The following is a 220,995-nucleotide window of genomic DNA, read 5'->3' on the forward strand; positions in this document are numbered from 1 at the left end:
CCTGGCCCTGATCGAGCAGCTTGCGGAACATCTCGACGCCGGTGCAGGTCGTCTTGGTCGTCGGACGGATGCCGATGATCTCGAGCTCCTCGCCGACCTTGACCACGCCGCGCTCGACGCGGCCGGTGACAACCGTGCCACGGCCCGAGATCGAGAACACGTCTTCGATCGGCATCAGGAACGGCTTGTCGAGCGGACGAACCGGGGTCGGGATGTAGGCATCGACCGCAGCCATCAGCTCGCGGATCGCGTCCTCGCCGATCTTCTTGTCCGAATCTTCCAAAGCAGCAAGCGCCGAACCCTTGACGATCGGAATGTCGTCGCCGGGGAACTCGTTCTTGGTCAGAAGCTCGCGAACCTCGAGCTCGACCAGTTCGAGCAGCTCGGCGTCGTCGACCTGGTCGACCTTGTTCAAAAACACCACGATCGACGGCACGCCGACCTGACGGGCGAGCAGGATGTGCTCGCGGGTCTGCGGCATCGGGCCGTCGGCAGCCGACACGACCAGGATCGCGCCGTCCATCTGCGCGGCACCGGTGATCATGTTCTTCACATAGTCGGCGTGGCCGGGGCAGTCGACGTGAGCATAGTGGCGGTTGGCCGTCTCGTATTCGACGTGCGCCGTCGAGATCGTGATGCCGCGCGCCTTTTCTTCAGGGGCAGCGTCGATCTGGTCGTAGCGCTTGTATTCACCAAAATACTTGGTGATCGCAGCCGTCAGCGACGTCTTGCCATGGTCGACGTGGCCAATCGTGCCGATGTTCACGTGAGGCTTGTTACGCTCGAATTTACCTTTTGCCATAGTCTCTTTCCTTGGACGGCCCGGATCTTCAGTTCGGTCGAAGACCTTCAGTTCAGTCGAATGCGGGGCGATTAGCGACAAAGGCCAAAAAACACAAGCGTCTTTTGGCTGGGTGCCGTCTCACTCAGTCCGAACCATCGATCCGATTGCGGGGATGTGGCGCTGATATAGGAAGGCGCACCGCGAAATGAAATGGGTGGCGGGCCGATCGATCGATGCCGCGATAGCGTTGTCTTGCCTGCCCAATCCCTGTCTGATTCATGGCCAGGCCATGGACCATTGCTGAAGTCATCGAGGTCTGATCTCCTGACCGGATGCATTTCATCCCGCCCTCCATCCGTGGCCCGCTGTTCATGATCGTTTCGACGGGATCTTATCTCGTCAACGACACGATGATGAAGCTCGCGACGGCAGGCCTGCCGTCCTATGAAGTGCTGTTTCTGCGCGGTGCGGCGGCAGCGCTCTGGGGCTTCCCGCTGTTGTTCGCGCTGGGCTACGGCAAGCAGATTCCGCTGATCTTCGACGGCCATGTGCTGCGCAGGAACCTGCTCGAGCTGGCGGCGATCCTCTGCTATGTCGTGGCGCTCGCCAACATGCAGATCGCCGATTCCACCGCGCTTGGACAGATCACGCCGCTCTTGATGCTGGTCGGCTCCTCGATCCTGTTTGGCGAGCGGATCGGCGGCCGGCGCATGGCGCTGATCGGGCTCGGCTTCATCGGCGCGCTGATGGTGGCGCAGCCGACAATGCAAGGCATTTCGGTCTACGCCCTGCTGGCGCTCGGCAACGCCGCGTTGGCAGCCGCGCGCGACCTTGCCGGCAGGCGGGTCTCGGCCGAGGTGCCGGGCATGATCGTGGCGATTTCCGCCGTCGTGGTGGTGCTGATCGGCGCCGGTGCCGCGCATCTGGTTTCCGAGCGCTGGGTGATGCCCGGGATGCACCACCTGCTGCTGATGGCAGGTGCTGGATTTTTCCTGATCTTCGGCCACTTCTTCATCTTCATGGCCTATCGCGTCGGACCGACCAGTGCCGTGGCGCCGTTCTACTATTGCTTCACCGTCTGGGCGGTGATTTCAGGCCTGCTGGTGTTCGGGCAATTCCCCAACGCGCTGGCGATCTGCGGCATCCTGCTGGTTGTCGGCAGCGGACTGACCATCGTCTCGCTGGATCAGCGCCAGCGCCGGCTGGCCGTCGTCGCGTAGGCTGACGCCTAAAGCGTCCGCCTTGCGCTGAACTGGTGATAGGCCCACAGAACGACCACAGCTCCGATCACTGCGACGATCAGGCTGTAGATGTTGAGGCCGGTGACGCCTGACCTATAGGGGGACAACTTTTATGCGTCCTATTCCTATGGGGGGATCGGCCTCGCACAAGATCCACTTTGCAACGGCAATCTTGGTTGCGCAAGACAACCGTTGGTCGCGCAATACTAGATTAACCCGTTTTATGTCATCACTTTAAGGCAACTTAGGTGGTGATGAATCGTGAAATCGGTGTGGGAACTAAGGTTTAGAGATAATCATCGGGCTTCTGTCATTTCCGGCACCACGGTCCTGATGTTGCACGCCTTCATCTACGCATTTTTATCCCAGGCGGATCCCGTATTCGCAACGTTGTTTTCTCGATCATTCGGCCTTACAGCAGATCTCGGAAGATGCTCGGCGTCATTTTCCGCTATTGTGATGTCTCAGATGGTTTATTCCATCGTCTTTACCCTGCTGCTGATGCCTATCGCAGGGAAGTGCGCATTCGCGGCGATTACGGATGATGAAAACCGAAAATCATTCTTATGGATCGCCGGAGGTTCGTTGCTCTTGGCCGGATTCCTCGTTGGCCTTGCAACGACTGATCACGGATGGTGGCTGGCAAGCTTGGGCAGACGATCATTCATTCGCCGCACGCCTTTTCCGGAAGCCTGCCTGAACAGCCCTTACGTTCTTTATCCGCAGCTTTACGTCATCAGCCTCTGGCTTGCCGTGCTGACCTGGATAGCCCTGGCTGTGATCCTTGGTAGCATGAAGAGACTGAAGTTTCGTATTCAATACGATGATCTACCCTTAGATCCGCAATTGCGGGAAGAAATCCTGGAGATACGGGCAAAGTACCCACCCATCGCGACGCCGAAGCGAGTTAACAGATGGCACGCCTATTTCGGCTTCATTCTGATCGTTGGGGGCGGCGTGGTGGGGCTTTGGCACGGCTTCTACAAAGTAGGAACCGCCGTGATGTTGTTGGCATCAGGAATCTAGCTGGAGCGGGTAGCGGGAATCGAACCCGCATATTCAGCTTGGAAGGCTGCTGCTCTACCACTGAGCTATACCCGCGCCTTACCTGAAGTACCGGATTCACTCGAAAAGCGCCATGCACTTTTCAGTCCGATTCTTTCGCGTTTCAGGGCTTCCGGGCCGGCAGTGGTGGAGAGGGTTGGATTCGAACCAACGTAAGCTAAGCTAACGGATTTACAGTCCGTCCCCTTTAACCACTCGGGCACCTCTCCAGTCTGCCGCCGGAGCCATGCAACGAGGCATTCACGCCAATCCGGACCCGAGATATGTCTTCTCCGAAACCAGCGCAGCGCCTTATGGCGGCAAGCCCATTGGGTGTCAACCGCGCAACCAGGGTTTTTCGTTTCTGTTCGCCGGCTGCGGCGACGGGCCATATCCTTGACCGGAGGAGACCGCTATAGAAGCCAGCCATGAGCGATAAAACCAACACCCCGAAAGACACCCATTACGCCAAGCTGCGCCGCGCCTATCGCGACGAGAAAAGCGGCGGCGCGCCGGCATTCAGGCCCAAACAGCCGGTTCCGCCGGGCGAAAATGCCGCGGACGGCCTGGTGCGGCTCTATGGCCTGCATACGGTGCGGGCGGCACTCGACAACCCGCGCCGCAAGATCAGGAAGATGCTGGTGACGCGCAATGCGGCCGAGCGCCTCGAAATCGCCGATCTCGCCGCCCTGCCCTTCAAGACGGAACTGGTCGAACCCAGGGACATCGACAAGGTCACCGGCTCGGACGCCGTGCACCAGGGCGTGGTGATCGAGGCCGAGCCGCTGAAACCGAAGCGGCTTGATGCACTTGGCGATGCCAAGCTGGTGCTGGTGCTCGACCAGATCACCGATCCGCACAATGTCGGCGCCATCATGCGCTCGGCAGTCGCCTTCGGCGCCGGCGCGCTGATCACCACGGCTCGTCACAGCCCGCAGGAATCCGGCGTGCTGGCGAAATCCGCCTCCGGCGCGCTGGAGCATATCGACCAGATCGAGGTGAAGAATCTCGCCGACGCGCTCGGCCAACTGCACGAGGCCGGCTTTCAGACCATCGGCCTCGATTCGGACGGGCCGGCGGAACTCGAAACCAGCTTTGCCGGTGACAAGATAGCGTTGGTGCTGGGTGCGGAGGGCAAGGGCCTGCGCCAGAAGACGCGCGAGACGGTGACGACGCTGGCGCGGCTCGACATGCCCGGCGCGATCCATTCGCTCAACGTATCCAATGCCGCGGCGATCAGCCTTTACGTGGCGCGGACATTCTTGAAGCGCGCCTGAGCCAGAACAGCAGAAACATCTCGAAACGAAGAAACGGGTTTTCGCGACAGACGCCGGAACCCGCTCTTCGACGGGAAAGAGTTGGCGGCTTGGGAACGTTACGCCGCCCCTCGCCTGACCTATGCCGCTTTGCCCTTGGTTTCGGCTGCTCCGCTGCCGACCTCGAAATTCGCCATCCGCTCCAGCGCCCTGACCAGGGCCGAATGATCTTCCCTGGCGCCGCCATTGGCCGCGCAGGAATTGAACAGCTGCTGCGTGGTCGAGGTGTTGGGCAGCGACACGCCGAGCGCTTTCGCACCCTCCAGCGCCAGGTTCAAATCCTTCTGGTGCAGTTCGATGCGGAAGCCCGGCGCGAAGGTGCGCTTGACCATGCGCTCGCCATGCACTTCCAGAATGCGCGAAGCCGCCAGCCCGCCCATCAGCGCCTGCCTGACCTTGGCCGGATCGGCGCCGGCTTTTGAAGCAAAAACAAGCGCTTCGGCGACGGCTTCAATGGTCAGCGCGACGACGATCTGGTTGGCGACCTTGGTGGTCTGGCCAACGCCGTTGGGGCCGACCAAAGTGATGTTCTTGCCCATCTTCTCGAAGATTGGTTTGGCGCGCTCGAACGGCTTTTCCTCGCCACCAACCATAATGGTCAGCGACGCAGCCTTGGCCCCGACCTCGCCGCCCGAGACCGGCGCGTCGAGATAGTCGCAACCCAGCCCGTTGATCTTCTTGGCAAAAACCTTGGTCTCGATCGGCGAGATCGAGCTCATGTCGATGACCAGCTTGCCCTTCGTCAGGCCCGACGCGACGCCATTGTCGCCGAACAGCACGTCGGCCACCTGCGGGGTGTCGGGCACCATCAGGATAATGATGTCGGCAGCCTTGGCCACGGCCGCATGGCCGGAGACCGACTTCAGGCCCTTGGCGACGAGATCGGCAGGCGGCTTGGAGCGATGGTCGCTGGCGATCACCTCGTAGCCGGCGTCCAGCAGATGCCCAGCCATCGGCGCGCCCATGATGCCGAGGCCGATGAAACCGATGGTTTCCATTGTGGTTCTCCAAATGACTGTGTGAAACGCCCCCTCATCCGGCCCTTCGGGCCACCTTCTCCCCGAGGGGAGAAGAGGTCGCCAACGGCGGTGCCTGTCTCTTCTCCCCACCGGGGAGAAGGTGGCCGCGCAGCGGCCGGATGAGGGGGCCTCTAGTGCTTACGCCGCCGCGCTCCCCTTCCCGCTCAATTCCCTGAACCATCCCAACCCAGCTTCCGTGCCGGCCTTCGGCTTGTATTCCGCCCCGATCCAGCCGGAATAGCCGATGCGGTCGATGTGCTCGTAGAGGAAGGGATAGTTGATCTCGCCCGTCCCCGGCTCGTGACGGCCGGGATTGTCCGCAAGCTGGATATGCGCGATGCGGCTGAGATTAGCCTCGATTGTACGGGCGAGATCCCCCTCCATGATCTGCATGTGATAGATGTCGTATTGCAGGAACAGGTTCTTCGACCCGATACGATCGATCAGCGCCAGCGCCTGTTCCGAGTGTGTGAGGAAGAAACCCGGAATGTCGCGCGTGTTGATCGGCTCGATCAGCAGCCTGATGCCAGCCTGTTCCAGCTTCTCCGCCGCGAAGGCGAGATTTTCGGCAAAGACATCCTCCAGCACCTTGCGGTCGGCGCCCGCCGGCGCGATGCCTGCCAGGCAGTTGACCTGCTGGCAGCCAAGCGCTTGCGCATAGGCGACCGCCTTGGCGATGCCCTGGCGGAATTCCGGCACGCGGTCCGGCAATGCGGCAATGCCGCGCTCGCCCTTGCCCCAGTCGCCCGCCGGCAGGTTGAACAGCACCTGGGTCAGGCCGTTCTTCTTCAGCCGGGCAGCGACGATTTCGGGCGCATGGTCATACGGGCCGATATATTCGACGCCCTTGAAGCCGGCGCGGGCGGCCGCATCGAAACGGTCGAGGAAGTCATGTTCGCCAAAGAGCATCGACAGATTGGCTGAAAACCGTGGCATTCGTCTTGTCCTTCTTCTCAATCCAACATCACGATCGCCGTGGGCGCATCTTCCTGATGCTCGGCAAGGTCCTCGAATTCGGTGATCTTGTCGATCTCGGTGCCCATGGAGACGTTCGTGACGCGTTCGAGGATGAATTCGAGCACGACCGGAACCTGGTGTTCTTTCATCAGCCGCTGCGCCTCCTTGAAGGCGGCGGCAAATTCCTCGGGCTTGCGCACCCTGACCGCCTTGCAGCCCATCGCCTCTGCAACCGCAACGTGGTCGACGCCATAGCCAGCTTCCGGATCACCTGATCGGTTGATGTTCTCGAAGGCGAGACTGACCTCGAAATCCATCGAAAAACCGCGCTGCGCCTGGCGGATCAAGCCGAGATAGGCGTTGTTCACGACGACATGGAGATAGGGCAATTTGTGCTGCGCGCCGACCGCCAGTTCCTCGATCATGAACTGGAAATCATAGTCGCCAGACAGCGCGACGATGGTGCGGTCGGGATCGGCGGCGCGAACGCCAAGGGCTGCCGGCAAGGTCCAGCCGAGCGGGCCGGCCTGGCCGCAATTGATCCAGTTGCGCGGCTTGTAGACATGCAGGAACTGCGCGCCGGCGATCTGCGACAGGCCGATCGTGGTGACATAGGTGACGTCGCGGCCAAACGCCTTGTTCATCTCCTCGTAGACGCGCTGCGGCTTCAGCGGCACTTGGTCGAAATGCGTCTTGCGCTTCATCGTCTTCTTGCGGGCCTGGCATTCCTTGGCCCAGCCGGACCAGTCGCGCAGTCTGCCTGCCGTCTTCCACTCGGTGGCAACGTCAAGCAGCATCTTCAGAGCCGCACCTGCATCCGACACGACGCCGAGGTCCGGCGCGAAGACTCGGCCGATCTGCGTCGGCTCGATATCGACATGGATGAACTTTTTTCCCTTGGTGTAGACATCGACCGAGCCGGTGTGACGGTTGGCCCAGCGGTTGCCGATGCCGAAGACGAAGTCGGCCTCCAGCATCGTCGCATTGCCATAACGGTGCGAGGTCTGCAGGCCGCACATGCCGGCCATCAGCCGGTGGTCGTCCGGGATCGCGCCCCAGCCCATCAGCGTCGGGATGACCGGAACGCCCGAGATTTCGGCGAATTCGATGAGCAGATCAGACGCATCGGCGTTGATGATCCCACCGCCGGCGACGATCAGCGGCCTCTCGGCCGCGTTGAGCATCGTCAGCGCCTTTTCGGCCTGCGCGCGCGTCATGACCGGTTTGAACGGCGTCAACGGCTCATAGGCATCGATGTCGAACTCTATCTCGGCCAGCTGAACATCGACCGGCAGGTCGATCAGCACCGGGCCCGGTCGCGACGAGCGCATCAGGTGGAAGGCCTTCTGCAGCACCATGGGCACCAGATAGGGCTCCATGACGGTGACCGCCCATTTCGCGACCGGTGCGGCGATGGCTGATATGTCGACTGCCTGGAAATCCTCCTTGTTCAGGCGCGCGCGTGGCGCCTGACCGGTAATACACAGGATCGGAATGGAATCAGCCGCGGCCGAATAGAGCCCGGTGATCATGTCGGTGCCGGCCGGGCCCGAGGTGCCAATGCACAGGCCGATATTGCCAGCCTTGGCGCGGGTATAGCCCTCCGCCATGTGCGAGGCGGCCTCGACGTGACGGGCAAGCACATGGCGGATGGTGCCCCTCGCCTTCATCGCCGAATAGAACGGATTGATCGCCGCGCCCGGCACGCCGAAAGCGCAGGAAATACCTTCCTTTTCGAGAACGAGAACCGCGGCATCGACAGCGCGCATCCTGGCCATTTCCAGCCCTCCACAGGGTTTGTCATTGTTGGATTGGCCAAGGATGCCAGCAAGCCAGCTATTTTTCAATTTTTTCAGAATATTTTTTCATTTCTAGAAAACTGCGACTATATCTTGATTTTATTGGATTTTCTGTTTTCCAGAAACGCATCCATCCGACCGAGTGAAAAAGTTTTTCATTGTGTGTTTGGCGAAATCGGCGAGAATGGCGACATGGAAACAACAGAGAAACGCCAGCGCGGCCGCCCGCGCGCTTTCAACGGACCATCGGAGGCTTCGGTGCAGTCGCTCGATCGGGCGTTGCGTATCCTGGCCATCGTCGCGGAGGGCAGCGGCCTGTCGTTGAGCGAGATATCGGCGCAGAGCGGCTTGGCCGCGTCGACCGCCTACCGCATGCTGACGACGCTGCAAAACCACGGCATGGTCGAATTCGATACAAGCGACCAGTTGTGGTCGATCGGCGTCGAGACCTATCGCATGGGCGCGGCCTTCCTGCGCCGTCGCAAGCTGGTCGACCGCGCCCGTATCGTCATGCAGGAGCTGATGGAGAGAACCGGCGAGACCGCCAATCTCGGCGTCGCCGAGGATGACTGCGTGATCTTCGTCAGCCAGGTCGAGACGCATCAGGCGATCCGGGCCTTCTTCCGGCCGGGCACACGCAGCCCTTTCCATGCGTCGGGCATCGGCAAGGCGGTGCTGGCGCATCTCGAGCCGGAGCGCGTCGGAACTATCCTGCGCAAGGCAGGGCTGCAGCGCTTCACCGACAAGACGCTGTCCGACATCTCCGCCCTCGCCCACGATCTGGCACGAATCAAGCTGCGCGGCTGGTCGGTCGACGACGAGGAGCGGCACCCCGGCATGCGCTGCGTGGCGGCCGCCATCTTCAACGAATTCGGCGAGCCGATCGGCGGCGTTTCGGTCTCCGGGCCGACCGTGCGGGTGACGCCGGAGCGGCTGGCCGAAATCGGCCCGCTGGTGCGCGATGCCGCGGCCGAGGTGACCAGGATGATCGGCGGCGTCAGCTCGGCCTGAGATCATACGAACAGCGAAAAGAGAGGCGGTGGGGCGCCCCTCTTTTCAGCTGATTGGAACGCCACCTCCTCTCAGAGCCGGCAGTAGTGACGATAGCCGTCGTGGCCGATATAGGTGTCGGAGTCGACGTCGTAGCTTGCGTAACGATCGTAGCAGCGGCGGACATGCCATGAGCCGCCGTCTTCGTCGACATAAACGGTACGGGGCTGCTGGGAGAGCAGGCTGCCCAGCACGAAACCGCCAACGCCTGCGGCGATGCCGATACCGATGTCGCGGTTGTGATGGTTGTGGGCCGCCGAGGGCTGAACGGTGCCGAGCAGCGTGCTGGCGGCGACGGCGGTGGCGATGACGCCGGAAACGAGTGTGCGCGTGAACATGACGATCTCCTTGCTTCGTTGACCGAGGCGATCCATCCGCCTCTTGATCATCTGTCGCTGCGGCAAGGAAAAAGGTTCGAATCTTTTTTCGATTTTTCTGGAACGGCTTGGTTCGCTTGGGCCGTGGTCGTGCTGGCAGCCAGTTCGGCCCGCAGAGATCGGCGAGGACGTTGACGATGGTGCTCTTTGCTAGGGAGATCGGTAGCTTCGCCGGCGGTGCCTATTCGTGGCTAATCCCTACTCACCCCATGCCCGTGACGTGGCGAAGCCAGAAGGCGAGCGCGATGAAGCCGATGATGGTGGTGACGCCAACCCAGTCGACATTGGCCTTCTTCACATCGTTGATGATCTTCACCAGCAGCATCCAGGCTACGAAGATGATCGGGAGAATGATGACAAATCTGATCATGCCACACCCCTGCTCGAAGCGATTGCAACGTTTCCATATGTAGGAAACAATCCGGCGGTTTTCACGATGCCCTCCCCGACGGCCCACATCACATGCCGGGCAAACGGAGTTTTGTCTTTACTGGCGCAACAAATATGTTAACCGGAGCGCCGTGCCCTTGTAGCTCAGCTGGTAGAGCAGCGGTTTTGTAAACCGAAGGTCGGCGGTTCGATTCCGTCCGGGGGCACCATCCCACACGAGCCTCGACGACGTTCGGGAACAGTTCGGTCGGTTACCGCTAACCGCAATTCGATCGGTAAGCTCTGCTCACTGCTCAAGCGCTTCGATATTCGCGAGGACGCGCTGGAGCAGCGACACGAGTGTGTCAACCTCCTCCGGCGACAGACCTTTCATGATATCGGCATTGCCCTGCCGCAGTATCGCGCGGCCAGCCGGCAATCGCGCAAGCGCTTCGTCCGTCAGCGATATCAGGCTCGAGCGCCCGTCGCGCGGATCGGGCTCACGCTTGACGATGCCATCGCGCTCCATCCGGGCGAGCATCTGAGCCATGGTCGGCTGCTCCACCTTCGCCCAACGCGCGAGTTCCGTCTGTGACAGTCGTTCTCCATCCTTGAGTGCCACCAGTACGGGCAACTGCGCCGTGGCGAAGCCGAGGTCGCGCAGCCGCGCGTCGCCGATACGGCTCAGTTCGCGTGCGATACGGCTGAAGTAATGGCCAGGATGGCGAAGCGGCTCCCAATCATCATCGGTATTGGGCATTGCATAGGCTCCTATGTTCATTTACATAGGCTCCTATGTACATGGAGGTTGATGATATGGCAATGGATCGGATCGCGATCATCGGCGGCGGCCCCGGCGGGCTGTTGCTGGCGAGACTGCTGCAATTGGGCGGTCTCTCCCCCGTCGTGTTCGAGCGGGATGCGCATGCCGGGGAGCGGCCGCAAGGCGGATCGCTCGACCTGCATGACGAAACTGGCCAACGCGCGATGCGGCTGGCGGGCCTAGAATCCGAGTTCACCACTGCGGCCCGCCCCGAGGATCAGGGGGACCGGCTTTATGACGTTGACGGCACCCTGCTGTTCGACCGCAACGGGCCCGCTGACGATCGGCCCGAAATCGATCGGACGATCCTGCGTCAGATCCTTCTGGATGCGCTCACGCCCGGCACGGTGCGCTGGGGACATCGCGTCCTCGAAATCACGCCTGCCGACGATGGCCATGCGCTGATCGGCGATAGGTGGTGCGAGCGCTTCGATGTGGTGGTCGGCGCAGATGGCGCATGGTCGCGCGTTCGACCGCTGCTCAGCCATGCCGTGCCAGCCTATGAAGGCGTGACATTGGTCGAACTGGGCTTCGACGTGGAACGGCATCCCGCCATCGACGCACTGACAGGCAGTGGCAAGATGTTTGCGGTCGGCAACAATCGCGTCCTGATCACCCAGCGAAACGGGCTCGGCCATATTCGCGGATATGCCGGCCTGCGCCTGGACGAGGCGACCGCGCGGAACTGGCAGGCGGTGTCGCCCGAAAGGGTGCGCGCAGAGTTGCGTGAGCCCTTCGCCGAATGGGCTCCCGCGTTGAAGGAAATCATCGAGACCGGGGATTTCATCGCGGTCCGTCCACTCTATGCGCTGCCTGTCGGGCATCGCTGGACCAGTCGTTCGGGGCTGACTCTCCTGGGCGATGCGGCGCACCTGATGTCTCCCTTCTCGGGTGAAGGGGTGAATCTCGCGCTCGCCGATGCGGTTGATCTCGCCGAGGCATTGACCTCGGGCCACGGCTGGCAGGCCGTCAACGGATATGAAGAGGCAATGGCGGGACGGGCTGCCATCGCGGCGGAAGGGGCTGCTCAGGGCCTGAGCGGCGCCTTCTCGTCCGAGGGAGCTAGTCCGGTTCTGCAACATTACTTGTCACGGGTGAATGAACATTGACAGCCGACAAGGTGGTTGGACCCCGGTGGCACCCAGTTCACTGGCGGTAACTTGGTTACTGGCAGTCACAAGAGGCACCGATAACTTTGCAGCTTGATGAGCTTTCGTGCCCTTCTTCACCGGGCACTCGAGGTCGACTTTATGGATGTCGCGCTGTCCTACGTCGCCTTGTTCTATCTCGGCTGGATCGCGAGCGCCGGTCCAACATAAACGATGCAGCTAGCTTAGTAGGTCCGCCATTTCAAACCCCAATCGCCGCCACCAATATCCGGTTCTGCCTCCGTATCGCCGCGCGCAGTTCCGGTATCTTCGCCGCGTCGCGCCTCGCAAACTCAATGAACATCATGTTCATGTTGTTGAAGACCAGTTCGCCGAGCGCTGTCCCGTCGATGCCGCACCAGGCCGAGCGCCTGCAGCCGGGCGATGAGCGCGCGGATCTGCTTGGTGAGCGCGCGGTCGAGCGCGGCGTAGGCTTGGCCGAACGGGCCCGGTTCCATCTAGCTCTGCGAAAACAGGACGGGTATCCTGTTATTAGGCGACATCATCTCTGTCGGCCCGCTGATCGATCGACTTCTATCACTCGGACATCCCCGACTTCATGGCGACGCTCACGCGCCTGCGCGACCTTGGTGTCCGTCCGCCCCGATATCTTTATGAGGCGCTCGCAATTTGGGCAGACGCGTTCGCCCTCGTGAACGTATTCCTCACCCTCACTGACTTATAGACATAAGCGGTCCAGATGCCGGTCCCTACAAACGACGCTATGGCTGCCAGCAACGCATCACCTGCGAGCACCTTGTTCACCGGAACGCCCAGAATTGACGCGATCCAGATGGTGTCCAGGATGAATACGACCGGAATTGCAAGCCACTGGAACAGAAACAACCGCGGGAAGCGGTGGCTTCGCCGCAGCATCGAAACGAGCACGACCAGCTGAAGCGCCAGAAATGCCAGATTGAGAGCAAGCTCGCCATAGGCCGCCATGACCCCGTTCGGGAGAGCCATGAGTTGCTGGTAGCCTTCGGCCGAAATAGCCAAGTTGGCGAGTGTGCGCAGCGGTGACAATGCCTGGCCGATCGCCAGCAGCATCAGCCAGCCGCCGATGCCTACAAGAGCCGCAGGATTCTGTGACGGCTTCGTGGCTGATCGAACAGCAAAGAAAACAGGCACGCCGATCAACAGCAGCATGATCGCCCAATGCCAGATGGAAAACGCCCCCATTTACCCCTCCCCTATTTATGCCCCTATAAGTTGTACCAGATTTCAAATTCAACTCAAGAGTCGAGCCTCGTCTGAAACCAAGTCTTATGCCGAGCGGCGATTTCTCCTGTCTGCTCCTGACTCCTCACACCCCGATCGCCGCTACCAATAGCCGGTTCTGCCTGTGTATCGCGGCGCGTACCTCCGTGGTCCTTGCCTCGTCGCGCTTCGCGATGAACATCGTGTCATGTTGCCGTAATCAGTTCGCGGAATGCTGCCCCGTCGGTATCCCAGCCGCATAAGGCCAAGCGCCTACGGCCGGGCGACCAGAGGGCAAATCCGCGCGGTGAGCGAGCGATCGGGCCCGGTACAGGCCTGGCCGAACGGGCTGTCGGGCAGTTGTGTCGAGATCGCCATCGCCTGCCGCCACATCTCCTTGCTCGGATAGCGTAGCGAGGTGTTCGACAGGGATGTCGATCATCCTCCGATTTCTTGACACATTTTGTGATTTGCACGCTACCGCTAACGGGGCTCTGGTAGGCATAGGCCTTTCCGGCTTCAGGCACTTGGCGGAAAGGGCGGGGCGGGTGTGAAAGGTGGCCAACCATGGCCGAGGCAAGCACCATTGTCTTAAGCGGCGACTATGGGTACACCCAGTATAAGGTATCCGGCCTGGCCGCCGACACCACCATCGATGCCACCGACGCCTCGTGGATCGTCGCCAATCAGGGAAGCCCCACCAACCTCTATCCCTTCGCGGTCGTCAACCCCGGCGCCAACCTCCTGGCATTTGGCGGCACGATCAACGGCACGGTCTCACAAACCGGCGACTGGGAGGACATTTACGTCAACTCCGCCGCAGTCCGTATAAATTCAGCCCACAACTTTGTCATCGACGATTGGACGGTTACCCAGCCCTGGGACGGCATCCGTGTCGGCGGCACGGGCACCTTCGTCATCGAAGATAGCTATGTCGGCTACTCCCGCGACGACGCGGTCGAGGACGATGACGTCATCGGCGGCACGATCAAGGATTCCCTGTTCGACCACGTGTTTTCCGGAGTGAGCCTTGGCGACGGTGACGTTGATGGGTCTGACAACACAGTCATCATGGATGGCATGCTTCTGGGCATGGGAGAGTACCTTCGCAAAGGCGAGATGACCCACGGTTCGCCGTTTAAACTCGACAAGGGGACAGGCTCTAACGATATCGTGCCCAGCCTGCACTTTATCGATTGTGTGGTGGCGATCACCGACGTGAACCACAACGGCATGGAGCGGCTGCAGCGGGCCTGGGACAAGACGGTCGAGTCGCACGGCAACTACTATCTCAACCTCTCTGACACGCCGCTGCCGTCCAGTTATCCAATGCCGCCCGACGGTTGGACGGTCCTTCAAGGCCAGGCGGCGCGCGACTACTGGGCCAACGCCAAGGCGGTCTGGCATGCAGCCCATGACGGGACTGACCAGCCACCGTCACCGCCGACCCCGCCTACCGACCCGACCACGGGAACTACCGGGGACGACACTTTTTTCGGCACTGCCGCGGCCGATACCTATGATGCTTTGGCTGGCAACGACATACTGTGGGGCCGGGGTGGCAACGACGTGCTCAACGGTGGCGCCGGCAAGGACACCTTCGTGTTTGACACGGCCTTTGGCCCGGACAATGTCGCTACGCTCCCCGACTTCCACGCAGCGGACGACGCGCTCTATCTCGACAACGCCGTCTTCACCAGCCTCGGCCCCGGATCGTTGTCCAGCCCGACGCAGGTGAACTCGTCCTATTTCGAGTTGCGCCAGCACGCCACCAGCCATAACGATTACCTGCTCTACAACCAGACCACAGGCATTCTGTACTATGACCCCGATGGCTCGAAATCGGCCGCTCAGGTGGAAATCGCCCACCTACAGGCCGGGGCGGTCCTGACCTTCCACGACGTGTACGTCATTTGATCGCCGATGCGATCGCACACGGCACTACGAAGCGCGGGCGTGAGGTCCGACGAGCTACGCCGGATTCTGTGAAGGCTTATTGGCGGATCGGACTGCAAAGATCCCTCCCCTAGAGATGCCGCTATGGGTTGCACTTCAGGTTCGACTCAAGAGGGCTGGGCACCGTCGCCTTCCAACGATCGATACTGCCGCCCGTTCTTGACAATCACACCCCGATCGCCGCCACCAGTATCCGGTTCTGCCTGCGTATCGCCGCGCGCAGTTCCGGGATCTTCGCCTTGTCGCGTTTAACGAACTCGATGAACATCATGTTCATGTTGTTGAAGATCAATTCGCCGAGCGCCGCCCCGTCGATGTCCTGCCGCACAAGGCCGAGCGCCTGCAGCCGGGCGATCAGCGCGCGGATCTGTTCGGTCAGCGCGCGGTCAAGCGCGGTGTAGGCCTGGCCGAACGGGCTGTCGGGCAGTTGCGTCGAGATCGCCATCGCCTGCCGCCACATCTCCTTGCTGAGATAGTGCAGCGAGTGCTCGATATAGATGCCGACCAGCGTGTCCAGCGCATCGCCGACATTGGCCGGCGGCCTGGCGACGACGCCCTGCCCGGCATTGAGCACCTCGTTGACCTCCAGCGAGACGATGGCGCCGAGGATGTCGCCCTTGTTCTGATAGTAATTGTAGATGGTGCCGATCGAGACTTCGGCCTGGGCAGCGATAGCCTCGATCTTGGCACCCTCATAACCGGCGTCGCGGAAAAGCTCCGCGGCCGCCTCGATGATGCGGCGGTGCCGATCCGCCTTTTGCCTTGCCCGCAATCCGCTCATCTTAGCCTCTTGCCATAAAAACAGAATTGACTCAATTTTAGAATTGGTTCAATTTTTTGCAAGAAGCCACAAAGGCAAGGGAGAACACTCGATGTCCGATAAACCTGCATCCAGGAATCCGCTTTCTGTTCTGAGGAGCCGTCTGCATGCGGCGTGTGCCGCCACCGCGCTGCTGCTTGGAGCAGGCAGCGCTGCCCAGGCCGCCGACCTCAATGCGCTGATCTGGTGCGATCATGCCGATCCGGCGCTGCTGCAGCCGTTCGAGGAGGCCAATGGCGTCAAGGTCAACGTCAAGGAATTCGAGGGCACCGGCGCTGGGCTCGCCATCGTCGAGCAGTCGCAGCCGGGCGACTGGGACGTGATGGTGATCGACAGCATCGACGTGCCGCGCGGTGTCGAGAAGGGCCTGTTCGAGCCGCTGCCGGAAGACAGACTGCCACTGGCTGACCTGTTCCCGCAGGTGAAGATGGACGGCTCCACCGTGGTCGGCGGCAAGCGCTACGGCATCACTGAAAAGTTCGGCTACAACACGATCGGCTACAACAAGACCAAGGTCGACCCGGCCGACATGCAGTCGATGGCTGCGCTGACCGGCGACAAGTACAAGGGCAAGGTCGCCATCTACGACTACTATCTGCCGGTCATCGGCATGGCCGCGCTGGCCATCGGCAAGAAGACGGCCGAGCTGACCGAAGCCGACCTGCCCGCCCTCAAGGATGAGCTTCTCAAGATGAAGGCGAACGCCAAGCTGGTCGGCGAAGTGACCGCCAGCCAGACGGCGCTGGCGACCGGCGAGGTCGACATACTTGTTGGTGGCGGCGAATGGGTGACGGCGGGGCTGGCCAAGGAAAACCCGGCGCTGGACTTCTCTATTCCCAGAGAAGGTGCAGTTCTGTGGTCGCAGTCGCTGGCCATGTTCAAGGATTCCAAAAATAAGGACATGGCGCTGAAATTCATCCAGTACATCATGAGCCCGGAAGGCCAGGCGCGGCTTGCCACCTCGTCCTGCTACTGGGGCATGCCGGCGAACACCAAGGCGACGCTGACCGACGAGCAGAAAAAGATCCTGCGTTTCGACGAGCAGCCGGGCTTCCTCGCCCGCGCCCAGTCCTATCCGGCGCCGAACGCCGATCTCGACAAGAAGATGCAGGATATGTGGACCGAAATACTGCAGGCAAAATGAGCGATTGCGGCTGATGAAGTCAATTGGAAGCAACGGGCGTGCCTTGCCCTGGGCGCTGGTGACGCCAGCGCTCAGCTGGACGCTTTTGTTCTTCGTGCTGCCCTTCATCGCCATGGGGCTGTCCAGCCTGACGGCGCATGAGGGCGGCGGCTTCACGGCGTCCAACTACAGCCAGTTCTTCACCAACCCCTCCTACTGGCAAGCGATGGTGAACTCGCTTGAGGTGACGGCGATCGTCACCGTCGTCTCCGTGCTGCTCGCCTACCCGTTTGCCTGGATCCTGGCGGAACAGGTGCCGGAACGCTGGCAACGGCTGGCGCTGATGCTGGCCGTGCTGCCGTTCTGGACCTCCTATGTCGTGCGCTCCTATTCCTGGCTGCTGGTGCTGGCACAGAACGGCGTGGTCAACCGGGCGCTGACCGGCACCGGCCTGTTCAGCGAGCCGCTGCAACTCGCCAATACACGGTTCGCCACCGTCACCGGCTTCGTGCATTTCTTCATCATGCTTTTGACGCTGACGATCTTCGCCAACCTCAAGCAGCTCAGCCCGAGCTACCGCAAGGCCGCCGCCGATCTCGGCGCCGGGCCGGTGCGCACCTTCCTGCATGTCGTCCTGCCGCTGACTTTGCCCGGCATCATGGTCGGCGCCTTCCTCACTTTCGTGCTGTGTATCGGCGACTACATCACGCCGCAGATCCTGGGCGGCAACAACGAACTCCTGATGCCGCAGCTGGTGATGATGCAGATCGGCCGGCGCGGTGACTTTCCGCTGGCCTCGGCGCTGTCGATCATCCTGATGGCGGTGGTCACCATTGCCTATCTCGGCTGCGCGCGCTGGCTGAAGATCGAGCGAGCCTGAGATGGCCAGGATCGTCCGCATCGCCTCGTGGCTCTACGCCGTCCTGATCTACGGCTTCATCTTCCTGCCGGTGATCGTGCTGGTGCTGTTTTCGTTGCAGGCGACGTCGTTTCCGATCCCGCCCTTCACCGGCCCGTCGCTGCGCTGGTACGATGCGGTTCTCTCCGACCCGCGGCTGACCTCGGCGCTGGTCAATTCGCTGCTGGTGGCGTCCATCTCGTCGTTTGCGGCCGTCACGCTCGGCTTCCTCTCCGCCTGGGGCTTTGCCCGTTTCGTCCTGCCCGGCTCCGGTCTGCTGCGCGGGCTGATCACGCTGCCACTGACCGTCAGCTACCTCATCATCGGCATGGGACTGCTGGTGCTGTTCAACTGGGCCGGGGTGCCGAAATCGCTGCTCGCCGCCGGCATCGGCCATGTCGTGATCAACCTGCCGCTGTGCTTTGCCATCATCTACAGCCAGATGGGCGACCACCAGATCAACATCGAACGCGCCGCGCGCGATCTCGGCGCGCCGGAATGGAAAGTGCTGCTGTTGATCACCGTGCCGGTCATGGCGCCGGCAATCTTCGCCGGCTTCTTCCTGTCGATGACCTTCTCGTGGGACGAGTTCGTCATCTCTTTCCTTTTGACCCGTTTCGACACGACCTTGCCGGTGGAAATCTGGAACCTGCTGCGCTCCGGCCTCAACCCGAAAACCAATGCCGTCGGCTCGCTGGTCTTCGCCGTCTCGATCGTGCTGGTCGTGCTGTTCGAACTGACATTGCTGCGCAGGAGAAGAGCATGACTGCACCCCTGGTCGACATAAGTTCCGTATCGCATCGCTTTGGCCAGCAAATCGTGCTGAAGAATGTCTCGCTCAAGATCGAGCCGGGCAGCTACACGATCCTGCTCGGACCCTCAGGCTCCGGCAAGACGACGCTGCTGTCCATTCTGGGCGGCTTCGTCACGCCCAGCGAAGGCAAAGTGTTCATCCGCGGCGAGGACTGCACCTCGGTGCCGCCGGCCAAGCGCCCGACGACGACGGTGTTCCAGGACTACGCGCTGTTCCCGCATATGAGCGTCGGCGGCAATGTCGGTTTTGGGCTGCGCATGCAGGGCGTCGACGGCGCGACCCGGGCTGCAAAGGCACGCGAGGCGCTGGCGCTGGTTGGGCTGGCCTCCGCTTTCGACAAGAAGCCGCATCAGCTCTCCGGCGGCCAGCGGCAGCGCGTGGCTCTGGCGCGGGCGCTGGTGATCGAACCGGCGGTGCTTTTGCTCGACGAGCCGCTCGGCGCGCTCGACCTCAAACTGCGCCGGCAAATGCAGGACGAGTTGAAGGCAATCCAGAAGCGCGTCGGCACAGCCTTCATTCATGTCACCCACGACCAGGAAGAAGCGATGGCGCTGGCCGACCATTGCGTGGTGATGAATGACGGGCGCATCGAGGACGAAGGCCCGCCCGAGCGCGTCTATGCGCGGCCGGCGACGCGCTTCTCCGCGACCTTCATGGGCGAAAGCACGATCCTCGCCGGCAAGGTTGCGGAGGCCAAGGACAGGACCAGCACGGTCGCGACGCCCGTCGGGCCGATTTCACTGCCCGGCGCGTTGCCGGTCGGCTCGGCCGTCGGGCTCGCCATACGGCCGGAGCATCTCGTCTTCGGCGTGGCCAGCGGCGATGTCGGGCTTGGCACGGCCGAGGTGAGCGACATCGTCTTCCAGGGCAGCTTCAAGCGCGTGCTCGCCGTTTCCGTCGAAGATCCGTCGCTACACTTCATCGCCAGGCTGCCGCCTACCTCCACCGTCCAGCCTGGCGACACGGTCGCGATTTCGTGCGATATCGGCGCGATCATCCTTTTGACGGATTGAACATGGGCACGCTTCCGCTCATCGACGCTCCAGACTGGTACGAGACCATCCGCATGGGCGATGGCGTGACGCTGATCCACGAGCCGTGGATCAAGCCATTCTTCCGCTGCAACATGTGGCATGTGCGCGGCCGCGACCGCGATCTCCTGTTCGATACCGGGCTTGGCCATTTCAGCCTCAGGCGTCATGTGCCGCTCGTGAGCGAGCGACAACTGACCTGCGTCGCCAGCCACACGCATTTCGATCACATCGGCTGCCACCATGAATTTCCCGATCGCTGGGTGCATGCAGCCGAGGCTCAAATCCTCGCCGATCCGCGCAACGAATGGACCGCCGCCAGCACCTACGCGACGGACGAGATGTTCGAGGGCATGCCGCAAGGCTGGGACACGGCACGCTACGGCATTCTACCCGCACCCGCCGGTCGTCTGCTCGCACATGGCGATGTCGTCGATCTCGGCGACCGCGCCTTCGAGGTGATCCATACGCCCGGCCACTCGCCCGGCGGCATCGCGCTCTACGAAAACAGGACGGGCATCCTGTTGTCCGGAGACATCATCTATGACGGCCCGCTGATCGACGATGTCTACCACTCCGTGGTCGATGACTATGTCGCCACCTTGCTGCGCCTGCGCGACCTCGACGTCTCGGTCGTGCATGGCGGCCATTTCCCGAGCTTCGGAAAAGTGCGCTATCGCCAGCTTGTCGACGAGTACTTGGCGCAGAAGCGGCAAGCCGGCTGCCATCTGCGGCAGCGTTCATAGCTGAGTTGAGCGTGATTTCGGCGATCAGCGCCGGCTGACGATCCGTTGGCGAAACCACTCGAACACCACTCAATACCTTCTTGGTAGCCGGTTTGCGCAGCAGCTTTGGCGCACGCTATCGACGCGGCGGCCGACCGGATCTGCTGAGGAGAACTTCGTGACTACAGCGCCCTTTGTGGGCATGGCGCCCCGGCGGCATCACCACAGCGCGACGCCGTGGGTTGAGGCCGGAAGCTCGTCTCTTCGGACTGGCGCACCAGTTCGGCAAAGAGCAGCGCGAAGCTTCCCAGCATCAGAAAGACGATGATCAGGCGTGTTGCCGGCAATATGACGGCCTCGACTGGCTAGCCCCACGCCACCCATCCGATGCCCGGCTAACATGACGGGTCCGGCTTTACGAGAGCTTAAGCCCGGTCTTAACCATCACATTCGCGCAGCCTCTGACATGACGCGCGAACGGCACGTCCGCAACCCGCCGTTCTGCCGTCGCCTTGCCATCCGGGATAGCCACGGCATCCGGGATAGCCATGGCATCCAGGATAGCCACGGCATCCGGGATAATGCCTCTCTTTGCAGACCTGGCCCGCCCATGCTACCCCGGCGCTGGCGCGGCCCAGCAACAGCGTGCTGCCAACCGGTCGTCGTCGGGGAACCATGAGCAAAACCGCCAGCCGCATCGCCTTCGTCTCGTCCGACACCGCCGACGCCAAGACGGCGCTGGAAGGCCTGTCGGCGCGCTATGGCCAGTCCTCCGTCGAGGATGCCGAGATCGTCGTCGCGCTTGGCGGTGACGGCTTCCTGCTGCAGACGCTGCGCGAGACGATGGGGACCGGCAAGAAGGTCTACGGCATGAACCGTGGCACCATCGGTTTCCTGATGAACGAGTACCGGTCCGGCGGGCTCACCGAGCGGATCGCGGCCGCGGTCGCAGAAACGATCCGCCCGCTGGAGATGCTGGCCGAGACCTCGGCAGGCGAAACGCTTTCGGCGCTGGCGATCAACGAAGTCGCGCTGTGGCGGCAATCCTATCAGACGGCCAAAATCCGCATCACCGTCGACGAGCAAATACGGCTCGAGGAACTGAGCTGCGACGGTGTGATGATCGCGACGCCGGCCGGGTCCACCGCCTACAATCTTTCCGCGCACGGGCCGATCCTGCCGCTCGACGCGCCCCTGCTGGCGCTGACCCCGGTCAGCCCGTTTCGCCCGCGCCGCTGGCGCGGCGCGCTGCTCTCCAACAAGGCGACCGTGCGCTTCGACATTCTCGAGCCGGAAAAGCGGCCTGTGAACGCCGCCGCCGACCATACGGAAGTCAAGGCGGTGACCTCGGTCACGGTCAGGGAATCGCCCACTGCGACGGCGACGTTGCTGTTTGATCCCAACCATTCCTGGAACGAACGCATTCTCGCCGAACAGTTCCGCTATTGAGCCGGCGCCGCGACCGACACCTCGATTAAGCATCCCGATTAAGGTTACAACTTCACAATCGCGCCAATCACGGCCGTTTCTGTTGACAAATCGAGGGCTTGCTCCTAATTGCAATACCAATCTTGCAGGCGCGTGGCGCTTGCCGCGATAGACGCCGTTAGACGCCGTTGCGCTTCCCCGAACCAGCCAAAGACAGCAACAATTGTCCTCAGACACCACGACCGCTCCAGAAGCGTTGACCTTTTCAGACCTAGGCCTGTCGCCGAAGGTTCTTTCCGCAGTCACCGACGCCGGCTACACGCAGCCGACGCCGATACAGTCTGGTGCCATTCCGCACGCGCTTCTCGGCAAGGACGTGCTGGGCATTGCCCAGACCGGCACCGGCAAGACGGCATCCTTCGTGCTGCCGATGCTCACAAGACTGGAAAAGGGCCGCGCCCGTGCCCGCATGCCGCGCACGCTCATTCTCGAGCCGACACGTGAGCTTGCCGCGCAGGTCGAGGAAAACTTCGTCAAATACGGCAAGAACCACAAGCTCAACATTGCGCTCTTGATTGGCGGCGTGTCGTTCGACGAACAGGACAAGAAGCTGGAGCGCGGCGCCGACGTGCTGATCGCGACGCCCGGCCGCCTGCTCGATCACCGTGAGCGTGGCAAGCTGTTGCTCAATGGCGTCGAGATCCTTGTTATCGACGAAGCGGACCGCATGCTCGACATGGGCTTCATCCCCGACATCGAGCGCATTTGCGAGATGATCCCGTTCACCAGGCAGACGCTGTTCTTCTCGGCGACGATGCCGCCGGAGATCACCAAACTCACCGAAAAATTCCTGCACGCGCCGGTGCGCGTCGAGGTTTCGAAGGCCGCGTCCGCAGCGACCAACATCATCCAGCGCCTGGTCAAGTCCGGCTCCAAGCCATGGGACAAGCGCGAGACCTTGCGCAATTTGATCAAGGCAGAGGATGCGGAACTGAAGAACGCCATCATCTTTTGCAACCGCAAGGTGGAAGTGTCGGAACTGTTCCGCTCGCTGCTGAAGTATGATTTCGACGCCGGCGCGCTGCATGGCGACATGGACCAGCGCGCGCGCATGCAGATGCTGGCTAATTTCCGCGATGGCAAGCTGCGCTACCTGGTCGCCTCCGACGTCGCCGCGCGCGGTCTCGACATCCCCGATGTCAGCCACGTCTTCAATTACGACGTGCCGATCCATGCCGAGGACTACGTTCACCGCATCGGCCGCACCGGACGCGCCGGGCGCTCTGGAAAATCCTTCACCATCGCGACCAAGTCGGACACCAAGTACATCGACGCCATCGAGCGGCTGATCGGCAACAAGATCGAGTGGCATGATGGCGACCTGTCGACAGTGGTCGCCAGCGAAGGCGAGGACGATGCTCCGCGCCGCGGCAAAGGCGCGCCGCGCCGTGCCGGCCGCAAGGACGACGAACGCAAGGACAGGGGCGACCGCAAACCACGCGAACGCCACGCCAGGCACAGTGAAGAACCGGCACCGGAAACGGTCCGCGAGGATCAGCCCGATGTGGCCGAGGGCGCGGTCGCCGACATCGGCGAACGCCGCTCGCGCAAGGACGCGATCCGGTCGGAAAACACCGAGCGCAAATCATCCGATCGCAACGAGCAGCGCGCACCGGAACGCGGCGACACCAGGCCGCAGCGCGACAGCAACCGCCCTGCCCGCCAACGCCACCAGGAAGACAACGACTCCACCGTCGGCTTCGGCGATGACATGCCAGCCTTCATGAAGATCGTCGCCAAGGTCTGATACGACAGCGCTGCGCGTCCTCTTGGACGCGCAAAAGCAGCCGTTTGCGCTGGAATCGGCAATTTGCCGATTCGTATCGCCAGATCGGCACCGAGATCGACAAATCCATCGGAAAGCTGGAGGTCAACCTCGACCCGAGGATAGGTCCGCATGTAATCCGCGATGACCCGTACGAGGAAATCCGGACCGAACAGAACTGGTGCGCTCACGCGCAGGATGCCTGACGGCTCCGATCGCTGGTTGCGGATTGCAGTGCTCGCCAGACAGCAGCAATCAATTGTCGGGAAGCGGCAGCGGTGTGTCACTCAAGGTCCGCAGGTAAGCGATGAGGTCAGCTCGCTGCTTCTCGTCCTGCAGACCCGGGAAAATCATATCTGTTCCGGGCAAAGCGAATGCCGGATTTGAGATAAAAGAATTGAGGTCCTCAAAGGTCCAAGTGCCGCCGGCTTCCTTTATAGCTGACGAATACGGGACATCGCTTTGTGAGGCCTTCGGCCGCCCTACGACGCCCCACAGATTAACCCGTTTGGGAATCTTAAGGTTCGGCGATGCAAGATGACAAGCCCCGCACGTTCCGTCGAAAATTTCCTTGCCTGATTCAGCGCTTGCCGATGCAAGTCGAGCCGAAATCGGCGCAACGGCCGGTCGTCCGGCGCCATGACTGCGCAAGTAGGCCACGATGTCATCGTGACCCCTGAGCTTAGCCAAATGTATGGGCGGATTTCCATTCGATGTCAGTGCGTTGACCTCTGCCCCGGCGTCCACAAGATGAATGACGCATTGAAGGCAGCCATTTTCGGCAGCCACGTGCAGCGGCGTCTGCGCTTTCGCCACCTGATTTGGATCGGCCCCATTGTCGAGCAACAGCTTCACGATCTCGGCGTGCCCAGCCTTGTTGGCGGCGTAGAGTGGCGTTCTTTGCCAGCTGACGGGCAGGTTGACGTCCGCGCCACGATTGATCAGAAGTTTGGCTAACTCGACATTTCCGCCTTCGCAGGCGATGTAGAGCGCCGTAACGCCGTCAATTTCGTTGACAGCGGCGCCTTTGTCCAAGGCGGAAGCCACCGCCGCGACGTCGCCATTCCTGACAAGATCACCTAAGTTGCTCGCGTGGGCGGGCAGTGTAAAAAGGCAAAGGACGCATGAAGCTCTTGTCACCCACATGCGTCCTCGCTTGATCATTGTATCCTCCCTGAAGAGAGTTCCATGACGGGTTGATCTAGAACAAGAGCTTGCTGGTGGTGACACGGCTAGCCGAGAATGGCCGCTTTCGCCTCGGAAGCAGACATGTTGATCCAACCATGCCCGTTTATGAATTCACGCCCTAAAGCGTGTCGCGTCCGAACGGATCCAGGCGACCCGCTTTAGGTCTTTGTGTCATGCATGTCGTTGTCCCATAACCGAGGTTTGGGCGACATGCTCTAGCCAGCCTGGCTCGCCCGTTACATCGGTCCAGGCATCATCTTGGTCGGCTTCTCCAGCATCGGAAATTCGGCCTTACTGCATTTCACGTTCGGGTTCGTCGGACTGAACATCCCGTTCGGGTTGTCCGTCAGCCAGGCGTGAAGATCATAGTGCACAAACTCCCGCGGGATGAGCGGATAGTGCCCCTCCATCGGTCCCATGAAGGTTTGGCCGAAAAGCTTCGGAGGTTCCTTGATGTCTGGCGTCAGAGGCACCAGCCATTCCGCACCCACCAGGCGCAAACCCTTCTTGGTCGGTTCGTAAATGAGCACATTGGGGTGCATCGGGTCGAGTTTTTGGCCGACACTCGGGACGTTGACGAAATGGATACCCATGGCGCCTTTCGGGTAATCCATCGCACCCGCTATCTTTTCGCCGCTGTAGTAGACGCAGCCGACTGTCGACAGATAAAGGTCGCGGACGGCTGCGGTGTAGTCTTCATATTTGGCGAGCGACTTTTTCAAGGCATCGATGTCGGCCTTGTTGGCGTCCTCGGCCCGCGCCGTAGCGACGCCCAACCATGCGCTCATCAGGCCTGTTAAAGCAAGGACGCCGCAGCGCCCAAGACTGGCTGTTCTTGGCATGCATTCCTCCCAGATTTTCTCATCTGGCCGTGCAAGACCCGAGGCGGAAAAAAATGCTGAGTGCGCGGCCAGTTGCACCGCCTCATCCCCTACGGAACGGCAATTACGCTATTCCTTTCCGTGGTTGCGGGAAAGTTTTTATTTAGCATAAACTAATGTTCTGGCGCTGATCCGAAGAGCGCCCTTAACAGCCCAAACAAAAACGGCCCCAACGCGGGGCCGCTTCGCATTCCTCGCCGAACAGATCAGGTAAGCGGCGACAGCTGGATTTCGACGCGGCGGTTCTGAGCGCGCCCTTCGGCCGTAGCGTTCGATGCGACCGGACGCGTCTTGCCGAAACCGGTGACGGCGAAGCGGCGCTGATCGACGCCCTGGCCGTACAAATAGTTGGCGACCGCCAGGGCGCGGCGCTGGGACAGGTCGAAATTGTGCTGATCCCCACCAGTCGAATCGGTGTGGCCGAACACATCGACCGTGGTCTGCTTGAACTTCTTCAGCACCAGCGCGACCGAATTCAGCACCTGGTAGAAGCCGGGCTTCACTGCGTCCTGATCCGTATTGAAGGTGATATCGGAGGGCATGTTGAGGATGATCTGGTCGCCGCTACGGGTGACGCTGACGCCGGTACCCTCGAGTTGCCGGCGCAGTTCGGCTTCGTTCTGGTCCATTGTGGCGCCGATGGCACCACCGGCAAGCGCACCGATGCCCGCGCCGATCAGCGCGTTGCGGCGGTCATTGCCGCCGGCAAGCAGGCCAAGGCTGGCACCCGCCAGGGCGCCAAGGCCAGCACCGGCAGCGGTGTTGGAAATCTTCTGGTCGCCTGTATACGGATCAGTGGTGGTGCAGGCACTCATGAGCACAGCCGTCGCCACGACGACGAGCACAGTCTTTTTCATAGGATGGTCCCTCTCCAAGTCACGCCTTGCGGTGGCGCCAAATCAGCCCTTCCGGCGACTTGTACCATGAATTGCGGCGAAAAACGGAACGGCAAAAACGCCGCCCACGGCTTTTCCGGGGATCACACCCCGGCGACGGCGCCGCATCGCCACGCCGGGGTGGCCTGAATTAGGCTACCAGAGATTCTTGCCATCGATGACCACCACTTCGACCTTGTCCAGATCGAAATCATCGAACAACCGCGAATTGACGCTGATCTTGGGATTCTCGAAATTAGGCTCGCCCGTCGACCAGTCCGGCGTTTCCGTGAAGGTGCCGCAGCCGCAGGTAGCGCAAAACCCATGATTTACCGTTTTCGACCCCCATCGGTAGAAAGAAACGTTCTCCATCGGGCTGGTGAGCTTGAATTGCGATGGAATGTAGTAGGCCCAGAGCGAGCCGCGTTTCGAGCAGAACGAACAGGTGCATTGCGTCACAGTCTGCGGTGCCTGCGAAACCTCAAACGTCGTCGCCTTGCAATGACAGCTTCCCTTGATGGTCATCGACGAATTCCTCTCCATTGCCCGCCACCTATGGGGCAAAGGCAGCATAAAGAAGTGCTCCTGACAACCGTCTGTCATCATGCGTCCACCGAACCACGAATGCCCGGGCTGCCCAGGCATAGACAAGCTCCGGCAAGTCAGTAGCCTGCCCCATTACACGCGGCCGCGGATGTCGTGTCGTCAATAAGAGCGAGGCGGCACGAACAGGCAGATTGTCTTGCCGGCGTCGAGACCGGCCTGATGCGCGCACCAGTGGAACTCACCGTCAGGGCTGTCCTTGACGCGCTTGTCGCTCATGGGAACAACCTCACCCGTGCCGGCGATGACATAGCCCTCGGGTTTTTCCAACACTTCGCCAGTATGAGCCGTACGACAATCATAGTTGGCGCAGCATGCGAATGGGTAACTCCAGCCTAGTGGCTTTGCCGCTGTCGGTGTGGCGTCATGCGCAAAGGCAGGTGCCGTCAGCATTGCGATTGCGGCAATTGCGAACAGGGAAAACAAGAGTCGGCCGGCCGGTTCAGCGGCATGGGCCGATCTGGAAGTGGCAGCAGACATGGAAGCGTTCCTTTCAAACGAGCATCAAGCAGTTCGCTTGCCCGTTCCCGGAACGTGTCTTCCCAGCGGCCAGATCGTCAGCTTGCAGATATGCCGCGCCCGGCCATAAATGCTTTTTGTCTCCCCTCAATGCCGTGATGGTGAGCGCAAATGTGAGTCGGCGCAAGAAATTGCTGCGTTCACGAGTACCGCGGCGCATGCCAACCAATCATCCGCTACCGACCGCTGAAATCAACTTCCCGGCAAACAGGTGTCGAATAAACGGGATCGGTGCCGTGTGGTTCCAGCCTATGGCTGGTTGGCGATCACATGCTCTTGATATTGAGGCAGGCCGTCGGCATTCTCTCCTCGTCCTGGGGCGCAGGGTTCGGGTCCATCAGCACCGGCAGCGCATGAGCCGCCGTTTGCAGGCCGGCCTCACCTGAATATGAGCATACCCTTAGTCCAGGTCCGCCACTGCTTCGCCGGCACCGCCTTCGATGCGCTGCGACAATGAGGCCTCCATGAAATCGTCGAGGTCGCCATCGAGCACGCTCGACGGGCTGGTGCTCTCGACGCCGGTGCGAAGATCCTTCACCAACTGATAGGGCTGCAGCACATAGGAGCGTATCTGGTGACCCCAGCCAATATCACTCTTCGAGGCTTCGGTGGCGTTTGCAACCGCCTCGCGCTTCTTCAGCTCCTCCTCATAGAGACGCGAGCGCAGCATTTCCCAGGCCTTGGCCTTGTTCTTATGTTGCGAACGTTCGGCCTGGCAGGCGACAGCGATGCCGGTCGCAAGGTGGGTGATGCGCACCGCGGAGTCGGTGGTGTTGACGTGCTGGCCGCCGGAGCCGGACGAGCGATAGGTATCAATGCGAACATCGGATTCGGAAACGTCGATCTCGATCGTGTCGTCGATGACCGGATAGACCCAGACGCTGGCGAAGGACGTATGCCGACGTGCGTTGCTGTCATAGGGCGAAATACGCACTAACCGATGCACACCGGATTCGGTCTTCATCCAGCCATAGGCGTTGTGGCCCTTGATCATCAACGTGGCGGACTTGATGCCGGCCTCTTCGCCGTCATGCACCTCCAGGACCTCGACCTTGAAGCGGCGCCGCTCGGCCCAGCGCGTGTACATGCGCAGCAGCATCGACGCCCAATCCTGGCTTTCGGTGCCGCCGGCGCCGGCATGGATTTCGAGATAAGTGTCGTTGGCGTCGGCTTCACCCGACAGCAGCGTCTCAACCTGGCGGGCCTTCGCTTCGCCCTGCATCGAACGGAGCGCGGCTTCGGCTTCGGCGATCACGCCCTCGTCGCCCTCTTCCTCGCCGAGTTCGATCAGGCCGATATTGTCTTCCAGCGCCTGCGTCAGCCCTCTCACCGAGGCGATGCCTTCTTCGAGGCTCTGACGTTCGCGCATCAGTTTCTGCGCTTCCAGCGGTTCGTTCCAGAGACTGGCGTCCTCGGCGCGCACATTGAGGTATTCAAGCCGTTTTATGGCCTGATCCCAGTCAAAGATGCCTCCTCAGCAGGGTGATCGCCTGCCTGATCTCGTCGACAATATTCTGCGTTTCCGCGCGCATGGCTGGCTGTTCTGTCCTGTGTTTGCTGAAATCGGTCGGCGCGATACATAGGGAGGCCGCCGCCGGCTGTAAAGCAAAATGGGCTGGCGCAAGGCCAGCCCACCCGCCCATGAAAGTCGTCAGTAGAGGCCGCCGCCGCCGGACTGGATGGCTTGATTGGCCTGTGGCGACAGCGCGCCACCTGTGGCATTTGAGCCGTCGGCGCCCATGCCGATCACCCAATAGCTGTCAGCAGGACCGGTACCCGGCTTGAAGGCTTCCGTGATGGTGCCGGGATCACCCGCTGCGGCGCGCATGCCGGTCTTGCGATTGATGGCGACCAGACTCATGCCGTCCGGAACCTTGAAGTCGACATTGGGCGTGCCATCCAGCGCCACCCGCATGAAGTCCTTGAAGATAGGTGCTGCAAGACCACCGCCGGTGGCGCCATGACCAAGGCCGCGCGGCGTGTCGTAGCCCATGTAGAGACCGACGACGAGATTGGGCGTGTAACCGATGAACCAGGCGTCCTTCTCGTCGTTGGTCGTTCCGGTCTTGCCGGCGATGTGGCGGCCGAGTTCGCCGATGGTGGCGCCGGTGCCACGCTGCACGACGCCTTCCATCATCGAGGTGATCTGGTAGGCGGTCATCGGATCGAGCACCTGCTCGGAGTTGTCGACCAGTTCCGGCTCGGGCTGGTTCTGCCATTCGGTCGCATTGCACCCCTGGCAGCCACGTTCGTCCTGCTTGAACACCGTCTTGCCGTAGCGGTCCTGGATGCGGTCGATGAGCGACGGTTTGATCGACTTGCCGCCATTGGCCATGATCGAATAGGCCGACACCATACGCATCACGGTCGTTTCGCCGGAGCCTAGCGCCATCGGCAGATAGGGGGCCAGATGGTCGTAGACACCAAAGCGCTCGGCATATTCGACGACCAGCTTCATGCCCATGTCATTGGCAAGCCGCACCGTCATGAGGTTGCGCGACTTCTCGATGCCGGAGCGCAGGGTCGCCGGGCCCGCGACGGTGCCGTCGTAGTTCTTCGGCGTCCAGGTCGTGTTGCCGCTCTGGATGGTGATCGGTCCGTCCATGATCACCGAGGCCGGCGTATAGCCATTGTCGAGAGCCGCCGAATAGACGATCGGCTTGAAGGAGGAGCCCGGCTGGCGCATGGCTTGCGTCGCGCGGTTGAATTCGGACTGAGCGTAGGAGAAGCCGCCGACCATGGCCAGCACCCGGCCGGTATGCGGATCCATGGCGATCAGGCCGCCTTCCACTTCGGGGACCTGGCGCAGGCTGTAGGCGCTATCGGAGCCATCGTTCTTCTGCACGAAGATGACGTCGCCCGGTTTCAACACCTCTGCCGGCGACTTGGCCTTGACGGTCTTGCCGTCGACCACATGGCGCATGGCAAAACCCATGTCCTCCTTGCTGACGGTGCCTTCGACGCGTTCCTTGGCGATCTCGCCCGACGCCTGGCGCGCTGGCTGAAGGCCGATCGACAGACCGGTCGCCGAACTGTCGAGCACGACGGCGAGCGACCATTCCGGAACATCCTCCAGCCCCTTGACGCTGCCCAGCGGCACGCCCCAGTCGCCGGACACGTCGATTGACGTCACCGGCCCGCGATAACCGCGCAGGGTGTCATATTTCATCAACCCGTTCTGCATCGACTTGCGGGCAATGAGCTGGATCTTCGGATCAAGGGTGGTGCGGACGGAAAGGCCGCCCTCGTAGAGCGCATTCTCGCCGTAACGGGCAATGATCTGGCGGCGCACCTCTTCGGTGAAGTACTCGCCGGCAAACAGATAGTTGCCGTTCCGGCGCGGCGTCACGCCCAGCGGCTCGGCCTTGGCCTTGGCACCTTCCTCACGCGTGACATAGCCATTCTCGACCATCTGGTCGATGACCCAGTTGCGGCGCTCCAGCGCGCGATCGGTATGCTTGAAGGGGTGATAATTGTTCGGACCCTTCGGCAGGGATGCCAGATAGGCGGCCTCGGCCACGCTGAGCTCGTTGACCGACTTGTCGAAATAGGTCAGCGCCGCACCGGCGACGCCGTAGGCGCCGAAGCCGAAGAAGATTTCGTTCAGGTAGAGTTCGAGAATACGGTCCTTGGGATAGGCCTGCTCGATGCGGAAGGCGAGGATCATCTCCTTGATCTTGCGCTCGTAGGTCTGGTCCGAGGACAACAGGAAGTTCTTCGCCACCTGCTGGGTGATCGTCGAGGCGCCGACCTGGCGCCTGCCGGAGCCGAAATTCTGCAGGTTGACGATGATGGCCCGGCCGAGACCGGTCACGTCGATGCCGGGATGATTGTAGAAGTTCTTGTCTTCCGCGGACAGGAAGGCCGCCTTGACGCGATCCGGTATGGCCTGGATGGGCAGATACAGGCGCCGTTCGCGGGCATATTCGGCCATCAGCGCACCATCCGACGAATGGATGCGGGTGGTCACCGGCGGCTCGTATTTGGCCAGCACCTCGTAGTCGGGCAGATCCTTCGACAAATGGCCAATGTAGATCGCAACGCCCGCCGCGACCAGAAGGGCCAGCGTCGTGCCGATGCCGAAAAAATAGCCAATAAGACGAATCATACCCGCTCCAGTCCTTGGTTCGGGAATTTCCTAAACGAAGCCGCCTTTCGCGCAAGCATTCGAGCCGGTCCCAATCCGTAATCGAAAACCCTTGTCGCCACCATGTGGGCAAAATACGGCAATGCCGGATTTCGCGGCCCCGAGCCGGAAATAAAAGCACTGGTGTTGTCGTCGCGCCACGCCGGCTCTGGTTGCAGAGCCGCCGGACATGTCAGCCTCCGGCCCTTGCTCCGGCTTTGGCTGAAGCGAAAAGCGCAACGGCGTTGGTTATGCTCTGGGCCGCCTTGCCGCGCCAGTCGGGGTTGAGCAGCTGGGCCTCGTCCTTGGCGTTCGAGAGGTAACCGAGTTCAACCAGCACGGACGGCACATCGGGTGCCTTCAGCACCTTGAAGCCCGCCGAACGCTGCGGATTGTTTATGAGCCCGACGCTGGTCGACAGCTGGCCGACCAGCGTGTGAGCGAAACTCATCGAGAAATTGTGCGTTTCGCGGCGGATCAGGTCGATCAGAATGTCGGTGACTTCCTTGCTGTCGTTCTTGATCTCCATGCCGGCGAACTGGTCGGAGAGGTTCTCACGGTCGGCAAGCGCCTGCGCCTCGGGATCGGAAGCCTTGTCGGAGACGGTGTAGACAGTGGCGCCGCGGATACCCTTGACGCTGATTGTGTCGGCATGGATGGAAATGAGCAGGTCGGCCTCGTGCTGGCGGGCAATGCGCACGCGATCGTCCAGACGCAGGAATTCGTCGGTGTCGCGCGTCATGAACACATCGTAATTGCCGACGGCGGCGAGTTTGTCGCGCAACTCCGTGGCAAAGGCCAGCGTTACGTTTTTCTCGATGGTGCCGTTCAGGCCCTCGGCGCCGCCGTCGATGCCGCCATGACCTGGGTCGATGACGACGGTGAAGCGATGGCCCGGATTGGAGACCGGTCCAGTGCCGACCCGCTCGCCCTTGTCGGTCGAAACCGTCGATCCGGTGGTCAGCGCCTGATTGGCAAGTGCGGCATCGAATTCGCGCTCGGAAGCCGCCGACATGTCGATGGCAATGCGGTAGCCGGTTCCGTCCTCGTTCTTGAGCACATCGAGCTTGTCGACGGCGAAGGGCCCCTTGCCGGTGAGGATCAGCCGCGAAACGCCCTCGCCGAGATCGCCCAGGCGTACGCCCTTGACCAGGCCGCGTGCCTTCAAATCCTTGGCGTCAATGGCGAACCTCGTATTCGCTAGGTCGATGACAAGGCGGTTGGGGCCGCGCAGCAGGAACCATTTGATATCGGGCTCACGGTCGAAATCCATGACGATCCGCATCTTGGTGGCGTTGCCCGCCATCTTGTAGCCTTTTGCCACGGCCGGAGCGTCGTCGGCTTGGGCAATCGAGGAAAAGGCAGACGAGATCGTCAGCAACAACAAGAAGCAGAAAGTGGCCAGAATCCGACTGCCGACACGACATCCCTTGTCTGTGAAGTCTGCCGGTCCCATCTTTCGTCCAGTCGCTCCCGGTTTGGCGCCAGGCGCCTGGTCGATTCGTCGAAGTGCCGGTTAGGCCGCGAACTCGATTAACGATTGGTATCCAGAGAAGGTTAACCAAGCCTTTTCATGCAAGGGTCGAACCAGACTTACGCAACGGAACTGCTTTTTGCCGGCATCGGAAATCGGGGTTGCCTTCCACCCCGCCAAATCATAAAAGCGATGGTGGATCACTGCAATCCTGGAACCGCCCTCCTCCGCAGCTTCCTGCTACAGGGTCAGATGAAAAAGGCGGCTCCTTTCGCTTCACGCGAAAAGGCTCCAGGTGATCGCGACGAATTTCGCAGGTGTGCGCCCGTGGCGGGGGAATCGCCTGCGTGAGGAAAACGGCCGGGTTTGTTCCCGTGCCGGCTCTGTATGAGCAAACAAGCTGGTCCGGTTCGTCCGGGCTTTGGTTCAAAAGGTTCTGCTGGTGACGATGGCTTCAAGCGCAATCATGGAAAGGTCCGCATCAAACCGCGCCAGTATGGCTGCGGGCGGCACCGCCATGGCGCTCAAGCGGCGGCCGGCGGACGTTAAGATATCCGGCACCCACACTCCAGAAACGCAGCAGCAGGCATTGCCTCGCAAGCTGCGGCTGACGGCTGCCGGGGGGAAACGAAATAATGCCCAACAAAATGCTGATAGACGCCTCCCACCCGGAGGAAACACGCGTTGTCGTCGTTCGCGGTAACCGTATTGAAGAATTCGACTTTGAATCCCAGGACAAGAAGCAGCTTAAAGGAAACATCTACCTAGCCCGCGTAACGCGCGTAGAGCCCTCCCTTCAGGCAGCCTTTGTCGAATATGGCGGGAACCGTCACGGTTTTCTCGCCTTTAGTGAAATTCACCCCGATTACTACCAGATTCCGGTCGCCGATCGTCAGGCACTGCTGCGCGCGGAAGCGCAGGAGGCCGAGGACGAGGAGAATGAGGACGGCGATGGCGAAGATCGCCAGAGCCGCGATCGTGGACGGCGCGGCCGTCGGCGCGGCGGCAAGACACGCGACCGTGGTGAGCACAAGCGCGATGCAGCCGAATCCGGCGAGGCAAGCGAAGCTGCCGGGGCAAGCGAAGATAACGACAATGGCGCCGACGCTGTTGTCGAGGACATCTCCCACACCTCCGAGATCATCGAACATGCGGCCGATACGTCGGAACATGCCGATGCGTCCGGACATGAAGAAGCTGAGCAGGACGAAGGCGAAACCCGCGAAGGCGGTCCGACATCGATCGCAGCCTCCGTCGAAGCCGATGTGATTTCCGAATCCGTCCCGCAGGCCGAACAAAACAGCGAAGCTACGTCAGGCGACAGTGATCGCGGCATGCTGGAAGAAGTGCAGTCCTCGCATCCGGATGATCATGAGATCGAATCGGTCGGTGCCGAGGATGCGCTGGAAGAAGTGCGCAACCGGCGCAAGCCGGTGCGCCGCCAGTACAAGATCCAGGAAGTGATCAAGCGCCGGCAGATCCTGCTGGTGCAAGTCGTCAAGGAAGAGCGCGGCAACAAGGGCGCGGCGCTGACCACCTATCTTTCGCTTGCCGGCCGCTATTCGGTGCTGATGCCGAACACGGCGCGCGGCGGCGGCATTTCGCGCAAGATCACCAGCGCGGTCGACCGCAAGCGCCTCAAGGAGGTCGTTGCCGATCTCGAAGTGCCGCAGGGCATGGGCGTCATCCTGCGCACCGCCGGCGAGAGCCGCACCAAGGCGGAGATCAAGCGCGATTACGAATATCTGATGCGGCTTTGGGAAAATGTCCGCAGCCTCACCTTGCAGTCAACGGCGCCTGCCCTGGTCTATGAGGAAGGCAGTCTGATCAAGCGTTCGGTGCGCGACCTCTACAACAAGGATATCGACGAGATTCTTGTCTCCGGCGAGGAAGGCTATCGCGAGGCCAAGGACTTCATGCGCATGCTGATGCCGAGCCACGCCAAGGTGGTTCAGCCTTTCCGCGACACGACGCCGATCTTCGTGCGCAACGGCATCGAGGCGCAACTCGACCGCATGCTGCAGCCGCAGGTGACGCTGAAGAGCGGCGGCTACATCATCATCAACCAGACCGAGGCGCTGGTTGCCATCGACGTCAATTCGGGCCGCTCCACCAAGGAGCACTCGATCGAGGACACCGCGCTCCACACCAATCTGGAGGCCGCCGAGGAAGTCGCACGCCAGCTCAGGCTGCGCGATCTCGCCGGCCTGATCGTCATCGACTTCATCGACATGGAGGAGAACCGCAACAACCGCTCCGTCGAGAAGCGGCTGAAGGATCACCTCAAGAACGATCGCGCGCGCATCCAGGTCGGCCGTATCTCGCATTTCGGTCTGATGGAGATGTCACGCCAGCGCATCCGCGCCAGCGTGCTGGAATCGACCATGAAGCCCTGCCCGCATTGCGGCGGCACCGGCCATGTGCGGTCCGATTCGTCGGTAGCGCTGATGGTGGTGCGGGCAATCGAGGAGTTCCTGCTCAAGGATTCGCGCAGCCACATCACCGTGCGGACACCGGCGGCGACCGCGCTCTACGTGCTCAACCACAAGCGCGGCACGCTTGTGGAACTCGAGAGCCGCTTTGGGCTGACGATCACCATTGAGGCTGACGATTCAGTCGGTGCGCAGCACTATGCGATCTTCCGCGGCGCGCTGGCCGAGAAGCCGGAAGGCTTTGTCGAGGCCCGCAGCTTCCCGGCCTATGTCGAGCCGGAAGAGCCCGAGGACGAGATTGTCGTCGTCGAGGAAGACGATGAGGCGCCGGTGCAGGCCGAACAGCCACGCCCGCAGCCGCAGCAACAACCCCGACCCGCTGCCGGCGGTGAGGAAGGCGAAGGCCGTGACCGCAAGCGTCGCAAGCGCCGCAGACGTCGCGGCGGCAAGGATCGCGACCGCGAACATGGCGCGCCAACGGACGGCGCTGTCATTTCCGCTCCAGCCGGCGAGTTCACAGAATCCGCCGCCAGTGACAGTGACGCGGAAGCGGGCGACAACGCCCCTCTCGGTGTTGCCGAAACGGCTGAAACTTCGGATGAAGGCCAAGGCAAGAAGCGGCGGCGCGGCAAGCGCGGCGGCAAACGCAACCGCCGCGAAGACGGCGAAGGCGAGGCCGAGGCAAGCACTGGCGAAACTGCCGACGCGTCTGAAGGCGAAGTCTCGGTAACCGAGGCCAGCGAACCTCTGGTCGCCGCACCGGTCGAAGAGCCGGCGGCGCTTGCTCCGGCCAATGACGACGCGCCCAGCACCGAGAAGCCGAAGAAGCCACGCCGTGCCGCCAAGCCGAAGAAGGCCGCGGCCGAGGTCGTCGCGGAGGAGCCGGCTGCCGAGGCGGAAGCACCGGTCGAGACGCCGGCCACTGCGTCAGACGAGGCCATTGCCGTCGAGCAGGCACCGAAGGCCCGCCCGTCGCGGCGCAAGCCGGCCGCCGTCAATGCGCCGGTTGTGCCGGTGGTGTCCTCGACCGTAGCCGAAGAAGCGGCGGCGAAAACCGAGGACAAGCCGAAGCGTGCAGGCTGGTGGCAGCGAAAAGGGTTTTTCTAAGCCTTTCAGTCGCTTGAAGTGATTTTCTGACAAATAAATCCCGCGCTGTTTCGAAAGACGGCGCGGGATTTTTGGTAGCGAGGGGCGGCGCCCCTGGTTCCTCGTTGACCTATCTGTTCTTGCCCGGCAGGTCCGACGTGGTCGTCGTTGAGCAGTTATTACAGTCGGTCTCGCCCTGTTTCACCTGACCATGTGGTCCTGAAGTCGTGGTTGTCGTTGTCGTCGTGCCACTGTTGTCCGGGTTGGCGCTGTCATTTGTTTTTCCGCCATTTCCCTGTCCGGATGTGGTTGACGTATCGCTGTCAAATCCATTCTTCACGGCAGACGCGGGAGCGGACGCTGCGAGCGCGAGTGCCAAAGCCGCCGCGAAAGTAAGGAGCGCTTTCATCTCTTCCTCCACTGAGAAGCCTAAAGGCGACGCATCTTTTTTGAGAGGCCGCATTTTTTTCTGAGGCAGAGGCACGTGAGAGGCAGAGGCACGGCCTGATGCCGCAAAGAACTATATGAGACCCTTCCAGCGAAGGGGGCCATTCTCCGTTCGATAGTATTATGGTCAATGGCCCGGAACTGATCGAACGATATATGTCGTTCGGGTTAGACGGTGCCGCGGCAGGCGCTGTGGGCACTCGCCGGCAAATCCAAGATTCTGAACTGACCCACTACCGAATTTTTCACATCTGGCGTTCCGACCCGCCGCGAAATGCTAAAGCGCTTCTTTGATTCTACGTTCTACGCATGCCGTTGTCCCAAAATCGCTGCGCACTTTTGGACGACACGCATCAAGGCGCGAAGATCGACCAGTTCATCATCCTGGCCAACTTTTCCAGCGCGATCGATCCCAGCTTGGAATTGCCGTTGGCGTTGAGGCCGGGCGACCAGACGGCAAGCGACGCCACGCCCGGGACGATGCCCAATATGCCGCCGCCGACGCCGCTCTTGCCGGGGATGCCGACGCGGAAGGCAAAGTCACCGGAGCCGTCATAGTGGCCACAGGTTAGCATCATGGCGCCGATGCGTCGCGCCCGCTCGGCCGACACCACGGAATGCCCGGTCGCCGGATTCTTGCCGCCATTGGCCAGGAAGCGGCCGGCCAGCGCCAGTTGCCGGCAGCTCATGGCGATGGCACAATGATGGAAATAGACGCCCAGCGCCAGCTCCGGCGCATGGTGCAGATTGCCGAAGGATTTCATGTAGTTGGCGAGCGCGAAGTTACGATAGCCGGTGGCGCGCTCGGACGCGGCGACCTCGCGGTCGATGATGATCGTTTCGTCATCGGCGAGGAACTGGACGAAGCGCAGGATTTCGCCGATCGCTTCGCGCGGCTCGTGGCCGGCGAGCAGGATGTCGGAAATGACGATGGCGCCGGCATTGATGAACGGATTGCGCGGAATGCCGTTCTCGTGCTCGAGTTGGACGATCGAGTTGAATGGATTGCCCGAAGGCTCGCGCCCAACCCGCTGCCACAGCGCGTCGCCGACATTGCCGAGCGCCAATGTCAGGGTGAACACTTTCGAGATGCTCTGGATCGAAAAGGCCTGTTCGGCATCGCCCGCCATCAGCATGCGGCCGTCATTGGTGACAGCCGCGATGCCGAACTTCTTCGGATCGACCTTGCCCAGTTGCGGAATATAGGACGCGACGTCGCCACGATCGGTGCGTTCCGCCATTTCAGCGGCGACTTCGGCCAATGCCTGATCAAGTTTCGTAGCCTGTCCGAGCTCCGGCATGGCGCTACCTCAACCAGCGTTCAATGCGCGCCATCGCTTCGACCATGTCGTCGTGGCTGCCGGCATAGGAAAAGCGCATGGTTCGATGTCCCGCCTGGGTATCGAAGTCGCGGCCGGGGGTTGCCGCGACATGCGCCTCAGCCAGCATCTTTCGCGCGAAGGCCATGCTGTCATTGGTATGCCGGGTGACATCGCAAAAGGCATAGAAGGCGCCGTCCATGGGTGCCGCCAGCGGAAAGCCGAGCTCCGGCAGGCGTTTCATCAACAGCTCGCGATTCCAGGCGTAGCGGGCTTTCACCGCTTCCAGCTCCTCGATCGCCTTGAACGCTTCGATCGCTGCTATCTGCGAAAGTTCCGGCGGCGAGATGTAGAGGCTCTGGGCGACACGCTCGACCGGTCGCACCAGATCTTCGGGCAGCACCATCCAACCGATGCGCCAGCCGGTCATGCAGTAGTATTTGGAGAAGGAATTGATCACCGTCACGCTATCCCCATAGGCGAGCGCCGTGGTGTCGGGGGCGGCGTAGGCCAGCCGGTGGTAGATCTCGTCCGAGATCACGGCGATGCCAAGTTCCTCGGCGGTCCGTACCAGCGCCGCCAGGTCATCGGCCGGTATGACCGCGCCGGTCGGATTGGCCGGACTGGCGAAGAGCACGCCTTTCAGCGGCTTTTCATGATGCGCCGTTTCCAGGTGGTCGGCATGCAGGTAGGCGGCGTCGCCGAGTTCGATCTCGATCACCTCGATGCCGAGTGCTGCCATGATGTTGCGATAGGCAGGATAGCCGGGAGCCGCGATGGCGACGCGATCGCCTGGATCGAACATCGCCAGGAAAGCGAGGTTGAAAGCGGCCGACGATCCCGTGGTCACGGCGATCCGGCCGGGCTCGATATCGAGCCCGTAGTGATCGGCATAGTGTTCGGCAATCGCCTTGCGCAAACCTGCCAGTCCCAGCGCGTCGGTGTAGCCGATGCGTCCGTCCTGCAAGGCCTTGGCCGCGGCCGCGCGAACCAGAACCGGTGCGGGATCGGAAGGCTGGCCGACGGCCATCGAAACAACCGGCACGCCTGCTGCCTTCAGCCGGTTTGCCTCGGCCAGAATGTCCATGGCATGGAAGGGCTCGACATTGCCACGGCGTGAGAGCGAAACGACCATTTTATCCCTGTTCCCGACCAAGCGCGCCAAGCCCCTGACGCATACGCCGCACAAATGCCCGATTGATGTGAGGATCACAAGTTGAGGAAGTTTCCGGCGCCGACTTTTCATCTTTCGCCCGCTCGTCTACCAGTGGAGCCATCATGTTGAGCCGACCCAGATCGACGATTGCCCGGACAGCGCGCGTCTTCGCGACGCTTTCGCTTGGCGTTGCGGTCGCAGCGGCAAGTTCGGTCAGCGCCTTCGCCCAGAACGTGCCGGTCGTACGCGACGCCGAGATCGAAGCGCTGGTGCGCGACTACGCGCGGCCGATCTTCAGGGCGGCGGGTCTGGCAAATGACGGCATCGACATCGTGCTGGTCAACGACCAGAGCTTCAACGCCTTCGTCACCGGGCGCCGGCTGTTCATCAACACCGGTGCGCTGATGACGGCCGAGACGCCCAACGAGATCATCGGCGTCATTGCCCACGAAGCCGGCCATATCGCCGGCGGTCACCAGCAGAAACTGCGCGACCAGCTCGAACGCGCCAAGACGATGGCCATCATCGCGACGTTGCTTGGCGCCGGCGCCATGGTCGCCGGTGCGACCACCAACAGCCGCGGCCTTGCCGGCGCCGGCATGGGCGTGGCGGCCGGTGGCGGCGAGATGGCACAGCGCAGCATCCTCGCCTATCAGCGCACCGAGGAGATGACGGCCGATCGCTCGGCGATCACTTATCTCAACGCCACCGGCCAGTCCGGCATGGGCATGCTGAAGACCTTCCGCCGCTTCCAGACGGCGCTGTCGCTTTCGGGAGCGCAGGTCGATCCCTACCGGATCAGCCATCCGATGCCGCAGGACCGCATCTCCAATCTGGACGTGCTGGTGAAACAGAGCCCCAATGTCGATAGGCTGGACCCTCCCGCCCTGCAGCAGCGTCATGACATGATGCGGGTGAAGATCGCCGTCTACATGGATGGCCAGGCGGCTGCGTCGCGGCTGATGCGAAAGATGCAGGGAACACTGGCCGCACAGTATGGCGACGCTCAGTCGACCTACCTGTTCGGCAACATTGCCGCTGCCCTCGCCAAGACCAATGCATTGATCAAGGCGCAGCCGAAGAACGCCTATTTCCAGGAACTGCGCGGCGATATCCTGATGAAGGCGAACAAGCCCAAGGATGCGGCCGAGGCCTATGCGAAGGCAGTCAGCCTCGATCCGGCGCGGTCCGGATTGCTGCCTGTCTCCCTTGGCCAGGCGCTGATGGCCGTCGGCACGCCCGACTCGCTGAAAAAAGCCGTGGTGCAGATCAACAATGGCCTCGAGCGCGACAAGGAAAATTCGGCCGGCTATCGTTATCTGGCGCAAGCCTATGGCGAGCTGGGTGATATTCCGGGCGCCGAACTCGCCACCGCCGAAGGTCACTTCTATTCCGGCAACTACAAGGATGCGAAGATTTTCGCCATGCGGGCGCAGCAAGAGATGAAGCGCGGCGAGCCGCGCTGGCTTCGCGCCCAGGATATCATAAACTACAAGCCATCAACCAAGATCAAGTGAACCTTCCGGCCACGAGCTGCGACACAGCCAGGCCGGGAAACAGGTAGAAGGAACGGAACGATGAAAAAGGCACTGCTGCTGGGCACCACGGGGGTTGCGGTCGCGTTGGCCATGCTGGCTTTCGGATTCGTGGCCGGAAGCCCGCAGATTGCCAAGGCCGGTACGACGCAGCCCGTCGAGACGGTAGCGGCCGACACCAAGATCGACCGCAGCGAGGTGGAAGGCATCATCCGCGACTATCTGCTCAAGAACCCGGAAGTCCTTCTGGAGGTCCAGGACGCACTCGAGGCCAAGCAGAAGGAAGAGCAGCGCATCGCTCATCTCGGCGTGATCAAGAACGCCAAGGACCAGATATTCAACTCCGCTTTCGATGGCGTCGTCGGCAATCCGAACGGCAAGGTCACCATCGTCGAGTTCTACGATTACAATTGCGGCTTCTGCAGACGCGCCATCGAAGACATGAGGGCGCTGACCAAGTCCGATCCGGACCTGCGCTTCGTGCTCAAGGAATTCCCGATCCTCGGACCGGATTCGCAGAAGGCGAGCGTCGTCTCGATGGCCTTTCACCTGATGCACCCGGAAAAATACGGCGAGTTCCACAATGCGCTGCTAGGCGGCCAGGGACGTGCCACCGAGGCGGCGGCCATCAAGGTCGCGCTGTCGCTCGGTGCCGACGAAGCAACGCTGAGCGAGAAAATGAAGGACCCAAGAATCACCGAGGCCTTCTCCAAGACCTACGATCTTGCCAGCAAGCTGGCGATCACCGGAACGCCGTCCTATGTCGTCGGCAACGAGGTGGTATTCGGGGCGCTTGGGCAGGAAGTGCTGGCCGAAAAGATCGAGGCGGCGAAAGCCGCCCTCTGATCTTGCTACCAACCTATTTTTCTCACGGGCACATTTCCGCCTGTTGTGGACAGTGAAAGAACGCACTTGCGCTCTTTCCGCGGGCGGGTATGCCCATTATAGAAGGCCCAGCGCGTCGACTTGATGTCAGCGCCGGAAAAGGTCGGCTTTTTTGAAAACGGTTTTCGTTCTGAACGGTCCCAATCTCAACGCGCTCGGCAAACGCGAGCCTGGCATCTATGGCGGCAAGACGCTTGCCGCCATCGCCGAAGACTGCAAACAGGCCGGCACGGCACTTGGACTCGAAATCGATTTCCGCCAGTCGAATCACGAGGGCGACCTTGTCGACTGGATTCAGGAAGCCGGCGACAAGGCTGTCGGAATCGTCATCAATCCTGGCGCTTACAGCCATACCTCGATCGCCATCCACGACGCCATCCGCGCTATCGCGCCGTTGCCGGTGGCAGAAGTCCATCTTTCCAACATCCATGCGCGGGAACCATTCCGCCACGTCTCCATGGTCGCGCCGGTTGCCGTCGGCATGATCTGTGGCTTTGGGCCGCTCGGCTATACGCTGGCGCTGCAGGCGCTGGCCGCACGCCTATGACCGGCCAACAAACAGAAGGCTCGAAAATGTCGATAAAGAAGAACGGTGTTGACCAGCAGCTGATCCGCGATCTGGCGGGCATACTGAACGACACCAATCTCACGGAGATCGAGGTCGAGCTGGGCGACCTGAAGGTGCGCGTCTCACGCCAGGCGCCCGCCGTTCACGCGATCGCAGCACCGCAGCCGGCCTATGCGCCGGCAACAGCTCAGCCAGCCGCTATGGCCGCCGCCCCGGCGGTGGCCGACGTGTCGAAGAACGCGGTCACCTCGCCCATGGTCGGCACCGCCTATCTGGCACCGTCGCCCGACGCCAAGGCGTTCATCGAAGTCGGCCAGAAGGTCAAGGAAGGCCAGACGCTGCTGATCATCGAGGCGATGAAGACGATGAACCAGATCCCCTCGCCGCGCGCCGGCACGGTGACGGCGATCCTTTTCGAGGATGCGACGCCGGTCGAATACGGCATGCCGCTCGTCGTGATCGAGTAGAGCGGACTGATGTTTCAGAAGATTCTCATCGCCAATCGCGGCGAAATCGCTCTTCGGGTCCTGCGCGCCTGCAAGGAACTCGGCATCCAGACGGTGGTGGTGCATTCGACTGCCGATGCCGACGCCATGCATGTGCGGCTCGCCGACGAGAGCGTCTGCATTGGCCCGCCGCCATCGCGCGACAGCTATCTCAACATCCATCAGATCGTCGCGGCTTGCGAAATCACCGGTGCCGACGCAGTGCATCCGGGCTACGGCTTCCTGTCGGAGAACGCCAAGTTCGCTGACATCCTGGCTGCGCACAACATCACATTCATCGGCCCGACCGGCGACCACATTCGCATCATGGGTGACAAGATCGAGGCCAAGCGAACTGCAAAACGCCTCGGCATTCCGGTGGTGCCCGGTTCGGACGGCGCGGTCACCGATCAAAAGGAGGCCAGGCGCATTGCCGCCGAGATCGGCTATCCCGTGATCATCAAGGCATCCGCAGGCGGTGGTGGGCGCGGAATGAAGGTCGCCCTTACCGAGGCTGAACTTGAGATCGCCTTGCAGACAGCGAGCAGCGAAGCTGGAGCGGCCTTCGGCGACGATGCCGTCTACATCGAAAAGTACCTGGAAAAACCACGCCATATCGAGGTGCAGGTGTTTGGCGACGGCTTTGGCCGCGGCGTGCATTTCGGCGAGCGCGACTGCTCGCTGCAGCGTCGCCACCAGAAGGTCTGGGAGGAGGCTCCCTCACCGGCCCTCAACGCCGAAGAACGGGCTCGTATTGGCGGTATCTGTGCCAAAGCCATCGCTGATCTCGGCTATTCCGGCGCCGGCACGATCGAATTCCTTTATGAGGATGGCGAGTTTTATTTCATAGAGATGAACACGCGCCTGCAGGTCGAGCATCCGGTGACGGAAGCGATCACCGGCATCGATCTCGTGCATGAACAGATCCGCGTTGCGTCCGGCGGCGGCCTCTCGGTGAGGCAGGAGGACATCAAGTTCAACGGCCATGCCATCGAATGCCGCATCAATGCCGAGGACCCGCGTACCTTCACGCCGTCTCCCGGCACGATCACGCACTTCCACACACCGGGCGGCCTGGGCATACGCGTCGATTCCGGCGTCTATTCGGGCTATAAGATCCCGCCCTATTACGATAGCCTGATCGGCAAGCTGATCGTGCATGGGCGCAACCGCGTCGAGTGCATGATGCGCCTGCGCCGCGCGTTGGACGAATTCGTCGTCGACGGTATCAAGACGACGTTGCCGCTGTTTCGCGATCTCGTCGGCAATGCCGACATCGCCAATGGCGAGTATGATATCCATTGGCTGGAAAAATATCTGGCCGAGGAAGAGTAACGCGGAGACGCGATGACCCGTCCCTACGCGCCCGGCTATCGCATTCCCACCGACCTTCTGCTCAAGGCCTATGCGTCGGGCGTGTTCCCGATGGCCGAAAGTGCCGGCGACCCGGAAGTGTTCTGGGTACGGCCGGAGACGCGTGGCATCATACCGCTCGACCATTTCCACACACCGAAAAGCCTTAGGAAAGCGATCAAGAAGAGCCCTTTCGACATCCGTTTCGATTTCGACTTCGAAGCGACGATCGACGGTTGCGCCGAGAAGCGCGCCGAGCGCCGGTCGACCTGGATCAATGCGCCGATCCGCGAAGCCTATGTCGAACTGCATCGGATAGGGCATTGTCATTCGGTCGAGGCGTGGCGCGACGAGCGGCTGGTCGGTGGCCTCTATGGTGTGTCGCTCGGCCGGGTGTTCTTTGGCGAGAGCATGTTCGCCAGGGAGACCGACGCTTCCAAGATCTGCCTTTATTATCTCGTCGAGCGCCTGAAGGCGCGGGGCTTCGCGCTACTTGATACGCAGTTCACCACCGAGCACCTCAAGCGCTTCGGCGCGGTCGACGTGCCGCGCGGCAAATACGAGAAGATGCTGGCCGATGCGCTCAAGGGCGAGGCCGTATTCTACCCCTGACGATTAGCCCCGACTTCGATCGGCGTCTGCGCATGGAACATCATCTTCCAGCCATTGGCGCGATGGACGTAGCCAGTGCTGACCAGCGCCGCGTAAGGCTCCCCGTTGTCACGTGTCGCGTGCGCCTCGTAAGTCAGCATGACGATGTCGCTGCCCGGCTCGATAATTCCCTTGAGGTCGATGTTCAGATCGCGCCAGCGATTGGGTTTGGTTGCGGTCTTGGCGAGATCGGCATTGTCCATCGCCTTTGCCATCTGCGGAAATGCTACGAGGCATTCGGTGTCGGCATTGGCGGCATAGTAGGCCGCGTCGCCCGTCCAGAACCCCTTTTCGAGTTCAAGCAATTCTGCCTTGCTGGCCGTGATGCGCTTGCTGTCTGACATCGGAAGATCCTCCTTACGCATAGATGCGCAGTCTTCCGTGGCCCAACGCTTGGTGACCGAGACGGTTCCGGAGGATCAGTTGGCGTCGGTCGAATCGGGATCCGAAGCGTCCGGCTCAGTCACATCCGGTTCTGTCACATCTGGCGTTGTCAGGTCCTGCTCGGTCGCGTCCGGGGTTGCCGCAGGTTTCGGTTTGGCTGCGGCGGGCTTCGAAGCGTCGGCTTTGGTGGCGTCAGCCTTGGCGCCGTCGGGCGCCGGGACATCCGACTTCTGTTTGCATTCCTTCAGCCAGACGTCGTAGACGGCATGCTCGACGGCGTTGAGGCCGGGGCTTTCGGCAAACATCCAACCGGTGAAGATGCGGCGGATCTTGCGGTCGAGCGTGATCTCGTCGACCTCGACGAAGGAATCTGTCCTCGGCTCTTCGTTCTGCGGCCGCGAATAGCAAACGCGTGGCGTCACCTGCAAGGCACCGAATTGCACTGTCTCGTCGATATAGACATCGAAGGTGATGATGCGGCCGGTGATCTTGTCGATGCCGGCGAACTCGGCGACGGGATTGGTGACCCGCTCCGATGCCGCGGGCGGTGCCGGCGCCGGTGCGGCGGGTTCAGGCGAGGCAGCAAACGCCACCGTGCCAACGCCAAGACCGGCGGCTAGTATCATACCGCCCATCGATGTCAGGTTGAAAAAGCTCATGCAATGGTACCGGTGGTTCGCGCCCGGGCGACATTATCGATCGCCAAGGCTAGTCGCCGTTTTCTGATCAGCAAGCAGCTAAACACCAATTGTGGCGATAAAGGACCGTCCTGCACCCTATAGCTACGATCCAGGTGTCCAGGCGTCGTAGTCGCCAGTAACCTGCGGGCGATGCTGATTGGTCAGCACCGAGCCCTTCGGGCGATAGGCAGCCGGGCTGCCGGTCAGGTTGGGCTGATGAGGCTTCTGCCAGTCGCGCGGCTTGTAGTCTTCGCTTGCCGGCGCGACATCGACGCGGTGATGGATCCAGCCGTGCCAGCCGGGCGGTATGGCTGAGGCCTCCGAATAGTTGCGATAGATGACCCAGCGGCGCGTGCGGCCTTCCGAATCGATACCGCCTTCGTAATAGACATTGCCTGCTTCGTCCTGGCCGACCTTCTTGCCATGCCGCCAGGTGTGCAGGCGCGTCCCCAGCGTCTGGCTGTTCCACCAGGTGAAAAACTGCGTCAGGAAAGTCTTCATCTTTAGAACCCTCGCGCCGGCAGGCCGTTTCCTGCTTATGGCGTCAGCCCTTGGCGAAGGCAAGGCTTTTGCCACGGGGAACGCCCAATTGGCTTGCCAAAACGCGACACAAGCCGGTGATCTCCTCCGTCGCGGGATCCGCGCTTGCCAAGCCGTTGCGGTCTTTCTAAAGCTCTGCGCGCGCCTTGCGGGTATCCAAGCCGGCAGCAGGCCAAAGGAGGTGAAGATTGGCCACGGAATTGCCGACCACCGACATCCGCATCAGCGCCGAGCTGATTCGCCGCCGCAAGGGCGGCACGCCGATCGTCTGCCTGACCGCCTACACCTACCCCATCGCCCGTCTGCTCGACGACCATGTCGATCTGCTTCTGGTTGGCGACAGCGTCGCCATGGTGCTGTACGGGCACAAGACGACGCTGGGAGCCTCGCTCGAGATGATGATCGCGCATGGGCAAGCGGTCATGCGCGGTTCGGTCAAGGCCTGCGTCGTCGTCGACCTGCCGGCTGGCAGCTATGAGGATTCTACGGTGCAAGCCGTCGCTTCGGCGCGACGCGTTATTGACGAGACCGGCTGCCAAGCGGTGAAACTCGAAGGTGGCGTCGACATGTTCGGGCAGATCGCGGCCATCGTCGCCGCCGGCATTCCGGTCATGGGACATATCGGCCTGCAGCCACAATCCGTCGAAAAGGACGGCGGCTACAAGATCAAGGGCCGCACCGAGGAGGCTGTTGCGGCTTTGCTTCGCGATGCGCTTGCCGTCGAAAGCGCCGGCGCCTTCTCTGTCGTCATCGAAGGCACGGTCGAGACGGTCGCCGCCGATATCACCGGCCGCATCGCCATTCCCACCATCGGCATTGGCGCCAGCGGCGACTGCGACGGCCAGATCCTGGTCATCGACGACATGGTCGGGCTCACCGTCGACCGGGTGCCGAAATTCGTCAAGGAATACGCCGATCTGCGCAGCGTGATCTCGCATGCGGCTGAAGTCTATGCGGCGGAGGTGCGAAGCCGGGCATTCCCCGGCCCCGGACATGTCTTTTCGGCGACAAACAGCAGGGACGACACATGAGCCGGCCACTCGTTGTCGACAGCGTCGCCGCACTTCGCGCGCAAATCCGCGACTGGCGGCACGACGGTCTTCGCGTCGCCATGGTGCCGACCATGGGCGCACTGCATGACGGGCACATCTCGCTGGTCAAGATCGCGCTCGATAGAGCCGAGCGCTGCGTCGTGTCGATCTTCGTCAACCCGACACAGTTCGCGCCGACCGAAGACCTCGACAAGTACCCGCGCCAGCTCGCCCGCGACGTCGACCGGCTCGGAATGGCGAGAGCCGACCTTGCCTTCACGCCGACGGTTGGCGAGATGTATCCCTCCGGCTTCGCCACGAGAATCTCGGTCGGCGGCCCCTCGGCCGGGCTCGAAGCGGACTTTCGGCCGACCTTTTTCGACGGCGTCGCCACCGTGGTGGCAAAGCTCTTGCTGCAGGCAACGCCCGACTGTGCGATCTTCGGCGAGAAGGACTACCAGCAGCTTTGCGTCGTCAGGCAGCTCTGCCGCGACCTCGACTTGCCCGTCGAAATCATCGGCGCACCGACGATCCGCGACGCGCATGGTCTCGCCATGTCGTCACGCAATGCCTATCTCGACGAGACCGAACTGAGGATCGCCCGCCAGTTCAACGTGATATTGCGCGACACTGCAGCGGCCTTGGCGGCAGGCGCCGGCCAGAGCCACGCAACCGAAGAGGCCAGCCGTGCCCTGATCGCGGCCGGTTTCCAGAAGGTCGACTATGTCGAGGCACGCGAAAGCCTGACGCTCGCGCCATGGCATCGAAACGGCGAAGGGCGCCTGCTCGCGGCCGCCTGGCTCGGCAAGACCAGGCTGATCGACAATGTGGAGATCCCCTCTACATAGCTCGATACGAAGTCTTGCTGCTTCGGCGCAGCGGTTTTCTGCCCGCGCCTACCGCTCTCCTAATCGTCTGCTGCCTCTGGCGAACAATTGCCCTACGAGGATTCCGACAATACCAGCACAGGCTTTCACGACTGCGTCGGCAAGCTCCGCGTGGCGACCGGGGTCGACGATCTGAAGCAGTTCCAACATGCCGGCGGTCACAATCACGAAGATCACCACGTGATAAAGTCGGTTGGGGAAGCCGAGCCCCAGGGCGAAGCCCAACAGTGCGTAAGCCAAGGCGCGCTCGACATTTGCCTCAGCGAAGTGCGGCCGCATCTGGATCGGCGACAAAGTTGCGAAAACGATGATGGCGAGCAGCGTCAGCGCGGCAATGCGGGACAGTTTGGTCATGTCACTGCATATCCGTCGTAAGCCGGCACAGCAAACGCCGGGATGACGCAGGGCCGGATCGTTGCCGCCATGCTCGAACTACTCTTCGCTTGGCATATGCAGATACATCGACTGGATGCCGACCCGGCCCGGTCCGGTGAAGCGGTTGACGACAAAGTTCATATTGGCACCGAAGAAGCCACTCGACAGGCGATCGATCTTGGTTTCCATCGTGACCGAAACATCCTTGAACAGCCAGCCACCAGGCTCGATGTCGATGGTCTCGCCGGCGGCGAGCGTCTTTTCGAAGACATTGCCATAGCCGTGCAGCCAGACGATGCCGTCCCCGGAATCACCGCGAAACCGGTCGATGAAAAAGCCGCTCTGTCCGAACAGCATCGTCGCCAGGCCACGCACACGCTCGAAAGAGTAGTCGACATTGCCGGTCGCGGCGAGAAACTGGTGCTCGCGCACCTGTATCTCGTCACCACGCTGGAGATGGATCGGTACGATGTGGCCCGGCCCATCGCGGCTGAAGGCGATAATGCCCGCCCCTGACGCCTCGGTGACGAATATCTGCATTCCGGCCATCATGCGCTTCAGCGCACCCTTCAGCGATTTAAGGCCGATGGTGATTGTGGAATTCTTCCACAAAAGGATGTGGTGCTCGAAATAGACTGGCATCCGTGTCACGTCGACCGAGAGCACCGCACCAGTTCGCCGGCTATATGATAGGTGACGCCACCAAAGGTCTCGTCCGACACCTGTGTCGGCATCAGTTCCGGCAAGCTCGGCATGAAAGTCCCCCTCGCCGTCGCGCCGTTGGATGCGGACGCTGGCCCAAGCAGCGTTGATACGGCTGCGGGGGCAGGTCAAATCAAAAACGCGAGACAATTGGCGACCGGACACGCCGATCTAGCCGAGCGGCTTCTCAAAACTCAGCATCGTCGGCCTTGAGCTGTCGCGGGATTCCGTCGCGGCGCCGACGGGCAGAAACCCTTTCGATCGGTAGAAGGCGATGGCGCCGCTATTGGCCTCCTCGACCTCGACGCGCAGCACTTGCGCTTCCGGGAAACTGTCCTCGATCTCGTCGAGCAGCGATTGCCCGATGCCGCGCCTTTGGCAGTCCGGATGGACGTAAAGCTGGTTCAACAGGATGACCTTCGCATCCGCGGTGGCGGCGGCGAAAGCCATGCCGCCGATGCGCTTGCCGTCATCGGCCACCAGGAACTCCGAATTCGGCCGTGTCAGCCGCGAACGAAGCGAGGCAATCGAGTGCCATTCATCGGTGATCTCGGTCACTTTGGCAGCGCCATAAAGGGCGTCATAGGTCGCATGCCAAGTCTCGACCAGCAGCGTCCGCACAGCGGCAAGGTCGCGCTCCCCGGCGGTGCGGACGAACACAGCCCTACTCGATGCCCAGCTTGACCTTGACGAGATCGTTGACCGCTTGTGGGTTGGCCTTGCCACCGGTCGCCTTCATCACCTGGCCAACGAACCAGCCCGCCATGCTCGGCTTGGCGCGCGCCTGTTCGACCTTGTCGGGGTTGGCAGCGATGACCTCGTCCACGGCCCTCTCGATGGCGCCGGTGTCGGTAACCTGCTTCATGCCACGGCTCTCGACCAGCTGGCGCGGATCGCCGCCCTCGGTCCAGACGATCTCGAAGAGGTCCTTGGCGATTTTGCCGGAGATGGTCCCATCCTTGATGAGATCGATGACCGCGCCCAGCTGATCAGGCGAAATCGGAGCGTTTTCAATGCCTTTTCCTGCCTTGTTCAATTGTCCGAGCAGATCGTTGATGACCCAGTTGGCGGCGAGCTTGCCGTCGCGGCCGGCGGCGACCTTCTCGAAATAATCGGCGATCGGCTTTTCCGAAACCAGGATCGAGGCGTCATAGGTCGAAAGGCCGAGCGACGAGATCAGCCGCGCCTTCTTGTCGTCCGGCAGTTCCGGCAACTCCCTCGCCAGCGCATCGACATACGCCTGGTCGAATTCCAGCGGCAGAAGATCCGGATCGGGGAAATAGCGGTAATCGTGCGCCTCTTCCTTCGAGCGCATCGAACGCGTCTCGCCCTTGACGGCATCGAACAGCCGCGTTTCCTGGTCGATCTTGCCGCCATCCTCGAGGATGGCAATCTGCCGGCGTGCCTCGTAGTCGATGGCCTGGCCGATGAAGCGGATCGAATTGACGTTCTTGACCTCGCAGCGCGTGCCGAACTCACCGCCCGGCTTGCGTACCGAGACGTTGACGTCGGCACGCATCGAGCCTTCGTCCATGTTGCCGTCGCAGGTGCCGAGATAGCGCACGATGGTGCGCAGCTTGGTGACATAGGCCTTGGCTTCGTCGGCCGAGCGCATATCCGGCTTCGAGACGATCTCCATTAGCGCCACGCCCGACCGGTTGAGGTCGACATAGGACATGGTCGGATGCTGGTCGTGCATCGACTTGCCCGCATCCTGCTCCAGATGCAGCCGCTCGATGCCGACCTCGATGTCCTCGAATTCGCCCTGGCGGTCGGGACCGACCGAGACGATCACCGTGCCCTCGCCGACGATCGGCTGCTTGAACTGCGAGATTTGGTAACCCTGCGGCAGGTCGGGATAAAAGTAGTTTTTCCGGTCGAAGACCGACTTGTGGTTGATCTGCGCCTTCAGCCCAAGGCCAGTGCGGATCGCCTGCTTGACGCATTCCTCGTTGATGACGGGCAACATGCCCGGCATCGCCGCGTCGACCAGGCTGACATTGGCGTTGGGTGCCGCTCCAAAGGCGGTCGAGGCGCCGGAAAACAGCTTTGCTTCCGAGGTGACCTGCGCGTGGACCTCGAGACCGATGATGATCTCCCAGTCGCCGGTGGCACCAGAAACAAGGCGCTTGGCGTCGGGCGTGCGGGTGTCGATGAGGGACATTGTGGCCTGCGTATTGGAACTACGGATTATGCGTTTACGCATATTTTGGTGTGCAACTTCGCTAGTGCAAACCGTTCAACGAGACAAGCGCAAAGCCACGGACTGGCCTTTTCAGCCGCTTTCGCCTATAGGACGCCCATCCCAATGGAGAGTGGATGTCCACTTACGCTCAGTCCCGGTAAGGCCCTGACCTCCTAGCGAGGCAGGGCAGAAAACCTGAAACCCCGTGCCGTGAAGTTTCGCGGCGGCGGCATTTTCTGTTTTCCCGGAAACTCTCCCATGGATATTTCGCGCATTGAACAGCGCATCCTGCACCTGCTCGCGCAGGGCGGACGCATTGAAATCGAAAAGAACGAGAAAAAGCGGATCGCCTCCGTCAAATGCCTGACCCGTGACGGCTGGCATTATCCGGGCGTCGATCTCGACATGTTTCGAAAGCTGAAGCGGAAGAAGGCCGTTTCTTCGTCGGGCGGTGGACCCTACCGCATCACCCGGCGTGGGCTGGAACTCGTCCGTTCCGAACTCGACAACAGGTAGACACGGCTCCGCCGGTCGGTGCTCCGGCCGGCGGTTCCCTCCACCGCTCAGGCGGTGGCGATATAGGCCCTGATCTCTTCGGCCTCGCGCTCGACATCCTCGATGCGGCGCTTGACCACGTCGCCGATAGACACGATGCCATCGAGCATGCCGTCCTTTTCCACCGGCAGATGGCGGAAACGGCCTCGGGTCATGATTTCCATCACCTCGTTGACGGTGTGGTTCTCGTTGCAGATCTTCACCTTGGGCGTCATCGCCGAACGCACGGCTATATCGAGCGCGGCACCGCCTTCCTTGGCCAGAACCCGCACAATGTCGCGCTCGGAAAGAATGCCGACGATCTTGTGGTCACCATTGGTGATGACCAGCGCGCCGATCCTGTGTTCGGACAGGATGCGAATGGCTTCGCTCAGCTTTTCGTTCGGCCCGAGCGTCAACACATCATGGCCTTTTTTCTCGAGAATTGCCTTCACCGTCATGGCTTCCTCCTCTGCTTTTTGCCCGCCGGTTCCAGCCTGACCGGCTTTCACATAAGAGTGAATATCGTGCGCCGTGATCGGTCGCATTTCAAGTGCGGTGGTCGGTGTTCTCCCATTCCGGCGCCTGCCACCGCCTGTCGAACCAGCGCAGGCCGAAGAAGCCGGCAACGAAGCCGCCAATATGGGCTTCCCACGCGATCTGGCCCTCTACACCCGGGGCAAAGCCAAGAAGACCGGTGGCAAGATTGATGATCATCCACACGGCGAGGAAGATCACGACGCCGCGCAAGCGCAATACCAATGCGATCGGCAGCACCGGGCCGGCGAAGGCAGCCTTGCCGGCCGAGCGATCGGTACGGAAACCGAACCGCGCCGCAGCTCCCATCATGCCTGATATGGCTCCCGAGGCACCGACCAGCGGCGCTTCTCCATAAGGATGCATCGCCCAGAAAAGCGCGACCGAAGCCAGCCCGGTTACGGCAAAGAACAGCGCGAACCAGAGCGTGCCCAAACGATTTGCCAATGGCGAGCCAAAGGCTGCAAGCCAGACCATGTTGATGGCAATATGGGCAAAGCCGCCATGCATGAAGGCATAGGTGAACGGCCGGGAAAACAGGAACCAGTCGAAGCCATATTGTCCGGTGTAGAGAACCGGGATGAAAGCCCCGTCGTACAGCAATAACATCTGCTGTGCTTCGTTCAGCACATATTGCTGCAGCAGATAGACGGCGACGCAAATGCCGATCACCGCCAGCACCACCGGGGGCAGGTTGAACACCGGCTCACGCCGCCGTGGCGGCGCGTCGTCCACCTGTTGTGTTTCCGAAGGGTCTGCCGGTTCGCTCATGCGCATCTGATCCAGGATTCCTGCGCGTCCTTTAGAGCAAGGATGCTCGCGTTGGAACAATTCTGTTTCCCGGACAGCGAATGCCCCGCACCAGGTCGCCTTCATTTGCTAAAAGACCGAAAGGAAGCGAAGCGGAAATGCTCCGGGATGCGAAAAACTCGCAACGAGCGTTCTCGGAAGCGATGATCCCCCTCCCTAGAATGCCGCCAATTCCAAAGGGGTCCCCACATGATCAAGCATCTTCTTTCCCTGGCCGTCGCTGGCATCGCCAGTCTCGTCACCGCCGCTTCGGCGCAGGGCATATCCGGCGCACCAGCTCCCTTCGACAAGGGCGGCGTCAAGATTGCCGTCGTCAGCTTCCTCGGCTCCGGCGACTGGCTCCAGGCATTCGAGGCCGGCGTGAAGCGCCAGGCCGACGCGCTTGGCATCGAGGCCAACATCTCGCAGGCGCGCAACGACATCAACACCGAGCGGCAGTTGATCCAGCAGGCGATCAACCTCGGCGTGCAAGGCATCATCATCAACAACGGCCAGCCCGAAGCCATCAAGGACGTCGCACAGGCGGCGCTTGACGCCGGCATTCCGGTGGTGGCCTACGACACCAATCTCGACAATCCAAAGATCCCGCAGGTCGAACAGTCCGACGCCGATATGGCGCGCCTCGTGCTCGACCAGGCGGTCAAGGACCAGGGCCAGAAATTCGATGGCGGCGTCCTCTATGTCGCCGGCTTCGCGCCGCTCGATCGCCGCTATGCGGTCTGGAAGGATTTCGGCAAAAAGTACCTAGGCATCAAGGAAGTCGCCACCTGGGGCGTGGTCAACAACACCGTCGCCGCTTCGGTCGCGGACCAGACCAAGGCTGTGCTCACCGCCAACCCGACGCTTTCGGTTGTCTTCGCTCCATGGGACGAATTCGCTCGTGGCGTGAAGCTCGCCATCGACGAGCTTGGCGTCGCCGATAAGGTGAAGATCTATGGCGTCGACATCTCGACCTCGGACATCCAGGCCATTCTCGAACCGAACAGCCCTTGGGTGGCGACGGCCGCAACCAATCCGGCCGTGGTCGGCGAGGCTTCGGTGCGTGCGCTTGCCCAGCTGATCGCCGGACAGAATCCCGGCCATTCCGTGCTGATCCAGCCGACGCTCGTCACCAGGAAGGATCTCGTCGACAACAACATCAAGACGATCGAGGACCTGCAGGCGAAGTTCCCGGCCTTCAAGGACAGCGACGCGGCAAAAGCACCCTGGATACCTGCGTCCAATTGAAATCCGGCATCTTCCTTCAGACAATCAGCAATCGGAACAATCATCCCCGGCCTGACCGGGGATGATCACACTGGAATGCCCGACGACGACCGCATCTGTGCCTCCACCCGCTCCGGCAGGCAGGAGGCACCGGCCCGACCTTGCGAAAGACGATCATGAGTTCTGTCCCTGCCCCCGACTATTTCAGCAACATGCGCCTGATCGGCCATTCCGATCAGGGTGGGCGACCGGACGGATTGCAGGTGATGGTGCATCGGGGCTTCGCCTATGTCGCGCATCCCTGGTCGCAGGGTTTTTCCATCATCGATGTGCGCGATCCCAAGAATCCGGGCGGGACCGTGTTCGTGCCGGCGCCACCGAATACCTGGACGATCCATCTACAGACGCATGAAGACCTATTGCTGGTCGTCCATGCGCGCGATCTGTTCGCCGATGCTGCTTTCGCGTTCGATGAGAAGGTCTACTACACCAAGTCGATCGGCGAGACGATCGGCACCGCGTCCGGTTCGGGCTCGGCGCGGGCCTGGTCGGCCGGCATGGCCATCTACGATATCTCGAAGCCAAAGCAGCCTCGCCAGATTGGCTTCTTCCCGGTCGATGGCATCGGTATTCATCGCATCTGGTATGTCGGTGGGCGCTACGCCTATGTGTCGGCGCTTCTCGACGGCTACAGCGACTACATTCTGCTCACTGTCGACCTTCAAGACCCGACACGGCCCGTCGAGGCCGGTCGCTGGTGGATACCCGGCATGCATCTCGCCGGCGGCGAGACACCGGGCTGGCCCGACGGCCGACGCTACGCGTTGCATCATGCGGTCGTCGAAGGCGACACCGCCTATGCCTGCTGGCGCGACGGCGGGCTGACCGTGCTCGATGTCGCGGACCCTGCCCTGCCGAAGCTGATCACCCACAAAAACTGGTCGCCGCCCTATGGAGGCGGCACGCATTCGGCGCTGCCGCTGGTCAAGCGCGGTCTGCTCGTCGTCGCCGACGAGGCCGTGCTCGACCATGAGGAGGACGGGCGCAAGCATACCTGGATCTTCGACATGCGCGATCCGGCGAACCCTATTTCGATCTCGACGCTGCCGACCCCGGATGAAACCGACTACACCGCCAAGGGCGGACATTTCGGCCCGCACAATCTGCATGAGAACCGGCCGGGCAGCTTCGTGTCCGACACGCTGATCTTTGCAACCTACCAGAATGCAGGGGTGCGCGTTTTCGACATCTCCGACCCCTATCGGCCGAAGGAGACAGGAGCGCTGGTACCGCCAGCGCCCAGCCGCATGGTCGACAAGCGTCCGAACCGGCCACGAGTGATCCAGTCGACCGACGTGTTCGTCGACGCCAATGGCATCATCTATTCGCCCGATTACAATGCCGGGCTGGCAATCATGGAATATGGCGGTTGACAGACGCGACCGTGCCCGTTGGCTTGCCTGCCTTTCTCAGTTCTCACCCAATCCATAACCGGCTGAACCACTTGTCCCTCACCGCCGCCCCCATTGCCGTCGCTGTCGCCGGGATCGAGAAATCTTTTGGGCCGACGCGCGCGCTCGCCGGAGCCGATCTTGCCGTCGCGGCCGGGGAGGTGGTGGCGCTGATGGGCGCCAATGGCGCCGGCAAGTCGACGCTGGTGAAAATCCTTTCGGGCTCACATGTGCCCGACGCGGGAACGATCACGCTTGGCGGCAGGTTCGTCGCCTTCGCCTCGCCCAGCGCCGCCAAGGCTGCCGGCATCGCGACCGTCCATCAGGCGACGGACCAGGCCGGCGCCGCTGGATTGACGGTCGCCGAGAATCTTCTGCTCGATGAACTTTGCCAGCCCGGCGGGCGCTTCTTCGTCTCGGCCACGTCTATCCGCAGGCGTGCGCGCGCCATCGCGGCGCTGATCGATCTCGACCTGCCGCTCGACCGCGACTTCGTCGATCTGCGGCCGGCGGAACGGCAATTGGTCGCCATCGCCCGCGCCGTAGCGGCCAAGGCCTCGGTCCTCATTCTCGATGAGCCGACATCCAGCCTTTCGGCCAAGGAAGCGGACCGGCTCTTCGCCATCATCCGGCGGCTGCGGACCGGCGGCATGGCAATCCTCTACATCTCGCACAGGCTTGGCGACCTTGCCGCCATCGCCGATCGCGCCGTCATCATGCGCGGCGGTCGCATCGTCGGCGCTTTTGCCAAGCCGATCGATTTCCCTGCCGCCGTTGCGGCCATGATCGGCCGAACATTGGAAGCCGCCACCCATGACGGCAAGACGTCGACGGCCCCGATCGTCGCCTCCATCAAGGGCGCGCGGCTGATTCCCGGTGCACGGCCTTTCGATCTCGACCTGCGCTCCGGCGAGGTCGTCGCGCTGACCGGCACGCTCGGCTCGGGCAAAAGCCGGCTGCTGCGCGCGCTTTTCGGCCTGGAAACGCTGGCGCAGGGCAGCTTCGTGCTCGATGGAAAACCGTGGCTTTCGAACGGACCGGGGCGATCGATCGAAAACGGCGTTTTCATGGTCGCCGAAGATCGCTGGGCATCGTCGCTTTTGCCAGCCGAGATTCCGGGCGCCTCGATTGCCGGCACGATCGCCCTGCCGCATCTGCGGCGCTGGTTTCCCAGCGGTCTGCTGCGGGCCGCGCGCGAGCGCAGGGTCGCCTCCGAGGCGATCGCCCGGCTCGGCATCAAGGCGCGCGGACCCGACGACACACTCGATGAGCTTTCCGGCGGCAACCAGCAGAAGGTCGTGCTCGCCCGCTGGCAAGCGGCACCTTGCCGGCTGCTGTTGCTCGACGAGCCTTTCCAGGGCGTCGACGTCGGCGCGCGTGCCGACCTGATCGCCGCGATCCGCAACAGCCAGAGCGATTCCGCCACGCTGATCGCGACAAGCGACACCGAAGAGGCGCTGGAGGTTGCCGACCGCATCCTCGTCATGCGCGATCATTCACTTCACGAGGCCGGTGACGGCCATGGCTCGCTGACAGACCAGATCGGCAAGGTCGAGAGCGAAAAGGCCGGAGATCATCGATGACGAACCTGACGACCGAGCAACCAGCCGCCCCGCGCACATCGTTCTTCCGGGAGACGCGCCGCTACGCGCTCTTCGTGCTGCTGGCACTGATGGTGATCGGCTTCTGGTATGCCCAGCCCGCCTTCATCCGCTCGGCCAACCTGTTCTCGATCCTGCAGGCGGTTTCTGTCGTGGCGATCCTCGGCGTCGGGGTTTCTATCACAATGTCGGCCGACGGCTTCGATCTCTCGGTAGGCAGTATCGCCGCCTCGTCAGTGATGGCGGCGAGCTACGCCATGGTCGTCTGGCAGCTGGACGCGGCTGAGACCATGGTGCTGGTCCTGCTGATGGGCGCCTTCATAGGCCTCTTGAACGGGCTGCTGATCGTGCGTGTCGGCGTCCCCGATCTTCTCGCCACGCTGGCGACCATGTTCCTGCTCGCCGGCCTGCAGCTGATCCCGACAGGCGGCCGCTCGATCACCGCCGGGATGGTGCTTCCCGACGGCTCATCGGTCACTGGCGCTTACGATCCAGCCTTCCTGATCCTCGGCCGGTCGCGGCTCTTCGACACGATCCCCTTGTCTGTCGTGGTCATGGCGGTCGTCGCCGTCCTCGCCTGGTTTCTGATGGAGCGTACGCGCTGGGGCCGCGTCTTCTATGCGATCGGCGGCAACGAAACGGCCGCGCATCTATCCGGCGCGCCGACCAAGGCATACCGGCTCTGGGCCTATATCCTGTCCGGCACTCTTGCTTCGCTGGGAGGTCTGATCGTCGCTTCGCGTGTCGGCCGCGGCGATGTCTCAGCCGGCAACTCGCTCCTGCTCGATGCGGTGGCGGCCTCGCTGATCGGATATGCCGTGTTCGACAAGCGTCGCCCGCATGTGATCGGCACTGTGGCCGGCGCAATCTTCGTCGGCGTCCTCCTGAACGGCCTCACCATGCTGAACGCGCCCTATTACACGCAAGATTTCGTCAAGGGCGTCGTGCTGGTTGGCGCTCTGGCGCTGACGTTCGGCCTGGGAAAGAAACGATAGTTCACGCCGGCACAGGCGTTATCTCCCCTCCTTCGCGGCGAAACGAGGGAGGGGAGAAAAGGTCAGTTGGTGGGGATCCAGCTTGCGGTCGCTGCGTCGCTCTGACCAAAAGCGGGCAACTTGGCATCGAGATCCTCGATCGTCTTGATGCCGTTCTTGCGCAGCTCCTCCTGTGTCAGCAGGACCGGCTTGACGACGATGTTGTGGCCGGGATCCTCTCCCGCGATCAGCTTTGCCGCCGCCCGCACCGAAACGGCGCCTACGACGGCCGGGTTGGTGGCCGCGGTGGCGACCCATGGACTGCCTTCCGCGGTGATCTCGGTGATATCGGCGGTCGACACATCGGCCGAATAGATCTTCACCTTGTTCGAGATGCCGAGCTCATCGGTGGCGAGTTTCACGCCGCGCGCGAACTCGTCATAGGGGGCAAAGACGACGCTGATGTCGGTATTGGCCTGGAACGCCGCCTTGGTCTGGTCGGCGGTCGACACCGCGGTCGTATCATTGACCGTTCCCCAGCGGGCTTTCTCGACGATCCCGGGATTGGCCTTCTTGGTCTCCTCCCAGATTTCATTGCGACGGTCGAGCGGCGCGAAACCGGCGACGTAGACATAACCCGCCTGGAATGAGGTGCCGTTGTCCTTGAGGGCCTGGCCGAGGGACGCCTTGGCCAACTCGTGATCGGATTGTTCGACTTGCGGGATTTTCGGATTGCCGAGATCGACGTCGAAAGCCACAACCTTGATGCCGGCGTCGAGGGCCTTCTGCGCGACATCCTTTAAAGCTTCCGGCTGGCCATGGTCGATGATGATCGCCTGGACGCCGAGATTGATCGCCTGTTCGATCTGGTCACGTTGTGCCGCCGCATCCTGCCGGCCGGAAAAGACCGTGAGATCGATGTCGAGCGCTTTCGCCTGTTTCGTCGCACCGGCCTGGTAGGCCTGAAAGAAATCGCCGGCGGAGATGAAGGTGACGAGTGCCACCTTCACGCCGCCCTTGTCGAAGGGCGCCGGCGCTCCGGCCAACCCGGCGGCCTGTGCCGCCCCGGCCGGAATGGCACAGGCGAGCAGGCTGGCGGTGATCAGTCCAAGAACGGAAGTCTTCATGAAGGTCCCCAGAAAATAACGCCGACAAGGCGCGTCTCCGACCGCGGGATCGCCGCCGTCGCGCCTCAAGGAGCGAATGCGCAAGAGTACAGCGGCAATCGAGCCGTTCGGAACGCAGATTTTTCTCTTTCGAAGCGCGTGATTGGCAAATGTTGCCGTTGCTTGTCGCAGGCTTGGGCGATGCCGCGTTGTCGATCATCGGGATTGTTGGCGGTATCGCGGCGAGCGGAAATCCCAGCCCGCTATTAACCGCGAATCGCTGGGCGCGAATCAAAAAAGAAGCCGTTCAAGGTTTCCCTTGAACGGCTGGTCGAGCCCCCTGCTCCCCTAAAACTCTGACTGAAGTGCTGCCGATCGTCGCGAAACGACCGCTTCTGGAGTGGTTTTTGTGTGCCACGGGGCTTGCTTCGACGCAACGTAAACCACTTGTTAACCTTAACGGCCCCGACCCGTGAACAAGTGTTAACGACGCTGGCACGCTTCCTGCTCCGCAACGCATGTAGGTCATCGGAGGGCGCCCTTCTGTTCACCGATGGGACATCAGACGACAGATTGCGCGGAGCAGCATAATATGAACCAGAATGGATCGATCACGCTGTTCCACTATTGGAATCGCCTGCGTGACGGACGCCCTGCCCCGAAGCGTTCGGAGGTCGAGCCGGCCGATATCAAGTCGCTGCTGGCCGACACCTTTATCCTGGAACGGGACACGCGCGGGCAAGCCGTGTTCCGGCTGGCCGGCACCAGGCTTTGCGCCTGCTATGGCCGCGAACTCAAGGGGTTTTCCTTTCCATCGCTGTGGCGCGAGAAGGATCAGCGGCTCGTCTCGCGGCTGATCCATGGCGTCTTCGAGCAGAAGTCGGTCGTGCTCATCACCTATGAGGGCTTCAGCCGCAATGGGCGCTCCAACAAGTTCGAGCTGCTCGCTTTGCCGCTTGACGGCGGCGTCGAAAATCCGCGCTGCCTGGGCGTCGTCAGTGCCGTGGAGAAGCCCTTCTGGCTGGGCGCCGACCCGATCACCGACGCGTTGATCGATTCGATCCGCGTCATCGACCCGGAGAAGGAGCTCCTGAACAACCGTCCGGCGATCGATGTTCCCTCGCTCGTTCCCGACGATCTCGGGGCACCCGAGACGATCTCGGCGCTCGGCCGGGCGCGCCGCATCCGTCATCTTGTCGTCTTCGATGGCGGGCGCGAGGAATAATCCGCAGTTTCGCGTCTCGGTAACGTCGCCCAAAAGTGCGCAGCGGTCTTGGAACAACGACATACATACAAAGGGAAGAGCCTAAAAGCGCCCGCTTTTCCCCTTTGTTAACCTGCTTTGTTGTACTTCTTTGATGAAGTTCTCGCATCGACGCGTGGGACGCAAACAGGGTGAAGGCAGTCATGAGGTCAGCGGCGATCGACTATGCGCCGTCCCAAGCTGAAAGGCGTAACTTCCAGCGCGTCCGCGTCAAGATTTACGGGCGCTTCATGCTGGAAGACCGCACCGAGCACCCCTGCCAGGTCGTCGACATGTCGCCGGGCAATGTAGCATTTCGCACCGACCGCATCGGCATGCCCGGCGAAAAAGTCATCGCCTACATCGATCATATCGGCCGCATCGAAGGTGTCGTCACGCGCACCTTGCAGGACGGTTTCGCAATGACCGTCATCGCGTCGGATCGCAAGAAGGACAAGCTTGCCGCGCAATTGACCTGGCTTGCCAACAAGCATGAACTCGACCTGCCGGAAGACCGTCGCCACGAGCGCGTCGCGCCGCGCAATCCGACCAGCGTTCTGCAGCTCACCGATGGCCGCCAGTACCAGTGCCGTATCATCGACCTGTCGCTTTCCGGCGCTGCGGTCGAGATCGACGTCAAGCCGGCAATCGGCATCCAGGTCATGCTGGGCACCATGCGCGGGCAGGTCGTCCGCCATTTCGAGGATGGCGTCGCCATCGAATTCGCCGTCATCCAGCGTCCCGAAACGCTCGATTCCGAATTCAACGCGCCGCGCGCCTGACAAGGCCAGCAACGCTTCATGAAGCCGGCCCTTTGCGGCCGGTTTTTGCGTTCGCGACATCGCCGATTGAGATGCTTCAGACAAGCTCGAGGCCGTTGCCCTGCAAGGCCCGCGTGACATCGAGCCCGAGGATCAGCTTAGAAAGCCCAAATGATTTAATACTCAAATGATTCAAATTTTATGTTTATTCTACTGGCGTTTTACTCAATATCTACTTCGTGCTTTTGCCTCAAATAAATCCACATGTGGCAATGTCTCCTTCGAACGGGGAGACTACAACAATGAAGAAAACGAGGCGCAAGCTGTTGCTGGTGGCAATAGCGATGCAGCTTTCCGCCTGGGGATCAGCATATGCCGCGGGACCGGCCTATATGCACACCGGCGGACGTACCACGCAGCCTGTCGGCCATTATGAGTTCTGCCAGCGCATAGCTGGCGAATGCAGCGAAAGGACCCCCAAGGGCGCGCCGGTCGAGCTGACCCGCAAACTGTGGGCGACGATCGTCAACATCAACAATTCCGTCAACACCCGCATCAAGCCGCGCACCGATATGGAGAACTACGGTGTCGAGGAATACTGGGCCTATCCGGATAATGGCTATGGCGATTGCGAGGATTACGCGCTCGAAAAGCGTCGTGAATTGATGGATGCGGGCGTGCCCGCCGGCAATCTGCTGATGACCGTCGCGCGCCAGCCGAATGGCGACGGTCACGCGGTACTGACCGTGCGCACCAGCCTGGGGGAATTCATCCTCGACAATCTGGAGACCAAGGTCCTGTCCTGGACGGACACCGACTACACCTATCTCAAGCGCCAGTCCGACCAGAATTCGGGCGTTTGGGTGACGATCAACGACGGCCGCTCCGACGCGGTCGCGAGCGTCCGCTAGATATCACAGATCAGGCGCTCCGCATGAGTGCGAAGCGCTTAAGGAGAAACCCGGTCGAGTCCCCACCCTCCCCGTCCCCAACGACCGGGTGAAAGGAGCCGGCCCCGTCCCCGGGCCGGCTCCGCCATTTCTGGCGATGAAATGGCATCCGCTTGAGTGTCGTCACTTGTCAAAATGATATTATGTCAGACCACCCATCGGAAGGTCGCGGCTGCTACGGACATCGGACAAAGCCAGCCCCTTGCCCCTGCGATCCAGCTTTCAAATGGCTTTTGATCGCTGCAGTATGGGCGATCAAATTGCCACCTCTGGATCACCGCGATGTTGGAAATCCCGGAAGATCGCTGCGAGCGCCATCGCCTGTACAAGGCCATCGACGATGCCTTCAAGGCGGGCGATTTCGATGGTCTCGGCATGGCTATGGGTGGCTCGCCCCGCTGGTTCGACGAGCGCATGCCGTTTGAGCTCGGGCTCGGGCATCCGCTGGAATTTGCAATCTATTGGAGCCCCGTCGGTTTCATCTCGACCTTGCTGGATGCTGGCTCGGATCCAAATTATCAGGATCACGGCGGGTTTCCGTCCCTCATCGCGGCGCTGTCCACCGACCGGGCCGACAGGCTGGACATCGTGCGGGTATTGATCGAGGCCGGTGCCGACCCCAACATGCGGGGTGTGAACGACTGGACGCCGCTTCACTATTCGGTGGCCATCCGCAGCGTCGATGCGATCCGCCTGCTTTTGGCGGCGGGCGCCGACCCGACGCTCGAGACCCGCATCGATCACTACAGGACAGCCATCGAGGAGGCCGACATTGCCTGCTTTGACGCCGGTGCGTCCTTGCTGCGCGATGCGATAGCCGGGCCTGGCTCCAACCGCCGGTGAGTTAGGCCGCGATGAAAGATATAGGCCAAACTGGCCTCAGGCATTCTTCAAGCCCGCCTTGAAGCGCTTGCCATTGGCAACGTAGTGCGCCGCCGAGCCGCGCAACTTCGCCACGGCCGCGTCGTCCAGCACCCTGATTGCCTTGGCAGGCGAGCCGACGATCAGCGAATTGTCCGGGAATTCCTTGCCTTCGGTGACCAGCGCACCCGCACCGACCAACGAATTCCTGCCGATTTTCGCGCCGTTCAGCACGATGGCGCCCATACCGATCAGACTGTTGTCGCCGATCGTGCAGCCATGCAGCAAGGCGCGATGGCCGATCGTGCAGCCCTCCCCGATCGTCAGCGGAAAGCCGGGATCGGTGTGCATGACCGTATGTTCCTGCACATTGGTGTCGGCGCCGATGACGATGCGCTCATTGTCGCCGCGAATGACGGCGCCGAACCAGAAGCCGGCATTGCGGCCGACCCGAACGTCGCCGATCAGCGTCGCATCGGGCGCGATCCAGTTGGTCTGCACATCCGCGAAACTGGGCCCCGTTCCATCGATCGCGTAGAGCGGCATGTCTTGGTCTCCGAATCGTCTCAGCCTGGCAAGTCGGACCCTAGGAGACGGATCGTCCAAGAGGCAATGGCAAGCACGACCACGCCCAGCGCCAAGGACCAGGCTATTGCCGTGCAGCCGCAGGACATCAGCGCCATCATCGAAATGCGGCGCTCGCGCCGGGCATCGATGGCATCGTTGACGAGCATGAAAGGGCCGGCACACGCGGTGGCGAGCAGCGAGCGCAAGATATGGGACGGCGACACATAGGGTTCGGTGAAGGCGACCTTGCGGCCCGAAACCAGTTCCATGGCCGATCCGGCCATCCCGCAGGCGGTCAACCCGACGACAAAAGCGAAGAGCGTGAGTTCCAGCGGTCCCATCTTAACTTCCCATTTACCATGAAATTGCACAGTCGTTCCATGAAGGCTGCAAAAGCCATGCCGTGCGACGTGTACCGCCCAGGGACACAGAGGCGGCTGGGATCCGAGAACCGAGATGAAACAGGCAGCGCTCGCCAACGAACTCACCGTGGTCGATTCCAGGCTGATGAAGCGGGTGCTCTACGCGTTCGCGGCGCTGGCCCTGCTGTCGGCAGCGATCAGCCTCGGCGGCAAATGGTTCGGCCATTCGATCGCCATGGCCGGATACACCGACGACGCAACAATCCACCAGGTGGTGATCGGCAACAATGTCATCGCCGTGCCGGCCAACGCCATCCGTTTCGCCCAGGCCAGGCGCGACGGTATCGCCTCGCGGCTCGATCTCTATCTGCGCTACCCCCAGATGGACGGCTACAGCGAGGCCGCGCGCGACGATTTCAACCACACCGGGGCAGCCAAGAACATCGTCTTCCTGTCTTTCGAACAGCGGATGATGTCGCGTGACATGAGTGGCCGCTTCGCGCCGATCTACAGCGCGTTGATCACCAAACCCGGCATTGCGGGGCCTGGCGGCACGACGGTGTACGGTTTCAACGAGAAATCAGGCTATTTGAACGAGGTGCTGGTTGTCGCCGAGCGCCCCGGCAAGGACCCGTTCGTGGCACGTTGCCTGAGCGGGCCGAGTGCCGACGAATCGCTGGCGCCGTGCGAGCGCGACATCCAGGTCGGCGACGAACTCAGCCTCACCTATCGCTTCCCAAGGGAGTTTCTGGGTGATTGGCAGACGCTTGACGCGGCAATCGCCACAGAAGCCGGGCGTGTCCTGAAAACAGGACATTAGAATAGAAAGCGTCGGGAGATCCGGCTGGCCGGCCGCATTCGAGGCGCAGCCGGCCAAGCGCAAGGTGCTGGCTCAGGCCAGATCGATGTCGAGGATTGCCATCGAAAAATTGTAGTCGCCGTCGTCTTCATCCTTGAAGACGATGCCGAGGAATTCGTCACCGACATAGACCTCGGCTGAATCTTCCTTGCGCGGCCGTGCCTTGACCTCGAGCTTGGGGTTCTGGAAGACGCGCTTGAAATAGGCGTCCAGCTTTCTGATTTCGTCCGGCTTCAACAGTCTTCTCCGATCATCGGGCTTGCTCGTTCGAGCGCGCTTCTGACACGTCGACAATGGCGATGTAAAGGCAAGCGGCCCGATAAGGCGAGACAACCGCCACTCATGCCCACGGCCGGAATCCGGCAGCGGGCGGCGGCCTTGTGAAAATCAGATGTCGAAGCTGACGACCTGATCCATCGTCTGCGACGGCAGAAGCTGGTCCATCTGGCGCGACGGCTGATCGCAGCCGGTCTCGCCAACGACGCGAGCCGGTACGCCGGCAACCGTCTTGTTGTGCGGCACTGGCGACAGCACCACCGAGCCTGCCGCAATCTTCGAGCAATGGCCGATTTCGATGTTGCCGAGGATCTTGGCACCGGCGCCGATCAGCACGCCGTAGCGGATCTTGGGATGACGGTCGCCGCCGGCCTTGCCGGTACCGCCCAGTGTTACGCCATGCAAGATCGACACATCGTCCTCGATGACCGCGGTCTCGCCGACCACAAGGCCGGTGGCGTGGTCGATGAAGATGCCCTTGCCGATGCGCGCGGCCGGGTTGATGTCGGTCTGGAAGACCGAGGACGAGCGGCTCTGCAGATAGAGGGCGAAATCCTTGCGGCCCTGGCTCCACAGCCAATGCGCCAGGCGGTGTGTCTGGATGGCGTGAAAACCCTTGAAATAGAGCACCGGCATGATGAAGCGGTCGCAGGCCGGATCGCGGTCGTAATAGGCCTGGATGTCGACGCGCACGGTCGTCGGCCAGTCCTTGTCGTCGGCCAGCATGGATTTGAAGGTCTGGCGGATGAGATCGGAGCCGATGTCCTGGTGCGCCAGCCGTTCGGCCAGGCGATGGATGACCGCTTCCTCCAGGCTGTCCTGGTTGAGGATGGTCGAATAGAGGAACGCGGCGAGCAGCGGGTCGCGGTTGACAGCCTCCATCGCTTCGTCGCGGATCGAGCGCCAGATCGGATCGACCGGCTTCAATCCGCTGTGTCGGGAAATGCTGATGCTGTTCATCGCCGTCTCGTCCTGCGCCCTGCCGGGCTTGCCTGTTGTCCGGCCGCACATATAAGCCAGATCATAGCACGATTGAACTCAATTTTCCTCAGTGCATTGTCAAATGGATTTGGTTCGCGGGAATTCAAGCAGCCATGGAAAACGAACCCTTGATCGATGACGCTCTGAAGAGCGAGCTTTCAGCGCTCTACCGGGGACCAGGCCGCCATTACCACAACCTTGCCCATATCGAAGCGATGTTGGCGCTTGCAGGTGACTATCGGGCGGCGCTCGGCGACCCCGGAGCCGTCGAAGCGGCGATCTGGTTCCACGATGCCATCTATGACAGCAAGGCCAAGGACAACGAGGCGCAAAGTGCTGCCCTAGCCGAGAAGAAGCTGGCGGGCCGCGCGGACCCTTCCCGCCTCAACCGCATCTCGGCGATGATCGTCGCCACCGCCACACACCAGGTGCCGCCGTTTGACGACGCGACGAGCACACGCGACGCAAGTCTTTTCCTCGATATGGATCTGTCGATCCTGGGTGCCGCGCCGGACGCCTTCGACGCCTATGAGCGCGCCGTACGACGCGAGTACGCCTGGGTGGAGGGGCCGATGTGGCGGGCCGGGCGCAGTGCCGTGCTGAAGAATTTCTTCGCCCGCCCACACATTTTCCACACGGAGGAATTCCGGCAACGCTTTGAACGGCAGGCCCGCGAAAACATGGCGCGGTCGCTGGCGGCTCTCACCACAGGCTGAGGGCAGTCACGTCCCGCTCCCCTCGCCGTCCGCTCAGAGCGGATTTTCGGCATAGAACTCCACCACACGCTGCTTGAAGGTCTTGTCCCCGACTGCCAGCATGTGGTCACGGCCCACAATGTGAAAGGCCCCGGCGTTCGGCATCAACGCCGCGAGTTCATCGGGCGAGCCGCCAATGTCGTCGGTCGTGCCGACAGCGACCAGCGTCGGCTGGGCGATGCGGGCAATATCCTGCTCGCTCAGCAGTTCGCGCGATTTGGCAATGCAGGCGGCCAACGCACGGCGATCGCTGCGGGTCTGGTCGGCGAAGGCGCGAAACGAACGGCCGCGCGGATGGCTTGTCGCGGCCGGATCATCGGCAAGCAGGGCCGCGGCGATCGGATCCCAATCGCCGACGCCATCGATCATGCCGATGCCAAGACCTCCGAAAACCAGCGTCGCCACCTTGTCCGGATCCGACAGCGCCAGGAACGCCGCGATGCGCGCGCCCATCGAATAGCCCATGATATGGGCGCGCTCGATGCCGAGGTGGTCGAGCAAGGCGGCGGCATCCGAAGCCATCTTCGCCGGCGTATAGTCGGCCTCCTCATAGCTCTTCGAAGACGAACCATGGCCGCGGTTGTCGAAGGCGATGGCGCGGTAACCGGCATCGTTCAGCGTCTTGAACCAGCCGGGCGACACCCAATTGACATAGTGGCTCGAAGCGAAGCCGTGGATCATGAGGACCGGATCGCCCTCGCCCGACGCCGGCTGGCGGTCGAGGAAGGCAATGTCGAAGCCGTCATGGGTGAAAAGCTGCATCGGCGATCCCGCCTGTCCACTCAACCGCCGCCGCCATTGGGCGCATCGCCATTGTCGGCGGGCGGCATGCCGGGGCCGGACGCTGTGCCCACGGCCGGATGGCGCACCAGGTCGCCATATTCGATGCCGTTGCTGGCGGCCGTGCCGGCCTTGAGTTCGAGCACGAAACGTACCGGGACACCTGGCGAAATAACGGCGTCGGATTGCGGCTCACCGCGCTTGATCGCCCGGATCTTGCCGTCCTGGCCGACAAAGATCAGATCGAGCGGCATCGGCGTGTTCCGCATCCAGAAATTGACCTGCTGTGGCATCTCGAAGACGAACAGCATGCCGTGATCGTCGGGCATGTCCTGGCGATACATCAAACCGGCTTCGCGCTCTGGATCGGTGTCGGCGATTTCGATGGAAAAGGAGCGATCGCCGCCTTTCGTCACCACGACCAGTGGCGTCGGGTCGACCGCAAGGATCATCGCCCGACTGTCCGCCGCGGTCGGCCGTTCGGAATAGAAGAAGGCGCCTGCGGCGACGATGACGGCAATCACGGCGCACACCACGCCCGCCGCCAGCCAGTTCCTGTGAGCCATTCGAAATCCTCAGCCGGAAATCGTCCTAGTGCGAGACCGGCAAGGTCCCCATATCGGGGTGAATTTCGGCGGCCATAAGGCCTTTGTCGCCGCGTCCGAAACGAACCAGAACGACTTGGCCTGGCCGAAGCTCGGTGATGCCGTAGCGGCGCAAGGTCTCCATGTGGACGAAGATGTCCTCGGTGCCCTCGCCGCGGGTCAGAAAACCAAAACCCTTGGTGCGGTTGAACCACTTCACCAAAGCGCGTTCGAGACCGCTTTCCGGCGTCACCGCGACATGGGTGCGCTGCTCCTGCATCTCGGCCGGGTGAACCGCTGTGGTGAGATCCATGGAGAGAACCCGGAAGGCCTGCAATCCGCGGTCGCCATGCTTGACGAGGCAGACCACGCGCGCGCCCTCCAGGGCCGTCTGAAAGCCGTCCTTTCGAAGACACGTCACATGGAGGAGGATGTCGCCCGAAATGCCGTCATCCGGGAGGATGAAACCATAACCCTTGGCCACATCGAACCACTTGATCACGCCGGCAATTTCGAGCAGGTCGGCGGCGTCACCGCCTTCGTCACGCTGCAAGGCATCGCCTAGAGGTTCGTCCCGCCCCATGAAAGAGGCCTTTTCCCCCATAAGAATGCCCCCTCTTTTAAAGAACACCGCAACTGATTCTTGGGGACCAGATTAACACTGCCGCTTCCGGTGTGTGCAAGACCTGCCGTGCCTTTTTTCACGGTTCAATGGGGTGAATACCGGATTTGTTCTTTGCCGGCATTGCGCGATGCCGCATGATTGCCCTTTGACGGGGTCGACCCTATGTTGCACCGCAATGCAATTCCCACGAGGAATCCTCATGCGCTATCTGCACACCATGGTCCGCGTCGCCGACGTCGATGCCTCGCTTGACTTCTACTGCAACAAGCTCGGCCTCAAGGAGGTGCGCCGCTACGAAAACGAGCAAGGCCGCTTCACGCTGATCTTCCTCGCCGCGTCGGAAGACGAGCAAAGCGGCATCGCCGACAAGGCGCCGCTAATCGAACTGACCTACAATTGGGATCCGGAAGACTACAAGGGCGGGCGAAATTTCGGCCACCTCGCCTATGAGGTCGACGACATCTACGCCACCTGCCAGCATTTGATGGACAACGGCGTCATCATCAATCGGCCGCCGCGCGACGGCAATATGGCCTTCGTCAAGTCGCCGGACGGCATTTCGATCGAACTGCTGCAAAAGGGACCGGCGAAGCCCAAAGCCGAGCCTTGGGCCTCGATGCCGAACACCGGCACCTGGTAGCGATCACGCCATCTTGAGTGGGGCGGCCATGCGGACAAGCCGGCCGCCTTTGCCGTTCTGATCGAAGGCACCTATCTACCTGCTTATCGCGCCTGCCCGCCGAGGCCGGCGCTTACCAGGAGAATTCATTCATGCCGACCAGCCGTGCCGATATTGCCACCGAGCATGCCAGCCGCTACCTGCAGCAATTGTGCAAGCACTGGGCGCACAAATTCCCGGTCGAGTTCGATCCCGCCCATGGCACCATCGATCTCTCAATGGGCCGCACGGTTCTGGACGCAGACGCGACCGCGCTGCATATCACGGTTTCAACTGACGAAGCCGGATCGATCGAAGGGCTGGAAAGCGTCGTCGCCGATCACATCAAGCGCTTTGCTTTCCGCGAAGAGTTGACCTTCGACTGGAAACCCGCGCCGGCGGCATAAGCGCTTATTCGAGCACGACTTCTGGCGAAAACCGGTACCCACTTTTCGGGATCATGCTTCACTTCCCATCGGCCTGAGCGGCCATCGCCAGCAGCGCCTGCACCGAGCGCCAATTGCGCGCCGTGCCTGGCACTTTCAGGGTGCGCGGGATCAGCCCGGCAAACACCGATTTGCCCAGTCCATCCGGCGCATGCAGGTAGAGCACATCGCCCTTGACCTCGAAGCGTTCGGGCCCTGTGCACTTTTCGGCCAGCCGCGCCACCTCATCAGCGGTCGGCTCGCGTTCCAGCACATAGGCATGGAGCCTCGTGTGGTCCGCAGCCACGTCCGGATAGGGATTTTCGTTCACCAGCCGCTCGAACCATGAGAGATCGCGCACCATGATGCGGGAATGGAAACCCCATTTCTTCTCGAAGGCTGCTTCGAGCTGTTTTGCCAGCGTGACCGCGTTGCCCTTCTTCGCCTTGAACACGGCATTGCCGCTCTGCACATAGGTGGCGACATCGGAAAAGCCGAGATCCTCGAAGAATGATCGCAACTCCGCCATGTTGACGATGCGGTTGCCGCCGACATTGATGCCGGAAAACAGCGCGACGAAGGTTTTTCCGACACCGCTCATATGATGAACCCGGCCAAGGTCTCGTTGTCGGTGATGTCCTGGTACTGGACGCCTTCTGCCTCGAAATTCGCCTTGAGCAGGTCGAAATTGCGGCGGTCCTTGGTTTCGATGCCGATCAGCACCGAACCGAAATTGCGCGCCGATTTCTTCAGATATTCGAAACGGGCGATGTCGTCGTCCGGACCGAGCAGTTCGAGGAAGTCGCGCAGCGCGCCTGGCCGCTGGGGGAAGCGGATGATGAAGTATTTCTTCAGGCCCTCGAAGCGCAGTGCCCGCTCCTTGACGTCGGGCAGCCGCTCGAAATCGAAATTGCCGCCCGAGACCACGGCGACAATGGTCTTGCCCCTGATTTCCTTTCTGGAGAAATCCTTCAGCGCATCGATCGCCAGGGCACCGGCCGGCTCCAGCACGACGCCCTCGACGTTGAGCATCTCGATCATGGTGGCGCAGAGCCGGTTTTCCGGGATCAGCCGCACGGTGTCGGCAGGAAAATCCTTGAGATGCCGTAACGGCTCGCGGCCGATCTCGGCCACTGCCGCGCCATCGACGAAATTGTCGACCTTGGCGAGCTTGAGCCGTTTTCCCGCAGCGAGGCTCTCTCGCAGGCTCGGTGCGCCGGCTGGTTCACAGAAGACGAAGCGCGCTTCCCGGCCCTGATCGGCGAAAAAGTGAGTGACGCCGGCGGCGAGCCCGCCACCGCCGACCGGCAGCATGACGATGTCGGGCATGCGGGCGCCGGGCATCTGGTCCGCGATCTCATAGGCGACGGTCGCCTGGCCCTCGATGATGTCCTTGTGGTCGAAGGGCGGCACCATATGGGCGCCGGAACTTTCGGTGAATTCGAAGGCGGCGCGATAGCAATCGTCGAAAAAGTCGCCAACCAGCCTGATCTCGACGAAATCGCCGCCGAACAGCCTGGTCTTGTCGATCTTCTGCTGCGGTGTCGTCACGGGCATGAACACCACGCCCTTCTTGCCGAAATGGCGACAGACGAAAGCAAAGCCCTGCGCATGGTTGCCGGCGGACGCGCACACGAACAGTTCGGCCTCGTTGCCCGCCGCCAGCGTTTTGCGGAAGAAATTAAAGGCGCCGCGGATCTTGTAGGAACGCACGGGCGACAGATCCTCGCGCTTCAACAGCACCCGCGCGCCGGTCTTTTTCGACAAATAGTCGTTTTCCTGCAGCGGCGTTTCCGGGAAGATCTGACGGATCGCGGCAGCAGCGCCAGCAACGCGGGAAGAGAAACTGTTCATTGGAAACCTCTTCGCGGCGCATGTCGTCGGCAGACCTCGTCACCGATTGGGCTGCGCACCGTCAGTTGTTGGCGTTATGCTACGATGCAGCACGAACCCGCCTATTGCATATCCGGCCTTGCGACGCCATCGTCCCGCCATTCATGTCTTCTCGCAACGGGCATTCGCAAAAGCTTTGCAAGCTCTTGAAGGCGTTTTTTGATGCATTGGTGGCGGTCGGCCTGAAATCCTGTCCCTGCCAAAACCGGCGCGTCGACGGTAGATGCGGCTCATTGTGCGCACCAGGGAGGCGTTCCTCGCGTCATTTTGGCTTTCGCGCAACACTGCGGCGGCTGTAGCCGGGCGCTGATCACATTTCGATGGGACACGACTTAGTTCCGCCGCACTCTCCCTGTCCGGGAGGTGTCGCGGGGGTAGACAGGCCTTTCGGCCGGAGTTGGAATTTCAAGCGTGCCTTTGAAGAAGATCTTTACCGTTGTCCTTGCCTTGTTCGTCACCGGCTGCGCCGGCTCGCAAACACAGGAACTGCTGGGTAGCGCCATGGTGTCCGCCCCGGTGACGGAGATCGCCGGCAACCACAGCATCTTTATCGCCACGACGCGCAAGAAATCCGACGATCCCAATAAGGTTTTCGACGGCGAGCGCTCGGCGACGCTTAACTACGCGCGCGTCAACGTCACCGTTCCGGGGATCCACGAGACCGGCCAGATCGAGCGGCGCTCGCGCGGCAAGTCGGACGACCCGGCCAAATATTTCATGGCCTCCGAGGTCGTCGGCTACGACACGCAGCCGAAATTCTCCAGCGCCCTCAACGCCGACATCGCGGCGCGCGGCGGCCGCGTCATGGTCTTCGTGCATGGCTACAACACCGGCTTCGACGCCGCCGTCTATCGCCTCACCCAGATTGTCCACGATTCCGGCTATCCCGGCACGCCCGTGCTGTTTTCCTGGGCATCGGGCGCCAGGACCACCGACTATGTCTACGACAAGGAAAGCGCCAGTGCTGCCCGCGACCAGCTGGAAGTGACGCTCAGGATGCTGCAGCAGTCGGGCGCCCGGCGCATCGACATAGTCGCCCACTCAATGGGAACCTGGGTGACCATGGAAACGCTGCGCCAGATGGCCATCAGCGGCGACCGCGATCTCGGTGGCAAGCTCGGCGACGTGGTGCTGGCCTCACCCGACATCGACGTCGACGTGTTCAAGAGCCAGATGCGGCGCTACGGCAAGCCCGACAAGCCGTTCATCCTGCTATTGTCCGACGACGATCGGGCCCTGAGGCTCTCAGGCCTGATCGCCGGTTCGCGGCCGCGCGTCGGCGACTACAAGGATGCCGCCGATCTTGCCTCCTACGGCGTGACCGTCGTCGACCTCTCCACGGTCAAGGGAAGCGACAGCTTCAACCATACGAAATTCGCCGACAATCCAACGCTGGTGAAGATGATCGGCCAGCGCCTGCGCGAGGATGACGGCTTTGCCAGCGACCGTGACGTGACCGACCGCATCGGCCTGCTCGGCCAATAGATGGGGTCCCGCGGTTTCGCCGTGCCTGTTCAGTATTGCGGACGTATGGACTCACTTTGAACTGGACCGCGCCGGTGTCTGGCTCTATCGGAGTAGCCAGCGACGTCACGCGTTTGACGTCCCCCCCTTACGGGAGCTGGCGCGTGACCGTGCGTTCGAAGAGTTGCCTCGTCGTTGCTATCGCGCTCGCCGTGACCGGCTGCGCCGGCCAGAACACGCATGACCTGCTCAACAGGACCGCTGTCTCGGTGCCCGCTTCCGACATCGCGGCGACGCATGAGATCTTCGTTGCAACGACCCGGCAGAAGGCAATCAAGGATCCGCGACAGGTGTACGACGGCGATCGCTCGCTGACCACCAGCTTTGCCCGTGTCGACGTCACCGTTCCGAAAAGCCATCAGGTCGGCGCCATAGAGCGGGCCAAAGGATCGGCAAATAGCGCTCCGGCCAAGGACTTCACCGCCAGGGACGTAACCTTCTACGAAGGCGCGCCGCAATTCGCCAAGGCGGTCGGCGCAGACATCGCCATGCGCGGAGACCGTGTGCTGGTTTTCGTGCATGGCTTCAACAATGGCTTCGATGACGGCATCTATCGGCTGACGCAGATCGCCCACGACACGAAATATCCAGGTACGCCGGTGCTGTTCTCATGGGCGTCGAGCGGCAAGACCACCGGTTACATCTACGACAAGGAAAGCGCCAACGCGGCGCGCGACGACCTCGAGGCGACGCTCAGGATGCTAGCCAAGACTAAGGTCAAGAGCATCGACATCATCGCGCATTCGATGGGAACCTGGGTGACCATGGAGGCGCTGCGCCAGCTCGCCATCACCGGCGACCGCGATCTCGGCGGCAAGCTCGGCTACGTCATCCTGGCCTCGCCCGACATCGATGTCGATGTGTTCAAGAAGCAGATGATCCGCTACGGCAAACCCGATAAGCCGTTCGCCATTCTGCTCTCCGCGGATGACCGGGCTCTCAAGCTTTCCTCCCTGATCTCGGGCGACAAGCCACGTGTCGGCGACTACGGCAATGCGGCCGACCTTGCCAGCTATGGCGTGTCGGTGGTCGATCTTTCCCAGGCCAAGGGCGGCGACCGGCTCAACCACGCCAAATTCGCCGACAACCCGATGCTGGTGCAACTGCTCGGCGACCGGCTGCGGGCGCCAGCTGGCCTGGCCTCGGACGAACCCGGCCCGACACAGCTCAACAATCTCGGTCAAGGCCTCGGCAAGGCCGTCGGCTCGGTCGCCGAGATCGTCATCACCACGCCGTTCAAGGTGCTGACCATAGCCACCGGCGGGTGAGCGAGCCATCAGCCAGGATTGGTCGAGATTCAGGTCAGGCCGAGCCGAAAATGGTGGTGTCCGAGAACCGGAGCGGAGCGTACTTAAGTACGTGAGCACCGGAAGCGCAGGAAACCGGCGTTTGCAGGCCGGCATCACCTGAATATCGACCAATCCTAGACGAACAGGTCGACCTTCTGGAAAGTCGTCACATCGATCAGGCCGACATCGGAAATCCTGAGCTCGGGAATGACGACCAGCGCCAGCAGCGAGTGCTGCATATAGGCGTTGTTTAGCGAACAGCCCATCTTGCGCATCGCCTCGGTGAGCTTGTCCGCCTTGGCCGCGACGATTTCCGCCCGCTCGTCCGACATCAGCCCGGCGATCGGCATTTCGACCAGCGCCAGTTCCTTGCCCTTGGAGAACAGCACGACGCCGCCGCCGACCTCGCCCAGACGGTTCACGGCCAGCGCCATGTCCTGCTTGTTGGTGCCGACGCAGATAATGTGGTGGGCGTCATGCGCCACGCTGGACGCCATGGCGCAGTCGGCCATGTAACCGAACCCGGAGACGAAGGCGTTGGTAACGCCGCCCGTGCCTCTGTGGCGCTCGACAAGCGCGATCTGGCAGACATCGTTGCGGCGATCCATGGCGACCAGCCCGTCCTCGACCGGCAGATCGGCCTCCAGTGCCCGCGTCGGCGCCTGGTTCTCGATGACGCCGATGACGCGCACCCGCACCTCGTTGGCGCCCTTGGGAGCCACGATGTCGAAGTCGCCGCCCTTCAGCTTCTTGCCGAGCTTGACGGTATTCTTCGCCGTCTTCGGGTAATCATAGGCCGGAATATCGATTTCGAGCTTGCCGCCCTTGGCCAGCCTGACTCCGCGTGAATAGACCTCGTCTATGGTCATTGCGGCGAGATCCGAGACGATCAGCAGATCGGCCAGCCGACCCGGTGCAATCGAGCCGATCTCACGTTCCAGTTTGAAATGCCGGGCGGTGTTGAGCGTCGCCATCTGGATCGCCGTCACCGGCTTCAACCCCTGTTGGATGGCGTGGCGCACCACGCGGTCCATGTGGCCTTCATGAACCAGCGTGCCGGAATGGCTGTCGTCGGTGCACAGGATGAAGTTGCGCGGGTCGATCCCGCTCTCCGTCACCGCCTTGATCTGCGAGGCCACGTCGTACCAGGCCGAACCCAGCCGCAGCATCGCCTTCATGCCCTGGCGAACACGCGCAATGGCATCCTCGGCGCGCGTGCCCTCGTGGTCGTCTTCCGGGCCGCCTGCGACATAGCCATGGAACGGCAGACCGAGATCGCGCGAGGCATAGTGGCCACCGACCGTCTTGCCTGCCTTGACCGTCGCGGCGATCTCGCCCGACATGACCGGATCATTGGCGGCGACGCCGGGGAAATTCATCACCTCTCCCAGTCCGATGATGTTTTCCCAAGTCATCGCTTCCGCCACATCGGCGACCGTCAGTTCGGCGCCCGCATGTTCCAGCCCCGGCGCCGAAGGCACGCAGGACGGCATCTGCACATGCACGTTGATCGGCATGGCGACGGCCTCGTCATGCATCAGCCGCACGCCTGGCAGCCCCAGTACATTGGCGATCTCGTGCGGATCGATGAACATCGACGTGGTGCCATGCGGAATGACAGCCCGGCAGAACTCGGTCACCGTCACCATGCCACTCTCGACATGCATGTGCGCGTCGCAGAGGCCGGGCACCAGATAACGCCCGCCTGCGTCGACCACCTTGGTGACGCCCTGGCCGATGGCGTGGCTTGCATCAGGCCCGCAAAAGGCGAAGCGCCCGCCGGCAATGGCGATGTCGGTGCCGGCGATGATCTCGCCCGAATGGACGTTCACCCAGCGGCCGTTGCGGATAACGAGATCGGCGGGTTTGCGCCCCATGGCGACATCGACCAGATGCGTCGCCATCTCGGTCCAGGGTTTGGGTTTCGTCGCATGCCCCGACGGCTTCTTTGTCATGAAAGACTCCTGTTTGCCCGACTGTGCCAAGCCGATGTGGTTTTGGCCAGCGCTGAACGGTCTTTGCTCCTGTCGATCAACGGATTACGCCGTCTTCACCACATATTGGTCGCAGTCGGAATGGAATTCCGTTTTGTGGCAAATCAGGTTACCCTTTCCGCAAGGACATTTCTGGATCGCCATTTCGGGGAGTTCGATGCGTCGCCTGATGGTCGCAAGTGCCGTTTTTCTTGTCGCTTCGGCCGTGCCGGCTTTTGCAGCCGACCAGATGGTCGACGTGCCGATGACAGCGCCCGGCTTCGACTGGACGGGCTACTACGCCGGTCTGCAGGGCGGCTATGGCTGGGGCCGATCCGATATATCAACGACGGAAGGCGCGCCGTTTTCCATCACCCCCGATATTGATGGCGGCTTCGTCGGCGGCCATGTCGCCGGCCTGTGGCAGTTCGACCAAGCGGTGCTCGGCGCCGAGGCAGAGCTCAACTATTCGTCGATCGAAGGCACGACGGAATCGGGCCTGGGAAGCCCATTCGGGACCGACATCAAATGGTTCGGGTCGGTCAACGCCAAGGCCGGCTACGCCATGGATCGCCTGCTGGTCTACGGCATTGGCGGCGTCGCCTTTGCCGGCATCGAGACATCGCAAGTCGCGGGTCCGGCGTTCGCCAGCACGCGCACAAATGTCGGTTGGACCGTTGGTGCCGGCGTCGACTACGCACTGACCGACAAGTTCGTCGTCGGCGCGCAGTATCGCTACTATGATTTCGGCTCCGAGCACTACGACGTGGCGGAACCCTTCAACGATCGCGATCAGAACGTGAAGCTCAACACGGTCGGGATCAATTTGAGCTACAAGTTCTGAACCAGCCCACTGTTATCACCAAGCCGCCCGGGCCGTACGTCCGGCCAAGGCCAAAGACACGACTTGACGGCCTGTGTCTGGCGTCTGAAAAGGGCTGGCCTGCGGACGTGGCGGAATTGGTAGACGCAAGGGACTTAAAATCCCTCGATCTCTGATCGTACGGGTTCGATTCCCGTCGTCCGCACCAGATTGAATTCCAACGACTATCGCATTCTGAGGTGGTGGATGCCCAAGGAAATCATTGGTGGGAAGCCGAGCGGTGCGCAACATTTGACTTTGAGCGGGAATCGGAGCTTGCCTTGAACCTGACCTGGCCCTGCCACGAAACTACACCGATTCAAGAGCTCTTGAATCTGCCGGCGCCGAGGTCACCGCCGAGAACGGCGGCGGCGCTGACTTGAGGCTGCGGAAGGATCGGGTATGATTGCCACGATGTTTCGATGGGGCGCGATCCTTGGCGTCATCGGCTTTATCGGCGGGTTCGTGGGGCCGATTGTCTTCACGCCCGAAGCAAACCAGGGCCCGCTGCTCGGCATCTTCATCACAGGTCCGCTGGGCTTCGTGCTCGGCCTGATTGTCGGGCTGGTGCTTTCACTTCAGCCGAGGCGTTACTGAAATCGTCAAGCACTTCAGTGCGATCGAATCCGCATGCAGCGTGCCTCGTCCTGGCGTTGATAATCAGGCACGCAGGTGAGAACACCGGCCGGCGGTCGCGGCCCGACTCGCAAATAGCGATTCAATTAATTAGCGCGTGCTTAATCAGATCCGGAGGATTTTAACGAATCGTTGACCGCGCTGTCCCAGAATAGGACGGCGCGGTCAAACCCAACCGGACTGCGCAGGCGGCTCCGGCACTGAGCGCCCGCCGGACTGTCGGAGCCGCCACCTTACACTACAATATACCAGCAATGGTTGAATCAACCGTTACCGCACGTTCATTCGAGTGCGCGCCGCACCGAGGGGGCCGCCCTGCTTTCGGCGGCGCTTTGCTCTGGGACCGTTGCTTCGCGGGACAGGACTTAAGTCGCAGCTGAAAATGTTGTCGGAACCTTCCGCCCATTCCGCTGTTCTTGCAGCAGGTTTTTCGGGACGGAGGCGTCGCTTGCAAAACGTTACGGCAGAGCAGTCGCGAGCAGCACGAGCGCTCTTGAACTGGTCGCGCGCTCGACTTGGCGCGAAGTCCGATGTCAGCGAAGACACCATCCGCGAGTTTGAGAATGGCAACAGAATTCCCCGCAACGGCAACCTTACTCGCATTCGCCGAGCATTGGAGGCCGCCGGTGTTGTCTTCACCTCTGGATCGCCGTCGCTAAACTACCCCTCTGGTGATGCGGTTTAGCATAGGCTGCTCAAGGAAATGGAGACGCCGTTGGCAGGTGCTCCTCGACCACAACAATTGAATTGAAAATTCGGTCAAGGAACGCGGCCTAGCGATTTGCGCGATCCTTCGCCATGACGTTGAAAAGTACAAAGCATGCCATCAGCGATACGAAAGCGCCTATGAGGTCGTCGCCGGCCAGCCCCGAATTGTAGACCAAAGCAAACGCCAATACGGACATTTTCCCTACCCGGGTTTCAAAGCCTCGATTGAGATTCAACTTTCACGCAGCGCTAATGTTCCACTGCAGCGGCCCTATCGCTGGAATGAAGACGACTGTGCCGAGCACAATGCGTTTGGCCGTTGCATGAAAAGTCATGTCCAAGCCCTAAGGTTGCAGCCGGCGTTCTATGTCCGCAACCAGAAGCTGCATTACTTCAAATCAAAATCATCGGCAGACTGACAAAACCGAATGAACGCGCGCCAGATGGCCGCGCGCAGGTGAAATTGAGAATCCCAGCTTCCGTTGCTTTTCTGCGGATGGGCCTGCGGCATTCCAACTCAATATATTTGAATGCCAAGGCGCTCACGCCTTCGCCACCTCACCACAGCTCGATAGCTGGCGTCATCTTCAGGCACTTGAAGGGTAAAACGGTCGGGAATTGTGATGCTGGGGTCAACCCGCAATTCCGCACCGTGAGCGTGTTGATTCCGAACGCAGCAATCGATCTTCGCATCGTCCGTGATGATGGTCGCATCCTTCAGGACAATCCCACGTGTGTGAGAGCGTCGCTCCATCGGCGGATCGGTTGGGGTCATCGCGTTTTCTTCCCGTAAATCAGCGGTGAACGGTCGATGAACTTCAACGCATGACTCGCAAAACCATGATTCAATCAGCTATCACTAAAATGGTTGCCAAAACGCAAAGCCGACGCCCTTCTCGGTTTGTCTGCTCGAGAAGACCTCCGGTGGCCGTCAGTTGGTCTGCTTTGGTGACGCTGTGGTCCAGCGCCCGATGCCTGTAGGGCGCCGGATCGCCGCCAAGGGTCAGGCGGGGATCGGGTTCAGCTTCAAGTGCTGAATCAGAATAATGGTCTTGGCGTCGATGATGCGGCCGTCGGCAATGCCGGCCAGCGCCTCGTCGAGCGGCATTTCCAGAACCTCGATGTCCTCGCCTTCGTCCGCCGCACCGCCGCCTGCCGAGATGCGGTCAGCGGGCGAATAACGGGCGATAAAGAACCAGAGCCGTTCGGTGACGCTGCCCGGGCTCATATAGGGCGAAAACAGCCGCTCCACATTCTGCAGCCGGTAGCCGAGTTCCTCCTCCGCTTCCTTGCGGATACAGGTTTCCGGATCGTTTTCGTCGAGCAGCCCGGCACAGGCCTCGATCAGCGGCTCGCGGTGACCGGTGACGTAGGCGGGATAACGGAACTGGCGCACCAGGAGCACGGTCGAGCGCGAGGGATCGTAAGGCAGGATCACCGCGCCGTCGCCGCGATCATAAGTCTGGCGCACCTGCGTCTCCCACTCCCCGTCACGCCGGCGGTAGTCGAAGACGGTCTTCTTCAGAACGGCCCAGTCGTCGGAGAGAATTTCCTCCGAACGGATGCGAACGCGATCTTCCATCATGATCTCCATGCTTTTTTCGGGTCGAGGCCTAGCCGCGAACAAGCGTTTCGGCAATGCCCTCAGTGATTGGTCCAGAACCCGTTTCACCGCCTCGTGTCTGGCGTAGACGCGAACGGTTGCCTAAATAGCTGCTACCCCTCCCCGGAGCGCTTTTCATGACAATATCGCTTTTCCAGCCGATCACCCTCGACGGCCTTACCTTTCCCAATCGTATCGCTGTCGCGCCGATGTGCCAGTATTCGGCCGAAGACGGCTCGGCCGGCGACTGGCATCTCTACCATTGGATGAACCTTGCCATGTCCGGTGCCAGCATGGTCACCGTCGAGATGACCGATGTCGAGCGGCGCGGACGCATCACGCATGGCTGCCTCGGCCTCTATTCCGAAGACAATGAGGCAGCTGCCCGCCGGGCGCTCGACGCGGCAAGACGCGTCGCCGCTCCCGGCACGAAGTTCGGCTCCCAGCTTGCCCATGCCGGCCGCAAAGCCTCGAATCGCAAACCGTGGGAGGGCGGCGGACCGCTGCAACCTGATGAAGACCCCTGGCAGACAGTCTCGGCCTCGGCCATCGCTTACGACACCGGCTGGAACGTGCCACGGGCGCTGGAGGACGAAGAGATCCTGCAGCTCATCGAACGCTTCGCAGACGCGGCAAGGCGCGCCGAACGCGCGGGCTTCGACTTCCTCGAACTGCATGCCGCGCATGGCTATCTGATCTTCCAGTTCCTGTCGCCATTGTCCAACCAACGCACCGATCGCTGGGGTGGCTCGCTTGAGAACCGCATGCGTCTTGTCGTCGAAATCGCCAAGGCGGTGCGGAACGCGACGCCAAAACTGATGCTGGGCGCGCGGCTTTCGGTGAAGGATTGGGTCGATGGCGGCTTCGACGTGGAGGATGCGATCGAAGTGGCGAAAGCACTCAAGGACGCTGGCGTCGCCTATCTCTGCTGCTCGAGTGGCGGCAATTCTCCGTTGCAGAAATTGCCCACCGGTCCCGGCTACCAGGTGCATCTGGCAGAGGCTGTGCGCAAGGCCGCCGGCATTCCCACCCGTGCAGTTGGCCTGATCGACGATCCGAAGCAGGCCGAAGCGATCGTTGCCGAAGGCCGCGCCGACATGGTGGCGCTGGCGCGCGCCTTCCTGGCCGATCCGCGCTGGGGGTGGCGTGCGGCGGCAACGTTCAGCGAGACAATCCACCCGGCGCCCCAGCTTGCGCGCTCAGTGACCACGATGCAGCACTGGATGAAGGCGGCGGGCTGACCGGCCCGTTTTGCCGACGCCAACCTGCACTCTACCCTGGACTGTTCGCCCCGCTTCAATTCTCGCCGCAAACTGTTACGGTCGGTGAGGCTGCGGCGGGCGCGGTCGGGCTTGGGAGGAAATCATGTCGTTGAGGGCATTCTTGCCGGTTGCAGCGCTGACCGTTGTGGCCGGACTTTGGATCGGCACATCGGCGCCGGCCGGCGGACAATATTGCGAGGGCACTGTGCACGGCCTTTCCGGTCGCTACAATCTGGCGACCGGCAGCGGCTTTCTCGCCGTGCGGACGCGGCCGAACTCGTCGTCGCGGATGGTCGGGCAGCTGTTCAATGGCGATCATACCGAGATCTTCGACCGACGCGGCAACTGGTATCAGGTCGAAATCGGCGGCCGGACCGGCTGGGCAAACGCACGCTGGCTGCGCAACGACTGTGGCTACTGAGACGCCGGTGCATGTCACCCAAAAGTGGATCCGGTTTTGGGATAGCGACATGCATCAAACGAAGACCTAAGGCGCGTCGCAAATGCGACGCGTTTTTTGGGCGCAGTCTGAAGGCCATTGTTGCAACCAAATTGACTGCTTTGCGTTGCGGCCATCATGGACGACAAACCTTTTGAAGTGCCGGTCGTCGTCGAACTTGGCCACGTCGGCAAATATCGCCATATCCGCAGCGCCAAGGAGGCGGCGGAATGCTTGATGACCGTGTGGCCGCTCAATCGCGGGCCGCGCCATCGTGATGCCCTCGACACTTGCCTCAAAGTGCTGGAAGGTTATCGTTCGACAGCGGATGCGCGCCGGGCGCTGATCGAAGCTGCCAAGGAATCGGAAGTTCTGGTGCCCGACGACAAACTGCCCGACGACCGGCTGCATTGAGCGGTCGGACCTTTCAACTGGAGGCTTTCATGGCGAAACTGACTTACAAGATCGTCGAGCATGACGGCGGCTGGGCCTACAAGGTTGGAGCGACCTTCTCGGAGACGTTTCCCACCCATCAGGACGCATTGCGCGCCGCCGAAATCGCTTCGGCCGAGCAACGGATCGCCGGAGCCACGGACGGCATCCAGTACGAGGATGCCGATGGCGAATGGCATGAGGAACTGGCCGACGGTCGGGATCGGCCGCAGACAGAGGTTTCCGATTAAGTCTACAGTCAATTTTTGGCTGCATTGAGCGGGACGCCAGCCGCAGACGTCCGGAGAGGAAACGTCCCGCAGCCAGCAGCCGCTACGTGGCCCTATTTGCCGCAGTACTGATCGTTGACGTTCTGCCTGGAATTAGCGTCTGGACCGGGCGTGTGATCGGCACATGGGCCAATCCCGCCGGTGTTGCCCAAAGTGTTCAACCCGGACCTATCTGCATTGATGCTGCCGGTGGTGTTGGTATCGACAGCCGTCCGATCTTGATTGCCGAACAACCACCAGCGATGGTTGGAATAGTTGCTGTCCGACGACTGCGCCATCGCCGATGTGGCGAGACCGATGGTCAGGACGGATGCTGCGAGAAGTTTTGTGTACATCGCTTTTACTCCTATCTTGGTCGCCTTGGAGCGACAGGATAAAAGCCAGCAGTCAGCCGAACGGTTGCTTGAAATTGTCGTGAAGCCGATTTGATGTCGGATCGGAGAACGCACGGGTCGCAAGGCGTTTGATGAAGGCAATGACCCGGTCCGGCTCGACGAATTGAGGCATGTGGCCGAGGCCGTCGATCGTTTCAAAATCAAGTCTTTCGATCCTGCTCCGCAATGGCTCGCCATGGGTACGGACATCGATGACACGGTCGGCTGTTCCGAAAAGAATGCCGGCCGGCATGACGATCTCGCCATAACACCGCTCGATGCGACCGAGATCTTGCTCGACCGCGACGACATCGGAGGACGTGGCGTAGAAATGGCCTGGCCTCAGCCCGAGCCAGCCACCTGCGTCGACCATGTAGTCAGCAGGAAACACCTGCGGCGCGAAGATGAATTCCATTGTCGGCCGCGCATATCGCAGACTTGTCGGTATCGCCATGGTGTAAGCCATGATCCAGCGCCGCAGGCGTGAGGGGATATAGAGCAAGCCGGACCTTTCGCGCATGCCGGCTTCCGGATGAGTCAATGGCGCCAAAAGCGCGATGCCGGAAATCGCCTCGGGGTGCTCCACGGCCAAGGTCAGCGCGACGGCGCCGCCCAGCGAGTGGCCGACCACCAGCGGCCTTTCCAACCCCAGGGCTTCAATGAAGCGTCGCACGATCTCGGCCTGTTCGGGCAGCCGACCCGTGGCGCCGCTCGCGCGCCCCGAATAGCCCGACCCCGGCCGATCGAGCGCGATCAACCGGTAGCCCGGGCCGAACCGCCCGAACAGAGTGTACCGGAAATGATGGAGTTGAGCGCCAAGCCCGTGCACAAAGACGATCGGCCGCCCCTCACCCTGGTCGACATAATGGATGCGGTTGCCGTCGATCTCGATGAATTTTCCGACCGGCGGCACCAGCCTTTCGGCTTTGGCCGCGATCCACAGCGTCGCGACCACCAAACTGGCGACCCCCAGGATCGCTATCAGGAGCAGCGTGCCCAAAAGCCATGACAGAACCGGCAAGATCATCGTTCACCCGCACCTGAGCCCGCATGAGCTTACCTGCCTCCGATCCAGGTGCAACCTTCCCCTCGAACCGCGAGCGCGAAGGCCGCACACTTCGACGGTCGACTTCTGTGGCGCGGCACCCTGTCGGGCATGCAATGGATATATCTCGGTTTATGGGTGCAGATTGTTCACTGTCCGGGGCGGCATTGCGGCCGCCGCCGAGCCGCGCTATCTCAGGCTACCCGTCATGCCGGAGCCTTCCATGCCTGAAATCGTAACCGCCGCCATGCTCGTCATCGGCGATGAGATTCTGTCTGGCCGAACCAAGGACAAGAACATCGGCCATCTCGCCGATATCATGACGGCGATCGGTATCGACCTGAAGGAGGTGCGCATCGTCCCGGACGAGGAAGACGAAATCATTGCTGCGGTGAATGCCGTGCGCGCCCGTTACACTTACGTGTTCACCACCGGTGGCATCGGCCCGACGCATGACGACATCACGGCCGATTCCGTCTCCAAGGCTTTTGGCGTGCCTTGCGAATACGATGCCAAGGCCTATGCACTGCTGGCGGCAAGCTACGCCGCGCGCGGCATCGAATATACGGAGGCCCGCAAACGCATGGCACGCATGCCACGCGGTGCCGATCTCATCGACAACCCGGTGTCCGTTGCACCCGGCTTCCGTATCGGCAACGTCCATGTCATGGCCGGTGTGCCGTCGATCTTCCAGGCCATGCTCGACAATGTCGTGCCGACGCTAAAGGCGGGTACGAAAATGCTGTCGGCAACCGTGCCCTGCCCATTCGGCGAAGGCCTCATCGGCGGGCCGCTTGGCGATATCCAGAAAGCGCATCCGGACACGATCATCGGCTCCTACCCGAAATATGGCGACGGCAAGTTCTGGACCGAACTGGTCGTGCGTGCCCGCAGCCAGTCGGCCCTGGATGCCGCGCGTGCCGACGTCGAGGCAATGGTCACCGGGTTCAGCAATTCCGGTTGATCTGTCCAGACCGGAACCAAGCACGTCGCTGCAACGTTTCCTCGGCACGAGTTCGGTAGCTCGCAGATTGAGGGATTATCATGCGCTTCAAAACCATCGTCGCCATACTGCAGAACGAGCAGGACGCGGAGCGCGTGCTCGACTGCGCCATTCCGCTCGCCACCCGGTTCCAGAGCCATCTGATCGGTATCCACGCCGAAACGCTTCCCGTGCCTTACACTTCGGCCACGGGCTTTCCGGACACGGAATTCCTGCAGGTTTCGGCCGACATGAACCGGGAGCGCGCTAAAAAACTGGAAGCGACTTTCCTCAAGCGTATCGAGGATTCCGGCCTATCCTTCGAGTGGCGAAGCCTTGAGAGCTTTTCGGGCGACAGCGCGCTGACCGGCATTTCGAGCGTGCGCGCCGCCGATCTGATCATTGCGGCGCAGCGCGAAACGGGCGGTGACCCGAGCGCGGATGTCGACACGCTGGTCTATGATGCCGGCCGCCCGGTGCTGGTGGTGCCGCATGGGGGGCCGCTGATCACCACCTTCAAACACGTACTGCTCGCCTGGAACGGCAGCAAGGAGGCGGCGCGCGCCGCCTTCGACGCGCTGCCCTTCATCATCGAAGCCGAGAAGACCGACATATTGGTCATCGACCCGCCTGAAACGCTCGACGACAGTCCGGAGGCCGCCGGCGCCGAAATCGCGTCGGCGCTGTCGCGCCACGGCGCCACCGTCAGTGTCTCGCTGCAACAGTCGGGCGGCAATTCGATCGACGACATCATCCAGACCAGGATCGCGGAGACCGGCGCCGATCTGCTGGTGCTCGGCGCCTACAGCCACTCCTGGCTGCGACAACTTCTGTTCGGCGGCGTGACCCGCAGTGTGCTGCGCACCGCGCCAGTGGCAGCCTTCCTGTCGCGTTGACGCATGTCGCGCAAAAATGGTCGCGGATTTTGAGACGATGACATGCAGACTTGAAGCGGATCGCATGAATCTGTTTTGATGCGACGCGTTTGAAGTCCACAGCGATCGCTCAGGCCTGCCCTGGCCAAGACCCCTGCTCTTGCCAAGACCGCCGCTCTTGCCAAGACGGGGGCTTTCCAGCTAATTCCGCGCGCATTCCCCTGTTTCTTGCGCGCGATCCCCGCGTGCTGCGGAGTGCGCGACATGTCCCTTCCCGAAAAAGCCTTTCCGGTCTCCTGGGACCAGTTCCATCGTGACGCCCGCGCGCTCGCCTGGCGGCTTGCCAGCGCCAACAAGGGCCAATGGAAAGCGATCGTCTGCATCACCCGAGGCGGGCTGGTTCCCGCTGCGATCATCTCACGCGAACTCGGCATCCGGGTCATCGAGACGGTCTGCGTCGCCTCCTACCATGACTATACCAGTCAGGGGCAGATGCAGGTCCTCAAAGAGATTACACCGACCTTGCTCACCGAAGATGGTGCCGGCGTGCTGATCATCGACGACCTGACCGACACCGGGAAGACGGCGGGCATCGTGCGCGCGATGATGCCGAAGGCGCATTTCGCCACCGTCTATGCCAAGCCGAAAGGCCGGCCGCTGGTCGACACATTCATCACCGAAGTCAGCCAGGACACCTGGATCTATTTTCCATGGGACATGGGCTTCACCTACCAGAAGCCGATCGCCGAGGACCACGCCGGCTGATTCGCAACAACCTGCCTATTACAGATCAGCAGCTTGCACCGGGCGCTATTTGCTTTCGCAAACGGGCCCGGCAGGCCAGATATTTTGTGAAATCGACATCTATCGACGGAACTCAGCCGGGCGAACGAAATTTTTTACTTTTATTGCCGACAATTAGCCGTAAGATTCGTGAGACGGCAAACGATTCCGGAGGCTGGGGCTAGCTTCTTCGATGTTGACGAGGCCAACGACGCATAATCATCTGGCCGAAAGGGTCCGACGGCTCTTCGGCACGGCCCCGTGCCGGCTGCAGGTTGCCGCCCTACCCTGGCGCGATACCGGAAACGGTGTCGAGATCATGCTGATCACCAGCCGCGACACCGGCCGCTGGGTATTGCCCAAGGGTTGGCCCGAGGCCAGGGAGCCGCTCTGCGAGGCGGCTGCGCGCGAGGCCGGCGAGGAAGCTGGACTGCGCGGGACTGTCTCCCATCTCGAAGCCGGCCGTTACTTCTACGCCAAGGTACTGGCTTCCGGCGAAGAAGTGCCGTGCGAGGTCCTGGTGTTCCCGCTGCACGTCGACAAGGTCGCCGACCGCTGGAAGGAAAAAAACTTCCGCACGCGCAAATGGGTCAGTTCCAGCGAAGCCGTGCGCATGATCAACGAGCCCGACCTTTGCCAGATCATCGCCTATTTCTGTGCCGACCCGCACAGCTTCCCCTGAAGGGACATTGAACGGCCGCGGCGCCGCGCCTCAACGTGAATGCTTTGCTAAGGAATCAAAGATACGATTCGGTAGCTCTGGTATTTTTCATCGATGGCGAACCCTGCGAGTCCAAATCCGAACCAGTCCGGCCAGCCCCAGCGCGAGCATCGTCCGCGCGTGCTCAAGGGCGGGTCGATCATCACCGGAATTTCGAATTCGGAAGTCGGTTGCACGCTGCGCAATCAGCACGAAAGCGGCGCCGAACTGAAGATACCGCTCGAAGCCCGCGTTCCCGATCGCTTCCTTCTCTATGTGCCGCTCGACGGCATTGCCTATCGATGCGAGGTTCGCTGGCGGCACAACGACCGCCTCGGAGTGCAGTTCACCGGCACCGAGCCAAAACCCCGGCTTCACTACGGCTGATCCTGCCTGGACCTGGTGTGGCAAGCTTGGGCCTCAGCTTAGATCCACTGGCGAGCCTTGCCGCATCCACGTTTCCCATTGGGCGGCAAATTGCGATCCCCGCGCCGGCTTTCTATCCCCGTTATCCACATGTGTGACACACAAGATGTTGGGGTCACAAAAGCTACGCAAACGAATCCTTGACGGCGCAAAACGAGTCGCCTTTTATAGGCCATGCGCTTCTGTTGAGAGTGCGACCGGAAAGTTCTGAGCCCGGTCTTTTTCCCGGATTATGTGCGTTTTTGCTCGCATTTCCGCCCGTTTACGAGGCCGGCGGAAGCGTTGGAATTGTGGGGCGGTTGGGGACAATTGGGACAATTGTCGGGCTTGAATAAATTGTCTGTTAACACTATATTTAGTGTTTGCAGGTAGGTTCGACGCTAGATAGTGTGAATTTTCCCTCAAGTGAGGGAATCGAAAAAAATCAGTTTTGAGGGACCCGTAGGGTTCGCCAGCGCGTTGGACAGTAACTTCGCAAGGAGTTTTGACCAGCAGGGTCGGCGGAGACCGCGAAATGGAGAGCCGGCCGTTTTCGAACGCCGGCAGACGGCGGACATGCGCGTTTCGCATTGGGGGCAGAAATCCCCTGACGAAAGCGCTATATGTAGACAAAAGGGACCGGACCAATGCGCATCGAGCGTCGTTTCACCAAGCCAGGACAATCTGCCTATGCGGAGATCGAATTCCGCAAGGCGCTTTCGGAGATCAAGAATCCGGATGGTTCGGTGGTGTTCCGCTTGGACAACATCGATGTGCCGGCGCAATTCTCCCAGGTTGCCGCCGACATCCTGGCGCAGAAGTATTTCCGCAAGGCAGGTGTCCCCGCGCGCCTGAAGAAGGTCGAGGAGAACGACGTCCCCTCCTTCCTGTGGCGCTCCGTCGCCGACGAGGCCGAACTTGCCAAGCTGCCGGAAGCCGAGCGCTACGGCTCCGAGATCGACGCCCGCCAGGTGTTCGACCGGCTGGCCGGTACATGGACCTATTGGGGCTGGAAGGGCGGCTACTTCAAGGCGTCGGAGGAAGACGCGCGCGCCTTCCGTGACGAGCTTGCCTATATGCTGGCGACGCAGCGCGTGGCGCCGAATTCACCGCAATGGTTCAACACCGGCCTGCACTGGGCTTATGGCATCGACGGCCCGAGCCAGGGCCACTTCTATGTCGACCCGTTCACCGGCAAGCTGACCAAGTCGAAATCCTCCTACGAGCATCCGCAGCCGCACGCCTGCTTCATCCAGGGCGTGCAGGACGACCTCGTCAACGAGGGCGGCATCATGGACCTCTGGGTGCGTGAAGCGCGTCTGTTCAAATATGGCTCCGGCACCGGCTCCAACTTCTCGCTGCTGCGTGGCGAAGGCGAAAAGCTGTCGGGCGGCGGCCGCTCGTCCGGCCTGATGAGCTTCCTCAAGATCGGCGACCGCGCGGCAGGCGCCATCAAGTCGGGCGGCACGACGCGCCGCGCCGCCAAAATGGTCATCGTCGACGCCGACCACCCCGATATCGAGGAATTCATCGACTGGAAGGTCAATGAAGAGCAGAAGGTCGCCTCGCTGGTGACCGGCTCCAAGATCGTCAAGAAGCATCTCGAAGCGATCATGAAGGCCTGCGTCAACTGCGAAGGCAATGGCAACGACTGCTTCGATCCGTCGATCAACTCCGCGCTGAAGCGCGAGATCAAGGCGGCCAAGAAGTCCGCCGTGCCGGAGAACTACATCTACCGCGTCATCCAGTTCGCCAAGCAGGGCTATTCGTCGATGTCGTTCAAGACTTACGACACCGACTGGGATTCGGATGCCTACCTCACGGTTTCGGGCCAGAACTCCAACAATTCGGTGTCGCTGAAGGACAATTTCCTGCGCGCTGTCGAGGACGATGGCGACTGGCACCTGACCGCCCGCAAGGACGGCAAGGTGCTGAAGACGCTGAAGGCCAGGGATCTCTGGGAAAAGATCGGCTATGCCGCCTGGGCATCGGCCGATCCGGGCCTGCATTTCAACACGACGATGAACGACTGGCACACCTGCGCTTCCGCCGGAGCGATCCGGGCCTCCAACCCGTGCTCGGAATACATGTTCCTCGACGACACGGCCTGCAACCTGGCCTCGATCAACCTGCTGCCTTACCGCAATGCCGACGGCACCATCGACATCGCCGCCTACGAGCACACCGTACGGCTGTGGACCATCGTGCTGGAAATCTCCGTGATGATGGCGCAGTTCCCGTCGAAGGAGATCGCCAAGCAGTCTTATGAATACCGCACGCTCGGCCTCGGCTATGCCAATATCGGCGGCCTGCTGATGACCTCGGGCATTCCCTACGATTCCGACGAGGGCCGCGCCATCTGCGCCGCACTCACCGCGATCATGACGGGTGTCGCCTATGCCACATCGGCCGAGATGGCTTCCGAGCTTGGCGCCTTCGCCGACTACGACCGCAACGCGCAGAACATGTTGCGCGTCATGCGCAACCATCGCCGTGCCGCCTATGGCGAAAAGCAGGGCTATGAGAAGCTCGCCGTCAATCCGGTGCCGCTGGTCGCTTCCGACCTGAAGCAGCAGGACCTCGCCGCCCACGCCAAGGCCGCCTGGGACCGCGCCATCGAGCTTGGCGAGGAGCATGGCTACCGCAATGCGCAGGCGACCGTGATCGCGCCGACCGGCACGATCGGCCTGGTCATGGATTGCGACACCACCGGCATCGAGCCCGACTTCGCCCTGGTGAAGTTCAAGAAGCTCGCCGGCGGCGGCTATTTCAAGATCATCAACCGCGCCGTGCCGGAGGCGCTGCGCACGCTCGGCTACTCCGAAGCCCAGATCGGCGAGATGGAGGCTTATGCGGTCGGCCACGGCAATCTCAACCAGGCACCCGCCATCAACCCCGGCGCGCTCAAGGCAAAGGGTTTCACCGACGAGAAGATCGCGGCGCTCAACGCAGCCTTGAAGTCCGCCTTCGACATCAAGTTCGTCTTCAACCAGTGGACGCTCGGCGCCGACTGGGTGAAGGAGACGTTCGGCTTCACCGACGAGCAGCTCAACGACTTTTCGTTCGAGATGTTGCCGGCGCTCGGCTTCTCCAGGAAGGACATCGAGGCCGCCAACATCCATGTCTGCGGTGCGATGACGCTGGAAGGCGCGCCCTTCCTCAAGCCCGAACACCTGGCTGTGTTCGACTGCGCCAGCCCGTGCGGCAAGATCGGCAAGCGCTCGCTTTCGATCAACAGCCACATCCAGATGATGGCGGCGGCGCAGCCCTTCATCTCCGGCGCCATCTCCAAGACCATCAACATGCCCAACGATGCGACGGTGGAAGACGCCAAGGGCGCCTACATGCTGTCGTGGAAGCTGGCGCTGAAGGCCAATGCGCTCTACCGCGACGGCTCGAAGCTGTCGCAGCCGCTCAACTCCTCGCTGCTCGCCGATGGCGAGGACGACGAGGACGAAGCTCTCGAGCAGTTGATCGCCGCACCGGCGGCGGCGCGCACGGCGCAGATCACCGAACGGATTGTCGAGCGCATCATCGAACGCGTGTCGCGCGAGCAGGAAAAGCTGCCTGGCCGCCGCAAGGGCTACACGCAGAAAGCCAAGATCGGCGGCAACACCATCTTCCTGCGCACCGGCGAATATGACGATGGCCGCCTCGGCGAGATCTTCATCGACATGAACAAGGAAGGCGCGACGCTGCGTGGCCTTCTCAACAACTTCGCCATCGCCATCTCGCTCGGCCTGCAATATGGCGTGCCGCTCGATGAATATGTGCACGCCTTCACCTTCACCAAGTTCGAGCCGGCCGGCATGGTGCAGGGCAACGATGCGATCAAGAGCGCGACGTCGATCCTCGACTACGTGTTCCGCGAACTGGCGATCTCCTATCTCGGCCGCAACGACCTCGCCCATGTCGACCAGTCGGACTTTTCCAACACCGCACTTGGCCGCGGCATCAGCGAAGGCAAGACGGATGCGGTCTCCAAGGGCCTGACCCGCGGCGCCTCGCCGGTGAAGCTGGTGTCGCGCGTCAGCGGCAATGATCCGAAAGGCTTTGCGGCTCCCTCGGGCGCCCCTGCCCGCTCAGTGCCGACAGCTTTCTCCGGCTCCAACGTGCTGGCGCTGAAACCGACAAGCGACGAAGCGGTCGCCTACAAGCGCGACTATGAGGAGCGGGCCAAGGAATTGGCCGAGGACATCGCCTTCGAGGAAGCGGCTGCTTCGGACGCCACGGCGGGATTGTTCACCGACGCCGCGGCCGTTGAGGCGGCCGAAGCCAAGAAACTCGCCAACGACCGCCGCGCCAAGTCCCTGCTCCAGGGCTACACCGGCAATGCCTGCTCCGAGTGCCAGAATTTCACGATGGTGCGCAACGGGACGTGTGAGAAATGCGATACGTGCGGCTCGACGAGCGGGTGCAGCTGAGGAAATTCACGCGCCGCCGCCGCCCACCACCAACAACGCGAATCCGCTCTCGGCACAAGAGACGTGCTGAGAGCGGAGGCTTATAAAAATGCCACCAGAGCCCAAGCAACAGCACTACATCCCGGAGACCTATTCGAAGCATTTCTCGGACGGAGACGGCTGCATCAAAATCTACGACATGTGAGAAAATTGTAGACTTTTCTGTACTTCCCCCAAATCGGCGTTCAAAGAGAAATATCTATACTCACAACCAGTTCACGCTGAGGCGTGTTTTGACAACGCGATCGAGAGACTTTTTTCCGACACGATAGAGAGCGGCTGGGACCGAGCTGTGAACATTATCGCGGAAAAGAAACCGCTCTCACTTGATGAAATTAAACATTTCACTGAATTCCTCTTGTCCATGCGATGCCGTGTACCTAACGCGCTTAGATCGGTCATGAGCCTTTTGCGAGACTCTGTTGCTAGGATATCGGATGCAGTTTCAGCTCCCGTACCAGAGGCCTTGTTGGAAATTTATCGGAAGACAACAGGAGACGCATCGAAACCGATTAGAATGCAAGACTTGATGAATGCCGGCATAATTCAAATAAACATCGACCCACACACCGCCCTTCTTTCGATGCCAAATATCATTAAAGGCATGCTGCCTGTAATGAGTCGATACAACGTACCTGTTTTTATACACAACGAGACGGCCGTTGATTTTATTTCTAGCGATAATCCAGTTTGCTACTTTAAATCTGGAACGCCGATAAGTAAGATCGTTCCATACAACGTCGGAAATTTTGATGATTTTGAACTTGTCTTCCCGATAACTCCGCGGATAGCGTTGTATCTGGACACCAGAAAGCAGACGGACGCATTACACAGGGAGGTACGCAGCCGCCAGACGATAGATCGCATCAATGAGGTAGTATCTCTTTTTGCCGATCGCTATATATTTAGCCGACGGGGAGATATCGAAACCTTAGCATCCAACTATTTCGATAAGGGGCCAGTTCCGGACTTCGAACGTTCGATAGTTGGCAACGGCTTGGTGCAGCGAATAAGCTACAAGATCGGACAGCCCTCAGCTCTATCGAATGCATGGGAATACCCATTCCGGCGATGAGATTCTGACAGGAACGTGAGCTGTAACGCTGACTAATCCACCTAATGGGCCGATGACATGCGCTACGCAGTAGTAATTGAAGAAGCAGGCGATAATTTCTCTGCTTATGTGCCGGACTTGCCTGGCTGCATCGCGACCGGCGCGACCGTGTCTGAGGTGGAGACCGAAATTCGCGACGCAATACGCTTCCATATTGAAGGCTTGCGCGCCGATGGGCTGGATGTGCCTAACGGTGTCAGCCTCGCAGAGTACGTGGAGGCATAGCAGGCAGCCGCCAGCAGAGTTGCTCTAGGGGGCGAGATGGTACACAGATCGGCCGCGGAAGCTCTCGCAGAGGACAGAGCCGTTCTAGGTAATGATTACGGAACCGCGTTCCACCATTGTTGCCAAGAGCTTTGGCGAGTCTCGTCGTCATGGGATCGCTATCAAGCTCTATTTTCAACTCAAGAGCGCGTTGACCTCCTAAACCACAGCGGCGGAAACTTTTGGCATTCAATTCAGGGAATTGTGTTCGAAGACGTACTACTGGGTCTGTGTCGCCTTACCGACCCCGCGAAATCTGGACGCAAAATAAATCTGAGTGTTCGTAAACTTCTGGAGCTCGATCTTTCCAAACATAATATCCGACTTCGACAGCGCGTAGTTGCATCTGAGAGGAAAGCGCAATTTGCTCGAACTTGGCGTGACAAGCGTGTTGCTCACAATGATTTCGAACAGATAACAGGCGTTGCAAATAAGTTGGCGCCGGCCACCGGTAGAAAGGTAACAAACGCGATCCTTTCCATCCACGAGGTGTTTCGATGGATCAATGCCAAACATTTTGGCGGCGATATGGGTTTGATAGACATGGGCGACAAGGATGCCATCGAAGTAATGTCGGTTATCGCGGACGGTCTGAAATTTGATAGGCTTCGCCAAGCCGAATATGCGCGCGGGAACTACGGCACTTACGAGCATTCATTCGAGTGGATGGGGCATGGCCCTGATCCTGCGAAGCGATACGAAATTACGCAACATTGGAAGCTTCCGCACAGTCCAAGGCGTTGAAAAATGCCGCTCCGCCCAAGATCCTTGACCGTCTCGGCGCAGCGCGCCATTTCACCGCCTGGCGAGTCACCTGTCTCGCACCCTTCGGGCCCGGAAGGCGAGACGCGCTCAGACTCGATTCACTCAATCCGGACCGGCTGATCCCGGCACCTACCCCGCCGGCAACACCCGCAGCGTCTGCTCGTCAAATAACGGCTCGTCCTGGCCTATACGCACGAACAGCACTTTCTGCCCCTCACCTGGTGGCATCTCGAAATACTGGATGCCATCCGGCACTTCACCCCAGTCGCCGCAGGGCGGCTCCGGAACCTCGTTGGGGTCGGCTACCGCTTTCAGCTCTTTCGCATAGTCGGCGTCGGGGCTGAATGTGTAGCGCTTGACGCCGGCGGGCACTGGGCCCTCCGTGTAGGGCGCGAGCACGCAGCGCGCGCTGACAGCCTTGTCGGTCTTTTCCAGGAACAGGCGCTGCAATGCGGCCTCGGCGGTTTCGCCTGATATGATGTCGAAGACCTCGACAAGAGGGTCGGCCGCGCCGCCATCGCTGTATTTGATGGCGAGTGCGTTGCCGGCAAATTCGAAGTGGATCTGGCGGAAGCCGAAGTCGCAGCGCTGCGTCCAGGCGCCCAGCCCGACACTCTTGTCGGTCAGCCTTTCCCAGACGCACTTGTCGATGGGCGGGCGTGACGGCGCCGGCTCGTCCGCCACGGCGGATATCGTCGCGGACGCAAGCAGGGCGCAGGTCAAGCTGATCGATCTCATGACGCTATTCATCGCTGCATCCTGTCAACGTGAAGGCATCCCACGCCGAGCCATCGGGGTTGGCGTTGGCGAAATCGGCCCATTCGGTAAAAGCCACGCCGAATTCCGGCAAGAGCAGCCCTTTCGGCGCCGGTGTCGCTTCGCGCGAATTCAACTGCTCGGCGCCGCCGCCGGTCAGGGCGTAGACCTGGCCATCCCATATCCTGCACAGCCCGCTGCCGTCCTGCAGGCCCGCTTCGCGATCGTCGTTGGTGCAGGTGTGGCGGATGGTGCCGAGCGGAAACGAATTCTTGCCGTTGGTCCAGGTGATGTCGGCCGGCAGGCTTGTCACGGTATTGGGCACGGTCAGCGAAAACACTTCGGCCGTCAGCGCCGCCGGCTCGTTGTCGAGCGGCCGAAATTGCATGACGGCGCCCGAGCGCGGTTCCCGATAGGTGGCGTGGCTCAGCAGACAGTCCTTGGCGTTAGCCGCCTGCATCGGGCCAAGCAGGCCCAGAAAAACGAAGGCCAGTGTGCGGGTGGTCATCAGATGTCTCTGGGAAAGCGTTGCCTGGGTACTGGCCCGCACAGTCGCATCATCCGCGCAAAAGCATAAGCGAAATCCGGAACGGCTGCGTTTATCCGCTCCTGGACGAAACATATCCCTTGATCCCCAACAGTCTGTATGGTCGAGCGCAACGGCGATGGGGAAAAATCCGGTGATGCAGCGTTTGGTAATGATGATGGCGATATCCGCATTCGCGGGCAGCACGGCACTGGCGGCGGCGCCCTATGTCGGGACATGGTCGAGCGACAGGTTCAACTGCCACGCGGCCGCCGACGTCCAGAGCAAGACCGTCTTCACCGTGGAACAGACCGCGTTGTCGCTTCCCGAATTCGGCTGCGAGCACGCGACATTTCGCAAAAACCCGACGGGCTGGGTGGTGAAGGCAAGCCAATGCTACGGCTCTGACCCGTCGATCGAGGAGCCGTTCACGCGTATCATTCATATCGTGAGATATGGCGCCACGCTGCGGTTCACCTGGCCTGGCTTCGACAGCGGCCCCCTCGTCCGCTGCTGACGGCATCCCGGCGCCTCAGAACAGCCCGACCAGAAAGGCGGCGCCGCCGAGCAAGCCAGCAGAACACACCCATAGCATCCAGAGCCCGCGCACCCGGCATTCGAGCACCGCCGAACCGGGGTTGGCGAGGTCATAGTGCACGTCGACCTTGCTGCCCTCGACATACTGCCGTGCCTGACCGCCGACAAGGCCGGGCAGCGAAGCCATCACCGTGGCGCCAAAGGTCACGCGATCGGCGCTGTAGCGCTGACCGGAGACGCCATAGGAGTAGACGATGCGGGATTTGAAGACGGTCCGCCAGTGTCGATAGCCTTCATGGGTTCGCAGCGCCTGCAGGCCTGAGGTGTCGATGCGGCCGGCGGCGACCGGCCATTTTGCCGCCTGCTCCGCAAGCGACTTCTGGGCGAAGCCCATGCGCAGGGCGAACAGGCCCGTGAACAACAGCAGCGCACCGGCGCCGAGGTTCTGCGGCTTGGGTAGATGCGAGCCGATCGCCTCCAGGATGCCGCCGACGGAAAACACCAGCACCAGCGCGCCGATCACCAGCCCCGCCGAAAGCTGGACCATGAACTTGAAGGCGCCTTCGGGCATGGTGCGCTCGATGACGGCTTTGCCCGGAGCCGCCGGATCATAGAACACCGTCACCTGAGCGCCCTTGGCAAACCGCGCAAGCGTCTCCGTGACCTCGAAATTTCCAAGGTTCTCCTGCACGCTGTAACGCGAACTTTGAAATGTCTTGCCGCCAACCTTGTACTCGAAGGTGATGGCCGGGAAATTGCGCATCTCGGTGGAATCGCTGCTATCCGAGCCGCTGCCAGAGCTGCGGACCTCGCGTGCCTCGACGCGCGACGAGATGATCTTTCCCGGCGCCGGTAGCCAGCGGCTGAGCGCCTGCACCTCGCGCCATTTCAAGAAGGTGATGAGCGACAACATGCCGGCGACCGCGCAGGCAAAGCCGACAAGCAGAATCTTGAGCTCCAACTCGTCTCCCCCCAGGAGTGCAGGAACCTGCACATAGACAGCAACGCGGCAGCAATGTCTTGTCTATTCGCGAAACCTCCCCCTCGGAGTTGGAAACGACTGTCTTCCGTTGATCTGGATCAACGCACATTCACCGCGTGTGCTGTCTTCTCGATATCAATCGAAGGGAGAACCAACGTGTCGACTTACGACCTCATGATCACCGCTGCGGTCTTGACCTATTTCGGATCATTCTCCGCAGTCCTGGCCTATGTCACCTTCGATGAATCGCATCGCCGGCCACGCTGACAAGATGGCCATATGCGGCGACCGCGCATCGCGCGTCAGTTGGCGTCGGCGACGGAAACCCGACCTCCGGCCCAGGCGCGCCATTGCCGCTCGTCGCCGTGGAAAACGTTGAGATCGATGCGGCCGGTGACGCCATGCGACAGGCCGGAGCCGGAGTACTGCCAGAACAGCCATTTGCGGTCGGGGTAGACCTTTGAGGGGTGCCGCGCCACCGCCCGCACCCAAAACGGATAATCGAGAAAAGCGCCGCGCAGATTGTCGCGATAGAAATCGGGCGCGGTGTAGATGATGGGCCGCTGGCCGTAATAGCGCTCCAGCCTGTCCATGAACACCTGCATCTTCTCCAGCACCTTCTCGCGCGAAGGCCGCCGCTTGCAGCTGGACTCGCCGTTCCATTCGACGTCGATCACCGGCGGCAGCGCGCCTTCGACCCTGGGCACGTTGCGGATGAACCAGTCGGCCTGCTCGCCCGCCGTGCGGCACCAGTAAAAGAAGTGATAGGCGCCGCGTTTCAGGCTGGCGGCGTCGGCATTGCGCCAGTTCCTGTTGAACATCGGATCGAGATGGTCGCCGCCGTCGGTCGCCTTGATGTAGGCGAAGTTGGCGCCCTGGGCGCGTAGCTTTTCCCAGTTGACGTTGCCTTGCCAGCGCGAGACATCGACGCCGTGCACGGCGAGGTGGCGGGGCGAAGCCTTGCCGAAATTGATCGGCTTGGCGTCGCGAAAACCATAGCGCGTGACGGGCCCGGCAAGCATCGGCGGTGCTGCGCGGCTCAGCAGCCTCGGCGGTGATACCAGGGCCGCCGGCTCGACCATCGGCTCGACGCTGTCCGACGGGTCAGGTGCTGAAAGTGCCACCGTCTCTTCTTCGGCCAGGCCGAAAGGCCGGGGGCTCTCGTCTACCGGCGCCGTTTCCGCCCGTGGCGCGCGCCTGGTCGCGGACGCAGGCACTGCCGCGATGGGTGCCGGCGGCCGTATCACCGAGCTGGTTGTTTCGCTCGACGGTTTCTGCAAATCCAAGGCATCGACGCCGGCCGTCGACGTGCAGCCGGCAAGGCATAGCGATGCGATCAAGAAACTGATGGCGCCCGGAATCCGCATCTGGACCTGTACTCAAAACACAACAGACCGAGGGCAAAACGACAGCCAACGGACAAACCGGACCAGTTATGAACGAGAAATTGCCAATAAAGTTTGAATCAATTTTTTTCACGTAGGCCAAACAGCGAAATCTGGCTCTCCGCGCAAGGGATCGGCCAGCCTTGTGGGCAAAGCCGCTACGGCTTTCTGAATACCCCAATCATCGGCCCCAGATTCCAGTAGTCGTCATTGCGGCCGATGGCCGGCGCAAACAGGCTGGATATCGTGCCGTCGAGGAACAGCGCATTGTCGCAGCCGAGCGCGTCGCGGAAAAGACGGGCGAAGGCATGGAAGGTTACCGTGCCGTTCGAAATCGCGAAGACCGCGACGCCATCCCTACGCACGCCGACACCATCGCGGGTTTTTCGCGAGGTGCCGTCGGCCTGGAATTTAGGGTGCAGCTTGCCGTCGATCACCAGCATCGGCCCGGATTGCGTCGCATAGTCAACGGGCGGACGCCTTTTCACAAAATCCTTGGTGGCGCGGACCGCCGCCTTGCCGTCGCGCATGTAGAAAATGCCGTTCGGCTGCAGCGAAAAATTGCCGGTTCCCGACCCGGTCTTCACAGAAGCCATTTCCTGGCCCTGCTCGACATAAAGACCGACCGGCGCGAGGTTCGGATGATACATGCCGGCATTGATGCCAAACAGCATCGTGCGCCCGACCGCCTGCTGCGAGGAACTGAGATTGTGCAGCGACTGAAACGGCTTGCCCGCCGGGTCCTTCCAGAACAATTCGACCTGATATCGTTTCGGATCGACCTCGCACACGAGATAGCTGGTCGCCTCGAAGGCGAAGTCCCGGCATGGCGGCAGCGCGGCAACCCACTGGCCAAACCCCATGCCGAGTGCCGCCACCGACGGCAGCGCGCTCTTGGCCAGCGCCAGCAGCGGCGGCACCGATTGCAGAAGGGTCAAAAAATCCATGCGCGTACCGGAATCCAGATTCGGGGTCCGGTACGGATATAGCCCGTTTCAAGCGAGACTGTGAAAGTGCCCTAAACGAGCCAGCCCATCGCGACGCCCAGCAGCAGGACGACGCCGAGCACGCCGCGATAGATGACGAACGGCCAGGCCGAAAAACGCTCCAGCACACGCATCAGGCCCCAAATGGCGAAGAAGGCGGAGATCGAGGCGACGACCAGCCCGACGGCAAGGACCGACCAGCCATGGGCGTCGAGATGGACCTTGTGCAGTTCCCAAAGCTCCTTGAGGCCGGCGAGCGCAATCGCGGGCAGCCCGAGCAGGAACGAGAAACGCGCCGCCTCGGCCCGCTTGAAGCCGAGCCCCAGTGCCGCGGTCAGGGTCGAACCTGAGCGAGACACGCCCGGAATCAGTGCGCCGATCTGGGCGATGCCGACAAGCAGCGCGTCAGCCAGCGAGGCTTCGTCCACAGTGCGCCGGTGGCGGGCAAGAATCTCGGCCAGCGCCAGCAGGATCGCCATGGCGATGCAGGCCCAGCCGATCACCGTCAGGCTGCGCAGCGGCGAATTACAGGTATTGAGCAGGCCCGACAGCGCCACCCCGGCAATAACGATCGGGATCGTCGCCAGCACGATCCACAGCGCCAGCTTGAAATGCCGGTCAGCGAAATCGCGCCGCGCCAGGGCATCGAGCGAACCAAACAGGATGCCCCTGACGTCACCCCAGAAATAGCTGATCACCGCGGCAAGAGCCGCGAGTTGCATGGCGGCGGAGAAGGCGGAACCCGGATCCTGCCAGCCAAGCACAGCCGGCACGATGCGCATATGGGCGGTTGAGGAAATCGGCAGCAATTCGGTGATGCCTTGCACCACGCCAAGGATCGCCACCTTGGCATAGCCCAGGCCGACGAAGCCCGTGTCCAGGCCTTGAGTGCAGATGTCGACCAATGGCGAATTCCATACATGAGAGATTGGCTGGTGCGGACCGACCGGTCGAGGTTAATCCCGGGCAAGCCTTATAGTCATGGGCCAGATAATCAATTTACGGATTTGTAAGCTGGTGCGTCGGGGTGTGAGCGATTGAAAACCGGCCCAGCTTGGGCCGGCTTTACAGGAAAATCGCAAGGCGATTACGGGCAGAGCCAGAGTTTCTGGCATGCCCTGGCGATCACATGCGCCGGCGGAACGACGGGCTCATCGACGGCAGGCCGGCGAACCCGTTCGAGCAGCATGCGCACCTGTTCGGGGCGCACACGATCGCGCTCCATCACAAGCAGGACCATCGGATCGCTCAAAAGCTCGTCCAGGGTGCTGATGCTGTCGTTCATCCGTCGTCTCCTCGAATGCCGTTACCCGCACCCCATAAATAGGAAGACAAAGATGGCCCGCCAATGACGCTTTGCCGGCTATCTCGTGTTGATTTGGATTAAATTTTGTTCAGCATGCGCCCTCCGTTCCGAAGGAAAAACTAACCTGGCGGCGGCGCGCCTTCGTATTGCGGCAGGCCGTCATCGAGCACCAGCCAGGGCTGCTTCGAGGCCATGAAAATATGCATTTGCGGCTTGAAAACCGTGGGGTCGTCGAGCGAACCGGTGGTGACGCCGATGATGCCCGCGGAATCGCGCCGGGAGAACATCGTCGTGCCGCAGCTCGGGCAAAAGCCGCGCTTGAGGTCCGGCGAGGAGTTTATCGTCGCCAGCGGCCCGTCGACCGTCAAATCGTCGATGCGAAACAGCACGCGTGCGTTGAACGCGGCGCCGATCGCCTTCTGGCACACCCGGCAATGGCAGACGCGTTCGTTGATGGGGGCAGCGTCGGTGCGGTAGCGCACCGCCTTGCACAGGCATCCGCCTTCATATCTTGCCATCGCCCGGATCCGTTGCTGGAGAGAATAAGCCGCGAGCGTAGCGGCGGAGCCGATTGGGTCAATTCAAAAGCTTTGATACAACGTCATCGATTATGGTGATGTGGGTGGGACTGAAGTCATGATGGCATCTTCGGTGGAGTAATCGCGGCTCTGGCGCATGAAAGCGCCGAGCGAAGCGATGGGCGCGTTTGCGCCAATCGCCGGGGCTCTCGACTTATTAGGGCAGCATATCTGATCGACAAACTGGGTGTTCTTGTCGACGTGTCAGTGGCGCTTGGCTTGCACCAGATAGGCCTCGATCTCGGTCTCGCCGAGCCACTTTGCCGCTTCCAGCCGATGCAGGCCCTCGACGAGGATATGGCGCTTGCCGTCATGGCGGACCTGGATCGGTGTCTTCATGCCGTTTTCGAGAATGTCCTCGGCCAGATGGCGGACAGTCTCGGGATGCAGCGTCTTCTTGCGCGCCGTCGGCACGTAGATCTCGTCGACCTTGACCTTTTGCACTCTGAGCATGCCGACCCCCGTGGCGGAAACGCCGCCCTTTGTGGAGATAGTCTCTTTGACCACGGGGGCCAAGGGCGCGGCTAACGAATGCTGGCCCGATCGTTTCCATTTGACGCTGGACCGGCAGATCGCCGAAATGGCGGCCTTCGAACTTCTCCGGTGTTCATGACCCAACTGCCGACCGAGTTCCCCGATTTCGGACTGACGCCCGAGCAGCGCCGGCACGCGGTGCGCGGCCACTATTACGAATGGCCTGGCATGGATGGCGAGCGCGGCGAGATCTGGTGCTACAGCGACCGGTATTCCTATCGCGCCGGCGAAACGGTAGCGCTCCATGTCAGTTCGACGGCCTCGCAGTTCAACATTGAGATCGTCCGAGACGGTGGCTCCAAGACCAAGGTGTTCGAGAAGACGGGTATCGCGGCGCGCAGGCAGGACACGCCCGACCAATGTTCGGTCGAAGGCTGCGGCTGGGACGCCTCGTTCGAATTCCGCGTCGAGGCGGACTGGCCATCCGGCGCCTACCGGGTGACGCTGACCGCCGATGGCCGTGACGGCAAGCCGATCCATTGCCACCATATTTTCATCGTCACGCCCCTGCCCGGAAAGAAGCCCGGCCGTGTGCTGCAGGTGGCGGCGACCGGGACCTGGCTCGCCTACAACACCTGGGGCGGCTCCAACCACTACCAGGGTATCACCGGGCCGGACCGCAACCAGTATTCGCCCATCGTGTCGACGCAGCGCCCCTGGTGCCGCGGCTTCGTCGTGCTGCCGAAAGATGCGCCGCGCGTGCCGCTGGAAGTCGCCGTGCCGCCGAAGACGGTGCCGCGCTATCCGCACATGGAATGGGCGCTCGCCACCGGCCATTCGAAGAAATACGCTTCGTCCGGCTGGGCCAGTTATGACAGCCACTTCTTCCGCTTCGCCGAACGGGCCGGCTATGACGTCGATCTCGCCAGCCAGCACGATCTGCATTTTTCGCCGGAAATTCTCGACGGCTATGACTGCGTTGTCTTTGTCGGCCATGACGAATACTGGACTTGGGAGATGCGTGACGCCGTCGACACCTATGTGACCCGCGGCGGCCATGCGGCGCGTTTTGCCGGCAATTTCATGTGGCAGACGCGGCTGGAGGATGAGGGCCGCCGGCAGGTCTGCTACAAATACCGCGCGCGCGCCGAGGATCCCGTCTATCGCGGCGGTGATGTCACCCGCGCCACCAACTCTTGGGAAGCGCCGGAAATCGGCCGGCCTGGTTCGGCGACCTTCGGGCTCAATGCGACGCGCGGCGTCTATGCCGGCTGGGGCGGTTGCGCGCCGCGCGGCGTGCGCGGCTTTCCGGTCTATCGGCCAGAGCACTGGGCCTTCGCCGGCACTGGTATCTATTATGGCGACCTGCTGGGCGCGGACAGCCATGTCTATGGCTATGAGGTCGACGGGCTCGACTTCGAGATACGCGGCGGCCTGCCCTACCCCACGGCCACCAGCGGCGCGCCCGAAGGCCTGCAGGTTCTCGCCGTCGGCATGGCGTCCCAGGTCGAGGAAAGCGCCGATATACCAATCGAGGACCAGTTCCTCACCGATGAGGATGGTCGCTTCACCGCCGAAACGCTGTTCGGCGAGGCGAGCGACGCCAATCTGGAAAAGGTCAAACGCGGCAACGGCATGATCGTCAATTTCCCGCGCGGCAAGGGCGAGGTGTTCCACGCCGGAAGCTGCGAATGGGTCGCAGGCCTGCTAAGACAGGACCCGATGGTCGAACGCGTCACAAAAAATGTCCTCGATCGTTATCTCGGAAAGTCCTGACATGTCGAAAGCCCAGACCGCCGCTCAAGACACGGAAATCCGTCGAGAATCGCATTTGTTCTATCTGTCCAGCCTGCGCCGGCCGCTGATCGACCGCGCCGAAGGCATCTACATGTGGACGCAGGACGGCCGCCGCTTCATCGACGGATCGAGCGGCCCGATGGTCGCCAATATCGGCCATTCCAACCGCAATGTGCTCGACGCCATGAAGCGGCAGATGGACCGCGCCACCTTTGCCTATCGGCTGCATTTCGAAAACGAGCCGGCGGAAGAGCTGGCGCGGGAACTCGCCGGCAAGCTGCCGGAAGGCATGGACCGTATCTTCTTCGTCTCGGGCGGCTCGGAAGCGACGGAATCCTGCATCAAGCTGGCGCGGCAATGGGCCGTCGCCACCGGCCAGGCCACCCGCTGGAAGGTGATCACCCGCTTTCCCTCCTATCACGGCGGCACGCTGGGTTCGCTGTCGATCACCGGCGACGATGCGCTTGCCGAAACGTTCGAGCCGATGATGCGGGTGATGCCGTCCGTGCCGGCGCCGAACGCCTGGCGCGACCGCGACAACCTTTCTATGGAACAGCGCGGCATCCGCTATGCCGACATGCTGGAGGAGAAGATCCTTGCGGAAGGCCCAGGCAGCGTGGTCGCATTCATCATGGAGCCGATCGGTGGTGCTGCCACCTCAGCCCTGGTGGCGCCGGACAGCTATTATCCGCGCATCCGCGAGATCTGCGACCGCTACGGCATCTTGCTCATCCATGATGAAGTGATGAGCGGCGCCGGCCGCACCGGCAAATTCCTCGGCGGCGATCACTGGAACTGCAAGCCCGACATTGTCGCGCTGTCCAAGGGACTTGGCTCGGGCTATGCGCCGCTTGGCGCATTGGCCGCACCGATGCGGCTGGTGCAGCCGCTGCTTGCCTCCGGCGGCTTCCAGCACGGCCATACCTATGCCGGCAACCCGCTGGCCTGCGCCGCCGGCCTGGCTGTCCTTGGTGAAATGGACCGGCTCGACCTGATCGCCAACGCGGCTGCCATGGGCGACGTGCTGATGGATGGGCTGAAGGCGCTGGCCAAGCGGTTTCCGTTCATCGCCGACGTGCGCGGCAAGGGCCTGCTCACCGGCGCCCAGATGGTCGCCGATCCCGAGACCTTGAAACCGATCGACCAGACCAAGAAGGCCACGGAGAGGCTGCTCGACCTCGCGTATGGGCGCGGGCTGATCATCTATGGCCGCAAGGTCAAGGGCGGCGTCGACAGCGACAATTTCATGGTCGCGCCGCCGATGATCGTCACTAGCCAGCAGGTCGGCGAGATCGTCTCCATCATCGGCGACTCGCTGGAGGTTTTGGCCTCCGAGCTCGACCTGCCGATCGAAGGCCAGGGGTAAAAGAATGGCACCGCGCAAAGTCATCATCACCTGCGCCGTCACCGGCTCGGTGCACACGCCGTCGATGTCGCCCTATCTGCCGGTGACACCGGACCAGATCGCCGCCGACGCGATCGCGGCGGCCGAGGCCGGCGCCTCTATCCTGCATCTGCACGCCCGTGACCCCAGGGATGGCCGCCCGACCGCCGATCCGGACGTCTACATGCAGTTCCTGCCGCGCATCAAGCAGGCGACCGATGCGGTGATCAACATCACCACCGGCGGCTCGTCGCTGATGACCTTGGATCAGCGGCTGGCTGCCCCTTTGCGCGCCGAGCCAGAAATGTGCTCGCTCAACATGGGTTCGATGAATTTCGCGCTGTTTCCCATGCTCGACAAGCCACGGGAATGGCAGCACGAGTGGGAACCGAAGCTGCTGGAAGCGACGCGGGACACAATCTTCAAGAACACCTTCGCCGACATGGAAGGCGTGCTGGAAAGGCTGGGCAAGGGCTGTGGCACGCGCTTCGAATTCGAATGTTACGACGTCGGCCATCTCTATTCGCTGGCGCATTTCCGCGACCGCGGCCTGGTGTCGGGACCGCTGTTCATCCAGTTCGTGCTGGGCGTATTGGGCGGCATCGGCGCCGATCCCGACAATCTCGTCCATATGAAGCGGATCGCCGACAAATTGTTCGGCGATAGCTACCAGTTCTCGGTGCTGGCCGCCGGCCGTCAGCAGATGCCGCTGATCTCGATCGCCGCGGCGATGGGCGGCAATGTCCGTGTCGGCCTGGAAGACAGTCTCTATGACGGCCGTCAGCTGGCGAAATCCAATGCCGATCAAGTGCGCCGCATCCGCGGCATTCTCGATGGGCTGTCGCTGGAGGTCGCCACACCCGCCGAAGCGCGCGATATGCTGGCGCTGAAGGGTGGCGATCGGGTGGCGTTTTGAGATGGTAGCGTCCAGTCCCGCCCCCCTCTGTCCTGCCGGACATCTCCCCCTCAAGGGGGGAGATTGGCTGTCACAACGGCTTTCGCAAATCTCCAACGTCAGGGGATGGGTGGCAAGGCCAAAGCTGCCAATCTCCCCCCTTGAGGGGGAGATGTCCGGCAGGACAGAGGGGGGCGCCTGGGCGCCCTGCCTGTCGTGAGCAAACCATCAGAAGTCCGCCTTCGCCCCGGCCGCGTGGAGGACGTCGATATCATCCATGCATCGATCCTGAAACTTGGGACCCACATCGGGGCACCGGAAGAGATCATCTCCACGCCAGACGACCTACGCACCTACGGCTTTGGCGAAAAACCCGCCTTTTCGACCCTGATCGCCGAAGTCGGCGGCGAGTTCGCCGGTCTCTGCCTATATTTCCCGATCTTTTCGACCTGGATGGGGAGGCCTGGTGTCTATGTGCAGGACCTCTATGTCGAGGACCGTTTTCGCGGCCGCAAGATCGGCGAGCGGCTGCTGCGGCACGTTGCAGCGCAGTGCCGGAAAGACGGCGGCGCCTATCTCCGTTTGTCCGTCGACACCGATAATGAGGGTGCCAAGTCCTTTTATGAAAGGCTTGGCATCGCCTGGTCGAGCTACGAGCAGACGCAGAAGATCACCGGCGAGGCCTTTTTCGCCTTCGCCGATGCGACCGAAAATGGGGAGCAGGAATGAAAACTTTCTATGCCGAGGAACAGAAGCGCCACGACCCCAAGGCCTTTCTTTCGAGCGGTGCGGCGCAGCCCAATCCGGAACAGCCGGACCGCGTTGAGAGGTTATTAGCCGGCGCAAAAGCAGCCGGGTGCGAGATCGTGCGGCCGCGCAATCACGGGCTCGGACCGGTCGCGGCGGTGCATACACCGGAATATCTGGATTTCCTCGAGCACATCTACGCGCGCTGGCAGCGCATCGACGGCGCGTCTGCTGAAGTGATCCCCAACATCCACCCGATCGCGCGCAACGGCTCCTATCCGGCCTCGGCGGTCGGCCAGGCCGGCTACCACATGGCCGACACCGCTTGCCCAATCTCGGGCGAGACATGGCAGAGCGCGCTGTGGAGCGCCTGGAGCGCAGTCGAAGCCGCCGAGGCGGTGATGTCAGGCGCATCAGCCGCCTACGCGCTGTGCCGCCCGCCCGGCCACCATGCCTTTGCCGATGTCGCCGGCGGCTTCTGTTTCATCAACAACTCGGCCGTCGCCGCGCAGGTTTTACGCAGGACGGCTTCGCGCGTCGCAATCCTCGATGTCGACCTGCACCACGGCAACGGCACGCAAGGCATCTTCTATGCACGGCCCGATGTTCTCACCGTCTCGCTGCATGCCGATCCGGTGCGCTTCTATCCGTTCTTCTGGGGCCACGCCGACGAGCGCGGCGAAGGGGCTGGCCTTGGCTACAATTTCAACCTGCCGCTGCCGCGCAAATCCACTGATGCGGCGTTTCTCCAAGCGCTTGAGGTGGCATTCCAGCGCATCCGTGCCTTTTCGCCCGACGCGCTGGTCGTGGCACTCGGCCTCGACGCGTTCGAGGGCGACCCGTTCGGCGGACTTTCTGTGACGACACCGGGCTTCGCGCGCATCGGCGAGGCCATTGCCAAGCTCGGCCTATCAACGGTGATCGTCCAGGAGGGCGGTTATCTCTGCGACGAACTCGGCGACAATCTCACCGCCTTCCTCACCGGCTTCGGCGGCAAGTCGCGGTGATCTCACCCTGACCACGCGTCAGGGTCGCTGCTGCCTGAGCATGGCGATGACCCGGTGTACGCTCTCCAGCGTCTCTTCGATTTCGGCCGCCGTATTGTAGTGGGCAATGCCGATGCGCACGACACCTTGCTCGGCCGGAATGCCGAGCTGGTGGACGATCTCCCAGGCATAGTTGTGGCCGGACCACAGGAAGATATTTTCGGCGTTCATCTGCCGCACGATCGTCTCCGGCACGATGCCGTCGACGGTGAAGGAGACGGTCGGCACGCGCTCGCCAATCCGCTTCGGATCGGTGATGCCGTGGATGGTCAGACCCTCGATATCGGACAGACCTTCGATCAAGCGTTGCGCCAGCGGGTTTTCGTAGGCGATCGAGACTTCAAATGCCTTGGCGATCTTCTGCCTTCGCGATCCACCCTCGCCCGATACCGCGCCAAGGTCGGCAAAGTAGTCAACCGCGGCCGTGAGACCGGCCATCAACTCGATTTGCGGCGTGCCCAGTTCGAACCGCTCCGGCAGCCCATTCGACGAGCAGCGGCATTTGTAAGGTTTCAGGCCATCGATGACGTCGCGCCGCCCCCACAAAATGCCCATGTGCGGACCGAAGAACTTATAGGCCGAGCAGATCAGGAAATCGCAGCCAAGCTCCTGCACGTCGATCAGGCCATGCGGCGCGAACTGGACGGCGTCGACATAGACCAGAGCACCAGCATTCCTGGCGATGGCCGTCAGCGCCTTCACGCGATTGATGGAACCGGTCAGGTTGCTGGCATAGTTCAAGGCGACCAATCGCGTCCTGTCTGAAAGCAGGCTAGCCAGCGTTGCCTCTTCGACCTGCCAGCTCTTTTCGTCGAATGGCAGCCAGCGCACGACAAGGCCAAGGTCCTCGGCCAATTGCAGCCATGGCGAGACATTGCCCTCATGGTCCATGCGGGTGAGGATGATCTCGTCGCCGGGCTGCATCGCGCGGCCGAGCGTGCGCGACATGTGATAGGTCAGCGTCGTCATGTTGGCGCCGATGATGATTTCCTCGGGGCTCGCCGCACCGAGGAAATCGGCCATCGCCTGATGCGCGTCGTCGACGACAGCTTGCGCGGCAATCGTCGTTTCGAAATAGCCGCCAAGGTTGGCGTTGGTGGCCAAGAGACAGCGCGACACGGCATCCGCTACTGCCTGTGGCACCTGCGTGCCGGCAGGGTTGTCGAGATAGATGCGGCGACGGCCCTTGTCGGTCAGGGACAGCGCCGGAAATCGTTCGCGGACCAACTCTATCGGAAAATTCATTGTCGCCCGCTCCCTTGGAATTATCGAGTATTCGGCCACATCCAATTCCGTTCAGGGACAGGGATTGCCGACGTGCTGGTGGATCGCATCCACCGCCTTCTGCATCTCTTCGGTCCAGACGATTTCCACGGAAGACAGCGCCATCTCGAGCTGCGAAAGGGTCGTCGCGCCGACGATGTTGGAGGTAACGAAGGGCCGGCTCGAGACATAGGCATTGGCGAACAGTGCTGGCTCCAGCCCAAAGGATCGCGCGAGCTGATTGTATTCGAGCTGTGCTTCGGCGGCTCCTGGCGTCTCATAGCGCTGGCCGCGATTGAATAGCTGCGAGCGCGACCCTTGTGGGCGAGCGCCATGGTCGTATTTGCCGGTCAGATAGCCCTGCGCCAACGGCGAATAGGGGAGCAACGATACCTGCTCGCGTTCGCAGACCTCGGCGAGGTTCACCTCGAAAGTGCGGTTGACGAGATTGTAGGCGTTCTGGATCGACGCAACGCGCGGGCCGATCCCTTTGTCAGCCTCGGCAAGGAAACGCATCACGCCCCAGGAACTCTCGTTCGACAGGCCGAAATGGCGGATCTTTCCCGCCTTCACCAGATCGTCGAACACGGCGAGCGTCTCGGCGATGGGTGTTTCGTCGGCCGGAGCGCCGACAGAATCGGCGCGCGGCGATACGGCGCCGACACGCGTCGGATTGGCGCCCCAAGGGATGTCCCGTTCCGGCCAATGGATCTGGTAGAGGTCGATATAGTCGGTGCCGAGCTTGGCCAGCGATTTGTCGATCGCGTCAAAGATATCGGTGCGCACCAGTTGCGACGGCCTGTCGCCGCGAAACCACCGGTTGGCCGTACGGCCGACGACCTTGGAGGCAAGGATCACCTTGTCGCGGTTGCGGTTGGCCTTCATCCAGCTGCCGATGATCTTTTCGGTCCACCCTTGCGTCTCCGCCTTGGGCGGGATCGGGTAAAGCTCGGCGGTGTCGATGAAATTGACGCCGCGCGAGAAGGCCAGGTCCATCTGCGCATGGCCTTCGGCCTCGGTGTTCTGCTGGCCCCAAGTCATGGAGCCCAGGCAGATCTGGGTAACAAGAAGATCGGTCCGACCGAGACGGCGTTTGTGCATGGAAATCTGCTCCGGAGGAAAAGGGTGCGGCAGCGCGGGGAGGAAGTCCCATCCTACGGAAAGCAGAGGCACTCTCCAAGCCTCGCCAGACCGACTTTTGCGTGAACCAGCAGCGTTCAGCGGCGAGCGGCGGCCACCGCGCGCCGCTTGGCCTCATCGATCAGCATATTGGCGACCTGCATGCGGATCATGGCGCGCTGGCGCAGATGCGGGGCGACACGGTCCGGATGATTGGCAAAGGCAAAACTGCGGCGCATACGGCTGAAATCGGCGATTTGCTTGGGCTGATCGAGACCAAGTTCGACGGAGATGGATTCCGGATCGATCGGCGGCAACACCTCCTCGGGCTTTGGCTCTTCGCCAGCCAGAGCCAGCTTCGCATGATCGAGCAAGGCGGCGAATTCGGTCGCCAGATCGGCGCCGGCCTCGCGATATTCGGTGGCGGAAACCTTGATGCGGCCGGAATGGAGTTCATCGGCCACCGAGAGATAATCGAACGGAATGGATGGACGGGCGCGGGCCTCGTCGCCCCCAATTCCGTCGCCCTTGTCGGAAGCGACGAAGAGGTCGTCGAGCAACGAAGCGAAATCACGCTTGGTGCCAGTGCCGATGTCAGCCTCCTCCTTGCCCGACTGTGCAAGCTTCAGAGCATATAACCGGCTCGTTAAAATTGCATGCCGTCGATCTTAACGAATTTAGCCGTTGCGCGGCTGCGCCGCTTCAACTCCTCAACCCCAGAATGAAAAGCCGGACCGCACTTTCATGCGGTCCGGAATTCGCCAGGAGTGGCGAGGAAAAACCGGCCATGTAGCCAGCATTCGAGGCTACGATGCGCGTCTGCCAAAAGTTTCGGTCGGTTCAGGAAATGGCGAAAAAATCGCCAAGACATGGCAGGCATGCAAATGCTGCACTGCACAATCGTCGCGATTCAGCTATACTAGTGGCCGTGGAGGACCAATTAGGGGCTTGAATCATGAGTTTCTTCACTGAAATGTTCGCCCGGCCGCGGCCGCAGGAGCATCTGAGATACCGTTCGGCGCTCGCACTGCTCGATGCGATGAGCAATGCCGACCGCGCCGACATCGGTATCAAGCCGGCCGATTTCCCCCGCATCGCCCGCGAAATGTCCGTTCGCTAAACGTATCGAGCCGCGAGATGTCCCGGATCGGTCCGGGACTTCTCGAAGACATCGATCCGTTAGCGCGATCCCAGGAACGTCGCCTTGCCCAGCGGCACGCCGTTGTGGCGAAGAATGTCGTAAGCCGTGGTGAGGTGGAAATAGAAGTTGGGCATGGCCACATGCAGCAGATACTGCAGGCCCGGCATCGAGCTTTCGCGCCCGCCAAGCTTCAATTCGATTATCTTGTCGTCCGAGCCGTCGAATTCGGCCGCCGAAAATGTCGCCAGAAGCTCCAGGGTCTTCGTGATGCGCGCCTGGACATCGGCGAAACTCACCTCGTTGTCCTCGTACCTGGGCACCTCGCGCCCGGCGAGCCGTGACGGCGCGCCCTTGGCATGGTCGGTGGCGATCTGCACCTGCCGGGTCAAAGCATACATGTCGGGCGCCAACCGCGACGTCAAAAATACCTGCGGGTCGATCTTGCGGTCAATCGCATTCTGTTCGGCGGCCGCAAGCACATTGGAAAGTGCTTTCAGCCTGGCCGAAAACACAGGCACGGATGCCTCATACATCGATATTGCCACGTCAAATCTCCTGTCCGGCCGAACGCCGGCGGATGCGACGTAGCGCCTTCGCGCACGATTCTTCAAGACCGCCGAACCAGCGTCACCACGTTGCCGCAATCGCCATGGAATCTCCCATCGAGCGGAGATACCCGATGAGACGCGCCCTTTTCGCAGCGACTGCCTTGCTCGCCCTTGCCCCGATCGGCCAGACGGCCCTGGCCGCCGAAGGTGCACCGGAAACGCCCTATGTCGACGATCGGTCGAGCGCCGACGCGGTGGTCCGCTCGCTCTACAGCGCCATCAACCGACATGAATTCGCCCGCGCCTGGGGCTATTTCGGGGATACCAAGCCGGCTAAGGATTTCGACAGTTTCGTCAAGGGCTATGACGGCACCGACAAAGTCGAGGTCGAGACCGGGGCCGTATCGAACGAGGGCGCCGCCGGCAGCATTTTCTACAACGTCCCCGTCGCCATCCGCGCCACCGACAAGAGCGGCGGCGAGAAGGTCTTTGCCGGCTGCTATACGCTGCGCCAGGTGAATGCCCAAATTCAGGCCGCGCCGCCCTTCGATCCGATCCACATCGAAAAAGGCGCGCTTAAACCCTCCACCGCCGATTTCGAAGAGGCCTTGCCGCCAAGCTGCGGCGACGGGCCGCCGCCGCCGAAGAAGGACACAGCACTGGAACAGGCCAAGAAGGCCTTTCTGGCGACGTATGGCGACCAATGCGACAAGCAGTTCCTGGCCGACGAGCCGGAGGTCTTTTCGATCAAGTACAAGGACAAGAATGCGCAGCCCGGCGATCCTGACAAGGAAGCGCGGCTGTTTCATTTTTCGTGTTCGGCCGCCGCTTACAATGAAAATTCGGTCTACTACATGACCGACGAGCTTTCGGCGGTGCAGCAATTGCAGTTCGCCGAACCGGAGACCGATATCCGCTACGAGAACAACGACAGTGAAGGCAAGCTGTTGAGCGTGACCGTGGTCGGCTTCCACACCACGGGATGGGCCACCAATTCCGACTATGACCCGGACGCCCATACGATCACCACTTTCAACAAATGGCGCGGCATCGGCGATGCCTCCGACTCCGGCACGTATTTGTTCCGCAACGGTGATTTTTCGCTGGTCCAGTACGACGTCGATGCATCCTACGACGGCGAGGAAAATCCGCAGACGGTTGTCGACTACAACACCGCGCCGTAGGGAAGACTCGATCAAGAACGCCGCGTTCGACCCGTCCTCCGCATTCACCTTCTCGTTTCGGGCCGCGAACGCATCGGCCGAAAGAAGGCGCGAATGTCCTGGACCAGAAGATTCGGTTCCTCCAGCGCAGCGAAATGGCCGCCGCGCGGCATCGGCGTCCATCGCTGCACGTCGAAGACCCTCGCCACCCAGGAGCGCGGCGGCATTGGCAACTCGCGGGGGAAAAGCGCTACCCCAAGAGGCGGCGAAACGCGTTCCTGCGCCTTGAACGCAAGAGGGGAGAGCCGATTCTCCTTGTAGAGCCGCAAGGACGAGGTGAGCGCATTGGTGAACCAGTAGAGAGAAACGTCTGTAAGGAGCGCGTCCATGCCAAAGGCGCGTTCCACGTCACCGTCGCAATCGCTCCAGGAACGGAACTTCTCGATCATCCAGGCTGCGAGGCCGATCGGCGAGTCAATCAGCGCATAAGCGAGCGTCTGAGGCTTCGTGCCCTGCAGATGGGCATAGGCACCCTCTGTTGCCGCCCAAGCCGCAGCCTTGTCCAGAAAGGCCTGTTCCTCAACGGTGACAGGCGGCTGATCTGCACCCAAGGGTGGCCGATAGCTCCCGGGAATGTAATTAACGTGGACGCCAAGCACGTTTTCAGGAAGGAGCCGTGCCATCCAGGCGGAGACGCCCGCGCCGATGTCGCCGCCCTGGCAAGCGAAGCGCTCATAGCCGAGCCCGCACATCAACTGCACCCATAGCTCCGCGATGCGCCCGGAGTGGAAGCCGGGTGCCGTCGGCGCCTGCGAGAAGCCGTATCCGGGCAACGAGGGAACCACGACGTGGAAAGCGTCGGCCGGGTCACCACCATGGGCGGATGGATCCGTCAGCAATGGAATGATGTGTTCCATTTCGATGAAGGAACCGGGCCAGCCATGCGTGATGATCAGCGGCAGCGGCGCCGGTCCGGTGCCTAGCTGGTGGACAAAATGGACATCCAGATTGTTCACCCTAGCCAGATATTGCGGCAGCCGGTTCAGCCGCGCCTCTTGCGCTCTCCAGTCGAAGCGATCTCGCCAGTAATCCGCAAGGCGCTCCATGAACGGCAGGTCGGCCCCGTCGTTCCAGCCTGTCTCGATTAGCGGAACTGGCCATCGCGTTGCGTGAAGACGGTCCTGGAGATCCTCAAGTTGTTCGTTCGGAATCTGGATATTGAAGGGACGAGTGTCCATCGCCGTGCTTCCGAGTTGTTGGATCATGTCAGTCTACACCGGCAAGTGGATATCGGCCGAGCCATGATCGCCAAACCCACTGCACTTTGGCCGATATGCATCAAGGCGCCTTCGACAGCATCCAGTTGAGCGTGCCGCGCCAGTCGGTCATGCGGATCGGGGTGCCATGGGTGCCGGTCTCGAAACGGACGAAGCGGGTCGGATAGGCTTTCGATCTGGCGACGATCGAGCGGAAGAACGCTTCCTGCTTTTCCACGGGGAAAACCACGTCATTGCTGCCCTGGCCGAAGAAGACCGGGACGTGACGCTTGAAGGCGGGGCTTGCCAGGAAACTCTCGTCCCATAGCGAGCCGAGCAGCAGCAGCCCGTTGATGCGCCGGCCGGTATCGTTGCGGGCGGCAAGCTTCCAGCACAGGGCGCCGCCCATCGAGCCACAGGCGACGAAGATCTTCGCGGCTGGCGATTGTTCCGCATAGTGATTGATCAGGGCCGCCACCTGCGCGGCGCCGGTGTCACCGAAATCGGAAAAATCCGGGCTGAGGTAAAGGCCGCCATTGCCGGCCATCAGGTTCTTGAGTCGGTTGAAATTGCCGCCGAAGGTGAAGTCGTCGACGCCTTGCTTGCGGCTGCCGCCCTGCCCATGCAGATAAAGCACGATGATGCCGGCGCCCTCGGTCTTGCCGACGGCAATATGCCTGACATCGCCGGCATCGGTCTTCAAGAGCAGATCCTGCTGCACCTTGCGAACGCCGATGTCTGTGTATTGGGCGTTCACCCGGCGCTCCGGCACCTGGTCACGCTGGTTGATGTCGCGCATCTCGCGATAGTCCAGAACCGTGTAGGCGCCGTTGGTATCGGACGAGAGCGTGGCCGGATAGGCGAAGAGGTCGTCCTTGAAGGGTTTTAGAGATAATGTGTCGGCGTGGGCCGCCGAAGAAAACAAGAAAAGCATTGTTGTAAGGAAAGCGCGGCACGCCCCCCTCTGGCCTGCCGGCCATCTCCCCCTCAAGGGGGGAGATTGGATGCGCTTTCGGTTTTCGCCAATCTCCAAAGTTGCAGATCGAGCACCATCGGCGAAACTGCCGATCTCCCCCCTTGAGGGGGAGATGGCCGGCAGGCCAGAGGGGGGTAAAAGCGCCAACATGGAAGATGAAGTCATCCCTCTGGCATGCGTAATTCGGCTCGGGTTTGTCAATCCTGCAGCACGCCGCCGGCGCTTTCCAGCGCCTCGCGGGTGTCGACATCGACAGACGCCGCCGCACCGATCTCGACATCGATGACATCGAGCCCTTCGGTCTCGACCAGATGGCGTGCGCCGGTGTCGCCTTCCAGATGGGCGATCGCCGGAAACAGCGAACGCGGCAAAAGCACCGGGTTGCCGCGCTTGCCATTATGTGTAGCGCGAACCACCGAATTGCCGCCGGCCTTGCGGAAGGCGTCGATCAACCTGTCGAGATCGTCGGACGCGACTCCCGGCATGTCGCCGAGAACGATCATCACACCGGCGGAGCTCTCGGGCAGATAGGCAATGCCGGCCTTCAGCGAGGTGGACAGGCCCTCGGCAAAATCGGGATTGTCGGCGAAGGTCACGTCGAGGCCCGCCAGAGCGGCGCGCACCCGCTCGCGCTGATGGCCGGTGACGACAATCGTGCCGGAAGCCTTCGAGCCGAGCGCCCGCTCGGCGGTGCGTTGCACCAGCGGCTTGCCGTCGAACAACGCCAGCAGCTTGTTGGGTCCGCCCATGCGGCTCGACCGACCAGCCGCCAGCAGCACGATGCCGACCTTGAGCTGGCTTTTCGCCGGCAGCGGTTCGCGCGGCTGCGGGCGTGTCGGGATCTCCATCAGCAGCCCGCCGACCCCCATGCCGGCAATATCCTTGGCAGTCACGTCAAGGCCGGCGATCAACCGATCCAGAACCCAGTCGAAGCCGTTCTCCTTGGGACTGCGGGCGCAACCGGGCGCGCCGATGACGCGCTTGCCGTCGAGCGTGCCGAGCACCAGCAGATTGCCGGGATCGACCGGCATGCCCGCGCGGATGACAGTCCCACCTGCCCTCTCGATGGCCGCCGGAACCACGTCGGCGAAATCGCTCATCGCCGAGGCGCCGAAGATCACCACCATGTCGTTGTCTCGCGCCAGCGAGGCCGTGGCTTCCGCCACCGGTGCGATCTCATGCGGCGTACGATGCTCCGCCGTCAGCCTGCCGCCCGTGCGCGCCAGCCGCGCTTCGGTAACGCGCAGCGTCTTGTCCAGCACACTTGGCTTGATGCCCGGCAGAACCGTCTGGATGACGCCGACACGCACCGGCTGGTAGGCATTGACGACAAAGATCTCGCCACCGGCGCAGATTTTTGTCGCAGCATCGACCAGGGCCGAACTGACCGCGAAGGGAATGATCTTCACCGTCGCGACCATCTGGCCTTTCTCGACCGGCGCATGCTGCGCCAGCGTGGCGATGGTGATGGCCGGATCGATGGCATTGAGGGCGTCAACCATCGCGGCATCGACCGTGAAGATACCCGACGCGTTGGCATGGAGATTGACCCGCCCGGTCGCGGCCGACCTGACCTCGATGCCGCGAAAGGCCATACCCTCGGAGATCGCCTGCGCGGCGGCATCCTCGCTGAGGTCGTCGGCAGCCAGCACAGCCGCAACGACCTCAGAAATACCGGCGGCCCGCAACAGCGCCACGTCTTCGGCGCTCAGCCTGTGCGCCTTGCGGAAGCGCCGTTCACCAGCGGTGGTGGCATGCGCCAGCACCGCGCCTTCAGCCGCCTCGATCGGGATAGGCCCGAATTTCACGCCGCCGCGCCCGTAGAGCGCCGCGCGTCCTTTTGGACGCGCAAAGGACGCTCTGCTATTTTGAATCTACGCATCGTGCTTTTCCAAAATCGATTTCGATTTTGGGGCCGATGCGGAGGCATCGAGACCACGCGAGCGAAAGGCGTGGATCGCTTGCGCCAGCACCGCAACCGCGATCTCAGCCGGACTGGCAGCACCAATATCGAGCCCGATCGGCGCGTGAATACGAGCGATCTGATCGGCGGTTGCGCCGAGCGCCAGCAGGCGTTCGACACGCTTGGCATGCGTCTTCCTGCTGCCGAGCGCTCCGACATAGAAGCAGTTCGCATCCAGCGCCGCCTTCAGCGCGAAATCATCGATCTTCGGGTCATGGGTGACGGCGGCAAGTGCGCTGTAGCTGTCGAGCGGCTGGCGCTTCAGAACATCCTCCGGCCATTCGGCATGGAGCGCCACGTCGGGAAAGCGGTCCGGCGTGGCGAAAGCGGTGCGGGGGTCGATGATCTCCACGGGGTAACCGGCGATTTTCGCCATCGGCGCCAGCGCCTGGCTGATGTGAACCGCGCCGATTACCAGGAGACGCGGCTGTGGCAGATGTGCATTGAGAAAGAAGGTTCGTCCTTCGGCCTCGACCGAACCGGAACTCCCGGTGCGGAACGCTTTTGCGATTGCGGCTCCAAGATCGCCGGCGACCTGATCGCCCTCGCGCACGATGCGGTCGCGGCCGTCACCGAGATCGGTGACAAGAATCGCGGCGCGACGGGCGCGTCGTTCGGCGTTAAGCGTATTCAGCGCATAGGGATCCATTCGAGATCAGCCCAGTCTTTCCACATAGACCTTGATGCGGCCGCCGCAGGACAGGCCGACCTGCCAGGCGGTTTCGTCGGCAACACCGAACTCCAGCATCCTGGCCTTGCCGCTGTCGATGACGTCGATGGCCTCGGTCACCACCGCGCCTTCGACGCATCCGCCCGAAACCGAGCCGTGGAAATTGCCGTCTGCGTCGATGACCAGATGGCTGCCCACAGGTCGGGGCGCGGAACCCCAGGTCTCGACCACTGTCGCGATGGCCACGTCCTTGCCGTCGTTCATCCAGCCTTCCGCGATGATCAAGGGGTCACGGGCTTCATCCAGATAAATGCTGTTTTCCATGATCGTTTCTCTGAGAGTCTGTTTTTCCGGATATATGGCTATGCGGCACGTCTCGCGCCAACTTCCATCCATTGGCGCGGGTCGACCGACTGTGCCGACTTCTTGTCCAGCGATGCGCAGAGGTCGGCGAGCGCATCGAGATTGTGCACCGAGCGGAACTCGTCGACATGCGGCAGCATCGCCTTGACGCCGCGGGCGCGCGCCTGGAAGCCGTCGAAACGCAGCAACGGGTTCAGCCAGATCAGCCGCCGGCAGGATTTGTGCAGGCGCTCCATTTCCTCCGACAGGCCGGCGACATCGTCGCGCTCCAGCCCGTCGGTGATCAAAAGCACGACCGCACCCTGCCCCAGCACGCGGCGCGACCATATCAGGTTGAACTCGGACAGCGTGTCGCCAATGCGGGTGCCGCCCGACCAGTCCCTGACCGCAGTCGAACAATCGGCAAGGGCGGCATCGGGGTCGCGATGGCGCATCTGACGGGTCAGGTTGGTCAGCCGGGTGCCGAAAACGAACGTGTGCACGCGCCGGCGTTTTTCCGTCAGCGCATGCAGGAAATGCAGGAAGATGCGCGTGTACTGGCTCATCGAGCCGGAAATGTCGGCCAGCACAACCAGCGGCGGATGAACTTCGCGAGCTGAGCGGAATTTCGGCAGGATCAGTTCGCCGCCGGTGCGCGCGGCTGAACGCATCATGGCGCGCGGATCGACGCGGCGACCCTGCGCGTCGGCTTTGAAGCGCCGCGTTCGCACCATGTCGAAAGGCAGCCGCAGCTGCGCGATCGCCTTCTTTGCGTCGGCCATCTCGGTCGCGTTCATCTGGGCAAAATCCTTGCCTCGCAGCACCTCGTTGCCGGAAAAAGTGAACCGGGCGTCGACCTCGATCTCAGGGATTTCCTGGGCTGGCTGGTTCTTCTGGTGGCCTTCGAACATCGCCTGGCTGACGCGGTTCTCGGCTGCGCGGGGCTTCTGCTTTTCCCTGTTGTCAGGCGCCACCGGCGAAAACATCGCCAGCATCTTTTCGATCAGTTCACGCGATTTCCAGAACAGCCGGAAGGCTTCGTCGAAAATGGCGTGATCCTCATGCCTGGACACCAGCACGGCGTGCAGCGTCCAGTAGAAATCGTCACGCGAGCCGATGCCAGCGACGAGAACCGCCTCGATGGCATCCTTGACCGAGGCGGGCCCGACCCGCATGCCGGCCTTGCGCAGAGTGCGGGCGAAATAAACGATATTGTCGGCGATCCGCCCGTCGGCCTTCGCTTCTTTCGGCTCCTGGATCGGCATCGCCTACTCCGCCGCCGAAAGCTCGGCCTTCACCTCGTTGAGGATGCGCCGGCCTTCGCCCTGTTCGATGCGGGCAATGTCGTCCTGGTATTTCAACAGCACGCCGATCGTGTCGGATACGGTTTCAGGATCGAGCGCCACCTTGTCGAGCTCGGTGAGCGCGCCGGCCCAGTCGATGGTTTCGGCGACACCCGGCACCTTGAACAGCTCGATCTGGCGCAGCTTCTGGATGAAGGAGACCACTTCAGCCGAAAGCCGCTGGTTGGCCTGCGGCACCTTGCGGCGCACGATCTCCAGCTCGCGCTCGGCATTGGGATAGTCGACCCAGTGATAGAGGCAGCGCCGCTTCAGCGCATCGTGGATCTCGCGGGTGCGGTTGGTCGTGATGATGACGATCGGCGGCTCGTCCGCCTTGATGGTGCCGAGTTCAGGCACCGTGACCTGGAAGTCGGAGAGGATTTCGAGCAGGAAGGCTTCGAAGGCCTCGTCGGTGCGGTCGAGTTCGTCGATCAGGAAGACCGGGGCTGCCCCCGTCTTGCCGGTCAGTGCATCGAGCACCGGGCGGCGGATCAGGTATTTTTCGGAGAAGACATTGCGCTCCATGGCGGAGCGCTCGACCTTGCCGACCGCCTCCTCCATGCGGATCTCGATCATCTGCGCGGCGTAGTTCCACTCATAGACGGCGGACGAGACGTCGAGGCCTTCATAGCACTGCAGGCGGATCAGCCGACGGCCGAGCGCCTGCGCCAACACCTTGGCGATTTCGGTCTTACCGACGCCGGCCTCGCCCTCGAGGAACAGCGGCCGCTTCATGCGCAACGACAGGAACAGCACGGTCGCCAGCGACCGATCCGCCACATAATCCGCGCCGGTCAGGAGATCGAGCGTCTCGTCGATCGTCCGCGGCGCGGCGCGCGGTTTCAGCTCGGTCATTCTTTCTCCGTGAACGCCGGCGCTCCGCTTTCCAGAACGTGGTAGCCGCGGGCGTGGTAGATCAGCGGCCGCAAATTATCGCCCATCCGCAGGCCTGTCACCTTGCCAAAAAGCACACGATGAGTGGCCAGGTCCTTGGTGTCGATCAATTCGCAGTCGAACACGGCGAGCGCGCCCTTCAGAGTTGGCGCGCCGGTGGAGATCACGTCCCATTCGCCAAGCGCGAAGCGCTCCTCGACCGGCAGGCCGGTGATGCCGGAAAAGCCGATCGACAGCGGCTCCTGATGCGAGGCCAGCGTGTTCAAGGCAAATTTGCCGTTTTTCACGAACGGCTCATTCTTGGGATTTTCACGGTTGAGACAGACCAGAATGGTCGGCGGTGTATCCGACACGGAACAGGCCGCGATCACCGTGGCGCCGCGCTTGCCGGCCGGCCCATCGGTGGTGACAACATGGACGTGGCCGGCAAAATGGCTCATGGCGTCGCGGTAGGCCTGCGGCCCAATTTCGTTCTTCTTCAGCACCGTATGTTTTCCATGGTCAGGATCCTACCGACATATATGGCCATACATAGCCTGCCACAAGCGAAGTGCTTGAGCCATATCCCGAAATTCGCGTGTTGCACCAAGGTCGGGCAGGCTTTAGGTCTTGGCGATAAATAGGTGCCAGCAGCATAAGACCGGCACAGAGGACCTCATCGCTCGAATGCGACCCAGGACAAGAACGATAGCGGCGCTGTTCTGGCTGTTTCTGGCCAGTGATGCGAATGCCCAGACGCTGGTGGTCGGCGTCTCAGCGCCTCTCTCTGGACCATCGGCCATTCTCGGCAAGCAGATCGAGGCCGGCACCGGTCAGGCGGCCCTAGCGAACGGCATAGAACTCAAGATCGTGGATGACGCCTGCACTGCGGACGGAGGCGCTGCCGCGGCCAGGGAATTCGTCGCAGCCAAGGTCAATGTCGTGGTCGGATTCCTTTGCACCGAGGCGATCGAGGCGGCGATGCCGATCCTCAGGGATGCCAACATTCCAGTCATTACCGTTGGCGTGCGAACCGAAAGCCTGACCGACCGCCGCGCCAAGACCGGCTGGCCGGTCTTTCGCCTCGGGCCACGCGGCGACGATGAGCGCAACGCCGTCGCCTCCACCCTCACCCATCTGTGGCAAGGCGAGTTGTTCGCGGTCATCGACGACGGCACCATCTATGGCCGCGAAATCGCCGAGACGTTGCGGGCGGCCGCGGAGCAGGCAGCGCTGAAACCGGTATTCGTCGACACGTTCCGGCCGCAGCTCGACAATCAGATCGGCATGATCGGCCGGCTGAAGAAGGCCGGCGCCACGCATGTATTTGCCGGCGGCGACGGCGACGACATAGCCATCATGGGCCGGGATGCCGCACAGCTCCAGGCCGGCATCGTCTTTGCCGGCGGGGAGAACCTCCGCACACCGACCGGCGACGTGCCCTATGCCGTGGGAACATTGATGATCGCACCGCCGGAATGGGCCGATGTCGCCGACCCCAAACTATTGTCGGCCTTTGCCACGCAGAAGGTCGTGCCCGACGGTTATACGCTGCCCGCCTACGCGGCGATCGAGATCGCCAAAACGGCGTCAACCTTGTCCGAGGGCTCGGGCAAGCCACTGACCGAGGCCCTGACGGGACAGGACTTTACCACTGCGATCGGGCCGATCCGCTTTGATGCAAAAGGCGACCTCAGCCAGAGCCCTTACCGCGTCTTCCGCTTCGACGGCACACGCTTTGCGCCTTTGGAAAGCAACTGATGTTTCGCACCGGCCCGCGCAACCTGATCACCGACGTTGCCGGACTGCGCGTCGGCAACGCGTCCGATGCCAAGCTGAAATCGGGCGTTACGACCGTGCTCTGCGACGAACCGACGGTGGCCGGCGTTCAGATCCTGGGCGGTGCGCCGGGCACCCGTGAGACCGACCTGCTCGAACCGCACAATTCGGTCGATGTGGTGCACGCCGTAGTGCTTTCGGGCGGTTCGGCTTTCGGCCTCGACGCTGCATCCGGCGTGCAGGCGGCGCTGCGCGAACGCGGCATCGGCCTGGAGGTCGGAGGCTTTCGCGTGCCGATCGTGCCGTCGGCGATCCTGTTTGACCTGCGCAATGGCGGCGACAAGGATTGGGGCCTTTATCCACCCTACCGCGAGCTTGGCTATGAAGCAGCGCAAAACGCCGCTGCCGATTTCGAGCTCGGCACCATTGGCGCCGGCACCGGTGCGCTGACTTCGGGGCTGAAGGGCGGCCTCGGCTCGGCTTCGACGCTGCTGGACAACGGCATCACCATCGGTGCGCTGGCCGCCGTCAATCCGACCGGCTCGGCAACCATCAGCCGAACTCGCCATTTCTGGGCAGCACCGTTCGAAATCGGCGACGAATTCGGCGGCCTTGGTTATCCCTCGCCGATGCCGGACGACGCGAAGCGGATCCTGCTGAAATACCGCGACAAGCACATGGGCAGACAGATGGAGACCGGCGGCAACACCACCATCGCTATCATCGCCACCGACGCGGTTCTCACCAAGGCTGCCGCAAAGCGCCTGGCAATCTCGGCGCATGACGGCTTCGTGCGCGCCATCTGGCCGACGCACACGCCGGCCGATGGCGACCTGGTATTCGCGCTGGCAACTGGCACGAGTGGCATCGAACTCACCGCCGACGCGGCAATCGACCTCTATGCCGCAGCCGGCGCCACAATGGCGCGCGCCATCAGCCGCGGCGTGTTTGCCGCGACGCCGGCCGAAAACGATCTGTTTCCGGTCTGGTCATCGCGCCTGAGATAAACAGAGGCCCTCGATCATACCCGATCGGATTTTTCTTCCTCGAAGGTCACCGCGACATCGGAATTCGCGGACAGCCACACCTTGTTGCCGTCGACCTCGGCAATGAGGCTCACGGGAACATAATGGTGATGGCCCTTGTGAGCGCCCTTGCCGCTATCGGCCTTAATCAGCTTGATGCGCTGACCATCGACCTTGTCGACGGTGCCGACATGCACGCCATCGGCGCCGACGACTTCCATATGCTCACGAATTTTGCTGGTGTCGGTCATGGTGGTTCTCCATTGGGACTGCCGACGATAACAAATGACGGGCCGATTGGATGCATCGGGCTTTGGCACTGCGCGACGTTTTGATTCCGTCGTGGTAGTGGATGGAGGCGATCACGGCCGAGGGGTGAAGAACCGATGCGAATGCTCTTTCTGTTTGCCGTTGCCCTGCTTGGACAGTTTGCGACATCGATGGCTGCCCGTGCCGGCGACGTTGCCCAACTTGAAATCCTGGGCTTCACCAAGGACGGCAGTGTCTTCGCTTTCGAGGAATATGGCGTGCAGGACGGATCGGGCTTTCCCTATGCCAACCGCTATTATATCGACACCAGCACCGACAGCTTTCTCAAGGGCACGCCGATCCGGGTACGGCTCGAGGACGAGAACGCCAAACTGGAAGCAGTGCGCCTTCAGGCCCGGCAAAAGGGCGAAGCCATTGTCGGTGAGGCGGAACTGAGCGCCAACCGCGGCATAACAGCTGGTTTCAACCCGGTGACCGAGCTTTCGGCCGATCCGCACCGGATAGCGGTCAACCCGCGCCCGATCTTCTCAGCCGTCGACCAGCCGCTCGAATTCCGGCTGGACGAGTTGGGCATGAACAACACCCAAGGCTGCGAGAGCCAGGGCGAGATCAACGGTTTTCGCTTGCTGCGTATCGAAGCGCAGGATGGCGGCACCACCAAGCTGCTGCATGAGGACAAGGCGATACCGAAAAGCCGGGGTTGCCCGAATGGCTATCGCATCGGCGCTGTGCAAACCTTTTCAATGGACAGTCTCAGCGCCTACGCGGTGCGCCAATACGGTTTTGAGGGGCCGGACTTTCGCTGGGTCGCGGTGACCGGCCGCCTGTGACATTCCCTGTTCAACCCGCCAGGCGCGACCGCGTCTTGAGCCGCGTTCGCCACGCGATGCCGGAACTTCGCATCGCATTTTTCGGCGCCTTGCTGTGGGCGGCGACGATGGGGGCCAGCGCGCTCGTCAACCTGTTCTTGGACGAATGGGAGACGCCGGCGAAAATCCGCATCGTCACCTTGCTGTTTGCTGTGGGAGGTGCGCTGGCCTTTCCGATTGGCCTGTTTGCCGCGAAGCTGGTCTCACAGGGCAGGCGCTGGGAGGTCGCCTTCGCGGCGGCCTTCGTGTGCCTCGCCGCAGCGACGGTCGGCTTGACGGCCGGGCTGTTCGCCCTGCAGTACCGCTCCTACTATGCCGAGTGGCATGCACCTGCTTTCACCCATACCTGGGCCCTGCAGTTCGTCTTCACGACGTTGATTGCGCTGTATCAGTTCGTCGTACTGGGCATCCGGCTTTATTTTCCGCTTGGTTTCGTGGCCTTGTTTGCCGCGAGCGTCTGGTTTGCGCGCCAGCGGCGTTGAGCATTTTGCCCACCTCTGTTAGGACGCGGGAAAACCTCTCGATACGTCAGGACTGACCGATGATCCCTCGCTATTCCCGGCCGGAAATGGTCGCCATCTGGTCGCCCGAGACCCGGTTCCGCATCTGGTTCGAGATCGAAGCCTATGCCTGCGACGCGCTGGCCGAACTCGGCGTCATCCCCAAGCAAGCGGCAAAGACCATCTGGGAAAAGGGCAGTGCTGCGAAATTCGATGTCGAGGCGATCGACGAAATCGAGCGCGTCACCAAGCATGACGTCATCGCCTTCCTGACCCATCTTGCCGAATTTGTCGGGCCGGACGCCCGTTTCATTCACCAGGGCATGACCTCGTCGGACGTGCTCGACACCTGCTTTGCCGTGCAGCTTACCCGCGCCAGCGACATCCTGCTCGCCGACATCGACGGCCTGCTCGCCGCGCTCAAGCGCCGTGCGTTCGAACACAAGGACACCGTCACCATCGGCCGCAGCCACGGCATCCATGCCGAGCCGACGACCTTCGGCGTCAAGCTGGCGCAGGCCTATGCCGAGTTCTCGCGCTGCCGCGAGCGACTGGTGCATGCGCGCGAAGACATCGCCACCTGCGCGATATCGGGCGCGGTCGGCACCTTCGCCAACATCGACCCCTATGTCGAGGAACATGTGGCGGCAAAGCTTGGCCTGAAGCCCGAGCCGGTGTCGACGCAAGTGATCCCGCGCGACCGTCACGCCATGTTCTTCGCCACGCTCGGCGTCATTGCCTCGTCGATCGAACGGCTGTCGATCGAGATCCGGCATCTGCAGCGCACCGAAGTGCTGGAAGCGGAAGAGTATTTTTCGCCGGGCCAGAAGGGCTCGTCGGCAATGCCGCACAAGCGCAACCCGGTGCTGACCGAAAATCTCACCGGCCTTGCCCGCATGGTGCGGTCGATGGCGCTGCCGGCGATGGAGAATGTGGCGCTCTGGCACGAGCGCGACATTTCGCACTCCTCCGTCGAGCGCATGATCGGGCCGGACGCCACGGTGACGCTCGATTTCGCGCTGTCACGGCTGACCAGCGTCGTCGACAAGCTGCTTGTCTATCCCGACAACATGCTGAAGAACATGAACAAGTTCCGCGGTCTCGTGCATTCGCAGCGCGTCATGCTGGCGCTGACGCAGGCCGGCCTGTCGCGCGAAGACTCCTACCGGCTGGTTCAGCGCAACGCTATGAAGGTATGGGAGCAAGGCGCTGATTTTCTTGACGAACTGCTCGCCGACAAGGAAGTGACCGCAGCGCTGCCGGAAGCTGAAATCCGCGAGAAATTCGACCTGGGCTATCACACCAAGCACGTCGACACGATCTTCAAGCGGGTGTTCGGATAGGATTTTCAATGCGACTGGCTGTCATTTCAGACGTCCATGGGAATCTTCGCGCGTTGGAGGCGGCGCATGTCGGCTGATACTCAATCCCGGCAGCGTAGGCGTCCAGGCCTTCCCCGGCCTCACTGTGACCGGCAGCCCGCATGCGCGCTTCGCAATCGCCACGCGCAACAACGGCGAATGGTCTTTCAGCCAGCACGTGATTGGTTATGACTGGGCACAGTCCGCCGCGCGCACGGCGGCAACCGGGTTCACCAGTTGGTCGCACGGATTGCTAACGGGCTACGCCGCCGGATCCAGCTAAGAACCATCTAGCGGCATCTGAACCGGCGACAAGCCTCCGATCCTATCAACCAGCCTTGCCGGGAACAGTCCTGATCACCGTGCCCCACGGGTCTTCGCGGGCTGTCGAGCTGGTCACATTGTCCGAACGCATTTCGACCCAAGCCAGACCGGACCTGCTTGGATCGCGGCGACCGGCGCCCGAACTCTGCCAGGCGTTGGCGCCGATGTGATGGTGATAGCCGCCGGACGATAGGAACACCGCCTGGCCGCCATATTTGGCCACCGTGTCGAAGCCGAACTCCTGGTTCCACCAGGCCTCGGCGTCTTCCGGCCTGCCGACACGCAGGTGGACATGGCCGATAATGCTGTTTTCCGGCGCGCCCTGCCAGCCGGCGTCATCCACCGGCACTTCGGCAACGACCGACGGAATGTTCAGCCGCTCAGTCGCCATGGCAATCTTGTTGCCATTCCACTTCCAGTCCTGCGGACGGCGGTCAGCATAGATCTCGATGCCGTTGCCTTCGGGGTCGGTCAGATACAGCGCTTCGCTGACCAGATGGTCGGAAGCCCCTTCGATGGCGATCTTGTCGGCGATGGCATGGTTGATCCAGCGGCCGAGATCGGCGCGGCTGGGCAGCAGGAAGGCCGTGTGGAACAGGCCGGCGCTGCGCGGATCATCCGGCTTGGCAGAAGCATCGGCCTCGATGACCAGCAACGGACGGTTGGCTGCGCCCAGCGTGATAGCGCCGTCGGCACGGCTCACTTCCTGCAAGCCGAGGACGCTGCGATAGTAGGCCGCGAGACTTTCAGCGTCGCGCGCTTTCAACCCAACGCGGGCAACGCTGACCGGCGTGGTGGCGGCAAAGGGCAGTTCACTCATCAAATGCTCCGATCGACCGGCCTGCGGTGAAGCTCCCAAGGCAAGAAGCCCCGCACCGCCAATCATCATACGTCGTGTCAGTTCCAAAAGTGAGGGCTTCCGCACACGGCTGTTTCTTTTCCTGGCCACCTTTCGTCCATCGGTATCGTTCACACAAGACGTAAAGAAGCGAACATCCTGTTCACTATTGTGATCAAGAGCGCTGTTCATGACCCGTTGCACGAAGCGACGTGGCTCGCTATTTCAGGCGCCATGAAGGTCAAGGAAGCAGATATTCTCATCGTGCCGGGCTACACCAATTCCGGGCCCGACCATTGGCAGAGCCGCTGGCAATCGAAGCTGTCGACGGCGCGCAGGGTCGAGCAGGCCGAGTGGTCGAAGCCGGTACGCGACGACTGGACAACCAGCGTGGCCAAGGCGGTCAACGAAGCCAAGAAGCCGGTCGTCATCGTCGCGCACTCGCTCGGCGTCGCCACGGCGGTGCAAGCCATCCCGCAATTCCGCAAGCCGGTTGCCGGGGCCTTCTTCGTTGCGCCGCCCGATGTCGCCAATCCCGAGATCAGGCCGAGGCACCTGATGACCTTCGGCCCCTACCCGCGCGAGCCGCTGCCCTTTCCGTCCATCGTGATCGCCAGCCGCAACGATCCGTTCTGCGCCTTCGATGTCGCCGAGGACATTGCCGGAGCGTGGGGTTCGCTGTTCGTCGATGCCGGCGCGACCGGTCACCTCAACGCGGATTCGGGCTTTGGTCCCTGGCCCGAAGGCTCGATGACCTTCGCCAAATTCCTGACGGACCTGTAATACGTCGCTGTCAAAGCTTCCGCACGGACCCGCCCGGATAGGCCCGGCTGTGCTTGTGTGAACAATAATTTAATGCACATCGGGGTAAGATCTTCGGTGACGGCACGCTCTGTTCACCTGGAAGATTATTCTCGTGCGCTAAACGGGCAATTTTCCAAGAAAAACGGCCCTACTTGCGCAAAGATGCTTCACTCGAATTGTTGAGAGGTGTCGCGGCACTCATTGTTCTGAATGGGCACTGTTTGCGTGCTTTTGCGCCGTTGGCGATAGGAGAGGGAGACAAGGCGGCGCAATCGCTCAAGACAAGTCCGGCTTTCATCGCCTTCAATGGCGGCTCCGCCGTCTACTTGTTTTTCGTGCTCTCTTCCTATGTGCTTGTGAAGCGTTATTTTCAGACCCGCGAGGCGCAAGACCTGTGGCTGGGTGCCATAAAGCGTTTGCCTCGTCTGGCTGGACCCGTGCTTGTCGTGGTTCTCTTGTCCTGTGTCCTCTTCAAGCTCGACCTGTATTTCTTCGAGGATGCGGCGGCGGTCACCCAATCTGAGTGGCTCGGCAGATTCGGCAATGCTCCAAAGGTGCTGTCGCGGGAGACAGCGAGTTTCTCCGATGCGTTCCTGCAAGGGGCCTGGCGGACGTTCATTTACGGCGACAAATATTATGACAGCAGCCTGTGGACCATGACGGTCGAGTTCTGGGGCAGCATGCTGACTTTCGCACTCGCCCCGATCGTCTTTTTCTTCCATGGCCGCGGGACGCTGGTATCCTGGTTTTGCATAGCGACAGGCGCATTCCTGACGGTACAAGTCAGCTACTTCTTTTGTGCCTTTCCGGCCAGCCTCCTGCTCTATCCGCTTCTCGCCATGGGATTTCGTCCGAATCCCTGGGTGAGAGGCGCCATGGCGATGATTTCCCTGGCGCTGCTGGGTTATGCGGGGGATGCGGTAGGCCTATATCGGCCCTTTGCACTGCTTGAGGCTATGGTGTCCGATGATGTAGGCCTGCGGCAATCCTGCGTGGCCATTCCGGCCAGCATCATGTTGGTCTATGCCGTGCTGAGTACGGATGAGCCGCCGTCATGGTCTTCGAGCAAGGCGGCACGTTTCCTGGGCGATCTGTCCTTCCCACTCTATCTCGTGCATGTACCCGTCATCTGCTCGCTCGGGTCATGGGTCCTGCTGGCCAGCGGCTCCGCCGCGCTCGGCGCCGCCGCCGCCATACTGGGTTCGATCCTCGCGGCATTGCCGCTGATGGCCTTCAACAATTGGTGGGTCCGTGCACTCGGCGTCCTGTTCAACAAATTCAGACGCAGCACACCGGCCGCGGCGATGACCGCGGCAGCGCGGGCCTGACGACACGATGCTGCAGCGACAATTGGGCTTGTAGCGACAATTGGTCCGTTCGGGTTCAGGACCCGATCGAATCCCTGACGCTGTTGATCAGGGCTTTTGCACCGAGTCCGATCAGCGCGTGTTCGGATCCCATGGCCAGCAGCCGGTAGCCCATCGATACGACACGACCGGCAATTGTCGGGTCGACAACATAGATCGCCGCATATTTGCCGGCCTTGCGCGTGCGCTCGGCGACCGACGCCACTGTCTCCATCATGCTTTCCAGTGTGGAATCGACCGTGGCGCCATTGCTCCAGGCGATCGAGAAATCCGATGGGCCGAGGAAGATGCCGTCGATGCCAGGCGTGTCGAGAATGCCATCGAGCGCATCGAGGGCGGCGCGCGTTTCGACCATGGCGAAGGCCAGCACGCGCTGGTTGGTGTCGCGCAGCCATTCGGCCTGGTCGCCCTTGCCGTGGCGTGGAAAGGCGTAGGTCGGGCCCCAGGAACGCTCGCCGACCGGCGGGTATTTCATGGCGGCGGCGAACAGTTTGGCGTCAGCCACCGAATTCACCATCGGCGCAATGACCGCCTCGGCGCCAAAATCGAGCGCACGGCTCGCCATGTCGAAACGTCCGACCGGAATGCGCACCAGCGCCGGCTTTCCGGCAGCGAGCACCGGCACCAGCCCACGCAGCACGCTATCCTCGTGATGGCCGCCATGCTGCATGTCGAGCGTGACGGCATCAAAGCCCTGCTTGGCGACGATTTCGACGGTCAGGGCATCCGGCACGCCGGACCATGCGGTGAACAGCGTTTCATCGGCTGCAAGACGGGACTTCAGGGACATCTAATCGCTTCCTTGTTAACGACAGCAGTTTCAGCCGGAAACCGCGGCAAAGGCAAAGAAAAACCGCCCGGATAGGCCGGGCGGTCGATTGGTCCAGTCATTCTTTGGTCTGTCGCAGGTTTTCTGTCGCAAAGCCGTTGGCCACTTTTGCGGAACCTGCTTCGGCCGGATCAGGTGTTCTTGATCTCTTCGATCGCCTGCGCCATCAACTCGTCCATGGTGCGGCGGATCTGATGGTCCGACTGATCTACGCCGGCGGCATCGAAATCCTTTCGGATCTTGCGGAACACGTCGTGATCGCCGGCTTCCTCGATGTCGGAAACAACCACTTCCCTGGCATAAGCGTCGGCGTCGGTGCCGGACTTTCCAAGCTTTTCGGCGGCCCACAGGCCGAGCGCCTTGTTGCGGCGCGCCGAGGCCTTGAACCGAAGCTCCTCGTCGAAAGCAAATTTGCGCTCGAAGCCCTCTTCGCGGTCTTTCATGCTGCTCATGGCGTCCCTCCGGGTCAAATTCGATTCGTTGGCGGTGGATATGTGTGTTGCCAAAGCACAAACCAAAAGGTCGCGGGCCGGTCAATACGCTTCGTCGCATGCTGCGCTGCGGCATTTCGATCCCGAAAGCGGTTGATTGGAAGGATTTGCCGATTGAGCAAACGATGTGATTGGGATAGACCCGGCATTGAACCCTACCGTAAGCCGCACTATTTCAGGCAGACGGACAGGAAATGGTCTGATACCGCCTGTCCGGAACCCCAGAGAAAAAATCAGATGAAAAATCGCCGCCGCATTTATGAAGGCAAGGCCAAGATCCTCTATGAGGGACCCGAGCCGGGTACGCTCATCCAGTTCTTCAAGGACGACGCCACCGCGTTCAACAAGAAGAAACATGAAGTCGTCGACGGCAAGGGCGTGCTCAACAACCGTATTTCGGAGCACATCTTCAATCACCTCAACCGCATGGGCATCCCGACCCATTTCATCCGCCGGCTCAACATGCGCGAGCAGTTGATCAAGGAAGTCGAGATCATTCCGCTCGAGGTGGTCGTGCGCAACGTCGCCGCCGGTTCGCTGTCCAAGCGCCTCGGTATCGATGAAGGCACCGTTCTGCCGCGCTCGATCATCGAATTCTATTACAAGGCCGACGCGCTCGACGATCCGATGGTGTCGGAAGAGCACATTACCGCGTTCGGCTGGGCGAGCCCGCAGGAGATCGACGACGTCATGGCGCTGGCCATCCGCGTCAACGACTTCCTCTCCGGCCTGTTCATGGGCGTCGGCATCCAGCTCGTCGATTTCAAGATCGAATGCGGCCGCCTGTTCGAGGGCGACATGATGCGCATCGTCGTCGCCGATGAGATTTCGCCGGATTCCTGCCGCCTGTGGGACGTAGCGACGCATGACAAGCTCGACAAGGACCGCTTCCGCCGCGACATGGGCGGCCTCGTCGAAGCCTACCAGGAAGTTGCCCGCCGCCTCGGCATCATGAACGAGAACGAGCCGCCGCGCCCCACCGGCCCGGTGCTTGTCGCCTCGACCGACGGCCTCAAAGGCAAGCCGCACTGAATAGCGGCTTGCAACCCGATAGTCAGAACAGGAGCATGTCCAGCGTGATCAAGGCCCGCATTACCGTCACACTCAAGAACGGCGTGCTTGACCCGCAAGGCAAGGCGATCGAACACGCCCTGTCGGGCCTGGGTTTTGGCGGCGTCGGCGCGGTGCGGCAGGGCAAGGTGTTCGACGTCGAGCTGGCGGAAAGCGACAAGGCCAAAGCCGAGGCGGACCTCAAGGCGATGTGCGACAAGCTGCTGGCGAATACGGTGATTGAGAATTATAGTGTGGCGATTACCTGAGGTTGCGCCGGAGGCACTATGCCGGAAGTCACGAATGAGCCGATGTACGAGCTTCTTAAGCGCGTGCATCATGAAATTGGTGAACTTCGTCAGGATGGTTCCGAGACGAAGCGGGAATTGAATGTGATGCGGGGTCACATGGTGGCGACGCAAAGCGATATCCATAACATTTATGGCATTCTCGCCCGTCAGGACGAGCGCCTCGAACGCATAGAGCGACGCCTCGACTTACGCGAACTCGCCGAAAACCAAAGGCCTTTCGAACCGAAATGAAATCAGCTGTCGTCCTTCTGCCTGGCCTCAACCGCGACCGTGACATGATCGCGGCGCTGACCAAGATTTCGGGAAAGCCGCCGATCACTGTCTGGCAGACCGACACCGAAATCCCCGATGTCGACCTGATCGCCATTCCCGGCGGTTTTTCCTTTGGCGATTATCTGCGCTGCGGCGCGATTGCCGCGCGCATGCCGGTCATGCGGGCGGTGGCCGAAAAGGCAGCCGCGGGCGTGACAGTCATCGGCGTTTGCAACGGTTTCCAGATCCTGGTCGAGGCCGGCCTGCTGCCGGGCGCCTTGATGCGCAACACATCGCTGAAATTCGTCTGCCGGCAAGTGAAGCTTGAGATCACCAACGCCAACACGATGTTCACCCGCCGCTACCAGCCAGGCCAGATCATCCGCACGCCGGTTGCGCATCATGACGGCAATTATTTCGCCGACGCCGACACACTCGCCCGTCTCGAAGGCGAAGGCCAGGTGGTGTTCCGCTATGCGGACGGCACCAATCCCAACGGCTCGATCAACGACATTGCCGGCATCATCAACGACCGCGGCAATGTGCTCGGCCTGATGCCGCACCCGGAAAACCTGATCGAAGCAGCCCATGGCGGTACCGACGGCCGGGGACTGTTCGAAAGTGCGCTTGGCATCGCCGCCTGACCTCTTCGAGGCAAGCGTCTTGAAAACATCCGGACATTCCTGTCTCTTTGTCGAGGCAAGTCCAGTTCATGGGGGAGAAAAACGGTCATGAAACTCTATTCGCGGCCGTTGTCGCCCTACTCGTCGATTGTGCGGGCGCTGGCCTACATCAAGGACGTGCCGCTCAAGATCATCGCGCCACCGCCCGGCTTTCCCATCCCGGAAGGATTTCGCGCCATCTCGCCGATGAACCGGATTCCGGTGCTGATCACCGGCTCAGGCGAAACGATCGTCGAATCGGTGGTCATCGCCGAGTATCTCGAAGAGCGATTTCCGGAACCGGCACTGCTGCCGCCCGATTCCAAGGACCGCGCGCTGGTGCGCATGTTCGCCCGCATCACCGATCTCGATGTGCTGACCCCGATGATGAAGCTTTTCGAGCTTCATTCCATGCCGAAGCGAAACAGTGCCGAGATCGACGCCCAGTTCATCCGGCTGCACCACGGGCTGGCAGCGATCGAGGAGCGCATGGCGCACGGGCCCTTCGCGCTCGGTGACGATATCAGTTTCGCCGATGCCTGGCTGACGCCGACGCGGTTCATCTTCAACAATTTCCGCGCCATGACAGGACGCCGCGACCTGCTCGACGCCTACCCGAAATTCGACGCCTATGAGCAGATCGCCTCGCAGCACCCGGCATTGTCGCGGGTGTGGGGCGAGATGTCTGACGGCCAGAAGATGTTTCTGTCCGAGCTTGAGATGGGTGCCGCTTGACCAGGAGCAAGGCGATCGCGCTGGTTGCCGCGGCGGCTTTCGCTCTCACATCCTGCCAATCGACCCCGAAGAGCACGCCTGTGCCCTCGGGCAAGAGTGCAGCGCTGCTGGCCATGGAACAGGTGGCGATATCGGCCCATAAATGCTGGATCGCCAGCAAGGACCCAGCCTTCAAACAGTATCAGATGGCCAATGAACTGAATTCGTTCAGCGGCACGCCGCGTTTCCTGCTGGTGCCGGCCAAACACTATGGCGGCAAACCGTTGCTGGTCGTTCAGGCGCAAGGCAATTCAAGCCGCGTCGATGTGTTCGGGCCGCTGATGAACGATCCGCTCGGTGCCCGCATCGGATCGGACATCGCCCGCTGGCAAGCCGGCAATCCGGCCTGCGCCGCGACCGCCTAGACGTCATGTTCCGAGGCCTGAGATCGGTGGCCCGCCCTTTCGTGCGATTAAGAGACGAGGGTTGCTCGGATAGGCCGAGCCGATCCTCACGCACGGAGGACGAGCCATGGGAGAGTATAGCGAAGCATTTGTCGCGTTTGATGTAGCCAAGAAGAAGCATGCGGTGGCGATCGCAGCGGGCGGCCGCACGGGCGAAGTCCGGTTTCTCGGTGAGGTCGAGAATAGGCCGGCTGCGATAGAGCGGACGATCAAGAAGCTGGGAAAAAGGTACGATCGACTGCACGTCTGCTTCGAGGCCGGACCGACTGGTTACGGACTTTGCCGTCAGGTCCGCGATCTTGGTCACGACTGCATGGTGGTTGCGCCCGCCCTGATTCCGAAGCGGTCGGGCGAGCGCATCAAGACGAACCGAAGGGAGGCGGTCACTCTGGCGCGGCTGCATCGGGCGGGCGAACTGACCGGAGTGTGGGTACCGGACGTCGTCCACGAGGCTGTCCGCGATCTGGTGCGGGCTCGGGAATCCGGAGCCGACGACCTGCGCCGCAAACGCCAGCAGCTGCTCTCCTTCCTTCTGCGCCATGGTCGGATCTACGAGGGCGGCGGTCATTGGACATTGGCGCACCGGCGCTGGCTTGCCCGCCAGAGCTTCGAGCATCCGGCGCAGCAGATCGTGTTCCAAGAGAAGATCGACGCGATCGAGGACGCGGTTCAGCGGCTACGCCGCTTGGACGAGCAGCTGAGCGCCGTCGTGCCCACCTGGTCCATGGCGCGGGTCGTCGAGGCCTATCAGGCGATGCGCGGTGCCTCGTTCCTGGTCGCAGTAATCTTCGCGGCCGAGATCGGGGATGTGCGCCGCTTCGATACACCGCCGCAGTTGATGGCCTTCCTCGGCCTGGTTCCGGGGGAGCGTTCGACCGGCGACACGGTCCGCAGGTCGAGCCTTACACTCGCCGGCAATCGACGCGCCCGCCGCGCCTTGGTCGAAGCGGCCTGGACTTACCGCTATCCCGCCAGGGTCAGCGAGGCCCTGAGGCTCCGGCTCGAGGGGTTACCCAAAGCTGTCCGCGACATCGCCTGGAAGGCGCAGGTCCGGCTCTGCGCTCGCTATCGTCGCCTCAACGCCGCCGGCAAGAAGCCACCGGTGGTCGTGGCCGCGATCGCGCGCGAGATGGCCGCCTTCCTGTGGGCCATTGGGCAGGAGGTCGAACCGTCATAGACGAGTCTCGACCCAGCCCGCTGCACAGGGCCGGGGGTGGGGCCACGGTGGGGAACTCCCGTCGCTAGTTATGTGGCCGAGCCAATCCGCCCGACGCCCGCCCTCTAGACCGAGGACAGCCCCGAGACGAAGACACGGAAGGCGGTATCCAACCCGCGGATGTCTGATCAACCGTCGTCTCTGAGCTCCACCCCCGACCCTGTGCAGTTCCAGCCAATCCGACTGCTTTGCACACTCGCGCCAAGCAGTTGTTCCCTCTCGCCTTCAGCCTTGACAGGGAACATGAGAGAGCTAGCGCATGGGCCGCTTTCTGCAGATGACGGGGCTGGCCATCGGTCTGGCCGGGCTCGTCCTGCAGTTCTGCATCAGCATTCCGGCGTCGATGGAGGCAGGCCGCAGCCTGCTTGGCTCCATCGTTTTCGTTTTCAGCTTCTTCACCATCCTGACCAACATCGGTGCGGTGCTGGTGTACGTGTCGCTGCTGTCGCCCGCCGGCTATGCCTGGCTGCCGGCCTTCGCCGGGACGCGCATACGGGCCGGCGTTGCCGTTTCGATCGCGTTGGTCTTCATCATCTACGCCGCGGTGCTGGCACAGCTCTGGCAGCCGCAGGGACTGTTCCTGCTCTGCGACGTCCTTCTGCACTATGTGACGGCGCTGCTGTTCGTGTTGTGGTGGCTGACATCGGGCGCCGACGGTCGGACGCGCTGGAGCGACATCTCCTGGTGGGTGCTCTATCCCGTCGCCTATCTGATCTATGCGCTGATGCGGGCGCCGTTTGCAGGCGAGGTGCCCTACCCGTTCCTGGACGTCGCCAGGAACGGCCCGGCCAGCGTTGCCATCTCGGCGGCCGCCATCACCGGACTTTTTCTCGTGCTGTGCGTGGTTGCCGTCCTTGCGGACCATGGCGTTGCGCGCACCCGGCTATCGAGCGTCCGCTAGAGCGGCATGCATTGTGGCACCTCTGCGACGCCAAGCGAATCCGCTTGGCTGCAAAATGCCTTGGCTTTCAGTCCCAGAAGGGTCTGATACCCTCGCGGTGGGCATCGCAGCGCGAGACCCCGATATCCTTGAGTTGGTCATCAGTCATTTCCAGAAGCGCCAGCCTGCTGCGCCGACGCTCCAGCAGATGGCCGATCCATCTCGCCAGCGACCTGGCCAAGCGCACCAGACGGGTGACAAAGCCACTTTGGCTCGATGGGCGTGCCGATTGACCTGATAGTTCGGTTCTCGAAGAGCGGATTGTAGCGATTGTGCTCATTTTCTTCCTACCCGAATTCCAAATTGCACCCTTTTTTGGCAATTCCGATATGTATTGACTCACAATTCGGCGCAATATAGAAAATTGTCACCATGACAAATTGGCTTCCAGATCTCACTGCCGGCTCCGGCCCGCTGTATCAGCGCCTGGCGGATTCAATCGAAACGGATATCGATCGGGGTGTGATCGAAGCCGGAGCAAAGCTGCCGCCGCAACGCGACCTCGCCTACGACATCGGCACCACGGTCGGCACGGTCGGCCGGGCCTATCAATTGCTGCGCGAGCGCGGGCTGGTGAGCGGCGAAGTCGGGCGTGGAACCTATGTACTCGGTCAGCGCGCCGACGGCGCGAAACCGAACCTGCCGGCGCCGGTCACCAGTGGCGAAGGCACTCGCCATATCGATGCACCGCGCGGCAAATTGCGTTTCGACAGCACGGCAGCGCCAGACATCGGCCAGGGCGCTGATATCGCCGATATCCTGTCGCGCACGACGCAGGACCACCCGCATGAGATTTCAAGCTATACCAGGGACTTCCCCGACCGCTGGTACGAAGCCGGCGCCCGCTGGCTATCGCGCAATTCGTTCAGACCTAATGCCGAGACCATCGTCCCCACGCTCGGCACCCACGCCGCGGTGATGGCGGCGATCGCGGCACTCACCACCCCTGGCGACTATGTCGCCTTCGAGCACCTCACCTACTCGCAGATTTCCCGTAGCGCCGGCCTGATCGGTCGACGCACCGCACTGGTGGCATCGGACGACGAAGGTATCGACCCCCAGGATTTCGAGCGCGTCTGCGCGCAAAAGCATCCCAGGATGATCTTCCTGATGCCTACGGCGCAGAATCCCACGCTGGCGACCTTGTCGGCGGCGCGCCGCGAGGCAATCGCGCGTGTCGCGCGCGAATACAATGTCATCCTCATCGAGGACGATCTCTACGGCAATTTGACAGACGATCCGACACCGTTGCTGGCCGAATATGCCCCTGAACGCACCATTGTGGCGGGTGGCCTGTCCAAGTCGGTCGCGGCCGGTGTGCGCGGCGGCTGGCTTTCCTGCCCGCCTGCCTATCGCCATCGCATCCGCGTCGCCCACAAGATGATGACCGGCGGCATGCCTTTCCTGCTGGCCGAGGTGAATACAAGGCTGGTGCTGTCGGGCCAGGCGGACGAGATACGCAAGAACAGCATCGGCGAAATCCACGCCCGCATCGCGATCGTGCGAGAGACTTTGGCCGGCTTCGCGTTCAAGGCACACGACAGGGTGCCTTTTGTCTGGATGACCCTACCCGATCCCTGGCTTTCCGGCACCTTCAAGAACGCCTGCCTCGAACATGGCGTGCTGATCGACGACGAGGATGAGTTCAAGGCCGGCCGTTCCGAGCAGGTTTTCCACGGCGTCCGCTTCGGCATTTCGCAGCCACGGCAGCGCAAGGACATTGCCGAGGGAGTCGCGGTGATCCGGCGACTTCTCGATGAAGGCCGTGCCGGCTACGACAGCTTCTCCTGACGCCCTGTGGTTTTGTCCGGTTTTCCGTCATTTTCGTCGAACCATGGGTGTATCGGCCTTAAAGCTTGCGATAAGACGTGACTCAAAATCCCAACGCGCCCCGGATAAAAATCGCTGCCCATGACCATTTCCAATTCCGTGCCGATCACCCCTGAGCTTATCGCCGCGCACGGGCTGAAGCCCGACGAGTATCAGCGCATTCTCGATCTTGTCGGGCGCGAACCGAGCTTCACCGAACTCGGCATCTTCTCGGCGATGTGGAATGAGCATTGTTCGTACAAATCGTCGAAGAAGTGGCTGCGCACGCTGCCGACCACGGGCCCACAGGTCATCCAGGGCCCGGGCGAGAATGCCGGCGTGGTCGACATCGGCGACGGCGACTGCGTCGTCTTCAAGATGGAGAGCCACAACCACCCGTCCTACATCGAGCCCTATCAGGGTGCGGCGACCGGCGTCGGCGGCATATTGCGCGACGTCTTCACCATGGGCGCGCGGCCGATCGCTGCGATGAATGCACTGCGCTTCGGCGCGCCTGACCACCCCAAGACCAGGCATCTCGTTTCGGGCGTGGTTTCCGGGGTCGGCGGCTATGGCAACGCCTTCGGCGTGCCGACGGTCGGCGGCGAGGTCAATTTCGACGCCCGCTACAACGGCAACATCCTGGTCAACGCTTTTGCGGCCGGCATTGCCAAGACCGACGCGATCTTCCTGTCGGAAGCCAAGGGCGTCGGCCTGCCTGTCGTCTATCTCGGCGCCAAGACCGGCCGCGACGGCGTCGGCGGCGCCACCATGGCTTCAGCTGAATTCGACGACAAGATCGACGAGAAGCGCCCGACCGTGCAGGTCGGCGATCCTTTCACCGAAAAGTGCCTGCTGGAAGCCTGCCTCGAACTGATGGCCTCGGGCGCCGTGATCGCCATCCAGGACATGGGTGCCGCCGGTCTGACCTGCTCGGCGGTCGAGATGGGTGCCAAGGGCGACCTCGGCATCGAGCTCGATCTCGACAAGGTGCCGGTGCGTGAAGAGCGCATGAGCGCCTATGAAATGATGCTTTCGGAAAGCCAGGAGCGCATGCTGATGGTGCTGCGCCCCGAAAAGGAACAGGAAGCCGAGGCGATCTTCCACAAATGGGGGCTCGACTTCGCCATCGTCGGCAGGACCACCGACGATCTGCGTTTTCGCGTGCTGCACCAAGGGGATCAGGTCGCCGACCTGCCGATCAAGGATCTCGGCGACAAAGCACCGGAATATGACCGGCCGTGGGTCGAGCCGAAGAAGCCGGCGCCGCTGGCCGCCGATGACGTGCCGCAAGCCGACGTGGCCGATGCGCTGTTGAAGCTGCTCGGCGGACCGGATCTTTCCTCGCGCCGTTGGGTCTGGGAGCAATACGACACACTGATCCAGGGCAATTCGCTGCAGCTTCCCGGCGGCGATGCCGGTGTGGTGCGCGTCGACGGCCATCCAACCAAGGCGCTCGCTTTTTCGTCCGACGTGACGCCGCGCTATTGCGAGGCCGACCCCTACGAGGGCGGCAAGCAGGCGGTGGCCGAATGCTGGCGCAATTTGACCGCCACCGGCGCCCTGCCGCTGGCTGCCACCGACAATCTCAATTTCGGCAACCCGGAGCGGCCCGAGATCATGGGTCAGTTGGTCGGCGCGGTGAAAGGCATCGGCGAGGCCTGCCGCGCACTCGGCTTCCCGATCGTCTCCGGCAATGTCTCGCTCTACAACGAAACCAACGGCCAGGGCATTTTGCCGACGCCGACGATCGGCGGCGTCGGTCTGATCGCCGACTGGTCGAAGATGGTGCGGACCGGCTTTGCCGCGCAAGGCCAGATGATCCTGCTGGTCGGCGCGCCGGACTCCTGGGGAACGCATCTCGGCCAGTCGGTCTATTTCAGGGACATCCACGGCCGCACCGATGGCCCGCCGCCACCGGTCGATCTGGACCATGAAAAACGCGTCGGCGACCATGTGCGCGCTCTGATCGCATCCGGCATCGTCACGGCGGCCCATGACGTGTCCGATGGCGGTATCGCGGTGGCTTTGGCCGAAATGGCGATGGCCTCCGGCATCGGCGCGACCGTTCCCGGGCTTGTCGGCACCGATCCGATCCCGGTCTGGTTCGGTGAGGATCAGGGCCGTTATCTGCTGACGCTGTCGATCGACCCGCATGGCGATGAATGGGACGCGATCCGCAAGCAGCAGGGCGAACTCGGCATCTTCGCGCCGTGGATCGGCTCTACCGGCGGCAGCGCACTGAAGCTTGGCGAGGCGCGGGCAATCCCGGTCAGCGAACTGACCGGGGCGCACGAGGGCTGGTTCCCACGCTTCATGGATCAGGCCACTTGACCAGAGCATGATCCCCAAAAGTGGACACCGGTTTTCGGGGACAAACGGAAAACCGATTTTGTCCAGAGGTCATGGCCAACCACAGAATCTGGCTGCCCGGGCGCTGCTTGCAGTCATTTTCTGGCCGTCGCTGTTCTTCTTCTGGTTCCTCGGGCCGTTCCTCTTCTTCCTGCTTTCGACGACCTCAAGCGAGGTTTGCGCCCAGCTGGAAACACGCGCGCAGTTTCTTGCCGCGGCCAACGGCGCTATCCCGATGCTCATCGCGCAGAACCTCATCTACGCGATCCCGATCGTCTGCCTGGTGTTGTGGAGCCGCCTTGCGCCGGATCCGGCACGGGCAAGGCATATCGTCACCTGCATCAAGCTTTTCGCTTGCGCCGTGGTCATAGGGGCGCTGTGGGAGTACGGCTCGTCGCTTATCTGCGACGGTTACGGTCAACCGTTCTTCTCGCCAGCCTGGCAGATGACGAGTTATCTCCCCGTAATCAGCCTGATTATCAACATTCCCCTCTATGTGCTGGCTTTCAGCCTTGGCCGCGCTTTTTCGACGCGTGAGGACGTTGCCGAGGATGAAGCTAGCCCACAAGCCTAAATCTCTCCCTGAGATTCCCGGATCGTCTTGCCCTTGATGGGACAGAACGTCTTCAATCCGGACCGGAAAGGCTTTAGGCTCGCCCGACTCTCATCTAATGGCCGGCTACCGGCCGCTCGAAACAGGATTCTGCCATGGCAATGGATGCCCGCGACATCGAAAAACTGATCAAGGACGGCATTCCGGACGCCAAGGTGACGATTCGCGATCTCGCCGGTGACGGCGACCATTATGCGGCCGAGGTGGTGGCCGAGAGCTTTCGGGGAAAAACCCGCGTGCAGCAGCACCAGATGGTTTATGACGCGCTGAAGGGCAATATGGGCGGCGTGCTGCACGCGCTGGCGCTGCAGACCAGCGTTCCCGACTAAAACGCACAAGAACGAAGACGGCAACCATGACCAGCAGCAGCGATACGCCAATCGCTAGGCGAGCCTACGCCTCGTTTGCCGATCGCTATGATGCGTTTGCTCCCGGCAAGCCGCACAATGCGCTCTATGAGCGCCCGGCCTCGCTGGCACTTGTCGGCGACGTCACCGGGCTCGACATCCTCGATGCCGGCTGCGGGTCCGGCATCTGCTCGGAAAAGCTGGCACAGGCCGGTGCGCGCGTCAGGGCATTCGATGTCACGCCGGAGATGGCGGCAATCGCCAGCCGACGATGCGCCGGGCTCGATGTGGAGATCCGCGTCGGCGACATGACGAAGCCTCTGGACTGGCTCGCCGATCACAGTGTCGACGGCGTGCTTTGCGCGCTGGCGCTCGACTATGTCGAGACCCTCAAGCCGGTTTTCTCGGAATTCTATCGCGTCGCACGGCCAGGTAGCTGGCTGGTCTTCTCGATGGGTCACCCGATGCGCGACTGGGCGGATGCCCGCAGCAGGGGCGAGAAGAGCTATTTCGAGACCAATCGCTGGGGCATGCACTGGGGCGGTTTCGGGGAACCCAATCCCTATGTCGAATCCTACCGCAGGCCACTCGGCGACATTCTCAACGGCCTTGTCGACACCGGCTGGACACTCGACCACTTTGTCGAGCCACTTCCCTTGCCCGAAATGGAAACCGTCGATCCCCGCCACTTTGCCGAACTGAGCCTGGCGCCGGCGTTCATCTGTGTGCGTGCGCGCAAATAACATTGCCCGATCGACAACAGAGGCCGCAACGGCCGCTTGGCCCAACACAGCCCATCCTTTGCGCCATTTCAGCTACGGCACGGCTAAAGTCTTGTTTCGAGCAATCGTTGGGTTTATTTGAATGGAAATGTTTCGAGCCTGACTCCCACAGGCGGGAAAGGATATTCAATGAGCGGCATCAACGACTACATCGACAACGAAGTGAAGGGCAACGACGTCGTCCTTTTCATGAAGGGCACGCCCGGTTTCCCGCAATGTGGGTTTTCCGGCCAGGTCGTCCAGATTCTTGACTATATCGGCGCGGACTACAAAGGCGTGAATGTTCTGGACTCCGCAGAACTGCGCCAGGGCATCAAGGAATATTCCAACTGGCCGACGATCCCGCAGCTTTACGTCAAGGGCGAATTCGTGGGCGGCTGCGATATTGTGCGTGAGATGTTCCAGGCGGGCGAACTTCAGACATTCCTTGTCGAAAAGGGCGTCAGCGTCAAAGGCGCCGCCTGACTTTTGTTTTCGTGCATGTCGGCCGCCTGACCGCCGCACACATGCATGAAACGCAGGGCACCTCGGCAATTTTCATGTCCTGAACTAGGGACCAAGACGAGCCAATGCGCCGGCCCGCCGGCGCATTTTCGTTTGAAAGATCGGACTTGCCGTGGACCAGCAAAAGTCAGCGCCGCAATCGGCAAGCAAACTGCCCATTCCTCGCTGGGAATTCATTGCGCTGTGCGCTGCGCTGATGGCGCTGAACTCGCTGGCCATCGACATCATGCTGCCCGCTCTGCAGCAGATCGGCGCCTCGCTTGGCGTCGAGAACGAAAACCACCGGCAATATGTGATCACCGCCTATATTCTGGGCTTTGGCGGCGGCCAGCTGTTCTTCGGGCCGATCTCGGATCGCTTCGGCCGTCGCGCACCGCTTGTCGCCGGGCTGGTGATCTATGTCGCCGCGGCTGCGGCGGCCGCCGTTGTACCAAGCTTTGAAACACTCCTCTTGTGCCGGGCCGTGCAAGGCATTGGCGCTGCCGCGACGCGCGTCATCGCCGTCTCGATCGTGCGCGATACGTTCGATGGCCGACGCATGGCCGAAGTGATGTCGCTGATCTTCATGGTGTTCATGGCGATACCGGTCATTGCCCCCGGCATCGGCCAGTTCATCATGCTGTTAGCGACATGGCATTGGATCTTCGTCACCATGGCCGTCGGTGCACTCATTGTCTCGGCCTGGTCGCTGCTTCGCCTGCCCGAAACATTGCATCCCGAACATCGCCGGCTGATGACCGTCAACTCCATTGTCGGCGGGTTTCGCATCGTGCTCACCAACCGCGTTGCGATCTGCTATGCCTTCGCCAGCACCTTCATTTTCGGCGCCATGTTCGGCTTCATCGCCTCGGCGCAGCAGATCTATGTCGGCATATTCAATGTCGGCGAGATGTTCCCGGTCATCTTCGCCGGGGTTGCGGGCGTGCTTGCTTTCTCCAACTTCCTGAACTCGCGCCTTGTCGGCCGCATCGGCATGCGCCGCCTGTCGCAGAGCGCGCTGCTGCTGTTCCTGGTCATCAGCCTTGCCTGGCTGGTCGTTTCGCTGGAAATGAAGATGCCGCTCTGGCTGTTCATCACCTTCTTTGCCTGCGCCATGCTACCGTTCGGCGCCCTCGGCGCGAATTTCAACGCGCTGGCCATGGAGCCGCTCGGCCAACTGGCGGGCACGGCGTCATCCATCCTGGGTTTCATGCAGACTTTTTTGGGCGGCATTCTCGGCACGCTGATCGGCCAGGCGTTCAACGGCACGGTGACGCCGCTGGCCGCCGGCTTCTGCAGCGTCTCGGTGGCAGCGCTGCTGATGATTTTCATCGCCGAGCGCGGCAAGATGTTCCAGCCGCAGAACCCGCCCGTCTCTGGGCACATCACCGACTTGCATTAGGACGCACCCTCAAGGGCTGCCGTGAAGCGAGGGGCAAGCATACGCCCCGCGATGGCTTCGCCCATGCTGTCCGAAAAGGGCAATGGCAGGGCATCGTCGAGTGCCCTGAGGATTGAAGCCACGAAGGCCCGGCTGAGCTGGGCATCGGTCCCCAGATCGGAATACGTGGCGCGAGGCTTGCCAATCAGTGTGCCGTTGCGACGAAGCGAGAACCGCAGCGTCAGGGACATGCCGGCGGTTCCGGGCGGCGGCTTCCAACAGGCGTAGATTGCGTCGGACATCTCTTTTATCGTGTCGACGGGATCGGGATTGCGACAGGTGCGCTCTTGCGATCTTGCCTCGTTGGAGCTGGCAAACAAGGCGGCGGCAAGTGCCGCCGCGACAATTGCGAACCGAGGTTTCATTCGAGAGCCTCCGGATTTGCGTGAGATTGCACCGCTCCTTCAGCCGGACACCGCCGGTTCGGACACTGGCCGCAGGATTGATCCTATTGCGCCCAGAGTTCGCGGCGCAATTCCTGCCAGCTTTCCAGATCGGGCGCGACAAGCAGGCCGCCGCCGAGATGCGAGGGCAGATAGGCGCTGCCGTCGAAGCGCGCGGCATGGCCGCCGGCTTCGGCATGGATCAGCACACCGGCCAGATGGTCCCACGGCATCAGCTTGTTGTAGACCACGAAGTGGGCATGGCCGCTGGCCAGCAGGCGGTATTCGTGCGCCGCGCAGCGATAGGCGAATTGCGACAGGATCTTCGTCTGGTTGCGCGCCAGCCGCGACCGCTCGGGCTCGGACATATACTGCCAGGAGACCGAGCCTGTCATTTCCGAGATCGGCGCAGGTGCCGCGACATGCACCTTCTCGATGCTGCCATGCGCATGCCGGATATGGCTGCCGGCGCCCTTGGCACCGATCAGCCAGTCCTTGCCGACCGGATCGTGGATGATGCCGGCAACGGTCTCGCCCTTGACCACGACCGCCAGCATGACGCCGAACAAGGGCACGCCGGAGGCGAAGTTGAAAGTGCCATCCACCGGGTCGATGACGAACGCCAGATCGGCATCAACGAGGCCATCAAGCAGTGCCGGATTGTCGGAACAGGCCTCCTCGCCGACGACCATCGCCGAGGGGTAACGCTCACGCAGCCGCTCGGTGATGAGCCGCTCGGCATCGACGTCGGCTTCCGTCACCAGGTCGGCGGCCGAGGTCTTCTGGCGGATGTCGCCCTCGCCCAGCCGGCGAAAGCGAGGCATGATTTCGGCTTTCGCGGCGTCGGATAGAAGGCCAGCGAGCCAGTCGATCGCAGTATCGTCAAATGTCATCGGCTTGCCTTGTGCCGACGGTCTCATTGAGCGCCGCGAAATCGAACAGCTTTCTGTCGAGCAAATGCGATGGCCTGCTGTTCGACAGCGCGCGCAGCATCGTGTCCTTGCGGCCGGGCATGCGCTTTTCCACGCCCTCCAGCATGGCCTTCATGGCGTTGCGCTGGAGACCCTCCTGGCTGCCGCAGAGATCGCAGGGAATGATCGGGAATCGCATCGCGGTAGCAAATTTCTCGAGGTCGCCCTCGGCGCAATAGCTCAGCGGCCGCAGCACCATGACGTCGCCGTCGTCGTTGAGCAGCTTTGGCGGCATGGCGGCGAGACGGCCGCCGTGGAACAGGTTCATGAGGAAGGTCTCGAGAATGTCCTCGCGATGGTGGCCGAGCACCAGCGCCGAGCACCCCTCCTCACGCGCTATACGGTAGAGATGGCCGCGCCTGAGCCGCGAACAGAGCGAGCAATAGGTGCTGCCCGCAGGCAGCTTGTCGGTGACGACGGAATAAGTGTCCTGATATTCGATGCGATGCGGGATGGCGTATCTGTCGAGATAATCGGGCAGAATGTGCTTGGGGAAATTCGGTTGGCCCTGGTCGAGATTGCAGGCCAGCAATTCGACCGGCAGCAGCCCGCGCCATTTGAGATCAAGCAGCACGGCGAGCAGCCCGTAGGAATCCTTGCCGCCCGACAGCGCGACCAGCCAGCGTTGGCCGGGCTTCACCATCGAAAAATCCTCGATCGCCTGCCGGGTCAGCCGCAACAGCCGCTTGCGCAGTTTGTTGAACTCGACCGAGGACGGCGCATCGGCAAACAATGGATGGAAGCCGCCCGCGGTGTCGGCTGCTGGTTCAAGCGATTCGGCGTCTGGCAACATGTTCATGGCGTCAGTTCCAAAATCCTGGAGCTACGATCGTTCGGCACTTCGTTGCGCCCGGAATTAGCGGACATGGCCGAGAAAGAAAAGGCAGACAAAGAAAAGGCCGCCTCGACGGCGGCCTTTGAATGGTATCGCAAATGCGTTCGCTCAGCGCGAATGGAATTCGTCGCTTAGCGCGAATAGAATTCGACGACCAGGTTCGGTTCCATCTGCACGGCGAATGGAACGTCCGCCAGGCCGGGGATGCGCGAGAAGGTCGCGACCATCTTGTTGTGATCGGCTTCGATGTAGTCCGGCACGTCGCGCTCGGCGAGACCGACCGCTTCCAGGACGATGACCAGCTGCTTCGACTTTTCGCGGACTTCGACGACGTCGCCCGGCTTGCAGCGGTACGAGCCGATGTTGACGCGCTTGCCGTTGACGTTGACGTGGCCGTGGTTGACGAACTGACGAGCGGCGAAAATGGTCGGCACGAACTTGGCGCGGTAGACGACCGCGTCGAGACGCGACTCGAGCAGGCCGATCAGGTTCTCCGAGGTGTCGCCCTTGCGGCGGTCCGCCTCTTCATAGACCTTGCGGAACTGCTTTTCCGAAACGTCGCCATAGTGACCCTTCAGCTTCTGCTTGGCGCGCAGCTGCAGGCCGAAATCGGAAAGCTTGCCCTTGCGGCGCTGGCCATGCTGGCCGGGGCCGTATTCACGCTTGTTGACCGGGGACTTCGGGCGGCCCCAGATATTTTCGCCAAGACGGCGGTCGATCTTGTACTTCGCGGATTCGCGCTTGCTCATCGCATTCCCTTTTCAAAACAACACACCCGGAACCTCATGGTCCGGGTGAAGGAAACGCGCCCTCCTCTGGCCTCCGTTTTCGAGACCTGACAGGGTTTTCCCACGCAACGCGGCGGAAAACCCACGGGACACGTCAGTTCAAACAAGATAGCAGAATTGAGTTTCCACGCATCTTGCGCACATAAAGAAAACCACCGGGCATTGCGGCCCGGTGTTGGCGCGCTGATTAAACGGAGATTTAACCGGTGTCAAGCTCACTGCTGGCCTTGGGTTTGGCGGCGATATAGCGTCTCTGGGTTGAGTGCGGTGCCGGACGTGGCGGGAGGTTGCGCCAACGGCATTAGGAAGGGACTTGAGCAAAGGAGCCACAATTCGCATGAAGAAGTTCTTCCTTACGCTGACGGGAGCCGCGGTGTTGGCGGGATCCATGGCGGTCATAACGCCGGAGCCGGCAATGGCGCGGCACTGGAGTGGCCACCGGCAGCACGAGGTCTGCCGCATCGTGGTCAAGAAGAAGATTGTCTGGCGGCACGGCCACAAGAGGGTCATCCGTTACAAAGTCAAGCGCTGCTGGGCGCGCTGGTAGGCTCCCGGTTCGGTCTCAGGCGGCCGACATATCGTTTCAAAGCCCGCGGTCTTGGCCGCGGGCTTTTTCATTCCGGCTCATGTTCTTATGGACGAGCTTGTTATCGATGGCGAAACGCGGATGCCCTGATCCCTAATGTTTCGATTTCTTCTCCGGCAGGCTTTTGCGCTTCGTCTCGGCGAATTCCTCAAGTTGCTTCTCGCTCATCGATTCGTACATTCCCTTGGAAGCGCCCTTGAGTTCGCCCTTCTTCATCTCGCCGCGCTTGGCCGACAAAGCGGCGCCAGCGGCTTTCTGCTGGGCTTTCGAGGTGGCTGGCATGGCTGATTCTCCCTTCATTGCCTGAGAGAAAACGCGACAAGCCAGCCAATGTTCCGGATATCAGGCGACCGTCAGGCCAAAGCCCTGCATGAGCCGGCTGGTAGCGAAGTCCACCTTGCCGGAGGTGAAGACTGCAATGTCGGGCTCACCCACCGGCAGCGGTCCGTCGACCGGTGCAAGCAGCGACATGGCGCGGCGGGCGATCGCTTCGGCCGGGTCGATCCAGTCGACCGGCCAGGGTGCGGTCTTGCGCATGCGGTTGGCCAGGAACGGATAGTGCGTGCAGCCGAGCACGACGATGTCGGTGCGGGCGCCATCCTTCTCGACAAAGCATGGTGCGATCTCCTGACGCACGATCTCCTCATCGACGAACCCCTCGCGCATGTAAATCTCGGCCAGCGGGGCGAGCCGGTCCGAGCCGACGAGCCGCACATGGCATTTCTGCGCCCATTTGCCGATCAGGTCGCGCGTGTATTGACGCTTGACCGTGCCGGGCGTCGCCAGCACCGAGACCAGCCCGGAGCGCGTGCGCTCCGCCGCCGGCTTGATCGCCGGCACCGTGCCGACAAAGGGATGGCCCGGGAATTTCGCGCGCAGCGCATCGATCACCAGCGTCGACGCGGTGTTGCAGGGGATGACCGAAATCTCGGGCCGAAATTTTTCCAACAGCGCGCCGAACAGGCCAAGGATATGGGCGTTGAGGGCCGGTTCCTCCCAGGCGCCATAGGGAAACGCGGCGTCATCGGCGACATACACGAAGCGGCGATCGGGCATCAGCACGCGCGCTTCGCGCAGCACGGTGAGCCCGCCGATGCCCGAATCGAACATCAGGATCGGCCGCTCAGTCATTGTCGGAGCCCTTTCCGCCGAATGGCGTTATGTCGTCGTCCTTGACGGTGTCGGCAAGGCTATTGCCTTCCGCCTTGCGGGCACGTGCGGCGGCCGCGGGCAACCGCCTTGGATCGTCGCCCGGGGAACCATCGCCGCGCGGCATCGCCGGCGAAAACCGGTCGAGCGACGAGATGATGCCGCGCAGCACCTTGAGCTCCGGTTCGGCAAATCCGGGGCGCGTCAGTACGGCGCGCAGATTGTCGACCATCTTCGGCTTCTTCGGGGCCGGCCGGAAATAGCCGCGCGCTTCCAAGGCACCTTCGAGATAGGCGAACAGCCCGTGCAGTTCTTCCTTGCTTGCCGGCTTCATATCCGGGCCGGAAAAATTGGTCTTGGTCTCGTCCTCGAGGCCGGACTTCATCCATTCGTAGGACATCAGCAGCGCGGCCTGGGCGATGTTGAGCGAGGAGAAATCGGGATCGACCGGAAAGGTGACGATCTCGTCGGCTAGGCCAACCTCGTCATTGTAGAGGCCGAAGCGCTCGCGTCCGAACAGGATGCCGGTGCGCTGCCCCATTGCGTGACGGGCCCGAAGCATCCTGCCCGCTTCCACCGGACCCCGCACGGATTTGAAGCCGTCTCGCTGCCTGGCCGTGGTGGCAAAAACGAAGTTCAAATCGGCGAGCGCCGAGGCCAGATCGTCGAAGACGGTGACTGCGTCTATGACATGATCGGCGCGGCTGGCCGCCGCGCGTGCCTTCTCGCTCGGCCAGCCGTCACGCGGGTTAACTAGGCGCAGCTCGATCAAGCCGAAATTGGCCATGGCGCGAGCGACCATGCCGATGTTCTCGCCGAGCTGCGGCTCGACGAGGATGATCGCCGGGCCGGTGGTCACGAGGCCGCGCTGAAAGTCCGTTCCTGCCATGTGTTCCAGATGATTGCGCTACGAAGTCTCCGCGTCCTGCCATATCGATACGGCTTTTTGAAGAGCGGTCGGTCGCCCGACTGAGAAATTGCTGTAGCGCGTACCTGCCGCTTCCCTTGGTTGCGTTAAGAAATCCGATGGTCGCACTCTTGATGCACTCGACCGTCGGGCTCGCGAAAGTCGCCACACGTGTCTGGGCAAGCCAGTCGTCGCACGGCGTATGAAAAAATGACGAGACTGGCTCCTCGGTGTTTATAACGGAATAAATCCGATCTCATTTACTGCCTTGTCCCACCAACCCGCATCCCAAATCGCCGACAGATGTACCGTCTCATGCTCGCTGCCGGCATCGACGATGTTTTGCATTCTTAGAAATCATCTACGATCAGGGTGCATATTTGTTTACGATGACGCAGCGCGTCACTGGAAAATTAGATTAGAACACTATAATATCCGACCCGCTTGGGGTTCAATGTGTATCGACGAATGGTATTTGGAAGGCGGAGTGCGCCTTGCATACTCCCGTCATTTTATCTGCGCCCCAGCATTTCGACACGGGTTTCAGCGGCCGACGAGGGCGTTGGCCATAATCTAGGAGGGGCAAATGAAATTGGTACGGTTTTTCCTTTCACTCGCTGTGTTGTTTGTGGCGTCAGTTTTCCTGATCGCGCCAGCTTCCGCGCAGGCGACACGGACGTGGGTTTCCGGTGTTGGTGACGACGCCAATCCTTGCAGCAGAACGGCGCCTTGCAAGACCTTTGCCGGTGCTATCTCGAAGACGGCGACGAGCGGCGAGATCAATTGTCTCGACCCGGGCGGCTTCGGCACGGTCACCATCACCAAATCCATCACCATCGACTGCAAGACGACTGAAGGTGGTGTGCTCTCCTCCCTTGTAAACGGCGTCGTCGTCAACACGCCTGCCGGCTCCGTGGTGCATCTTCGCGGCCTTGATATAGACGGCGCAGGCAACGGCTTGGACGGAGTGCGTATGATTGGCCAAGGCCAACTGCATATTGAGGATTCCAACATAGAGAGGGTAACCAGCAACGGCGTCGAATTTCTCGCCAACGGGAACAGCGAACTCTACATAAGCAACACTCGGATAGCCGAGGCAGGCGCTGAAGGTGTTCTCATCAAAACGTCTGGGGCCATTGGAATTAATGCCATCCTTTCGAAGGTGGAAATTACCAACAGCGGCAGCGGCATTCTTGTCGACGGCACCGGCAACACCCTTGCCATGAACATGACGCTGACCAACAGCCTGGTCAGCGGCAACACCGGCAACGGGGTGACGGTCAAATCCGTCGCCGCGGCATCGTCGGTGCGTGCGACGATTGTCGGCACCACAATCAGCGCCAATGCCGGCGTCGGCGTCAACGCGAACGGTGCCGCGGCCAGCGGCAGCGGAAGCGCCATCGCCTTTCTCGGCGGATCGGCGGTGTTCGGCAATGTCACCGGGGTCAGCAACACCGGTAGCGGCGCTGTCCAGTCGTTCAAGAACAACATGATCTCCGGCAACATAACCGACGGCACGCCGATCACGGCATTCCCGGGCCCGGGCGGGACACCGTTGCAATAAGCCCTGTCGTCTCCGCAGCAGCACGAAACAAAGGCGATGCCGGCTGCCTCTCAAGAGGTGGTGCCGGCATCGCTTTTTTTTCCCGCTTGCTACAGCAGCAGCCTGTGTCTTCGGCTGCCCCGTTTGCACCGCTCGGATCGCTTTGCTATAGGCGAGGTCCCTGTCCCGGCGGGGCCGACCGCAATCAATCAACATTCGAACGAGGCATTTTTTCCATGGCGAAGATCAAGGTGGCGAACCCGGTCGTCGAGCTCGACGGCGACGAGATGACCCGCATCATCTGGCAGTTCATCAAGGACAAGCTGATCCACCCTTATCTCGACCTCAACCTCGAATATTATGACCTCGGCGTCGAGCATCGCGACGCGACCAACGACCAGGTGACTATCGATTCGGCCAACGCCATCAAGAAATACGGCGTCGGCGTGAAGTGCGCGACCATCACCCCCGACGAGCAGCGCGTCGAGGAATTCAAGCTGAAGAAGATGTGGAAGTCGCCGAACGGCACCATCCGCAACATCCTCGGCGGCACGATCTTCCGCGAGCCGATCATCATGAAGAACGTGCCGCGCCTGGTCCCCGGCTGGACCAAGCCGATCATCGTCGGCCGCCACGCCTTCGGCGACCAGTACCGCGCCACCGATTTCCGCTTTCCCGGCAAGGGCAAGCTGACGATCAAGTTCGTCGGCGAGGACGGCAACGTGATCGAGCACGATGTCTACGACGCGCCCGGCGCCGGCGTCGCCATGGCGATGTACAATCTCGACGACTCGATCCGCGAATTCGCCCGCGCCTCGCTGAACTACGGCCTGCTGCGCAACTATCCGGTCTTTCTGTCGACCAAGAACACCATCCTCAAGGCCTATGACGGCCGCTTCAAGGACATTTTCCAGGAAGTCTACGAGGCCGAATTCGAAGCCGAGTTCAAGTCGAAGAAGCTGTGGTACGAGCACCGGCTGATCGACGACATGGTGGCTTCCAGCCTGAAATGGTCGGGCGGCTATGTCTGGGCCTGCAAGAACTATGACGGTGACGTCCAGTCCGACACGGTGGCGCAGGGTTTTGGATCGCTTGGCCTGATGACTTCGGTGCTGATGACGCCAGACGGCAAGACGGTGGAAGCCGAAGCCGCGCACGGCACCGTCACCCGCCACTATCGCCAGCACCAGAAGGGCGAGGAAACCTCGACCAATTCGATCGCCTCGATCTTCGCCTGGACGCGCGGGCTCGCCCACCGCGCCAAGCTCGACGACAATGCAGAGCTGAAACGCTTTGCCGAGACGCTGGAAAGGGTCTGCATCCAGACCGTCGAATCCGGCTTCATGACCAAGGACTTGTCGCTGCTGATCGGCCCCGACCAGCCCTGGCTTTCGACCACCGGCTTCCTCGACAAGATCGACGAGAACCTGCAGAAGGCGATGGCCTGACCTCTCGAGGTTCGGGAGGGCCAGCATGGGCAAGCCCATCGTCTACGGGGCGAATTACAGCGTCTATGTGCGCATTGTCCGCCTCGTGCTCACGGAAAAAGGCATCGACTACGAGCTTGTGCCGGTCGATGTCTTTGCCGTCGAGGGTATTCCCGCCTGGTATTTCGAGCACCACCCGTTCGCCCGCATCCCGGCTTTCGAGCATGATGGGTTTCGGCTGTTCGAGACGAGCGCTATTGCCAGATATATCGACGAGGCGTTTGACGGGCCGAGCCTTCAGCCGGCGGGACTCCGCGTCCGCGCAACGATGAACCAGATCCTCGGCATGCTCGACGCTTATGCGTACAGATCCATGGTCTGGGAGGTCGCCGTCGAGCGGCTGGAGAAAGTAGCCCCCGACGAGGCGCTGATCGCTAGCGGGATTTCGCAGGCAAGCAAGGCGCTTCAGACGCTTTCCTCGCTGAACGCGCCAGGGCCGTGGCTGCTGGGCGACCAGCTGACCCTGGCCGATCTGCATGCGGCGCCGATCATCGGTTATTTCGTCAAGGTCGCCGAAGGGCAAAGCCTGCTCGCTGAATTTCCGACGATCCAAGCTTGGTGGGAGCGGATTTCAGCGCGGGCGAGCTTTGCCAGAACCGAAAAGACCGAGTGATCTGCGGTTTCGCCGTACTTATGTGGCGCTAGTGCCGTCCCTCACTGCCCTGCCGGGCATTTCTCCCCGTAAACGGAGAAAGTGGCTGGCCGCGATCTCTGCGGCTACCCTTCAACACTGGCAATTAGCGAAATCGTGCGCGAAAGCGCCCTTCTCTCCGTTCACGGCAGGGCTATCGCATATGGATTCTTGCGAAGAAGAACCCCACCCTAACCCTCCCCACAAGGGGGAGGGAACGCTGCCGCGTGCCTTTAATTCTTCTTGGCGCCGAAAAGAAGGCGATTCTCCTGGGCCAGCACCAACGGAAGTCTCCCTCCCCCTTGTGGGGAGGGGTTAGGGGTGGGGGTCCGTGCCGGGCAGACATCGGAGGAATTCCAGATGCGATAGCCCTGCCGTTCACGGGGAGAAGATGGCGGCAACCAGATGAGGGGCAGCACTACCCAGCAAAGATAGGGCTCCCCGCCGTGACGGCCGTTAGTCAGGCGGCTTCGAGTGCAGCCTTTACCGCGGCGATCGCATCATTGGCCCTGGACGCATCTGGACCACCGGCCTGGGCCATGTCTGGCCGCCCGCCGCCGCCCTGCCCGCCCAATGCGGCGGAGGCCACGCGCACCAGATCGACGGCGCTGAAACGGCCGACGAGATCGTCGGTGACAGCGACCACAACGCTCGCCTTGTTGTCCTCACCGGCACCTACGAAGACGACGACGCCCGAACCCAGCGAGATCTTGCCGGCGTCAGCCAGCGGCTTCAAATCTTTTGGCGAGACGCCGGAGACCGCCTTGCCGAGGAAGCCGACACCCGCCACCGTTTCGTTCTCGGCTGGCGCACCCGGCCCTGCACCGCCGCCCAGCGCCAGCTTCTTGCGCGCTTCGGTCAGCTCCTTTTCGAGCTTCTTGCGCTCGTCGAGCAGCGCCTCGACACGTGCCGGCACGTCGGCCGGCGAAATCTTCAGCGTCGCCGCAACCGATTTCAGACGCCGGTCCTGCTCATCGAGATGTTTTCGCGCCGCCTCGCCGGTCAGCGCCTCGATGCGGCGCACGCCGGCGGCGACCGCGCTGTCCGACACGACACGCACCAGACCGATATCGCCGGTCGCCCTGACATGCGTGCCGCCGCAGAGCTCGACCGAATAGGGCCGGTTGGCCTTGGCGCCATGCATGCCGGTGCCCATCGAAACAACGCGCACTTCGTCACCATACTTCTCGCCAAACAGCGCCATGGCGCCTTCGGCGATGGCATCGTCGACCGACATCAGGCGCGTGTTCACCGGGCCGTTCTGCACCACGATCTCGTTGGCCATGCGCTCGACCTCTTCGAGATCCTCCGGTGAAATCGGCTTGTTGTGCGAGATGTCGAAGCGCAGACGCTCCGGTGCGACAAGCGAGCCCTTCTGCGCGACATGGCTGCCCAGCACCTCACGCAGCGCCTCATGGATCAGATGCGTCGCGGAATGGTTGGCGCGCAGCCGGGAGCGCCTACTATGGTCGACCTTCAACTCGACTGCGGCGCCCGTCTTGACGGTGCCGCTGGCCACCTTGCCGATGTGCACGAACAAGCCATCAGCCTTTTTCTGCGTATCGGAGACCTCGATCGAGAACCCTTCGCCTGAAATGATACCGGTGTCGCCCATCTGGCCGCCGGACTCTGCATAGAACGGCGTCTGGTTGACGACGACCGCCACCGCATCGCCTCTGCCGGCGCTGTCGACGGTCTTGCCGTCCCGGACAAGCGCCTGGATGATGCCTTCTGCCTGCTCGGTCTCGTAGCCCAGGAACTCGGTGGCGCCCGCCTTCTCGCGCACCGAAAACCAGATGGTCTCGGTGGCCGCATCGCCGGAGCCAGCCCAATGCTTGCGCGCCTCGGCCTTCTGCTGCTCCATGGCATTGGTGAAGCCTGCAAGATCGACCGAAATGCTGCGCTGGCGCAGCGCGTCCTGCGTCAGATCGAGCGGGAAGCCGTAGGTGTCGTAGAGCTTGAAGGCCGTCTCGCCGTCCAGCATGTCGCCGGCACGCAGCGTTTCCGTCGCCTCCGACAGCAGTCCGAGGCCGCGCACCAGCGTCTTGCGGAACCTGGTCTCCTCGAGCTTCAGCGTCTCGGTGATCAACTGTTCGCCGCGCACCAGTTCCGGATAGGCCTGGCCCATCTCACGCACCAGCGCCGGCACCAGGCGCCACATCAGGGGATCGCGGGCACCGAGCAGCTGCGCATGACGCATCGCGCGGCGCATGATGCGGCGCAGGACATAGCCGCGGCCTTCGTTCGACGGCAGCACGCCATCGGCTACCAGGAAAGCGGACGAGCGCAAATGATCGGCAATGACGCGAAAGGACGCGACCGTCTCCTTGTCGGGCCCCTGTCCAAGCGCGGACGACGCCGCCTCGATCAGATGACGGAACAGATCGGTCTCGAAGACGCTTTCCACCCCTTGCAGGACGGAGGCCATGCGCTCCAGGCCCATGCCGGTGTCGATCGACGGACGCGGCAGATCGATGCGCTCCTCCTTCGTCACCTGTTCATACTGCATGAACACCAGGTTCCAGAATTCGAGGAAACGGTCGCCGTCCTCTTCCGGGCTGCCGGGAGGTCCGCCCCAGATGTGTTCACCGCGGTCGATGAATATCTCCGAGCACGGCCCGCAAGGTCCGGTGTCGCCCATCGCCCAGAAATTGTCCGAGGTCGCGATGCGGATGATGCGGTCATCGGAAAACCCGGCGATCTTCTTCCAGAAGCCGGCCGCCTCGTCATCCGTGTGATAGACGGTGACCAGCAGCTTGTCCTTGTCCAGGCCGAATTCCTTGGTGATCAGGTTCCAGGCTAGTTCGATGGCGCGCTCCTTGAAGTAGTCGCCAAAGGAGAAATTGCCGAGCATCTCGAAGAAGGTCAGATGGCGCGCGGTATAGCCGACATTGTCGAGGTCGTTGTGCTTGCCGCCGGCGCGAACGCTCTTCTGGGCGGTCGAGGCGCGCGAATAGGGCCGCTTCTCCAACCCGGTGAAGACGTTCTTGAACTGCACCATGCCGGCGTTGGTGAACATCAGCGTCGGATCGTTGCGCGGCACCAGTGGGCTCGACGCGACGATCTCGTGACCTTCCTTGCGAAAGTAGTCGAGAAATGTCGACCGGATTTCGTTCACGCCACTCATGAATGCTGCCTTTTCGAGAGAGCCGCCGGCAAACCGGCGGAAATGGTCTCTGCGTTTCCAGAGATAGAGTTGGCCTTTTAGCCGCCGCGCTTCACCCTGTCCAGAAACACGGAATTGGTCCATTCCACGACCTTTGCCGGCTGTCCGAGCCAGGCCCCGTTTCCCTGCCAAGACGCAAAAAACCGCCGGCGCTACGCCGGCGGTTCGAAACGCAATTAACACGGAACTCGATTACATAAGCCTGAGATAATAGAGCGAGATTATGGCCGAACTCCGGCCATCGCGCGAGGCTCTCACATCGCGCCCGATTCCTCCTCGAAACCGTCGTCGCTACCTTCGGAGCCGCCATTCTCAAGGAATTTCTCGGCGATCAGCCCGGCATTTTGCCTGAGCGCGAGTTCGATCTCGCGCGCGGTGTCGGGGTTGTCGCGCAGGAACAGCTTGGCGTTTTCGCGGCCCTGGCCGAGACGCTGCGAATTGTAGGAGAACCAGGCGCCCGACTTCTCGACCACGCCGGCCTTGACGCCGAGATCGACCAGTTCGCCGGTCTTGGACACGCCTTCACCATACATGATGTCGAACTCGACCACCTTGAAGGGCGGCGCCAGCTTGTTCTTGACCACCTTGACGCGGGTCTGGTTGCCGACGACCTCGTCGCGGTCCTTGACCGAGCCGATGCGGCGGATGTCGAGGCGCACCGAGGCGTAGAATTTCAGCGCGTTGCCGCCTGTGGTGGTTTCGGGCGAACCGAACATGACGCCAATCTTCATGCGGATCTGGTTGATGAAGATGACCATGGTGTTGGAACGCGAGATCGAGGCGGTCAGCTTGCGCAGCGCCTGGCTCATCAGGCGAGCTTGCAGGCCGGGCAGCGAATCGCCCATCTCGCCTTCGATTTCGGCGCGTGGCGTCAGCGCAGCGACCGAATCGACCACCAGCACGTCGATGGCGCCGGAGCGCACCAGCGTGTCGCAGATTTCCAGCGCCTGCTCACCGGTATCGGGCTGCGAGATCAGGAGGTTTTCCAGATCGACGCCAAGCTTGCGGGCATAGACCGGATCGAGCGCGTGTTCGGCATCGACGAAGGCGCAGATGCCGCCCTTCTTCTGGGCTTCGGCCACCGTGTGCAGGGCCAGCGTCGTCTTGCCCGAGCTTTCCGGCCCGTAGATCTCGACGATGCGGCCGCGCGGCAGGCCACCGACGCCAAGCGCGATGTCGAGGCCAAGCGAGCCGGTCGGCACCGTTTCGATCTCGACGACCTGCTCGTTCGCGCCGAGCCGCATGATCGAGCCCTTGCCGAAAGCCCGCTCGATTTGCGACAGCGCCGCATCCAGAGCCTTTGATTTGTCCACCGCTTTGTCCTCTACCAGCCGCAAAGAATTCTGAGCCATGATACATCACCCCTTGGTCGTCAATGAAGGCCGGACAATCCGTAATCCCTGCCCCAATTTGTACCTTTTTTGTTCTCGTTTGGCAAGAGGGGTCAAATATCTGAAAAACAATAAATATCCAGATCTGTTCTTTTTTTGTCTCACGATTTGGCTTCACGATGTCTAACGCATTGGGCCAGGCGGCTCGATTGTTTCGATCCGCCGAATCGCTACCTTCGCGTTGCGAAACTCGGTCACGCAGCCTAGCGCTTGTGCGACTGGAATAACAAAGGTCATATCGCCTGCATGCTGAAATCCGCGAGAATACTGGCCGTAGGTGGCGCCCATATCGACCGGCGCGGCCAAGTGTCGGGCCCGTACGTGCCGGCCGCCTCCAATCCGGGCACGATGCGCGAGGATGTCGGCGGCGGCGTTTTCAACGCGCTGCGCAGCGCGGTTCGCCGTGGCGTCTCCGCATCGCTGCTGTCGGTGCGCGGCGGCGATGCCGCTGCCGATACCGTTTCACGGGCCATCGCCGCGGCAGGCATTGCCGACCTGTCCGCGGTGTTCCTCGACCGCACGACGCCCAGCTATACGGCGCTCATCGACAGCGAGGGCGAATTGATCGTCGGCTTTGCCGACATGGCGCTCTATGACCTGGCCTTTCCCAAGCAGATCAGGCGCTCCAGGGTCCGCGAGGTGGTCGCGGCGGCCGATGCCATCTTCTGCGACGCCAACTTGCCGACGGCGGCACTGGAGCGGCTGGTTTCGCTTGCCGCCGGCAAGCCCGTCTTCGCGATTGCCATTTCGCCGGCCAAGATCGTGCGTTTGAAGCCGGTGCTTGGCAATCTGGCCGTCGTCTTCATGAACCGGCGCGAGGCGATCGCGCTGGCAAACCTGGACGCGGCGGCTTCCCCGCAAGACATCGTCGCCGGGCTGAAACGCGCGGGGCTCAAGAGCGGCGTGGTGACGGCGGGCGGCAGTGCCATGTTGGGCTTCGAAGAAGCCGGCGCCTTCTCGATCCTGCCGCCGCCGCCAAGAAAGGTCGCCGACGTCACCGGCGCCGGCGATGCGCTGGCCGGCGCAACGGTCGCTGCCTTGCTGCACGGCCTGCCGCTGCGGGTGGCCCTGCGCGAGGGCATTGCCGCGGCAACACTGGCCATCGAAAGCGCCGACGCCGTTCCCGATTTCACCGCGGCGACCTTCGCGGAAGCGTTGGCTCTTGTGCCGGATGCGCAGGAAGTGGCATGAGACCGGCAAATTCACAGTGCCGGAATCTTTTCGCACGCCCCATGAGGATGCGCTTCATTCCGGGTTGGAGATCCAGATGACCCCAGAGACCGCCCGCCCCTTCATCGATATCCACGCGCCGGTGGCGCAAGCCCTGGCCGCCGGCCGGCCGGTGGTGGCGCTGGAAAGCACCATCATCACCCATGGCATGCCCTACCCCGACAATGGCGCCATGGCGGCGGATGTCGAAAAGATCATCATCGATGGCGGCGCGGTGCCGGCGACGATCGCCGTGGTCGGCGGCCGCATCAAGATCGGGCTGTCGGACGGCGAGCGTGAGTCCCTTGCCATGACAGGCGACGCCATGAAGCTGTCGCGCGCCGACCTCGGTTTTGCCGTGGCGCAAGGGCGCACAGGCGGCACCACGGTCGCCGCCACCATGATCGCTGCGCATATGGTCGGCATAAAGGTGTTCGCCACCGGCGGCATCGGCGGCGTGCACAAGGGTGCGGAAAAGAGCTTTGATATTTCCGCCGACCTCGACGAACTGGCACGCACGCCGGTCATCGTCGTGTCGGCCGGCGCCAAGGCCATCCTCGATATCGAAAAGACGTTGGAAGTGCTGGAAACGCGCGGCGTGCCGGTGATCGGCCATGGCTGCGAGACGATGCCGGCCTTCTGGTCGCGGCATTCGCCGTTCCGCGCGCCGCTGACCCTGCACAAGCCGGAAGAGATCGCGCATTTCTACCAGACTCGGGCCTCGCTGGGGCTCACCGGCGGTATGCTGATCGCCAATCCGGTGCCCGAGAACCATGAAATCCCGGCCGAAGAGATGGCCGGCTACATCGAAGCCGCGCAGAAGGCGGCCGAGGCGCTCAACGTCACCGGCAAGGCGGTGACGCCGTTCCTGCTGTCGAAAATCCTCGAACTGACCGGCGGCAGGAGCCTGAAGACCAACATCGCGCTGGTGGAGAACAATGCGCGGCTTGCGGCAAGGATTGCGAAGGCGCTGTAGCCGCCAATGTCGGCGGGACAGCACCCCCCTCTGTCCTGCCGGACATCTCCCCCGCAAGGAGGGAGATCGAATGTCATCAAACCCTCCGCCAATCTTCAACGTTGAAAAAAGCAGGCAGACGCTGAAACTGCCAATCTCCCTCCTTGCGGGGGAGATGGCCGGCAGGCCAGAGGGGGGTACTGTCCCGCCGACGTTCCCAATTATTGCCCGTCACTTCGCCGCCCTTCGTCCCGCCTCATACGCTCGCCTTGCCCAGACCGTCATCTCGTCGGGATCATCGAAGGCGCTGTCGGGAACGCTCCAGTACGGCATGGAGACCTGCTTGCCGTGGCGGGAGCCGGTATAGGTCCATTGCGTGCAGCCGGCGGCCTCGAACTCGGGCGCGCTCTGGTCGTCTGCCTTCAGCATCAATTCGCCGCGCAGCACGATGGCAACGATGACGCCGTCGAAATAGATGCCCTTGCCGCCGAACAGCTTTCGGATGCTGACCGGGCCGAGGCCCTCGAACAGTTCGGCGATGCGTTCATTGTCCATGCCGCGATCATGTCACCGGCATTTGACCTTGTCATCGCCGCAACCAAAATCATGCTGACAGGTTGAGAGCCATCCGTGGGAGTTTTGCCATGCCGCTTTTGCTCAAAGGGTCCTGCCGCTGCAATGCCGTCCGCTTCGAGGTGGAGAGCCACACGCCGGCGCCATTCATGCTGTGCTACTGTTCGATCTGCCGCAAGCAGCAGGGCGGCGGCGGTTTTGCCATCAATCTCGGCGCCGACTACGAAACGTTGAATGTCAGGGGCAAGAGAAGCCTCGGCGTCTACCAGGCCGAGATCGAAGACGACGAGCACCCGCGGTGCGAGATATCGACCGGCGAACGCAATTTCTGCAAGAAGTGCGGGTCGGCGCTGTGGCTCTACGATCCGACTTGGCCGGAACTGGTGCATCCCTTTGCCTCGGCTGTCGACAGCGACCTGCCCATTCCACCGAGCCGAGTGCATCTGATGCTGAAATACAAGGCGAACTGGGTCGAGCCCGATATCGGCAAGGGCGACAAGGCGTTCGACGTCTATCCCGAGGAATCGATCGCCGACTGGCACAAACGGACGGGAATGTGGGTGGATTAGTTGCTCCCGGCTTTGGACCGGTGCGTGAGAGCGAGCCAGCGCTCAATTTGGGTCACATCCACCCCACCGCGTTGGACCGCAACCAAGGGATGGTCTGCGTCATGCAGAAACACCTTCGGCCGCTGATTACCGGGCTGAAACACAACATCGGCATGCAGGAGCAACGAACCTGGATACTCTGGGATGTCGTGCATCAGATACCCAAAACAGAGCTCTTCCTCGTATTGGCCTCTGTCATACCCATCTCGGTACAAATTCCAGCTTCTTTCCGAGACCGACATCCAGACCCCGAAACAGAACTCGTTGGATAGCTGGGGCACCGGCAGAGGTAGCAGGCAACGAATGTACCGATCCGTCTTGCCCGAGGCGTGGCGTACTTCGCAGAAATCGTCATTTTTTCGGAAGGTCGATTGACCGCCTTCTTCGAGTGCGTCCCGATTGACGGGCGCATCGAATGCCATATCCGTTGGAAGACCGGTAAATTCTTCACCGCAACAGGCACACCGCCAGCGATACGCCTCGGCGCTCATCGCCAGACGCTAAGCGGCGGTTGCCGCGCGTGCCTCTGCCAGCGCCTTGAGGTCCGCCGGCTTCAACTCGACGGATTCGCCGCAGCCGCAGGCCGAGCTCTGGTTCGGGTTGTGGAAGGTGAAGCCGGTGCGCAGCGTCGTCTGCTCGAAATCCATCTCGGTGCCGAACAGGAAAAGCGCGGCCTCGGGCGCCACATAGACATGGGCGCCGTCGCGCTCGATATGGTCGTCCTTGGTGTTGGGCTCTGTCACCAGGTCGACCGTGTATTCCATGCCCGCGCAGCCGCCCTTCTTGATGCCGAGGCGGATGCCATGCGCGTTGTCGCGGGTGGCGACGATCTCGCGCACCCGGTCGGCGGCCTTTTCGGTCATCGTGATGACGGCGAAGCGTCCCATTCTTTTTCCTTCCATTCCATGCAGGTTCAAGCCCTGCCGAATGATTCTTCACCTAAAATGGTGAAGTTTTATCACTGGCGCAAGTGTGCCGGGCTCGACGCTAGTACCAACCCACCGCCACCTGCGCCTCTTCCGACATGCGATCGGGCGACCAGGGCGGATCGAAGGTCATGTTGACTTCAACACCGGAAACGCCTTCGACGGCGCCGACGGCGTTTTCCACCCAGCCGGGCATTTCGCCGGCGACTGGGCAGCCCGGTGCGGTCAGCGTCATGTCGATCTTGACCGCGCGATTGTCCTCGATGTCGATCTTGTAGACGAGGCCAAGCTCGTAGATATCGGCTGGGATTTCCGGGTCGTAGACGGTCTTCAGCGCCGAGACGATGTCGTCGGTCAGCCGCGCCAATTCGTCGGCGGGAATCGCCGAGGCGGAAACCAGCGGGTTGATGGCCGCTTCCGGTGCGGTCTCGGTGGTGTGGCTCACATCATCCATGGTCGTCACCCAAACAAATCGTCATCCGAAGAATTTGCGCGCTTTCTCAAGCGCCTCGGCCAAAGCGTCAACTTCGGCCCTGGTATTATACATGCCGAACGATGCCCTGCATGTGGAGGTTACGCCGAAGCGTTTCAACAGCGGCTGGGCGCAGTGGGTGCCCGCGCGGACGGCAATGCCTTGCCGATCAATCACCATCGACACGTCATGCGCGTGAATACCCTGCAATTCGAACGAGATGATGGCGCCCTTATCCGGTGCGTCGCCGAAGATGCGCAGCGAGTTGATGGCGCGCAGCCGCTCATGCGCATAATTCTTGAGGTCGGCCTCATGGGCCGCAATGTGCTCGCGGCCGATCTTTTCCATATAGTCGAGCGCGGCGCCCAGCCCGATCGCCTGGACGATCGGCGGCGTGCCGGCCTCGAAGCGGTGTGGCGGCTCGTTGTAGGTGACGATGTCTTCCGTCACCTCCTCGATCATCTCGCCACCGCCCATGAAGGGGCGCATGCCCTCAAGAATGTCCTTCTTGCCGTAGAGCACGCCGATGCCCGAGGGGCCGTAGACTTTGTGGCCGGTGAAGACGAAGAAATCGCAGTCGAGATCCTGCACGTCAACAGGCATATGCACCGCGCTCTGGCTGCCGTCGACGAGTACGGGAATTCCACGCGAATGCGCGATGCGCACGATCTCCTTGATCGGCGTCACCGTGCCCAGCGCATTCGACATCTGCGTGATGGCAACGAGCTTTGTCTTGCTGGTCAGCCGCTTCTCGAATTCCTCGATGTGGAAGACGCCGAGATCGTCGACCGGTGCCCAGACCAGCTTGGCGCCCTGCCGCTCGCGGATGAAATGCCACGGTACGATGTTGGAGTGGTGCTCCATGATCGACAGCACGATCTCGTCGCCCTCGCCGATGTTGGGCATGCCATAGCCATAGGCGACCGTGTTGATGGCCGAGGTCGTGTTCGAGGTGAAGACGATGTTGTCGGTGCTTGGCGCGTTGAGGAAACGGCGCACCGTTTCCCGCGCCTTTTCATACGCGTCCGTCGCGGCATTGGAAAGAAAATGCAGGCCGCGATGGACGTTGGCGTATTCCTGGGAATAGGCGTGCTGTATCGTGTCCAGCACCACCTGCGGCTTCTGTGCCGAGGCGCCATTGTCGAGATAGACCAGCGGCTTGCCATAGACTTCCCGCGACAGGATCGGGAAATCGCCGCGGATCGCTTCGACGTCGTAGAAATCTCCGATCTTGCCCGGCGCGTTCATCACTTCACCCGTGTGCCACAAACCAGCCGTCGAGCCGCGCTTCGAGCGCCTCGACAATCGCCTCGTCGTCCAGTTCCTCGATCACCTCTGCCACGAAGGCTTTCACGAGCAACCCCCTCGCGGTCTTCTCGTCGACGCCACGTGCCATCAGGTAGAACAAATGGTCGTGGTCGATCTCGGTGACGGTCGCGCCATGGCCGCAGATGACGTCGTCGGCGAAGATTTCAAGCTCGGGCTTGGTCGAGAACTCGCCGTCGTCCGACAGCAGCAGCGTGTTGCAAGCCATCTTGGCGTTGGTCTTCTGCGCGTATTGATGGACGTTGATGCGGCCCTGGAAGGCGCCCCGCGCCTTGCCCGTCACCACATTGCGGATCACTTCCGTCGAGGTCGTGTGCGGCACGGCATGATCGAGAACCATGGTCACGTCGGTGTGGGTGTCGCCGGCCAGAAGATTGATGCCGCGCAGTTTGAAATCGGCGCCTTCGCCAGTCGTCCTGACCATGATCTCCTGACGCACGAGCTTGCCGCCGGCGTTCATGACGAACAGCGTCAGCTTCGCATTCTTGCCGATATGGGCCTTGAACTGCGCCAGATGCGTCGCCGTTTCCGGCTGCTCCTGCACGATCAGCCACGTCACCTCGGCGCCCTCGCCGAGCACGAGCTGGCTAACCGAGCTGACCAAAGCAGCCCCGTCACCCGTCTGACGCTCGACGATGACGGCCTTGGCGCCAGCGCCGATACGCACCGGCAAACGCACATGCGTCTGGCCGCCGGCCTGCAAATTCTGCAGTTCGATCGGCTTTTCCAGTTCAGTGCCATCGGCGATGTCGACAAAATATCCGTCGGCGACGAACGCCGTGTTTAGCGCGCCGATGGCATCGTCGCTGCCATAGGGATCGAGCCCTGGCGCGATGCTGCCATCGATCAGCTTCTCCGACAGAGGCTGGAAGGCGACGCCTTCGACCGCCGGCACCTTCGCGTCGGACTTGCCGTTCAGGATCGACACCACGGCAGAACCATCGACGATCGGTGCAACGGCCTTGGCCATGGCGGCCGGGTCGAAGTCGGGCACCGCATTCAACAGCCGGCGCAGGTCGGTGTAATGCCAGGATTCGATGCGCCGAGTCGGCAGGCCGTGCTTGATCGCCTCGATGGCGTCGTCGCGCTTCAGCATCACCGCGCCGTCGCCCGGCAGCAGCGACAGCCGGTCGCCGAACGCGTCGATCAACGCTGTCTCGGCCTGCGTCCGCTGCGGTTGAGTGTGCATATTCATCAATCTGCCCTCTGGCATCTCACGCGGCTTCGCCGATCACGCCGGCATAGCCATTGGCCTCAAGATCAAGCGCCAGCGACTTGTCGCCCGACTTGATGACCTGGCCCTTGTAGAGCACGTGCACGCTGTCCGGCACGATGTGTTCGAGCAGGCGCTGGTAATGGGTGATGACCAGGAATGCCCGGTCTGGCGCGCGCAGCGCGTTGACGCCGTCGGACACGATCTTCAGCGCGTCGATGTCGAGGCCGGAATCGGTCTCGTCGAGCACGCACAGCTTCGGCTCAAGCAGTTTCATCTGCAGGATCTCGGCGCGCTTCTTCTCGCCGCCGGAGAAGCCGACATTGAGCGGCCGCTTCAGCATCGCCATGTCCATGCTGAGCGAGGCAGCTGCCTCCTTCACCCGCTTCAGGAATTCCGGAATCTTCAACGGCTCCTCGCCACGCGCCTTGCGCTGCTCGTTCATCGCCACTTTCAGGAATTCCATGGTCGCCACGCCCGGTATCTCCATCGGGTACTGGAAGGCGAGGAAAATGCCCGACGTGGCACGCTCGGCCGGATCCATTTCGAGGATCGACTGGCCGTTGTAGAGGATGTCGCCCTCGGTCACCTCATAGTCCTCGCGGCCGGCGAGGATGTAGGACAGCGTCGACTTGCCCGAGCCGTTCGGTCCCATGATCGCAGCGACCTCGCCGGCTTTCACCGTCAGGCTCAGGCCGCGGATGATTTCGGTGCCGTCATCGACGATGCGGGCATGCAGATTTCTGATTTCAAGCATTCTTTTGTTTCCTGAATATCTGTCCGGTCAACCGACCGAGCCCTCAAGCGAAATTCCGATCAGCTTTTGCGCTTCGACCGCGAACTCCATCGGAAGTTGCTGGATCACATCCTTGACGAAGCCGTTGACGATCAGGGCGATCGCCTCTTCCTCGGGGATGCCGCGCTGCATGACGTAGAACTTCTGGTCCTCGGAAATCTTCGAGGTCGTGGCTTCATGCTCGAACTGCGCCGTCGAGTTCTTGGCTTCCATGTAGGGCACGGTGTGCGCGCCGCACTGGTCGCCGATCAGCAGACTGTCGCAGTTGGTGAAGTTGCGGGCGTTGGTCGCCTTGCGGTGCGCCGAGACCTGGCCGCGATAGGTGTTCTGCGAGAAGCCGGCGGCGATGCCCTTGGAGATGATGCGGCTCGACGTGTTCTTGCCGAGATGGATCATCTTGGTGCCGCTATCGACCTGCTGATAGCCGTTCGACACGGCGATCGAATAGAATTCGCCGCTGGAATCGTCGCCGCGCAGGATGCAACTCGGGTATTTCCAGGTGATCGCCGAACCGGTCTCGACCTGCGTCCACGAGATCTTCGAACGGTGACCACGGCAGTCACCGCGCTTGGTGACGAAATTGTAGATGCCGCCCTTGCCCTCGGCGTCGCCGGGATACCAGTTCTGCACCGTCGAATATTTGATCTCGGCATCGTCGAGCGCCACCAGTTCGACAACTGCCGCATGCAGCTGGTTCTCGTCGCGCTGCGGCGCCGTGCAACCTTCGAGATAGGAGACGTAGGCCCCCTCCTCGGCGATGATCAGCGTGCGCTCGAACTGGCCGGTGTTCTTCTCGTTCATGCGGAAATAGGTCGACAGTTCCATCGGGCAGCGTACGCCCTTGGGCACGAAGACGAACGAGCCGTCGGTGAACACGGCGGAGTTCAGCGTGGCGTAATAATTGTCGGAGGTCGGCACGACCGAACCGAGATATTTCTTCACCAGTTCCGGATGCTCGCGGATGGCTTCCGAGATCGAACAGAAGATGACGCCGGCCTGCGCCAGCTCTTTCTTGAAGGTGGTGACGACCGATACGGAATCGAACACGGCGTCGACCGCGACACGGCCCGATTTGTAGACATTGTCGCTGGCTTCCTCAAGCTCGGAGGCGTCAGCCTTTTGCACGCCGGCGAGAATTTCCTGTTCCCTCAACGGAATGCCGAGCTTCTCGTAGACCTTCAGCAGTTCGGGATCGACATCGCTCAGCGACGTCGGGCCGGGCGTGCTCTTCGGCGCAGCGTAATAGTAGATGTCCTGGAAATCGATCTTCGGATAATGGACGCGCGCCCAGGTCGGCTCGTCCAGCGTCAGCCAACGGCGATACGCTTCCAGACGCCATTCCAGCATCCAGGATGGCTCGTCCTTCTTGGCCGAAATGAAACGGATGATGTCTTCGCTCAGGCCCTTGGGGGCCTTGTCCATCGCTATTTCGGTCTGGAATCCATATTTGTATTGGTCGACGTCGATCTTTCGGACCCGATCGATCGTGTCCTGCACAGCAGGCATATGCGTTCTCCATCCACGCCGGGGTCAAGGCCCGACAGTTTTCAAACTATGGCACTGCCATTCAACGCCGAAAAAGCGCTAGCGGCAGCGTGAGTTCAATATAGTGCGCCTCGACCGGAAATTCACCCGGCCAATATGAAACGCACGGCTCTACCAGGCCGAAAGGCCCAAACTTGTCCAACCGCTCACGCGGCCTGGTCTCTATCCGCCTTATCCCTGGCGGTTTGCCGTGCGGCGATCCCCGCCAGCGCGGTGCGGAACAGCTCGATATCCTCAGCGCCCGTCGCCGAACCGATCGACACGCGCAAGGCGCCAAGACTGTCGCCGTATCCCATGGCCTTCAGCACATGGCTCGGTCCGACCTTGCCCGACGAACAGGCCGAGCCGGCCGATAGCGCCACGCCGGCCAGATCGAAAGCGATCTGAGCGGTTTCGGCTTTGACGCCCGCAATAGCGAAGAATGTCGTATTGGCAAGCCTTGGCGCACCCGTTCCAAAGATTTCCGCGTCCGGCACCAACATTTTCACGATGGCTTCGATCTCGTCGCGGCGCTGCCGCACCGCATCCATGGCCGGCAGCCCGGCCAGAGCCTCGCATGCGGCGGCGCCAAAACCGGCAATGGCGGCGAGGTTTTCGGTGCCGCCACGGTGGCCCTTTTCCTGGCCGCCGCCATTGATCAGCGGCTTCGGCATCATCAGATTGGAGGCGGCGACAATGGCGCCGACGCCCTTGGGGCCGCCGATCTTGTGCGAAGACAGTATCAGATAATCGGCGTAACCCGCTGACATGTCGATTGAAACGCGCCCCGCAGCCTGGACGGCGTCGACGACGAGGATGCCGCCCGCCTGCTTGACGATCCCGGCGATGCGATCGATCGGCTGAATGACACCGGTCTCGTTGTTGGCGGCATGGATGGCGACCAGCGGCAGGCCATCGGCCTTGTCATGCGCCACAAGCGCTGCGGCCAAGGCTGCAAGATCGGCGGTACCGTCAGCATCGACGCCGAGCCGCGTCACCAGGCCGGCCGGGAAGCGCCCGCCGTTCAACAGACAGGGATGATCGGCTTCGGACACGTAGAGCCGGCTCATGCGTATGGCGCCGCGTCCCATCTGCCAATCGGGTGAAAGCAGCGTCGAGGCAGATTCAGTCGCGCCGGAGGTGAACACGATGTGCTCGGGCTTGGCGTTGACAAGTGCCGCCACGTCACGCCTTGCGGTCTCGATCAGGCGTCGCGCGGCGCGCCCTTCGGCATGGACCGAGGACGGGTTGGCGGCGATATCGAGCGCCGCGACCATAGCCTCGCGGGCCACTGCAAGCAGCGGCGCACTGGCATTGTAGTCGAGATAGGCTCGTTTTGCGGCCATTTTCGTCCAGTTGGTCCCGTTAGAAGCCATTCCGCCGACGTATCGCGTTATTTCCTTGAAATTCCAAGGCGAGGCGTCCTATTTACGCGGCTTGCGGCGCGGGTGGCCCGGCTCGATGTCTTGCCACTCAGTTTTGAACAATTCTAAACTAGCTTCTAAGAAGACGCTCGCCCTGCGTCAAGGCCAGAGGAAGACATGTTCCGGGCGCCGCGCATTCGTTGCAAGTGGAGTATTTTATGCCTGAGGTCATTTTCACCGGTCCTGCCGGCCGCCTGGAGGGGCGCTACCAGCCTTCCAAGGAAAAGAGCGCGCCGATAGCCATCGTGTTGCACCCGCACCCTCAGTTCGGCGGCACGATGAACAACAAGATCGTCTACGACCTCTTCTACATGTTCCAGAAGCGGGATTTCACGACGCTTCGCTTCAATTTCCGCGGCATTGGCCGCAGCCAGGGCGAATTCGATCACGGCACCGGCGAATTGTCGGATGCCGCCGCAGCGCTGGATTGGGTGCAGTCGCTGCATCCGGATTCCAAGAGTTGCTGGGTCGCCGGTTACTCCTTCGGCTCCTGGATCGGCATGCAGCTTTTGATGCGCCGGCCGGAGATCGAAGGTTTCATCTCGATCGCGCCGCAGCCCAACACCTATGATTTCTCGTTCCTGGCGCCCTGCCCGTCATCGGGCCTGATCATCCATGGCGATGCCGACAAGGTGGCGCCACCAAAGGATGTGCAAGGCCTGGTCGACAAGCTGCACACGCAAAAAGGCATCACCATCACGCAGAAGACGTTGCCCGGCGCCAACCATTTCTTCTCCAACGACGCCGACCTGTTGCTCGAGGAATGCGCTGATTATCTCGACCGCCGGCTTGCCGGTGAATTGTCGGATCCGCGGCCGAAGCGGCTGAGATAGACGGGGAAGAACTGCAGCCACGTACGAGCCTCCTCGTCTCAGGGAAAGGCGCACGCCAGGGGCGGTTCGAGCCGAACCGAGCGTTCAGGCCTTCCTTGTCGGTCCGACCAGCCGAAATGTGTTCTTGCGGACCGGCAGTCCGGACGGCATCGGACGAAAGATGAAGCCGAGCCGGGCAAAGAGCAGCCCGCAGGCCAGCGCGAAGGCGCAGCCGAGGCCGAAGCCGGCAACGGTGTCGCTGGGATAGTGCGCGCCGACGAAGACCCGCGTCGAGGCGATGCAAGCCGTGATCGCCAATGCGATGTACCAGCGCCTTGGAAACAGCAGCAGAGCGACGCCGAATACGGCGCCCATGGTCGTGGCATGGCCGGACGGGAAGCCGGCGAAGCGCGCATCAAAAGCGAAGGGATGCAAGGCCAGCACACCAAAGTCGCCGAAATAGAGCGGGCGAGCCCGACCGATCGCGTATTTCAGCACATTGACGGCGAGGCCCGACAGGCCGACGGCGCCCAGCACCAGAAAAGCCAGGCAGGTCCAGTTGTAGGCGAGCATCAGCGAGCGCCTCGAGAGGCTTCGCCAGTTCGTCAGGTTCGCGGCAACCAGCAGAAGCGCCGACGGGATGAGATACCAGCCACCCAGGCCGAACTGTGTGAAAAAGTCGGCAAGTCGGACAAATTTCGCCGACCACTGGCCGTGAAGCATTCCGGCCGGCGTGTCGAGGCGGACGAACGCTGCTGCCGTCAACAAAGCCCAGACCAGCACCCAGACCGACCACAAGATGTTCGGGTATCTGGCCGGACGGACGGCAAAGCGCCTTTTGACGATCTGCATCGTATCGCGAAAATTGTCGACGGACCGGCGCCCTAGCCCAAGGAGCAGGCCGGAAACGGAAGGGCGCGATTTCACCAGCATTGGAAATTCGACCCCATTGTTGCCGTCATGGGCATCGACGAGCCGTCATTGGGCCACACGATAGAGGCCGAGAGACAGTTTGTCTCCCGACGAGTAGTTGAGCCCGTCGATCCGCGCCACTCGGTTTGCCGACTTGCCTTGTGCGGCCAGCAGGCCGTTCAATTTCTGCTCGTCGCCGACCTGTGCCAGCGCCAGCGCGCAGGCCGGGTCGCCAAGCAGATGCCTGGCGACGCCATCGACATCGGTCAGCACCGTCTTCGTGCCCACCAGGAACACCAGGCTCGGCTCGTGATATTCCGCCGAGGCGAGCACCGTGGTCTCGCAGGGCCTGTTGGCACGGACCGCCGCCTCGACGGCCGGGCTCAGCCAGATCGGCTTCAGCGAAGGCGCGATGACGCCGAACAGCAGGCCATAGGTGATGCCCGCGCAGACCGCGATGGCGCCGATGCGGCGCAGCGGCACTTGCAGCTGCCGCGAAAAGGCGAAATAGCCCGCCCCCAGCGCCGCCGCAGCGGCCGGGATGCTCCACCAGGAGAAGGTGCCGGTGAGGTAGATCGGCGCTTCGATGCAGACTACCGCAAGGCCGAGGCTGACCACGACCAGACCGAATGCTGTCGACCACCACAACCAATTCTGCCAGCGCTTGAGCGGCGCATTCGCCTCCTGCGGCGACAACGTCAGCAGCCAGCCGATCAGCAGCGCCATGCCGGGATAGGCCGGCAGGACATAGTGCGGCAGCTTGGTCGGAATCAACTCGAACACCAGCCAGAACGGAATGTACCAGGCGAGGCAGAAACGCAGCCGCGGATCGTCGCGCAACCGGTTGAGGGCCTGGAGCCCGGCGCCGACCGCGATCAGGCCGAAGGGCCACATGAACAGCGAATAGGTCAGCATGTAGAAACCGGGCGGCAGGCCGTGCGACTCCTCACCCGACGCGACCTTGGCCACCATGTCCTTGCCGACGGCATCCTGCAGAAAGGCGCCACCGCTCTTCCAGGTGATGAGCGCGACCCAGGGCAGCACGATAAGGAGCACCAGAGCGACGCCGCGCCCGAGCTTCAGCTTCAGGATCCAGCGCCAGTCGCGCTCGAAGGCGAAAAGGGTGGCGACCGTCAGTACCGACAACAGCGGGGCGACGGGTCCTTTGATAAGGATCCCCAGGCCTTGGGCCGCCCAGAAGACCCACGGCAGATGGGCGGCTATCGGTTCCTTTCGCCGCGACGCCAGATAGATCTGGGCGAGCGCGCCTTGAGCCGCAACGCAGCAAGCCAGCAGCATCGCGTCGGTCTTGGCGTCGCGGCCCTCGAAGGCGGTGGCGAAGATCGCCGCCATCATCAGACCGGCGGCGAGACCCGCATTGGCCCCGAAGAGCTTGGTGCCCGTCCAGGCGATACCGACGACGGACAGGGCAATGCCAAGCATGGAGACGAGGCGATAGACCCAGATCGGCGCCGCCGCGCCCTCGCCGCTCAGCGCCACGGCCGCCGATTGAAGCCAATAGATGCCGATCGGCTTCTTGTAGCGCGAGGCATCCTGAAAACGGATGTCGACATAGTCGGAGGTTTCGACCATCTGCTTGGTGGCCTGGACAAAACGCGACTCGTCGCGGTCGACCGGCGGAAGGCTCATCAGGCCGCCGAAAGTCATCAGCAGACTGAACAGAAAGAGGAGGAGATAGTTCCTGTTCATCGCGGGAGCTTTCCGGGTCTGATCTGCGGGATGGCGCCGTCGTGGCGCTTCGGCCCTGCCCCTGCGCGGCGCCTCAATACGCCAGCCAAAAGGATGAGGCAAGAAGTGGGCTTGGCCATCTAGGGCTCCGAACTCAGGTAAAACCTGACGGCAGCCAGTTCAGCGGTGTCGGCAGCTTCTGTACCGGCAGCTTTTCACGATAGGAATTTTTTCTTGACTCTGTGCCCTCAGCTATGGTACATATTCCTCTATGGTGCTGATTTGCGCCAGTGACCCGCCGCACAGGCGGGTTTTTCGTTTCCGTCAGCCTACGCGCCGGCGAAGGCTCCGAAGGAACCCGTTAACCCGAGTCGTTGCCCTACTTGGCCACCCGCCCGGGCCGCAAAACCGGAAACCACTTTTGCTGATCGCGCTTGGATGCTAAACGCCCGCGTTCATGCACGTCCGAGCCGCAGCGGCCGGGTGCTTTCGGGAAAGAAACAATGTCCGCCTTCAAATCCGATTTCCTGCGCACGATGAGCGAGCGCGGTTTCATCCACCAGACTTCGGATGATGCCGGCCTCGACAATATCTTCGCCAAGGAGACGGTGACGGCCTATATCGGCTTCGACGCTACCGCCAAGAGCCTGCACGCCGGCTCGCTGATCCAGATCATGATGCTGCACTGGCTGCAGCAGACCGGTCATCGGCCGATCGCGCTGATGGGTGGCGGCACCTCGATGATCGGCGACCCGTCGTTCAAGGACGAGGCGCGCAAGCTGCTGACCCCGCAGGACATCGACGACAATCTCGCCGGCATCCGCCGCAACTTCATGCCGTATCTCAAATTCGGCAGCGGTCCGAACGACGCCATCATGGTAAACAACGCCGACTGGCTGATGGAGATCAACTACGTCAATTTCCTGCGGGACGTCGGCCGTCACTTTTCCGTCAACCGCATGCTGGCCTTCGATTCCGTCAAGCTCCGGCTCGATCGCGAGCAGTCGCTGTCGTTCCTCGAATTCAACTACATGATCCTGCAAGCCTATGATTTCGTCGAACTCTACAAGCGTCTCGGCTGCCGCCTGCAGATGGGTGGCTCCGACCAGTGGGGCAACATCATCAACGGCATCGATCTCGGCCACCGCATGGAGAACGCGCAGCTTTATGCGCTGACCACGCCGCTGCTCACCACCTCGTCGGGCGCCAAGATGGGCAAGTCTGCCTCGGGCGCGGTCTGGCTCGATGCGGAGATGCTGAGCCCCTATGAATTCTGGCAGTACTGGCGCAACACCGAGGATGCCGACGTTGCCCGCTTCCTGAAACTCTACACGACATTGCCGCTGGACGAGGTCGCACGGCTAGAGCGGCTCGGCGGGTCCGAAATCAACGAGGCGAAGAAAATCCTCGCCACCGAGATCACCGCCTTGCTGCACGGCCGCGCAGCCGCGGAGCAAGCCAGCGATACGGCGCGCAAGACGTTCGAGGAAGGCGCGCTCGCCGAAACATTGCCGACCGTCGAGGTTGACAAGGCCGCGCTCGAGGCCGGCGTCGGTATCCTGTCGCTGCTCGTCACCGCCGGACTGGCGGCGTCGAACGGCGAGGCGCGGCGGCATGTTCAAGGTGGTGCCGTGCGCCTGAACGACGAGCCGGTCAGCGACGAGCGCCGGCTGGTGACCTCCAAGGATTTGAGTCCGGAAAACGTCGTCAAGCTGTCTTTGGGAAAGAAAAAACACATTCTGGTGCGGCCGGTCTAACCGGAGCCTGATCTATCCCGGCCGTCTCTTAGGTGTACGGTTTAATTTTCCCACAAGAGTCTATCCAGATGTAAAAAGGATCATTTTGGAAAGACTCTTCACCCGTCGGAGTAAGGAAACGCAGCTTGTAATTCACGGTAACGATTTTTGCCGCATAACCTGACACCACGGTCCACCAATCCGGCGGAAATACGGGCTCGCGCGGTCCGTCAAAGCGACCGATGCGACAGCAGTTTGGGTTTTTCTTAACAAAATCAGAAGCGTCTTCGTAGTTGACGATCGTTACATTTGAATAATCGGTAGACTTGTCTGCATAGCTCAGAAGAATTCTTCCTCTCTCCTGAGTAAGTTCGACAAGTTTTGGAATATCCGCAACGGCAGCCGCCAAGAGCTCGTCGTCCGACAGGAACTTGCGCTGCGCAAAGCAGAAATTGGATGCGTTGAGTGACCCGCCGGCGATGACCAGGAGTGCGGCACCAGCGCCCAGTGCAATCAAGATCTTGGCTAGCATCGTCACCGGTCGCGCCTCACCGGTATTCGAAGATCGACCTGAATATTCCAGGCGCGATGACCGACAGCGGATTGATGTCGAGCAGCGGCTTGTTGGCATTGCCCTTGAGCCGGTAGGTCACGCCGATCAGGCCACGGTCGCGGCCATTGCCGAGCAGCGCGCCAACGATGGGCAACTCCCCGAAGATGCGATTGAGGCCATAGACCGGCATGAACGTGCCGGTCATGTCCATGTTGTTGTTCTGGTCGTAGAGCGTGCCCTGGAACGTCGTACCGATGCGCGGGCCGCGCAGCACGCCATTGGCCAGTTTCAGGTAGCCGCTGCCCTTGTCGATCTCGGCATAGCCGCGCTCGAACTTCACCCGCGACGTGTCCAGCTTACCCTTGACCGCCTGATCGAGGCTGCGGTTGTCGCCGGCCGGCGTGGTCGAGACGATAGAGGCCAGTTTCGGCTCGTTGACCACGAAAAAGTTGCTGGTGTCGACCTTGCCCTTCAGCGCTCCGTCGCTCGGCCCCGCCAGCGCCAGGGTGATCGTTCCGCCTTCCATATGCTCATAGATGTTGAGGAACCTGAGGACGGCGCCAGCGTCCGCGGACTGCATGTTGAGGGCGCGTCGGCCGGCACCGGTGGTGTTGCTGATGGTTATGGCAGCGCCCGAACTTGCCATGGCGCTGACCTTCAGCCCGTTCACCCGCGATCCGGCCGCACTGTAGTCGAGCTTCAAATTAGACAATTGCTCGTCGTGGAAACCGGTCAGCTGATCGACATCGGCGCTGACGGAAATGGCGTCGGAACCTGTCGTCTTGGTGGCCGTATCCACATCCGAAGTGAACTGCTTGATGAGCGACCGGGCATCCAGGGCATTGCCTGTGATGTCGACCGCATAGCTCTTGCCGGATCGCTTCACCGAAACCGCGACGTCGTCGCCCCTGTTCAAGGTGACCTTGCTGAACCGCGCCGACGACAAGGCACCATTGACCAGCACGATGCTGCCGTCGATCGAGAAACTCTCTCCGTCGAGGTTGAAGTCGGACAGCGTCGTCGTATCGCCGGCCTTGGTCATGACGAATGTGACATTGGCGGGGACCCCCGCGCCCTTGCTCCAACCCGCCCAGGGGATGTCCAGCCTGGCATTGGTCAGATCGGCCGAGACGTTCTGGTTGCCGCTCCCGTTCTTGTCGATCGCTACTTTCACCGTTCCGGCAAGCAGCGGCTTCAGACCCGGCATGGCGGCGGCGCGGACCTTGTCGTCGAGCACCAAGGCCACCTTGCGGCTGCGCGCCGGCCCATCATCCCTGAGCGGCTCGATCAGATCGAGTTCGGCCGGAATGCCGTTCAGCGACGCCTTGGCGGAGATCACCGCCTTAACGGGGTCGACGGTGATCGAACCGTCGGCATCCGTCACGGTCTGCCCCTCGAAGGGCTTGGCCAACGACATGCCGGTGTAGTCGAGCGACACCAGCCAATCGAGCTTCGAGGAGTCGACGCCGGACTGCAGCGGAATATTCGCCCTGACGTGGCCGGTGACGCTGCCCGACAGTTCTTCCGGCAGAATGCCGACATGACGCATGGCGTTGATCGGCTCGTAGGATGCGAGTTCGGCAACAGCGGATGCGTCGCCGTCAACGTCGATGTCGAGCGCGCCGATGACCGGCGGGTGATTGGCCGCCTTGATCGCCAGCGTGCCATTGCTGGCCGCCACGGTGCGGCCGCTGGGCATATAGACGGTGCCAGAGGACAGGGAGATATCGACATCGTTGCCGTGAAAGCCGACGACGCCAACCGCGTCGCGTATCGGCGGAATGCGGCCGGCCGTGTCGAAGCGCGAACCCTCGATCTGGAAGCGGCCGAATATTTCGTCGGCGGACAGCGGCACGCCGTTGCCCAGCCGGCCCGGCACGACCTGGAACTGGAGGTTGGCGTCGACGACGCGGCCGCCGAACAGATTGGCGAGCACCCACAGCCGCGCGTTGCGCGCCGAAAACCACGGCCACAGCTGCTTGACGTGAGAGACCTGCATGTTGTGGATATTGACGGCAAGGTTGATCCCCGGCGCCTTGCCGTCGACGAACGCCACGGCAGCGGTGCCAAGCACTTCGCTGGAGGCAGCGGACCGAAGCGCGATCTGGTCGGCGACCAGTCTGTGGCTAACCGTGTTGTAGACACCGGCAATCCGGGCGAGGAAGGTCAGCGCTGGCTCAGGCGACTCCGAAGGCGCCAGCGACGAACCGTCGCTGGTCAGGTCATAGCGATAGGAAGGCTCCTCACCCGCCGCCCCGCTTGTCGGCTTCGGACCGATCGAACCCGCGAAATCGAATGTCGAGCGACCAGTCTTCAGCAGCAACCTGTCGACCTGAACCTTGTTGCTGCCGGCAACAAGCGTTGCGTCGACATCGACGTCGGCCGGCAGCAGCCCGCGTGTGCCCAGATCGAGAACGGAACCCGTCGACGACAAAAGAGCCGTCAGCCGCGATGCATTTGCCCCCGATCCTTCCGATCCCGTCAGCTTCAGCGCGACAGCGCCCAACTTCCCGGCGGCGGCCGCGGGACCGTCGGCATCCGCCAGGTCGATGATGGCGTCCAGCGCCGTGACGCGGTGTGCCGCGATGTCGCGGGTGGCGGAAGCGGCAACGGTAACCGTCCTGCCGTTGACATCCGCCTTGGATGAAAACTGCATGCCGCCCGGTCCCGATTGCACGACGGTGGCGTCGGTTATCTTGAAGAGGTTGATCGTTCCGGTTTCGGGCAGCACGAATTCGACATTGCGAAGATCGATCTGGCGCAGCGAATCTTCCCGCACGGCATCGAGCGCGCGGTTGACGTTTCCGAACACCGCATTGGACAGCTTCTCCGGGTCGATGAGGCCGTCCGCATTGCGCAGGGCGGCGGTCCAGTCGCCGCCGGACGGCATCGCCGCCACGACTATGCGAGCATCGGAGATCCTGGCGCTGGTCAGCCGCACATCCCCCCACAGCAGCGGAACCAGGCGCACGCCGAATCGCACGCGGCCGGCATCGGCCATCGGCTTGCCGTCGGCGGTCTTCAGGCTGACGTCGCTGACCTGGAGCGCTATGAAACTCGAACTGTCGAGCGTGATGCGCGCCGGCCCGACCGCGACATTGACATCGACGCCGGCCAGTTTCTCAAGAGCCGTTTCCGCCTCGATGCGAAGCCGGTCGGCCCCGATGCCGGAGGCGCCAACCAGATAAACGAGCACGGCGGCCAGCAATACAAGAGCGACCAGACTGGCGAACAGCCGCGACAAGATGCGAAAGCCGCGTCCGATCCGCGCCTGACCGAGCGGCGGCACGCGACACGCCGACGGGAAAGCCGCCAGGTCGGTGATCTCGCCACGCCTGAACCGGATCTTCTTGTGCTGCGGTTGCTCCTGATCCAAGCAATTTTCCGTTGTACGAACTCGATCGTGGACGACTCCCCGCTCGACACTATATCGGTGTGGCTTCGCGCGTAACCTCAAACAAGGGCATCGGTATGGCTGACCTCGACGTAGGCGATCTTGCGCCGCAATTCGATCTGCCGCGCGACGGCGGCGGATCGCTCAGCCTTGCCGCATTCTCCGGCAAGCCCATTGTCCTCTATTTCTATCCGCAGGATGACACAACAAGCTGCACGCAAGAGGCGATCAGCTTTTCGCAGCTGAAGCCAGACTTCGAGAAGGCGGGCGCCGTGGTGATCGGCCTGTCGCCCGACACCGCCAGGAAGCACGACAAGTTCAAGTCGAAATACAATCTGACCATCGACCTTGCCGCCGACGAGGAGCGCAAAGTGATCGAGGCTTACCATCTGTGGGTCGAGAAATCGATGTATGGCCGCAAATACATGGGCGTCGAGCGCGCGACGTTCCTGATCGGTCGCGACGGACGGATCGCCAGGATCTGGCGCAAGGTCCGCGTCAAGGGCCATGCCGAAGAGGTGCTCGAGGCCGTTCGCGCGCTTTGAGCGCTTACCGCACGGCTGTTCGTGCCTTCCCCCCAAACTTTATGCTCGCCTGACGGGCGCCGCCGCAAGCCGGTGCACAACAAGCCTTTGTTAACCTTAATAATGTGTAGTCAAGCTGTCGTGGTGTCGTAACCGAAAGCTTGGTCCCGTGAACGCAACCGGTCAGTCAGCAGTCTTCGGCAGGCGCAAGGAGCCCCATACGGTCATCATCGCCCGGGGCAATGAGATCAGGCACTTCACGATCCGTCCCTGGCTCGCGGCTTTTGTCGGCTCGGCGCTGGCCGCCATTGCCATCGGCTACCTCATGGCCACCTCTTATCTCGTGCTGCGTGACGATTTGATCGGCGCCACCACGGCGCGGCAGGCACGCATGCAGCAAGCCTATGAAGATCGCATTTCGGCGCTTCGCGCCCAGGTCGACCGCATCACCAGCCGCCAGTTGCTCGACCAGCAGCTGATGGAAACCAAGGTCAGCGAACTGCTGGAACGGCAGAGCCAGTTGAGCCAGCGCCACGGTAGGCTTGACCCGCTGCTCGAACGTGCGGAGAACGAAGTCGGCGCGGCGCCAGCCGAAGATCCGGCAGCGGTGGGCAAACCGGACAAACGCGCCGAAGTGATCGGCAGCATCAAGGAGCCAGCGCAGAACTATGCGGTCGCCAGCCTTGGCGCCGACCTCGGCGCCGGCGACACCAGGCCGTTTTCGCTATGGTCGACCCGCTCCGATCCGCTGCCCAACGATTCCGCCGCCGATCGTGCCGACAAATTGTTCGTGTCGATCAACCAGTCGCTGAAATCCATCGAGAATGACCAACTGACCCGCATCAGCACGCTTGCCGACAACGCGTATAAGAGCGCCGACGCGATCACACAGGCGCTTCAGGCAGCAGGACTGCCGGTCGACAGCGATTTCGGCAAGGGCGATAGCGATGTCGGCGGACCGCTGATCCCGCTCGACTCCTCGATGAAGTTCGACAGCAAGGTCAAGGAATTGGACGAAGCGCTTGATGCGCTCGACCATCTCAAGAAGGAAGCGCGCCGGCTGCCGCTCACCAACCCGGCGCCGGGTCACTCCGTCACCAGCCCGTTCGGGGTGCGCACCGATCCCCTTCTCGGCACCGCGGCACTCCATTCCGGCATGGACTTCAGGGCCCCGATCGGCATGGCCGCCAAGGTCACGGCTCCCGGTGTCGTCACCAAGGCAGGCTGGAACGGCGGCTATGGCCGCATGGTGGAAGTCGACCACGGCAATGGCTTTGCGACGCGTTACGGACATCTCAGCGAAATCGACGTGACCGTGGGCGAGAAACTGGATGCCGGCGCCGTCATCGGCAAGACCGGCAGCAGCGGCCGGTCGACCGGCCCGCATCTGCATTATGAAGTCCGCCACAATGGCGAAGCGATCGATCCACTGCGCTTCCTCACCGTCGGCAGGAAGGTCGCACAGTACCTCTGAGGAATGCAGGCCGGGAGCAGAATCCCGGCTCTCAGGCAATCGAACCGTTCGGGCAACCTCCATCTCGCGCAGGCCTCATTCCTTCTTCGGACTCTTGTCGCCGTTCGGGCTTTCTGCTTGCGGGACGGACGCAGATTGTCGAAGCCCATATAGTGGTCGGCATCCAACGCGTTCCACCTCAGCCTCAAATGGCACCAGCGTCGACATGCCCGGCGTGTTCATCGCCGTCTTTGCCGCTTAGCTCTCTCGCGGGAGCGTGGACCGTTCCGGCCGATGCATGCCGGCAAGCAGCCATTTGATGCGCCCGTGATTTTATTTTTGAATTCCATTTGACTGAATAAATAACAGGTGCGAAGCTACCATCTCCTAAGGGCACGCAAATCATGGCACTGCGGGGGACGAATCAGGAGTTCGGGCGGCCGTACAACCGGCGCATCGTGCTTGAGTCCATCCGCCTGCATGGGCCGATCGCCCGCGGCGAGATCGCCCGGCGCGTCGGGCTGACCGTCCAGACCGTATCGACCATCGTTCGCGAGTTGGAAGAGCAAGGCTATATCCTGTCGCTGCGCGAAGAGCCTAAGGGGCGCGGCCTGCCCCCGGCGACCCTACGCATCAACCCCGAGGGCGGCTATGCCGTCGGTGTTCACATTACCCCGCTTGGTATCAGTGCAGCCTTGATCAATCTGAGCGGCGACGTCATCGAGAGCACCTATCGCGAGGCGCCGAACGCGACGCCGGACCATGCCTTCGATTTGATCGCGGCGATGGCAATCGAACTGACCGGCCTGCGGGCTGGAGGACGCGTGCTGGGCGTGGGATTGGCCCTGCCCGGGCCATTCGATGTCGAATCCATGAGTTTCGTCGGTCCGACCACCATGACCGGTTGGAAGGGTGTGGCACTGGGCGAGCGATTGGCGACTTCCACCGGGCTGCCGGCCTTCTTTGAAACCGACATGGCGGCTGCAGCCATGGGCGAGCGCCTCTATGGCCTCGGCGCCCAGTTTTCCGAATACTACTATCTCTATTTCGGCGTCGGCCTTGGCGGGGTCATGGTTCATGACGGCTCCGCGTTGCGCGGCGCCTGGGGAAATGCCGGCGAGATCGGACACATTCCCGTCGTTCCCGGCGGCGAGGCTTGCCCGTGCGGCAACCGAGGCTGTCTCGAACGCTACCTCTCGCTCGAAGCGCGGGGGCGTTGGACCGGCGGCGAGGCCGAATGGGTGGCCGAAGTCGCACCGATCTTTCACAATGCCGTCGCCACGATCGAGAACCTGTTCGACCCTGAAACGGTCATCCTCGGCGGGCTGGCATCCACCGATCTGCTCGAACGGCTTGCCGGTTCGACCGTCGGCCTGCACAACTCCGTTTCGGCACGGCAGGACCGCACGACGCCTCGAATCCTCGTCGCGCGCGGCGGCCAACATTCGGTGTTGCGCGGCGCTGCCGCCCTTGCGGTTTCCGGCGTGCTGTCGCCTCGCTTCGGCCAGATGTTCGCTGCCGAACGTGAACGCGAGCGCGACCTTCTCAAAGGCAGGGAGATTGCGGCATGAACGAACCCTTGCTGGTGCTCGACAACGTCACCAAGAACTATGGCGCCATCGAAGCGCTCAAGGGGATCAGCTTCTCGATCGGCAAGGGCGAAGTCGTGGCGCTGCTGGGCGACAACGGCGCCGGCAAATCGACACTGGTCAAGATCATCGCTGGCGGGCTGGAGCCGACCTCGGGCCGCATGCTGTTCGAAGGCAAGGAGTTCCTTGCCCGAACACCCGCCGAGGCCAAGGCGGCGGGCATCGAGACCGTCTATCAGGACCTGTCGCTGTGCACCAACGTCGACGTGGTCGCCAATTTCTTCATGGGCCGCGAAATCACCAGGAAGGTTCTTGGCATTCCCGTGCTCGATGAGCGCGCCATGGAAGCCGTCGTCGGAAAGGCGCTGGCCAGTGCCGGCACCCGTATTCCGTCGCTGCGCACCAATGTCGAGCACCTTTCGGGCGGCCAGCGGCAAGCCATCGAACTCAACCGCTTCGTGCACTGGGGCGGCAAGCTGGTGCTGCTCGACGAACCGTTCGCAGCCCTTGGTGTCGAGCAGACGCGGCGCGGTCTCGACATGATCCGCCAGGTGGCCAACCAGGGCATCGGCGTCGTCATCATCACTCACATCATGCAACAGGCCTTCCAGGTCGCCGATCGGATCGTTGTGATCCGGCAAGGCGTCGTGGCGGGCGACGTCGCACGCAATAAAACAAGTCCCGACGCGGTGATCAACATGATCACCGGGGAGACGCTTGCCGGTGCCGGACCGGCGGGCTGAGGGACAAAAAGAGGGGTCCGGCTTAAGAGGAGCGAACGACATGAAGCGAATACTTCTTGCTGTCTTCGGTATCCTGGCATTGGCCTTTGCCACGCTCACGCCGGCATTCGCGCAGTCCAAGGGTATCGTCTACTATTTGGTGCCGACACTGCTGGACGAGTTCCAGACCGGCTCGGTGAGCGCTCTGGAGCTGTTCCTGAAGCAGACCGGCTATGAGATGAAGACGCTGAACGCCGACAACAAGACCGACGCCCAGCAATCGCAGATGAACGACGTCATCGCGCTGAAGCCGGCGGCCATCATTCTGGCGGCCGTCGATTTCAATGCGCTGAAACCGTCCGTCGAGGCCGCCCGTGCGGCCGGCATCCCCGTGGTCGAGTTCGACCGCCAGATCACCGCTACGCCCTCCGACTTCACCTCTGTCGCGGGAACGGTCGAGATCGGCTACGTCGCCGCCGACCAGGCCCAGAAACTGCTGAAAGCCAAGAACGGCTCGGTGAAGGGCAAGGTGCTGCAAGTGCTCGGCGATCCGGGTGACCCCTACACGCTCGATATCCAGAAGGGCTTTGAGGAGAAGATGAAGGCGTTCCCGGACGTCAAGATCATCTCGCTTCCGGCCATGCAGTGGGCAGCGGATGCAGCCGGGACTATCGTCAACGACCAGATCCTTGCAAACCCCGACATAGACCTCATCTTCAGCCATGCCGCGCACCTGTCGGTCGCTGCCGTCGCCTCGCTCGAGGCCGCCGGTAAAAAGCCGGGTGACGTCATGCTGATGAGCTCGAACGGCGCGCCGGTCGGACTCGACCTGATCCGCAAGGGCTGGCTCAACGTCGAAGTCGAGCAGCCGCTTTACGCGCAGGCCGCGGCTGTCGCCATGTTCATGGACAAGATCGTCAAAAAGGAAGAGATCAAGCCCGGCGAATACGACGTGCTCGGCCTGAAATCGACCGTGACCAAGGAAGCCTGGGGCCCGAACATCAAGATCCCCGGCGCCGCCATCACCAAGGAAAATGTCGACAACCCGGCCTTCTGGGGCAACCAGAAGCCGCCGACGGACACCATCAAGTCCGTCGAATAGTCATCTGAAAGCGCTCCGGGCCGTAGTGGCCCGGAGCCTGCCCTTTCACAACGCCGCGTCCGAAAGGACGCCGTGGCGAATTTGACTCCGCGCCTGAAACCGACGAAATCGAATTGATTTCGCGGGGCATGCGCCAACCGGATCATCCTATGAACCCGCGCACACGCAAAGCCCTGGAGTTCGTTCTCGATAACCTTGTCTGGTTCATGCTGCTGTTCGTGCTGGTGGTCTTCTCCATCTTTGTCCCGAACTACTTCCAGCTCGGCATCTTCGCCAACATCATCGAGGCTTCGAGCGTGCTCGGCGTCATGTCGATCGGCCTGGCGCTGGTCATCATCGCCGGTCACATGGACCTGTCGGTGGAATCCGTGGCCGCGCTCAGCGCCATGGCGGTCGGCATCCTGTTCTGCTCGTCAGGCATCGGCATGGGCGTGCAGTTGCATCCGGAATGGCTGATGGTTCCGGTCTCGCTACTGCTGGCGCTTGCTGTCGGCGGCATCATCGGCGCCTTCAACGGCTACCTCGTGGTCAAGGTCAAGATGAGCGCCTTCATCATCACGCTGGCGTCCTACATCTGGGTACGCGGCCTTGTGCTTGTCGTTTCGGGCGGCCGCTCGGCTCAGGACCTGGCGCCGGCCATCCGTTGGTTCGGCATCCAGCGCCTTGTCGGCCTCCCGCTCACCGCATGGATCGCGGTTGGCTGCTTCGTCGTCTTCTCGCTGATCATGGCCAAGACGCCGTTCGGCCGGCATCTCGTCATGATTGGCGGCAACGAGACGGCAACTTTTCGCGCCGGCATCCGCGTCAACCGCAATCTCGTCATCGCCTTCGTTCTCGCCGGCGCAATCGCCGGCCTTGCCGGCTGGCTGCTGGCGATCCGCACGTCAGGAGCCACCGCCAATCTCGGCGTCGGCCTGCTGTTCAATGCTTTCGCCGCCGTCGTGATCGGCGGCGTCAGCCTGAAAGGCGGTGTCGGCACCTTGCCCGGCGTCTATGCCGGGGTGCTGCTGCTCTCGGCCATCAACACGGCAATCAACCTGATGGGCTTGCCGGCCAACTTCACACAGGTGATCCATGGCCTGTTGGTTCTGGCCGCAGTGCTGCTCGATGCTTTCAAGCAGACCATCCGCCAGAGGCTCGCATGACGGGACTGCTCGCATGACCGACCGACTGAAGGACAGAGTGGCGCTGATCATCGGCAGCGCCCGCGGCATCGGCAAGGGCATCGCGCGGCGCTTCGCCGAAGAGGGTGCGCGGCTGGTCCTCGCCGACACCGAGGATGGGGCCGGACAAGCGACCGCGGACGAACTGGCCGTGCCTTTCATTCACACCGACATCTCGCTGATGGCCGATGCAGAGGCAGCGGTGGCGCTGGCGCTCAAACAGCACGGCCGCCTCGACATCATCGTGCAGAATGCCGGCATCTATCCCTGGCAGTTGATCGAAAACACCAGTGCCGACGATTGGGACCGCGTCATGGCCGTCAATCTGCGCGGCACCTTCAATGCCAGCCGCGCCGCTCTGGTGCCGATGAAGGCGCAAGGCTTTGGCCGCATGCTCTACACCTCGTCCATCACCGGCCCACACGTCACCAGCCCTGGCCACGGCCACTATTCCGCCAGCAAGGCCGGCATCAACGGCTTCATCCGCGCTGCAGCGCTCGAATTCTCCGGCTACGGCATCACGGTCAACGGCGTTGAGCCTGGCAACATCCTCACCGAGGCGATCGAGCTGCATCGCGGCGCGGCATACATCAAGAACATGGAGGACTCCATTCCGCTCGGCCGCCTTGGCAGCCCGCGCGACGTCGCCAACGCCTTCCTGTTCCTCGCTTCCGACGACGCCAGCTACATCACCGGCACGACCATTGTTGTCGACGGCGGGCAGCTGTTGCCCGAGGGCAATGATTTCAGGCTTTTGCCGCCTTGAGCATTGCGCCCGCATTGGCGAGTGACACAGCCTCGCACTTCGGCAACGGCTTGACCGCTCGCGACGGCGCGACGAACCTCGGCAGCGACCGCCGGATTATTGGCTGTGTACAGCTTCTCGGGAGCCTTAGCTTCCCGACCGAAGCGCGGAGAACGCGTGATGATCAGTGCGCGCGGCAATTCGCGGAACAATCGACCGTGCCATCGGTTCTTCTCCAGGAAGGAGTTCAGCCATGAGCAAGAAACCCCCACCGGTCCCAGCCGAAAATCGGAGTCCCAAGGGTGTCGGCGAACGCAAGTCGGTTCGGCTCGATGAGGCGAGCAAACGCCAGGCTCCCAACCCCGAGAAGCAGGGCCAGCAAGGCAATATCAACGTCAACACCACTCATCAGATCAATCAGCAAGACCGCTGAGGCGAGAAAGATGTCCACGTCCAAGAAAACCCCTGCGAGCATCCGGCAGGGTGGCCCTGGCGCTTCACACGAAAATGCCAAGGCTCCGCTCAAGATCAACAAACCGCCCGCGGATTCCGACCAGCGCAAGCGCAGCAGGATATCTGGAGGCGGCGGCGAGCGTGACAGCCACCATACGCATGACGCAGAAAGGAAAGGTGGCGGCACCAGGCCAGCGCACCAGCCATAATCCGGCTGAGCAGAAATCGAAGGATAAACGACCGGGAGCCGTGAGTGGCGTCTCCGTACGGGACCGCCAGCTCACCGTGCTACCAACTCATGAAATTGCTCGCGGACGCCGGGCCTGTCCTCAGCCACCACAAGTGCAAGTCCGCGGGCGTCAAAAATCTCGAACCATTCTTCCCATTCAACCTGTTCCGGTCCACCCATGGTCGGTGGTCGATCCGCTCCTCGGTCCTGGTCCTGATAGGTGTGTTGGCCGAAGACGATGACAAGCGAGGGCTCATTTTGTTCGATCGAAGGCTCGGCCGGGAGAAGCGCGGGGAAGCCAGCGCGTGCTGCTGCCCAATCACGAATAGCCTCGTGGTCGACAAGGGTGACCATCCCTGTCGACACTGGCTCCGGCTCATTCGGCGCCTGCGACACCCGGTCTGACCATCCGCTCTTGCGCGCGGATTCCATCTGCCTTGCGTTCAGCCCACGCTCGCGGATACGGCCATGTTCATCGCCATCTTTTGCCATGTGTCACTCCCGATATGTTCCTAGCAACAAACTGGGCCGGTCAGGAAATGTTCCAACTACCCAGCGAGAGATCCGCTGACGTACCCAGCAAGAGATCCGCTGACGGTTGCGTCTTTGGACACTGATCGGGAACACTCCTCGCCTTCGAGGGTTAGCTTGGCGACAGGCTTACATCCGCCGCATCCCATGGGGTCGCTTCGAATGCGAATTCAAGCATTGTCCCAAGCCAAAAGAAGGAGTGTTCTGGAATGGGTGCCAGCGAAATGAAAGCGCGACCGCTCGAGGTCAAGGCGATCACCGGAGTGATAGAGGAACTCGAAAGGCAGGCGGCCGAAAACCCGTCGAAACTCAAGGTTCGACGGGATGGCGATAAAATAATCGTCGATGGCGAGATCGACGTCGACGCGCTGGTTATGGTGGTCGTCGGCTCCATGGCCGGAGGTCCCTAACACCGGCATGAGCCAACGAACCGCCGGCGCCTCGTGCGGAGCCGTTGATGTTCCGCCGCTCCCACGGGCGCGGCTCCTTCGCGGCTCGACATTGCTTCCAAGGTTTTCGCCAGGCGGTACGAGACCATTCGGCAGGCGCGTGAAGAGAGGGTTTGCAGGTAGCGGCCGCGATCGCATGGCATGATTGTTTATCTCCAGGAACAAATCCCGGCGCCGCCACGTTGCACCTGCTCACGTGTTGAACCAGCGAGGCAGTATTTTGGCGCCCAGGGCAAATTGGAAAGGTTTCCTGAAGGTAGGGGAGCTCAGCTGCCCGGTGGCGCTCTACACCGCCGCCTCGACTTCCGAGCGGATCGCCTTTCACACGGTAAACCGCGCGACCGGCCACAGGGTTCATCGCGAGTTCGTCGATAGCGAGACCGGTAAGCCGGTGGAGAAGGACGAGCAGGTCAAGGGTTATGAGACAGGTTCGGGCGAGTATGTCGTGGTCGAGCCCGACGAGGTCGCCGCCGCCGTCCCCGAAAGCGACAAGACACTGTCGGTCTCGGCCTTCGTCGGCTGCTCGGGCGTCGACGACGTGTATTTCGACAAACCCTACTACCTAGCTCCTTCGGACAAGCATGGCGAAGAGGCATTCACGCTCATCCGTGAAGGCATGCGTCGGAAGAAAGTCGCCGCCATCGCCCAAACGGTTCTGTTCCGGCGCGTCCGCACCTTGCTTATCCGCGTCTACGACGAGGGCCTGATCGGGACCACGCTCAATTTCGACTATGAAGTGCGCTCGGCGACCGACGCCTTCGAGGACGTACCCGACATCAAGGTCCAGGGCGAGATGCTCGATCTGGCCGAGCACATCATCAAAACCAAGCGAGGCAAGTTCGACCCGACCACATTCGACGACCGCTACGAGGCGGCGCTTGCCGAACTCGTCAAGGCGAAGCTTGAGGGCAGGAAGATCGAGCCACCCAAACAACCGAAGCGCGAGAAGGTCGTCGACCTCATGGACGCGCTGCGCCAAAGTGCAGGCGTTGGCGAAAAACAGCCAACGCCGCGGAAAGGCGCTGCAAAATCCAAGGAACCGCAGCGTGCGAGGGCAAAGGAAACCGCACCGCGTCGGAAAGCCGGCTGACAGATGGCGCTCGAGACCTATCGCAAGAAGCGCAATTTCTCCATCACCCCTGAACCGCAGGGCCGCAAGGCGGCGAAGACCGGCAACAGCTTCGTCATCCAGAAACATGCCGCAACGCGGCTCCATTACGACTTCCGTCTCGAAATGGATGGCGTGCTGAAGAGCTGGGCGGTCACCAAGGGACCGAGCCTCGTCCCCGGCGAAAAGCGTCTTGCCGTGCATGTCGAGGATCATCCCCTGGACTATGGCGGCTTCGAAGGGACGATCCCGAAGGGCGAATATGGCGGCGGGGCCGTCCTCCTGTGGGACAAGGGCACCTGGACCCCGATCGGCGATGCCCGCCGTGGCTACGCCAAGGGCCAAATGGATTTCGTACTGCATGGCGAGAAACTTGGCGGCCGGTGGCATCTGGTGCGCATGGCCGGAAAGCCGCGGGAAAAACGTGAGAACTGGCTGCTGATCAAGGGCGACGACGACGCCGCGCGCGATAAGAGCGAGGCCGACATCCTGGACGAGCGTCCGGAATCGGTCCTGACCGGCCGCGATATCGAAGATATCGCCGGCGAGGAGCCCGGCTGGTCATCGAGCACCGGCCGCATCCGAAAGACCCGTGGCCGGCACACAAAGGCCGCCCCGCTCCAAGAGCAGACCGCCCCTGTCGACGTGACGGACCCGTCCAGCATCAAGGGCGCCAGGAAGGCGGCGCTTCCGGATTTCGTCGAGCCGACGCTGGCGACGCTAGTTTCGACGGCGCCATCAGGTCAACGCTGGCTGCACGAGATCAAATTCGACGGTTACCGGCTGCAGGCCAGGATCGAAGCCGGCCGGGTGAAGCTGCTGACGCGCAGCGGCCTCGACTGGACGCAGAAGTTCGGCAAGGCGGTCGTTACGGCGCTGGCCGAACTCGCCGTCGGCACGGCACTGATCGACGGCGAACTCGTGGTTGAGACATCGGTCGGCGCATCCGACTTCGGCGCCCTGCAAGCCGATCTCAGCACCGGGCGCAACGATCGCTTTCGCTTCTACGTCTTCGACCTGCTGTATCTCGATGGATACGATCTGCGCGATGTCGCCTTGGCCGAACGCAAGGAGCTGTTGGGAAAGATCACAGCCGCCGGCCCAGAGCTCATCCGTTACAGCCAGCATTTCGAGGAGAACGGCGCGCTGGTGCTGCGGCATGCCTGCCGGCTGAGCCTCGAAGGCGTCGTCTCCAAGCTTCGCGATGCGCCCTATCGCTCCGGCCGCGGCAGGAATTGGGTCAAGTCCAAATGCTCCGCGCGGCAGGAGTTCGTCGTGGCCGGCTATGTGCCGTCGACCACCTCGCGCAATGCCATCGGCTCGCTCGTGCTCGGCGTCCATGACCAAGGCAAGCTTCACCATGTCGGGCGCGTCGGCACTGGTTACACGGCCGCGGTCGCGCAGGACCTGTTCAAGACACTCGAGCGCATGCGCGTTGCCTCGAGCCCGTTCGACGAGCGGCTGAGTGCGGAAGAGGCGCGGCAGGTCCGTTATGTCAGACCCGAACTCGTCGCCGAGATCGAGTTTCGCGCCTGGACCGCCGACGGCAATCTTCGCCATGCCTCGTTTCGCGGACTTCGCGAAGACAAGCCAGCCAAAGAGATCGTCCGCGAGGCGACGAAGATGAACAAGGAGACCGAACAGCCGCAGCGGCGGACCGTCAAGCTCACCCATCCCGATCGCCTCTACTGGCCGGACCAGGGCGTCACCAAGGAGGGCCTCGCCGACTACTATGCCGAAGCCTGGCGCTATGCGTCGCCCTATATGGTCGGGCGTGCGTTGGCACTGCTGCGCTGCCCCAACGGCATTTCAGGCGAGCAGTTCTTCCAGAAGCATGCCTGGAAGGGTCTCAATCCCAACATCGTGCTGGTCCAGGACCCCAGGGATCCGCCGGATGAGAAGCTGATCAGCATCAACGACCTCGACGGCTTGATGGGTCTCGTCCAGTCGGCGGCGCTGGAGATTCACCCCTGGGGGTCGATGGTGAGCGACTGGGAGCGTCCCGATACGATCATCATGGATCTCGACCCCGGCGAGGGCGTGAGCTGGGAGGCGATGACCGAAGCGGCTGTCGAGACACGCGAGCGGCTGCGGGAAGCAGGGCTTGTCCCATTCCTCAAGACCTCCGGCGGCAAGGGCCTGCATGTGGTAGCGCCGTTGAAGCCGCAAGCCGAATGGCCCGCCGTGAAAGCCTTCACCAAGGGAGTCGCGGACGCCATGGCCTCCGACAGTCCCAGCCGCTACGTCGCGACCATCACAAAGTCCAAGCGGCGCGGGAAAATCCTCGTCGACTATCTGCGCAACCAGCGCGGTGCCACCGCGGTCGCTCCTTATTCGACAAGGGCACGGCCGGGAGCGGCAGTTTCGATGCCGCTGTCATGGGACGAACTCGGCCCCAGCGTCGGGCCGGCCTATTTCACAGTGGAAAACACCCCAACCCGGCTTGCCTCGCTGTCTTCTGATCCATGGCAAGATTTTCGCACAGCCGCGGCGCCAATCGAAGAGCGTCAGCGCAAGAAAGCGGCTTGAGGAGCATCAACGCAGAGCAGGCGCCTTTGCCTCGACGCAATTCCGGGTGGCAAAACGTTTCCACATCTTTCCTGGAATTGCCCTAGGCGATTTGCTCGAACGTGCACTGCTCTGGCGCCTTTTCCGGTCGCCAGCGCAAGAATTTGGTGCCGTGCCGGAAACGATCGCCGGTCACATGATCGAATCGAACTTCCACCACCAGTTCCGGCCGAACCGGCTCCCATTCGCTGCTGCGCTCGGTGCTCCAGCGGCTCGGCCCACCCGGTGCCTTTCCGGTGAAGCCCGGCGGTTCGCGCATCGCTTCAAGCTTGCGGGTGAGCTCGGCCCTGTGGTCATTTGCAATTGTCGAGGTGAACCCGACATGATCGAGCTTGCCCGCATCATCATAGAGGCCCAGCAGCAAGGAGCCGACCTGCGAACTGTTGTTGAGATAGCGAAAACCGCCGACCACGCAATCGGCCGAACGCAGTCGCTTCACCTTCACCATCGACCGCACGCCTGGCCGGTATGGCTCGTCCAGCCGCTTGGCGACGACGCCGTCCGTCGATCCATGTCCTGCATCGCTCAGCCAGGAACGTGCCTCGCTTACGTCGCGTGTAGCATGCGAGAGTAGAATGTTCTTGCGATCGGCCGAAGCGACAAACTCCTCGAGCGCCGCCCTGCGTTCCTTCAGCGTCCGGTTCGTTATGAGTTCTCCATGCTCGTCGCAGAGTATGTCGAACAAGATCAGATCGGCCGGCGTTTCGACGGACAGCTTGCGTATCCGCGTCGCTGCCGGATGAAGCCGCATCTGCAGCGCGGCGAATGACAATTTACCGGCGATCGAGACAACGATCTCGCCATCGGCGACAAAGCGCGGCGACGGCAGCTCCTTCAATGTCGCGACGAGCTCGGGAAAGTATCGGCCGAGCGGCTTGCCCGATTTCGCACGCAGATCTACCGCCTCGCCCTGTCGGAACGCCAGGCAACGGAAGCCGTCCCATTTGCGCTCATATTGCCAACCCTCTCCTTCGGGAATTTCGTCTGCCGCCTTGGCTTCCATGGGAGGCGTGTCGAGTGGCAAGGCGAAGTCGCCGCTCATTGCCCTGCCCCGGTGTCGCTGCGGCGGATGTCGCGCATTCGCAGGCCCTTTTTCGGCAGTGCCGGTATGCGAGACAGGTCCAGCGGCGACACTTTGTCGGTGATTTCGTACGTCATCGATCGGGTTAACACACGGATCGCCTCCTTCATCAACGCGACTGTCACTGCCTCGCCCGGACAACGATGCGTAACCGAAGCGTCGCCGCCGCCATGCGGTACGAAATCGAAGCCTTGCATCCGCCAGCCAATGTCGCGGTCGAGCGAAAAGGTGTCCGGCGCGGGAAACCGCCGCGGGTCATGATTGGTACCGTGGAGATCAAGCAGCACCCAGGCGCCCTTGTCGATCCTGTAGCCATGCCACTCGAACGTCTCCCGGGCGACGCCGCCGATGAACGGAAAGAACGGATAAAGCCGTCTCACCTCTTCGGCGAACGCTTCAAGGCTGGCCTCATCCCCGGCTGCGAAGCGATCCGCCCATTGTTGCTGCTCATTCAGCGCCATGGCGGTAAAGACGATGTAGCGGCCGATCGCGACCACCGGGCGCAGGATATTGATGATTTCGACCGCTGCGTCCGATATTTCGAGCAGATTTCCTGTCTCATCACGATGCTCGGCTATGATCCGGATCGGTGCGTTTTCGCCGAGCGTGAGTTCTCCTGAGCGGATACGCCGTACCACGGAGCCGACAAATCGCTCCGTTCGCCGGCGCCGCCAAAGTGCAAGCCACGTGTTCGGTCCGAAACCGCCGGCATTCTCGACCATGCCGCTCAGTTCGCGACAGAGGCCTTCGGCGCTGATTTCGTCGAGCGGCAGTGCCGACCATCGCGCGACGGATCTCGTCAGGATGAGGTTCACCTCTTCGAACAGGCTGATCTCGCCGCGCCGCTGCCAGTGCCTCAGCGCCTCAAGCCACTCCTCGCGGAAAATCGTGCGCAGGCGCTCCACCGGATCCGCCGCAAGGAGCAAGGAAAGAAACATTGCCTTGCGGTGGCGATGGGCGCGCCATCGTCGAGACCCTGGACACTGCCCTTGTCCTGCAGCAGTCGCAGCGTCGTTTGCGGCATCGCACCGTTTCGGGTGAAGCGGTCGCCGCCATAGAACATTTCGGCGGCGCTTGCGCCGCGGACGCAGATCGCCCTTTTCAACAGCAGGCGCGTGGCAAAGATGTCGGTGTTGAGCCGGTCGCATCGACGGCCGATAAACTCGTAGACTTCGCGAAGCAGTGCCAGTGTATTGTCCAAAGCGGGTTCATGGGGGATGGCCTTCATGATCTTGCCTCGTTTGCGCCGCCGCCACCCTGCCCTTCCTCCTCCAAGGACCTATTTTTTTCCCGCCTCCGAACGGATGCTTTTGCGCAGCGCATCCATGATGTCGATCACGTTGCTGGGCGGCTGCCCAGCCTCGGCCTTGGCTTTGGCCGGGCGCTTCTTGCCCTTCTTCTTCGAGGCGATGATCTCGAGCAGTCGCGCTTGGACGGGATCTGCCGACATGGCGGGATCCCATTGCTTGGTACGCTCGTCGATCAGGGTCTCGACCATGTCCATCAGCTTCTTGTCAGGTTTTCTCTCGCTGATCTGGCCGAAGTAGCCCTTGGGGTCGCGCACCTCATCGCCGTAGCGAAGCGTCCACAGCACAATACCCTTGTCACGCGGCTCCAGCATCACGGCACGCTCGCGCCGATACATCACCAGCCGCGATATCCCAACGGTTCCGGTCGACTTCATCGCATCGCGAATGACCGAGAATGCCTCCTCCCCGACCGGATCGTCCGGCGTCAGGTAGTGAGGCTTGTCGTACCAGATCCAGCCGATGCTGTCGGCCTCGACGAACATATCGATATCGATCGTCCGCGTGCTCTCCAGTGCGACCGCGTCGAGCTCCTCATCCTCGAGAAGCACAAATTCGTCCTCGCCGCGTTGGTAGCCCTTCACCTCATCGTCCTCAGCCACCGGCTTACCGCTGACGGCATCGACATACTGGCTGACGACGCGGTTCCCGCTCTTGCGATTGAGCGTGTGGAAGCGGACCTTTTCACTCTCGGTGGTAGCGGGCGTCATCGCGACCGGGCAGGTGACCAGCGAGAGCTTCAGATAGCCTTTCCAGAAGGGACGTGGCGCCATTGGGAAACCTTGAGATGCAAAACAGTCGAACGCGCCAGACAGATCGATTGTTCCCGGTCTCACGCGACTGAAGGCCGTGAACAACATCGTCACCATCGCCGCGGCCGATATCTATGCCGCCCACGACCTCGCGATGATCACGCCCATCGCTTCCGACACGGCGCTGACCGAGCGCGCTTTGACGAACGTCTTTTGCTTCACCAACCGGGACGATCAGACCGGAGCAGCCATTGCCCGATATCTCTACGATGTAATGGGCAAGCGCCGCGCTGTTCTGATCGAGACGGAAACGATGTACGGCCACAGCATGGCGTGCGCATTCTCGCGGGCATCTGGCCCCGTCTTTTCCGGTGCTTGCCACAGGCACCAATTTGCTCGCCGCCGAGACAATAATTGTCCTCGGATGACGAAACAATTGTCCCCGAGCATCGTTTCGATCCAGTCATGAGTTTGCAAGGAGGCGATGATGAGCGCAACCGGCTTGGATGTCTTCGACAAGACGCTGCAGACCACCAACATCTGGCTCGACGAGATCATGGCCGATCTGGGTCCCGACCGGCGCATTGCCTGGCACATATTGGGCGCTGTCCTGCGGACGCTAAGGGACAGGCTGCAACTCGGGCTCGCCGCCAAACTGGGCGCTGAGCTGCCGCTGCTGGTACGCGGCGCCTACTACGACCAGTACCGGCCTGCGGCTGAGGCCGAAAAGACAGGCTCGCTGGAAGAATTCTCGCAGCGTATCAGTGAGGAATTGAAGACCATTCGCCCTGTCGACCCCGAGGATGCGGCGCGTTCGGTCTTTCGGGTGCTGGCGCGGCATGTCGACCTTGGCCAGTCGGCAAAGGTGCGGGATGCACTGCCGAAGGAAATCCAGGCGCTCTGGCCCGACAGCGTCGGCGTCCGATAGCGCTAAACCAGCCTATCATTTTCAGTTGGTGCTCAGGAGACGTTCAGTGCCTCCCGAACCAGTGGAAGCGGGTTCCGCACCCCGGAAAGCCACCAATCCTCTTTTTCGCAAGTTACCAGCGCGCTGCGGACGCCGATGGGCCGTCAGTCCCGCAAACGGTTGGCAGACTGGTCCTGGCGCTGCTCGGTTGCGACCTGTTTGGAATCCAGGCCACGTTCTCGGGTATGCTGGGCCTTGTCGCGATTAGACAGGATCTGGTTTTCCTTGAGCTTGTCCTTCGGCGTCATGGTCATGGCGCCCGTGCCGGAACCCTTTCCACGTGAACCCGCTCCGATTTGTTTCTTGCTTCCGCGTGACATTGGCTGCTGCCTCCATCGTATCCAGTAATCTCCCACGAACCGCGCTATTCGTCGGCACGATTCTCGTTGTGGACTCTCTCCTGGTCCTTGCTGCGGAGGATGCGGATTTCAGGATCAACAAGATGAGGCATGTCGGTCCTGACATCCGATCCCCTGCGCAATGACCAGCCGCTCTCACAGAGCATTTGAGAGCGTCGCTATCCAGCTCAGCGACTGGAAGCTGTCGTTCCACGCTGCTTCGCGCGTCTTTCTGCAACCGTCGACTGAGGGAATTCTACGGCTCGTCGATGTCCAGCTTCGAGGGGTTCTGCGAAATGAGACGCTCTTCCTCGTCATCCGGCAGCGCTTCGTCGCTGTTCTGGTACGCGTTATCGTCCTCTTCGTCGGGCAATTCACCACTCTTCTCGGTGGCGTTGCGACTGTCGCCGTCTGGCGGCACACCATCCGGAAGAACCTCGCTGCCTCGGATCGCGTCCCAATCCTGCTTTTCGAGTGCTGGTCCTTCGGATGTGACGACGGGTTTCTTACCTGGTGTCATCGGGCCTGGTGTCATCGGGCTCTCCTAGGCTTCGGCATTCACCTTCGGAGCGCGCATTCGCGCCCACATCAGCATACGCCGCAAGGGCTGGCATAACGATCAGTGCCAGTAGGGTTCGACCCTCCAATATCGATACGAAGCTTCGCGGGCCGGCCTTCCATCGTCGACGGTGAGTTCATCGATCGAGTAGGCGGGCGCGGCCTTGAGCTGATCTGTGCTGAAAGAGACAACGTATCCGCCGCGGTCCGGATCATAATCCAAGAGGGACCATGGCACCGCGTGGTATCTTTCACCGATGCCCAGAAAACCGCCAAAGGAAATCACTGCGAACATGATGCCATTCGCGGTCTTTTCGAGCATCACGTCGTCGATCGTACCAATTTCCTCGCCCGCCGTGTTGTAGACAGTTGTGCCAATCACGCGCGAGGCGCGGATGGCGTCGGTATGGCCACTCGGAGTTGGCATTTCTTGAGCTCCTCTCTGTCCAAGTCAGATACCCACCAAACGGGCGGTCGGCGCTGATGTTCCCAAAAAACTGCCGGTGCTCTGTGGTCCGGACTCGACGGAGTGGCCGTCGCACAGCACGTCGTTACACGGCTGCGATAACGCCTGCCGATAACGGAATTCCTGGTCCTCGGTTCGAACAGTAGCGAAAGGCGACGAGGGTACCCTCACCGCCTCTGCTACGGAAAAAGGCGGGTCGGAATTCCGTGCAGCGCCCCCGTCCGAATTGATCGCCGATCACTGAATCACCTTGACCACCTTGCGGGTGCTCGGATCTACCAGCAGCGTCTGATTGTCGACGACGACATAGCGGTATTGGACGTTGGGTATCTCGTGCAGTTCGACGGTATCGGGCAAGGCGGAACCGATGTTGAGCTCGACGCCGGGCAGGTTAACTGAAGCCAGAGGCTGCTTCCTCACATACTCCTTGATGACCGTTTCCTGCTCGGGTTGAATCACCACATCCTGAGCAGCCGCCGCGCCAACGCCCGCCAGCAGCAGGAAGCCCGCCGCAACACTGGTAAGATGCAATCTCATGATGGTCTCCTTTGAAAGCTGGATGGTCTCCTGTGAAAGCTGGCCACCTCTCGGCTGCGTCACATCGTTGCCGCCCGCAGCCCGGGCTGCCTGGTCGTAAACGCCATCGGATGCGGCTTGTTCCTCCGAACCGCCCGCTAACAGACCGGGAACAAAGTTTTTGGGTCAGAGTTCTACCCCGCGAAGGGACTCACACGTTCAAGGAGAATTCCCATGAAACGCGTTCTGATCACCAGCATGCTGGCGCTTGGCGTCAGTTGCGGGGCGGCACTCGCCCAGACGCAGCAACCTGTGGACAACCAGTCGGGCGGCGATACCAAATGCACGATGGGTACCGCCAAATGTCAGAAGGGTTCCAATATGGGCCAGCGGGCGCAGGGCAAGGTCAAGACCGAAGAGCAGACCCAGGGCAAGGCCAATGCGAAGACTGAGCAGCAGGCCCAGGGCAAGCCCGGCGCTACCGAGCAGCAGGCCCAGGGCAAGGCTGGCGCAACCACCGAGCAGCAGGCGCAGGATCAGGCCGGCACCAACTGCACAGCTGGAATGCCCAATTGCAAGAAGGGCTCGAAGAAGGGCGAACAGGTCCAGGGCAAGGCTTCGACCCAGACCAACGAGCAGGCGCAGGGCAAAGCCGGCATGACCACCAACCAGCAGGCCCAAGGCAAGGCGTCGACCCAGACCAACCAGCAGGCGCAGGGCAAAGCCGGCATGACCACCAATCAGCAGGCCCAAGGCAAAACCTCGACCCAGGACAACACCTCGACCGCGTCCATCAACAACGTGACGGTCGAACAGAAGACGCAGATCGTCAACGTGATCCATGAGACCAGGGTCGAACCGGTGTCGAATGTGACCTTCGACATCAGCGTAGGCGTTGAGATTCCCAGGAAAAAGGTTCGGCTGCATCGTCTGCCTGCCCGTATCGTCAAGATTGTCCCAGCCTATGAGGGCTACGAGTACTTCGTGCTGGCCGATGGCCGCATCGTGATCGTCGACCCGAATACGCTGAAGATCGTCCTTATCCTGACCTGACGGGGACACATGCCCGCCGCGCCGAAGGCATGGCGGGCCTTTCCACGCTGATATCCATAATCAAGCCCAGTCTGATACGCTGCTCCGTGGCTGTCGCCGCCATAAAGCTGGGCGGTTTCGTGGCTCTCGCCCTCTCGCTGCTTTCTCTCCAGCGCTCTGCAGGCTGATTGTTCCCGCCTATATCAATCGCGTGTTCGGGCCGCCGCTGGGAACAGGACGGCTTGCTGCGCGTTCCATAGTCATCTTCATCAAAATACGCGGCGAACGCACGCGTTGGCAAAATGGAGAGGACATGAGCATCCTCGGAATTATTCTCATCATCATACTGGTACTTGCCTTGCTCGGCGGCCTCAGCGGCCTAGGCGGCGGGCCGTTCTATGGCACCGGCTATTACGGCGGCGGTGGGCTTGGACTGGTGTTGATTATCATCATCATCCTGGCTCTCCTCGGGCGCATATAGCGCAGCGACCCAGTCTGTCCCTCAGGGCGGGGCCCGCGCCGTGGTCGGCGTGACAACGAACGCCGACCAACTTCCGAGAGAAGAGATAAGACGGCGGAAGCCCGACGCGTCGCAGGGATTCCGCCGATCGCAATCGGGCTACGCAGCTTGCTGCAGAGCGCGCTCGTTGACACCCCCCTCGCCCAGCCTGGAAAGCGCTTCGTCGGTCGCCATCTCTTCCTTAAGAGTGGCATTGAGCAAGTCCGCGACGTCTCTCTTACCCATCTGTTCGGCCCAGGCAATCAGAGTGCCGTATCGAGCAATCTCGTAGTGCTCGACTGCCTGCGCGGCTGCAACCAGTCCGGCGTCAAGTGCGGGCGCGCCTTCATATTCCTCCAGCACTTCCGAGCCCTCTTCGACAATGCCGTCGATGGCAGGACAGGTCTTGCCGCGTGCCGACCTGCCGATTTTCTCGAACACTTCCTCGAGGCGATCCACATGGCCTTCCGTTTCCATCCGGTGTTTCTCGAAGGCGGCGGTCACTTCTTCCGATTCCGCCGCTCTGGCCATCTTGGGCAGGGTCCTCAGTATCTTCTTCTCGGCATAATAGAGATCCTTCAGTCCATCGAGGAATAGGTCCTCAAGACCCTTCCTTGCCGCTTTCGTTGTTTTCTTCGTGGTTGCCATAATCGTCTCCCGCTGGGTTGGTAGCAGCCTCCGCAAAAGTGCGAGGCACTCGATAACCCACCTGCCGGAGACAAGTTCCCGGGCGACCGAGCACCGTCGAAGAATTCTCCAGGATGAGGCTGGCCCGGCATTTTCGGCAATCTCTTCGGCGTTCTTTTTCACGTCTGCCGCGGGCGACGGATCAGGTGACGTGCTCCCCTGGTCTTGCTCGGGCTCTCTTCAGTGGCGAGGTGCGCCCGCTCATATCGCCTTAGTGGAAGGTGATGCGAAGGCCAAAATGACGCTTACTGCTTACAGCGAAAGCAGCGCTTTGCTTCGTCGAAGTCCTTCAACGGCGCATGAGCGGCCTGCGCTGGCCGGTGCGCCGTAATGTCGCTGAAACATCCGTCGACAATCACCGCACCGTTTAGATGCTTGTGCAAAGCGGCTTCAGTGTACCAGCACGTTCCGCAGCCAGGCCATCAGCCTGCTTCCACGGATGGTCTTGCGCACCCTGGCGGCAGCCCAGCTGGCTTGCATCGTTGCCCCGATATGGCAGCTGCAGACGATGTCGTGCAGTTGCCCATCGCTCAGCTTGAAGAAACGTTTTGCTTCCCCGTAGCTATCACCCTGGAGACCCGCGGCACGCAGCAGCGGATCCTCGAACGCAACGGTGATCGCCGACCCCGCCGTTCGCGTTTCCGCGCGGACTTTCGGATGCAGATGTTCGGTGCCGGTCAGTGCTCCAAGGCATCGCGCGGGTTGCCGCTCGAGGAGCTCTGCCCAACGTTCGATCCTTTGCGTTCTGGTCATGATGGCGCTTTGCGCCAAGGGATTGACGTCTGCGATTGTTCGCAGCTCGTGAAGCGTCTGGTGTTTCATGGTCGGCTCCTGTTGACAGCGCAGCATTCACCCCTTCAGGAGAAGTACCGCGACGGCATCAGCCGACAAGAGCATTGCCGAAAGAGTTCCATCAAACGATGCTGCAATCCTGTCGGAAGGTGCGCTGGCTTCTCACGCATCGAGGCCGCTGGGGGCGTGACAGGCCAATTGCCCTGAAATTTGCATATGGTGGGCGATGACGGGCTCGAACCGCCGACATCTTCGGTGTAAACGAAGCGCTCTACCAACTGAGCTAATCGCCCGCTCCGGGCCGGACCTTTAAGCGGTCGGGATCGGCTTCGCAAGGCCAAATGAGCGCAGAGCGCTCTGGTTGGATACCGGTTTTGCCAACAAAAGGCCGGCTGTCAAAAAACCTTCTCCTGTTTGCTGTTATGCTGTGCCGTCACGCTTGACACCCGGTGGCGAACCCCTTATCCAGCGCCCCAACGACGAACACGGCTGACACGTGTTCGCCATGCGCGGGTGTAGCTCAGTTGGTTAGAGTGCCGGCCTGTCACGCCGGAGGTCGCGGGTTCGAGCCCCGTCACTCGCGCCATTTAACTTACTGATAGTTAAATGGTTTTCGCGCTAAGTAGGCTTCGGCCTTGTCAGGCAATCGGACCATGTAGCAGGCTGCGAAGAATTCGCGGACGACTGCTGCCGCTTGAAGCGCGCCCCCCCTAGATGCGCGCAGCGCCATTCTCCCGGCTGCCAAAATGCCGTGCCGATGATGCGGCCGGTCGATCGTCACTTGGCCTTTGGTCTGACCCGCAGCCTACCTCGATGATTCCGACCAGTGCGCGAACAAATTCAACCATATCATTTGCCGTAATGGCGGCCTTGTCGGGACTTTGGCCAATGCGTTCGGCGGCTGCGCAACATGACAGGCGGATGAGATCGTAGTGTGAATCCCTTTCATCCTCCGGCATCGCCGCTAATTTCATGGCTCGGCGATGAATCAACCGCAGCAATTGTTCGAGAGCTGCTCCGACACTCATGCGTTTGCTCCGCATTGGTCGACCGTCCCACCGGAAACGTCGACGAGGACGTGTTTTCCCCCGTGATGTGGAAAGGCTGCATCACGGCTGTTAATATATCGTTTAGTGCTAATATAATGACACTCCGCGGAGCTGTCCTGCCACCGGAGCACCCGAGGGCAACCTTGAAATCGTTCGTTGTCAGCACCGTGTCGCGTTGACAGAAGCCCGCCACCGTGAGGCAGCGGGCATGGCCTAAACGGCCCGGCCTCTACAGCGATTGCGAGCCTGATCACGGCCTTCGTTGTCAGGAATGAAGCTGAAGAACATCGGTTGGCGGTCGCGTGCCCAGCCTTGCAATCCGAGCAGCCCTAACCTTATCCCCTCGCCAGCAGCGCCTCGACCTCCTGAAGCGTCGGCATCGACGGCGCGGTCCCTGGTCGCGTCACTGAAATTCCGGCGACGGCGCAGGCGAAGCGCACGGCTTGAAACGGCTCCACGCCTCGCGAAAGTGCCGCGGCCAGGCCGCCATTGAAGGCGTCGCCCGCCCCGGTTGTTTCGATCACCGGTCCCGCACTGACGGTGGGAATATGGTCGGAGCGGCCCTTCGAGTGTAAAAGCGCGCCCTTGTCACCCAGCGTGACGATGACTGTGCCGACACCCATTTCGAGCAGCCTGTCCGCGGCGGCTCGCGCCTCGTCGACGGAGGACACCTTCATCCCGGTCAATTCCTCCGTCTCGGTCTCGTTGGGCGTGAAATAGTCACACAACGCATAGATGCGGTCGGGAAGTTTTGCCGCCGGGGCCGGGTTGAGGATCGTCGTCACCCCTGCCCCACGTGCGATCTCCAGCGCTCGCATAGCTGCTTCGATCGGCTGTTCGAGCTGGGTGACGAAGACGCCGGCACTACGGATGAGCCCGGCATTGGCTTCGATGTCGGCTGGCGAGATCAGCATGGCGGCACCGGGGCTGACGATGATGGCATTGTTGCCGGTCGTCTCCTCGACGAAGATGTAGGCGGCACCGGTATAGCTTTCCGGTGTGTCGATGACGGCATTCTTGACGCCCGCCTGCGCCCAGGTCTGCCTGGCCATGTCGGCGAAGGGGTCGACGCCGAGGCGGGTGAGGAAGGTGACATCGGCGCCAAGCTTGCCGGCGGCAACCGCCTGGTTTGAGCCCTTGCCGCCCGGCCCCAGCGTGAAGGATGTCCCGAGGATCGTTTCGCCCATGCGCGGCTGCCGCAGTGCCCTGTAGGCGGTGTCGGCGACGAACACACCCAATATGACGACAGGCTTGCCCGAAGCCACGCCGCTACTCCGCATCCGGAGGCACGACGCCCTTGCGGAAGGCGAAGCAGCCATAGAAGCGGCGCTCGCCGGTCTGGATGACGCAATAGGCCTGCTTGGCGCGCTCGTAGAAGGCATAGCGCTCAACCGCTACCATCGGCCACGACTTGCCCTCGGCCGCGTCGATTTCCTTTTGTACCTCGTTCTGCACAGCGGGAATCTCGTCTGGCTTGCCGACGATCTCCATGCGCGCGGCGGAGTCGTCGACGAACGTGTCCAGCGGGTAGAGCGACAGCACCGCCTTTGCGACCTCCGCGGCCGACGCATCGATGCGCAGAAGGCGGCCGAGCGCGGTCTGGCGCGCCACCGAATCGGACGGAAAATTGGTGTCGGCGATGATCAGATCATCGCCATGCCCCATTGCCCGCAATGCCTGCAGCACGTCGGCATTGAGCAGCGGGTTGATGCCTTTGAGCATGATATTCCTCGTGAAGTCCGATTGAGATCAGAGACGCTTGCCGGTCTCGGCGTCGAAAAGATGGATCTGGTCGAGCCGCGGCTTCAGCGTGAGCGTGTCGCCCGGCTTGAAGTCGTGGCGCTCGCGAAACAGCGCCACCATCTCGCCTTCGCCGAAGCGCAGGAAGACCAGCGTTTCAGAGCCGGTCGGCTCAACCACCGAAATCTTCGCCGGCACGCCATCGGGATGGATTTCGAGGTGTTCCGGGCGCACGCCATAGACAATGGCCTGGCCGTCCTGTGCGGCATTGTCCGATGCAACCGGGAACAGCGTGCCCGCAATATCGACACCTGGCTTCGCACCCTTGCGCATGACGCCCTTGAGCAGGTTCATCGAAGGCGAGCCGATGAATCCGGCGACAAACAGGTTGGCCGGTCGGTCGAACAGTTCCAGCGGCGCGCCGACCTGCTCGATGCGGCCGTCGCGCATGACGACGATTTTGTCGGCCATGGTCATGGCCTCGATCTGGTCATGGGTGACGTAGATGGTGGTGGTCTTCAGCCGCTGGTGGAGTTCCTTGATCTCGGTGCGCATCTGTACGCGCAGCTTGGCGTCCAGATTGGAGAGCGGCTCGTCGAACAGGAACACTTGGGGATTTCGCACAATGGCGCGCCCCATCGCCACGCGCTGGCGCTGCCCGCCGGAGAGCTGGCGCGGATAGCGCTTCAGGTAGGGATTGAGGTCGAGGATGTCGGCGGCGCGCTTGACCCGCTCGGCGACCACGGCCGGATCGGTTTTCCGCAGCTTGAGCGCAAAGGCCATGTTCTGCTCGACCGTCTTGTGCGGATAAAGCGCATAGTTCTGGAACACCATGGCGATGTCGCGCTTGGCCGGCGGCAGATGGTTGACGATCCGGTCGCCGATGGCGATCGTGCCGCCGGAGACCGTCTCCAGCCCGGCAACCATCCTGAGCAGCGTGGACTTGCCGCAACCCGAAGGCCCCACCAGAACCACGAACTGCCCGTCTGAGATGTCGACGCTGACTTCGTGCAGAACCTTGACGGTTCCGAATGCCTTGGCCACCTTGCTGATCGCGACTTGCGCCATATCTCCCCCGCCGGCTCCATTAGCCGTAGGCGCAGAAGCTAACCAACGCGACCGGTCAGGGCAAGTCAGTCTGATACAGGTAAACCCGTTCTCGTTGACACGGCGTTTGGTTGCGAGAATAGTGGCAGCTGCTGGTCAAAATGTCGGTACCCGATCCGCAATCGGAACTTTAATCGCCGCAGGGTGGGGTCCTGCCTAATTCGTTTCCGAACGGGAGCATCGTTGGCGCTCCAGCGTCCGACAGTTGGTCACTTATTCACACTGAATTCTGGGAGGAACAGGCAATGAGAACGGATCTTTACGAGAAACTGGTTCGTGCCGGCGCCACAAGGCGCGACATATTGAAGGGTGCGGCCAGCATGGCCGCAATCGCAGCGGCATCTGGTGCAGGGCTCGGCGCCTTGACGCGCCCGGCTTCCGCTGCAAGCGAACTTCGCTCCAAAATCCTGCAGATCCCCGGCGTCGGCAAGGGTCAGCCGACCGATGCCGACTTCCAGAAGGTCGGCGAGCTTTGCCTCGAAGCCACCAAGGCCAACGTCAAGGAAGGCGAATTCGCCGGCGTCGAGCTCTCCTTCATGGGCCTCAACAACCAGAACCTGCACAATGTGCTGTTCCGCGGCTTCCTGAAGCCGTGGGAGGCCTATACCGGGGCCAAGATCAACTGGATCGACCTGGCGCAGGCTGACTACAATCCGCGCCTGCAGCAGGCTATCGCCACGAACACAATCGACTTTGATATCGTCGAGATGGGCGCGCCTTTCGAAGGCGATGTCTGCGGCAAGGGCCTCACTTCCGAGATGCCCGACTGGGTCAGGAAGCAGATCGATATGGATGATCTGGTGGCCTATCTGAAGCCGCCGGTCGGCACCTGGAACGGCAAGCAGTATCGCGTTACCGTCGACGGAGACGCGCACAACTTCAACTACCGCACCGACGTGTTCTCCGACTCTGATCTGGCAGCAGCCTGGAAAGCCGATAGCGGCGACAAGGCAGGCCTGACGGAATGGGGCGTGCCGAAGACCTGGCAGCAGGTGCAGGTAGTGACCAAGTTCCTCAAGGGCAAGCAGATGAAGGGCCAGGACGTCTACGGCTACCTCGACGCGCCCAAGCCCTGGGGCGGCTTCGGCTTCTATTTCCTCGGCAGCCGCGCCTCCGCCTATGCCAAGCATCCGGATGACAAGGCGTGGCTATTCGATCCGGATACCATGAAACCGCGCGTCAACAACCCGGCTTGGGTGCGCGCGATCCAGGACGTGATCGATGCGCTGCCTTCCGAGCCGCAAGATCAAATCAATGCCGACCCGAACCAGACCTGTTTCTCCCAATTCCTGGGCGGCACCGGTTCGATGCTAGCTTGGTGGGGAGACGCGGGCTCGAATGCGAAAACTAACGATTCGTCGGTCGTCGGCGATGTCACAGGCTTCTCGATCCTGCCAGGCTCCGACGATGTCTACAATTCCAAAACTGGCAAGTGGGACAAACTGGCCAGCGGCCCTAACTATGCGCCGAACTGCGCCTATCTCGGCTGGGGCGTCTATGTCATGGCCCGCGTCGACAGTGACGAGAAGAAGAAAAAGGCAGCCTGGTCTGCGGCAGCCCATCTCGGCGGCAAGGACCTGTCGCTCTGGTGCGCCGCATATCCATCGGGCTTCCAGCCGTACCGCAATTCCCATTTCGACATTCCGGAATGGGTGGCGGCCGGCTACGACGAGGCGTTCATCACCTCCTACCTCAAGTCGGAGGCCGACAGCTACAACCATCCGAATGCGGCGATCGAGCCGCGCATCCCCGGCATCTTCCAATACTACAGCGCCGCCGAGGACATCCTGGCCAACACCTTCGCCGGCAAGATGAAGGCGCAGGAAGGCGCCGACGCCATTGCGGCGGCCTGGGAGAAGCTGACCGATCAGATCGGCCGCGACAACCAGATCAAGCTCTACAAGGCCTCGCTCGGCATGTAGGCTGGCTTATAAACCGTGGTTCGGCGGCGCAAAGCCGCCGGACCTGACGGCCGGCAAAGGGCCTTCTGTGAACGGACGGGACGCGTGGCTAACCAGACTTTGCCCACCAATGCGTGGCCGGCAGACGCCGCCCCTTACGATCTGATTTCACCGAGCCGCAAACGCCTGGGCTGGGCTTTGATGGCTGCTGCAACTCTCGGTCTGCTGGCGGTGATCGCGCTGGAGATCCTGTACAAGACCGAAGCCGACACCGTCGGCTTCGAAACCTGGCGCCCGGTCGTCTACGCCTATGTGCTGTGGGGCGTGGCTATCGGCATCGGCCAGGTGCTGACGCGCGGCGAAGACGGCCAGCGTGCGCTGTTCCTGCTGCCGGCGCTGCTGTTCACCATCGCCATGGTGATCTTCCCGACGCTGTTCGGTTTCTACATCGCGCTCACCGACTGGAATCTCAGTTCCTTCTCTGGCCGCAAGTTCAACGGGCTCGCCAATTTCTGGCAGATGCTGGGCGATCCCTATTACCGCAATGCGCTGTTCAACATGGTGCTCTATGTGCTGGCGGTGGCGGTCGAATATGTCATTGCCTTCGGCCTGGCGCTGTTGCTCAACGCGCAGATCCGGGCGCGCAAATTCTTCCGCGTCGTCTTCCTCTTGCCCTTGATGCTGTCGCCGGTCGCGGTGTCGTGGATGATCGGCAAATCGCTGATGGAATACCGCTTCGGACCGGCAGCGACGCTGGCGCGCCATCTCGGCTGGGAGAATCCAGCCTTCTTCAGCGACCCGATCATCGCGCGCATCGCAATCATGGTGCTGGATGCCTGGACGTTCATTCCGTTCATGATGATCATGCTGCTGGCCGGGCTGCAGGCGATGTCGCGCGAGGTGCTCGAAGCCGCCCGCGTGGACGGCGCCAATGTGTGGCAGACCTTCTGGCAGGTCACCTTCCCGCTGATGCTGCCGGTGTCGGTGACGGCGGTGATCCTGCGCATCATCTTCAAGCTGAAGCTTGCCGACATCATCATCACGGTGACATCGGGCGGCCCGGGCGGCGCTACCGATTCCGTGTCGAGCTTCATCTATCGCGAATACCGCGACCGCTCGAATGTCGGCTACGGAACCATGCTGGCGATGGCCTATCTGGTGATCATCATCGTATTCGTCACGTGGCTGTTGAAATTTGCCAACCGCTTCGTGCGCAATGTGAATTGAAGCAGGGCGGATCAATTGAAGCAAGATCGGGTGAATTGAAGCAAGATGAGCGTACTGACCACCGAATATGTAGCCTCGGAGATCCGCTCGCCGGCGAGCTTCCTCGCCAGCCGCTTCTTCATCTATGCGGCGCTGGCCTTCTGGGCGTTCGTCTGCCTGTTCCCGATCTATTGGACGATCACGACCTCGTTCAAGACCGCGGTCGACGTCACCCAAGGCCATCTGATCCCCTTCGTCGACTTCCAGCCGGACTGGAAGGGCTGGCGCTCGCTCGGCCTGTCGCCGGACTCGATCTTCCAGACCTCGACGGTGCGCGAGGAGTTCCTCAAGCGCTTCATGAATTCGGTGATCACCTCGGTCGGCGCATCGAGCCTGGCCATCGTCATCGGCAGCCTCGCCGCCTACGGGCTCACCCGCTATCGCTACCATTTCGCCTGGTTCAAGAACGAGGACATCTCGTTCTTCTTCCTGTCGCAGCTGATCCTGCCTCCGGTGGTGCTGGCTCTGCCCTTCCTGGTGCTCTACCGTGAAGTCGGCCTGCTCGACACGCGCGTCGGGCTGATCCTGCTCTACACGCTGATGGTGCTGCCGATCGTCATCTGGATCATGCGCGACCAGTTCAACTCCATCCCGGTCGAGCTCGAGGAAGCAGCGCTCGTTGACGGGTTGTCGATCTGGGGAGCCTTCTTCCGCATCGTCATGCCGATCGCGCTGCCCGGCATGGTCGCCGCCTTCATCCTGGCGATGGTGCTGTGCTGGAATGAATATTTCTTCGCCGCCCTTTTGACCTCGACCGATGCCAAGACCATCCCCGTCATGGTGGCGAGCCAGACCGGCTCGCAAGGCATCAACTGGTGGTCGATGGCGGCGCTTGCGACGGCGGCCATCGCGCCTCTCGCTGTCATCGGCATAGCGCTCGAGCGCTATCTGATCATGGGCATGACCGCGGGAGCGGTGAAGTAGAGCGGGAGGGGGCGGCCTCGCGCCCCTGATCTGTAAATTTTCGACCTCGGCGGGGCAGCACCCCCCTCTGGCCTACCGGCCATCTCCCCCGCAAGGAGGGAGATCGGCAGCTCATGCGTTCCGCCAGCCTTCCGACATTGGCGATTGGCGAAAGTCTTGGCGGCATCCAATCTCCCCCCTTGCGGGGGAGATGTCCGGCAGGACAGAGGGGGGTGTGAAGGATCGCTGCATAGCGGCTTTGTCTGCTAGCGTCTCAGGATCGTGCGCAGGTGATCCATGATCATTGCGACGCCCTTTTCTCCGAGCTCCGCCGAAGCATCCTTGGCACTCGCCGTATACCAGCCGGTATTGTCTTCGAAGTGGTTGGTATCGACAGCCTCCGGGCATAGCGCCAGCATCAGCGACGTCTCGCCAATGCCGGCATGATCGAACGGGTACTTGCCATTCATATCAGCCGACATCAGCGGATGCACCTGCACCCAGTTGAAGAAATTGGCGCCCTCGGCGTGCTCGGCATAGTAGTCGGCCATCGCCTCGGAGCCCCACCAGCCTTCGCCGCGTTCCTTCTCGAGAAAGCGGAAGATCGCCTGGCGGCCGGCGGTCTTGAACGCCAGATCGGTCGGCATGCCGGCGGTGAAATTCTCGGTCTGGTGGTGGATGATGGCGTGGATGTTGCGAAAACCTATGCGCAGCAGGCTGTAGAACAGCTCCTCGCCGAACGGCGCCAGCGCATTGCCGCCGACCTGCACCGAGCCGCTGCCCTCCGGCGGCGCCACAGCGTAGCTCGCAGAACCGTAGTAGAAGGGTGGCAGGATGACGACGTCCCTCTCCTTTTCGAATAGCTCCAGGGTCTTGATGACGGCCAGCGTGTCCATGCCGACGGCCATGTGCTCGCCATGGTATTCGAGCACGCCAAGCGGGAGGGCGACCGGCCAGTTCTCGGCGATCGCCCTGCGGATCTGGTGAGGCAGCATCAGTTCGTAGCGCATGATCTATTCCATGTTTGTGTGGCGGGCGCGCATGGCGTCCGGCGACGCGCCGGTCAAATCCTTGAGCTTCAGCACCATCACCTCGAACAGCAGGAACAATGCGCCTTCAAAGACCGAGCCCATCGGCAGCACCGACGTCTTCCGCGCTCCCTGGTCGCTGGCCATGGTCTGCGCTGGAATGAGCAGCGTGAAATCGGCGCGCTTTGCCGCGCTGCCATCGTCCTGGGCCGTCAGCAGCAGGTTGGTCGCGCCTGCATCGTTCGCGACCTGCATGAGGGTCAGCACGGTCGAGGTTTCTCCGGGTCCGGAACTGACCAGGAAGACATCGCCTGGCCCCAGGGGCGGCGTGGTCATGTCGCCGACCACGGCGACCGGCAGGCCAAGATGGTAGAGCCGCATGGCAAAGCCCCTGACCTGCAAACCCTCGCGGCCACAGCCATAGACGACGATCTGCCTGGCGCCGGCCAGCATCTTGCAGGCAGCATCGATCCGGCGCTCGTCAACGCGCGCCAGCACGCCGCCGAGTTCGTCAAGCGCGGTCCCGAACAGGCCTTTGCTCTTGTCGCTCACCGCAAACCTGCCATCGAAAACACCCTGGGATTTGCCGCTCTTGCTGCCACGAACAGCTTGATTTCGTTCATGCTAGCAATCGCGAAAATGCGTGTCCAACGCTGCGCGGCGCTTTTGCCTGATCACAGGCATGATAATGTCATGCAGACAAATCAAGTGAGGCAAACGGCAGGATATGAAGACACGGCATTTCGACCGCATCGGCAATGGCGGCATCAGCTTCACCGAACTCGGCTTCGGCACGGCGCCGCTTGGCAATCTCTACCGTGCCGTCTCGGACGAGGATGCCAACGCCACGCTGGAGGCCGCCTGGGCGACCGGCTGCCGCTACTACGACACCGCGCCGCTCTACGGGCTTGGCCTGTCGGAAACCCGGCTCAACCCTTTCCTGCGCGGCAAGAAGCGCGACGACTATGTGCTGTCGAGCAAAGTCGGCCGTATCATGCGCGTCTGCCCGCCTGAAGAGCGCACCGGCATCGGCAAGTTCTTCGACACGCCATCGCGCCGCGAGGTGTACGACTACAGCTATGACGGCGTGATGCGCTCGTTCGAAGCCTCGCTGGAGCGCCTCGGCGTCGACCGTATCGACATCCTCTTCGTGCACGATGTCGACATCTTCACCCATGGCAGCAAGGAAGCGTCCGACCGGCGCATCGAAGAATTCATGCGCTCCGGCTATTACGGTTTGCTCTCGCTGCGCGACCAGGGCGTGATCAAGGCGTTCGGCGGAGGCATCAATGAGTGGCAGGTTGCGCAGACGCTGGCCGAGCGCGGCGATTTCGACCTGTTCCTGCTTGCCGGCCGCTATACGCTGCTCGAACAGGAGGCGCTGACATCCTTCCTGCCGCTTTGCCAGGCGCGCGGCATCGGCATCGTTCTGGGCGGGCCCTACAACTCCGGCATCCTGGCGACGGGACCGAAGCCCGGCGCACACTACAACTATTCCGAAGCGCCGAAGGACATCCTCGACCGGGTCGCCGCCATCGAAAGCGTCTGCAAGCGCCACGGCGTGCGCCTGATCGAGGCCGCGCTGCAATTCCCGCTGCTGCACCCCTCGGTCGTCTCGGTGATCCCCGGTGGCCAGCGGCCGAGCGAAGTCGAGAGCAACCGTTCGCTGCTCGATGCAAAACTGCCCGCAGCGCTTTGGGCCGATCTCAAGAAGGAAGGCCTCATGCGCACTGAGGCGCCGACCGCATAACCCAGTCGCCATGCGCATCGGCGTCGGGCACAAAAATGAAAAGCCGGGCAAGCCCGGCTTTTCTGGTCTCTGAAAAGAAAAAAGGCGCTTAGTTGACTGCGTCCTTGAGGCCCTTGCCGGCCGAGAACTTCGGCACGGTGCGTGCCGGGATCTTCACTTCGGCGCCGGTCTGAGGATTGCGGCCGGTCGACGCCGCACGCTTTGACACGGTGAAATTGCCAAAGCCGACAAGCCGGACATCGCCGCCCTTCTTCAGTTCGCCGCTGATCACGGAAAATACCGCATCCACCGCCGACTGCGCGTCACCCTTCGAAATGCTCGCGGCGTCGGCGACAGCGGACACCAGTTCGTTCTTGTTCATAAAAATTCCCTTCCATGAGAACACCGGAACTTACGACTCATCCGGCAGGAAACGGACTTTAGAAAGAAGCGTTGCCGCAACCAAGTCGCAAAGCCGTGAAAAAAGCGGAAAAAGCCCGGAATTCCGGGGTTTTTCACATGAAAAAGCCGGGCGCGAAGCCCGGCTCTCTGTTTATGCATTGCAACCTTGGCGAAAACCAACGCATGGCTCCGAAAAACGCAGCCGGTTTTCGGAAAGGGCCATGCGCAAGTCCAAGTACTAGAGCGTCCTTTGCTCGTCCAAGCGGACGCGCGGCGCTCTAGTGGGCAAGCGTCTTCCCGGCATCGTCCGTGGTGTCGGTCGCGGCCGGAGGATTTACCGGTTCGATCCATTCGATCGCCTCCGGCATACGCACCAGCGCGTGGCGCAACACTTCACCGACCCGTGCGACCGGAATGATCTCCATGCCGTTCTTCACGTTGTCCGGAATGTCCGCCAGATCCTTGGCGTTGTCTTCCGGGATCAGCACCTTCTTGATGCCGCCGCGCAATGCGGCAAGCAGCTTCTCCTTCAGGCCGCCGATCGGCAGAACCCTGCCGCGCAACGTGATCTCGCCGGTCATCGCCACATCCGCCTTGACCGGAATGCCGGTCAGAACGGAGACGATTGCGGTCGCCATCGCCACGCCTGCCGACGGTCCGTCCTTGGGCGTCGCACCTTCCGGAACGTGCACGTGGATGTCGCGCTTGTCGAACAGCGGCGGCTCGACGCCGAAATCGATGGCACGGGAGCGGACATAGGAAGCCGCCGCCGATATCGATTCCTTCATCACGTCGCGCAGATTGCCCGTCACCGTCATGCGGCCCTTGCCGGGCATCATGACGCCTTCGATCGTCAGCAGCTCGCCGCCGACTTCCGTCCAGGCGAGCCCGGTAACGACACCGACCTGATCGTCAGCCTCGACCTGACCGAAGCGGAACCGCGGAACACCGAGGTAGTCGGCGAGGTTCGCCGCCGTGATGTCCACCGTCTTCTTCTTCGTCTTCAGGATCTCGGTCACCGCCTTGCGGCCGAGCTTCATCAGTTCGCGCTCCAGGCTTCTGACACCCGCTTCACGGGTGTAGGTCTGGATGATGGCGCGGATCGCGTCCTCGCCGACGGAGAACTCCTTCGGCTGCAGGGCATGGTCGCGCACCACTTTCGGCATCAGGTGCCGCTTGGCGATCTCGATCTTCTCGTCCTCGGTGTAGCCGGCGATACGGATGATCTCCATGCGGTCCATCAAGGGCGCAGGGATGTTCAGCGTGTTCGCCGTCGTCACGAACATCACGCTCGACAGGTCGTATTCGACCTCGAGGTAATGGTCCATGAACGTCGAGTTCTGTTCGGGATCGAGGACCTCGAGCAGAGCCGACGACGGATCACCACGGAAGTCCTGGCCCATCTTGTCGATCTCGTCGAGCAGGAAGAGCGGGTTGGACTTCTTCGCCTTCTTCATCGACTGGATGACCTTGCCGGGCATCGAGCCGATGTAGGTGCGGCGGTGGCCACGGATCTCGGCCTCGTCACGCACGCCGCCAAGCGCCATGCGGATGAATTCGCGACCGGTCGCCTTGGCGATAGACTTGCCGAGCGACGTCTTGCCGACGCCGGGAGGGCCGACGAGGCACAGGATCGGCCCCTTCAGCTTCTTCTGACGGCTTTGCACGGCAAGGTACTCGACGATGCGGTCCTTGACCTTGTCGAGGCCGAAATGGTCGGTGTCGAGCACGTTCTGCGCGAAAGCCAGATCCTGCTTGACCTTGGAGTTCTTGCCCCACGGGATCGACAGGATCCAGTCGAGATAATTGCGCACGACCGTCGATTCGGCCGACATGGGCGACATCGTCCTGAGCTTCTTCAACTCGGCTTCCGCCTTTTCGCGGGCCTCCTTGGAGAGCTTGGTTTTCTTGATGCGAGCCTCGATCTCGGCGGCTTCGTCGCGGCCGTCCTCGCCCTCGCCGAGTTCTTTCTGGATCGCCTTCATCTGCTCGTTGAGGTAGTATTCGCGCTGCGTCTTCTCCATCTGGCGCTTGACGCGCGAGCGGATGCGCTTCTCCACCTGCAGGACCGAGATTTCGGCCTCCATGAACCCCATCGCCTTTTCCAGACGCTCCTTCACCGAGAGCGTGGCCAGCATTTCCTGCTTTTCAGGGATCTTGATGGCGAGATGCGAAGCGACCGTGTCGGCGAGCTTGGAATAGTCGTCGATCTGGCTGGCGGCACCCACCACTTCGGGCGAGATCTTCTTGTTCAGCTTGACGTAGTTCTCGAAGTCGGTGACGACGGAACGAGCCAGCGCCTCGACCTCGACCTCTTCCTCGTCCGGCTCGACCAATGCCGAGGCGCGGGCTTCATGGAAGTCGGGACGGTCGGTGAACGAGACGATTTTCGCGCGCGAGGCGCCCTCGACCAGAACCTTGACGGTGCCGTCGGGCAGCTTCAGCAACTGCAGCACATTGGCGAGCGTGCCGATGTCGAAGATGGCATCGGGCTCGGGATCGTCGTCTGCGGCATTCATCTGGGTGGCAAGCAGGATCTGCTTTTCCTGACCCATCACCTCTTCCAGCGCCTTGATCGACTTCTCACGCCCGACGAAGAGCGGAACGATCATATGCGGGAATACCACGATGTCGCGCAGTGGGAGGACTGCGAAGACGCCGTCGCTGGGTGCCTTGGATATTTTGGCCATTGTCCAACCTTTCATGTCGCGGCCGCCAATCAGCCAACCGCGAATCTTATATTAACGACCGGGGATCGTTCCGCCTACCATCGTTTGTGACGGGATTTTTACAGCACAGAAATCGGGCACCTCGGCCTTCTCCATTTAGTTGGATGCACGATCCCCAAAGATCAAGGGGCGAGTCCAAATCCGTAGCTCCAGCGTGCCCGCAAGTGACACATTTGCGACGACCACACCGAACGTCCTGCAAAAAAACCTGCGCGACAGCAAAACGGCGCCTTGCGGCGCCGTTTCAGAACTTCGCTGCGAGCTCATGTCAGGCGCTGACATTGCCCTTCTTTTCCTTCTGCTCGGAGTAGATATAGAGCGGCCGGGCGCTGCCGGTCACCACCTCCTCCGAAATCACGACCTCGCGCACGCCTTCGAGCGCCGGAAGTTCGAACATCGTATCGAGCAGGATCGCTTCCATGATCGAACGCAGGCCGCGTGCGCCGGTCTTGCGCTCGATGGCGCGCTTGGCGATCGCCGACAGCGCGTTCTCGTGGAAGGTCAGGTCGACATTCTCCATCTCGAACAGCCGCTGGTACTGCTTGACCAGCGCGTTCTTCGGCTCGGTCAGGATCTGGATCAGTGCCGGCTCGTCGAGATCTTCCAGCGTCGCCAGGACCGGCAGACGGCCGACAAACTCGGGGATGAGACCGAATTTCAGCAAATCCTCGGGCTCGACCAGGCGGAAGACATCGCCGGTGCGGCGATCCTCGGGCGAGGCGACAATGGCACCGAAGCCGATCGACGTCTTGCGGCCGCGATCCGAGATGATCTTGTCCAGCCCGGCGAAGGCGCCGCCGCAGATGAACAGGATGTTGGCGGTGTCAACCTGCAGGAACTCCTGCTGCGGATGCTTCCTGCCGCCCTGCGGCGGCACGGAGGCGACGGTGCCCTCCATGATCTTCAACAGCGCCTGCTGCACGCCCTCGCCCGACACGTCGCGGGTGATCGAAGGGTTGTCCGACTTGCGCGAAATCTTGTCGATTTCGTCGATGTAGACGATGCCGCGCTGGGCCCGCTCGACATTGTAGTCGGCCGACTGCAACAGCTTGAGGATGATGTTTTCGACGTCCTCACCGACATAACCGGCTTCGGTCAGCGTCGTCGCGTCAGCCATGGTGAAGGGCACGTCGATGATGCGGGCGAGCGTCTGCGCAAGCAGCGTCTTGCCGCAACCGGTCGGGCCGATCAGCAGGATGTTGGACTTCGCCAACTCGACATCGTTGTTCTTGCCGGCATGCGCGAGGCGCTTGTAGTGGTTGTGGACCGCCACCGACAGCACGCGCTTGGCGTAGGGCTGGCCGATGACATAGTCATCGAGAACCTTGAGGATCTCCTGCGGTGTCGGCACGCCTTCGCGCGACTTCACCATCGAGGTCTTGTTCTCCTCGCGGATGATATCCATGCAAAGCTCGACGCACTCGTCGCAGATGAAGACCGTCGGACCGGCGATCAGCTTGCGCACTTCGTGCTGGCTTTTGCCGCAAAACGAGCAGTAAAGCGTGTTCTTCGAATCGCCGCTGTTGTTGCCGACCTTGCTCATTTTCATGTCCTTTCATGGCCGCCCGCCGATGGTCTGGCTGAAAGGGCGCATTCTCTATCTATCGCGGGAATCCGCCGCCGCCAGTGTGTCCCGGCTCCCGCAACGCTTCCCTACGAAACACAAATCAGAAAACGTGGCAATGATTCGCGACAACCCCGCATAAAGCTAAGCCGCCGAAACTCAACATAGGCTTAACGTAGGCAATCCTGTCCCCCGAGGGAACAGCCAATTGTGGCCGAAATGCCGCAAGACACGCCAAAAGCGCGTGATGGCGCCATCCAGCTGCCAATAAGCCCTTATACCAGAGCGACTTCTGCCGCCTCGCGCGACGAAATGACCTTATCGATGAGGCCGAACTCCCTGGCCTCGTCGGCGGTCATGAAATGGTCGCGGTCGAGCGTCTTTTCAATCTCTTCGTAGCTTTTGCCGGTGTGCTTGACGTAGACCTCGTTGAGGCGGCGCTTCAGCTTGATGATGTCCTGCGCATGGCGTTCGATGTCGGACGCCTGGCCCTGGAAACCACCGGAAGGCTGGTGAACCATGATGCGGGCGTTCGGCGTGGCAAAGCGCATGTCCTTGTGGCCGGCGGTCAGGAGCAGCGAGCCCATCGAGGCCGCCTGGCCGATGCAAAGCGTCGACACGGCCGGCTTGATGAACTGCATTGTGTCGTAGATCGCCATGCCTGAGGTGACGACGCCGCCCGGCGAGTTGATGTAGAGATTGATTTCCTTCTTCGGATTCTCGGCTTCGAGGAACAGCAGCTGCGCGCAGACCAGCGTCGCCATGCCGTCCTCGACCGGACCGGTGATGAAAATGATGCGCTCCTTGAGGAGACGCGAGAAAATGTCATAGGCCCGCTCGCCGCGATTGGTCTGTTCGACCACCATCGGAACGAGGTTCATGTAGGTTTCGACGGGGTTTTTCATCAGATATCTCTTATCTCGCGGTGGGATTCCGGCGCCGGCAGTGCTGGCAGATCGGGCAGAATCGGTTCTGGATCGGTATTCCGTAAATAGGATGCCGGCTCATCCTTGTGCAAGGCCGACCCCTCCTAGCCATCTGGGTAAGTCGAATCAAGCTTCCTGACCAAGGATTCGCAGGGCAGGTGCTCCTGCGAGCCTATAGCCGTACCGCCATTACCGCAGGGTAGCTGTTTCTTGACCGCGTCCGAGGCATTGCCAGGACTAGGTTGGCCGCCGGCGGCGTTCAGGCCACCTCCGCTCGCAGCCAGCGCTTCAGGCCGGCGACATCGCGATTGCCGACGGCGGCGGCAACGCGCCGGCCAACCGCCGCGCCGAACTTGTAGCCATGGCCGGAGCAGGCCGAAACGATCAGGCATTTTCCTCGCTCATGGGCGAAGAACTTCTCGTCTGATGTGAAGGTGTAGGCGCAGGTGACGACCTCGGTCACCCTGTATTCCTCGATCCGGGCGATCGGCGGCGAGAACAGGTTACGGATCGCCTCGCCTTCGCCCGCCACCGGCTGACGGTTCCAATCGGCATCGCTGGTCGGCACCCTGTGCAGCCCGGAACCGAATTTCATACCGGCGCCGCCGGAGGGCGGGATCACATAGCCGTCGACCGCGCCGCCGATATCGAGGACAACCGGTGAAACCTGCCAGGCCGCTCTCAAGTCGGCCGGCGGTTCGACATAGGCGAGCGCGGTTCGATAGGTCTTCAGTTCGCCGTCCAGCTCCGGGAATAGTTTCAACACCCACGCTCCTGCCGTGACGATGATGCGGTCGGCCTGCATCGTGTCGCCGCTTTCGAGCACGAGGCGGCCGGCTTCGGCATCGATTGCCGTCACTTTGCTGTGCTCGTACACATTGGCGCCGTTGGCACGCAGCCAGGCGGCAAGGCCGGAAGCTATCTTGCGGCAGTGGAGCGCGCCGCCTTCCGGCGAATAATAGGCATAGCGGAACGTGCCTGGCTCGAGAAACGGCCAGCGTTTCACCGCCGCGTCCGGCTCCAGCAATTCGAAAGGAAAATTGCCCTCTTCGAGGCCCTCGCGGTATTCCTCGGCCTCGTCGCCCGGCTCGCGCGAAATGCAGACAAATCCGCGCGCATCGAGGTGGCTTTCGCCGAGATCGGCCCACATCTCGTCCCAGGCCGCATAGGCTTCGGTGATCAGCCGGCCGTAACCGGTTCCGGCGCGGTAGGCGCGGCGGATGATGCGATGGTGGTCACCCGACGCGGCCAGCGGATTGGGAATCGGTCCCTGCTCGACGATCGAAACACTGTAACCTGCCTTGACCAGCGACCACGCGGTGGAGAGACCGGCAATGCCCGCGCCGACAACGATCACATTCATCAAATCAGTCTTTCCGCAGCCGGTCCGGCTGGCTCAACGCATTGGGCTGTTCGGCGCCAACATACGGTCTGGAACCCGGCTGGCAAGCCGCGCTATTGGTCTGGCATGAGCAAATTGACGCCACCCGCCCTGGCCTTTGATCCCGCCACTCGACGCCTGCGGCTTGACCCGCACGAGCCGGCCTTTTTTCAAAACCCGTACGAGGCCTATGCCTTTCTGCACGACGCATCGAATGCATTCTTCTGGGAAGAATTCGGCTTCTGGTGCTTTGGCGGCTTCGACGACGTCAACCGGCTGCTGCGCGACCGCCGCTTCGGCCGCCAGAACCCTGCCGGCATTCCAGACAGCCGCGGCATCGGCGAGGACCGCAGCCATCTCAGCGCATTCGACGGCATCGAAGCCAATTCGATGCTGGAACTGGAGCCGCCGGTGCACACGCGGCTCAGAACACTGGTCAACCGCGCCTTCGTCTCGCGGCAGGTCGAACGGCTGCGGCCGCGAGTCGAAGCGCTCGCCAACGAGTTGATCGACCGTTTCCAACCGGGCAAGACCGTCGACTTGTTGCCGGCCTTCGCGGCGCCGCTGCCGATCACCATCATTGCTGAAATGCTCGGGGTGCCGGTCGAGATGGGGCCGCAACTGCTCGACTGGTCGCACCGAATGGTTGCCATGTACATGCATGGCCGCACGCGCGAAACCGAGGAGACGGCCAACCGCGCGGCGGGCGAATTCGCCGATTTCCTGCACGGTTGCGTCAACGAGCGGCGCAAGAACCCCGGCGACGACCTGCTGTCGCTGCTGATCTCGGCGCAGGAGGACGGCCAAAAACTGTCGGAGGACGAAATGGTGTCCTCGGCGATCCTGCTGCTTAATGCCGGTCACGAAGCGACGGTGCACCAGACCGGCAATGCCATCCGCTCGATCCTGGCGCAAGGCGGCGATGTCAGCCGCTTCTTCGGTTCACCCGAAGCGACCGCGGCCACGGTCGAGGAATGCCTGCGCTTCGACGCGCCGCTGCACATGTTCACGCGCTACGCCTACCAGGAGATCGAAGTTGGCCCCGGCATCGTCGTGCAGCCGGGCCAGACGATCGGGCTGCTGCTGGGCATGGCCAATCATGACCCGCGCGCCTTTGCCGAACCGCAAGCCTTTCAGCCCGGCCGTTCGGACCAGAAGAACGTGTCCTTCGGCGCCGGCATTCATTTCTGCATCGGTGCGCCGCTGGCCCGGCTCGAATTGCAGGTGTCGCTGAAAACCCTGTTCGAACGCCACCCAAAGCTCCATCTTGCCGAAAGCCCAAGCTTCCGCGACACTTACCACTTCCATGGGCTGGAAACGCTCGCCGTCGGCTTTTGACGATCGCGGGTTGGCCGCCGGCCTATTTCAACCATGGCGCCCTGTGCGGCTGCCTTGCCCGCGAAGTGCCGACCCAGGGCATCGGCCAGGAAGGGCTCGATCTCCTGGCGCAGTATTATTGCGACGAGATCTCCGATGCGGCCTGCAGCCAGTTTCCAGTGAAATAGTCGTACCCAGGCAGTGCAAGCTTGGCTCGATCCTCGCGGGGGAGCCTGAAAGCCGTTGCTGGCAGGCCCCTGTTGATCCATGCCAAATCGCAAGATCGGTCGAGCGCGACATATCCGGAAAGGCCTAACTGGTGTCGTCACGGAGGAAGAGACGTTGAAGGCCGCACTTGAAAACTACCAGGCCCGAATGCAGCGAGTGCTGGACCATATAGACCAGCATCTCGATGACGATCTGAGCCTGGAGGCGTTGAGCGGTGTCGCGGCGTTCTCGAAATACCATTTCCACCGGCAGTTCACGTCCACCTTCGGGGTGTCCGTGCATCGCTATGTCCAGCTCGCCCGCATGAAGCGTGCTTCGTACAGGCTTGCCGAGAGTGACGCCCAGAGCGTCACCGACATAGCCATGGATGCCGGTTACGACGCACCGGATGCCTTCGCCCGCGCCTTTCGGCAACGGTTCGGACAATCGCCCTCGTCGTTCCGGAAGTCTCCCGACTGGGGGTCGTGGCTCATGGCCTTCGGGCC

231 protein-coding genes, 6 tRNA genes and 3 pseudogenes (1 of these 240 only partly in view) are annotated in these 220,995 nt (G+C 61.8%); 120 read left to right on the plus strand and 120 right to left on the minus strand.

The features are described from left to right. On the minus strand, positions 1-802 hold an 802-nt coding region (locus tag NKJ90_RS03690; RefSeq protein ID WP_352485684.1), incomplete at its 3' end, for an elongation factor Tu. Between the two features lie 314 nt (positions 803-1,116). Here NKJ90_RS03690 and NKJ90_RS03695 point away from each other — a divergent pair. After that, positions 1,117-2,004, plus strand: a complete 888-nt coding sequence (locus NKJ90_RS03695) for a DMT family transporter (protein WP_023757980.1) — start codon at positions 1,117-1,119, stop codon at positions 2,002-2,004. Positions 2,005-2,012: 8 nt separating this feature from the next. On the opposite strand, the pseudogene NKJ90_RS03700 reads toward NKJ90_RS03695, so the two are convergent. Then, positions 2,013-2,114, minus strand: a pseudogene (locus tag NKJ90_RS03700) (GlsB/YeaQ/YmgE family stress response membrane protein); the annotation flags it as partial. A gap of 172 nt (positions 2,115-2,286) precedes the next feature. Here NKJ90_RS03700 and NKJ90_RS03705 point away from each other — a divergent pair. Then, positions 2,287-3,051: a hypothetical protein gene (locus NKJ90_RS03705; protein WP_156938487.1), complete on the plus strand. Its 765-nt coding sequence runs from the start codon at positions 2,287-2,289 to the stop codon at positions 3,049-3,051. Between the two features lies 1 nt (position 3,052). Here NKJ90_RS03705 and NKJ90_RS03710 read toward each other — a convergent pair. Continuing rightward, positions 3,053-3,126 (minus strand) — tRNA-Gly (locus NKJ90_RS03710). 88 nt (positions 3,127-3,214) lie between these two features. Further along, positions 3,215-3,299: transfer RNA gene (locus NKJ90_RS03715), tRNA-Tyr, on the minus strand. A 198-nt stretch (positions 3,300-3,497) separates the two neighbouring features. On the opposite strand from NKJ90_RS03715, the gene rlmB reads away from it, so the two are divergent. After that, positions 3,498-4,346: a 23S rRNA (guanosine(2251)-2'-O)-methyltransferase RlmB gene (gene rlmB, locus NKJ90_RS03720; protein WP_023757982.1), complete on the plus strand. Its 849-nt coding sequence runs from the start codon at positions 3,498-3,500 to the stop codon at positions 4,344-4,346. A gap of 119 nt (positions 4,347-4,465) precedes the next feature. Here rlmB and NKJ90_RS03725 read toward each other — a convergent pair whose 3' ends face one another. The 3 genes from NKJ90_RS03725 to gcl form a co-directional block, all read right to left on the minus strand. Continuing rightward, on the minus strand, positions 4,466-5,398 hold the full coding sequence (locus NKJ90_RS03725; protein WP_280948940.1) for a 2-hydroxy-3-oxopropionate reductase: 933 nt from the start codon (positions 5,396-5,398) through the stop codon (positions 4,466-4,468). Positions 5,399-5,542: 144 nt separating this feature from the next. Beyond that, positions 5,543-6,340 carry a 2-oxo-tetronate isomerase gene (gene otnI, locus NKJ90_RS03730; RefSeq protein ID WP_023757984.1) on the minus strand — a complete coding sequence of 266 codons (798 nt, stop codon included), beginning with the start codon at positions 6,338-6,340 and terminating at the stop codon, positions 5,543-5,545. Positions 6,341-6,357: 17 nt separating this feature from the next. Next, entirely contained in the window at positions 6,358-8,139 is a 1,782-nt protein-coding gene (gene gcl, locus NKJ90_RS03735; protein ID WP_352485685.1) for a glyoxylate carboligase, read from the minus strand. 213 nt (positions 8,140-8,352) lie between these two features. Between gcl and bhcR the strand changes: the two genes are divergently transcribed. Next, positions 8,353-9,171 carry an HTH-type transcriptional regulator BhcR gene (bhcR, locus tag NKJ90_RS03740; protein ID WP_352485687.1) on the plus strand — a complete coding sequence of 273 codons (819 nt, stop codon included), beginning with the start codon at positions 8,353-8,355 and terminating at the stop codon, positions 9,169-9,171. Positions 9,172-9,242: 71 nt separating this feature from the next. Here the strand turns inward: bhcR and NKJ90_RS03745 are convergent, their stop codons facing one another. Together NKJ90_RS03745 and NKJ90_RS03750 are read right to left on the minus strand one after the other, a co-directional pair. Next, positions 9,243-9,548 carry a BA14K family protein gene (locus NKJ90_RS03745; protein ID WP_023757986.1) on the minus strand — a complete coding sequence of 102 codons (306 nt, stop codon included), beginning with the start codon at positions 9,546-9,548 and terminating at the stop codon, positions 9,243-9,245. 241 nt (positions 9,549-9,789) lie between these two features. Beyond that, positions 9,790-9,957, minus strand: coding sequence for a hypothetical protein (locus tag NKJ90_RS03750; RefSeq protein WP_023757987.1), 168 nt, complete (start codon positions 9,955-9,957; stop codon positions 9,790-9,792). Between the two features lie 153 nt (positions 9,958-10,110). Here NKJ90_RS03750 and NKJ90_RS03755 point away from each other — a divergent pair. Continuing rightward, positions 10,111-10,186, plus strand: a tRNA-Thr gene (locus tag NKJ90_RS03755). A gap of 77 nt (positions 10,187-10,263) precedes the next feature. On the opposite strand, the gene NKJ90_RS03760 is transcribed toward NKJ90_RS03755, so the two are convergent. Further along, complete coding sequence (locus NKJ90_RS03760) at positions 10,264-10,716, minus strand: MarR family winged helix-turn-helix transcriptional regulator (RefSeq protein WP_023759357.1); 453 nt, start codon at positions 10,714-10,716, stop codon at positions 10,264-10,266. Between the two features lie 62 nt (positions 10,717-10,778). Between NKJ90_RS03760 and NKJ90_RS03765 the strand changes: the two genes are divergently transcribed. After that, positions 10,779-11,888: an FAD-dependent oxidoreductase gene (locus NKJ90_RS03765; protein ID WP_245266611.1), complete on the plus strand. Its 1,110-nt coding sequence runs from the start codon at positions 10,779-10,781 to the stop codon at positions 11,886-11,888. Positions 11,889-12,220: 332 nt separating this feature from the next. Here the strand turns inward: NKJ90_RS03765 and NKJ90_RS03770 are convergent, their stop codons facing one another. Next, entirely contained in the window at positions 12,221-12,385 is a 165-nt protein-coding gene (locus NKJ90_RS03770; protein WP_023759360.1) for a hypothetical protein, read from the minus strand. 154 nt (positions 12,386-12,539) lie between these two features. After that, positions 12,540-13,109 carry a DUF2569 family protein gene (locus NKJ90_RS03775; RefSeq protein WP_023759361.1) on the minus strand — a complete coding sequence of 190 codons (570 nt, stop codon included), beginning with the start codon at positions 13,107-13,109 and terminating at the stop codon, positions 12,540-12,542. Between the two features lie 585 nt (positions 13,110-13,694). On the opposite strand from NKJ90_RS03775, the gene NKJ90_RS03780 reads away from it, so the two are divergent. Continuing rightward, positions 13,695-15,044 carry a calcium-binding protein gene (locus NKJ90_RS03780; protein WP_023759363.1) on the plus strand — a complete coding sequence of 450 codons (1,350 nt, stop codon included), beginning with the start codon at positions 13,695-13,697 and terminating at the stop codon, positions 15,042-15,044. Between the two features lie 205 nt (positions 15,045-15,249). On the opposite strand, the gene NKJ90_RS03785 is transcribed toward NKJ90_RS03780, so the two are convergent. After that, the gene (locus NKJ90_RS03785) at positions 15,250-15,864 is read right to left on the minus strand and encodes a TetR/AcrR family transcriptional regulator (RefSeq protein WP_023759364.1); all 615 of its coding nucleotides are present in this window, start codon (positions 15,862-15,864) and stop codon (positions 15,250-15,252) included. A 91-nt stretch (positions 15,865-15,955) separates the two neighbouring features. On the opposite strand from NKJ90_RS03785, the gene NKJ90_RS03790 reads away from it, so the two are divergent. The 7 genes from NKJ90_RS03790 to NKJ90_RS03820 all read left to right on the plus strand — a co-directional run bounded on the left by NKJ90_RS03790 (position 15,956) and on the right by NKJ90_RS03820 (position 23,729). Then, a complete protein-coding gene (locus NKJ90_RS03790; protein ID WP_023759365.1) occupies positions 15,956-17,047 on the plus strand; it encodes a polyamine ABC transporter substrate-binding protein in 1,092 nt (363 codons plus the stop codon). 13 nt (positions 17,048-17,060) lie between these two features. Further along, the gene (locus tag NKJ90_RS03795) at positions 17,061-17,906 is read left to right on the plus strand and encodes an ABC transporter permease (RefSeq protein WP_023759366.1); all 846 of its coding nucleotides are present in this window, start codon (positions 17,061-17,063) and stop codon (positions 17,904-17,906) included. A 1-nt stretch (position 17,907) separates the two neighbouring features. Next, on the plus strand, positions 17,908-18,690 hold the full coding sequence (locus NKJ90_RS03800) for an ABC transporter permease (protein ID WP_023759367.1): 783 nt from the start codon (positions 17,908-17,910) through the stop codon (positions 18,688-18,690). Further along, positions 18,687-19,751: an ABC transporter ATP-binding protein gene (locus tag NKJ90_RS03805; RefSeq protein ID WP_023759368.1), complete on the plus strand. Its 1,065-nt coding sequence runs from the start codon at positions 18,687-18,689 to the stop codon at positions 19,749-19,751. The genes NKJ90_RS03800 and NKJ90_RS03805 overlap by 4 nt, the downstream gene beginning before the upstream one ends. Positions 19,752-19,753: 2 nt before the next feature. After that, the gene (locus tag NKJ90_RS03810) at positions 19,754-20,515 is read left to right on the plus strand and encodes an MBL fold metallo-hydrolase (protein WP_023759369.1); all 762 of its coding nucleotides are present in this window, start codon (positions 19,754-19,756) and stop codon (positions 20,513-20,515) included. A gap of 654 nt (positions 20,516-21,169) precedes the next feature. Then, on the plus strand, positions 21,170-21,943 hold the full coding sequence (locus NKJ90_RS03815) for an NAD kinase (protein WP_023759371.1): 774 nt from the start codon (positions 21,170-21,172) through the stop codon (positions 21,941-21,943). Between the two features lie 202 nt (positions 21,944-22,145). Further along, entirely contained in the window at positions 22,146-23,729 is a 1,584-nt protein-coding gene (locus NKJ90_RS03820; RefSeq protein ID WP_031260221.1) for a DEAD/DEAH box helicase, read from the plus strand. Positions 23,730-23,794: 65 nt separating this feature from the next. On the opposite strand, the pseudogene NKJ90_RS03825 reads toward NKJ90_RS03820, so the two are convergent. From NKJ90_RS03825 to NKJ90_RS03865, 9 genes and pseudogenes are all read right to left on the minus strand, one after another. After that, positions 23,795-24,034, minus strand: a pseudogene (locus NKJ90_RS03825) (LysR substrate-binding domain-containing protein); the annotation flags it as partial. Then, a complete protein-coding gene (locus NKJ90_RS03830) occupies positions 24,003-24,911 on the minus strand; it encodes an ankyrin repeat domain-containing protein (RefSeq protein WP_031260222.1) in 909 nt (302 codons plus the stop codon). The gene NKJ90_RS03830 and the pseudogene NKJ90_RS03825, both read right to left, overlap by 32 nt. 260 nt (positions 24,912-25,171) lie before the next feature. Beyond that, positions 25,172-25,777 carry a hypothetical protein gene (locus tag NKJ90_RS03835; protein WP_023759375.1) on the minus strand — a complete coding sequence of 202 codons (606 nt, stop codon included), beginning with the start codon at positions 25,775-25,777 and terminating at the stop codon, positions 25,172-25,174. A 245-nt stretch (positions 25,778-26,022) separates the two neighbouring features. Next, the gene (locus tag NKJ90_RS03840; RefSeq protein WP_023759376.1) at positions 26,023-26,673 is read right to left on the minus strand and encodes a YiaD family glycine zipper/OmpA-like lipoprotein; all 651 of its coding nucleotides are present in this window, start codon (positions 26,671-26,673) and stop codon (positions 26,023-26,025) included. A 174-nt stretch (positions 26,674-26,847) separates the two neighbouring features. Then, entirely contained in the window at positions 26,848-27,216 is a 369-nt protein-coding gene (locus tag NKJ90_RS03845; protein WP_023759377.1) for a GFA family protein, read from the minus strand. A 180-nt stretch (positions 27,217-27,396) separates the two neighbouring features. Continuing rightward, the gene (locus tag NKJ90_RS03850) at positions 27,397-27,774 is read right to left on the minus strand and encodes a hypothetical protein (RefSeq protein ID WP_023759378.1); all 378 of its coding nucleotides are present in this window, start codon (positions 27,772-27,774) and stop codon (positions 27,397-27,399) included. A 439-nt stretch (positions 27,775-28,213) separates the two neighbouring features. Further along, positions 28,214-29,345, minus strand: a protein-coding gene (gene prfB / locus NKJ90_RS03855) for a peptide chain release factor 2 (RefSeq protein WP_156938544.1) whose coding sequence is annotated in 2 segments (ribosomal slippage) — positions 28,214-29,278 and positions 29,280-29,345 — 1,131 coding nt in all. Because the reading frame shifts where the segments join, the coding sequence is not laid out codon by codon here. Between the two features lie 119 nt (positions 29,346-29,464). Beyond that, on the minus strand, positions 29,465-31,921 hold the full coding sequence (locus NKJ90_RS03860; RefSeq protein WP_023759381.1) for a penicillin-binding protein 1A: 2,457 nt from the start codon (positions 31,919-31,921) through the stop codon (positions 29,465-29,467). Between the two features lie 211 nt (positions 31,922-32,132). Then, the gene (locus NKJ90_RS03865; protein WP_023759382.1) at positions 32,133-33,395 is read right to left on the minus strand and encodes an N-acetylmuramoyl-L-alanine amidase; all 1,263 of its coding nucleotides are present in this window, start codon (positions 33,393-33,395) and stop codon (positions 32,133-32,135) included. A gap of 653 nt (positions 33,396-34,048) precedes the next feature. Between NKJ90_RS03865 and NKJ90_RS03870 the strand changes: the two genes are divergently transcribed. Next, positions 34,049-36,952: an Rne/Rng family ribonuclease gene (locus tag NKJ90_RS03870; RefSeq protein ID WP_023759384.1), complete on the plus strand. Its 2,904-nt coding sequence runs from the start codon at positions 34,049-34,051 to the stop codon at positions 36,950-36,952. Between the two features lie 109 nt (positions 36,953-37,061). Here NKJ90_RS03870 and NKJ90_RS03875 read toward each other — a convergent pair whose 3' ends face one another. From NKJ90_RS03875 to NKJ90_RS03885, 3 genes are all read right to left on the minus strand, one after another. Then, the gene (locus tag NKJ90_RS03875; RefSeq protein ID WP_156938545.1) at positions 37,062-37,340 is read right to left on the minus strand and encodes a hypothetical protein; all 279 of its coding nucleotides are present in this window, start codon (positions 37,338-37,340) and stop codon (positions 37,062-37,064) included. 391 nt (positions 37,341-37,731) lie between these two features. Next, positions 37,732-38,679, minus strand: a complete 948-nt coding sequence (locus tag NKJ90_RS03880) for a glutaminase (RefSeq protein WP_023759385.1) — start codon at positions 38,677-38,679, stop codon at positions 37,732-37,734. 4 nt (positions 38,680-38,683) lie between these two features. Further along, positions 38,684-39,832 carry a pyridoxal phosphate-dependent aminotransferase gene (locus NKJ90_RS03885; protein WP_023759386.1) on the minus strand — a complete coding sequence of 383 codons (1,149 nt, stop codon included), beginning with the start codon at positions 39,830-39,832 and terminating at the stop codon, positions 38,684-38,686. 143 nt (positions 39,833-39,975) lie between these two features. On the opposite strand from NKJ90_RS03885, the gene NKJ90_RS03890 reads away from it, so the two are divergent. From NKJ90_RS03890 to aat, 6 genes are all read left to right on the plus strand, one after another. After that, positions 39,976-41,370: a M48 family metalloprotease gene (locus NKJ90_RS03890; protein ID WP_023759387.1), complete on the plus strand. Its 1,395-nt coding sequence runs from the start codon at positions 39,976-39,978 to the stop codon at positions 41,368-41,370. A gap of 60 nt (positions 41,371-41,430) precedes the next feature. Then, on the plus strand, positions 41,431-42,234 hold the full coding sequence (locus NKJ90_RS03895) for a DsbA family protein (RefSeq protein WP_023759388.1): 804 nt from the start codon (positions 41,431-41,433) through the stop codon (positions 42,232-42,234). Positions 42,235-42,385: 151 nt separating this feature from the next. Further along, the gene (aroQ, locus tag NKJ90_RS03900) at positions 42,386-42,820 is read left to right on the plus strand and encodes a type II 3-dehydroquinate dehydratase (protein WP_023759389.1); all 435 of its coding nucleotides are present in this window, start codon (positions 42,386-42,388) and stop codon (positions 42,818-42,820) included. 26 nt (positions 42,821-42,846) lie between these two features. Beyond that, complete coding sequence (gene accB, locus NKJ90_RS03905) at positions 42,847-43,308, plus strand: acetyl-CoA carboxylase biotin carboxyl carrier protein (RefSeq protein WP_023759390.1); 462 nt, start codon at positions 42,847-42,849, stop codon at positions 43,306-43,308. A 9-nt stretch (positions 43,309-43,317) separates the two neighbouring features. Then, positions 43,318-44,661 carry an acetyl-CoA carboxylase biotin carboxylase subunit gene (gene accC / locus NKJ90_RS03910; protein ID WP_023759391.1) on the plus strand — a complete coding sequence of 448 codons (1,344 nt, stop codon included), beginning with the start codon at positions 43,318-43,320 and terminating at the stop codon, positions 44,659-44,661. 12 nt (positions 44,662-44,673) lie between these two features. Next, entirely contained in the window at positions 44,674-45,291 is a 618-nt protein-coding gene (aat, locus tag NKJ90_RS03915) for a leucyl/phenylalanyl-tRNA--protein transferase (protein ID WP_023759392.1), read from the plus strand. Here the strand turns inward: aat and NKJ90_RS03920 are convergent. The 3 genes from NKJ90_RS03920 to NKJ90_RS03930 form a co-directional block, all read right to left on the minus strand. Beyond that, complete coding sequence (locus NKJ90_RS03920; RefSeq protein WP_352485695.1) at positions 45,282-45,674, minus strand: hypothetical protein; 393 nt, start codon at positions 45,672-45,674, stop codon at positions 45,282-45,284. The two genes, aat and NKJ90_RS03920, sit on opposite strands and share 10 nt — an antisense overlap. 75 nt (positions 45,675-45,749) lie before the next feature. Further along, positions 45,750-46,373 carry a DUF2155 domain-containing protein gene (locus NKJ90_RS03925; RefSeq protein WP_023759394.1) on the minus strand — a complete coding sequence of 208 codons (624 nt, stop codon included), beginning with the start codon at positions 46,371-46,373 and terminating at the stop codon, positions 45,750-45,752. Positions 46,374-46,496: 123 nt separating this feature from the next. After that, positions 46,497-46,895, minus strand: a complete 399-nt coding sequence (locus tag NKJ90_RS03930; RefSeq protein ID WP_023759395.1) for an NADH:ubiquinone oxidoreductase subunit NDUFA12 — start codon at positions 46,893-46,895, stop codon at positions 46,497-46,499. A 227-nt stretch (positions 46,896-47,122) separates the two neighbouring features. Between NKJ90_RS03930 and panB the strand changes: the two genes are divergently transcribed. Further along, positions 47,123-47,965, plus strand: a complete 843-nt coding sequence (gene panB / locus NKJ90_RS03935) for a 3-methyl-2-oxobutanoate hydroxymethyltransferase (RefSeq protein WP_023759396.1) — start codon at positions 47,123-47,125, stop codon at positions 47,963-47,965. Beyond that, positions 47,962-48,813: a pantoate--beta-alanine ligase gene (gene panC / locus NKJ90_RS03940; RefSeq protein ID WP_023759397.1), complete on the plus strand. Its 852-nt coding sequence runs from the start codon at positions 47,962-47,964 to the stop codon at positions 48,811-48,813. Before panB ends, panC begins: the two co-directional genes overlap by 4 nt. A gap of 48 nt (positions 48,814-48,861) precedes the next feature. Here panC and NKJ90_RS03945 read toward each other — a convergent pair whose 3' ends face one another. The 4 genes from NKJ90_RS03945 to gatB form a co-directional block, all read right to left on the minus strand. Continuing rightward, positions 48,862-49,206, minus strand: a complete 345-nt coding sequence (locus NKJ90_RS03945) for a VanZ family protein (protein ID WP_023759398.1) — start codon at positions 49,204-49,206, stop codon at positions 48,862-48,864. A gap of 78 nt (positions 49,207-49,284) precedes the next feature. After that, a complete protein-coding gene (locus NKJ90_RS03950) occupies positions 49,285-49,869 on the minus strand; it encodes an AIM24 family protein (RefSeq protein WP_023759399.1) in 585 nt (194 codons plus the stop codon). Positions 49,870-50,100: 231 nt separating this feature from the next. Next, positions 50,101-50,589 carry a GNAT family N-acetyltransferase gene (locus tag NKJ90_RS03955; protein ID WP_023759400.1) on the minus strand — a complete coding sequence of 163 codons (489 nt, stop codon included), beginning with the start codon at positions 50,587-50,589 and terminating at the stop codon, positions 50,101-50,103. Between the two features lie 4 nt (positions 50,590-50,593). Then, positions 50,594-52,093 carry an Asp-tRNA(Asn)/Glu-tRNA(Gln) amidotransferase subunit GatB gene (gene gatB / locus NKJ90_RS03960; RefSeq protein WP_023759401.1) on the minus strand — a complete coding sequence of 500 codons (1,500 nt, stop codon included), beginning with the start codon at positions 52,091-52,093 and terminating at the stop codon, positions 50,594-50,596. 279 nt (positions 52,094-52,372) lie between these two features. Here gatB and NKJ90_RS03965 point away from each other — a divergent pair, with 279 nt between their 5' ends. Further along, positions 52,373-52,630, plus strand: coding sequence for a YjhX family toxin (locus tag NKJ90_RS03965; protein ID WP_023759402.1), 258 nt, complete (start codon positions 52,373-52,375; stop codon positions 52,628-52,630). Positions 52,631-52,677: 47 nt separating this feature from the next. Here the strand turns inward: NKJ90_RS03965 and NKJ90_RS03970 are convergent, their stop codons facing one another. Both NKJ90_RS03970 and NKJ90_RS03975 read right to left on the minus strand, forming a co-directional pair. Next, on the minus strand, positions 52,678-53,109 hold the full coding sequence (locus NKJ90_RS03970; protein ID WP_023759403.1) for a CBS domain-containing protein: 432 nt from the start codon (positions 53,107-53,109) through the stop codon (positions 52,678-52,680). A gap of 88 nt (positions 53,110-53,197) precedes the next feature. Then, positions 53,198-53,956, minus strand: coding sequence for a rhomboid family intramembrane serine protease (locus tag NKJ90_RS03975; RefSeq protein WP_023759404.1), 759 nt, complete (start codon positions 53,954-53,956; stop codon positions 53,198-53,200). A 228-nt stretch (positions 53,957-54,184) separates the two neighbouring features. Between NKJ90_RS03975 and NKJ90_RS03980 the strand changes: the two genes are divergently transcribed. The 4 genes from NKJ90_RS03980 to NKJ90_RS03995 all read left to right on the plus strand — a co-directional run bounded on the left by NKJ90_RS03980 (position 54,185) and on the right by NKJ90_RS03995 (position 59,248). Then, positions 54,185-55,222, plus strand: coding sequence for a substrate-binding domain-containing protein (locus tag NKJ90_RS03980; protein WP_352485697.1), 1,038 nt, complete (start codon positions 54,185-54,187; stop codon positions 55,220-55,222). A 155-nt stretch (positions 55,223-55,377) separates the two neighbouring features. Further along, on the plus strand, positions 55,378-56,634 hold the full coding sequence (locus NKJ90_RS03985; protein WP_023759406.1) for an LVIVD repeat-containing protein: 1,257 nt from the start codon (positions 55,378-55,380) through the stop codon (positions 56,632-56,634). A 71-nt stretch (positions 56,635-56,705) separates the two neighbouring features. After that, a complete protein-coding gene (locus NKJ90_RS03990; RefSeq protein WP_023759407.1) occupies positions 56,706-58,235 on the plus strand; it encodes a sugar ABC transporter ATP-binding protein in 1,530 nt (509 codons plus the stop codon). Then, complete coding sequence (locus NKJ90_RS03995) at positions 58,232-59,248, plus strand: ABC transporter permease (protein ID WP_023759408.1); 1,017 nt, start codon at positions 58,232-58,234, stop codon at positions 59,246-59,248. Before NKJ90_RS03990 ends, NKJ90_RS03995 begins: the two co-directional genes overlap by 4 nt. A gap of 62 nt (positions 59,249-59,310) precedes the next feature. Here the strand turns inward: NKJ90_RS03995 and NKJ90_RS04000 are convergent, their stop codons facing one another. After that, positions 59,311-60,354: a substrate-binding domain-containing protein gene (locus NKJ90_RS04000; RefSeq protein WP_023759409.1), complete on the minus strand. Its 1,044-nt coding sequence runs from the start codon at positions 60,352-60,354 to the stop codon at positions 59,311-59,313. Between the two features lie 149 nt (positions 60,355-60,503). On the opposite strand from NKJ90_RS04000, the gene NKJ90_RS04005 reads away from it, so the two are divergent. From NKJ90_RS04005 to NKJ90_RS04025, 5 genes are all read left to right on the plus strand, one after another. Beyond that, on the plus strand, positions 60,504-60,656 hold the full coding sequence (locus NKJ90_RS04005; RefSeq protein ID WP_156938546.1) for a hypothetical protein: 153 nt from the start codon (positions 60,504-60,506) through the stop codon (positions 60,654-60,656). A 269-nt stretch (positions 60,657-60,925) separates the two neighbouring features. Continuing rightward, positions 60,926-61,558 (plus strand): PAS domain-containing protein, encoded by a 633-nt coding sequence (locus NKJ90_RS04010; protein ID WP_023759410.1) that lies wholly within the window; start codon positions 60,926-60,928, stop codon positions 61,556-61,558. Between the two features lie 182 nt (positions 61,559-61,740). Next, positions 61,741-62,358: a PilZ domain-containing protein gene (locus tag NKJ90_RS04015; RefSeq protein ID WP_023759411.1), complete on the plus strand. Its 618-nt coding sequence runs from the start codon at positions 61,741-61,743 to the stop codon at positions 62,356-62,358. 281 nt (positions 62,359-62,639) lie between these two features. Continuing rightward, the gene (locus NKJ90_RS04020) at positions 62,640-63,248 is read left to right on the plus strand and encodes a transglutaminase-like cysteine peptidase (protein ID WP_023759412.1); all 609 of its coding nucleotides are present in this window, start codon (positions 62,640-62,642) and stop codon (positions 63,246-63,248) included. 321 nt (positions 63,249-63,569) lie between these two features. Further along, positions 63,570-64,130 (plus strand): ankyrin repeat domain-containing protein, encoded by a 561-nt coding sequence (locus NKJ90_RS04025; RefSeq protein WP_023759413.1) that lies wholly within the window; start codon positions 63,570-63,572, stop codon positions 64,128-64,130. Between the two features lie 36 nt (positions 64,131-64,166). On the opposite strand, the gene NKJ90_RS04030 is transcribed toward NKJ90_RS04025, so the two are convergent. Further along, the gene (locus NKJ90_RS04030; protein WP_023759414.1) at positions 64,167-64,694 is read right to left on the minus strand and encodes a gamma carbonic anhydrase family protein; all 528 of its coding nucleotides are present in this window, start codon (positions 64,692-64,694) and stop codon (positions 64,167-64,169) included. A 20-nt stretch (positions 64,695-64,714) separates the two neighbouring features. Beyond that, positions 64,715-65,056 carry a DUF6949 family protein gene (locus NKJ90_RS04035; RefSeq protein WP_023759415.1) on the minus strand — a complete coding sequence of 114 codons (342 nt, stop codon included), beginning with the start codon at positions 65,054-65,056 and terminating at the stop codon, positions 64,715-64,717. 115 nt (positions 65,057-65,171) lie between these two features. Here NKJ90_RS04035 and NKJ90_RS04040 point away from each other — a divergent pair, with 115 nt between their 5' ends. Further along, complete coding sequence (locus NKJ90_RS04040; protein ID WP_023759416.1) at positions 65,172-65,897, plus strand: hypothetical protein; 726 nt, start codon at positions 65,172-65,174, stop codon at positions 65,895-65,897. 72 nt (positions 65,898-65,969) lie between these two features. On the opposite strand, the gene NKJ90_RS04045 is transcribed toward NKJ90_RS04040, so the two are convergent. Together NKJ90_RS04045 and cysE are read right to left on the minus strand one after the other, a co-directional pair. Then, positions 65,970-66,173: a DUF3126 family protein gene (locus NKJ90_RS04045; protein WP_006200852.1), complete on the minus strand. Its 204-nt coding sequence runs from the start codon at positions 66,171-66,173 to the stop codon at positions 65,970-65,972. A gap of 150 nt (positions 66,174-66,323) precedes the next feature. Then, complete coding sequence (cysE, locus tag NKJ90_RS04050) at positions 66,324-67,172, minus strand: serine O-acetyltransferase (RefSeq protein ID WP_023759417.1); 849 nt, start codon at positions 67,170-67,172, stop codon at positions 66,324-66,326. Between the two features lie 134 nt (positions 67,173-67,306). Between cysE and NKJ90_RS04055 the strand changes: the two genes are divergently transcribed. Then, on the plus strand, positions 67,307-67,909 hold the full coding sequence (locus NKJ90_RS04055; protein WP_023759418.1) for an HD domain-containing protein: 603 nt from the start codon (positions 67,307-67,309) through the stop codon (positions 67,907-67,909). Positions 67,910-67,942: 33 nt separating this feature from the next. Here NKJ90_RS04055 and NKJ90_RS04060 read toward each other — a convergent pair whose 3' ends face one another. Genes NKJ90_RS04060 through NKJ90_RS04070 form a run of 3 tightly spaced genes read right to left on the minus strand, consistent with a single transcriptional unit; the run spans position 67,943 to position 69,916 of the window. Continuing rightward, positions 67,943-68,710, minus strand: coding sequence for an alpha/beta fold hydrolase (locus tag NKJ90_RS04060; protein WP_023759419.1), 768 nt, complete (start codon positions 68,708-68,710; stop codon positions 67,943-67,945). Between the two features lie 20 nt (positions 68,711-68,730). After that, a complete protein-coding gene (locus NKJ90_RS04065; RefSeq protein ID WP_023759420.1) occupies positions 68,731-69,294 on the minus strand; it encodes a DUF192 domain-containing protein in 564 nt (187 codons plus the stop codon). A gap of 25 nt (positions 69,295-69,319) precedes the next feature. Beyond that, positions 69,320-69,916, minus strand: coding sequence for a cold-shock protein (locus NKJ90_RS04070; RefSeq protein WP_032907472.1), 597 nt, complete (start codon positions 69,914-69,916; stop codon positions 69,320-69,322). A 220-nt stretch (positions 69,917-70,136) separates the two neighbouring features. On the opposite strand from NKJ90_RS04070, the gene gloA reads away from it, so the two are divergent. Together gloA and NKJ90_RS04080 are read left to right on the plus strand one after the other, a co-directional pair. Next, positions 70,137-70,577 carry a lactoylglutathione lyase gene (gloA, locus tag NKJ90_RS04075; RefSeq protein WP_023759421.1) on the plus strand — a complete coding sequence of 147 codons (441 nt, stop codon included), beginning with the start codon at positions 70,137-70,139 and terminating at the stop codon, positions 70,575-70,577. Positions 70,578-70,708: 131 nt separating this feature from the next. After that, a complete protein-coding gene (locus NKJ90_RS04080; protein ID WP_023759422.1) occupies positions 70,709-71,002 on the plus strand; it encodes a DUF2218 domain-containing protein in 294 nt (97 codons plus the stop codon). 58 nt (positions 71,003-71,060) lie between these two features. Here the strand turns inward: NKJ90_RS04080 and NKJ90_RS04085 are convergent, their stop codons facing one another. Further along, positions 71,061-71,621: a DUF1697 domain-containing protein gene (locus tag NKJ90_RS04085; protein WP_023759423.1), complete on the minus strand. Its 561-nt coding sequence runs from the start codon at positions 71,619-71,621 to the stop codon at positions 71,061-71,063. Further along, on the minus strand, positions 71,618-72,874 hold the full coding sequence (gene ilvA / locus NKJ90_RS04090; protein ID WP_023759424.1) for a threonine ammonia-lyase IlvA: 1,257 nt from the start codon (positions 72,872-72,874) through the stop codon (positions 71,618-71,620). The genes NKJ90_RS04085 and ilvA overlap by 4 nt, the downstream gene beginning before the upstream one ends. 450 nt (positions 72,875-73,324) lie before the next feature. Here ilvA and NKJ90_RS04095 point away from each other — a divergent pair, with 450 nt between their 5' ends. Together NKJ90_RS04095 and NKJ90_RS04100 are read left to right on the plus strand one after the other, a co-directional pair. Beyond that, the gene (locus tag NKJ90_RS04095; RefSeq protein WP_023759425.1) at positions 73,325-74,398 is read left to right on the plus strand and encodes an alpha/beta hydrolase; all 1,074 of its coding nucleotides are present in this window, start codon (positions 73,325-73,327) and stop codon (positions 74,396-74,398) included. Between the two features lie 143 nt (positions 74,399-74,541). After that, on the plus strand, positions 74,542-75,705 hold the full coding sequence (locus NKJ90_RS04100) for an alpha/beta hydrolase (RefSeq protein ID WP_023759426.1): 1,164 nt from the start codon (positions 74,542-74,544) through the stop codon (positions 75,703-75,705). A 155-nt stretch (positions 75,706-75,860) separates the two neighbouring features. Here NKJ90_RS04100 and ade read toward each other — a convergent pair whose 3' ends face one another. After that, positions 75,861-77,681 carry an adenine deaminase gene (gene ade / locus NKJ90_RS04105; protein ID WP_352485700.1) on the minus strand — a complete coding sequence of 607 codons (1,821 nt, stop codon included), beginning with the start codon at positions 77,679-77,681 and terminating at the stop codon, positions 75,861-75,863. A gap of 196 nt (positions 77,682-77,877) precedes the next feature. Here ade and NKJ90_RS04110 point away from each other — a divergent pair, with 196 nt between their 5' ends. The 4 genes from NKJ90_RS04110 to NKJ90_RS04125 all read left to right on the plus strand — a co-directional run bounded on the left by NKJ90_RS04110 (position 77,878) and on the right by NKJ90_RS04125 (position 79,882). Then, a complete protein-coding gene (locus NKJ90_RS04110) occupies positions 77,878-78,543 on the plus strand; it encodes an outer membrane protein (RefSeq protein WP_023759427.1) in 666 nt (221 codons plus the stop codon). A gap of 101 nt (positions 78,544-78,644) precedes the next feature. After that, positions 78,645-78,730: transfer RNA gene (locus NKJ90_RS04115), tRNA-Leu, on the plus strand. A 233-nt stretch (positions 78,731-78,963) separates the two neighbouring features. Then, the gene (locus tag NKJ90_RS04120; RefSeq protein WP_050589529.1) at positions 78,964-79,158 is read left to right on the plus strand and encodes a hypothetical protein; all 195 of its coding nucleotides are present in this window, start codon (positions 78,964-78,966) and stop codon (positions 79,156-79,158) included. Between the two features lie 421 nt (positions 79,159-79,579). Then, positions 79,580-79,882 carry a helix-turn-helix domain-containing protein gene (locus NKJ90_RS04125; protein WP_084025427.1) on the plus strand — a complete coding sequence of 101 codons (303 nt, stop codon included), beginning with the start codon at positions 79,580-79,582 and terminating at the stop codon, positions 79,880-79,882. Positions 79,883-80,422: 540 nt separating this feature from the next. Here the strand turns inward: NKJ90_RS04125 and NKJ90_RS04130 are convergent. Next, entirely contained in the window at positions 80,423-80,680 is a 258-nt protein-coding gene (locus NKJ90_RS04130; RefSeq protein ID WP_031260248.1) for a PilZ domain-containing protein, read from the minus strand. Positions 80,681-80,908: 228 nt separating this feature from the next. Continuing rightward, positions 80,909-81,487, minus strand: a complete 579-nt coding sequence (locus NKJ90_RS04135; RefSeq protein ID WP_023759461.1) for an NUDIX domain-containing protein — start codon at positions 81,485-81,487, stop codon at positions 80,909-80,911. 158 nt (positions 81,488-81,645) lie between these two features. On the opposite strand from NKJ90_RS04135, the gene NKJ90_RS04140 reads away from it, so the two are divergent. From NKJ90_RS04140 to NKJ90_RS04155, 4 genes are all read left to right on the plus strand, one after another. Further along, entirely contained in the window at positions 81,646-82,749 is a 1,104-nt protein-coding gene (locus NKJ90_RS04140; RefSeq protein ID WP_023759462.1) for an NADH:flavin oxidoreductase/NADH oxidase, read from the plus strand. Between the two features lie 124 nt (positions 82,750-82,873). Continuing rightward, a complete protein-coding gene (locus tag NKJ90_RS04145; protein WP_023759463.1) occupies positions 82,874-83,191 on the plus strand; it encodes an SH3 domain-containing protein in 318 nt (105 codons plus the stop codon). Positions 83,192-83,344: 153 nt separating this feature from the next. Beyond that, positions 83,345-83,623 (plus strand): DUF982 domain-containing protein, encoded by a 279-nt coding sequence (locus NKJ90_RS04150; protein ID WP_032907483.1) that lies wholly within the window; start codon positions 83,345-83,347, stop codon positions 83,621-83,623. Positions 83,624-83,652: 29 nt separating this feature from the next. Further along, on the plus strand, positions 83,653-83,892 hold the full coding sequence (locus NKJ90_RS04155) for a DUF2188 domain-containing protein (protein ID WP_023759465.1): 240 nt from the start codon (positions 83,653-83,655) through the stop codon (positions 83,890-83,892). A 92-nt stretch (positions 83,893-83,984) separates the two neighbouring features. Here the strand turns inward: NKJ90_RS04155 and NKJ90_RS04160 are convergent, their stop codons facing one another. Together NKJ90_RS04160 and NKJ90_RS04165 are read right to left on the minus strand one after the other, a co-directional pair. Then, entirely contained in the window at positions 83,985-84,266 is a 282-nt protein-coding gene (locus NKJ90_RS04160) for a hypothetical protein (RefSeq protein ID WP_023759466.1), read from the minus strand. 52 nt (positions 84,267-84,318) lie between these two features. Further along, the gene (locus tag NKJ90_RS04165) at positions 84,319-85,332 is read right to left on the minus strand and encodes an alpha/beta fold hydrolase (protein WP_023759467.1); all 1,014 of its coding nucleotides are present in this window, start codon (positions 85,330-85,332) and stop codon (positions 84,319-84,321) included. Positions 85,333-85,573: 241 nt separating this feature from the next. Here NKJ90_RS04165 and NKJ90_RS04170 point away from each other — a divergent pair, with 241 nt between their 5' ends. The 9 genes and pseudogenes from NKJ90_RS04170 to NKJ90_RS04210 all read left to right on the plus strand — a co-directional run bounded on the left by NKJ90_RS04170 (position 85,574) and on the right by NKJ90_RS04210 (position 95,680). After that, complete coding sequence (locus tag NKJ90_RS04170; protein ID WP_023759468.1) at positions 85,574-86,314, plus strand: competence/damage-inducible protein A; 741 nt, start codon at positions 85,574-85,576, stop codon at positions 86,312-86,314. Positions 86,315-86,394: 80 nt separating this feature from the next. Further along, entirely contained in the window at positions 86,395-87,228 is an 834-nt protein-coding gene (locus NKJ90_RS04175; RefSeq protein WP_023759469.1) for a universal stress protein, read from the plus strand. Between the two features lie 243 nt (positions 87,229-87,471). Then, positions 87,472-87,972, plus strand: coding sequence for a xanthine phosphoribosyltransferase (gene gpt / locus NKJ90_RS04180; RefSeq protein ID WP_023759470.1), 501 nt, complete (start codon positions 87,472-87,474; stop codon positions 87,970-87,972). A gap of 211 nt (positions 87,973-88,183) precedes the next feature. Next, positions 88,184-88,672, plus strand: coding sequence for an NUDIX hydrolase (locus NKJ90_RS04185; RefSeq protein WP_023759471.1), 489 nt, complete (start codon positions 88,184-88,186; stop codon positions 88,670-88,672). Positions 88,673-88,765: 93 nt separating this feature from the next. After that, positions 88,766-89,077: a PilZ domain-containing protein gene (locus NKJ90_RS04190; protein WP_023759472.1), complete on the plus strand. Its 312-nt coding sequence runs from the start codon at positions 88,766-88,768 to the stop codon at positions 89,075-89,077. Between the two features lie 665 nt (positions 89,078-89,742). Continuing rightward, positions 89,743-93,519 carry a vitamin B12-dependent ribonucleotide reductase gene (locus NKJ90_RS04195; protein WP_023759473.1) on the plus strand — a complete coding sequence of 1,259 codons (3,777 nt, stop codon included), beginning with the start codon at positions 89,743-89,745 and terminating at the stop codon, positions 93,517-93,519. Positions 93,520-93,733: 214 nt separating this feature from the next. Continuing rightward, positions 93,734-94,633, plus strand: a pseudogene (locus NKJ90_RS04200) (DUF4238 domain-containing protein); the annotation flags it as partial. A gap of 57 nt (positions 94,634-94,690) precedes the next feature. Continuing rightward, positions 94,691-94,897, plus strand: coding sequence for a type II toxin-antitoxin system HicB family antitoxin (locus NKJ90_RS04205; protein ID WP_023759475.1), 207 nt, complete (start codon positions 94,691-94,693; stop codon positions 94,895-94,897). A 36-nt stretch (positions 94,898-94,933) separates the two neighbouring features. After that, entirely contained in the window at positions 94,934-95,680 is a 747-nt protein-coding gene (locus NKJ90_RS04210; RefSeq protein WP_156938548.1) for an AbiU2 domain-containing protein, read from the plus strand. Positions 95,681-95,830: 150 nt separating this feature from the next. Here the strand turns inward: NKJ90_RS04210 and NKJ90_RS04215 are convergent, their stop codons facing one another. After that, positions 95,831-96,439 (minus strand): hypothetical protein, encoded by a 609-nt coding sequence (locus tag NKJ90_RS04215; protein ID WP_352485705.1) that lies wholly within the window; start codon positions 96,437-96,439, stop codon positions 95,831-95,833. Positions 96,440-96,443: 4 nt separating this feature from the next. Then, positions 96,444-96,965 carry a hypothetical protein gene (locus NKJ90_RS04220; protein WP_023759478.1) on the minus strand — a complete coding sequence of 174 codons (522 nt, stop codon included), beginning with the start codon at positions 96,963-96,965 and terminating at the stop codon, positions 96,444-96,446. 175 nt (positions 96,966-97,140) lie between these two features. Here NKJ90_RS04220 and NKJ90_RS04225 point away from each other — a divergent pair, with 175 nt between their 5' ends. After that, entirely contained in the window at positions 97,141-97,500 is a 360-nt protein-coding gene (locus NKJ90_RS04225) for a hypothetical protein (RefSeq protein WP_023759479.1), read from the plus strand. Positions 97,501-97,515: 15 nt separating this feature from the next. Here the strand turns inward: NKJ90_RS04225 and NKJ90_RS04230 are convergent, their stop codons facing one another. The 7 genes from NKJ90_RS04230 to NKJ90_RS04260 all read right to left on the minus strand — a co-directional run bounded on the left by NKJ90_RS04230 (position 97,516) and on the right by NKJ90_RS04260 (position 103,210). Continuing rightward, complete coding sequence (locus NKJ90_RS04230; RefSeq protein WP_245266617.1) at positions 97,516-98,481, minus strand: DUF3592 domain-containing protein; 966 nt, start codon at positions 98,479-98,481, stop codon at positions 97,516-97,518. Between the two features lie 323 nt (positions 98,482-98,804). Next, the gene (locus tag NKJ90_RS04235) at positions 98,805-99,869 is read right to left on the minus strand and encodes a glycoside hydrolase family 25 protein (RefSeq protein ID WP_352485707.1); all 1,065 of its coding nucleotides are present in this window, start codon (positions 99,867-99,869) and stop codon (positions 98,805-98,807) included. Between the two features lie 176 nt (positions 99,870-100,045). Further along, the gene (locus tag NKJ90_RS04240) at positions 100,046-100,834 is read right to left on the minus strand and encodes a phosphodiester glycosidase family protein (RefSeq protein ID WP_023759483.1); all 789 of its coding nucleotides are present in this window, start codon (positions 100,832-100,834) and stop codon (positions 100,046-100,048) included. A gap of 71 nt (positions 100,835-100,905) precedes the next feature. Further along, positions 100,906-101,778 carry an undecaprenyl-diphosphatase UppP gene (gene uppP / locus NKJ90_RS04245; RefSeq protein WP_023759484.1) on the minus strand — a complete coding sequence of 291 codons (873 nt, stop codon included), beginning with the start codon at positions 101,776-101,778 and terminating at the stop codon, positions 100,906-100,908. A gap of 182 nt (positions 101,779-101,960) precedes the next feature. After that, positions 101,961-102,158 (minus strand): hypothetical protein, encoded by a 198-nt coding sequence (locus NKJ90_RS04250; RefSeq protein WP_023759485.1) that lies wholly within the window; start codon positions 102,156-102,158, stop codon positions 101,961-101,963. Between the two features lie 140 nt (positions 102,159-102,298). Next, positions 102,299-102,697, minus strand: a complete 399-nt coding sequence (locus NKJ90_RS04255; protein ID WP_023759486.1) for a GFA family protein — start codon at positions 102,695-102,697, stop codon at positions 102,299-102,301. Between the two features lie 264 nt (positions 102,698-102,961). Beyond that, complete coding sequence (locus NKJ90_RS04260) at positions 102,962-103,210, minus strand: ParB N-terminal domain-containing protein (protein WP_013532091.1); 249 nt, start codon at positions 103,208-103,210, stop codon at positions 102,962-102,964. A 156-nt stretch (positions 103,211-103,366) separates the two neighbouring features. Here NKJ90_RS04260 and NKJ90_RS04265 point away from each other — a divergent pair, with 156 nt between their 5' ends. The 5 genes from NKJ90_RS04265 to NKJ90_RS04285 all read left to right on the plus strand — a co-directional run bounded on the left by NKJ90_RS04265 (position 103,367) and on the right by NKJ90_RS04285 (position 109,061). After that, the gene (locus NKJ90_RS04265) at positions 103,367-105,007 is read left to right on the plus strand and encodes a N,N-dimethylformamidase beta subunit family domain-containing protein (protein WP_023759488.1); all 1,641 of its coding nucleotides are present in this window, start codon (positions 103,367-103,369) and stop codon (positions 105,005-105,007) included. A gap of 1 nt (position 105,008) precedes the next feature. Next, on the plus strand, positions 105,009-106,394 hold the full coding sequence (locus NKJ90_RS04270; protein ID WP_023759489.1) for an aminotransferase family protein: 1,386 nt from the start codon (positions 105,009-105,011) through the stop codon (positions 106,392-106,394). A gap of 4 nt (positions 106,395-106,398) precedes the next feature. Then, positions 106,399-107,328, plus strand: a complete 930-nt coding sequence (kce, locus tag NKJ90_RS04275; protein ID WP_023759490.1) for a 3,5-dioxohexanoate:acetyl-CoA acetone transferase — start codon at positions 106,399-106,401, stop codon at positions 107,326-107,328. A gap of 195 nt (positions 107,329-107,523) precedes the next feature. Beyond that, positions 107,524-108,036, plus strand: a complete 513-nt coding sequence (locus NKJ90_RS04280) for a GNAT family N-acetyltransferase (RefSeq protein ID WP_031260252.1) — start codon at positions 107,524-107,526, stop codon at positions 108,034-108,036. After that, complete coding sequence (locus tag NKJ90_RS04285; RefSeq protein ID WP_023759492.1) at positions 108,033-109,061, plus strand: histone deacetylase family protein; 1,029 nt, start codon at positions 108,033-108,035, stop codon at positions 109,059-109,061. Before NKJ90_RS04280 ends, NKJ90_RS04285 begins: the two co-directional genes overlap by 4 nt. An 18-nt stretch (positions 109,062-109,079) precedes the next feature. On the opposite strand, the gene NKJ90_RS04290 is transcribed toward NKJ90_RS04285, so the two are convergent. From NKJ90_RS04290 to NKJ90_RS04300, 3 genes are all read right to left on the minus strand, one after another. Further along, entirely contained in the window at positions 109,080-110,345 is a 1,266-nt protein-coding gene (locus NKJ90_RS04290) for a cysteine desulfurase-like protein (RefSeq protein WP_023759493.1), read from the minus strand. 51 nt (positions 110,346-110,396) lie between these two features. After that, positions 110,397-111,464: an aldo/keto reductase gene (locus tag NKJ90_RS04295; RefSeq protein ID WP_023759494.1), complete on the minus strand. Its 1,068-nt coding sequence runs from the start codon at positions 111,462-111,464 to the stop codon at positions 110,397-110,399. 116 nt (positions 111,465-111,580) lie between these two features. Beyond that, a complete protein-coding gene (locus tag NKJ90_RS04300; protein WP_023759495.1) occupies positions 111,581-112,042 on the minus strand; it encodes a hypothetical protein in 462 nt (153 codons plus the stop codon). Positions 112,043-112,437: 395 nt separating this feature from the next. Between NKJ90_RS04300 and NKJ90_RS04305 the strand changes: the two genes are divergently transcribed. After that, a complete protein-coding gene (locus NKJ90_RS04305) occupies positions 112,438-112,602 on the plus strand; it encodes a DUF1127 domain-containing protein (protein WP_023759496.1) in 165 nt (54 codons plus the stop codon). 59 nt (positions 112,603-112,661) lie between these two features. Here NKJ90_RS04305 and NKJ90_RS04310 read toward each other — a convergent pair whose 3' ends face one another. Then, the gene (locus NKJ90_RS04310; RefSeq protein ID WP_023759497.1) at positions 112,662-113,168 is read right to left on the minus strand and encodes a DUF1993 domain-containing protein; all 507 of its coding nucleotides are present in this window, start codon (positions 113,166-113,168) and stop codon (positions 112,662-112,664) included. A gap of 134 nt (positions 113,169-113,302) precedes the next feature. On the opposite strand from NKJ90_RS04310, the gene NKJ90_RS04315 reads away from it, so the two are divergent. After that, positions 113,303-114,355, plus strand: coding sequence for a DUF1176 domain-containing protein (locus NKJ90_RS04315; RefSeq protein ID WP_023759498.1), 1,053 nt, complete (start codon positions 113,303-113,305; stop codon positions 114,353-114,355). A 44-nt stretch (positions 114,356-114,399) separates the two neighbouring features. Here the strand turns inward: NKJ90_RS04315 and NKJ90_RS04320 are convergent, their stop codons facing one another. The 8 genes from NKJ90_RS04320 to NKJ90_RS04355 all read right to left on the minus strand — a co-directional run bounded on the left by NKJ90_RS04320 (position 114,400) and on the right by NKJ90_RS04355 (position 122,263). Beyond that, a complete protein-coding gene (locus NKJ90_RS04320) occupies positions 114,400-115,572 on the minus strand; it encodes an epoxide hydrolase family protein (protein ID WP_023759499.1) in 1,173 nt (390 codons plus the stop codon). A 100-nt stretch (positions 115,573-115,672) separates the two neighbouring features. Continuing rightward, positions 115,673-116,524: an alpha/beta hydrolase family protein gene (locus NKJ90_RS04325; RefSeq protein ID WP_023759500.1), complete on the minus strand. Its 852-nt coding sequence runs from the start codon at positions 116,522-116,524 to the stop codon at positions 115,673-115,675. 239 nt (positions 116,525-116,763) lie between these two features. Beyond that, on the minus strand, positions 116,764-118,374 hold the full coding sequence (locus tag NKJ90_RS04330; protein ID WP_352485710.1) for an NTP transferase domain-containing protein: 1,611 nt from the start codon (positions 118,372-118,374) through the stop codon (positions 116,764-116,766). A gap of 66 nt (positions 118,375-118,440) precedes the next feature. Continuing rightward, the gene (locus NKJ90_RS04335; RefSeq protein WP_352485711.1) at positions 118,441-119,178 is read right to left on the minus strand and encodes an XdhC family protein; all 738 of its coding nucleotides are present in this window, start codon (positions 119,176-119,178) and stop codon (positions 118,441-118,443) included. 6 nt (positions 119,179-119,184) lie between these two features. Beyond that, positions 119,185-119,523, minus strand: coding sequence for an XdhC family protein (locus NKJ90_RS04340; protein ID WP_023759503.1), 339 nt, complete (start codon positions 119,521-119,523; stop codon positions 119,185-119,187). A 38-nt stretch (positions 119,524-119,561) separates the two neighbouring features. After that, complete coding sequence (locus NKJ90_RS04345; protein ID WP_023759504.1) at positions 119,562-120,806, minus strand: vWA domain-containing protein; 1,245 nt, start codon at positions 120,804-120,806, stop codon at positions 119,562-119,564. A gap of 3 nt (positions 120,807-120,809) precedes the next feature. Continuing rightward, the gene (locus NKJ90_RS04350; RefSeq protein ID WP_023759505.1) at positions 120,810-121,739 is read right to left on the minus strand and encodes an AAA family ATPase; all 930 of its coding nucleotides are present in this window, start codon (positions 121,737-121,739) and stop codon (positions 120,810-120,812) included. Further along, entirely contained in the window at positions 121,736-122,263 is a 528-nt protein-coding gene (locus NKJ90_RS04355; protein WP_023759506.1) for a flavin reductase, read from the minus strand. The genes NKJ90_RS04350 and NKJ90_RS04355 overlap by 4 nt, the downstream gene beginning before the upstream one ends. 181 nt (positions 122,264-122,444) lie before the next feature. Between NKJ90_RS04355 and NKJ90_RS04360 the strand changes: the two genes are divergently transcribed. Both NKJ90_RS04360 and NKJ90_RS04365 read left to right on the plus strand, forming a co-directional pair. After that, complete coding sequence (locus NKJ90_RS04360) at positions 122,445-123,518, plus strand: branched-chain amino acid ABC transporter substrate-binding protein (protein WP_023759507.1); 1,074 nt, start codon at positions 122,445-122,447, stop codon at positions 123,516-123,518. Beyond that, on the plus strand, positions 123,518-124,543 hold the full coding sequence (locus tag NKJ90_RS04365; RefSeq protein ID WP_023759508.1) for a P1 family peptidase: 1,026 nt from the start codon (positions 123,518-123,520) through the stop codon (positions 124,541-124,543). The genes NKJ90_RS04360 and NKJ90_RS04365 overlap by 1 nt, the downstream gene beginning before the upstream one ends. Before the next feature lie 14 nt (positions 124,544-124,557). Here the strand turns inward: NKJ90_RS04365 and NKJ90_RS04370 are convergent, their stop codons facing one another. Beyond that, a complete protein-coding gene (locus NKJ90_RS04370) occupies positions 124,558-124,812 on the minus strand; it encodes a DUF2171 domain-containing protein (protein WP_023759509.1) in 255 nt (84 codons plus the stop codon). A gap of 135 nt (positions 124,813-124,947) precedes the next feature. Here NKJ90_RS04370 and NKJ90_RS04375 point away from each other — a divergent pair, with 135 nt between their 5' ends. The 3 genes from NKJ90_RS04375 to purB are packed head-to-tail and all read left to right on the plus strand — an operon-like array spanning position 124,948 to position 127,543. Continuing rightward, positions 124,948-125,661 (plus strand): DUF2259 domain-containing protein, encoded by a 714-nt coding sequence (locus NKJ90_RS04375; protein WP_023759510.1) that lies wholly within the window; start codon positions 124,948-124,950, stop codon positions 125,659-125,661. A 56-nt stretch (positions 125,662-125,717) separates the two neighbouring features. Beyond that, positions 125,718-126,182, plus strand: a complete 465-nt coding sequence (locus tag NKJ90_RS04380; RefSeq protein ID WP_023759511.1) for a hypothetical protein — start codon at positions 125,718-125,720, stop codon at positions 126,180-126,182. Between the two features lie 59 nt (positions 126,183-126,241). Beyond that, positions 126,242-127,543 carry an adenylosuccinate lyase gene (purB, locus tag NKJ90_RS04385; RefSeq protein WP_023759512.1) on the plus strand — a complete coding sequence of 434 codons (1,302 nt, stop codon included), beginning with the start codon at positions 126,242-126,244 and terminating at the stop codon, positions 127,541-127,543. A 346-nt stretch (positions 127,544-127,889) separates the two neighbouring features. Here purB and NKJ90_RS04390 read toward each other — a convergent pair whose 3' ends face one another. After that, positions 127,890-128,705 (minus strand): VOC family protein, encoded by an 816-nt coding sequence (locus tag NKJ90_RS04390; protein ID WP_023759514.1) that lies wholly within the window; start codon positions 128,703-128,705, stop codon positions 127,890-127,892. 252 nt (positions 128,706-128,957) lie between these two features. On the opposite strand from NKJ90_RS04390, the gene NKJ90_RS04395 reads away from it, so the two are divergent. Continuing rightward, positions 128,958-129,506: an RBBP9/YdeN family alpha/beta hydrolase gene (locus NKJ90_RS04395; protein ID WP_352485714.1), complete on the plus strand. Its 549-nt coding sequence runs from the start codon at positions 128,958-128,960 to the stop codon at positions 129,504-129,506. A gap of 242 nt (positions 129,507-129,748) precedes the next feature. Further along, positions 129,749-130,855 (plus strand): acyltransferase family protein, encoded by a 1,107-nt coding sequence (locus NKJ90_RS04400; protein ID WP_502904884.1) that lies wholly within the window; start codon positions 129,749-129,751, stop codon positions 130,853-130,855. A gap of 55 nt (positions 130,856-130,910) precedes the next feature. Here NKJ90_RS04400 and NKJ90_RS04405 read toward each other — a convergent pair whose 3' ends face one another. Together NKJ90_RS04405 and NKJ90_RS04410 are read right to left on the minus strand one after the other, a co-directional pair. Then, positions 130,911-131,684: an HpcH/HpaI aldolase family protein gene (locus NKJ90_RS04405; RefSeq protein ID WP_023759517.1), complete on the minus strand. Its 774-nt coding sequence runs from the start codon at positions 131,682-131,684 to the stop codon at positions 130,911-130,913. A 170-nt stretch (positions 131,685-131,854) separates the two neighbouring features. Beyond that, the gene (locus NKJ90_RS04410; RefSeq protein WP_023759518.1) at positions 131,855-132,175 is read right to left on the minus strand and encodes a DUF1476 domain-containing protein; all 321 of its coding nucleotides are present in this window, start codon (positions 132,173-132,175) and stop codon (positions 131,855-131,857) included. A 276-nt stretch (positions 132,176-132,451) separates the two neighbouring features. On the opposite strand from NKJ90_RS04410, the gene purC reads away from it, so the two are divergent. The 8 genes from purC to NKJ90_RS04450 all read left to right on the plus strand — a co-directional run bounded on the left by purC (position 132,452) and on the right by NKJ90_RS04450 (position 137,784). Continuing rightward, complete coding sequence (gene purC / locus NKJ90_RS04415) at positions 132,452-133,246, plus strand: phosphoribosylaminoimidazolesuccinocarboxamide synthase (protein WP_023759520.1); 795 nt, start codon at positions 132,452-132,454, stop codon at positions 133,244-133,246. A 44-nt stretch (positions 133,247-133,290) separates the two neighbouring features. After that, complete coding sequence (gene purS, locus NKJ90_RS04420) at positions 133,291-133,533, plus strand: phosphoribosylformylglycinamidine synthase subunit PurS (RefSeq protein ID WP_023759521.1); 243 nt, start codon at positions 133,291-133,293, stop codon at positions 133,531-133,533. A gap of 18 nt (positions 133,534-133,551) precedes the next feature. Further along, positions 133,552-133,806 (plus strand): hypothetical protein, encoded by a 255-nt coding sequence (locus NKJ90_RS04425; protein WP_023759522.1) that lies wholly within the window; start codon positions 133,552-133,554, stop codon positions 133,804-133,806. Beyond that, a complete protein-coding gene (gene purQ / locus NKJ90_RS04430; protein WP_023759523.1) occupies positions 133,803-134,471 on the plus strand; it encodes a phosphoribosylformylglycinamidine synthase subunit PurQ in 669 nt (222 codons plus the stop codon). Before NKJ90_RS04425 ends, purQ begins: the two co-directional genes overlap by 4 nt. Before the next feature lie 87 nt (positions 134,472-134,558). Then, positions 134,559-135,224: a glutathione S-transferase family protein gene (locus tag NKJ90_RS04435; protein ID WP_023759524.1), complete on the plus strand. Its 666-nt coding sequence runs from the start codon at positions 134,559-134,561 to the stop codon at positions 135,222-135,224. Next, the gene (locus tag NKJ90_RS04440) at positions 135,221-135,628 is read left to right on the plus strand and encodes a hypothetical protein (protein ID WP_023759525.1); all 408 of its coding nucleotides are present in this window, start codon (positions 135,221-135,223) and stop codon (positions 135,626-135,628) included. Before NKJ90_RS04435 ends, NKJ90_RS04440 begins: the two co-directional genes overlap by 4 nt. A 106-nt stretch (positions 135,629-135,734) precedes the next feature. Then, entirely contained in the window at positions 135,735-136,844 is a 1,110-nt protein-coding gene (locus NKJ90_RS04445) for an IS110 family RNA-guided transposase (RefSeq protein ID WP_023759526.1), read from the plus strand. Between the two features lie 298 nt (positions 136,845-137,142). After that, positions 137,143-137,784, plus strand: a complete 642-nt coding sequence (locus tag NKJ90_RS04450; RefSeq protein WP_023759527.1) for a Pr6Pr family membrane protein — start codon at positions 137,143-137,145, stop codon at positions 137,782-137,784. Between the two features lie 67 nt (positions 137,785-137,851). Here NKJ90_RS04450 and NKJ90_RS04455 read toward each other — a convergent pair whose 3' ends face one another. After that, the gene (locus tag NKJ90_RS04455) at positions 137,852-138,103 is read right to left on the minus strand and encodes a DUF1127 domain-containing protein (RefSeq protein WP_023759528.1); all 252 of its coding nucleotides are present in this window, start codon (positions 138,101-138,103) and stop codon (positions 137,852-137,854) included. Positions 138,104-138,195: 92 nt separating this feature from the next. Here NKJ90_RS04455 and NKJ90_RS04460 point away from each other — a divergent pair, with 92 nt between their 5' ends. From NKJ90_RS04460 to NKJ90_RS04490, 7 genes are all read left to right on the plus strand, one after another. Continuing rightward, positions 138,196-139,614 carry an aminotransferase-like domain-containing protein gene (locus NKJ90_RS04460; RefSeq protein WP_023759529.1) on the plus strand — a complete coding sequence of 473 codons (1,419 nt, stop codon included), beginning with the start codon at positions 138,196-138,198 and terminating at the stop codon, positions 139,612-139,614. A gap of 120 nt (positions 139,615-139,734) precedes the next feature. Continuing rightward, positions 139,735-141,966, plus strand: a complete 2,232-nt coding sequence (gene purL / locus NKJ90_RS04465; RefSeq protein WP_023759530.1) for a phosphoribosylformylglycinamidine synthase subunit PurL — start codon at positions 139,735-139,737, stop codon at positions 141,964-141,966. 58 nt (positions 141,967-142,024) lie between these two features. Further along, complete coding sequence (locus NKJ90_RS04470) at positions 142,025-142,558, plus strand: hypothetical protein (protein ID WP_245266619.1); 534 nt, start codon at positions 142,025-142,027, stop codon at positions 142,556-142,558. Positions 142,559-142,692: 134 nt separating this feature from the next. Beyond that, positions 142,693-142,926, plus strand: a complete 234-nt coding sequence (locus tag NKJ90_RS04475) for a BolA/IbaG family iron-sulfur metabolism protein (protein ID WP_023759532.1) — start codon at positions 142,693-142,695, stop codon at positions 142,924-142,926. Between the two features lie 26 nt (positions 142,927-142,952). Continuing rightward, the gene (locus tag NKJ90_RS04480; protein WP_023759533.1) at positions 142,953-143,687 is read left to right on the plus strand and encodes a class I SAM-dependent DNA methyltransferase; all 735 of its coding nucleotides are present in this window, start codon (positions 142,953-142,955) and stop codon (positions 143,685-143,687) included. 168 nt (positions 143,688-143,855) lie between these two features. Beyond that, a complete protein-coding gene (gene grxD, locus NKJ90_RS04485) occupies positions 143,856-144,191 on the plus strand; it encodes a Grx4 family monothiol glutaredoxin (RefSeq protein WP_013532137.1) in 336 nt (111 codons plus the stop codon). Between the two features lie 151 nt (positions 144,192-144,342). Then, positions 144,343-145,611, plus strand: a complete 1,269-nt coding sequence (locus tag NKJ90_RS04490) for a multidrug effflux MFS transporter (RefSeq protein WP_023759534.1) — start codon at positions 144,343-144,345, stop codon at positions 145,609-145,611. Here NKJ90_RS04490 and NKJ90_RS04495 read toward each other — a convergent pair. The 4 genes from NKJ90_RS04495 to rpsD form a co-directional block, all read right to left on the minus strand. Next, entirely contained in the window at positions 145,608-146,015 is a 408-nt protein-coding gene (locus tag NKJ90_RS04495) for a UCP034077 family protein (RefSeq protein ID WP_023759535.1), read from the minus strand. The genes NKJ90_RS04490 and NKJ90_RS04495 overlap by 4 nt on opposite strands. Positions 146,016-146,098: 83 nt before the next feature. Continuing rightward, the gene (locus NKJ90_RS04500; protein WP_023759536.1) at positions 146,099-146,926 is read right to left on the minus strand and encodes an inositol monophosphatase family protein; all 828 of its coding nucleotides are present in this window, start codon (positions 146,924-146,926) and stop codon (positions 146,099-146,101) included. Next, positions 146,916-147,803 (minus strand): tRNA 2-thiocytidine(32) synthetase TtcA, encoded by an 888-nt coding sequence (gene ttcA / locus NKJ90_RS04505; protein WP_023759537.1) that lies wholly within the window; start codon positions 147,801-147,803, stop codon positions 146,916-146,918. The genes NKJ90_RS04500 and ttcA overlap by 11 nt, the downstream gene beginning before the upstream one ends. Positions 147,804-147,970: 167 nt before the next feature. Next, the gene (gene rpsD / locus NKJ90_RS04510) at positions 147,971-148,588 is read right to left on the minus strand and encodes a 30S ribosomal protein S4 (protein WP_023759539.1); all 618 of its coding nucleotides are present in this window, start codon (positions 148,586-148,588) and stop codon (positions 147,971-147,973) included. 376 nt (positions 148,589-148,964) lie between these two features. Here rpsD and NKJ90_RS04515 point away from each other — a divergent pair, with 376 nt between their 5' ends. Continuing rightward, positions 148,965-149,174 carry a hypothetical protein gene (locus tag NKJ90_RS04515; protein ID WP_023759540.1) on the plus strand — a complete coding sequence of 70 codons (210 nt, stop codon included), beginning with the start codon at positions 148,965-148,967 and terminating at the stop codon, positions 149,172-149,174. Positions 149,175-149,306: 132 nt separating this feature from the next. Here the strand turns inward: NKJ90_RS04515 and NKJ90_RS04520 are convergent, their stop codons facing one another. The 3 genes from NKJ90_RS04520 to NKJ90_RS04530 are packed head-to-tail and all read right to left on the minus strand — an operon-like array spanning position 149,307 to position 151,251. Further along, a complete protein-coding gene (locus NKJ90_RS04520; protein ID WP_023759541.1) occupies positions 149,307-149,495 on the minus strand; it encodes a DUF3008 family protein in 189 nt (62 codons plus the stop codon). Positions 149,496-149,555: 60 nt separating this feature from the next. Continuing rightward, positions 149,556-150,344: a glutamate racemase gene (murI, locus tag NKJ90_RS04525; RefSeq protein ID WP_023759542.1), complete on the minus strand. Its 789-nt coding sequence runs from the start codon at positions 150,342-150,344 to the stop codon at positions 149,556-149,558. Further along, complete coding sequence (locus NKJ90_RS04530; protein ID WP_023759543.1) at positions 150,337-151,251, minus strand: RNA methyltransferase; 915 nt, start codon at positions 151,249-151,251, stop codon at positions 150,337-150,339. Before NKJ90_RS04530 ends, murI begins: the two co-directional genes overlap by 8 nt. Positions 151,252-151,855: 604 nt before the next feature. Between NKJ90_RS04530 and NKJ90_RS04535 the strand changes: the two genes are divergently transcribed. The 3 genes from NKJ90_RS04535 to NKJ90_RS04545 all read left to right on the plus strand — a co-directional run bounded on the left by NKJ90_RS04535 (position 151,856) and on the right by NKJ90_RS04545 (position 154,912). Next, entirely contained in the window at positions 151,856-152,833 is a 978-nt protein-coding gene (locus tag NKJ90_RS04535; RefSeq protein WP_023759545.1) for a right-handed parallel beta-helix repeat-containing protein, read from the plus strand. Between the two features lie 215 nt (positions 152,834-153,048). Then, the gene (locus NKJ90_RS04540; RefSeq protein WP_023759546.1) at positions 153,049-154,260 is read left to right on the plus strand and encodes an NADP-dependent isocitrate dehydrogenase; all 1,212 of its coding nucleotides are present in this window, start codon (positions 153,049-153,051) and stop codon (positions 154,258-154,260) included. A gap of 25 nt (positions 154,261-154,285) precedes the next feature. After that, positions 154,286-154,912, plus strand: a complete 627-nt coding sequence (locus NKJ90_RS04545; RefSeq protein ID WP_352485720.1) for a glutathione S-transferase family protein — start codon at positions 154,286-154,288, stop codon at positions 154,910-154,912. A 478-nt stretch (positions 154,913-155,390) separates the two neighbouring features. Here the strand turns inward: NKJ90_RS04545 and alaS are convergent, their stop codons facing one another. Further along, positions 155,391-158,057, minus strand: coding sequence for an alanine--tRNA ligase (alaS, locus tag NKJ90_RS04550; protein ID WP_023759786.1), 2,667 nt, complete (start codon positions 158,055-158,057; stop codon positions 155,391-155,393). A gap of 293 nt (positions 158,058-158,350) precedes the next feature. Further along, on the minus strand, positions 158,351-159,448 hold the full coding sequence (gene recA, locus NKJ90_RS04555) for a recombinase RecA (RefSeq protein ID WP_023759787.1): 1,098 nt from the start codon (positions 159,446-159,448) through the stop codon (positions 158,351-158,353). 285 nt (positions 159,449-159,733) lie between these two features. Here recA and NKJ90_RS04560 point away from each other — a divergent pair, with 285 nt between their 5' ends. Beyond that, positions 159,734-160,678 (plus strand): carbohydrate kinase family protein, encoded by a 945-nt coding sequence (locus NKJ90_RS04560; protein WP_023759788.1) that lies wholly within the window; start codon positions 159,734-159,736, stop codon positions 160,676-160,678. Positions 160,679-160,754: 76 nt separating this feature from the next. Further along, the gene (locus NKJ90_RS04565) at positions 160,755-161,672 is read left to right on the plus strand and encodes a pseudouridine-5'-phosphate glycosidase (protein ID WP_023759789.1); all 918 of its coding nucleotides are present in this window, start codon (positions 160,755-160,757) and stop codon (positions 161,670-161,672) included. Positions 161,673-161,882: 210 nt separating this feature from the next. On the opposite strand, the gene NKJ90_RS04570 is transcribed toward NKJ90_RS04565, so the two are convergent. Next, positions 161,883-162,206 carry a TfoX/Sxy family protein gene (locus NKJ90_RS04570; protein ID WP_023759790.1) on the minus strand — a complete coding sequence of 108 codons (324 nt, stop codon included), beginning with the start codon at positions 162,204-162,206 and terminating at the stop codon, positions 161,883-161,885. A gap of 89 nt (positions 162,207-162,295) precedes the next feature. Here NKJ90_RS04570 and NKJ90_RS04575 point away from each other — a divergent pair, with 89 nt between their 5' ends. Next, positions 162,296-162,793 carry a GFA family protein gene (locus tag NKJ90_RS04575; RefSeq protein WP_023759791.1) on the plus strand — a complete coding sequence of 166 codons (498 nt, stop codon included), beginning with the start codon at positions 162,296-162,298 and terminating at the stop codon, positions 162,791-162,793. Here the strand turns inward: NKJ90_RS04575 and NKJ90_RS04580 are convergent. The 8 genes from NKJ90_RS04580 to NKJ90_RS04615 form a co-directional block, all read right to left on the minus strand. Continuing rightward, positions 162,790-163,323: a DUF2199 domain-containing protein gene (locus NKJ90_RS04580; protein ID WP_084025450.1), complete on the minus strand. Its 534-nt coding sequence runs from the start codon at positions 163,321-163,323 to the stop codon at positions 162,790-162,792. The two genes, NKJ90_RS04575 and NKJ90_RS04580, sit on opposite strands and share 4 nt — an antisense overlap. Before the next feature lie 9 nt (positions 163,324-163,332). After that, positions 163,333-163,719, minus strand: coding sequence for a Fe-S cluster assembly scaffold SufA (gene sufA / locus NKJ90_RS04585; RefSeq protein WP_023759793.1), 387 nt, complete (start codon positions 163,717-163,719; stop codon positions 163,333-163,335). A gap of 100 nt (positions 163,720-163,819) precedes the next feature. Beyond that, complete coding sequence (locus NKJ90_RS04590; protein ID WP_352485723.1) at positions 163,820-164,212, minus strand: SUF system Fe-S cluster assembly protein; 393 nt, start codon at positions 164,210-164,212, stop codon at positions 163,820-163,822. Between the two features lie 21 nt (positions 164,213-164,233). Continuing rightward, complete coding sequence (locus NKJ90_RS04595) at positions 164,234-165,478, minus strand: cysteine desulfurase (RefSeq protein ID WP_352485725.1); 1,245 nt, start codon at positions 165,476-165,478, stop codon at positions 164,234-164,236. A gap of 4 nt (positions 165,479-165,482) precedes the next feature. Continuing rightward, a complete protein-coding gene (sufD, locus tag NKJ90_RS04600; RefSeq protein WP_023759795.1) occupies positions 165,483-166,751 on the minus strand; it encodes a Fe-S cluster assembly protein SufD in 1,269 nt (422 codons plus the stop codon). Between the two features lie 19 nt (positions 166,752-166,770). Beyond that, the gene (gene sufC / locus NKJ90_RS04605) at positions 166,771-167,526 is read right to left on the minus strand and encodes a Fe-S cluster assembly ATPase SufC (RefSeq protein WP_023759796.1); all 756 of its coding nucleotides are present in this window, start codon (positions 167,524-167,526) and stop codon (positions 166,771-166,773) included. A 27-nt stretch (positions 167,527-167,553) separates the two neighbouring features. After that, on the minus strand, positions 167,554-169,071 hold the full coding sequence (gene sufB / locus NKJ90_RS04610) for a Fe-S cluster assembly protein SufB (protein WP_023759797.1): 1,518 nt from the start codon (positions 169,069-169,071) through the stop codon (positions 167,554-167,556). A 185-nt stretch (positions 169,072-169,256) separates the two neighbouring features. Next, entirely contained in the window at positions 169,257-170,435 is a 1,179-nt protein-coding gene (locus NKJ90_RS04615) for a cysteine desulfurase family protein (protein ID WP_023759798.1), read from the minus strand. Between the two features lie 236 nt (positions 170,436-170,671). On the opposite strand from NKJ90_RS04615, the gene NKJ90_RS04620 reads away from it, so the two are divergent. Then, a complete protein-coding gene (locus tag NKJ90_RS04620) occupies positions 170,672-171,346 on the plus strand; it encodes an alpha/beta hydrolase (protein WP_013532163.1) in 675 nt (224 codons plus the stop codon). An 84-nt stretch (positions 171,347-171,430) separates the two neighbouring features. Here NKJ90_RS04620 and NKJ90_RS04625 read toward each other — a convergent pair whose 3' ends face one another. Both NKJ90_RS04625 and NKJ90_RS04630 read right to left on the minus strand, forming a co-directional pair. After that, the gene (locus NKJ90_RS04625) at positions 171,431-172,258 is read right to left on the minus strand and encodes a phosphatase PAP2 family protein (protein WP_023759799.1); all 828 of its coding nucleotides are present in this window, start codon (positions 172,256-172,258) and stop codon (positions 171,431-171,433) included. A gap of 45 nt (positions 172,259-172,303) precedes the next feature. After that, positions 172,304-173,947, minus strand: coding sequence for an ArnT family glycosyltransferase (locus NKJ90_RS04630; protein WP_352485728.1), 1,644 nt, complete (start codon positions 173,945-173,947; stop codon positions 172,304-172,306). A 482-nt stretch (positions 173,948-174,429) separates the two neighbouring features. On the opposite strand from NKJ90_RS04630, the gene tyrS reads away from it, so the two are divergent. Beyond that, on the plus strand, positions 174,430-175,683 hold the full coding sequence (gene tyrS / locus NKJ90_RS04635) for a tyrosine--tRNA ligase (RefSeq protein ID WP_023759801.1): 1,254 nt from the start codon (positions 174,430-174,432) through the stop codon (positions 175,681-175,683). 28 nt (positions 175,684-175,711) lie between these two features. On the opposite strand, the gene NKJ90_RS04640 is transcribed toward tyrS, so the two are convergent. Both NKJ90_RS04640 and NKJ90_RS04645 read right to left on the minus strand, forming a co-directional pair. Further along, the gene (locus tag NKJ90_RS04640; protein ID WP_156938558.1) at positions 175,712-176,200 is read right to left on the minus strand and encodes a hypothetical protein; all 489 of its coding nucleotides are present in this window, start codon (positions 176,198-176,200) and stop codon (positions 175,712-175,714) included. Between the two features lie 10 nt (positions 176,201-176,210). Then, on the minus strand, positions 176,211-179,591 hold the full coding sequence (locus NKJ90_RS04645; protein ID WP_352485731.1) for a YhdP family protein: 3,381 nt from the start codon (positions 179,589-179,591) through the stop codon (positions 176,211-176,213). Between the two features lie 95 nt (positions 179,592-179,686). On the opposite strand from NKJ90_RS04645, the gene NKJ90_RS04650 reads away from it, so the two are divergent. The 9 genes from NKJ90_RS04650 to NKJ90_RS04690 all read left to right on the plus strand — a co-directional run bounded on the left by NKJ90_RS04650 (position 179,687) and on the right by NKJ90_RS04690 (position 187,569). Further along, complete coding sequence (locus NKJ90_RS04650) at positions 179,687-180,154, plus strand: peroxiredoxin (protein WP_023759803.1); 468 nt, start codon at positions 179,687-179,689, stop codon at positions 180,152-180,154. A gap of 148 nt (positions 180,155-180,302) precedes the next feature. Further along, positions 180,303-181,607: a M23 family metallopeptidase gene (locus NKJ90_RS04655; protein ID WP_352485732.1), complete on the plus strand. Its 1,305-nt coding sequence runs from the start codon at positions 180,303-180,305 to the stop codon at positions 181,605-181,607. A gap of 383 nt (positions 181,608-181,990) precedes the next feature. After that, positions 181,991-183,157: an ROK family transcriptional regulator gene (locus NKJ90_RS04660; RefSeq protein ID WP_023759805.1), complete on the plus strand. Its 1,167-nt coding sequence runs from the start codon at positions 181,991-181,993 to the stop codon at positions 183,155-183,157. After that, entirely contained in the window at positions 183,154-183,918 is a 765-nt protein-coding gene (locus tag NKJ90_RS04665; RefSeq protein WP_023759806.1) for an ATP-binding cassette domain-containing protein, read from the plus strand. Before NKJ90_RS04660 ends, NKJ90_RS04665 begins: the two co-directional genes overlap by 4 nt. A gap of 40 nt (positions 183,919-183,958) precedes the next feature. After that, a complete protein-coding gene (locus tag NKJ90_RS04670; protein ID WP_023759807.1) occupies positions 183,959-184,999 on the plus strand; it encodes a sugar ABC transporter substrate-binding protein in 1,041 nt (346 codons plus the stop codon). Positions 185,000-185,148: 149 nt separating this feature from the next. Then, on the plus strand, positions 185,149-186,144 hold the full coding sequence (locus NKJ90_RS04675) for an ABC transporter permease (protein ID WP_031260342.1): 996 nt from the start codon (positions 185,149-185,151) through the stop codon (positions 186,142-186,144). A 13-nt stretch (positions 186,145-186,157) separates the two neighbouring features. Further along, on the plus strand, positions 186,158-186,928 hold the full coding sequence (locus NKJ90_RS04680; protein ID WP_023759809.1) for an SDR family oxidoreductase: 771 nt from the start codon (positions 186,158-186,160) through the stop codon (positions 186,926-186,928). A 232-nt stretch (positions 186,929-187,160) separates the two neighbouring features. Then, positions 187,161-187,340, plus strand: coding sequence for a hypothetical protein (locus NKJ90_RS04685; protein ID WP_084025452.1), 180 nt, complete (start codon positions 187,161-187,163; stop codon positions 187,338-187,340). Positions 187,341-187,350: 10 nt separating this feature from the next. After that, positions 187,351-187,569 carry a hypothetical protein gene (locus tag NKJ90_RS04690; RefSeq protein WP_084025454.1) on the plus strand — a complete coding sequence of 73 codons (219 nt, stop codon included), beginning with the start codon at positions 187,351-187,353 and terminating at the stop codon, positions 187,567-187,569. Positions 187,570-187,640: 71 nt separating this feature from the next. Here the strand turns inward: NKJ90_RS04690 and NKJ90_RS04695 are convergent, their stop codons facing one another. Then, the gene (locus NKJ90_RS04695; RefSeq protein WP_023759813.1) at positions 187,641-188,081 is read right to left on the minus strand and encodes a hypothetical protein; all 441 of its coding nucleotides are present in this window, start codon (positions 188,079-188,081) and stop codon (positions 187,641-187,643) included. A gap of 248 nt (positions 188,082-188,329) precedes the next feature. Here NKJ90_RS04695 and NKJ90_RS04700 point away from each other — a divergent pair, with 248 nt between their 5' ends. From NKJ90_RS04700 to ligD, 3 genes are all read left to right on the plus strand, one after another. Then, positions 188,330-188,530, plus strand: a complete 201-nt coding sequence (locus tag NKJ90_RS04700; RefSeq protein ID WP_023759814.1) for a hypothetical protein — start codon at positions 188,330-188,332, stop codon at positions 188,528-188,530. A 259-nt stretch (positions 188,531-188,789) separates the two neighbouring features. Further along, complete coding sequence (gene ku / locus NKJ90_RS04705; protein WP_023759815.1) at positions 188,790-189,659, plus strand: non-homologous end joining protein Ku; 870 nt, start codon at positions 188,790-188,792, stop codon at positions 189,657-189,659. 3 nt (positions 189,660-189,662) lie between these two features. After that, positions 189,663-192,206, plus strand: a complete 2,544-nt coding sequence (gene ligD / locus NKJ90_RS04710) for a DNA ligase D (RefSeq protein ID WP_023759816.1) — start codon at positions 189,663-189,665, stop codon at positions 192,204-192,206. A gap of 82 nt (positions 192,207-192,288) precedes the next feature. Here ligD and NKJ90_RS04715 read toward each other — a convergent pair whose 3' ends face one another. From NKJ90_RS04715 to ku (NKJ90_RS04730), 4 genes are read right to left on the minus strand one after another with little or no spacing between them, the layout of a single operon-like run. After that, a complete protein-coding gene (locus tag NKJ90_RS04715; RefSeq protein ID WP_023759817.1) occupies positions 192,289-193,287 on the minus strand; it encodes an ATP-dependent DNA ligase in 999 nt (332 codons plus the stop codon). Further along, positions 193,284-194,231 (minus strand): cytochrome P450, encoded by a 948-nt coding sequence (locus tag NKJ90_RS04720; RefSeq protein WP_050589537.1) that lies wholly within the window; start codon positions 194,229-194,231, stop codon positions 193,284-193,286. Before NKJ90_RS04720 ends, NKJ90_RS04715 begins: the two co-directional genes overlap by 4 nt. Continuing rightward, the gene (locus NKJ90_RS04725; protein ID WP_050589538.1) at positions 194,183-194,554 is read right to left on the minus strand and encodes a hypothetical protein; all 372 of its coding nucleotides are present in this window, start codon (positions 194,552-194,554) and stop codon (positions 194,183-194,185) included. Before NKJ90_RS04725 ends, NKJ90_RS04720 begins: the two co-directional genes overlap by 49 nt. A gap of 51 nt (positions 194,555-194,605) precedes the next feature. Continuing rightward, complete coding sequence (ku, locus tag NKJ90_RS04730) at positions 194,606-195,406, minus strand: non-homologous end joining protein Ku (protein WP_023759818.1); 801 nt, start codon at positions 195,404-195,406, stop codon at positions 194,606-194,608. A gap of 76 nt (positions 195,407-195,482) precedes the next feature. Between ku (NKJ90_RS04730) and NKJ90_RS04735 the strand changes: the two genes are divergently transcribed. After that, on the plus strand, positions 195,483-195,854 hold the full coding sequence (locus tag NKJ90_RS04735; protein ID WP_023759819.1) for a type 1 periplasmic-binding domain-containing protein: 372 nt from the start codon (positions 195,483-195,485) through the stop codon (positions 195,852-195,854). Positions 195,855-195,872: 18 nt separating this feature from the next. Continuing rightward, a complete protein-coding gene (locus NKJ90_RS04740; RefSeq protein WP_023759820.1) occupies positions 195,873-196,313 on the plus strand; it encodes a DUF2267 domain-containing protein in 441 nt (146 codons plus the stop codon). 143 nt (positions 196,314-196,456) lie between these two features. Here the strand turns inward: NKJ90_RS04740 and NKJ90_RS04745 are convergent, their stop codons facing one another. From NKJ90_RS04745 to NKJ90_RS04760, 4 genes are all read right to left on the minus strand, one after another. Continuing rightward, positions 196,457-196,606, minus strand: coding sequence for a hypothetical protein (locus tag NKJ90_RS04745; protein WP_245266653.1), 150 nt, complete (start codon positions 196,604-196,606; stop codon positions 196,457-196,459). Between the two features lie 340 nt (positions 196,607-196,946). Next, positions 196,947-197,225 (minus strand): hypothetical protein, encoded by a 279-nt coding sequence (locus tag NKJ90_RS04750; protein ID WP_352485736.1) that lies wholly within the window; start codon positions 197,223-197,225, stop codon positions 196,947-196,949. Positions 197,226-197,309: 84 nt separating this feature from the next. Beyond that, the gene (locus NKJ90_RS04755; RefSeq protein WP_023758279.1) at positions 197,310-197,675 is read right to left on the minus strand and encodes a PRC-barrel domain-containing protein; all 366 of its coding nucleotides are present in this window, start codon (positions 197,673-197,675) and stop codon (positions 197,310-197,312) included. A gap of 276 nt (positions 197,676-197,951) precedes the next feature. Beyond that, a complete protein-coding gene (locus NKJ90_RS04760; protein WP_023759824.1) occupies positions 197,952-198,251 on the minus strand; it encodes a DUF1236 domain-containing protein in 300 nt (99 codons plus the stop codon). Between the two features lie 213 nt (positions 198,252-198,464). On the opposite strand from NKJ90_RS04760, the gene NKJ90_RS04765 reads away from it, so the two are divergent. Both NKJ90_RS04765 and NKJ90_RS04770 read left to right on the plus strand, forming a co-directional pair. Then, positions 198,465-199,283 (plus strand): DUF1236 domain-containing protein, encoded by an 819-nt coding sequence (locus NKJ90_RS04765; RefSeq protein WP_352485737.1) that lies wholly within the window; start codon positions 198,465-198,467, stop codon positions 199,281-199,283. Positions 199,284-199,575: 292 nt separating this feature from the next. Then, positions 199,576-199,743: a DUF3309 family protein gene (locus NKJ90_RS04770; protein WP_023759825.1), complete on the plus strand. Its 168-nt coding sequence runs from the start codon at positions 199,576-199,578 to the stop codon at positions 199,741-199,743. 138 nt (positions 199,744-199,881) lie between these two features. On the opposite strand, the gene NKJ90_RS04775 is transcribed toward NKJ90_RS04770, so the two are convergent. The 3 genes from NKJ90_RS04775 to NKJ90_RS04785 form a co-directional block, all read right to left on the minus strand. Further along, the gene (locus NKJ90_RS04775; RefSeq protein ID WP_023759826.1) at positions 199,882-200,409 is read right to left on the minus strand and encodes a YciE/YciF ferroxidase family protein; all 528 of its coding nucleotides are present in this window, start codon (positions 200,407-200,409) and stop codon (positions 199,882-199,884) included. A gap of 429 nt (positions 200,410-200,838) precedes the next feature. Further along, complete coding sequence (locus tag NKJ90_RS04780) at positions 200,839-201,270, minus strand: hypothetical protein (protein WP_023759827.1); 432 nt, start codon at positions 201,268-201,270, stop codon at positions 200,839-200,841. Between the two features lie 187 nt (positions 201,271-201,457). Next, a tRNA-Val gene (locus NKJ90_RS04785) sits at positions 201,458-201,533 on the minus strand. A gap of 216 nt (positions 201,534-201,749) precedes the next feature. Here NKJ90_RS04785 and NKJ90_RS04790 point away from each other — a divergent pair. Next, positions 201,750-201,826, plus strand: a tRNA-Asp gene (locus NKJ90_RS04790). 124 nt (positions 201,827-201,950) lie between these two features. On the opposite strand, the gene NKJ90_RS04795 is transcribed toward NKJ90_RS04790, so the two are convergent. From NKJ90_RS04795 to NKJ90_RS04810, 4 genes are all read right to left on the minus strand, one after another. Further along, on the minus strand, positions 201,951-202,268 hold the full coding sequence (locus tag NKJ90_RS04795; protein WP_156938560.1) for a hypothetical protein: 318 nt from the start codon (positions 202,266-202,268) through the stop codon (positions 201,951-201,953). Between the two features lie 356 nt (positions 202,269-202,624). Further along, complete coding sequence (rbsK, locus tag NKJ90_RS04800) at positions 202,625-203,554, minus strand: ribokinase (protein WP_023759829.1); 930 nt, start codon at positions 203,552-203,554, stop codon at positions 202,625-202,627. A gap of 4 nt (positions 203,555-203,558) precedes the next feature. Continuing rightward, entirely contained in the window at positions 203,559-204,011 is a 453-nt protein-coding gene (locus tag NKJ90_RS04805; RefSeq protein WP_023759830.1) for an RbsD/FucU family protein, read from the minus strand. A gap of 27 nt (positions 204,012-204,038) precedes the next feature. Beyond that, positions 204,039-205,097: an ABC transporter ATP-binding protein gene (locus NKJ90_RS04810; protein WP_023759831.1), complete on the minus strand. Its 1,059-nt coding sequence runs from the start codon at positions 205,095-205,097 to the stop codon at positions 204,039-204,041. Positions 205,098-205,381: 284 nt separating this feature from the next. Here NKJ90_RS04810 and NKJ90_RS04815 point away from each other — a divergent pair, with 284 nt between their 5' ends. The 3 genes from NKJ90_RS04815 (at position 205,382) to NKJ90_RS04825 (ending at position 209,227) form a co-directional block, all read left to right on the plus strand. Then, positions 205,382-207,058: an ABC transporter substrate-binding protein gene (locus tag NKJ90_RS04815; protein ID WP_023759832.1), complete on the plus strand. Its 1,677-nt coding sequence runs from the start codon at positions 205,382-205,384 to the stop codon at positions 207,056-207,058. 84 nt (positions 207,059-207,142) lie between these two features. After that, positions 207,143-208,264 carry a carbohydrate ABC transporter permease gene (locus NKJ90_RS04820; RefSeq protein WP_031260347.1) on the plus strand — a complete coding sequence of 374 codons (1,122 nt, stop codon included), beginning with the start codon at positions 207,143-207,145 and terminating at the stop codon, positions 208,262-208,264. 45 nt (positions 208,265-208,309) lie between these two features. Next, a complete protein-coding gene (locus NKJ90_RS04825; RefSeq protein ID WP_023759834.1) occupies positions 208,310-209,227 on the plus strand; it encodes a carbohydrate ABC transporter permease in 918 nt (305 codons plus the stop codon). A 245-nt stretch (positions 209,228-209,472) separates the two neighbouring features. On the opposite strand, the gene NKJ90_RS04830 is transcribed toward NKJ90_RS04825, so the two are convergent. Continuing rightward, the gene (locus NKJ90_RS04830; RefSeq protein ID WP_352485741.1) at positions 209,473-210,216 is read right to left on the minus strand and encodes a creatininase family protein; all 744 of its coding nucleotides are present in this window, start codon (positions 210,214-210,216) and stop codon (positions 209,473-209,475) included. Positions 210,217-210,219: 3 nt separating this feature from the next. Further along, positions 210,220-210,786: an SIS domain-containing protein gene (locus NKJ90_RS04835; RefSeq protein WP_023759836.1), complete on the minus strand. Its 567-nt coding sequence runs from the start codon at positions 210,784-210,786 to the stop codon at positions 210,220-210,222. Between the two features lie 175 nt (positions 210,787-210,961). On the opposite strand from NKJ90_RS04835, the gene NKJ90_RS04840 reads away from it, so the two are divergent. Next, complete coding sequence (locus tag NKJ90_RS04840; RefSeq protein WP_023759837.1) at positions 210,962-211,984, plus strand: aldo/keto reductase; 1,023 nt, start codon at positions 210,962-210,964, stop codon at positions 211,982-211,984. 88 nt (positions 211,985-212,072) lie between these two features. Here NKJ90_RS04840 and NKJ90_RS04845 read toward each other — a convergent pair whose 3' ends face one another. Continuing rightward, complete coding sequence (locus NKJ90_RS04845; RefSeq protein WP_015318196.1) at positions 212,073-212,345, minus strand: HU family DNA-binding protein; 273 nt, start codon at positions 212,343-212,345, stop codon at positions 212,073-212,075. On the opposite strand from NKJ90_RS04845, the gene NKJ90_RS04850 reads away from it, so the two are divergent. Next, entirely contained in the window at positions 212,338-212,607 is a 270-nt protein-coding gene (locus NKJ90_RS04850) for a hypothetical protein (RefSeq protein WP_156938561.1), read from the plus strand. The two genes, NKJ90_RS04845 and NKJ90_RS04850, sit on opposite strands and share 8 nt — an antisense overlap. Before the next feature lie 36 nt (positions 212,608-212,643). On the opposite strand, the gene lon is transcribed toward NKJ90_RS04850, so the two are convergent. The 4 genes from lon to NKJ90_RS04870 form a co-directional block, all read right to left on the minus strand. Then, entirely contained in the window at positions 212,644-215,055 is a 2,412-nt protein-coding gene (lon, locus tag NKJ90_RS04855) for an endopeptidase La (protein WP_352485743.1), read from the minus strand. A 307-nt stretch (positions 215,056-215,362) separates the two neighbouring features. Then, positions 215,363-216,637: an ATP-dependent Clp protease ATP-binding subunit ClpX gene (gene clpX, locus NKJ90_RS04860; protein WP_023759839.1), complete on the minus strand. Its 1,275-nt coding sequence runs from the start codon at positions 216,635-216,637 to the stop codon at positions 215,363-215,365. 296 nt (positions 216,638-216,933) lie between these two features. Then, positions 216,934-217,563: an ATP-dependent Clp endopeptidase proteolytic subunit ClpP gene (gene clpP, locus NKJ90_RS04865; protein ID WP_023759840.1), complete on the minus strand. Its 630-nt coding sequence runs from the start codon at positions 217,561-217,563 to the stop codon at positions 216,934-216,936. A gap of 280 nt (positions 217,564-217,843) precedes the next feature. Further along, positions 217,844-218,947: an NAD(P)/FAD-dependent oxidoreductase gene (locus NKJ90_RS04870; protein ID WP_023759841.1), complete on the minus strand. Its 1,104-nt coding sequence runs from the start codon at positions 218,945-218,947 to the stop codon at positions 217,844-217,846. A gap of 105 nt (positions 218,948-219,052) precedes the next feature. Between NKJ90_RS04870 and NKJ90_RS04875 the strand changes: the two genes are divergently transcribed. From NKJ90_RS04875 to NKJ90_RS04885, 3 genes are all read left to right on the plus strand, one after another. After that, complete coding sequence (locus NKJ90_RS04875) at positions 219,053-220,303, plus strand: cytochrome P450 (protein ID WP_023759842.1); 1,251 nt, start codon at positions 219,053-219,055, stop codon at positions 220,301-220,303. Next, positions 220,300-220,470: a hypothetical protein gene (locus NKJ90_RS04880; protein ID WP_023759843.1), complete on the plus strand. Its 171-nt coding sequence runs from the start codon at positions 220,300-220,302 to the stop codon at positions 220,468-220,470. The genes NKJ90_RS04875 and NKJ90_RS04880 overlap by 4 nt, the downstream gene beginning before the upstream one ends. A 154-nt stretch (positions 220,471-220,624) precedes the next feature. Next, positions 220,625-220,995: the 5' portion of an AraC family transcriptional regulator gene (locus tag NKJ90_RS04885; RefSeq protein WP_352485745.1), read on the plus strand. It continues 514 nt past the right edge of the window; only the first 371 of its 885 coding nucleotides appear in the window; it begins with the start codon at positions 220,625-220,627; the stop codon falls past the right edge of the window.

Origin of the sequence: Mesorhizobium sp. M0051, assembly GCF_040323235.1 — a bacterium.
GTDB lineage: Bacteria > Pseudomonadota > Alphaproteobacteria > Rhizobiales > Rhizobiaceae > Mesorhizobium.

What these genes read in the sequence shown, in the direction of transcription:
- clpX (WP_023759839.1), bottom strand. Translation starts at nt 216,637, where the DNA reads ATGAGCAAGGTCGGCAACAACAGCGGCGATTCGAAGAACACGCTTTAC.
- NKJ90_RS04530 (WP_023759543.1), bottom strand. Translation starts at nt 151,251, where the DNA reads ATGGCAGGAACGGACTTTCAGCGCGGCCTCGTGACCACCGGCCCGGCG.
- NKJ90_RS04810 (WP_023759831.1), bottom strand. Translation starts at nt 205,097, where the DNA reads ATGGCGCAAGTCGCGATCAGCAAGGTGGCCAAGGCATTCGGAACCGTC.
- NKJ90_RS04375 (WP_023759510.1), top strand. Translation starts at nt 124,948, where the DNA reads ATGCGAATGCTCTTTCTGTTTGCCGTTGCCCTGCTTGGACAGTTTGCG.
- NKJ90_RS04715 (WP_023759817.1), bottom strand. Translation starts at nt 193,287, where the DNA reads ATGAGCGGCGACTTCGCCTTGCCACTCGACACGCCTCCCATGGAAGCC.
- NKJ90_RS04770 (WP_023759825.1), top strand. Translation starts at nt 199,576, where the DNA reads ATGAGCATCCTCGGAATTATTCTCATCATCATACTGGTACTTGCCTTG.
- NKJ90_RS04580 (WP_084025450.1), bottom strand. Translation starts at nt 163,323, where the DNA reads ATGAGCGCCGAGGCGTATCGCTGGCGGTGTGCCTGTTGCGGTGAAGAA.
- NKJ90_RS04760 (WP_023759824.1), bottom strand. Translation starts at nt 198,251, where the DNA reads ATGAGATTGCATCTTACCAGTGTTGCGGCGGGCTTCCTGCTGCTGGCG.
- accB (WP_023759390.1), top strand. Translation starts at nt 42,847, where the DNA reads ATGTCGATAAAGAAGAACGGTGTTGACCAGCAGCTGATCCGCGATCTG.
- rpsD (WP_023759539.1), bottom strand. Translation starts at nt 148,588, where the DNA reads ATGAGCAAGCGCGAATCCGCGAAGTACAAGATCGACCGCCGTCTTGGC.
- accC (WP_023759391.1), top strand. Translation starts at nt 43,318, where the DNA reads ATGTTTCAGAAGATTCTCATCGCCAATCGCGGCGAAATCGCTCTTCGG.
- NKJ90_RS04690 (WP_084025454.1), top strand. Translation starts at nt 187,351, where the DNA reads ATGTCCACGTCCAAGAAAACCCCTGCGAGCATCCGGCAGGGTGGCCCT.
- NKJ90_RS04755 (WP_023758279.1), bottom strand. Translation starts at nt 197,675, where the DNA reads ATGCCAACTCCGAGTGGCCATACCGACGCCATCCGCGCCTCGCGCGTG.
- panC (WP_023759397.1), top strand. Translation starts at nt 47,962, where the DNA reads ATGAGCCGGCCACTCGTTGTCGACAGCGTCGCCGCACTTCGCGCGCAA.
- NKJ90_RS04065 (WP_023759420.1), bottom strand. Translation starts at nt 69,294, where the DNA reads ATGGCTCACAGGAACTGGCTGGCGGCGGGCGTGGTGTGCGCCGTGATT.
- NKJ90_RS03925 (WP_023759394.1), bottom strand. Translation starts at nt 46,373, where the DNA reads ATGAGCTTTTTCAACCTGACATCGATGGGCGGTATGATACTAGCCGCC.
- murI (WP_023759542.1), bottom strand. Translation starts at nt 150,344, where the DNA reads ATGACTGAGCGGCCGATCCTGATGTTCGATTCGGGCATCGGCGGGCTC.
- NKJ90_RS03845 (WP_023759377.1), bottom strand. Translation starts at nt 27,216, where the DNA reads ATGACCATCAAGGGAAGCTGTCATTGCAAGGCGACGACGTTTGAGGTT.
- NKJ90_RS04220 (WP_023759478.1), bottom strand. Translation starts at nt 96,965, where the DNA reads ATGACCACCCGCACACTGGCCTTCGTTTTTCTGGGCCTGCTTGGCCCG.
- NKJ90_RS03945 (WP_023759398.1), bottom strand. Translation starts at nt 49,206, where the DNA reads ATGACCAAACTGTCCCGCATTGCCGCGCTGACGCTGCTCGCCATCATC.
- sufB (WP_023759797.1), bottom strand. Translation starts at nt 169,071, where the DNA reads ATGCCTGCTGTGCAGGACACGATCGATCGGGTCCGAAAGATCGACGTC.
- alaS (WP_023759786.1), bottom strand. Translation starts at nt 158,057, where the DNA reads ATGAGTGGCGTGAACGAAATCCGGTCGACATTTCTCGACTACTTTCGC.
- NKJ90_RS03965 (WP_023759402.1), top strand. Translation starts at nt 52,373, where the DNA reads ATGGATATTTCGCGCATTGAACAGCGCATCCTGCACCTGCTCGCGCAG.
- NKJ90_RS04675 (WP_031260342.1), top strand. Translation starts at nt 185,149, where the DNA reads ATGAACCCGCGCACACGCAAAGCCCTGGAGTTCGTTCTCGATAACCTT.
- NKJ90_RS04060 (WP_023759419.1), bottom strand. Translation starts at nt 68,710, where the DNA reads ATGCAGCTTTTCACCCATGACGGCTTCGACATTGCCTTCCTCGACCGC.
- NKJ90_RS03835 (WP_023759375.1), bottom strand. Translation starts at nt 25,777, where the DNA reads ATGCCAAGAACAGCCAGTCTTGGGCGCTGCGGCGTCCTTGCTTTAACA.
- NKJ90_RS03815 (WP_023759371.1), top strand. Translation starts at nt 21,170, where the DNA reads ATGAGCAAAACCGCCAGCCGCATCGCCTTCGTCTCGTCCGACACCGCC.
- ttcA (WP_023759537.1), bottom strand. Translation starts at nt 147,803, where the DNA reads ATGAACATGTTGCCAGACGCCGAATCGCTTGAACCAGCAGCCGACACC.
- NKJ90_RS03795 (WP_023759366.1), top strand. Translation starts at nt 17,061, where the DNA reads ATGAAGTCAATTGGAAGCAACGGGCGTGCCTTGCCCTGGGCGCTGGTG.
- NKJ90_RS04015 (WP_023759411.1), top strand. Translation starts at nt 61,741, where the DNA reads ATGAGGTCAGCGGCGATCGACTATGCGCCGTCCCAAGCTGAAAGGCGT.
- NKJ90_RS04845 (WP_015318196.1), bottom strand. Translation starts at nt 212,345, where the DNA reads ATGAACAAGAACGAACTGGTGTCCGCTGTCGCCGACGCCGCGAGCATT.
- NKJ90_RS04745 (WP_245266653.1), bottom strand. Translation starts at nt 196,606, where the DNA reads ATGACCATGACGCCGAAGGACAAGCTCAAGGAAAACCAGATCCTGTCT.
- ade (WP_352485700.1), bottom strand. Translation starts at nt 77,681, where the DNA reads ATGACAAAGAAGCCGTCGGGGCATGCGACGAAACCCAAACCCTGGACC.
- purC (WP_023759520.1), top strand. Translation starts at nt 132,452, where the DNA reads ATGAAAAATCGCCGCCGCATTTATGAAGGCAAGGCCAAGATCCTCTAT.
- NKJ90_RS03840 (WP_023759376.1), bottom strand. Translation starts at nt 26,673, where the DNA reads ATGAAAAAGACTGTGCTCGTCGTCGTGGCGACGGCTGTGCTCATGAGT.
- NKJ90_RS04240 (WP_023759483.1), bottom strand. Translation starts at nt 100,834, where the DNA reads ATGGATTTTTTGACCCTTCTGCAATCGGTGCCGCCGCTGCTGGCGCTG.
- NKJ90_RS04165 (WP_023759467.1), bottom strand. Translation starts at nt 85,332, where the DNA reads ATGATCTTGCCGGTTCTGTCATGGCTTTTGGGCACGCTGCTCCTGATA.
- NKJ90_RS03930 (WP_023759395.1), bottom strand. Translation starts at nt 46,895, where the DNA reads ATGAAGACTTTCCTGACGCAGTTTTTCACCTGGTGGAACAGCCAGACG.
- NKJ90_RS04565 (WP_023759789.1), top strand. Translation starts at nt 160,755, where the DNA reads ATGACCCCAGAGACCGCCCGCCCCTTCATCGATATCCACGCGCCGGTG.
- NKJ90_RS03875 (WP_156938545.1), bottom strand. Translation starts at nt 37,340, where the DNA reads ATGAAAGCGCTCCTTACTTTCGCGGCGGCTTTGGCACTCGCGCTCGCA.
- NKJ90_RS04520 (WP_023759541.1), bottom strand. Translation starts at nt 149,495, where the DNA reads ATGCCAGCCACCTCGAAAGCCCAGCAGAAAGCCGCTGGCGCCGCTTTG.
- NKJ90_RS03745 (WP_023757986.1), bottom strand. Translation starts at nt 9,548, where the DNA reads ATGTTCACGCGCACACTCGTTTCCGGCGTCATCGCCACCGCCGTCGCC.
- purB (WP_023759512.1), top strand. Translation starts at nt 126,242, where the DNA reads ATGATCCCTCGCTATTCCCGGCCGGAAATGGTCGCCATCTGGTCGCCC.
- NKJ90_RS04340 (WP_023759503.1), bottom strand. Translation starts at nt 119,523, where the DNA reads ATGGAAAACAGCATTTATCTGGATGAAGCCCGTGACCCCTTGATCATC.
- NKJ90_RS04670 (WP_023759807.1), top strand. Translation starts at nt 183,959, where the DNA reads ATGAAGCGAATACTTCTTGCTGTCTTCGGTATCCTGGCATTGGCCTTT.
- NKJ90_RS03975 (WP_023759404.1), bottom strand. Translation starts at nt 53,956, where the DNA reads ATGAGCGAACCGGCAGACCCTTCGGAAACACAACAGGTGGACGACGCG.
- NKJ90_RS04410 (WP_023759518.1), bottom strand. Translation starts at nt 132,175, where the DNA reads ATGAGCAGCATGAAAGACCGCGAAGAGGGCTTCGAGCGCAAATTTGCT.
- NKJ90_RS04695 (WP_023759813.1), bottom strand. Translation starts at nt 188,081, where the DNA reads ATGGCAAAAGATGGCGATGAACATGGCCGTATCCGCGAGCGTGGGCTG.
- NKJ90_RS04435 (WP_023759524.1), top strand. Translation starts at nt 134,559, where the DNA reads ATGAAACTCTATTCGCGGCCGTTGTCGCCCTACTCGTCGATTGTGCGG.
- NKJ90_RS04775 (WP_023759826.1), bottom strand. Translation starts at nt 200,409, where the DNA reads ATGGCAACCACGAAGAAAACAACGAAAGCGGCAAGGAAGGGTCTTGAG.
- lon (WP_352485743.1), bottom strand. Translation starts at nt 215,055, where the DNA reads ATGGCCAAAATATCCAAGGCACCCAGCGACGGCGTCTTCGCAGTCCTC.
- NKJ90_RS04590 (WP_352485723.1), bottom strand. Translation starts at nt 164,212, where the DNA reads ATGGATGATGTGAGCCACACCACCGAGACCGCACCGGAAGCGGCCATC.
- NKJ90_RS04035 (WP_023759415.1), bottom strand. Translation starts at nt 65,056, where the DNA reads ATGGGACCGCTGGAACTCACGCTCTTCGCTTTTGTCGTCGGGTTGACC.
- gcl (WP_352485685.1), bottom strand. Translation starts at nt 8,139, where the DNA reads ATGGCCAGGATGCGCGCTGTCGATGCCGCGGTTCTCGTTCTCGAAAAG.
- NKJ90_RS04110 (WP_023759427.1), top strand. Translation starts at nt 77,878, where the DNA reads ATGCGTCGCCTGATGGTCGCAAGTGCCGTTTTTCTTGTCGCTTCGGCC.
- NKJ90_RS04255 (WP_023759486.1), bottom strand. Translation starts at nt 102,697, where the DNA reads ATGGCAAGATATGAAGGCGGATGCCTGTGCAAGGCGGTGCGCTACCGC.
- NKJ90_RS04740 (WP_023759820.1), top strand. Translation starts at nt 195,873, where the DNA reads ATGAGCGCAACCGGCTTGGATGTCTTCGACAAGACGCTGCAGACCACC.
- NKJ90_RS04175 (WP_023759469.1), top strand. Translation starts at nt 86,395, where the DNA reads ATGCGCTTCAAAACCATCGTCGCCATACTGCAGAACGAGCAGGACGCG.
- NKJ90_RS04250 (WP_023759485.1), bottom strand. Translation starts at nt 102,158, where the DNA reads ATGAACGACAGCATCAGCACCCTGGACGAGCTTTTGAGCGATCCGATG.
- NKJ90_RS03995 (WP_023759408.1), top strand. Translation starts at nt 58,232, where the DNA reads ATGACGAACCTGACGACCGAGCAACCAGCCGCCCCGCGCACATCGTTC.
- NKJ90_RS04140 (WP_023759462.1), top strand. Translation starts at nt 81,646, where the DNA reads ATGACAATATCGCTTTTCCAGCCGATCACCCTCGACGGCCTTACCTTT.
- NKJ90_RS03830 (WP_031260222.1), bottom strand. Translation starts at nt 24,911, where the DNA reads ATGATCAAGCGAGGACGCATGTGGGTGACAAGAGCTTCATGCGTCCTT.
- NKJ90_RS04085 (WP_023759423.1), bottom strand. Translation starts at nt 71,621, where the DNA reads ATGAGCGGTGTCGGAAAAACCTTCGTCGCGCTGTTTTCCGGCATCAAT.
- NKJ90_RS03810 (WP_023759369.1), top strand. Translation starts at nt 19,754, where the DNA reads ATGGGCACGCTTCCGCTCATCGACGCTCCAGACTGGTACGAGACCATC.
- grxD (WP_013532137.1), top strand. Translation starts at nt 143,856, where the DNA reads ATGAGCGGCATCAACGACTACATCGACAACGAAGTGAAGGGCAACGAC.
- NKJ90_RS04160 (WP_023759466.1), bottom strand. Translation starts at nt 84,266, where the DNA reads ATGTACACAAAACTTCTCGCAGCATCCGTCCTGACCATCGGTCTCGCC.
- NKJ90_RS04010 (WP_023759410.1), top strand. Translation starts at nt 60,926, where the DNA reads ATGAACCAGAATGGATCGATCACGCTGTTCCACTATTGGAATCGCCTG.
- NKJ90_RS04575 (WP_023759791.1), top strand. Translation starts at nt 162,296, where the DNA reads ATGCCGCTTTTGCTCAAAGGGTCCTGCCGCTGCAATGCCGTCCGCTTC.
- NKJ90_RS04170 (WP_023759468.1), top strand. Translation starts at nt 85,574, where the DNA reads ATGCCTGAAATCGTAACCGCCGCCATGCTCGTCATCGGCGATGAGATT.
- NKJ90_RS04120 (WP_050589529.1), top strand. Translation starts at nt 78,964, where the DNA reads ATGATTGCCACGATGTTTCGATGGGGCGCGATCCTTGGCGTCATCGGC.
- NKJ90_RS04285 (WP_023759492.1), top strand. Translation starts at nt 108,033, where the DNA reads ATGAAAACTTTCTATGCCGAGGAACAGAAGCGCCACGACCCCAAGGCC.
- NKJ90_RS04040 (WP_023759416.1), top strand. Translation starts at nt 65,172, where the DNA reads ATGAAACAGGCAGCGCTCGCCAACGAACTCACCGTGGTCGATTCCAGG.
- ligD (WP_023759816.1), top strand. Translation starts at nt 189,663, where the DNA reads ATGGCGCTCGAGACCTATCGCAAGAAGCGCAATTTCTCCATCACCCCT.
- NKJ90_RS03695 (WP_023757980.1), top strand. Translation starts at nt 1,117, where the DNA reads ATGCATTTCATCCCGCCCTCCATCCGTGGCCCGCTGTTCATGATCGTT.
- sufA (WP_023759793.1), bottom strand. Translation starts at nt 163,719, where the DNA reads ATGGGACGCTTCGCCGTCATCACGATGACCGAAAAGGCCGCCGACCGG.
- NKJ90_RS04615 (WP_023759798.1), bottom strand. Translation starts at nt 170,435, where the DNA reads ATGGCCGCAAAACGAGCCTATCTCGACTACAATGCCAGTGCGCCGCTG.
- sufC (WP_023759796.1), bottom strand. Translation starts at nt 167,526, where the DNA reads ATGCTTGAAATCAGAAATCTGCATGCCCGCATCGTCGATGACGGCACC.
- NKJ90_RS04190 (WP_023759472.1), top strand. Translation starts at nt 88,766, where the DNA reads ATGGCGAACCCTGCGAGTCCAAATCCGAACCAGTCCGGCCAGCCCCAG.
- tyrS (WP_023759801.1), top strand. Translation starts at nt 174,430, where the DNA reads ATGTCCGCCTTCAAATCCGATTTCCTGCGCACGATGAGCGAGCGCGGT.
- NKJ90_RS04595 (WP_352485725.1), bottom strand. Translation starts at nt 165,478, where the DNA reads ATGAACGCGCCGGGCAAGATCGGAGATTTCTACGACGTCGAAGCGATC.
- NKJ90_RS04070 (WP_032907472.1), bottom strand. Translation starts at nt 69,916, where the DNA reads ATGGGGGAAAAGGCCTCTTTCATGGGGCGGGACGAACCTCTAGGCGAT.
- NKJ90_RS04480 (WP_023759533.1), top strand. Translation starts at nt 142,953, where the DNA reads ATGACCAGCAGCAGCGATACGCCAATCGCTAGGCGAGCCTACGCCTCG.
- NKJ90_RS04260 (WP_013532091.1), bottom strand. Translation starts at nt 103,210, where the DNA reads ATGCTCAGAGTGCAAAAGGTCAAGGTCGACGAGATCTACGTGCCGACG.
- NKJ90_RS04725 (WP_050589538.1), bottom strand. Translation starts at nt 194,554, where the DNA reads ATGAAGGCCATCCCCCATGAACCCGCTTTGGACAATACACTGGCACTG.
- NKJ90_RS04870 (WP_023759841.1), bottom strand. Translation starts at nt 218,947, where the DNA reads ATGAATGTGATCGTTGTCGGCGCGGGCATTGCCGGTCTCTCCACCGCG.
- NKJ90_RS04025 (WP_023759413.1), top strand. Translation starts at nt 63,570, where the DNA reads ATGTTGGAAATCCCGGAAGATCGCTGCGAGCGCCATCGCCTGTACAAG.
- NKJ90_RS03870 (WP_023759384.1), top strand. Translation starts at nt 34,049, where the DNA reads ATGCCCAACAAAATGCTGATAGACGCCTCCCACCCGGAGGAAACACGC.
- NKJ90_RS04320 (WP_023759499.1), bottom strand. Translation starts at nt 115,572, where the DNA reads ATGGACACTCGTCCCTTCAATATCCAGATTCCGAACGAACAACTTGAG.
- NKJ90_RS04205 (WP_023759475.1), top strand. Translation starts at nt 94,691, where the DNA reads ATGCGCTACGCAGTAGTAATTGAAGAAGCAGGCGATAATTTCTCTGCT.
- NKJ90_RS04195 (WP_023759473.1), top strand. Translation starts at nt 89,743, where the DNA reads ATGCGCATCGAGCGTCGTTTCACCAAGCCAGGACAATCTGCCTATGCG.
- NKJ90_RS03860 (WP_023759381.1), bottom strand. Translation starts at nt 31,921, where the DNA reads ATGATTCGTCTTATTGGCTATTTTTTCGGCATCGGCACGACGCTGGCC.
- NKJ90_RS03805 (WP_023759368.1), top strand. Translation starts at nt 18,687, where the DNA reads ATGACTGCACCCCTGGTCGACATAAGTTCCGTATCGCATCGCTTTGGC.
- NKJ90_RS03760 (WP_023759357.1), bottom strand. Translation starts at nt 10,716, where the DNA reads ATGCCCAATACCGATGATGATTGGGAGCCGCTTCGCCATCCTGGCCAT.
- NKJ90_RS03980 (WP_352485697.1), top strand. Translation starts at nt 54,185, where the DNA reads ATGATCAAGCATCTTCTTTCCCTGGCCGTCGCTGGCATCGCCAGTCTC.
- NKJ90_RS04765 (WP_352485737.1), top strand. Translation starts at nt 198,465, where the DNA reads ATGAAACGCGTTCTGATCACCAGCATGCTGGCGCTTGGCGTCAGTTGC.
- clpP (WP_023759840.1), bottom strand. Translation starts at nt 217,563, where the DNA reads ATGAAAAACCCCGTCGAAACCTACATGAACCTCGTTCCGATGGTGGTC.
- gatB (WP_023759401.1), bottom strand. Translation starts at nt 52,093, where the DNA reads ATGTCCCTCATCGACACCCGCACGCCCGACGCCAAGCGCCTTGTTTCT.
- NKJ90_RS04270 (WP_023759489.1), top strand. Translation starts at nt 105,009, where the DNA reads ATGTCGAAAGCCCAGACCGCCGCTCAAGACACGGAAATCCGTCGAGAA.
- aat (WP_023759392.1), top strand. Translation starts at nt 44,674, where the DNA reads ATGACCCGTCCCTACGCGCCCGGCTATCGCATTCCCACCGACCTTCTG.
- NKJ90_RS04405 (WP_023759517.1), bottom strand. Translation starts at nt 131,684, where the DNA reads ATGTCCCTGAAGTCCCGTCTTGCAGCCGATGAAACGCTGTTCACCGCA.
- NKJ90_RS04795 (WP_156938560.1), bottom strand. Translation starts at nt 202,268, where the DNA reads ATGAGTGTCGGAGCAGCTCTCGAACAATTGCTGCGGTTGATTCATCGC.
- gloA (WP_023759421.1), top strand. Translation starts at nt 70,137, where the DNA reads ATGCGCTATCTGCACACCATGGTCCGCGTCGCCGACGTCGATGCCTCG.
- sufD (WP_023759795.1), bottom strand. Translation starts at nt 166,751, where the DNA reads ATGAATATGCACACTCAACCGCAGCGGACGCAGGCCGAGACAGCGTTG.
- bhcR (WP_352485687.1), top strand. Translation starts at nt 8,353, where the DNA reads ATGGAAACAACAGAGAAACGCCAGCGCGGCCGCCCGCGCGCTTTCAAC.
- NKJ90_RS04125 (WP_084025427.1), top strand. Translation starts at nt 79,580, where the DNA reads ATGTTGTCGGAACCTTCCGCCCATTCCGCTGTTCTTGCAGCAGGTTTT.
- NKJ90_RS03750 (WP_023757987.1), bottom strand. Translation starts at nt 9,957, where the DNA reads ATGATCAGATTTGTCATCATTCTCCCGATCATCTTCGTAGCCTGGATG.
- NKJ90_RS03850 (WP_023759378.1), bottom strand. Translation starts at nt 27,774, where the DNA reads ATGTCTGCTGCCACTTCCAGATCGGCCCATGCCGCTGAACCGGCCGGC.
- NKJ90_RS04475 (WP_023759532.1), top strand. Translation starts at nt 142,693, where the DNA reads ATGGCAATGGATGCCCGCGACATCGAAAAACTGATCAAGGACGGCATT.
- NKJ90_RS04350 (WP_023759505.1), bottom strand. Translation starts at nt 121,739, where the DNA reads ATGACCGAGCTGAAACCGCGCGCCGCGCCGCGGACGATCGACGAGACG.
- NKJ90_RS04460 (WP_023759529.1), top strand. Translation starts at nt 138,196, where the DNA reads ATGACAAATTGGCTTCCAGATCTCACTGCCGGCTCCGGCCCGCTGTAT.
- NKJ90_RS03865 (WP_023759382.1), bottom strand. Translation starts at nt 33,395, where the DNA reads ATGGGACCGGCAGACTTCACAGACAAGGGATGTCGTGTCGGCAGTCGG.
- NKJ90_RS04830 (WP_352485741.1), bottom strand. Translation starts at nt 210,216, where the DNA reads ATGCGCTACGAACTGATGCTGCCTCACCAGATCCGCAGGGCGATCGCC.
- NKJ90_RS04370 (WP_023759509.1), bottom strand. Translation starts at nt 124,812, where the DNA reads ATGACCGACACCAGCAAAATTCGTGAGCATATGGAAGTCGTCGGCGCC.
- NKJ90_RS04680 (WP_023759809.1), top strand. Translation starts at nt 186,158, where the DNA reads ATGACCGACCGACTGAAGGACAGAGTGGCGCTGATCATCGGCAGCGCC.
- NKJ90_RS04630 (WP_352485728.1), bottom strand. Translation starts at nt 173,947, where the DNA reads ATGAACAGGAACTATCTCCTCCTCTTTCTGTTCAGTCTGCTGATGACT.
- NKJ90_RS04570 (WP_023759790.1), bottom strand. Translation starts at nt 162,206, where the DNA reads ATGGACAATGAACGCATCGCCGAACTGTTCGAGGGCCTCGGCCCGGTC.
- NKJ90_RS04445 (WP_023759526.1), top strand. Translation starts at nt 135,735, where the DNA reads ATGGGAGAGTATAGCGAAGCATTTGTCGCGTTTGATGTAGCCAAGAAG.
- ku (WP_023759818.1), bottom strand. Translation starts at nt 195,406, where the DNA reads ATGGCGCCACGTCCCTTCTGGAAAGGCTATCTGAAGCTCTCGCTGGTC.
- NKJ90_RS04540 (WP_023759546.1), top strand. Translation starts at nt 153,049, where the DNA reads ATGGCGAAGATCAAGGTGGCGAACCCGGTCGTCGAGCTCGACGGCGAC.
- NKJ90_RS04660 (WP_023759805.1), top strand. Translation starts at nt 181,991, where the DNA reads ATGGCACTGCGGGGGACGAATCAGGAGTTCGGGCGGCCGTACAACCGG.
- NKJ90_RS03895 (WP_023759388.1), top strand. Translation starts at nt 41,431, where the DNA reads ATGAAAAAGGCACTGCTGCTGGGCACCACGGGGGTTGCGGTCGCGTTG.
- ilvA (WP_023759424.1), bottom strand. Translation starts at nt 72,874, where the DNA reads ATGAACAGTTTCTCTTCCCGCGTTGCTGGCGCTGCTGCCGCGATCCGT.
- NKJ90_RS04545 (WP_352485720.1), top strand. Translation starts at nt 154,286, where the DNA reads ATGGGCAAGCCCATCGTCTACGGGGCGAATTACAGCGTCTATGTGCGC.
- gpt (WP_023759470.1), top strand. Translation starts at nt 87,472, where the DNA reads ATGTCCCTTCCCGAAAAAGCCTTTCCGGTCTCCTGGGACCAGTTCCAT.
- purQ (WP_023759523.1), top strand. Translation starts at nt 133,803, where the DNA reads ATGAAATCAGCTGTCGTCCTTCTGCCTGGCCTCAACCGCGACCGTGAC.
- NKJ90_RS04290 (WP_023759493.1), bottom strand. Translation starts at nt 110,345, where the DNA reads ATGAATTTTCCGATAGAGTTGGTCCGCGAACGATTTCCGGCGCTGTCC.
- NKJ90_RS04500 (WP_023759536.1), bottom strand. Translation starts at nt 146,926, where the DNA reads ATGACATTTGACGATACTGCGATCGACTGGCTCGCTGGCCTTCTATCC.
- NKJ90_RS03775 (WP_023759361.1), bottom strand. Translation starts at nt 13,109, where the DNA reads ATGGGGGCGTTTTCCATCTGGCATTGGGCGATCATGCTGCTGTTGATC.
- NKJ90_RS03880 (WP_023759385.1), bottom strand. Translation starts at nt 38,679, where the DNA reads ATGCCGGAGCTCGGACAGGCTACGAAACTTGATCAGGCATTGGCCGAA.
- NKJ90_RS04875 (WP_023759842.1), top strand. Translation starts at nt 219,053, where the DNA reads ATGAGCAAATTGACGCCACCCGCCCTGGCCTTTGATCCCGCCACTCGA.
- NKJ90_RS04700 (WP_023759814.1), top strand. Translation starts at nt 188,330, where the DNA reads ATGGGTGCCAGCGAAATGAAAGCGCGACCGCTCGAGGTCAAGGCGATC.
- NKJ90_RS04750 (WP_352485736.1), bottom strand. Translation starts at nt 197,225, where the DNA reads ATGACACCAGGCCCGATGACACCAGGTAAGAAACCCGTCGTCACATCC.
- NKJ90_RS04325 (WP_023759500.1), bottom strand. Translation starts at nt 116,524, where the DNA reads ATGCTTTTCTTGTTTTCTTCGGCGGCCCACGCCGACACATTATCTCTA.
- NKJ90_RS04315 (WP_023759498.1), top strand. Translation starts at nt 113,303, where the DNA reads ATGAGACGCGCCCTTTTCGCAGCGACTGCCTTGCTCGCCCTTGCCCCG.
- recA (WP_023759787.1), bottom strand. Translation starts at nt 159,448, where the DNA reads ATGGCTCAGAATTCTTTGCGGCTGGTAGAGGACAAAGCGGTGGACAAA.
- NKJ90_RS04495 (WP_023759535.1), bottom strand. Translation starts at nt 146,015, where the DNA reads ATGAAACCTCGGTTCGCAATTGTCGCGGCGGCACTTGCCGCCGCCTTG.
- NKJ90_RS04380 (WP_023759511.1), top strand. Translation starts at nt 125,718, where the DNA reads ATGCCGGAACTTCGCATCGCATTTTTCGGCGCCTTGCTGTGGGCGGCG.
- NKJ90_RS03780 (WP_023759363.1), top strand. Translation starts at nt 13,695, where the DNA reads ATGGCCGAGGCAAGCACCATTGTCTTAAGCGGCGACTATGGGTACACC.
- NKJ90_RS04020 (WP_023759412.1), top strand. Translation starts at nt 62,640, where the DNA reads ATGAAGAAAACGAGGCGCAAGCTGTTGCTGGTGGCAATAGCGATGCAG.
- NKJ90_RS04780 (WP_023759827.1), bottom strand. Translation starts at nt 201,270, where the DNA reads ATGAAACACCAGACGCTTCACGAGCTGCGAACAATCGCAGACGTCAAT.
- NKJ90_RS03885 (WP_023759386.1), bottom strand. Translation starts at nt 39,832, where the DNA reads ATGGTCGTTTCGCTCTCACGCCGTGGCAATGTCGAGCCCTTCCATGCC.
- NKJ90_RS04840 (WP_023759837.1), top strand. Translation starts at nt 210,962, where the DNA reads ATGAAGACACGGCATTTCGACCGCATCGGCAATGGCGGCATCAGCTTC.
- NKJ90_RS04335 (WP_352485711.1), bottom strand. Translation starts at nt 119,178, where the DNA reads ATGGATCCCTATGCGCTGAATACGCTTAACGCCGAACGACGCGCCCGT.
- NKJ90_RS03790 (WP_023759365.1), top strand. Translation starts at nt 15,956, where the DNA reads ATGTCCGATAAACCTGCATCCAGGAATCCGCTTTCTGTTCTGAGGAGC.
- NKJ90_RS04000 (WP_023759409.1), bottom strand. Translation starts at nt 60,354, where the DNA reads ATGAAGACTTCCGTTCTTGGACTGATCACCGCCAGCCTGCTCGCCTGT.
- NKJ90_RS04265 (WP_023759488.1), top strand. Translation starts at nt 103,367, where the DNA reads ATGACCCAACTGCCGACCGAGTTCCCCGATTTCGGACTGACGCCCGAG.
- NKJ90_RS03890 (WP_023759387.1), top strand. Translation starts at nt 39,976, where the DNA reads ATGTTGAGCCGACCCAGATCGACGATTGCCCGGACAGCGCGCGTCTTC.
- NKJ90_RS04425 (WP_023759522.1), top strand. Translation starts at nt 133,552, where the DNA reads ATGCCGGAAGTCACGAATGAGCCGATGTACGAGCTTCTTAAGCGCGTG.
- NKJ90_RS04185 (WP_023759471.1), top strand. Translation starts at nt 88,184, where the DNA reads ATGTTGACGAGGCCAACGACGCATAATCATCTGGCCGAAAGGGTCCGA.
- NKJ90_RS04685 (WP_084025452.1), top strand. Translation starts at nt 187,161, where the DNA reads ATGAGCAAGAAACCCCCACCGGTCCCAGCCGAAAATCGGAGTCCCAAG.
- rlmB (WP_023757982.1), top strand. Translation starts at nt 3,498, where the DNA reads ATGAGCGATAAAACCAACACCCCGAAAGACACCCATTACGCCAAGCTG.
- NKJ90_RS04305 (WP_023759496.1), top strand. Translation starts at nt 112,438, where the DNA reads ATGAGTTTCTTCACTGAAATGTTCGCCCGGCCGCGGCCGCAGGAGCAT.
- NKJ90_RS04390 (WP_023759514.1), bottom strand. Translation starts at nt 128,705, where the DNA reads ATGAGTGAACTGCCCTTTGCCGCCACCACGCCGGTCAGCGTTGCCCGC.
- NKJ90_RS04215 (WP_352485705.1), bottom strand. Translation starts at nt 96,439, where the DNA reads ATGAGATCGATCAGCTTGACCTGCGCCCTGCTTGCGTCCGCGACGATA.
- NKJ90_RS04080 (WP_023759422.1), top strand. Translation starts at nt 70,709, where the DNA reads ATGCCGACCAGCCGTGCCGATATTGCCACCGAGCATGCCAGCCGCTAC.
- NKJ90_RS04360 (WP_023759507.1), top strand. Translation starts at nt 122,445, where the DNA reads ATGCGACCCAGGACAAGAACGATAGCGGCGCTGTTCTGGCTGTTTCTG.
- NKJ90_RS03920 (WP_352485695.1), bottom strand. Translation starts at nt 45,674, where the DNA reads ATGTCAGACAGCAAGCGCATCACGGCCAGCAAGGCAGAATTGCTTGAA.
- NKJ90_RS04395 (WP_352485714.1), top strand. Translation starts at nt 128,958, where the DNA reads ATGAAGGTCAAGGAAGCAGATATTCTCATCGTGCCGGGCTACACCAAT.
- NKJ90_RS03985 (WP_023759406.1), top strand. Translation starts at nt 55,378, where the DNA reads ATGAGTTCTGTCCCTGCCCCCGACTATTTCAGCAACATGCGCCTGATC.
- NKJ90_RS03765 (WP_245266611.1), top strand. Translation starts at nt 10,779, where the DNA reads ATGGATCGGATCGCGATCATCGGCGGCGGCCCCGGCGGGCTGTTGCTG.
- cysE (WP_023759417.1), bottom strand. Translation starts at nt 67,172, where the DNA reads ATGAACAGCATCAGCATTTCCCGACACAGCGGATTGAAGCCGGTCGAT.
- NKJ90_RS04815 (WP_023759832.1), top strand. Translation starts at nt 205,382, where the DNA reads ATGAGAACGGATCTTTACGAGAAACTGGTTCGTGCCGGCGCCACAAGG.
- NKJ90_RS04455 (WP_023759528.1), bottom strand. Translation starts at nt 138,103, where the DNA reads ATGAGCACAATCGCTACAATCCGCTCTTCGAGAACCGAACTATCAGGT.
- NKJ90_RS04650 (WP_023759803.1), top strand. Translation starts at nt 179,687, where the DNA reads ATGGCTGACCTCGACGTAGGCGATCTTGCGCCGCAATTCGATCTGCCG.
- NKJ90_RS04625 (WP_023759799.1), bottom strand. Translation starts at nt 172,258, where the DNA reads ATGCTGGTGAAATCGCGCCCTTCCGTTTCCGGCCTGCTCCTTGGGCTA.
- NKJ90_RS03785 (WP_023759364.1), bottom strand. Translation starts at nt 15,864, where the DNA reads ATGAGCGGATTGCGGGCAAGGCAAAAGGCGGATCGGCACCGCCGCATC.
- NKJ90_RS04665 (WP_023759806.1), top strand. Translation starts at nt 183,154, where the DNA reads ATGAACGAACCCTTGCTGGTGCTCGACAACGTCACCAAGAACTATGGC.
- NKJ90_RS03800 (WP_023759367.1), top strand. Translation starts at nt 17,908, where the DNA reads ATGGCCAGGATCGTCCGCATCGCCTCGTGGCTCTACGCCGTCCTGATC.
- otnI (WP_023757984.1), bottom strand. Translation starts at nt 6,340, where the DNA reads ATGCCACGGTTTTCAGCCAATCTGTCGATGCTCTTTGGCGAACATGAC.
- NKJ90_RS04145 (WP_023759463.1), top strand. Translation starts at nt 82,874, where the DNA reads ATGTCGTTGAGGGCATTCTTGCCGGTTGCAGCGCTGACCGTTGTGGCC.
- NKJ90_RS04225 (WP_023759479.1), top strand. Translation starts at nt 97,141, where the DNA reads ATGCAGCGTTTGGTAATGATGATGGCGATATCCGCATTCGCGGGCAGC.
- NKJ90_RS04450 (WP_023759527.1), top strand. Translation starts at nt 137,143, where the DNA reads ATGGGCCGCTTTCTGCAGATGACGGGGCTGGCCATCGGTCTGGCCGGG.
- NKJ90_RS04130 (WP_031260248.1), bottom strand. Translation starts at nt 80,680, where the DNA reads ATGACCCCAACCGATCCGCCGATGGAGCGACGCTCTCACACACGTGGG.
- purL (WP_023759530.1), top strand. Translation starts at nt 139,735, where the DNA reads ATGACCATTTCCAATTCCGTGCCGATCACCCCTGAGCTTATCGCCGCG.
- NKJ90_RS04535 (WP_023759545.1), top strand. Translation starts at nt 151,856, where the DNA reads ATGAAATTGGTACGGTTTTTCCTTTCACTCGCTGTGTTGTTTGTGGCG.
- NKJ90_RS03770 (WP_023759360.1), bottom strand. Translation starts at nt 12,385, where the DNA reads ATGGAACCGGGCCCGTTCGGCCAAGCCTACGCCGCGCTCGACCGCGCG.
- kce (WP_023759490.1), top strand. Translation starts at nt 106,399, where the DNA reads ATGGCACCGCGCAAAGTCATCATCACCTGCGCCGTCACCGGCTCGGTG.
- NKJ90_RS04055 (WP_023759418.1), top strand. Translation starts at nt 67,307, where the DNA reads ATGGAAAACGAACCCTTGATCGATGACGCTCTGAAGAGCGAGCTTTCA.
- NKJ90_RS04030 (WP_023759414.1), bottom strand. Translation starts at nt 64,694, where the DNA reads ATGCCGCTCTACGCGATCGATGGAACGGGGCCCAGTTTCGCGGATGTG.
- NKJ90_RS04620 (WP_013532163.1), top strand. Translation starts at nt 170,672, where the DNA reads ATGCCTGAGGTCATTTTCACCGGTCCTGCCGGCCGCCTGGAGGGGCGC.
- NKJ90_RS04365 (WP_023759508.1), top strand. Translation starts at nt 123,518, where the DNA reads ATGTTTCGCACCGGCCCGCGCAACCTGATCACCGACGTTGCCGGACTG.
- NKJ90_RS04235 (WP_352485707.1), bottom strand. Translation starts at nt 99,869, where the DNA reads ATGCGGATTCCGGGCGCCATCAGTTTCTTGATCGCATCGCTATGCCTT.
- NKJ90_RS04560 (WP_023759788.1), top strand. Translation starts at nt 159,734, where the DNA reads ATGCTGAAATCCGCGAGAATACTGGCCGTAGGTGGCGCCCATATCGAC.
- NKJ90_RS04135 (WP_023759461.1), bottom strand. Translation starts at nt 81,487, where the DNA reads ATGGAAGATCGCGTTCGCATCCGTTCGGAGGAAATTCTCTCCGACGAC.
- NKJ90_RS04210 (WP_156938548.1), top strand. Translation starts at nt 94,934, where the DNA reads ATGGTACACAGATCGGCCGCGGAAGCTCTCGCAGAGGACAGAGCCGTT.
- NKJ90_RS04005 (WP_156938546.1), top strand. Translation starts at nt 60,504, where the DNA reads ATGTTGCCGTTGCTTGTCGCAGGCTTGGGCGATGCCGCGTTGTCGATC.
- NKJ90_RS03950 (WP_023759399.1), bottom strand. Translation starts at nt 49,869, where the DNA reads ATGCCAGTCTATTTCGAGCACCACATCCTTTTGTGGAAGAATTCCACA.
- NKJ90_RS04825 (WP_023759834.1), top strand. Translation starts at nt 208,310, where the DNA reads ATGAGCGTACTGACCACCGAATATGTAGCCTCGGAGATCCGCTCGCCG.
- NKJ90_RS04155 (WP_023759465.1), top strand. Translation starts at nt 83,653, where the DNA reads ATGGCGAAACTGACTTACAAGATCGTCGAGCATGACGGCGGCTGGGCC.
- NKJ90_RS04805 (WP_023759830.1), bottom strand. Translation starts at nt 204,011, where the DNA reads ATGCTCAAAGGCATCAACCCGCTGCTCAATGCCGACGTGCTGCAGGCA.
- NKJ90_RS03970 (WP_023759403.1), bottom strand. Translation starts at nt 53,109, where the DNA reads ATGACGGTGAAGGCAATTCTCGAGAAAAAAGGCCATGATGTGTTGACG.
- NKJ90_RS04345 (WP_023759504.1), bottom strand. Translation starts at nt 120,806, where the DNA reads ATGCCGATCCAGGAGCCGAAAGAAGCGAAGGCCGACGGGCGGATCGCC.
- NKJ90_RS04295 (WP_023759494.1), bottom strand. Translation starts at nt 111,464, where the DNA reads ATGCACAAACGCCGTCTCGGTCGGACCGATCTTCTTGTTACCCAGATC.
- NKJ90_RS04515 (WP_023759540.1), top strand. Translation starts at nt 148,965, where the DNA reads ATGAAGAAGTTCTTCCTTACGCTGACGGGAGCCGCGGTGTTGGCGGGA.